Origin of the sequence: Rhodopseudomonas palustris (assembly GCF_003226555.1) — a bacterium.
GTDB classification, from domain to species: Bacteria; Pseudomonadota; Alphaproteobacteria; order Rhizobiales; family Xanthobacteraceae; genus Rhodopseudomonas; species Rhodopseudomonas palustris_I.
Genome location: NZ_QKQS01000023.1, coordinates 197,094 through 377,163 on the forward strand (window position 1 = coordinate 197,094; position 180,070 = coordinate 377,163).

165 protein-coding genes and 1 tRNA gene (1 of these 166 running past the window's edge) are annotated in these 180,070 nt (G+C 64.2%); 58 read left to right on the top strand and 108 right to left on the bottom strand.

Annotated elements, in window-relative coordinates; translation table 11 throughout:
* A protein-coding gene (locus tag DNX69_RS13495; protein ID WP_110786495.1) for a glucosamine inositolphosphorylceramide transferase family protein crosses the window boundary here: on the top strand, positions 1-120 show its 3' portion. The gene continues 1,410 nt to the left of window position 1, outside the view; the window shows 120 of its 1,530 coding nt (coding positions 1,411-1,530); its start codon lies beyond the left edge, outside the window; the stop codon is at positions 118-120.
* A 19-nt stretch (positions 121-139) separates the two neighbouring features.
* Here the strand turns inward: DNX69_RS13495 and DNX69_RS13500 are convergent, their stop codons facing one another.
* A complete protein-coding gene (locus DNX69_RS13500) occupies positions 140-499 on the bottom strand; it encodes a hypothetical protein (protein ID WP_110786496.1) in 360 nt (119 codons plus the stop codon).
* Between the two features lie 325 nt (positions 500-824).
* Between DNX69_RS13500 and DNX69_RS13505 the strand changes: the two genes are divergently transcribed.
* A complete protein-coding gene (locus DNX69_RS13505) occupies positions 825-2,114 on the top strand; it encodes a lipopolysaccharide biosynthesis protein (RefSeq protein WP_234826971.1) in 1,290 nt (429 codons plus the stop codon).
* Positions 2,115-2,184: 70 nt separating this feature from the next.
* On the opposite strand, the gene metA is transcribed toward DNX69_RS13505, so the two are convergent.
* Together metA and DNX69_RS13515 are read right to left on the bottom strand one after the other, a co-directional pair.
* Positions 2,185-3,186, bottom strand: coding sequence for a homoserine O-succinyltransferase MetA (metA, locus tag DNX69_RS13510; protein ID WP_110786497.1), 1,002 nt, complete (start codon positions 3,184-3,186; stop codon positions 2,185-2,187).
* A gap of 14 nt (positions 3,187-3,200) precedes the next feature.
* The gene (locus DNX69_RS13515) at positions 3,201-4,505 is read right to left on the bottom strand and encodes an O-acetylhomoserine aminocarboxypropyltransferase/cysteine synthase family protein (RefSeq protein ID WP_110786498.1); all 1,305 of its coding nucleotides are present in this window, start codon (positions 4,503-4,505) and stop codon (positions 3,201-3,203) included.
* A gap of 267 nt (positions 4,506-4,772) precedes the next feature.
* Here DNX69_RS13515 and DNX69_RS13520 point away from each other — a divergent pair, with 267 nt between their 5' ends.
* Together DNX69_RS13520 and DNX69_RS13525 are read left to right on the top strand one after the other, a co-directional pair.
* Positions 4,773-6,590 (top strand): long-chain-acyl-CoA synthetase, encoded by a 1,818-nt coding sequence (locus tag DNX69_RS13520; protein WP_110786499.1) that lies wholly within the window; start codon positions 4,773-4,775, stop codon positions 6,588-6,590.
* Between the two features lie 11 nt (positions 6,591-6,601).
* On the top strand, positions 6,602-7,474 hold the full coding sequence (locus tag DNX69_RS13525; RefSeq protein ID WP_110787615.1) for a branched-chain amino acid aminotransferase: 873 nt from the start codon (positions 6,602-6,604) through the stop codon (positions 7,472-7,474).
* A gap of 27 nt (positions 7,475-7,501) precedes the next feature.
* Here the strand turns inward: DNX69_RS13525 and DNX69_RS13530 are convergent, their stop codons facing one another.
* Positions 7,502-8,383 (bottom strand): acyl-CoA acyltransferase, encoded by an 882-nt coding sequence (locus tag DNX69_RS13530; protein WP_110786500.1) that lies wholly within the window; start codon positions 8,381-8,383, stop codon positions 7,502-7,504.
* Between the two features lie 100 nt (positions 8,384-8,483).
* Here DNX69_RS13530 and DNX69_RS13535 point away from each other — a divergent pair, with 100 nt between their 5' ends.
* The 3 genes from DNX69_RS13535 to DNX69_RS13545 are packed head-to-tail and all read left to right on the top strand — an operon-like array spanning position 8,484 to position 10,816.
* Entirely contained in the window at positions 8,484-8,729 is a 246-nt protein-coding gene (locus DNX69_RS13535; RefSeq protein WP_165825259.1) for an acyl carrier protein, read from the top strand.
* On the top strand, positions 8,716-10,092 hold the full coding sequence (locus DNX69_RS13540) for a class I adenylate-forming enzyme family protein (protein ID WP_110786502.1): 1,377 nt from the start codon (positions 8,716-8,718) through the stop codon (positions 10,090-10,092). Before DNX69_RS13535 ends, DNX69_RS13540 begins: the two co-directional genes overlap by 14 nt.
* On the top strand, positions 10,085-10,816 hold the full coding sequence (locus DNX69_RS13545) for an SDR family NAD(P)-dependent oxidoreductase (RefSeq protein ID WP_110786503.1): 732 nt from the start codon (positions 10,085-10,087) through the stop codon (positions 10,814-10,816). Before DNX69_RS13540 ends, DNX69_RS13545 begins: the two co-directional genes overlap by 8 nt.
* Positions 10,817-10,948: 132 nt before the next feature.
* Here DNX69_RS13545 and DNX69_RS13550 read toward each other — a convergent pair whose 3' ends face one another.
* Positions 10,949-11,887 (bottom strand): amino acid--[acyl-carrier-protein] ligase, encoded by a 939-nt coding sequence (locus DNX69_RS13550; protein ID WP_110786504.1) that lies wholly within the window; start codon positions 11,885-11,887, stop codon positions 10,949-10,951.
* Positions 11,888-11,920: 33 nt separating this feature from the next.
* Positions 11,921-13,150, bottom strand: a complete 1,230-nt coding sequence (locus DNX69_RS13555) for an acyl-CoA dehydrogenase family protein (protein WP_110786505.1) — start codon at positions 13,148-13,150, stop codon at positions 11,921-11,923.
* Between the two features lie 367 nt (positions 13,151-13,517).
* Between DNX69_RS13555 and DNX69_RS13560 the strand changes: the two genes are divergently transcribed.
* The 3 genes from DNX69_RS13560 (at position 13,518) to DNX69_RS13570 (ending at position 15,083) form a co-directional block, all read left to right on the top strand.
* Positions 13,518-13,790 (top strand): phosphopantetheine-binding protein, encoded by a 273-nt coding sequence (locus DNX69_RS13560; RefSeq protein WP_110786506.1) that lies wholly within the window; start codon positions 13,518-13,520, stop codon positions 13,788-13,790.
* Positions 13,791-13,863: 73 nt separating this feature from the next.
* Positions 13,864-14,319, top strand: a complete 456-nt coding sequence (locus DNX69_RS13565; RefSeq protein ID WP_110786507.1) for a cupin domain-containing protein — start codon at positions 13,864-13,866, stop codon at positions 14,317-14,319.
* Positions 14,320-14,495: 176 nt separating this feature from the next.
* Positions 14,496-15,083: a DUF2478 domain-containing protein gene (locus DNX69_RS13570; RefSeq protein WP_110786508.1), complete on the top strand. Its 588-nt coding sequence runs from the start codon at positions 14,496-14,498 to the stop codon at positions 15,081-15,083.
* 251 nt (positions 15,084-15,334) lie between these two features.
* Here DNX69_RS13570 and DNX69_RS13575 read toward each other — a convergent pair whose 3' ends face one another.
* The 32 genes from DNX69_RS13575 to DNX69_RS13730 all read right to left on the bottom strand — a co-directional run bounded on the left by DNX69_RS13575 (position 15,335) and on the right by DNX69_RS13730 (position 42,703).
* Complete coding sequence (locus DNX69_RS13575; protein ID WP_107346146.1) at positions 15,335-15,631, bottom strand: ferredoxin family protein; 297 nt, start codon at positions 15,629-15,631, stop codon at positions 15,335-15,337.
* Positions 15,632-15,664: 33 nt separating this feature from the next.
* Positions 15,665-16,972 carry an FAD-dependent monooxygenase gene (locus DNX69_RS13580; RefSeq protein ID WP_110786509.1) on the bottom strand — a complete coding sequence of 436 codons (1,308 nt, stop codon included), beginning with the start codon at positions 16,970-16,972 and terminating at the stop codon, positions 15,665-15,667.
* An 11-nt stretch (positions 16,973-16,983) separates the two neighbouring features.
* Positions 16,984-18,090: an electron transfer flavoprotein subunit alpha/FixB family protein gene (locus DNX69_RS13585; RefSeq protein WP_110786510.1), complete on the bottom strand. Its 1,107-nt coding sequence runs from the start codon at positions 18,088-18,090 to the stop codon at positions 16,984-16,986.
* A 24-nt stretch (positions 18,091-18,114) separates the two neighbouring features.
* Positions 18,115-18,960, bottom strand: a complete 846-nt coding sequence (locus DNX69_RS13590; RefSeq protein WP_110786511.1) for an electron transfer flavoprotein subunit beta/FixA family protein — start codon at positions 18,958-18,960, stop codon at positions 18,115-18,117.
* A 327-nt stretch (positions 18,961-19,287) separates the two neighbouring features.
* Positions 19,288-19,638 carry a nitrogenase stabilizing/protective protein NifW gene (gene nifW, locus DNX69_RS13595; protein WP_110786512.1) on the bottom strand — a complete coding sequence of 117 codons (351 nt, stop codon included), beginning with the start codon at positions 19,636-19,638 and terminating at the stop codon, positions 19,288-19,290.
* 29 nt (positions 19,639-19,667) lie between these two features.
* Entirely contained in the window at positions 19,668-20,864 is a 1,197-nt protein-coding gene (nifV, locus tag DNX69_RS13600; RefSeq protein ID WP_110786513.1) for a homocitrate synthase, read from the bottom strand.
* Positions 20,857-22,089 carry a cysteine desulfurase NifS gene (gene nifS / locus DNX69_RS13605; RefSeq protein WP_110786514.1) on the bottom strand — a complete coding sequence of 411 codons (1,233 nt, stop codon included), beginning with the start codon at positions 22,087-22,089 and terminating at the stop codon, positions 20,857-20,859. Before nifS ends, nifV begins: the two co-directional genes overlap by 8 nt.
* Positions 22,086-23,075, bottom strand: coding sequence for a Fe-S cluster assembly protein NifU (nifU, locus tag DNX69_RS13610; RefSeq protein ID WP_110786515.1), 990 nt, complete (start codon positions 23,073-23,075; stop codon positions 22,086-22,088). The genes nifS and nifU overlap by 4 nt, the downstream gene beginning before the upstream one ends.
* 27 nt (positions 23,076-23,102) lie before the next feature.
* Positions 23,103-23,423, bottom strand: coding sequence for a HesB/IscA family protein (locus DNX69_RS13615; protein ID WP_013504427.1), 321 nt, complete (start codon positions 23,421-23,423; stop codon positions 23,103-23,105).
* 414 nt (positions 23,424-23,837) lie between these two features.
* On the bottom strand, positions 23,838-24,545 hold the full coding sequence (locus tag DNX69_RS13620; RefSeq protein WP_110786516.1) for a nitrogen fixation protein NifQ: 708 nt from the start codon (positions 24,543-24,545) through the stop codon (positions 23,838-23,840).
* A gap of 17 nt (positions 24,546-24,562) precedes the next feature.
* The gene (gene fdxB, locus DNX69_RS13625) at positions 24,563-24,874 is read right to left on the bottom strand and encodes a ferredoxin III, nif-specific (protein WP_110786517.1); all 312 of its coding nucleotides are present in this window, start codon (positions 24,872-24,874) and stop codon (positions 24,563-24,565) included.
* A gap of 59 nt (positions 24,875-24,933) precedes the next feature.
* The gene (locus DNX69_RS13630) at positions 24,934-25,140 is read right to left on the bottom strand and encodes a CCE_0567 family metalloprotein (protein WP_011160145.1); all 207 of its coding nucleotides are present in this window, start codon (positions 25,138-25,140) and stop codon (positions 24,934-24,936) included.
* A 19-nt stretch (positions 25,141-25,159) separates the two neighbouring features.
* Positions 25,160-25,624: a NifX-associated nitrogen fixation protein gene (locus DNX69_RS13635; RefSeq protein WP_110786518.1), complete on the bottom strand. Its 465-nt coding sequence runs from the start codon at positions 25,622-25,624 to the stop codon at positions 25,160-25,162.
* A gap of 1 nt (position 25,625) precedes the next feature.
* The gene (nifX, locus tag DNX69_RS13640; protein ID WP_013504431.1) at positions 25,626-26,024 is read right to left on the bottom strand and encodes a nitrogen fixation protein NifX; all 399 of its coding nucleotides are present in this window, start codon (positions 26,022-26,024) and stop codon (positions 25,626-25,628) included.
* 55 nt (positions 26,025-26,079) lie between these two features.
* On the bottom strand, positions 26,080-27,453 hold the full coding sequence (gene nifN, locus DNX69_RS13645; RefSeq protein ID WP_110787616.1) for a nitrogenase iron-molybdenum cofactor biosynthesis protein NifN: 1,374 nt from the start codon (positions 27,451-27,453) through the stop codon (positions 26,080-26,082).
* Positions 27,454-27,463: 10 nt separating this feature from the next.
* Positions 27,464-28,927 carry a nitrogenase iron-molybdenum cofactor biosynthesis protein NifE gene (nifE, locus tag DNX69_RS13650; RefSeq protein WP_110786519.1) on the bottom strand — a complete coding sequence of 488 codons (1,464 nt, stop codon included), beginning with the start codon at positions 28,925-28,927 and terminating at the stop codon, positions 27,464-27,466.
* Between the two features lie 39 nt (positions 28,928-28,966).
* Positions 28,967-30,526: a nitrogenase molybdenum-iron protein subunit beta gene (nifK, locus tag DNX69_RS13655; RefSeq protein WP_110787617.1), complete on the bottom strand. Its 1,560-nt coding sequence runs from the start codon at positions 30,524-30,526 to the stop codon at positions 28,967-28,969.
* A 73-nt stretch (positions 30,527-30,599) separates the two neighbouring features.
* On the bottom strand, positions 30,600-32,063 hold the full coding sequence (gene nifD, locus DNX69_RS13660; protein ID WP_110786520.1) for a nitrogenase molybdenum-iron protein alpha chain: 1,464 nt from the start codon (positions 32,061-32,063) through the stop codon (positions 30,600-30,602).
* A gap of 71 nt (positions 32,064-32,134) precedes the next feature.
* Positions 32,135-33,031: a nitrogenase iron protein gene (gene nifH, locus DNX69_RS13665; protein ID WP_011160152.1), complete on the bottom strand. Its 897-nt coding sequence runs from the start codon at positions 33,029-33,031 to the stop codon at positions 32,135-32,137.
* A 726-nt stretch (positions 33,032-33,757) separates the two neighbouring features.
* Positions 33,758-34,660: an SIR2 family NAD-dependent protein deacylase gene (locus DNX69_RS13670; RefSeq protein WP_110786521.1), complete on the bottom strand. Its 903-nt coding sequence runs from the start codon at positions 34,658-34,660 to the stop codon at positions 33,758-33,760.
* Between the two features lie 15 nt (positions 34,661-34,675).
* Entirely contained in the window at positions 34,676-34,954 is a 279-nt protein-coding gene (locus DNX69_RS13675; protein ID WP_110786522.1) for a hypothetical protein, read from the bottom strand.
* Between the two features lie 2 nt (positions 34,955-34,956).
* Positions 34,957-35,157, bottom strand: coding sequence for a putative nitrogen fixation protein NifT (gene nifT, locus DNX69_RS13680; protein ID WP_110786523.1), 201 nt, complete (start codon positions 35,155-35,157; stop codon positions 34,957-34,959).
* 37 nt (positions 35,158-35,194) lie between these two features.
* Entirely contained in the window at positions 35,195-35,428 is a 234-nt protein-coding gene (locus tag DNX69_RS13685; protein WP_110786524.1) for a nitrogen fixation protein NifZ, read from the bottom strand.
* The gene (locus DNX69_RS13690) at positions 35,428-35,727 is read right to left on the bottom strand and encodes a nitrogen fixation protein NifZ (protein ID WP_110786525.1); all 300 of its coding nucleotides are present in this window, start codon (positions 35,725-35,727) and stop codon (positions 35,428-35,430) included. Before DNX69_RS13690 ends, DNX69_RS13685 begins: the two co-directional genes overlap by 1 nt.
* Positions 35,724-36,509, bottom strand: coding sequence for a 4Fe4S-binding leucine-rich repeat protein (locus tag DNX69_RS13695; protein WP_110786526.1), 786 nt, complete (start codon positions 36,507-36,509; stop codon positions 35,724-35,726). The genes DNX69_RS13690 and DNX69_RS13695 overlap by 4 nt, the downstream gene beginning before the upstream one ends.
* On the bottom strand, positions 36,499-37,038 hold the full coding sequence (locus DNX69_RS13700; RefSeq protein ID WP_110786527.1) for a hypothetical protein: 540 nt from the start codon (positions 37,036-37,038) through the stop codon (positions 36,499-36,501). The genes DNX69_RS13695 and DNX69_RS13700 overlap by 11 nt, the downstream gene beginning before the upstream one ends.
* 3 nt (positions 37,039-37,041) lie before the next feature.
* Positions 37,042-37,398, bottom strand: coding sequence for a HesB/IscA family protein (locus tag DNX69_RS13705; protein ID WP_110786528.1), 357 nt, complete (start codon positions 37,396-37,398; stop codon positions 37,042-37,044).
* A gap of 10 nt (positions 37,399-37,408) precedes the next feature.
* Positions 37,409-37,630, bottom strand: a complete 222-nt coding sequence (locus DNX69_RS13710; protein WP_110786529.1) for a 4Fe-4S binding protein — start codon at positions 37,628-37,630, stop codon at positions 37,409-37,411.
* A gap of 26 nt (positions 37,631-37,656) precedes the next feature.
* On the bottom strand, positions 37,657-39,213 hold the full coding sequence (gene nifB, locus DNX69_RS13715; protein WP_110786530.1) for a nitrogenase cofactor biosynthesis protein NifB: 1,557 nt from the start codon (positions 39,211-39,213) through the stop codon (positions 37,657-37,659).
* Between the two features lie 157 nt (positions 39,214-39,370).
* Positions 39,371-39,565 (bottom strand): 4Fe-4S binding protein, encoded by a 195-nt coding sequence (locus DNX69_RS13720; RefSeq protein WP_011160163.1) that lies wholly within the window; start codon positions 39,563-39,565, stop codon positions 39,371-39,373.
* 274 nt (positions 39,566-39,839) lie between these two features.
* Positions 39,840-41,594, bottom strand: a complete 1,755-nt coding sequence (gene nifA, locus DNX69_RS13725) for a nif-specific transcriptional activator NifA (protein WP_110786531.1) — start codon at positions 41,592-41,594, stop codon at positions 39,840-39,842.
* A gap of 311 nt (positions 41,595-41,905) precedes the next feature.
* On the bottom strand, positions 41,906-42,703 hold the full coding sequence (locus DNX69_RS13730; protein ID WP_349626971.1) for an SDR family oxidoreductase: 798 nt from the start codon (positions 42,701-42,703) through the stop codon (positions 41,906-41,908).
* A gap of 357 nt (positions 42,704-43,060) precedes the next feature.
* Here DNX69_RS13730 and DNX69_RS13735 point away from each other — a divergent pair, with 357 nt between their 5' ends.
* Positions 43,061-43,915 carry a xanthine dehydrogenase gene (locus DNX69_RS13735; RefSeq protein WP_110786533.1) on the top strand — a complete coding sequence of 285 codons (855 nt, stop codon included), beginning with the start codon at positions 43,061-43,063 and terminating at the stop codon, positions 43,913-43,915.
* Between the two features lie 56 nt (positions 43,916-43,971).
* Here DNX69_RS13735 and feoB read toward each other — a convergent pair whose 3' ends face one another.
* Both feoB and DNX69_RS13745 read right to left on the bottom strand, forming a co-directional pair.
* Positions 43,972-45,852 (bottom strand): ferrous iron transporter B, encoded by a 1,881-nt coding sequence (gene feoB / locus DNX69_RS13740; protein WP_110786534.1) that lies wholly within the window; start codon positions 45,850-45,852, stop codon positions 43,972-43,974.
* Positions 45,853-45,889: 37 nt separating this feature from the next.
* On the bottom strand, positions 45,890-46,180 hold the full coding sequence (locus tag DNX69_RS13745) for a FeoA family protein (protein ID WP_110786535.1): 291 nt from the start codon (positions 46,178-46,180) through the stop codon (positions 45,890-45,892).
* Between the two features lie 387 nt (positions 46,181-46,567).
* Here DNX69_RS13745 and DNX69_RS26340 point away from each other — a divergent pair, with 387 nt between their 5' ends.
* A complete protein-coding gene (locus tag DNX69_RS26340; RefSeq protein WP_165825260.1) occupies positions 46,568-46,729 on the top strand; it encodes a hypothetical protein in 162 nt (53 codons plus the stop codon).
* A gap of 72 nt (positions 46,730-46,801) precedes the next feature.
* On the opposite strand, the gene DNX69_RS13750 is transcribed toward DNX69_RS26340, so the two are convergent.
* From DNX69_RS13750 to DNX69_RS13775, 6 genes are all read right to left on the bottom strand, one after another.
* Entirely contained in the window at positions 46,802-48,493 is a 1,692-nt protein-coding gene (locus DNX69_RS13750) for a methyl-accepting chemotaxis protein (RefSeq protein ID WP_110786536.1), read from the bottom strand.
* Between the two features lie 714 nt (positions 48,494-49,207).
* A complete protein-coding gene (locus tag DNX69_RS13755; RefSeq protein WP_110786537.1) occupies positions 49,208-50,593 on the bottom strand; it encodes a ribulose-bisphosphate carboxylase in 1,386 nt (461 codons plus the stop codon).
* 58 nt (positions 50,594-50,651) lie between these two features.
* The gene (gene fba, locus DNX69_RS13760; RefSeq protein ID WP_110786538.1) at positions 50,652-51,737 is read right to left on the bottom strand and encodes a class II fructose-bisphosphate aldolase; all 1,086 of its coding nucleotides are present in this window, start codon (positions 51,735-51,737) and stop codon (positions 50,652-50,654) included.
* Between the two features lie 57 nt (positions 51,738-51,794).
* A complete protein-coding gene (gene tkt / locus DNX69_RS13765; RefSeq protein WP_110786539.1) occupies positions 51,795-53,810 on the bottom strand; it encodes a transketolase in 2,016 nt (671 codons plus the stop codon).
* Between the two features lie 34 nt (positions 53,811-53,844).
* Entirely contained in the window at positions 53,845-54,720 is an 876-nt protein-coding gene (locus tag DNX69_RS13770) for a phosphoribulokinase (RefSeq protein WP_110786540.1), read from the bottom strand.
* Positions 54,721-54,757: 37 nt separating this feature from the next.
* Positions 54,758-55,789 carry a class 1 fructose-bisphosphatase gene (locus DNX69_RS13775; protein ID WP_110786541.1) on the bottom strand — a complete coding sequence of 344 codons (1,032 nt, stop codon included), beginning with the start codon at positions 55,787-55,789 and terminating at the stop codon, positions 54,758-54,760.
* 461 nt (positions 55,790-56,250) lie between these two features.
* Between DNX69_RS13775 and DNX69_RS13780 the strand changes: the two genes are divergently transcribed.
* Positions 56,251-57,000, top strand: coding sequence for an alpha/beta hydrolase (locus DNX69_RS13780; RefSeq protein WP_110786542.1), 750 nt, complete (start codon positions 56,251-56,253; stop codon positions 56,998-57,000).
* Between the two features lie 73 nt (positions 57,001-57,073).
* Here DNX69_RS13780 and DNX69_RS13785 read toward each other — a convergent pair whose 3' ends face one another.
* Entirely contained in the window at positions 57,074-57,973 is a 900-nt protein-coding gene (locus tag DNX69_RS13785; RefSeq protein WP_110786543.1) for a LysR substrate-binding domain-containing protein, read from the bottom strand.
* Positions 57,974-58,071: 98 nt separating this feature from the next.
* Between DNX69_RS13785 and DNX69_RS13790 the strand changes: the two genes are divergently transcribed.
* Positions 58,072-58,821: a sulfite exporter TauE/SafE family protein gene (locus tag DNX69_RS13790; protein ID WP_110786544.1), complete on the top strand. Its 750-nt coding sequence runs from the start codon at positions 58,072-58,074 to the stop codon at positions 58,819-58,821.
* A gap of 229 nt (positions 58,822-59,050) precedes the next feature.
* Here the strand turns inward: DNX69_RS13790 and DNX69_RS13795 are convergent, their stop codons facing one another.
* The 8 genes from DNX69_RS13795 to mdeB form a co-directional block, all read right to left on the bottom strand.
* Positions 59,051-61,066, bottom strand: a complete 2,016-nt coding sequence (locus tag DNX69_RS13795; RefSeq protein WP_110786545.1) for an acetyl-CoA carboxylase biotin carboxylase subunit — start codon at positions 61,064-61,066, stop codon at positions 59,051-59,053.
* A gap of 8 nt (positions 61,067-61,074) precedes the next feature.
* Positions 61,075-62,604, bottom strand: coding sequence for an acyl-CoA carboxylase subunit beta (locus DNX69_RS13800; RefSeq protein WP_425327311.1), 1,530 nt, complete (start codon positions 62,602-62,604; stop codon positions 61,075-61,077).
* A gap of 160 nt (positions 62,605-62,764) precedes the next feature.
* Positions 62,765-63,862, bottom strand: a complete 1,098-nt coding sequence (locus DNX69_RS13805; RefSeq protein WP_165825261.1) for an ABC transporter substrate-binding protein — start codon at positions 63,860-63,862, stop codon at positions 62,765-62,767.
* Positions 63,863-63,912: 50 nt separating this feature from the next.
* Positions 63,913-64,737, bottom strand: a complete 825-nt coding sequence (locus DNX69_RS13810) for an ABC transporter permease (RefSeq protein WP_110786548.1) — start codon at positions 64,735-64,737, stop codon at positions 63,913-63,915.
* Positions 64,727-65,785 (bottom strand): ABC transporter ATP-binding protein, encoded by a 1,059-nt coding sequence (locus DNX69_RS13815; RefSeq protein WP_234826972.1) that lies wholly within the window; start codon positions 65,783-65,785, stop codon positions 64,727-64,729. The genes DNX69_RS13810 and DNX69_RS13815 overlap by 11 nt, the downstream gene beginning before the upstream one ends.
* Positions 65,786-66,072: 287 nt before the next feature.
* The gene (gene lpdA, locus DNX69_RS13820; protein ID WP_110787619.1) at positions 66,073-67,800 is read right to left on the bottom strand and encodes a dihydrolipoyl dehydrogenase; all 1,728 of its coding nucleotides are present in this window, start codon (positions 67,798-67,800) and stop codon (positions 66,073-66,075) included.
* 8 nt (positions 67,801-67,808) lie between these two features.
* Entirely contained in the window at positions 67,809-69,089 is a 1,281-nt protein-coding gene (locus tag DNX69_RS13825) for a 2-oxo acid dehydrogenase subunit E2 (protein WP_110787620.1), read from the bottom strand.
* Between the two features lie 18 nt (positions 69,090-69,107).
* Entirely contained in the window at positions 69,108-71,795 is a 2,688-nt protein-coding gene (mdeB, locus tag DNX69_RS13830) for an alpha-ketoglutarate dehydrogenase (RefSeq protein WP_110786549.1), read from the bottom strand.
* A 390-nt stretch (positions 71,796-72,185) separates the two neighbouring features.
* On the opposite strand from mdeB, the gene DNX69_RS13835 reads away from it, so the two are divergent.
* Positions 72,186-73,046 carry an AraC family transcriptional regulator gene (locus DNX69_RS13835; protein ID WP_207803149.1) on the top strand — a complete coding sequence of 287 codons (861 nt, stop codon included), beginning with the start codon at positions 72,186-72,188 and terminating at the stop codon, positions 73,044-73,046.
* Between the two features lie 73 nt (positions 73,047-73,119).
* Here the strand turns inward: DNX69_RS13835 and DNX69_RS13840 are convergent, their stop codons facing one another.
* The 12 genes from DNX69_RS13840 to DNX69_RS13895 form a co-directional block, all read right to left on the bottom strand.
* On the bottom strand, positions 73,120-74,343 hold the full coding sequence (locus DNX69_RS13840; protein ID WP_110786550.1) for an ABC transporter substrate-binding protein: 1,224 nt from the start codon (positions 74,341-74,343) through the stop codon (positions 73,120-73,122).
* Between the two features lie 162 nt (positions 74,344-74,505).
* On the bottom strand, positions 74,506-76,371 hold the full coding sequence (locus DNX69_RS13845) for an AMP-dependent synthetase/ligase (protein ID WP_110786551.1): 1,866 nt from the start codon (positions 76,369-76,371) through the stop codon (positions 74,506-74,508).
* Between the two features lies 1 nt (position 76,372).
* The gene (locus tag DNX69_RS13850; protein WP_110786552.1) at positions 76,373-77,152 is read right to left on the bottom strand and encodes an enoyl-CoA hydratase/isomerase family protein; all 780 of its coding nucleotides are present in this window, start codon (positions 77,150-77,152) and stop codon (positions 76,373-76,375) included.
* Positions 77,153-77,167: 15 nt separating this feature from the next.
* A complete protein-coding gene (locus tag DNX69_RS13855; RefSeq protein WP_110786553.1) occupies positions 77,168-78,301 on the bottom strand; it encodes an LLM class flavin-dependent oxidoreductase in 1,134 nt (377 codons plus the stop codon).
* Between the two features lie 167 nt (positions 78,302-78,468).
* Entirely contained in the window at positions 78,469-79,260 is a 792-nt protein-coding gene (locus DNX69_RS13860) for a creatininase family protein (RefSeq protein WP_110786554.1), read from the bottom strand.
* Between the two features lie 4 nt (positions 79,261-79,264).
* Positions 79,265-80,029: an enoyl-CoA hydratase/isomerase family protein gene (locus DNX69_RS13865; RefSeq protein WP_110786555.1), complete on the bottom strand. Its 765-nt coding sequence runs from the start codon at positions 80,027-80,029 to the stop codon at positions 79,265-79,267.
* A 69-nt stretch (positions 80,030-80,098) separates the two neighbouring features.
* On the bottom strand, positions 80,099-80,818 hold the full coding sequence (locus DNX69_RS13870) for an ABC transporter ATP-binding protein (RefSeq protein ID WP_110786556.1): 720 nt from the start codon (positions 80,816-80,818) through the stop codon (positions 80,099-80,101).
* Positions 80,811-81,536, bottom strand: a complete 726-nt coding sequence (locus DNX69_RS13875) for an ABC transporter ATP-binding protein (RefSeq protein ID WP_110786557.1) — start codon at positions 81,534-81,536, stop codon at positions 80,811-80,813. Before DNX69_RS13875 ends, DNX69_RS13870 begins: the two co-directional genes overlap by 8 nt.
* Entirely contained in the window at positions 81,533-82,561 is a 1,029-nt protein-coding gene (locus DNX69_RS13880) for a branched-chain amino acid ABC transporter permease (RefSeq protein WP_110786558.1), read from the bottom strand. Before DNX69_RS13880 ends, DNX69_RS13875 begins: the two co-directional genes overlap by 4 nt.
* Positions 82,545-83,414, bottom strand: coding sequence for a branched-chain amino acid ABC transporter permease (locus DNX69_RS13885; RefSeq protein ID WP_110787622.1), 870 nt, complete (start codon positions 83,412-83,414; stop codon positions 82,545-82,547). The genes DNX69_RS13880 and DNX69_RS13885 overlap by 17 nt, the downstream gene beginning before the upstream one ends.
* Positions 83,415-83,617: 203 nt before the next feature.
* A complete protein-coding gene (locus tag DNX69_RS13890) occupies positions 83,618-84,163 on the bottom strand; it encodes a flavin reductase family protein (protein WP_110786559.1) in 546 nt (181 codons plus the stop codon).
* 70 nt (positions 84,164-84,233) lie between these two features.
* Positions 84,234-84,578, bottom strand: a complete 345-nt coding sequence (locus DNX69_RS13895) for a VOC family protein (RefSeq protein WP_110786560.1) — start codon at positions 84,576-84,578, stop codon at positions 84,234-84,236.
* Positions 84,579-85,155: 577 nt separating this feature from the next.
* On the opposite strand from DNX69_RS13895, the gene DNX69_RS13900 reads away from it, so the two are divergent.
* Together DNX69_RS13900 and ribB are read left to right on the top strand one after the other, a co-directional pair.
* Complete coding sequence (locus tag DNX69_RS13900) at positions 85,156-85,779, top strand: Lrp/AsnC family transcriptional regulator (protein WP_110786561.1); 624 nt, start codon at positions 85,156-85,158, stop codon at positions 85,777-85,779.
* Positions 85,780-85,928: 149 nt separating this feature from the next.
* Positions 85,929-87,005: a 3,4-dihydroxy-2-butanone-4-phosphate synthase gene (gene ribB / locus DNX69_RS13905; protein ID WP_110786562.1), complete on the top strand. Its 1,077-nt coding sequence runs from the start codon at positions 85,929-85,931 to the stop codon at positions 87,003-87,005.
* Here the strand turns inward: ribB and DNX69_RS13910 are convergent.
* Positions 86,964-87,902, bottom strand: coding sequence for an AraC family transcriptional regulator (locus DNX69_RS13910; RefSeq protein WP_110787623.1), 939 nt, complete (start codon positions 87,900-87,902; stop codon positions 86,964-86,966). The genes ribB and DNX69_RS13910 overlap by 42 nt on opposite strands.
* Before the next feature lie 91 nt (positions 87,903-87,993).
* On the opposite strand from DNX69_RS13910, the gene DNX69_RS13915 reads away from it, so the two are divergent.
* Both DNX69_RS13915 and DNX69_RS13920 read left to right on the top strand, forming a co-directional pair.
* Positions 87,994-88,449, top strand: a complete 456-nt coding sequence (locus DNX69_RS13915) for an FUSC family protein (protein WP_110786563.1) — start codon at positions 87,994-87,996, stop codon at positions 88,447-88,449.
* Complete coding sequence (locus DNX69_RS13920) at positions 88,446-89,357, top strand: HlyD family secretion protein (RefSeq protein WP_110786564.1); 912 nt, start codon at positions 88,446-88,448, stop codon at positions 89,355-89,357. Before DNX69_RS13915 ends, DNX69_RS13920 begins: the two co-directional genes overlap by 4 nt.
* A 76-nt stretch (positions 89,358-89,433) precedes the next feature.
* Here the strand turns inward: DNX69_RS13920 and DNX69_RS13925 are convergent, their stop codons facing one another.
* From DNX69_RS13925 to DNX69_RS13965, 9 genes are all read right to left on the bottom strand, one after another.
* Positions 89,434-90,576 (bottom strand): acyl-CoA dehydrogenase family protein, encoded by a 1,143-nt coding sequence (locus DNX69_RS13925; RefSeq protein WP_110786565.1) that lies wholly within the window; start codon positions 90,574-90,576, stop codon positions 89,434-89,436.
* Positions 90,577-90,723: 147 nt separating this feature from the next.
* Entirely contained in the window at positions 90,724-91,911 is a 1,188-nt protein-coding gene (pimC, locus tag DNX69_RS13930) for a pimeloyl-CoA dehydrogenase large subunit (protein WP_110787624.1), read from the bottom strand.
* 123 nt (positions 91,912-92,034) lie between these two features.
* The gene (locus tag DNX69_RS13935) at positions 92,035-92,829 is read right to left on the bottom strand and encodes an ABC transporter permease (RefSeq protein WP_110786566.1); all 795 of its coding nucleotides are present in this window, start codon (positions 92,827-92,829) and stop codon (positions 92,035-92,037) included.
* Positions 92,826-93,620, bottom strand: coding sequence for an ABC transporter ATP-binding protein (locus DNX69_RS13940; protein ID WP_234826974.1), 795 nt, complete (start codon positions 93,618-93,620; stop codon positions 92,826-92,828). The genes DNX69_RS13935 and DNX69_RS13940 overlap by 4 nt, the downstream gene beginning before the upstream one ends.
* 106 nt (positions 93,621-93,726) lie before the next feature.
* Complete coding sequence (locus DNX69_RS13945; protein ID WP_165825262.1) at positions 93,727-94,806, bottom strand: ABC transporter substrate-binding protein; 1,080 nt, start codon at positions 94,804-94,806, stop codon at positions 93,727-93,729.
* A gap of 205 nt (positions 94,807-95,011) precedes the next feature.
* The gene (locus DNX69_RS13950) at positions 95,012-97,108 is read right to left on the bottom strand and encodes a 3-hydroxyacyl-CoA dehydrogenase NAD-binding domain-containing protein (protein ID WP_110786569.1); all 2,097 of its coding nucleotides are present in this window, start codon (positions 97,106-97,108) and stop codon (positions 95,012-95,014) included.
* A 92-nt stretch (positions 97,109-97,200) separates the two neighbouring features.
* Positions 97,201-98,385, bottom strand: a complete 1,185-nt coding sequence (locus DNX69_RS13955) for an acetyl-CoA C-acyltransferase (protein ID WP_110786570.1) — start codon at positions 98,383-98,385, stop codon at positions 97,201-97,203.
* Positions 98,386-98,400: 15 nt separating this feature from the next.
* Positions 98,401-100,053, bottom strand: a complete 1,653-nt coding sequence (gene pimA, locus DNX69_RS13960; RefSeq protein ID WP_110786571.1) for a dicarboxylate--CoA ligase PimA — start codon at positions 100,051-100,053, stop codon at positions 98,401-98,403.
* A 384-nt stretch (positions 100,054-100,437) separates the two neighbouring features.
* Positions 100,438-101,463: a leucyl aminopeptidase gene (locus tag DNX69_RS13965; RefSeq protein ID WP_110787625.1), complete on the bottom strand. Its 1,026-nt coding sequence runs from the start codon at positions 101,461-101,463 to the stop codon at positions 100,438-100,440.
* A 449-nt stretch (positions 101,464-101,912) separates the two neighbouring features.
* Here DNX69_RS13965 and DNX69_RS13970 point away from each other — a divergent pair, with 449 nt between their 5' ends.
* Entirely contained in the window at positions 101,913-102,383 is a 471-nt protein-coding gene (locus tag DNX69_RS13970) for a MarR family winged helix-turn-helix transcriptional regulator (RefSeq protein ID WP_234826975.1), read from the top strand.
* Complete coding sequence (locus DNX69_RS13975; RefSeq protein WP_110786572.1) at positions 102,380-102,820, top strand: PaaI family thioesterase; 441 nt, start codon at positions 102,380-102,382, stop codon at positions 102,818-102,820. The genes DNX69_RS13970 and DNX69_RS13975 overlap by 4 nt, the downstream gene beginning before the upstream one ends.
* Positions 102,821-102,823: 3 nt before the next feature.
* Here DNX69_RS13975 and DNX69_RS13980 read toward each other — a convergent pair whose 3' ends face one another.
* Genes DNX69_RS13980 through DNX69_RS14010 form a run of 7 tightly spaced genes read right to left on the bottom strand, consistent with a single transcriptional unit; the run spans position 102,824 to position 109,699 of the window.
* Positions 102,824-103,645 (bottom strand): alpha/beta fold hydrolase, encoded by an 822-nt coding sequence (locus tag DNX69_RS13980; protein ID WP_110786573.1) that lies wholly within the window; start codon positions 103,643-103,645, stop codon positions 102,824-102,826.
* On the bottom strand, positions 103,642-104,358 hold the full coding sequence (locus DNX69_RS13985; protein WP_234826976.1) for an isochorismatase family protein: 717 nt from the start codon (positions 104,356-104,358) through the stop codon (positions 103,642-103,644). The genes DNX69_RS13980 and DNX69_RS13985 overlap by 4 nt, the downstream gene beginning before the upstream one ends.
* Positions 104,359-104,371: 13 nt before the next feature.
* Positions 104,372-105,631 carry an FAD-dependent monooxygenase gene (locus tag DNX69_RS13990; RefSeq protein ID WP_234826977.1) on the bottom strand — a complete coding sequence of 420 codons (1,260 nt, stop codon included), beginning with the start codon at positions 105,629-105,631 and terminating at the stop codon, positions 104,372-104,374.
* Entirely contained in the window at positions 105,621-106,106 is a 486-nt protein-coding gene (locus DNX69_RS13995) for a (2Fe-2S)-binding protein (protein ID WP_349626972.1), read from the bottom strand. The genes DNX69_RS13990 and DNX69_RS13995 overlap by 11 nt, the downstream gene beginning before the upstream one ends.
* A gap of 5 nt (positions 106,107-106,111) precedes the next feature.
* Entirely contained in the window at positions 106,112-106,981 is an 870-nt protein-coding gene (locus tag DNX69_RS14000) for an FAD binding domain-containing protein (protein ID WP_110786576.1), read from the bottom strand.
* A 2-nt stretch (positions 106,982-106,983) separates the two neighbouring features.
* On the bottom strand, positions 106,984-107,433 hold the full coding sequence (locus DNX69_RS14005) for a CoxG family protein (protein ID WP_110786577.1): 450 nt from the start codon (positions 107,431-107,433) through the stop codon (positions 106,984-106,986).
* Positions 107,434-107,437: 4 nt separating this feature from the next.
* A complete protein-coding gene (locus DNX69_RS14010; RefSeq protein ID WP_234826978.1) occupies positions 107,438-109,699 on the bottom strand; it encodes a xanthine dehydrogenase family protein molybdopterin-binding subunit in 2,262 nt (753 codons plus the stop codon).
* A gap of 355 nt (positions 109,700-110,054) precedes the next feature.
* On the opposite strand from DNX69_RS14010, the gene DNX69_RS14015 reads away from it, so the two are divergent.
* Positions 110,055-110,519, top strand: a complete 465-nt coding sequence (locus DNX69_RS14015; protein WP_234826979.1) for a MarR family winged helix-turn-helix transcriptional regulator — start codon at positions 110,055-110,057, stop codon at positions 110,517-110,519.
* Between the two features lie 310 nt (positions 110,520-110,829).
* Here DNX69_RS14015 and DNX69_RS14020 read toward each other — a convergent pair whose 3' ends face one another.
* Entirely contained in the window at positions 110,830-112,119 is a 1,290-nt protein-coding gene (locus DNX69_RS14020; RefSeq protein ID WP_110786580.1) for an ArgE/DapE family deacylase, read from the bottom strand.
* A 97-nt stretch (positions 112,120-112,216) separates the two neighbouring features.
* The gene (locus DNX69_RS14025; protein WP_133256016.1) at positions 112,217-113,338 is read right to left on the bottom strand and encodes a M20 family metallopeptidase; all 1,122 of its coding nucleotides are present in this window, start codon (positions 113,336-113,338) and stop codon (positions 112,217-112,219) included.
* A gap of 175 nt (positions 113,339-113,513) precedes the next feature.
* Here DNX69_RS14025 and DNX69_RS14030 point away from each other — a divergent pair, with 175 nt between their 5' ends.
* A complete protein-coding gene (locus DNX69_RS14030) occupies positions 113,514-114,335 on the top strand; it encodes an IclR family transcriptional regulator (RefSeq protein ID WP_110786582.1) in 822 nt (273 codons plus the stop codon).
* A gap of 148 nt (positions 114,336-114,483) precedes the next feature.
* Here DNX69_RS14030 and DNX69_RS14035 read toward each other — a convergent pair.
* The 6 genes from DNX69_RS14035 to DNX69_RS14060 all read right to left on the bottom strand — a co-directional run bounded on the left by DNX69_RS14035 (position 114,484) and on the right by DNX69_RS14060 (position 121,715).
* A tRNA-Ser gene (locus DNX69_RS14035) sits at positions 114,484-114,573 on the bottom strand.
* Between the two features lie 161 nt (positions 114,574-114,734).
* Positions 114,735-116,228 carry an alpha,alpha-trehalose-phosphate synthase (UDP-forming) gene (gene otsA / locus DNX69_RS14040; RefSeq protein WP_110786583.1) on the bottom strand — a complete coding sequence of 498 codons (1,494 nt, stop codon included), beginning with the start codon at positions 116,226-116,228 and terminating at the stop codon, positions 114,735-114,737.
* A 153-nt stretch (positions 116,229-116,381) separates the two neighbouring features.
* Positions 116,382-117,173: a trehalose-phosphatase gene (gene otsB, locus DNX69_RS14045; RefSeq protein ID WP_110786584.1), complete on the bottom strand. Its 792-nt coding sequence runs from the start codon at positions 117,171-117,173 to the stop codon at positions 116,382-116,384.
* A complete protein-coding gene (locus DNX69_RS14050) occupies positions 117,173-118,663 on the bottom strand; it encodes an MFS transporter (RefSeq protein WP_110786585.1) in 1,491 nt (496 codons plus the stop codon). Before DNX69_RS14050 ends, otsB begins: the two co-directional genes overlap by 1 nt.
* Positions 118,664-118,806: 143 nt before the next feature.
* Entirely contained in the window at positions 118,807-120,846 is a 2,040-nt protein-coding gene (locus tag DNX69_RS14055) for a methyl-accepting chemotaxis protein (protein ID WP_234826980.1), read from the bottom strand.
* Positions 120,847-120,968: 122 nt separating this feature from the next.
* Entirely contained in the window at positions 120,969-121,715 is a 747-nt protein-coding gene (locus DNX69_RS14060) for an AraC family transcriptional regulator (RefSeq protein WP_110786587.1), read from the bottom strand.
* Positions 121,716-122,050: 335 nt separating this feature from the next.
* Between DNX69_RS14060 and leuA the strand changes: the two genes are divergently transcribed.
* From leuA to DNX69_RS14085, 5 genes are all read left to right on the top strand, one after another.
* Entirely contained in the window at positions 122,051-123,712 is a 1,662-nt protein-coding gene (leuA, locus tag DNX69_RS14065; protein WP_110786588.1) for a 2-isopropylmalate synthase, read from the top strand.
* Between the two features lie 300 nt (positions 123,713-124,012).
* Complete coding sequence (locus DNX69_RS14070; protein ID WP_110786589.1) at positions 124,013-124,498, top strand: (2Fe-2S)-binding protein; 486 nt, start codon at positions 124,013-124,015, stop codon at positions 124,496-124,498.
* 121 nt (positions 124,499-124,619) lie between these two features.
* A complete protein-coding gene (locus tag DNX69_RS14075; RefSeq protein ID WP_110786590.1) occupies positions 124,620-126,974 on the top strand; it encodes a xanthine dehydrogenase family protein molybdopterin-binding subunit in 2,355 nt (784 codons plus the stop codon).
* A gap of 140 nt (positions 126,975-127,114) precedes the next feature.
* Complete coding sequence (locus DNX69_RS14080; protein WP_110786591.1) at positions 127,115-127,915, top strand: FAD binding domain-containing protein; 801 nt, start codon at positions 127,115-127,117, stop codon at positions 127,913-127,915.
* A gap of 185 nt (positions 127,916-128,100) precedes the next feature.
* Positions 128,101-129,216: a CaiB/BaiF CoA transferase family protein gene (locus DNX69_RS14085; protein ID WP_110786592.1), complete on the top strand. Its 1,116-nt coding sequence runs from the start codon at positions 128,101-128,103 to the stop codon at positions 129,214-129,216.
* A gap of 126 nt (positions 129,217-129,342) precedes the next feature.
* Here DNX69_RS14085 and fahA read toward each other — a convergent pair whose 3' ends face one another.
* From fahA to DNX69_RS14115, 6 genes are all read right to left on the bottom strand, one after another.
* Complete coding sequence (gene fahA, locus DNX69_RS14090) at positions 129,343-130,608, bottom strand: fumarylacetoacetase (protein WP_110786593.1); 1,266 nt, start codon at positions 130,606-130,608, stop codon at positions 129,343-129,345.
* Positions 130,609-130,899: 291 nt separating this feature from the next.
* Positions 130,900-131,556 (bottom strand): maleylacetoacetate isomerase, encoded by a 657-nt coding sequence (gene maiA, locus DNX69_RS14095; protein WP_110786594.1) that lies wholly within the window; start codon positions 131,554-131,556, stop codon positions 130,900-130,902.
* Positions 131,553-132,899 (bottom strand): homogentisate 1,2-dioxygenase, encoded by a 1,347-nt coding sequence (hmgA, locus tag DNX69_RS14100; protein ID WP_110786595.1) that lies wholly within the window; start codon positions 132,897-132,899, stop codon positions 131,553-131,555. The genes maiA and hmgA overlap by 4 nt, the downstream gene beginning before the upstream one ends.
* A gap of 56 nt (positions 132,900-132,955) precedes the next feature.
* Positions 132,956-133,909: an MBL fold metallo-hydrolase gene (locus DNX69_RS14105; RefSeq protein ID WP_110786596.1), complete on the bottom strand. Its 954-nt coding sequence runs from the start codon at positions 133,907-133,909 to the stop codon at positions 132,956-132,958.
* 194 nt (positions 133,910-134,103) lie between these two features.
* Positions 134,104-134,319 carry a DUF2783 domain-containing protein gene (locus DNX69_RS14110; RefSeq protein WP_110786597.1) on the bottom strand — a complete coding sequence of 72 codons (216 nt, stop codon included), beginning with the start codon at positions 134,317-134,319 and terminating at the stop codon, positions 134,104-134,106.
* Positions 134,316-135,941 (bottom strand): FAD-dependent oxidoreductase, encoded by a 1,626-nt coding sequence (locus DNX69_RS14115; protein WP_349626985.1) that lies wholly within the window; start codon positions 135,939-135,941, stop codon positions 134,316-134,318. Before DNX69_RS14115 ends, DNX69_RS14110 begins: the two co-directional genes overlap by 4 nt.
* A 120-nt stretch (positions 135,942-136,061) precedes the next feature.
* Here DNX69_RS14115 and DNX69_RS14120 point away from each other — a divergent pair, with 120 nt between their 5' ends.
* The 7 genes from DNX69_RS14120 (at position 136,062) to DNX69_RS14150 (ending at position 145,919) form a co-directional block, all read left to right on the top strand.
* On the top strand, positions 136,062-136,559 hold the full coding sequence (locus DNX69_RS14120) for a MarR family winged helix-turn-helix transcriptional regulator (protein ID WP_110786599.1): 498 nt from the start codon (positions 136,062-136,064) through the stop codon (positions 136,557-136,559).
* A gap of 169 nt (positions 136,560-136,728) precedes the next feature.
* Positions 136,729-138,165 (top strand): caspase family protein, encoded by a 1,437-nt coding sequence (locus tag DNX69_RS14125; protein WP_110786600.1) that lies wholly within the window; start codon positions 136,729-136,731, stop codon positions 138,163-138,165.
* A gap of 109 nt (positions 138,166-138,274) precedes the next feature.
* Complete coding sequence (locus DNX69_RS14130; RefSeq protein WP_110786601.1) at positions 138,275-138,925, top strand: OmpA family protein; 651 nt, start codon at positions 138,275-138,277, stop codon at positions 138,923-138,925.
* 159 nt (positions 138,926-139,084) lie between these two features.
* The gene (locus tag DNX69_RS14135) at positions 139,085-139,972 is read left to right on the top strand and encodes an efflux RND transporter periplasmic adaptor subunit (protein WP_110786602.1); all 888 of its coding nucleotides are present in this window, start codon (positions 139,085-139,087) and stop codon (positions 139,970-139,972) included.
* A complete protein-coding gene (locus DNX69_RS14140; RefSeq protein WP_110786603.1) occupies positions 139,972-143,076 on the top strand; it encodes an efflux RND transporter permease subunit in 3,105 nt (1,034 codons plus the stop codon). The genes DNX69_RS14135 and DNX69_RS14140 overlap by 1 nt, the downstream gene beginning before the upstream one ends.
* Positions 143,077-143,132: 56 nt before the next feature.
* Positions 143,133-144,950 (top strand): AsmA family protein, encoded by a 1,818-nt coding sequence (locus DNX69_RS14145; RefSeq protein WP_110786604.1) that lies wholly within the window; start codon positions 143,133-143,135, stop codon positions 144,948-144,950.
* 81 nt (positions 144,951-145,031) lie between these two features.
* Positions 145,032-145,919: an efflux RND transporter periplasmic adaptor subunit gene (locus DNX69_RS14150; RefSeq protein WP_110786605.1), complete on the top strand. Its 888-nt coding sequence runs from the start codon at positions 145,032-145,034 to the stop codon at positions 145,917-145,919.
* A gap of 61 nt (positions 145,920-145,980) precedes the next feature.
* Here DNX69_RS14150 and DNX69_RS14155 read toward each other — a convergent pair whose 3' ends face one another.
* On the bottom strand, positions 145,981-146,235 hold the full coding sequence (locus DNX69_RS14155; protein ID WP_110786606.1) for a superinfection immunity protein: 255 nt from the start codon (positions 146,233-146,235) through the stop codon (positions 145,981-145,983).
* 561 nt (positions 146,236-146,796) lie between these two features.
* Between DNX69_RS14155 and DNX69_RS14160 the strand changes: the two genes are divergently transcribed.
* Positions 146,797-148,476 carry a methyl-accepting chemotaxis protein gene (locus tag DNX69_RS14160; protein WP_110786607.1) on the top strand — a complete coding sequence of 560 codons (1,680 nt, stop codon included), beginning with the start codon at positions 146,797-146,799 and terminating at the stop codon, positions 148,474-148,476.
* Between the two features lie 40 nt (positions 148,477-148,516).
* Here DNX69_RS14160 and DNX69_RS14165 read toward each other — a convergent pair whose 3' ends face one another.
* Both DNX69_RS14165 and DNX69_RS14170 read right to left on the bottom strand, forming a co-directional pair.
* Complete coding sequence (locus tag DNX69_RS14165; RefSeq protein WP_110786608.1) at positions 148,517-150,154, bottom strand: lysine--tRNA ligase; 1,638 nt, start codon at positions 150,152-150,154, stop codon at positions 148,517-148,519.
* 33 nt (positions 150,155-150,187) lie between these two features.
* Positions 150,188-151,108: a transporter substrate-binding domain-containing protein gene (locus DNX69_RS14170; protein ID WP_425327312.1), complete on the bottom strand. Its 921-nt coding sequence runs from the start codon at positions 151,106-151,108 to the stop codon at positions 150,188-150,190.
* A 77-nt stretch (positions 151,109-151,185) separates the two neighbouring features.
* Here DNX69_RS14170 and DNX69_RS14175 point away from each other — a divergent pair, with 77 nt between their 5' ends.
* Positions 151,186-153,276, top strand: a complete 2,091-nt coding sequence (locus DNX69_RS14175) for a glycosyltransferase family 2 protein (protein WP_110786610.1) — start codon at positions 151,186-151,188, stop codon at positions 153,274-153,276.
* Here DNX69_RS14175 and DNX69_RS14180 read toward each other — a convergent pair.
* Together DNX69_RS14180 and DNX69_RS14185 are read right to left on the bottom strand one after the other, a co-directional pair.
* Complete coding sequence (locus DNX69_RS14180; RefSeq protein WP_110786611.1) at positions 153,227-153,826, bottom strand: SCO family protein; 600 nt, start codon at positions 153,824-153,826, stop codon at positions 153,227-153,229. The genes DNX69_RS14175 and DNX69_RS14180 overlap by 50 nt on opposite strands.
* 176 nt (positions 153,827-154,002) lie before the next feature.
* Positions 154,003-154,461: a hypothetical protein gene (locus tag DNX69_RS14185; RefSeq protein ID WP_110786612.1), complete on the bottom strand. Its 459-nt coding sequence runs from the start codon at positions 154,459-154,461 to the stop codon at positions 154,003-154,005.
* Between the two features lie 691 nt (positions 154,462-155,152).
* On the opposite strand from DNX69_RS14185, the gene DNX69_RS14190 reads away from it, so the two are divergent.
* Both DNX69_RS14190 and DNX69_RS14195 read left to right on the top strand, forming a co-directional pair.
* Positions 155,153-157,123, top strand: a complete 1,971-nt coding sequence (locus DNX69_RS14190; RefSeq protein ID WP_110786613.1) for a methyl-accepting chemotaxis protein — start codon at positions 155,153-155,155, stop codon at positions 157,121-157,123.
* Positions 157,124-157,278: 155 nt separating this feature from the next.
* On the top strand, positions 157,279-157,656 hold the full coding sequence (locus DNX69_RS14195; protein WP_110786614.1) for a hypothetical protein: 378 nt from the start codon (positions 157,279-157,281) through the stop codon (positions 157,654-157,656).
* 187 nt (positions 157,657-157,843) lie between these two features.
* Here DNX69_RS14195 and DNX69_RS14200 read toward each other — a convergent pair whose 3' ends face one another.
* Positions 157,844-159,007, bottom strand: coding sequence for an NADH:flavin oxidoreductase/NADH oxidase (locus DNX69_RS14200; protein ID WP_110786615.1), 1,164 nt, complete (start codon positions 159,005-159,007; stop codon positions 157,844-157,846).
* A gap of 166 nt (positions 159,008-159,173) precedes the next feature.
* Between DNX69_RS14200 and DNX69_RS14205 the strand changes: the two genes are divergently transcribed.
* The 18 genes from DNX69_RS14205 (at position 159,174) to DNX69_RS14290 (ending at position 174,430) form a co-directional block, all read left to right on the top strand.
* Positions 159,174-160,172, top strand: a complete 999-nt coding sequence (locus DNX69_RS14205) for a Bug family tripartite tricarboxylate transporter substrate binding protein (protein WP_110786616.1) — start codon at positions 159,174-159,176, stop codon at positions 160,170-160,172.
* Positions 160,173-160,193: 21 nt separating this feature from the next.
* Entirely contained in the window at positions 160,194-161,096 is a 903-nt protein-coding gene (locus tag DNX69_RS14210; RefSeq protein WP_110786617.1) for a LysR family transcriptional regulator, read from the top strand.
* A 131-nt stretch (positions 161,097-161,227) separates the two neighbouring features.
* Positions 161,228-162,346 carry a 4-oxalomesaconate tautomerase gene (locus DNX69_RS14215; protein WP_110786618.1) on the top strand — a complete coding sequence of 373 codons (1,119 nt, stop codon included), beginning with the start codon at positions 161,228-161,230 and terminating at the stop codon, positions 162,344-162,346.
* Positions 162,347-162,516: 170 nt separating this feature from the next.
* Entirely contained in the window at positions 162,517-163,545 is a 1,029-nt protein-coding gene (locus DNX69_RS14220) for an amidohydrolase family protein (protein WP_110786619.1), read from the top strand.
* A gap of 2 nt (positions 163,546-163,547) precedes the next feature.
* A complete protein-coding gene (ligK, locus tag DNX69_RS14225) occupies positions 163,548-164,243 on the top strand; it encodes a 4-carboxy-4-hydroxy-2-oxoadipate aldolase/oxaloacetate decarboxylase (protein ID WP_110786620.1) in 696 nt (231 codons plus the stop codon).
* Positions 164,243-165,172: a DUF1932 domain-containing protein gene (locus DNX69_RS14230; RefSeq protein ID WP_110786621.1), complete on the top strand. Its 930-nt coding sequence runs from the start codon at positions 164,243-164,245 to the stop codon at positions 165,170-165,172. The genes ligK and DNX69_RS14230 overlap by 1 nt, the downstream gene beginning before the upstream one ends.
* 269 nt (positions 165,173-165,441) lie before the next feature.
* Positions 165,442-166,356, top strand: coding sequence for an amidohydrolase family protein (locus tag DNX69_RS14235; protein ID WP_110786622.1), 915 nt, complete (start codon positions 165,442-165,444; stop codon positions 166,354-166,356).
* A gap of 124 nt (positions 166,357-166,480) precedes the next feature.
* Positions 166,481-166,870: a protocatechuate 4,5-dioxygenase subunit alpha gene (gene ligA, locus DNX69_RS14240; RefSeq protein WP_110786623.1), complete on the top strand. Its 390-nt coding sequence runs from the start codon at positions 166,481-166,483 to the stop codon at positions 166,868-166,870.
* Positions 166,870-167,724, top strand: a complete 855-nt coding sequence (locus DNX69_RS14245; RefSeq protein WP_110786624.1) for a class III extradiol dioxygenase subunit beta — start codon at positions 166,870-166,872, stop codon at positions 167,722-167,724. The genes ligA and DNX69_RS14245 overlap by 1 nt, the downstream gene beginning before the upstream one ends.
* Position 167,725: 1 nt before the next feature.
* Entirely contained in the window at positions 167,726-168,685 is a 960-nt protein-coding gene (locus tag DNX69_RS14250) for a Gfo/Idh/MocA family oxidoreductase (protein WP_110786625.1), read from the top strand.
* A gap of 187 nt (positions 168,686-168,872) precedes the next feature.
* Positions 168,873-169,271, top strand: coding sequence for a hypothetical protein (locus DNX69_RS14255; RefSeq protein WP_110787628.1), 399 nt, complete (start codon positions 168,873-168,875; stop codon positions 169,269-169,271).
* A 100-nt stretch (positions 169,272-169,371) separates the two neighbouring features.
* Entirely contained in the window at positions 169,372-169,767 is a 396-nt protein-coding gene (hisE, locus tag DNX69_RS14260; protein WP_110786626.1) for a phosphoribosyl-ATP diphosphatase, read from the top strand.
* A 99-nt stretch (positions 169,768-169,866) separates the two neighbouring features.
* Entirely contained in the window at positions 169,867-170,448 is a 582-nt protein-coding gene (locus tag DNX69_RS14265; RefSeq protein WP_110786627.1) for a YqaA family protein, read from the top strand.
* 49 nt (positions 170,449-170,497) lie between these two features.
* Positions 170,498-171,097 (top strand): hypothetical protein, encoded by a 600-nt coding sequence (locus DNX69_RS14270; RefSeq protein WP_110786628.1) that lies wholly within the window; start codon positions 170,498-170,500, stop codon positions 171,095-171,097.
* A gap of 144 nt (positions 171,098-171,241) precedes the next feature.
* On the top strand, positions 171,242-172,210 hold the full coding sequence (locus tag DNX69_RS14275; protein WP_110786629.1) for an NAD(P)H-dependent flavin oxidoreductase: 969 nt from the start codon (positions 171,242-171,244) through the stop codon (positions 172,208-172,210).
* Between the two features lie 154 nt (positions 172,211-172,364).
* Positions 172,365-173,138, top strand: coding sequence for a thioesterase family protein (locus DNX69_RS14280; protein ID WP_110786630.1), 774 nt, complete (start codon positions 172,365-172,367; stop codon positions 173,136-173,138).
* A gap of 178 nt (positions 173,139-173,316) precedes the next feature.
* Positions 173,317-173,571 carry a hypothetical protein gene (locus DNX69_RS14285; RefSeq protein ID WP_110787629.1) on the top strand — a complete coding sequence of 85 codons (255 nt, stop codon included), beginning with the start codon at positions 173,317-173,319 and terminating at the stop codon, positions 173,569-173,571.
* 118 nt (positions 173,572-173,689) lie between these two features.
* Positions 173,690-174,430 (top strand): hypothetical protein, encoded by a 741-nt coding sequence (locus DNX69_RS14290; RefSeq protein ID WP_110786631.1) that lies wholly within the window; start codon positions 173,690-173,692, stop codon positions 174,428-174,430.
* A gap of 40 nt (positions 174,431-174,470) precedes the next feature.
* Here DNX69_RS14290 and DNX69_RS14295 read toward each other — a convergent pair whose 3' ends face one another.
* Positions 174,471-176,228, bottom strand: a complete 1,758-nt coding sequence (locus tag DNX69_RS14295) for a tetratricopeptide repeat protein (RefSeq protein ID WP_110786632.1) — start codon at positions 176,226-176,228, stop codon at positions 174,471-174,473.
* A gap of 246 nt (positions 176,229-176,474) precedes the next feature.
* On the opposite strand from DNX69_RS14295, the gene DNX69_RS14300 reads away from it, so the two are divergent.
* Entirely contained in the window at positions 176,475-177,446 is a 972-nt protein-coding gene (locus tag DNX69_RS14300; RefSeq protein ID WP_110786633.1) for a S8 family serine peptidase, read from the top strand.
* Here DNX69_RS14300 and DNX69_RS14305 read toward each other — a convergent pair.
* The 3 genes from DNX69_RS14305 to modB form a co-directional block, all read right to left on the bottom strand.
* Positions 177,419-177,979 carry a DUF2478 domain-containing protein gene (locus DNX69_RS14305; RefSeq protein WP_110786634.1) on the bottom strand — a complete coding sequence of 187 codons (561 nt, stop codon included), beginning with the start codon at positions 177,977-177,979 and terminating at the stop codon, positions 177,419-177,421. The two genes, DNX69_RS14300 and DNX69_RS14305, sit on opposite strands and share 28 nt — an antisense overlap.
* 148 nt (positions 177,980-178,127) lie before the next feature.
* Complete coding sequence (gene modC / locus DNX69_RS14310; protein ID WP_110786635.1) at positions 178,128-179,249, bottom strand: molybdenum ABC transporter ATP-binding protein; 1,122 nt, start codon at positions 179,247-179,249, stop codon at positions 178,128-178,130.
* Positions 179,246-179,932: a molybdate ABC transporter permease subunit gene (modB, locus tag DNX69_RS14315; RefSeq protein ID WP_110786636.1), complete on the bottom strand. Its 687-nt coding sequence runs from the start codon at positions 179,930-179,932 to the stop codon at positions 179,246-179,248. The genes modC and modB overlap by 4 nt, the downstream gene beginning before the upstream one ends.
* Positions 179,933-180,070 lie beyond the last annotated feature (138 nt).

Genomic DNA, 180,070 nt, shown 5'->3' on the forward strand with positions numbered 1-180,070 from the left:
CACACGCTCAATCGTTGCGGCCGGCTAGAACTGATCGACGGCAGCGTGATTCAACCCAAGTTGCAGCCACTCCGCTCGATGGCGCGAGCGAACGACCCGGTCGTCGCGGCAGCCCGATAACGCCTCGGGCTCGGCGGCTTCAGCGATCCCGTAACAGCCGACCAACGATCGATCCTGCGGCAAGACCGAAAGTTCCGCCAACCAGTTTGACACTCGCATCGAACAGCCGTCCGTGCCGCGAAGGCTCGAGCACCTGCAATAGTTCGAACAGAACCGCGGCTCCAAGCACGATCAGCGCAGCGAACACGATGTAGCGCGGATACGCCGCCGCGAATAACGCTCCGACCAGGGCGAACGCCACGAACCGCTCGATTGACGGAGACAGCCCGGTCGTCGGTCTGAGACCGATCGGACTGAGGGTGGCGAAGGCGATTCCCGCCAAGCACAGCCAGGCTGCGATCCGAAGGAGCTTTTCGAGGTTGACGGCTTGAGTATGCATCGATCCGATATCCGCGCTGGTGAGACGATGGTTAATGCCAAAGCGCCCCCGCTTCGGTCGGGTCTGCGTGCATCTTTACCGTCCTCGACGATTGTCGTTCGGCATTTGCCGCGGCTCGTTCAAATACGATAAGTTGCCACAGTGCGCTAGGATGGTAGCCGCGGGAATGTCGACGTGGTGAACCCGATCGCAGGCCGACAGTTCCCCCAGTCGCGCTCCTTGTCGCACTCCGCAAGCCCGTCGGTCGGGCGAGGTGACAGCATTGAAATTCGGCCCCACGCTCGTAAAATTCATCGACCTGCGCAACAACGCCGGAATCCGTGCCATGACCGGCGCGTTCGCGTTGCGGGTGTTGGTCACCATCGTCAATCTCGGGCTGGTGACGCTGGCCGCCCGAACTCTCAGCGGCCACGACTTCGGCACGTATTCGATGCTGTTCAGCGCCGCGGGCCTGCTCAGCGTGGTGGCGACCTTCGGCCAGCAGATCTTCATCATGCGGTCTTGGAGTGAATACACCAGCGCCGGAGACGAACCGAAGCTGAAGGGCGCGATGACCTTCACCGCGCTGGCGAGTCTTGCCGGCACCATCTTGGTTGGCCTTCCCTTCTTTTTCTGGGTGTCTTTAGAACACGACACCCTCTTGGCGACATCGACGACCTTGTACCTCGTGTGTTTCTCGCTGTTGCTGATCTCAGCACACGTTACGCGCGGCGCCGTCGGCGTTGGTGTCAGCGACGGCCTGACGTACCTGATGGTCGCGACTTGTCCGGCGATCTACCTTCTCGGCTGCGTCGTAACTGGGGCCACGATCGAAATCCACACCATCTTCCTGACCATCGCTGCAGCCTCCTGCGTCACCATGATAGTGCAGATGACGCTGCTTCGCCGCCGGGTGCACGCCCAGTTCCCGCACTTCGCGCGATCGAGCTCGGCGTTCGAGCTGCGCACCTGGAGCGCACGCTCCGCCAAGCTGTGGATCTCCAGCAGCCTGGAGGCCGCCAATCAATACGCTGACGTCGTCATTATCGGCTATCTGATGAGCCCAACCGTGGCCGGCGCGTATTTCGTCACCACCCGGATCGCCAACGCTTTCGCGATGGCGACCGCCGCGGTGTACATCTCCTCGACCCGGCATTTTCCGCATCTGTATTACAGTCAGCAGCACCGCGAACTCGACGGCCTGCTGGATTCGGTGGCGCTGGTGACGCTGGCGATCGTCGGCGGCGGCTTGATGGTGGTGCTGGGCGGCGGTCACTGGATTCTGTATCTCTTCAACGCCGGTTACGTTCCTTATTACGGCGCACTCGCAATCTTGACCGCCGGCACCGCTGCGGTCGCTGCGTCTGGTCCGTGCGGATCGATCCTGATGCTGACCGGGCACGAAGGCCGTTATCTGGCGATCATCGGCGGCACCGTACTGCTGCGCGCGGCCGGCTTCTTCGTACTGATCCCGCTGTTCGGAATTTCCGGCGCAGTAGCGGCGACTGCGATGTCGTTCATCACGCAGGCGCTGTTGATGCGCAAGGCCTCGATCCAACTCGCCGGCATCGACGGATCAGTGCTGCGGCTGGTGAGGGGACGACGTCAGCGCCCCTTCACGCAGGCAGCAGAATGACGCAAGGTTTGCGGCGTTCGCTATGTGAACGCTGCGCTTCATCGCTTTGCTTTGAGCAGCTTGCGCGGAATTAGTGCTCGGCCGCGAGCAACGACAGCCAGTTGCCGAACAATGCCGCAGCTGACGCGTCGAGCGCCGATGCCAAGCCGGGCCTGAGCATCAATTGAGACAGCTCGGAAATGATCTCCGGCCGGCGATCCGCACGCGCGCGGTCGCAGAACGTAGCGAGCCGATCTTCGGTCTCGGCACAGAAATAATTATCCGGCGGCGCCGGATAGTCGTCGCGTTCACCGGCAAGATAGCGACCGACGTCACGTAGGAATTCGCGCTGCAGCGTGGTCGCGTCGTATTCAGGATGGCCCTGGAAGAACACCATGCGGCTTCGATCGCGGCGGGTGAACACATCGACGCCGGCTCCCGCCGCGCGCGACAGAATGCCGTAACCGGCTGCGGACAGTTCACCCGGATCGAGATCGTTCAGGCGCGAATGCGAAACTTGCATCACCTCGGGTAGATCGGCCAGCATCGCATCGTCGCGCAAACCCTCGGTGCTGTACACGCCGGAGCGCTTCTGCGGCAGCCGACGCCGTTCGATGCCGTCGAAATGCAGCACCGCGGCGTGGGCCGCAAGGCACGACCAGATCGTTGAACGCGTATGCGCCTCGGCCCAATCCACCAGACGTCGGAACTCGTCCCAATAAGGCTCATCACTCAACGCCGGCGTGCGCGGCTCTGCACCGGTGACGATTAAGCCGTCGAGCCGCAAACGCCCGAGATCGCCAATGTCGGAATACAGACTGTCGATGCGCTGACGGGCGGCCGCCGACCGCGGCACCGAGCGCAGCGCGAAACAGTGCAGCCGCACCCGTTGCGCACCGGCGCTGTCGCGCAGCAGCCGTGCAAATTGCCGCTCGGTCGCGCGTAGCGCCGCATCGCCCATGTTGTTGACCAACCCGATCTCGATCGGCCTGCTATGCTCCGGATACCTTCGCTGGCAGCGCTCGTCCCCGGCGTCATCCGGCGCCAGCGCCGGGCTGGCGATCGGATCGGCACTATCGAACAGCAGGGTCATGCGCGCGACGCGGCCTATTCGGCTGCCGCCAGACGCGGTTGCGAGCCACTGGCCTGCGCCAACGCCTGATCGAGATCTTCGATGATGTCGGCGATATGCTCGATGCCGATCGACAGCCGGATCGTCTCCGGCAACACGCCGGCCTGACGTTGCTGCTCGGCCGACATCTGGCGATGCGTCGTCGAGGCCGGATGGCAGGCAAGCGACTTGGCGTCACCAATATTCACCAGCCGGGTAATCAGCTTCAGCGAATCGTAGAACGCCTTACCGGCCTCCATTCCGCCCTTGATACCAAAAGTGAACAGCGACGAGGCACGGCCATCGAGATATTTTTGTACCAGCGGATAATATGGACTGTCCGGAAAGCCGGTGAAATTCACCCAGGCCACGCGCGGATCGTCGCGCAGGAATTCGGCGACCTTGCGGGCGTTCTCGACGTGACGCTCCATGCGCAGTGCCACCGTTTCGATTCCTTGCAGCAGCAGGAAGGCGTTGAACGGCGACAGCACCGAGCCCATCGTGCGCTGATAGATCGATCGCGCGCGCTCGACGTAAGCGGTCGCTCCAAACCGCTCCGCATAGATCATGCCGTGATAGGAATGGTCCGGCTGATTGAACGCCGGAAACCGCTCCGGCTGCTTGGCCCAATCGAACCGGCCGCTGTCGACGATAGCACCACCGAGTGTGGTGCCGTGGCCGCCGAGGAACTTGGTGAGCGAGTGCACCACGACGTCGGCCCCGTAGTCGATCGGCCTGAGCAGGATCGGCGTCGCCACGGTGTTGTCGACAATCAGGGGCACTCCGGCACGATGCGCAACTTCGGCGATCGCTTCAATGTCGCAGACGTTGCCGGCCGGATTGCCGATGGTCTCGCAGAACACCGCACGGGTGTTCTCGTCGATCAGTCTGGCCACGTCGTCGGGCTGGTCGCCGGTGGCGAAGCGGCCGGTGATGCCTTGTCGCGGCAGGATATGCGACAGCAACGTGTGCGTGGTTCCGTAGAGTTGCGGCACCGAAACGATGTTGCCGCCATGATCGGCGAGATTGACGAAGGCGAAGTGCAGCGCCGCCTGCCCGCTCGCCACCGCGAGCGCGCCCACACCGCCTTCCAGCTCGGCAACGCGCTTTTCCAGCACGCTGGTGGTCGGATTGGCGATCCGCGAATAGCGATAGCCTTCGGTCTCGAGATTGAAGAGCGCCGCGCCATGATCGGCGCTGTCGAACGCGTAAGACGCGGTCTGATAGATCGGCACCGCGACCGCGTGGGTGGTGGGGTCAGGCTCGTAGCCGGCGTGGATGGCAAGCGTCTCGTTGCGCATGAGCTGTCCTTCCCTTCGCCGCGGCTGCACCTCACCACATAGAGCTCCGCGTCTCGTCTTTGCTAGAACGCGCCGCATTAGCCGACAACACATTTCAAAGACGACGACAAACTAACCCTAATTTCGCTTGCTGATTTGAGTACAATTTGAATCAATCTGGAGTTGTTTACCTTAAGCTCGCTTCGTTGAGGCATTTGCAACGAATCCCCAACCGCATTCGCCTACAATTGCGCTCAAACTCGTCTCGAACCTTCGGAACCGGCGCCGATGACTGCGCATGCAGCCACTGCTATCCGCTCTCCTGACGTCGCGACCGCCCGCCCGTCGGCCGCCAAGAGCTGGCTGAGCGCGATCGAGATCACCGCGCGGATCGAGCGTGAGCCCACGCGCCTGCTGTGTGACGCCGTCGCCGATTGGGCGTCACGCACGCCGGAGGCGCCCGCGCTGCTTTCCGATCAAGAGCAATACAACTATTTCGAACTGGCGCGGCAAATCGATCGCTACGCCCGCTGGGCACTCGCCCACGGCATCGGCAGAGGTGTCACCGTCGCGCTGCTGATGCCCAACCGCGCCGACTATCTGGCGATCTGGCTCGGCGTCACCAAGGTCGGCGGCGTCGTGGCGCTGCTCAACACCCAACTCACCGGCGCCTCGCTGGCGCACTGCATCGATGTCGCGCAGCCCGAGCACATCATCGTAGCCAACGAGCTGAGCAGCGCCTACGACGGCGCAAGCCGACATCTGACATCGGCGCCCCGGCTGTGGCTGCACAGCGGCCATGACCACGGCTCCAGCCTCTCGGCCGCGCTGGCGGCGATCAAGGACGATCCGATCACGGCCGACGAACGTCCTGCCGTCACGATCGACGATGTAGCACTGTTGATCTACACCTCGGGCACGACCGGTCTGCCGAAGGCGGCGCGGGTCAGTCATCGCCGGCTGATGAGCTGGGCCGGCTGGTTCGCAGGTCTCACCGGTGCGACGCCCGATGATCGCATCTACGTTTGCCTGCCGATCTATCACAGCGTCGGCGGCGTGGTCGCGCCCGGCAGCCTGCTGATGGCGGGCGGCTCGGTGGTGATCGCCGAAAAATTCTCCGCGCGGCGGTTCTGGGAAGATATCGTCCGCCACGACTGCACGCTGTTCCAGTATATCGGCGAGCTGTGCCGCTATCTGGTGCAGGCGCCGCATTCGCCTAATGAAGTGCGGCATCGTCTACGGCTCGCCTGCGGTAACGGCCTGCGCGGCGACGTCTGGCAGGCGTTCCAGACGAGATTCGCGATTCCCCGCATCCTCGAATTCTACGCCTCCACCGAAGGCAATTTTTCGCTCTACAATGTCGAGGGCGAACCCGGCGCGATCGGGCGGCTGCCGTCGTTTCTGGCGCATCGCTTCCCCGCCGCGCTGGTGAAATTCGACTTCGACACCGGGCTGCCGCTGCGCGACGAACAGGGGCGCTGCATCCGCTGCGCACGCGGCGAGGCCGGCGAAGCGATCGGCCGGATCGGTGAGGCCGAACGCGGCGGTGGACGGTTCGAAGGCTACACCAGCGACAACGACAGCGAGCGCAAGGTCCTACGCGATGTGTTCGCGCCGGGCGACGCCTGGTTCCGCACCGGCGACCTGATGCTGCAGGACGCCAAAGGCTTCTTCCGCTTCGTCGACCGGATCGGCGACACCTTCCGCTGGAAGGGCGAGAATGTGGCAGCGAGCGAAGTCGCCGACATACTGGCCGCATGCCCCGGCGTGATCGACGCCTGCGTGTATGGCGTCAGCGTTCCGCATTACGACGGCCGTGCCGGGATGGCGGCGCTGGTGACGAAAGGCGATTTCGACCTCGACGTACTGCATCGGCATCTCGCGGAGCGGCTGCCGGCCTACGCACGGCCGCTGTTCCTGCGGCTGCGGTCAGCGCTCGATCTCACAGGCACGTTCAAGCAGGCCAAACAGACGCTGATCGGCGACGGCTTCGACCCGGGGGTCGTCGGCGATCCGCTCTATGTCGCTGACGCAGTGGCGGGCCGCTACGTGGCTGTCGACGACGACCTTTTCGGCCGCATCGCCCGCGGCACATTCAGACTGTGATGGACCCAACCATGATGGCAGCTCCCGCACCGATCAGCTACTCGCAGACATGGACCTTCTTCGAAGGCGCCTGGCACGACGGCAACGTGCCAATCATGGGGCCGCGCACCCACGCTGCCTGGCTCGGCTCGATGGTGTTCGACGGCGCCCGCGCGTTCGAAGGCGTGACGCCGGATCTCGACCGGCATCTGGCGCGGATCAATTGGTCGGCGACCAATTTCAAGCTAAAGCCGTTGGTGGACGAGGCGACTTGGCACGGCTTGGTTCAGGACGGCCTGAAGCGGTTCGGCAGCAACGCCGAACTCTACATCCGGCCGATGTATTGGGCGCAGAATGGCGTTGGCGGCGGGGTGCTGTTCGATCCCGACACCACCAATTGGTGCCTGTGCATCTACGAAGCACCGATGCCGAAGCCGACCGGCCTGTCGATCACGCTCTCGCCGTTCCGCCGCCCGACCGCGGAATCCGCACCGGTCGAGGCGAAGGCCGGCTGCCTGTATCCGAACAATTCACGGGCGATGATGGAGGCGAAGAGCCGCGGCTTCGACAACTGCCTGCTGCGCGACATGCTCGGCCATGTCGCCGAGCTCGGTAACTCCAACATCTTCATGGCGAAGGACGGGGTTGTCTACACACCAGCGGCCAACGGCACCTTCCTCAGCGGCATCACCCGGCAGCGGGTGATCGAACTGCTGCGCGGCAACGGAATCGCCGTGATCGAAACCTCTCTGGCGTATCGGGATTTCGCAACCGCAGACGAGATCTTCGCCAGCGGCAACTTCGCCAAGGTACAACCGATCACACGGATCGACGACCGCCCGCTCCAGCCGGGCCCATTCTACACCAGGGCACGCAAACTGTATTGGGAGTTCGCACACAGCTGAGAGACGCGTAATTCCGCTGTCAGCAGCTTACGGACCGAACAGCACCAATTCGGTTTCGGTAAGATCGCAGAGCCGCGGCGGATTCGGCCCCCTGTAGTATTTGCGGCCACGCGAATCGACATAGAAGCCGGTCAGACCTTCGACCGGGCCGAGCGCATCGACAATCACCAGCGGCCGGCCGCGCCAGATCAGCGCCCGGCCGAGCGAGCCGGCACAGCGCACGAACTCAGCCACCTCGCGGCAGTAGACGAGCTGCATCGCGGGGAACGGGAAACGGCCGTGCTTCACTCGCTTCGGCACGAACAAGAACGGCATCGTGGAATCCGACAGGTGCACCGCAAGGGCCACGCATCCATACGCCGCATGGCTGCGCAGCAACTCGCATTCGGTGTTGCTCAATCCGTCAACCGTTCGGGTTGCTTCGGTCACGACCTCGACGCGGGCACCTTTCTCGGTGCGCGACAGCAGTGGCACCGCGAAAAACATGCCGTTGCAATAGCGCTTGAAACCGAGCGCTTCGATGATCGGCCAGGTGTTCACTGCTGGCGAAATGTTGACGTAAGTAACCTGCTTGTTCTTCTGTGCCATCGACGTCAGCAGCGTCGCGTAATTGCGGAAATCGGGCTCGACGTACCAGCTCGACACGTTGCAGCGCAGGATCTGCTCGGGCCCCGGCCTGCGGGCCGCATACAGCAGCAGCAGCACACCGACGACGCGGCCGGCGCTCTCCAGCAGATAACCGTATCGCGGGCATCCCTCCGGGATTTCGCGTGCGCCATGACGATGCAAGCCGCGCAACCAGTAGTCGCGGCGGCGACCGGAGAAGCCGCGCGTCAGCAGGTCGGAGACGGCGTCGATGTCGGCGTCTCCGATCTCGCGGCAACGTACCTTGCGGGCTTCCAATGCCATTTACCAAGCGGCCCGAATTGCAAGTGAGGCGCATGGATTTGTTTCGAATTTGCGCCATATGCTCTTTGTCTCACGGAACGAGCAGAAAGGCGAAGTATCGATGTCTGTACGGTTAACAATCGTCTCGGCCATGCAGCAAGTCGCTCAGGAACAAGGCTTCAAGACTCCCGAACTCACCGATGATCTGGTGCTTCACCAGTCCGGCTTCGACTCGCTCGGCTTCGCCGTTCTGGTGGCCCGCCTCGAGGACGAACTCGGCATCGATCCATTCAGCATGGCCGACGACGCATTCTTCCCGGAGACGCTGGGCGACTTCATTGGAGCCTACGAGAATGTCCCCGCGTGAGATCGTAGCGCTGCGCCACTATCTCATCAGCGGACCGGACAATCGCACACTATCGGACGCAACTGACGAGGTTGCGTTCGCCGACATCGCGCATGCGAGCTGCCTTGGCATCGAGCCCTCCGAACTCGCCGGTCGCTCGGTGCTGCTGTCGCTGTCGACGCAGCTCGTCGCCGGCATCACAATGATCGAACTCGACGGCGTGGCGCGGCGGATGTTGCTTTGCCCGCCCGACGTCGACATGAACTACGCTGCCGATCTGATCGCAGACGCGGAGATCGACGCGATCGTCACCGATACGCCCGAGCGCTGGCGCGAGCTCGGACTCGACACCGTCGTCACAGCGAGCCTGCCGCTGCATCCAGCCGCTCCGGCCGCGGTCACGCATGCGACCTCATGGCTGATGCTGACCTCCGGAACCACCGGCCGGCCGAAGATCGTCGCGCACACGTTGGCGGCACTGACCGGCGCGATCGTCGGCGACACCGTCGCGAAGGATGCGCCGATCTGGGCGACATTCTACGATATCCGCCGCTATGGCGGCCTGCAGATTTTCCTCCGCGCCGTGCTCGGCGCCGGATCGATGGTGCTGTCCACACCCAACGAAGCAATCGGCGATCATCTGGCCCGCCTCACGGCGCGAGGCGTCACGCACATCTCCGGCACACCGTCGCATTGGCGCAAGGCGCTGATGAACCCTGCAATCGGCAGCTTCCGCCCGAACTACGTCCGGTTGTCCGGCGAAATCGCCGACCAGGCCGTGCTCGATGGGCTGCGCAACGCGTTTCCTGACGCTTCGATCGGGCACGCCTACGCCTCGACCGAAGCCGGTGTGGGCTTCGCGGTCAATGACGGTCGCGAGGGCTTCCCCGCCTCGCTGATTGGCAGCACATCCGGCATTGCCATGAAGGTGGCCGACGGATCGCTGCGGATCAAATCGAGCCGCACTGCGCACACCTATGTCGGACGTAGCGCGCCGGCGTTGACCGACGCCGACGGCTTCGTCGACACCGGCGACATGGTCGAGCTGCGCGACGATCGTTATTATTTTGTCGGCCGGCGCGACGGCGTCATCAATGTCGGTGGCCTCAAGGTGCATCCCGAGGAGGTCGAAGCCGTGATCAATCAGCATCCCTCGGTGCGGATGTCGCGGGTGCGGGCTCGCCGCAGCCCGATCACCGGGGCGCTGGTGGTCGCCGAAGCCGTGCTCGCGAGCGTCGCCGACGCCGGCCGCACCGGCGTGATCCGTGAAGCGATCCTCGCCAATTGCCGCGCCGCACTGCCGCCACACAAGGTCCCGACGGCGATCCGCTTCGTGCAACAGCTCGACGTCACCGCCTCGGGAAAGCTGGCGCGTCATGCATAGAGTGGTGGTGACCGGCGGCAGCCGCGGCATCGGCTTGGCGATCGCGCGCCGCCTCGCGGCGGGAGGCTACAATGTGATCGCGGTCGCGCGGCGCGAGAGCGACGAGCTGAAAGCCGCGATCGATGACGCTTCGCAGGGGCCAGGCTCGATCACATTCAGGGCATACGATCTTGGCGACATCGACGGGCTCGCTGGCCTCGCCAAATCGCTGCGCCAGGATTTCGGAAAGATCTACGGCCTCGTCAACAACGCCGGAATCGGCACCGAGGGCGTGCTCGCCACCATGCACAATAGCCAGATCGAGACGCTGCTGCGCATCAACGTCACCTCGCCGATCGTGCTGACCAAATACATCGTGCGACAGATGATGGCCGATGGCGCCGGGCGCGTGATCAACATGTCGTCGATCATCGGCTCGACCGGCTATAATGGACTGTCGGTGTACGGCGCCACCAAGGCAGCGGCGATCGGCTTCACCCGCTCGTTGGCGCGCGAAGTAGGCCGGCTCGGCATCACCGTCAACGCGATCGCGCCGGGCTTCATCGACACAGAACTCACCGCCGGACTCGCCGGCGAGGGTCGCCAGAAGATCGCCGGTCGAAGCGCGCTGCGGCGCCTCGCCGAAGCCGACGATGTCGCCCGAATGGTCGAGTTCTTGCTCGGCGACGGCGGCCGTAACATCACCGGAACGGTGCAAACGATCGACGCAGGGAACACGGCGTAGGTTCGTCGAACCACCCCACCCTCGTCATTCCGGGGCGCGCGCAGCGCATCCCGGAATGACGGGGAGAGATATGTGGACCAAAGCGAGATTCCGGGCTCGCTCGCTGGCGCGAGCGCCCCGGAACGACAGGCGTCAGATGTCGAGCATCTTCCGCACACTCGCCGGCCAAGCGCTGGTGTCGATGCCGTGGGTCGCGAACAGTGCGACCGCGAGGCGGTCCATGCCGAAGGCGACGCAGCCGGTGTGGGCCGGATGGCCCTCCGCATCCTCGATGCCCCAAGTGACGCCGAAATGCTCGCGGTGATAGTTGAAGCTCATGCAGGCGGTCGGCTGCTCTTCCGAACGTAGCGGCACCAGCAGTTCGAACTTCAGTGCCTGTTGCTGCTGGCTGATCGCCTTCATCTGGCCGACCCGACCAAAGAACGGATCGGACGCTGTATCGACACGGAACTTGAGACCGAGGTCGCGCGCGATCGCCTGAGCCTTCACCATCCAGCGCTCGCGGAAGTCGGCGACGTCCTGAGGAGCGCCGATGCAGACGTATTCCCGCATCCGGAACGACTGCAGCCGGTCGAGATGCTTCGACGGCTCGCGGCGGAAACAATCGGCTGCGACGTCGAATCGTGCGCCCCCCACAGGCAGCGGACCACGGCTCGCGGCGATTGGATACACCGGGTAGCAGGCAGCCGGCGACAGCACGAGATCCGCCGGCGACAGCGACGTGGTCCAGTCGCCACCGGAGTCGAAGCGGCTGACTGCCGCATTGATCTCCTGTTCGGTGCCGTGCAGACCGCAGACGCAGCCGAGCAGATTGGGAAAGCTCTTCAGATACCCAGACTTCTCGAGCTGGCTTCGGCTCATCACTGGCGGGAAGCGCATCACCTCGGTGCCGTCCTCGCGATGCCGCGAGATCAGCGCAGCGAGCTTTTCGACCACGCCCTCGTACAGTGCGGTCCGGGCATAGACACCGTCGGCGCCGAGTTTGTGGAATAGATGTTCGGCCAGGTGATCGAGCGGATCGACCGACTGCAGCGCGGCCCCAGCCCGCGGGGTGCGGATCGCCATATTCATGAAGCGGCCTCCTCGTTGACGATAGACGGTCGATTAATCGCGCAGGCTCGCCGGCACCGGGCTCATCAGATTGGCCGTGCCGATATTGGCGAGGATCCGGTCATTGTTGATCATCAGCGGTGCCGACAGCACGTCGCGCAAGTGCCGGCCGAGCGTGAAGTCGCCGTCGTTGCGATAGCCGGACAGCCCGCAGGCGCGCATCGCGCTCATCACCGTCTCGACCGCAAGCTCGGACGCCTCGACCTTGAGCAGATTGATCGAAGATTGGAACTCCAGTGAGGTCAGCGCGCGCTCATCGAATTCGTGGGCCGTGTAGATGTCGAGATGCGCGGCGATCATCGCCCGCAGCTTGGTCAACGAGCGCTTGGCACTGGTGAAATGCGCCGCGCCGGGCGGCATTTGCCCGCCCGCGCCGCGCGCCGCCTTGCGAACGAAAGCCTGCGCCCGCTCCACCGCGGCGGCGGCGATACCGGCCCAAGCCGACGACCAGCTCAGATGCGCCACCGGCGTCATCGTCTGGGCGTGAATGCGATCGTAGGCTTCGGTGAAAACCTGATCGGCGTGCCCACTCGCCCGCAGCTCGAACCCGGTGCTGCAGGTGCCGCGCATGCCGAGCGTTTCCCAGCCCAGCGTCCGCTTCAGCGTGTAATTTTCCTTGGTGAACACCACCAGTACCTGATCGGACGCGGCAGCGTCGTCCGCACGGCGGGCGATCGTCATTACACCATCGGCCTCGGCGCCATAGGAGATCACGGTGGCGTCACGCACCAGTGAGATGCCGGCGTCGGTCCGTTCGATCGCCGCGGCGCTGGAACGAATATTGCCGCCGTTATTGCCCTCAGTGGTCGAGGAAGCCAGCAGCATCTGTTCGGCGGCGATCCGCTGCATCAGCTGCTCGTGCCAAGCGTTGCCCCGACCATGCCTCACCAGGCAGGCGACCTTGGTCTGGTGCATCGCGACGATCATCGCAGTGGAAGCGCAAGCGCGCCCGAGCGCGTAGCACATCTCGGCGATCTCGTGGATCGAGGCGCTTTCACCGCCAAATTCGATCGGAATTTGTGCGCCGAGCAGGCCACACTCACGCGCAGCGTCGATTGCAGCCTTGGGAAACCTGGCCTCGCGATCGACCGATTCCGCATGGGCGGCAGCGACCGCCGCGACCTGCACCACGCGCTGCATCAGGGGCATCGCGTCCGAGCCGAACTTGTCGTTGGCGGGGTGACGCGCGAAGTCGCGCACCGCATTGTCGGTGATGATCGCCATGGCGTCGAAAACTCCCTGATCCGGACGTTACGCTGTGTCTCGTTTGCGATCTGGATCAGCTCGGCTATCGCCGAGCGCTCGATCGCTGCTGGTAGCAAGCTATGGATTGGCGAGGAACGCGTCGAGGCGAATTCAAAGTGAATCAATTTGGATTCGAATTGAGGGTTAATCGGACTTTGCGCCAATCGCGAAAATTTTCGGAATCCCCGTTAGTGTTAAAATTCGAACGAAACTGTCAGCGATCGATTGCTCATTGTTTCTGACCGCCCGTTGCGATTAGATCGCCGCAACGATAGCGAGCTGAGCCCGGGGACTCCGCGTGTCCGCGGCCCATTGAAGACTTCGAAAACATCAAGGAGATCGCGTCATGCAGGCAGGCCCGTCGGGTGCGGTGGAGAGCAAAGTCCTCGCTCTGGTGGAGTCGATCCTGACGCAGAACGGGCTCGCGGGAGGGATCCAACGCGATACGACGTTTGGCGACGCGGGACTGACCTCGATGGAAATGGTCAACCTGATGCTCGCGGTCGAAGCCGAATTCGACCTGACGTTGCCGCAGTCGGACATCACGCCGGAGAACTTCACCTCAGCGGCGACGGTCGCGCAGCTCGTGCTGCGCCGTCAGCATGCTCAAGCAGCATAGCCATTCGAAACTACTCGTTTCTTCTGTAAACGACCAGCATCACAATCGAACACACGATCAGCAGGAGACGCCGATGCCGCACAAATTGATCCTCACCTCCCGCACCGATGTCGAACTGAAGCCGGCGCCGATCGAGCCGTCGTGGATCATCGAAGGCAATCCGGTCGCCACCAACTGCACGCTGTCGCGCAGCGCCGACGGCATGGCCTCGACGATCATCTGGCATTGCACTGAAGGCAAGTTCAACTGGCACTACGATATCGACGAGACGATCTGCATTCTCGAAGGCTCGGTGGTGATCGAGAGTGCCGGCATGCCGGCCAAACGCTACGGCCCGGGCGACGTGGTCTTCTTCAAGGACGGCGCCAGCGCGCGCTGGCACGTCGAAGGCCACATCCGCAAGATCGCGTTCTGCCGCCGGACGCAGCCCAAGCTGGTCGGGCTGGCGGTGCGGGTGCTTGCCAAGCTGCGCTCCATGTTGCTGCCGTCCGCCGCTCGGCCGACGCAGTCGCTGCTCGGCGCCAACTGAGCCGATCATCATCGCCGCGGCGGAAGGCCGCCCAAGTCAGACAGCGGGTCGCGCAGCGGCCCGCCGTTTTCGTTCGCCCAGCCCTACTGAAGTCGGATTGATTTGACGCAAAGAAGCAATCTTCGGGTTCTGGCATGTCCTAAGGCGAAAGTCGCATTTGGGGCAAAGCGAACGCGATGGACTTGACTCACGGCATCTCGGGACGGCCTTCGATTCTCGCGATCGTGTACAGCGACGGCGCTGCCGCCTGCCGGCTGATGTCGGATCTTGGCCGCCGCTTGCGCGACGCCGGCGTGGTGGTCGCCGGTGTCGTGCCATACCAGACGGCGGTCGACGACGGCGGCCCACGCTGCGACATGGAAGTCGAGGAGCTGTCTTCCCGCTTTATCCTCCAGCTCGCCGAAGAGCGCGGCAAGCGGCCTCACGGTTGCCGGGTCGATCCGGAAGCCGTGCAGGAAGCCGCAGCCTTGATTGCAGCCTCGTTCCGCAACGCGCCGGAGCTACTGATCGTCAACAAGTTCGGCCGGCTGGAGGCCGACGGCGGCGGGCTCAGCGACGTCATCAGCGACGCGGTGGACCAAGGAATTCCGGTGATCGTCGGTGTGCCGGAACGGCATCTCGCAAACTGGCGCTGCTTCACCAGCGGTCTGGCCGAGGAAGTATCGGTGGATTCGCCTCGGGTTCAGCAATGGCTGACCCGCCGCGGATTCGGCCCGCGACGCGGCAAGGTCGGCCCGCAGCACGTGCTCAACTCAGCGGCCTGAGGCGACAGCTAATTCCAGACCGGCCGCGGCCGCGCCATCACTTCATCCAAACAGGCTTCGAAAACTGATCGTCATGCCCGCACTTGTCGCGGGCATCCACATCTTGAAGGCTGCCGGAGATCAAAGACGTCGATGCCCGGGACAAGCCCGGGCATGATGCGTTCCGCCATGACGCAGCCATGGCGGAAGCGAGGAGCTTCGGAGGCGCCAGCCTGTCCTGCCGTGCATCCCGTAAGGATTCCGTACCGTACTCAGCCGAACTTGAACAGCACGCCGTAGCCGCCGCGCGGGTAGCTCCACTCGATGTCGCCGCCGCCTTCGGCCAGCACCCGGCAGGTGCCGCATTCGACGCAACCGTCCGGCGTCACTTCGACTTGGCCGTTGCTGTTCAGTTCGTAGCAATGCGCCGGGCAGATCTTCAGCAGCGCCAGCAGCTGCGGCGACGGCTTGGTGTGCGGCTTGACCTTGATGTGGGCGTTGCCGACGTCGACCAGATAACGGTTCTGATACAGCTTGTCTTCGACGCGAACCGGGGCTTCCGTTGTCATCGTCCGTTCTCCGCTCTTTCGAATCCTGCTGATTTATCGCCACGCCCGCGCGAAGCGGAACGCGTCGCCGAACAATCCGCCCCACGACCGCGCCGAGACGAACGACTTGATCGTGGTCTTCTCCTTCTCGATCTTCGGCGTGCCGTCGACCCGCACGAAGTTCTGCAGCGCCTTGTTGACGAGCTGCGGATAGGTCAGGAAGAAGTTCTGCGACTGGATGTGCAGCAGCGCCGGCATATCCTTGTACTTCTTCAGATCCTTGATGACGAAGGAGTCGTCGAGCATCTTCTTGTAGAGCGCGAGATTTTCCTTGGTCATCGGATCCTTGCGCGACTTCACCTGGAAGATCGCCTCCGCGGCGATCCGGCCCGACGTCATCGCCAGATTCGAGCCCTCGCGGTGCATCGCGTTGTTGAGCTGCGCGGCGTCGCCGACCACGACCCAGCCGTCGCCATACAGCTGCGGGATCGCCTTGTAGCCGCCTTCCGGGATCAGATGCCCGGCGTATTCCTTGACTTCGGAGCCTTCGATCAACGGCGCCACCGACGGATGCTTCTTGAAGCGCTCGAGCAGATCGTATGGCGTCTCGCCGGTCTTCTGGAAGTCCGAGACCAGACAGCCGATGCCGATCGAGATCGACTCCTTGTTGGTGTAGATGAAGCCCATGCCGGTCATACCGGCCGAGATCGTGCCGGCAGCCTCGATCACCACGCCTTCGTCACCCTTCAGATTGAAGCGGGATTCGATGGTCTCGCGCGGCAGGAAGTGCATTTCCTTCACGGCCAGAGCGACATTCTCGGGCGTCGGCCGCTCGCGCAGCTCGGCCTTGGTGCCGAGCAGGCCGTTGACGCCCTCGGCCAGCACCACGACGTCGGCATGAACCTGGCCGCCGTCGCGATCGGTGATGACGCCGATCACTTTGCCGTAGGCGTCCTGCACCAGTTCCTTGACGGTGGTCTCGCACAGCACGATCGCGCCGGCCTCCTGCGCCCTGCTCGACAGCCACTTGTCGAACTGAGCGCGGATGATGGTGTAGCGGTTCGGCTTCTCTTCGTTGAAATCTTCGGAACGGTGATGCAGGCCGGTGTGAGCCTTGGCGTCCATCATCCAGAACCGCTGCTCGACGAGGTGCCGCTCCAGAGGAGCATCCTCGCGGAAGTCCGGCACCAGCTTCTCCAGCATGTCGGCGTAGAGAATTGCACCCTGCACGTTCTTCGAACCCGGATATTCGCCGCGCTCGATCTGCAGCACTTTCATGCCGTGCTTGGCCATGGTCAGCGCGGCAGCGTTGCCGGCCATGCCGGCCCCGACCACGATGGCGTCGAAACGTTCTTCGATCATGGCAGCCTCCTTTAGCTCGCGATCCGGTCGCGGGTGTGCGGCGATAGCCGCTTGCGGAACGCTTCAGTGAGCGCCGGTAGCAAGCGGATCGCATCGGTGACGAGGGCGAGATGGGCGAAATCGAAAATCGGCGCGTTCTTGTCGGTGTTGATCGCGACGATCAGGTCGGAACCGTCGACGCCGACGCGGTGCTGGATCGCGCCGGAAATGCCGGCGGCGATGTACAGTTTAGGCCGAATGGTCTTGCCGGTCTGGCCGATCTGGCGGTCGGCCGAGACCCACCCCTTCTGCACCAGCGGCCGCGAGCAGCCGTATTCGGCGCCGAGCACGCCGGCGAGCTGGCGCACCAGCTGGAAGTTCTCGGGCGATGCCAGACCGAGGCCGCCAGCGACGACGACGTCGGCGTAAGCGAGGTTCGAGGTCGCCTTGTCGCGATCCGGCACGAAAGCCAGGATCTTGGTGACGATATCGGCTTCGACCAGACCGAGCGGGAATTCGATAACGCGGCCGACCGGCTTTTCGACCCGTTCGGGCATCGACATCACGCGGGGCCGCACGGTGGCCATCTGCGGCCGGAAGTTCAGCGTGTAGATCGTGCACAGCAGCGAGCCGCCAAACGTCGGACGGGTCGCGGCAAGCGAATTGTCGGCATCGACTTCGAGCTCGGTGCAGTCCGCAGTCAGGCCGGTCAGCAGCGTGGTCGCCACTGCGCCGGCGAGGTCGCGGCCGAGCGTCGTGGCGCCGAGCAGCAGGATCTCCGGCTTGTGGGTGTTGACCAGATCGGTCAGCGCCTTGGTGTAGGACTCGTTGCGATAGTCCGTCAGCACGTCGTCGGCGACGACGTAAGCGAGATCGGCGCCGTAGCAGAACGATTCCGCCACCGCAGCCTTGGTGGCGTCACCCGTCGGGCCGATCACCACTGCGGCGAGCTCAACGCCGAGCTTGTCGGCGAGGCGGCGGCCGGAGCCCATCAGCTCCCAGGAGACGGGGTGAACGTGCCCGCGCTCCTGCTCGATGAACACCCAGACGTGCTTATAGGCTTTGAAGTGCTCGGGCAGCTCCTTCTTGGCGGCGGCACGTCCGGCGGGCTGCGGGGCAGGCTTGGCGGGCTGGCTCATCGAAGCGGCTCTCTGTTCGGGTTGTCAGAATCCGCGCGCCAGCTCGAACATCTCGTTCTCGAGCTTGGGCCGGAGCTTGAAGATTTCGTCGATCAGCGCTTCCGCCGGGGGCTGGCCGGCGGCCTCGACGACCTTGGCCTTCTCTGCGCGCGGGGTCGGCGCGAACACGCGCTTCACCACCGTCGGCGAGCCGCGCAGGCCGCACTTCTGGATATCCTCGACGCCGGCATCCTGCGCGCTCCACTTCACCACCTCGGCGCGGGCGGCGTTGAGCGCATTGATCATCGAGCCGCGGCGCACCTGATTGGTGCCTTCCAGCATGGTGATCAGGCACGGCAGATTGCTACGCAGCACCTGCACGCCGCCTTCGGAGCGGCGCTCGACTTCGATGGTGCGGGCTTCGAGGTCCAGGGAAGAGACCTTCGAGACGTAGGTGAGCTGCAGGAAGTCGAGCCGCTTGCAGATGCCAGGGCCGACCTGGGCGGTGTCGCCGTCGATAGTCTGCTTGCCGGTGAACACCACATCGACGGCGCCGAAGGTCGAGCCGATCTTACGGATTGCCGCGGCGAGCGCATAGCTGGTGGCGAGCGTATCAGAGCCGGCGAAGAACCGATCGGTCAGCAGCACGGCGCGGTTGGCCCCGATGGTGAGCGCCTTGCGCAAGGAGTCCTCGGCGGTCGGCGGGCCCATCGTCAGCACGGTGACTTCGCCGCCGAAATTGTCGCGCAGCCGCAGCGCCTCTTCGAGCGCGAACAGATCGTAGGGATTGATGATCGTCGGCACGCCCTGGCGCATGATCGTATTGGTGACCGGATGCACGCGGATCTGGGCCGAGTCCGGAACCTGCTTGATACAGACGACGATATGCATGGAGTGGCTCCGCGCTTGCTGACAGTAGCTTGACGACGGAGACGTATGAGCAAGCCTCGTACCAACTTTTCCGAGACAAAGAATATCGCGACAAACCAATCACTTGCCATGATCAGCCGGGATCGTTACCGGCGCTTCCGAGGGTTGCAATCCGACAACCGCGACACTTGTCGGGAAGGCGACAGCGGCGTGACCGACCAGACATTTCACGGGCGCGTGAAATCGCGCGACGAACACAACGCGGATGTGAGAAAGCGCAGCAGCCGGCCGCAGCAAAGCGGCCCGCCGCGAGAGCGACGGGCCGGCGATGGCGAAGAGATCGCGTGGTTATTTCAGTGCGTCGAGCGGGACGAAGGCCGGACGCTTCGGCGTCTTCGGTGCCACCGCGTCCTTCAGCACCTTGAACACGCGCTCATCGAGCGGCGAGGACGCGACGAAGTCGGCATAGGCCCGCTCCAGCACCGCCTTGCAGCGCGCCGCGGCTTCATCGCCCGGCAGATGCTCAAGATCCTCGCCGGCCAAATACTGGCCCATGCGCCGAAGGATGTGCAGCCGGGCGACGTTGAGCAGCTTGGGATCGTAACCGACGCCGAGCAGCTCGAAGAACTCCTCGGCGGAGCCCGCACGCTGCAGCCGGGCGACGATGTCGGCGGGTTCGGTGACGGCAGATACGCTCATCTCGATCTCCTTGGGTCTGTTGTCGCCGGTTAGGCGCAGGTGGTGAGCGTCCGCTCTCGGACCTCGCGCCAGATTGCGATCAGTGTCTCGTTGCCGACCGGACCCTTGTGGGTGACCGCATAACGGCGGACCTGGGCCAGAATTCCCTGAGCCTCGTCCGCGGTCGCCGGCAGATCCAGCTTGGCGAGCGACGAGGTGATCGCCGACAGCCCGGAATGCTTGCCGATGACGATACGGTTGCAGCGGCCGAACAGGTTCGGATCGAGCGACTGATAGGTCCGCTGATCCTTGAGCAGGCCGTCGACGTGAATGCCTGACTCATGGGTGAAGACATGCTCACCGACGATCGCCTTGTTGAGCGGAATGCTACGGGCTGCCGCAGTTGCAACGAGATCGGCGACATTGCCGAGTTCCGACAGCACGATGCCGGTGTCGCGGCCATAGAGCTGTTTCAGCGCCACCGCGACCTCTTCGAGCGGCGCGTTTCCGGCACGTTCGCCGAGGCCGATCACCGTCACCGAGGCGTGGCTGGCGCCGGCGCGCAACGCCGCCAGCGTGTTGGCGGTGGCGAGGCCGAGATCGTCGTGGCCATGGAATTCCAGCTCGAGGTCGGTCGAGGCGCGAAGCGTCGCGAGCAGCGCATGGCTGGAGAACGGGTCGAGCACACTCAAGGTATCGGCGATCCGAAAGCGACGCGCGCCGGACGCCTTTGCGGCGGCGATCACTTCGGCGAGAAATTCAGGATCGGCGCGGGAGGAATCCTCGCCGCCGACCGCGACATCGAGGCCGCGGTCTCGGGCATAGCCGACCACGCGCTTGACGGTCTCGATCGCATTCGAGCGCAGGCCGCCGAGCTTGGCGGCGATCTGCACATCCGACACCGGGACCGAAACGTTGACCATCGAGACGCCGGCCTTCAGCGCGGCATCGACGTCTTCGGTGCGCATCCGGCACCACGCAATCGTCGTCAGCGGCAGGCCGGCTTCGACGATGGCGCGGATCGCCGCAATCTCGTCGGCGCCCATCGCCGGTGTCCCAGCCTCGATCTCCGGCACACCGGCACGCGCGAGCGCGCACGCGATCGCCACCTTCTCGGCCGTCGAGAACGCCACCCCGGGCGCCTGCTCGCCGTCACGCAGCGTGGTGTCGTTGAGTGCGATCGGCGCGCTCTGAAAACCGCCGCGAGACGGATCCGGACGGATGATCTCAGACTTGTTCTCAGACATGGGTTGTTCCTTGCGCACTTCCTGACGAACGTCCGATCGGCTGCGGAGCATCGTCGACACCGAACGGCGAAATCGCCCGCAGCTTCGCGACCACGGCGGGAACGACTTCCAGAACACGGTCGATGTCGGCATCGGTGTTGTCGCGCGACAGCGAGAACCGCACCCCGCCGCGGATCGCGTCTTCGGCGACCTGCATCGCCATGAGCACGTGCGACGGCTCGAACGAGCCGGTGGCGCAGGCCGAGCCCATCGACGCGGCGATGCTGGAACGGTCGAGCAGCGTGATGATCGCCTCGCTGTCGATGAACGAGAACGCGATATTCGATGTGTTGGGCAGCCGCTCGGCGCGCGCGCCGACCGCGACGCAATGATCGACTCGCGCCAGGATCTCGCGTTCGAGGCGATCACGTAGGGCCCGCACCCGGATGTCCTCGTCGGCCATCGCGGCCGCGGCGAGTTCGGCGGCGATGCCGAGACCGACGATGCCCGGTACGTTCTCGGTGCCGGCGCGTCGACCGCGCTCCTGCTGGCCGCCTTTGATCTGCGGTCTGAAACGAATGCCGTTCCGGACGTACAGCGCGCCGACGCCCTTCGGACCGTGGAACTTGTGGCCGGACAGCGACAGCATATCGATCATCGTCGACTGCAAATCGATCGGGCACTTGCCGACCGCCTGCACCGCGTCGGTGTGGAACAGCGCACCGACCTCCTTGGCGAGCTCGGCGAGATCGGCCACCGGTTGGATCACGCCGGTCTCGTTGTTGGCCCACATGATCGACGCGATGGCGACACGGTCCGTCATCGCTTCACGATAGGCCACAATATCGAGCCGCCCCTGACGGTCGACCGGGATCAGATGGACCCGGATGCCCTTGTTCTTTTCCAGCCAGGCGCACAGCGACAGTACCGCCGGATGCTCCACCGCCGAGATGATCACTTCGCGTCGGCGCGGTGCTGCTTCGAGCGCCGACAGGATTGCGGCGTTGTTGCTCTCGGTGCCGCCCGAGGTGAAGATCAGCTCGTGCGGCTGCGCGGCGCCGAGCAGCGCCTGCACGCGCTCGCGCGCGCGCTTGACCGCAAGCGCGGCATGGCCGCCAAGCGCGTATTTGGATGACGGGTTGCCGTAGTACAGCGAAAAATAAGGCAGCATCGCTTCGACGACGCGCGGATCGGTCCGCGTCGTTGCATTGGCGTCGAGATAGACGATGTCTGCCGGCTCGGTCATGACACCGGCACCACGCGTAGCGGCCGGCCGAACTTCTCCGCGAGCCTCGCCTGGACGCCGGACAGCGTGACCGACGAGAGCTGGCATCCGACGCAATTACCAGTCAGCCGAACATAGACGATGTTGCCGTCGATACTGACGAATTCGCAGTCGCCGCCATCACGCTGTAGATGTGGGCGCAGCTCCTCGATCGCTTCGGCGATCAGCGCTTCCTGCGGCGGCGCATCGACCAACCCGGCCGGTGGATTTGCCGGACGCGGCGGCGTGGCCTTGGCGACGGGACGCAGATGGGCCGGCGTCGCCTTGGCAGAGAAAATATTGGCGGCCGGCGGCGGCGCGCCGTGCGGCTTCAGCTCGGTCGCGCGCGGCGCTGCGGAGCCGATCCGGTAGGCATCGTCAGCCGTAATCAGACCGTCCTCGACCATCTCGGCATTGACCCGCGCCAAGAGAGTTTCGATCTGCTTGAAGCAGGTACTGCAGCTGCCGGCGGCTTTGGTGTAGGCGGTGACGTCGTCGAGGCTGGTCAGACGGTTGAAGCGGATGGTGCGCTCGATCATCATCTGGCCGACGCCGAGGCATTTGCAGGCCGGAGGCGCATCGGCCTCGGCCACCGCCGCTTTGCCGCGAAACGATCCAATCGCCTGCTGCAAGGCCTCGAAGGTCATTACCGCGCAGTACATCCGCTCGCGCGGCAGGTCGCCGACGTAGTCGGCAATCGCCGCGGCGCTGATGCCGCTCGCCTCGTCGATGGTCTTGCCGGAAATCATGTCGGTAAGCGCCGCCGAGGCGGCGATCGCCGAGCTGCAGCCGAACGCCTGGAAGCGGGCCTCGGCGATCCGCCCGTCGTCGGGCTCGACCTTCAGCATCAGCTTGACGGCATCGCCCCAGACGATGCTGCCGAACCGCCCGACCGCATTGGCCTGCGGGAGCGGACCGGCGTTGGCGGAGGTGGAGAAGTGATGGTCGTACTTGCCGAAGCCGAGCATGGTGCGCCCCTGTGGCTGTCGTTGCGCTTAGCCGAACGACTTGCCGCAACCGCATTTGGTGCCGGCATTGGGATTGTCGAAGGTGAAGCCCGAGCCCTCCAGACTCTCGACGAAGTCGATCGTCATGCCGGACAGCAGCGGCTGCGAGTCGGGATCGATGAACACTTTGACGCCGCCGGCTTCGACCACCGCGTCGTCGACCCGCGGCTCGGCGTCGAGACCGATCAGATATTTGTAGCCGGCGCAGCCGCCCGCCTCGACCATGACGCGCAACCCGGCTTCGAGCTTGCCGGCGCGCGACATCGCAGCCTTCACGGCGGTCCCGGCTTGTTCGGTGAGAATGATCATGGTCGGCCTCCATCGGTTAGGTCCGACATGAACAGGTGCAACCGCTGTGCCAGCACGGGGCACAGCGGCAAGCTACTGATTTCGTGCAAAATTATCAGCACCCGACAATGTCGGAGGTCCGACATGGTCGCGAAGCCGACGGTTTCCGACAATGGATCGCAGGTTAGGGCCGGGCTTTGTCTGCTACGAGGCAGCGCTAACCTCTCCCCGCTGGCGGGAAGAAGTCGATCCGGCGAAGCCGGATCGGGCGAGGGGGCGCTCCCACGAGCCCCAGCGTGCATACTGCGTGCACCGAACTACCGATCATGACTATCAGCGCTCGGCCCTGTGGTGATGCCCCCTCATCCCACCCTTCTCCCCGCACGCGGGGAGAAGGAGCTCGCCGTGCATGCGGCAACCATTCCTAACGCTAACTCACGACACGACCGCCCGTCGTTCGACTTCGCGGCGGCGCGCTGCCATTCGGCTTTCGCCGCTCTCTTCGCCGAAGCACTCGGCGAAGTCGCCGCATTGCGAGCAGACCGGGGTGCTACACATCACCATACCGTCGTCTTCGCAGAGCTTGCGGTAGAAGAACCGCTTCCAGCGCATGTTGCGGGTGTTGTCGCGGGCCAGCGGCTCGAAATGCCGCATCAGCAGCCGGCTCAGTTCGGCGCGATTGCGCAGGCCGAGATCTTCCCACAGATGCTCCGGCTGCATCGCCCGGCGCGCCACCATCGCGGCGAGCCAGCGTCCGACATCGCCGCTGGTCGAACGATGCTTCAGCAGCAGATCGCGGACCATCGCGGCTTCCTCGTCCTCCTCGTGCTCGCCGACCGCCAGCACCGACAGCAGCACCGAGACGTGCGGGAACCAGCCGACGATCAGGCCGACGAAATCGTCAGCCGTCAGCCCGCTGGACTCGGTGATCGAGCCCGGCTCGGTGAGGGCGACCGACAGGATCGAGGCCAGCACATGGCGATCGAACGCACGGTCGTCATCGATCTGCGCCTCCGCCGGCGTGCAGCCGGTCAGCGCCCGGTACACCACCGCCGGCGAGGACGCGAAGCTCGACGCCGTCACGCGCAGCGGCAGTGCCGCCGCCGCTGCACCTGCCGTCTGGATTCCCGCCGCGCCGAGCATGTCCGTCGCTCCCTTGCTTACAGCCCGAGTTCGCTGGCCTTGACGTGGGTCTGGCATGCCTTCGGACAGACCCGGACGCAGGCCGAGCAGCCGATGCAGTTGCCGGCCGCGTCCAGCACCATCACCTTGCGGACGAATTCCTCGTCGTCGTCATCGTCGTCGAGCGAACAGGAAACCAGCTCGCCGTCCTCGTTGACGCCCATCAGATGCATCACGTCGCGCGAGCACACCTTGTGACAACGGCCGCAGCCGATGCACTTCTTGTCGTCGATCGCGGTGAGATAAGTCGGTTCCCACGGCTGACCGTCGCGGGTGGAGAAAATCGCCATTGCTTGCTCCTGCGCGCGGCTCGCGGCCGCGCCGTTTGGGCTGAGGCGTTCGACCGCGTTCAGGCGGCTTTCGCTTCCAGCTCCTTCAAAGCCTTCCGCGCGGCTTCAAGGGCCGCGTAGGCATCCTGGGTTTCCTGCGCCACCGTCATGATGGTCTGCCAATTGATCGGCAGCTCCTCGGACAGGTCATGCAGATTCATTTTCATCGTGGTCGCGCGGGCGGACAGTTTCTTGATCTCGGCCTTCAGCGTCTCGATGTCGGACATGCGGAGTCTCGCTCTTGCGTCAGAGGTTGGCGACGTCGGGATATTTCAGGATCATCTGCACGCCGGCTGCGACCAGCTTGTCGCCCTCCTCGGCCAGCTTGCCGAGATTGTCGAAGCCGAAGCGATGGACGTCGCGCATGTGCTTGTTGATGACAATCAGCCGGCCGGCGCTGAGGATCAGCCGACCGAAGCCTTCGTGGTGCATCTTCATCATCGGCGACACCATGACCTTGGTCTCGCGCTCGATCGACAGGGCGACCGCGTTGTAGAACAGCTCGAGTCGCCACAGCGTCTCCGGATCCGGATCGCCCATGATCGGGATCTCGCGGCGCTTGGCCTTGTCGACGATGAACGGCTCCAGCAGTTTGAGATCGGTCTTGCCCTCCCAGACACCGTGGGTGTCCTGGGCGCGGAGCTGCTTGACCAATTCCTTGACGAACAGCGAGTCGAGCGCGGCGTCGGGAGCAGTGGTGGTGTCGGTCATGTCAGGCCTCGTCGGCAAAATCGAAAGTGCGTTCTTCGCCCTTCATCAGCGCCTTGCGCAGCCACGGCGGCGGTACGCCGCGTAGCACGCCCTGCAGCTTGGTGATGAGGTCGGTGATCAGCTCCGGCTGCGCCAGCTTCAGCGGATGCACCTGCGCGGCGACGACCCGCGCCGCGCCGGAGCCGCCGATCGCCGTGCAGTACATGATCGCGCAATCGCGGATCGCATCGATCTTGGCGACCAGCTTGTCCTCGTTGCCGTCTTCCTTTTCCTCGGCGAACTGCACCGCTTCGACGAAGCGATAATCGTCGGCGGTGACTTCATAAATCGCGATGTTCCGGGCCCAGCCGAAATGCGCGTCGACGCGCGCAAGATCCTGAGTGGCGAAGGCGACTTTCATGCCGGTTCTCCTGAGTTGTGCATCGGCGCTCTGCTCCGCTCGACTGCCGTCGTTGCTAATGAGCCGTAGCCGGCGCATCGGTCTGATCCGGACGAGCAGAGGCACTCCGCCAGCTGTTCACGTCCGGTTCCTTGATGTTGGCGATGAACAGATTGCCGATCGCGAAGATCAGATCGCGGGTGCCGCGATAGCCGACCACGACCTGATGCGCGGCGCCGAGCCGATCGAACATCGGCAGGCCCATCCGGAACAGCGGCACGCCGAGCCGTTCTGCGGCCTGGCGGCCGTGCGAATGCGTCACCAGCAGGTCGCAGTCCTCGGCGCGGCGTTCGAGATCCTCGAGATCGCCGACCAGAACCTCGTCGGTCGGCACCTGCGCCAGGACCGGCGACGTCGTCGAGGTCACCGCGGCGCTGACGGTGCAGCCCATGTCGGCGAGCCAGCCGCCGATATTCAGCAGCATGTCCGGCTCGGCGCCGATCGCGACATTCTTGCCGCCGAAATAGAAGTGACCGTCGAGCATGGCGTCGACCAGCTGGCTGCGCTGCCGGCGATATTTTGGCGGCACCGGACGGCCGCTGATCCTGGCCAGGGTCGCCATCAGCTCATCGGCGGCGGCGAGGCCGGTGAACCGCGACAGCAGCGTGAACGGCACGCCGGTCTTGGTTTCGAGCGCGACCGCGGCCTTGCGCATCTGCTCACCGAGGGCCAGCGTGTGGCCCGCGCCGCCCATCGCGGCGACTTCCGCAACCGAGACGCCGCCATGCGTGGTCGGGGTGAAGTCGTCCGGCACGTGGCCGTCGAGCGAGCCGGAAATGTCCGGCAGGAAGGTCGGGGTCAGGCCGAAGGCTTCGATGATGTCGCGCAATTCATCGATGTCGCCCGGCGTCAGGTGACTGCCGGCCAGCACGTTGATCTTGCCGGCATCCGGCGTGGCGCCTTCAGCCGGCGCGTCGACCAGGTACTCGACGATCCGCGTCACCGTCGCGGCAAAGCCGTCTTCGAACGCGCCTTTGAAATCCGGCGTCGACACCGGCACCAGCGCGACATGCGCGAGTTCCGGATGCTTCTTGCGCACGTCCTTGATGTAGCCGTCGAGATCGTCGCCTTTGATTTCGGTGACGCCGGTAGTGCAGATCCCGATCACGTCCGGCTTGGTGCGGCCGACAATGTTGACGATCGCCTGCTCGACATTTTCAAACCCGCCGAGCACGGTGGCGACTTCGCTCATCGCGGTGGTTTGCAGCGGAATTGACTCGCGGAAGTGCCGGACGAACAGCACCAAGCCGAACGAGGTGCAGCCCTGCGAGCCATGCAGCAACGGCATGCAGTTGCGCAGGCCCATCAAAGCCAGTGCCGCGCCGAGCGGCTGGCTCATCCGCAGCGGATTGACGGTGCAGGATTTGGTCGAGGTGACGATCTGAGCCATCACGGCCTCCTCACGCCACTTGTGCCGAGCGTCCGAAGATCGCGCGCTGGCGATCATCGGCGGCGATGGCAGCATCGGCGCGCTGCTCCCAGGTCACCTCGTCCCACGGCGGGGCGCTACGCACCTGAACCCAGATCGGATTGGACAGCGATTTGTCGATCTGCCGGACCATCTCGACGATGCCGACATAGCCGCAATACGCATATGTGCGCTCCTGGTTGATATCCATCCAGGGCATCCGCGCCTTCAACGCAACGAACTGCGAGCGGCCACCCGACAGCATGATGTCGGCCTGCGCCTCTTTCAGCATCTTGTACATTTCGCGCGGGCGCAGATCGTCGATCTGGTGGACGTCCGGGCTCATCTCCTTGAGCCGCGCCTTGTCTTCCTTGGTCGACTTCTTGACGCTGGTGCCGACGATGGTCAGCCCGGCTTCCTGCAGCGCCGCCACCACCGACCAGGATTTCACGCCGCCGGTGATCAGCAGCACCTTCTTGCCTTCAAGGCGGGGCGTGTAGGCCTTGATCGCGGCCCAGGCCTTGGCTTCTTCGCGTGCGATCAGCGCTTCGACACGGTCCATTAGCTCGGCGTCGGCGCCACGCTGGATCAGCAGGCGGGCGATCTGACGCAGCGATTCGGAGGTGTCGCTGATGCCATAGAACGAGCCTTCGAAATACGGGATGCCGTAGCGCTCTTCCATCTTGCGCGCGACGTTGATCATCGCGGTCGAGCACACCATCATGGCGACGCGGGCGCGGTGCGACTGCGCGACTTCGTGATAGCGCGCATCCCCCGACAGGCACGACAAGATGCGGATGCCGAGCTCGTCGAGCAGCGGCTTCACCTGCCAGAGTTCGCCGGCGACGTTGTATTCGCCGATGATGTTGATGTCGTAGGGAGTGGTGAATTCCGGCTCCTGGGTGCCGATCACATAATCGAGCATCGCCTCGCCGGCGAGCTTGTTGCCGAGGTTCTTCGGGCCGACGAAACCGGGGGAGATGATCGGAATGCAGGGCTTGCCGAATTTCTCGGCCGCCACCTTGCAGACGGCGACGATGTCGTCGCCCATCATCGCCGGCACGCAGGTCTGATACACGAAAACCGCCGGCGGATCGTACTTCTCGATGATTTCCTTGATCGACCGGAACAGCCGCTTCTCGCCGCCGAATATGACGTCGTTCTCACCCATGTCGGTGGTGAAGCCGGTGCGATACAGCTTCGAGCCGGACGACTTGGTGCCGCGATTGTCCCAGGACGAGCCTTCGCAGGCGATCGGGCCGTGCACCAGATGCGCGACGTCGACGATCGGCTGCAGCGCGATCTTGGCGCCGTCGAAGGCGCAGCCGCCGGCTGCGCCCCCCGGCTGCAGCGGCTTGCTGCAGCCTTTCTTGCGTTGCTTGTCGGACTTGGCCTGATTGGCCGCACAACCAGGCTCGTTGAAGACGTCTTGAATCTTGTCTGCGAGTCTGGTCATGCGGCGCTCCTGACAGTCAGGTGGTCCGAAGTTGCGGCATCAGCGGATGATGTCGAAACTGATGTCGGTCTTGCCGGAGACGTTGGTCGACTTGTCCATTTCGTCGAAGATCTTGTCGAGGATCTTGACCAGGACGTTCATCGACCCCTGATAGCCCCACACCGGCGAGCGGTGGTGGTGGTGGCGGTCGAACACCGGGAAGCCGAGGCGGATCAGCGGAGTGCCGGTGTCGCGCTCGAGATACTTGCCGTAGGTGTTGCCGATCATGAAGTCGACCGGTTCGGTGAACAGCAGCGACCGCAGGTGCCACAGATCCTTGCCGGCGTAGACCTTGCAGCCGGCGCCGAACGGCGATGAGTCGAGCAGCGCCTGCACCTTGGCTTCCCAGGCCTTGTTGCCGTTGGTCGCCAGGATGTGGACCGGTTCGCCGCCGAGTTCCAGGATGAACTCCGCGAGGCCGTAGCACATGTCCGGATCGCCGTAGATCGCGAACCTCTTGCCGTGGATGTGGGCCGAGGAGTCGCCGATCGCGTCGACCAGCCGGCCGCGCTCCTTGGTCAGCGCGTCCGGGATCGCCTTGCCGGTGATCCGCGACACCGCCTGCAGGAAGCGGTCGGTGCCGGCGATGCCGACCGGGTGGTTGAACGCGACCACCTCCTGGCCGTGATCGGCGATCGTCGCCAGGGTCTTTTCAGTGCAGAACTCCTGCATCGAGATCGTCGCCTTGGCGTGGATGGCGTTGGCGGCCTGCTCGAGCGTGGTGCCGCCGTCATACATCCGGAACTCGCCGTCGGTCGGGGTGTCCCAGACGTCGCTGTTGTCGCCGAAGATGGTGTAGTCGACACCCATCAGCTCGAAGATCCGCTTGATCTCGCGCAGGTTGCCGACGGTGTAGCCGTCGAACCCGCCGAAGAAGTTGATCGATTCGTTCGGCTGGCGCTCGAGCTTCGGCACGGTGCCGGACTTGCCGTCCCAGAAGTGCTCGACGATGCCCTTCATGGTGTTGTCGTAGCCGGTGATGTGGCTGCCGACGAACGCCGGGGTGTGGGCGTAGGTGACGTCGAAGTCGGTCGGGACCGAGCCCTTTTCCTTGGCGTTCTTGATGAACGCGTTGAGGTCGTCACCGATGACCTCGGCCATGCAGGTGGTCGAGACCGCGATCATCTTCGGTTGGTACAGCGCATAGGCGTTGGCCAGGCCGTCGATCATGTTGTTGAGACCACCGAACACCGCGGCGTCTTCGGTCATCGACGAGGAGACGCACGAGGTCGGCTCCTTGAAGTGGCGGGTGAAGTGGCTGCGATAATAGGCGACGCAGCCCTGCGAGCCGTGCACGAACGGCAGCGTCTTCTCGAACCCGACCGCGGCGAACACCGCGCCGAGCGGCTGGCACGCCTTGGCCGGGTTGATGACGAGAGCTTCGCGGGCGAAGTTCTTGTCCTGATATTCCTTGGTCTTGGTCCAGTCCGCGACGCGCGCGACCTCGGCATCGCCAACATAGTTCTCGAAATTCTTCCGCTTGTTCTCCATCAACTCTTCGTATTGGGGTTCACGGAAGAGTTCGAAGTGATCGCGGATCTTCTCTGCGGTCTCGGTCATGATGGTGTCTTTCCCAAGAATTCGGTGATGCGGCGCTTCCGGCGGCATGCGCCGGAAGCCCGGATGTGAAGTTTCAGCTCCAAGGCGCCTTGGTCAGCTTCCAGACCGGGGCATTGATCGCGATGTCCATGTCGCGGGCGAAGATGCCGAACCCGTCGTAGCCGTGATACGGGCCCGAATAGTCCCACGAATGCATCTGGCGGAACGGAACGCCCATCTTCTGGAAGATGTACTTTTCCTTCACGCCGGACCCGACCAGATCCGGGCGCACCTTCTCGACGAACTTCTCGAATTCGTAGCCGGTTACGTCGTCGTAGATCAGGGTGCCGTCCTTCACGTAGTGGGTGGTGCGCTGATAGTCGTCGTTATGGGCGAATTCGTAGCCGGTGCCGACCACTTCCATGCCGAGATCTTCGTAGGCGCCGATGACGTGGCGCGGACGCAGACCGCCGACATAGAGCATCACCTTCTTGCCTTCGAGGCGCGGGCGATACTTGGCGATGACCGCTTCCATCCGCGGCTTGTACTTGGCGATGACGCGCTCGGCGCCGTCCTTGATCTTGTCGTCGAACTTCGACGCGATCTCACGCAAGCTCGCTTCGATCTTGGACGGGCCGAAGAAGTTGTATTCCACCCACGGAATCCCGAACTTCTCTTCCATGTGCCGCGTGATGTAGTTCATCGAGCGGTAGCAGTGCAGGATGTTCAGCTTCGCCTTCGGCGTGTTCTCCAGCTCGGCGATGGTGCCGTCGCCGGACCACTGCGCGATCACGCGGAGGCCCATTTCCTCGAGCAGGATGCGCGAGGCCCAGGCGTCGCCGCCGATGTTGTAGTCGCCGATGATCGCGACGTCGTAGGGGGTCGACTGGAAGCCGGCATTCTTCTCGCCGGCCTTGTCGAACACCCAGTCACGGATCACGTCGTTGGCGATGTGGTGGCCGAGTGACTGCGACACGCCGCGGAAGCCTTCGCAGCGCACCGGGATGATCGGCTTGCCGTCGTACTGCTTCGACTTGGCCTTGGAGACCGCCTCGATGTCGTCGCCGATCAGACCGATGGGGCATTCCGACTGCACCGAGATGCCCTTGGAGAGCGGGAACAGCTCCTGGATCTCGTCGATGATCTTGCCGAGCTTCTTGTCGCCGCCGAAAACGATGTCCTTCTCCTGGAAGTCGGAGGTGAACTGCATCGTGCCGAAGGTGTCGACGCCGGTGGTGCCCTTGTAATAGTTGCGGCGCGAGCCCCACGAATACTGGCCGCAGCCGACCGGGCCGTGGCTGATATGGACCATGTCCTTGATCGGACCCCACACCACGCCCTTCGAGCCGGCGTAGGCGCAACCGCGGATCGTCATCACGCCCGGGATCGACTTGATGTTGGACTTGACCGAGCACTCCGCCTTTTCGGCGTCGTACGTATTGAGGTGCTTGGCGCGACGCTTGGCCGACTTGTCCGGATAGGCCTCCAGGACTTCGCCGATCAGCTTCTTGTTACGTTCCTTGATGTCCGCGGGGGATTCTGCGACTGCGGTGCTCATCGTTGTTCCTCGTATCTGGGGCCGCCGGGATGGCGGCCGGTCGCGCTTGGCGACCGGCCTGGCTGATGCGATCAGGCGGACGCGGCGGCCGCCTTGGCGGCTTCCTTGGCCTGCAGTTCGGCGAGTGCCTGCTCGTCGGTCTTCATGATGCCGAAGTCGAGCAGCATCTGTTCGAGCTCTTCCATGGTGATCGGGGTCGGGATGGTGCCCTTGCCGCCGTTGGCATGGACCTTCTCGGCCAGCGTCCGATACTCCTTGGCCTGCTGGCTGTCGGGCGCGTACTGGATCACGGTCTGGCGGCGCAGCTCGGCGTGTTGCACGATGTTGTCGCGCGGCACGAAGTGGATCAGCTGCGAGTTCAACCGCTTGGCCAGCGCTTCGGCGAGATCGAGCTCGCGGTCGGTCTGGCGCTCGTTGCAGACCAGGCCGCCGAGGCGGACGCCGCCCGACGAGGCGTACTTCAGAATGCCCTTGGCGATGTTGTTAGCGGCGTACAGCGCCATCATCTCGCCGGACATGACGATGTAGATTTCCTGGGCCTTGTTCTCGCGGATCGGCATCGCGAAGCCGCCGCACACCACGTCGCCGAGCACGTCGTAGGAGACGTAGTCGACATCCTCATAGGCGCCGTTCTCTTCGAGGAAGTTGATCGCGGTGATGACGCCGCGGCCGGCGCAGCCGACGCCCGGCTCCGGGCCGCCGGCTTCGGTGCACTTGATGCCCTTGTAGCCGACCTTCATCACGTCTTCGAGTTCGAGGTCTTCGACCGAGCCGGCTTCGGCGGCGAGGCTGAGCACCGTGTCCTGCATCTTGGTGTTGAGGATCAGACGGGTGGAGTCCGCCTTGGGGTCGCAGCCGACGATCAGGATCTTCTGACCCATCTCGACCAGTGCCGCGAGCGTGTTCTGCGAAGTGGTCGACTTGCCGATGCCGCCCTTGCCGTAGAATGCGATTTGCCGAAGTGCCATGTTTTCTCTCCGTTGACCTAATGCCGTTTGATCGATTTGCGCCGGAGCGCAGCCTCATTTCGTTCAGAACCGTCGCACGGCTCAGATGCGGACGTTGCCCTTCGCAGTGATTGCTCGGCCAACCATCCCTCGCCTTGCTGATCCCTGTTTTGCAACGAGCGTGCCAAGCCTCGCCGGAGACGAAAAATCGAGTGATTTCGAGGAGATGTAGAATTTCCGAGGAGAATGTACGTAGATGTTTAGAATCCGACATCGCCCCCGAGCGGACGACATCCCAGGGTGCGGCTGTTAGAAACGAAACAAACTGATACCGGCCGGAGGAGCTAAGCGAGACTCTGTCGCAACTCGAGACCGCCCTCACTGCGTCATTGCGAACGAAGTGAAGCAAATCTAGCGCCGGTGCATGGAAGTGGATTGCTTCGCTCGTAATGAGTGGAAAACACTGAGGCGGGTACGGCCCGACCTCTCCCCGCGCGCGGGGAGAGGTCGATCCGGCAAAGCGCAGCGAAGCCGGATCGGGTGAGGGGGCGCCTGCGCGAGTCTGAGCGTTTGTGAGAGTTGTTGATGAGGACGAGGGTGATAATCGGCGCTCTGCGGCGCGGAAGCGCCCCCTCATCCCACCCTTCTCCCCGCACGCGGGTAGAAGGAGCAGGCTATGTCTGCGGCAAACACTCAGCCTCACAGCCGAGTTGAAAGGCCGCAAGAGCCGGACCGTGAAAGGAAGACCTACGCCGTCAGCGCCTGTCCCTGTAGCGCATCGGCCAGTTCGGCGACGAACTTCGCCAGCGGCCAGTCGATCCGGGTGATGGCCTGTTCGTCGAGGAAACGCTGCTCGTTGCGGGTCGGCGTGTCCGGCAACACTGCCCAATGCCGGTCCGACGATCGCTTCATCACTTGGCGGGCGAACACACGCTCGAGCTGGGTGTCGAACCGGCAGCCGAGGAACAGAAAATGCCTGTCCTTGCGCAACTCCTGCACCTTCAGCGGAATCGGCGTTTGAATGTCGATCTCGGTCAGGACTTCGACATAGTCGCTGTCGGACACCAGGAAGTTGGCGGCCGGCGCCACCGAGCCGATCGGCTGATACAGCAGGGTGGTCCAATCCAGCGCTTCATCGGGCATCGGCGCATACAGCGGCATGTCGCCCTCGGCAACGATGCCGGGAGCGGATTCGGCGATCTCGCTGCCGTCCGGCCGATAGTAATTCACCCAGTGACCGTGATGTTCGCTCTGGCTGACGCCCTGCGCCATGCCCCAGTTCTGGCGTCCGGCCAACGCCTTCTGCGGCAGGTCGTCGTACCAGGCATGAACCAGCAGCGGCAACTCGGGCAACGACGCCAGCATCCGATGCAGCTCGTTCGGCTGCGGTGATGCCCGGAACGCCTCGGCCATCATCGTGGTCAGCGTCTTACGGTGCTTGAAGTTCTCGATGTACTGCGCGGTGCCGGTGAGATTGGTGCGGACCTTGTGTGGCACCGTGGTCTTCGCCGTCAGCCGCGCCACCAGCTCGGCCGGCGAGGTCGGCACGCTGCTGGATTCGCCGAGCGCCACGCCGCCGGCGCCGAGATAGGGGATCACCTGCCCGCGTAACAAGCCTGCGGCGATGTCGTCGAGTGCTCGTGCCGGCATGATCCTACTCCCCTGTCAGATCGCTCTTGCAGACTTGTGATGCACTACCACCAGTCCGGTGGCGCGCGCCGCGTCGGTGGTGATGGTCCAGCAGTGGTTCGATCCGTCGACCAGATAGACGCTGAATCGCGGATAGTCGCGGAACGGCTGCTCCGCATAGATGTCGGACGCGTCGCATTGGGTCAGCGACAGGCCGGGAAGCTCCTGCCGCACCGTCTTCAGCGCGCCAGCCTCGGCCGCGTCGCCTCCGAGCAACGCGTCGAGCCGGGCGATATCGTCGGGCGACAGCGCCATGGTCAGAGCTTGCGAGCTTCGACGGTGATCGGCAGCGGCGTATCGGCCGCCATCACCGGCAGTTCGAGCTTCCAGCCGTTGGCGAGTGTGACCTTGCCGCCCCACAACGCCGGGTTCTCCATCTCGACGATCGGCTCTTCGAGGTCCTTCTTGGCGACGTAGGCGGAGTGGCCGGTCGCGGTCTTGCGGATCATCACTTTCATCGAGGGTGGTCCTTTGCTTGGCCGCCGCGGCGACGGGTCAGAGTGCGGTGATTTCGTCTTCGAGGCAGCCGATCACCCGGTGTTCGGCGAATTCGACCAGATAGACCGGCCGATTGGTCTCCGTGTGCAGGCCGATCCGGATGATCTCGCCGGGATCGCCGCTCTTTACCAGCAGCGCGTCCTCCGGCTGATCCGGAAAGGTGCCATCGTTGAACAGATCGATCTCGGCGCGGACGCGCTGGCCCCATTGGTATCGCGGCTCCGGCGTCATCACACCGCCTCCTGGGTTTCGGCCTGAAAGGCTTCGACCGCGACCAGCTCGCGGCGCTTCATGCCGACGATGCGGCCCTGCGCGACGAAGTCGACGCCGTAGATGTAGAACTGCTGCAGGAAGGTGCCGATCGAGACGACGTAGCCCTCGTCGCCCTTCTTCACCAGCACCTCGCCGATCTCCTTGCCCGGAAAGGTGCCGTCGTTGCGGATGTTGATCTTCGCCCGCACCTTCTGGCCGTATTCGAACTCCGGCGGGCCGTCGAGCTCGACGATGTCGCTGTCACGCGCGATGTTCATGGCGAGGGCTCCGTTGCGGGTTTGAGCTGGGCAGGTTCGGTGAAGCCGCTGCGGCTGCGCGCAAGCTCGCGCACCAGCGGATCGGGATCGTCGAGCAGCGGCGCCAGTTCATAGGCGTCGACCCGGCTGGCGACTTCGTAGCGAACCCGCCAATCGGCATCGCCGAGCATCGCCAGCAGCCGGCCCGGCGTCATCCGCCTGGCGGCTTCGAGACGGACCTCGCCGTCTTTGTCCATCGCGATCTGGGCCAGCCATTCCGTGCCGATCCGCCGCGCCACTTCGCGGCGCACGCCGGGATCGGGATCGAGCACCAGGAGCGGCAGCAGGCCGGGCGAGGCGCGCCGGGCGACGATCTGGCGGACGTAGTAGTCCTCGTCGCTCGCCATCGGGCGCAGGTCGTCGTCACTCAGCACCGAGGCGACGCGGATCCGAACCTCGCGATGCGGGTCGCTGCGCAGGCCGAGCAGGTAACGCTTCGGCAACCGCCGCGCTGCGCTCCATCGCACCGTCTCGTCCGGATCCTGCAGCAGCTTCGGCAGCAGAAACACGGTGGCATAGCCGGCCGCGACCGCACGCGTCTCGAAATACGGATGGTCGAGATAGGAATCGGCGAGCGCGCGGTTCTGCTGGAAGAACCGTTCCAGCCGCCGCGCATAGCGGTCCTGGACGCAAGCCTTCTTCAACTCGCACAGCCCGGCGGACAGCAACTCGCGATGCGGGCACGACGCGCAATCGACCTCGTTGCCCTGCCAATCGCGGGCTTCGTCGATGTCAGTCGTCATCGTCCTGCCCTATCCGCCGCCACACGTCGAGCAGCACGGCGGCGCCGACCTTGTCGGTCGGATCGAGTTCGAGCAGCTTTTCGACCGCCGCGTGACCTTCGTCGAGCTGGCCGAGCCGCATCTGCAGATACGCGTAGGCCTTCAGCGCGAACAGGTAGAACCGCGGCAGCACAGCCGAATAGCTGGAGAACTCGGCATCGCCGCGCCGTACCTTGCGCCAGTCGGTGGCGAGGCCGTTGTCGCGCGCCGCCTTGCACAGACAGGCCTGCGCCACTTCCAGCGCTTCGCCGAGGCGGCCTTTGTAGAAGTAGAACCGGTACAGCCCGATCAGCACCGCGGCATGGTCGGGCGCCAGCAGATGCGCCTCGCGCAGATGTTGCTCGGCCAGCGCCTCGCTCTGATAGTCCCGGCCTGCGAGTTCGAGATGCCGATGCGCCTCGATCGGCAGGCCGGCGCCGAGCAGCGCTCCGGCCAGTAGCGATTGTTCGGGGCCGGACATCGTCAATTCGCTGTGCATCAGGTCGGGCATGGCTCACAGCTCCCGCAGCTGGTGCAGACCGGCGGACGGCTTGGGTCCGTTATCGCTGGCGCACTGGCAATTCGATCCCTTGGGGTCGTGGAACAGGAATCCGCTCGAGGTCGGCGTCTCCATGAAATCGATCACCACGCCTTCGAGCAGCTTCAGGCTCTGCTCCGGCACGAACAGCTTGTAGTCGCCGCGCTCGACCACCGCGTCGCCGGTGTGCGGCGCGCCTACAATATCGAACTGCGCCGACAGGCCGGAACAGCCGCCGGCGCTGACCACCAGACGGAAGCCACCGGTGCCGCCGCTGAACCGCAGCATGCGGCGAATGAACTTTTCGGCCGAGGGGGTGAAGCTCATGTCCATCGGATTCGCCTCATGCAGCCTGATAGCGCGGGACGGAGTTGTCGATCACGCAGGTGCCGTCGACCGGGCACACCGCGACGCATTGCGGTTCATCGAAGTGGCCGATGCACTCCGAGCATTTCGATGGGTCTATCCCGAAGGTGCCGGCCTTTTCGAAGATCGCCGCGTTCGGGCACTGCGGCTCGCAAGCCGAGCAGCCGGTGCATTGCGAGGCGACGATCTTGTAGGCCATGGCCGTTCCCCTTCGCTGCGCTCGCTCTAGGCCTCGGTGAAAGCGCCCTGGCGGATCGAGGCATCGCCGCGAGCGACGTGGCGGATCTCCGACTTGCCGACGCGCTCCAGGTACTCCTTGAAGTACGCGATCACCGACTGCTCGATGTATTCGAACGCGTAAGTCTCGACCGCTTCGATGCCGGCGCCGGCCAGCGAATCCTTCGGGCATAGGCCGATCTTGGCGACCAGCACGGCAGTGCAGTCGTTCAGCGCCTTGAGGATTGGTTCGATGCCGGTCTCGCTGGCATAGCCGCCCTCGCAATACAGATCGACGCGGCGATGACCGACGAACTTGGCACCTGCGGTCGACACCTCGTAGATCTGGAATTCGTGGGCGTGGCCGAAATGCTCGTTGATGACGCCGCCACCCTTGGTGGCGATTGCCACCTGGATCTTGATGGTCGCAGTCTCATCGGCGAGCTTGTCCAGCTCGCGCTGCTTGGCGACCGCGATGGCATCGCGTTCGGCTTCGACCTTGGCCTGATAAGCCTGGCGGCCGGCGAGGTCGTATTCGACGTCCATCGCCATCACCTTCTCGGTGGTGAATTCGGCGCTGCGGTCCTCGCCGAGCAGTCCGACCGCGTCGGCACGGCACTGCCGGCAATGCCGCATCATGTTCATTTCGCCTTCGCACGCGTCCTGCAGCGCTTTCAGCTCCTGCGCGGTCGGACCGCGCTGGCCCGACAGACCGAAGGCGGTGCCGTGCTCGGCCTCCGAGATCAACGGCATGATGTTGTGCAGGAAGGCGCCGCGCGACTTCACCGCCTTGTTGACCTCGATCAGGTGCTCGTCGTTGATCCCCGGGATCATCACCGAGTTGACCTTCACCAGGATGCCGCGCGCCACCAGCATCTCCAGGCCGAGCAATTGCCGCTCACTGAGGATCTTCGACGCCTCGACGCCGGTGTAGCGGCGGTGATTGTAGAAGATCCACGGATAGATCTTCGCGCCGACTTCCGGATCGACCATGTTGATGGTGATGGTGACGTGATCGACCTTCATGGCGGCGATCTGATCGACATAGTCGGGCAGCATCAGGCCGTTGGTCGAGAGACACAGCTTGATGTCGGGCGCCGCCTCGGTGACCATCTCGAAGGTCTTGAAGGTCTTGGCCGGATTGGCGAGCGCATCGCCCGGACCGGCGATGCCAAGCACGGTCATCTGCGGAATGGTCGAAGCCACCGCAACGACCTTGCGCGCGGCCTGCTCCGGGGTCAGCTTCTCACTGACCACGCCGGGGCGGGATTCGTTGGCGCAATCGTATTTGCGATTGCAGTAATTACACTGGATGTTGCACGCGGGAGCGACCGCGACGTGCATGCGAGCGAAGTGATGATGCGCCTGCTCGCTGTAGCACGGATGGTTCTTCACCTTCTCCCAGATTTCCGGCGGCAGATCGCTGGGGCCTGCGGCCGAGCCGCAACCGGTCTTACCCGCGCCACCCTTGCTGCTGCAGCCCGACTGCGCCGCGCTGTTGCGCATCGCCTCGAACGACACCGTTCCCAGGGCGCTGAAATCATGCAGTTGCAGCAGCTTGCTCATGTCCGGGCCTCGTTCGATCGCCGCACGCAGGCGGCTTGTCGGTGGGTGATGGTGCTGCAACCGAGCCGGCGAAGATCGATCCCGATCCCCGGGCGCGGCGATCCGTTGAAGACGGCGTCCGACGGTCAAGGCGTCGGCCGTCTTGCAAGGTCACGCGTCAGGCCGGCACGCAGGTGTTGTCGACCGGGCAGACCGAGACGCACTGCGGCTTGTCGAACTGACCTTCGCACTCGGTGCACTTGGTCGCGTCGATCACATAGGTGCCGCGCTTCATGCTGATCGCGGCGTTCGGGCATTCGAATTCGCACGCACCGCAGACGGTGCACTGGGAGGTAACAATCTTGTAGGCCATGGTCGGCTCCTGGTTCGCAGAGTGCTGCTGACCAGCTGTCTTTCAAGCCCCGTGCCAGATGCCTGATGATTGATTTTAAAGAGCTATTTCTCGCTTTCGAGGAGCAGCACCGGTGTAAGGCCCCCGACACTTGTCGCAAGTCTGACAGGCGTCCTGACCTGTCATCGGGGTTCGCGAGGCACGATCGCGATCAGCTTTGAAGTGCTCACAGACAGCCAAACGCGCGGCGCCGGACAGCGTCGCGCGTTTTCCCGATGGTCGCGCGCAAGGCGCGTCAGAAGTGCTTGAGCTCGATATTGTGCTTCTTCAGCGCGTAGCCGATCTGGCGCGGCGTGAGGCCGAGAATGCGCGCGGCCTTCGCCTGCACCCACCCTGCGCGCTCCATCGCATTGATCAGCCGCTCACGCTCCGACATCTGAGATTCGTCGGACGGCAGCTCCGAACGGACCGGCATCGGCGCAAAATCATCTACGGATGCGACCGGCTCGCGCGGATGAACGATCTCGACGGGGGCCTTGCGTGGCAGCACCTGGAGCGGGATCTCAGGACGCGGGCGTTCGGGTACGGGCTCGGTGTGGCCCTTCCACAGGATTGCCGACAGGCACTCGTCCTGGTGACAGGCGAAATCGCTGTCGTGGATTTCCGGCCCCATCGCCAGGGTCGCGGTCCGGCGCACGCAGTTCTCCAGCTCGCGGACGTTGCCGGGGAACGAGCAGGCCTTGAGCAGATCCAGCGCATGCGGTTCGAACGCCAGCTCGCGGCCGTTCTCCTTGTTGAAGTTCTTTAGGAACTCGGTCGCGAGCAGCGGGATGTCGGTCGGCCGGTCACGTAGCGGCGGCAGGATCATCGGTACCACGTTGATGCGGTAGTACAGATCGGCGCGGAACTCCTTGCGCGCCACCGCCTCTTCCAGATTGCGGTTGGTGGCAGCGACGATACGGACGTTGACCTTGATGGTCTGGTTACCACCGACCCGTTCGAATTCCTGTTCCTGCAACACGCGCAGCAGCTTGGCCTGGAACGACGCCGAGATCTCGCCGATCTCGTCGAGGAACAGCGTGCCCTTGTCGGCGAGCTCGAACCGCCCCTTGCGCGAGGCGATCGCGCCGGTGAACGCGCCCTTCTCGTGCCCGAACAGCTCGGACTCCAACACCGATTCCGGCAGCGCCGCACAGTTGATCTTGATGAACGGCCCATTGGCGCGCGACGACAGCTCGTGGATCGCCTTGGCGATCAGCTCCTTGCCGGTTCCGGATTCGCCGCGCAGCAGCACCGGCGATTGTGATTTGGCGATGATGCTGACCTTGGCCAGCAATTTGCGGATCGCCGGGCTCTCGCCGACGATGCCGTCGACCTTGACCCGCTTGCGCTCGCGCTCCGGCTTGAGCTCAGACAGCTCTTTCTGCAGCCGGTGGCTCTCCGCCATCAGCCGCTCGCGGTCACGAGCGACGACGCGGTGCAGCTTCACGGTCTGGCCGATCAGGTTCGCCACCATGGTGAGGAAGCGCACATCGGCATCCATCCGGAAATGCGAACGACCGTCGCGGACGCGGTCGATGCTCAGCGTTCCCACCACCCGCGAATCGATCCGGATCGGCACGCCGATGAACGACACCCGGGTTTCGTCGGTGGCGCCGAGCGCCATCGCGTCCGCGGCGGTGAACATCGGATGGCTGGAGACGTTGTCGGCCACCAGCGGTACCGCGGTGGCGACGATCTGATCGATCGCCTTCTGCGGCAGCCGGGCTCGGTAGCGGTTATCGCTGCCCTCGTTCCAGCCGACGCCGACGGTAATATCAGGCACGCCGTCATCGGCCAGCAGCGACACCACGCCGTTGCGCATCTGCAAAAACGACTGCAGCAAGTTGACGACGTTGGCGAGGGTGATCTCCAGCCGCGCCGGCGAGGTAAGGATTTTCGAGATCTCGAAAATGCCGGTGAGTGCGATATCACTCAGCGGTATTGGAGGATGGGTCATCGACGGCGACGGGTACTCGTTTTCGACAAGGCGGATTTCGCGCTGAGCCATAGCTGGTCTCCATCGCCCCCGAGCTTTCCCCCGTCAGATCCGGAGCGTTGCGAGATTGTGGATGAATTCCAACCAGATGTCGTGCTCATCTTGGCTGCATCGCTGCGGAAGTTATGGCTAGCTCTGCTTAGTGAATTACCACGAGCAAAACCGCTGATAATCAACCGATTACTACTCTACCACCAGTCCGGCGCCGTAATCGCATTGATGCAGCGCAAAACCGATCGACCAAAAGAGCAGCAACAAGCAGGCAACAAACCAGACTGCCAATCAGTCGCGAACTAATTCCGAACTAGCCATCGGACCGCCCCTCAGACGTGCTGACCGCCATTGATGTGGATTTCTTCGCCGGTGACGTAGCTGGCTGCATCCGAGCAGAGAAAGAACATCACCTTGGCAACTTCGTCCGGTGTCCCGATACGCCGCATTGGGATTGTCGGCGCCAGCATCGCCTCGGTCTCCGGCGACAGAATGTCGGTCTTGATCTCGCCCGGCGCGATCGCATTCACCCTGATACCGTAAGGCGCATAGTCGTGCGCCATCTCGCGGGTCAGGCAGGTCAGCGCCGCCTTCGAGGTCGCGTAGGCACTACCTGCGAACGGATGCACCCGCGAGCCGACGATCGAGGTGACGTTCACGATCGAGCCTTGCCCGGCGCGCAGTTCGTCGAACAGTCCCTGCGCCAGCATCACCGGCGCCAGCAGGTTGACGTGGAACACGCTCATCCAGGTCGCGACCGGCGTGTTCAGCGAGGTCAGCCGCTCGCCTTCCGCGTTCTTCGGTGAGATCGCCGCGTTGTTGATCAGCGCGTGCAGCGGCCCGCCGCCCAGCTTCTCTTTCAACTCGTCGATCGCCCGCGGCACCGCTCGATGGTCGGCGAGTTCGACCGCGACGTGGTTTTCGAGGCCTGTCGCCCATGGGCAGCGATCGTCGGCGAATGGCTGTCGCGAGCAAGTGATGATGCGCCAGCCGGCGTCGGAGAACAGCTTGCCGGTCGCATGACCGATGCCGCGCGACGCGCCGGTCAGCACCAGAGTCTTCTGCTTACCGGTGCGCGCCTCACGCTGGTCGTTGTGAAACGGACAGGCGCCACCGGCCACGGACGGCATTCCGGCCGGCATGCTGGGAGGCATCTCGGCAGGGCGCCCAACTGGCGGCGGCGAAGGTGCGGGGTCGGGCCGCTCGGCGTGCAATGGTTCGGGGTGCACGGGACGGTCTCCATTGGTTTCGTTGCAAGTGAACTTGCATGAACCGGGCCAACCGATACGACCTTCGATTTAGGCCGACAAACCAAACCTTGTTGCCAGCGAATGTCATCAGAGCGACACCGACCACACCGCGCAACCCGACACAACGTTGGCTTTCCGACATCAAAACCCGCCCTCGGGTACCGCTAACAACAAGCCGCCGATCTGGTCCGCCTCTTGCTTAAGGCTGGTACGGACACTGAACACAGCGTGGTGGTGATGACGCAGCCTCTCCAACTCAGCGCCGGCGGCTTCGCGGTCGTGCTCGGTACCAATGAGATCGCCTCGGCCGTCGCTGTTCACCTGCACCGCGCCGGCTACTGTGTGGTGATGTCCCACGATCCGTTTCCGCCGGTGATCCGGCGCAAGATGGCGTTTCACGACGCGCTGTACGGCGACGAGGTCGCGGTCGACGGCGTCCGCGGCGAGCGCGTCGATCACGCCACTCAGATCTTCAAGGCGCTACGCCGCTCAGGCCATGTGCTGGTGACCTGGCTGGCGCTGCCCGACCTGCTGCCGATCGGCGCAATCGACGTTCTGGTCGACTCGCGGATGCAGAAACATCGCGTCACGCCGGACCTGCGGCGGTTGGCGCGGGTCAGCGTCGGCCTCGGCCCGGGCTTCTCGACGTCCGCAAATTGCGACGTCGCGATCGAGACCCGCCCCGGCCGTAGCGGCCTGATCGTCGATGCCGGCTGGACCGACGCGGCCGACGGTGTCGCCAGCCCGCTGGGCGCCGTCGGCGCCGAACGGTTCCAATATTCTCAGGCCAGCGGACGCTGGCGGACCGCGGTCGATATCGGCAGCCGGGTGTTCAACGGTTATCCGGTCGGCCACCTCGGCGGCGTGCCGGTGCGCGCGCCGTGCGACGGCATTCTGCGCGGTGTCGTCCGCGACGGCCAGGAGGTGCCGCAAGGCGTCAAGCTGATGGAAGTCGATTCCCGCGGCCGTCATGCGCAGTGGACCGGGATCGACGATCGCGGCCTCGGTATTGCCAAGGCGGTGCTGCGCGCGACCGGGCCGCAGGCGGAACCCCGCCATCGCCACGCCACGCAGCCACTCGCGGCGCTTTAAGCCGGCGACTGCACAGCGCTATCGATCCGGATATGACGCTCTGATCGACGCCGGCGCTAGCCTGCGCCGAACGCTACGGCGACATTGTAGGTGATCAGGCTGGCGATGTAGGCGAGCGCGAACATGTAGATGAAGGTGACGCCCATCCAGCCCCAGCTTCCGGTCTCGCGCTTGATCACCGCCAGCGTCGAGGCACATTGCGGGGCGAACACGAACCAGGCCAGCAGCGACAGCGCGGTGGCTAGGCTCCACTTCGAGGCCAGCACCTGGCCGATCTGCTCGGCCGCCTCCTTGCCGCCTTCGATCGCATAGACGGTGCCGAGCGCCGCCACCGCGACCTCGCGCGCCGCCATGCCGGGGATCAGCGCCACGCCGATCTGCCAGTTGAAGCCGAGCGGCGCCAGCACCGGCTCGATCGCGTGGCCGATGATCGAAGCCAGACTGAAATCGATCGCCGGTTCGGTCGCCCCGGCCGGCGGTCGCGGGAACGAGGCCAGGAACCAGATCAGCACCATCATCGAGAAGATCGTGGTGCCGGCGCGCTGCAGAAACATCTTGGCGCGGATGTAGACGCCGATGGCGACGCTCTTCAGCCGCGGCAGCTTGTAGTCGGGCAGTTCGAGCATGAACGGCGCCGGCTCGTAGTCGCGCCACATGAAGAACTTGACCAGCGCCGATACGGTCAGCGCGCTGACGATGCCGGCGGTGTAGAGACCGAACATCACCAGCCCCTGCAGATTTATCCAGCCGAACACCTCCTTGGCCGGCACGAAGGCCGAGATGATCAGCGTGTAGACCGGGATCCGCGCCGAGCAGGTCATCAGCGGGGCGATCAGAATCGTCGTCAGGCGATCGCGCTTATTGTCGATCACCCGCGTAGCCATGATTCCAGGGATGGCGCAGGCAAAGCTCGACAGCAGCGGAATGAAGGCGCGGCCGTGCAGCCCGGCGCCGCCCATGATGCGGTCCATCAGGAACGCAGCGCGCGCCATGTAGCCGAGGTCTTCCAGCAGCAGGATAAACAGGAAGATGATCATGATCTGCGGCAGGAACACGAGGACGCTGCCGACACCGGAGATGACGCCGTTCTGCAGGAAGCTCTGCAGCAGCCCTTCCGGCATATTGGCCTGCACGAACGCGCCGAGCGCCTCGAAGCCGCCTGAGATCAGTTCCATCAACGGCTGTGCCCAGGAGAACACCGCCTGGAACATCACGAACAGGATCAGAACCAGGATCGCCAGGCCGGCCACCGGATGCAGCACCACTCGATCGACCTGGGCGGTGAGGGTGTGCGGGCGCGCCGGCAGGCTGACGCACTCGCCGATGATCCGGTCGGCCTCGCGCTGCAGCGCGCGCAGTTCGCTGGTGCTCAGCGGACGCCAGTGGTCGCCGGTAGAAGGCGTCGGCGCCCGGCCGGCAAATTCATCGGTCCGCTTCAGCAGTTCCGCGGTGCCGCCCTTGCGGACCGCAATCGACGTCACCACCGGAATGCCAAGCTGTGCCGAGAGCTTCTCGACATCGACCGTGACGCCGCGGCGCATCGCGATGTCGTACATGTTGAGCACGAGCATCAGCGGCCGGCCGGTGGCCTTCAGTTCCAGCATCAAGCGGAAGGTCAGCCGCAGGTTCGTCGAGTCGGCAACACACAGCACCAGATCCGGCACGGCCTCGCCCGACTTGCGGCCGAGCACGACGTCGCGGGTGATCTCTTCGTCGGGGCTGCGGCCGCGCAGCGAATAGGTCCCCGGCAGGTCGACTAGGCTGACGATGCGGCCGCCCGGCGTGGTGAACAGGCCAGTCTTGCGTTCGACGGTCACACCCGGGTAGTTCGCCACCTTCTGACGACTGCCCGTCAGAGCGTTGAACAGCGAAGTTTTGCCGCTATTGGGCGTTCCAACCAGAGCGAGGTTGAACGGATGGGAATCGACCGAGCTCATCGCACAGGCGCCAAATCAACAAACTGCAATTCGCGCGTCACATCAGTACGACCGCCATCGCCTCGCGGCGACGAACCGCGATGGTGATGTTGTCGACCCGAACCGCGATCGGGTCGCGGCCGATGATCCCCTCGTGCAGCACTTCGACTTTGGCACCCTCGACGAACCCGAGTTCGATCAGGCGGCTTTCCAGCTCCACGGGCTGCAACGACGAGACGCCGCGCTGCGGATCAATTGCCTGAACCACGCCGCGATAGCCTCGGCGCGCGTTCCCCAGCAGGATCGGCTGGTGATGGCTGTGGCCGTTGTGAGGGAGGTTCTTGGTCATGACTCGTTCTTCCAATCGGCGCCGCGAAGGTCAAGGGATTCAAGCCGGCGCCGTCGGGAGTTTAGAACGATTGTAACAGGCGCTATCAATTCGCATGTAACAAGAAAGCCCCGCCAGATGGTTTGATTTGGCACAAAACCGCGGACTGCTTCGGCCAGATTCAATCTAAACGCGAGCAAGCAAACCGCATGCCTCATCTGACTACAGCGCGCAGCGCGAGCCGCGCGGGGATCCGTAAACCATGGAGCGTGATCGGAGCAGCCGGCTCTCGCCCGTTAAGGCTTCGGCCAATAGCGTGCCCGATAATCGGCGCGGATCGGGAACTCGCCCGATCGTTGACGCCGGCTGGATCACAACGACCGACCGCAGCCGCGACCGGGAAGCGCCATGTCCGCAAAGACCGCCAAAGCGAAACGACGCAAGCCGGCCACAGCCGCCAGCAGCTCGTGGTTCATAATGCTGACTCAGAATCTCACCAACATGGCGACCGTCCTGGCGTCGTCGGGATCAGTGCTACTCTGCCTGCTGATCGCCAAGCGCTTCGCCTGAGGCGATCGTGATCCAGGTCGGTTACCGCCGCGCCGAGGCGGCGCGGCGACAGACGGCGGAGCTTGTGCCCGATCAGGCGACCCGAACGGTGTCGAGGAACTTGGTGACCTCGATCTTCAGCCGACTCGATTCCTGCGACAGTGACTGCGCGGCGGACAACACCTGAACGGACGCCGATCCGGTCTCAGTGGCCCCGCGCTGCACGTCCGAGATGTTCGCGGACACCTGCTGGGTGCCGTGCGCAGCCTGCTGCACGTTGCGGGAGATTTCCTGTGTCGCTGCGCCCTGTTCCTCGACCGCGGCGGCGATCGCCGAAGAAATTTCCGACATTCGCCCGATGGTGAGGCCGATTTCGCGGATCGCCTCGACCGAATCGTTGGTGGCCGATTGGATTCCGGAAATGTGCTGGCTGATCTCGCCGGTGGCTTTCGCGGTCTGCTCCGCCAAAGCCTTGACCTCCGCAGCCACCACCGCAAAGCCGCGACCGGCTTCGCCGGCCCGAGCCGCCTCGATGGTAGCATTGAGCGCGAGCAGATTGGTCTGGCCGGCGATGGTATTGATCAGTTCCACCACGTCGCCGATCCGGCTGGCGGCCTCCGAGAGATCGCCGACGCTGGCGTTGGTCTTGCGGGCCTGATCGACCGCCTCCGAGGCGATGCGAGACGACTCCTGCACCTGACGACTGATCTCGGTGATCGACGACGACATCTCCTCGGTCGCGGAAGCGACCGACTGAACGTTGGTGGAAGCCTCTTCGGACGCCGCAGCGACCGAGGTCGCCAAGTCCTGCGAGCGGTCGGCGGTCGAGGTCAGCGTGCCCGCCGACGCCTCCAGCTCGGTGGATGCCGACGACACCGTATCGACGATTTCGCTGATCGCCTTTTCGAACTGCCGGGTGGCGGCATCGACCCGCTGGCCGCGCGCGATCTTCTCCTCGGCCTCGCGGGCCGCAGCCTGATCGGCGTCGCGCTTGGCGATCAGCGCTTCTTTGAAGATCTGCAGCGAATCCGCCATCGCGCCGATCTCGGTCGCTTCCCCGCGATGCGGCACCTCGGCGGTCAGGTCGCCCTGGCCGAGCGCCTGCATCGGCGCAATGATCGAAGCGATTCCACGGCTGATGTCGCGGATCACCAGATAGCTCGCGATCGCCCCGAACGCGATCGCCAGGACCAAGATCGTGATTACGATCATCAGTGCCGAGCTATAGGTGGCCTCCGCCGTCGCGGTGGATTCGTCGGATCCCCTGTTGTTGACATCGACACTCTTCTGCACGAGCGCATCGACCCGGCTGCCGATCGGCCCAAGGGTCTTGGTCAAGTACACGCCGAGCTCCGCGGTCGACTGACCAAGACTCTGCTGCGACATCTCGACCGCCTTTTTGGCGCCGTCGAGATAGAGGTTCAGCTCCTTGGTAAAGTCCTGATAGAGCGCTTTCTCTTCAGGCGACGTGATCATCTTACGGTAGATTTCGAGCTGCTTGTTGATGGTGTCTTCGACGCGGGCGATCCGCTTGGCTGCAGTCGCCTTGCCTTCCGCCGTCACTTCCATTGCATGAGCTCGCAACGTCACGCGGTACATCGCCAGCGTGGTGCGGATATCACCAAGGGCGCGAATGCTCGGCAACCAATTCGTCCCGATGTCGATCGTGGAGTTGTTCAGGGTCCGCATCTTGAGCAGACCAAGACCACCGACCCCGGACAACGCGACGAGAAGCAGAGCCACGAGCGCGATAATCTTGGTGCGTATTGAAAGACTGGACAGCATCGACTTCTACTCGTCTGGAAGGAGACTCATTATGTGCGCTTCCGCACATTCGGATCATTCCGAGTCGACTCGTACTGGACACGTGAACGATCCTTGGAAGCAGATTGCGGTATTCCCCTTGAGGGGGCGTTAACCCTGGTCCCACGTAGAATTACGGAGTACGTGTCATCCCGAGGCTCTTCGGGAACCAAGTGCGCCACACCGTAAACATTTGATCTATTTATCGAATTTGTTTCGACGCGATTCATCTACCTCAGTCCGCTGTAGGTATCCAGATGCACCGACCCGACCGCACGCGGGAATGGCGGTATTCGATTACGCACCCCATGACCACGAGACGACCGTAACGAGTCCGCGGAAGCGACCGCACCTGCGACGAGGTCGAACCGGGAGCCAGCGTCGCGCCGCTCCCTCTTGATCGAACGGGATCAACTCACGGTCAGTCGGCGGTCAGTGCCGCCAATCGGCACCGGGACTGCGGAATCCGTTCGACAACCCGCCGATTCAGAGCTTTTGCGTCCCGCAGCTATCAGTCCGTCACGGCGACAAGGATGCCGCAAGACATCTGGAGCGCAAGCGCGGCCTCATCGCACGGTTGACCGTCAACCAACACCGGCGCCGGGGCTATGAAGTACTATTAGGGGGTGCTCAAACGAAAACGGCCTGCGTTTGCGACGCAGGCCGTTGCAATCACTTAGGCCGACTTAGGCCGACTTATGCCGCCTGCGGCTTCAGCTTGGCGCGCCAGTTCGGATACAGCTTGTCGGCGTCGTGCGAAAAGCTCTCGAAGGCGCGGGCGAATTCGCGGTGATCCTTGGCGAATTCGACCGGGTCGGCACCCTGCTTCCAGCACTGCTCGGCCTGACGCAGCGACTTGGCACCCGCCGCACCGCCGTCGATGTGGCCGAACGCCCCGCCGCCGGCCGTCATTATCAGGTTGGAGTGGCCGAGGTTGTCGAAGAAGCCCGGCATCCGCAGCGCGTTCATGCCACCGGAGATGATCGGCGTGGTCGGGTTCATGCCGAGCCATTCCTGGTGGAAATACGGACCGTCCGCCGAGTCTTCAGTAATCATGTAGGCGATCGCGCGATCGGCCGCCTCGCCTTCCATCTTGCCGAAGCCCATGGTGCCGGTATGGATGCCCGAGGCCCCCTGCAGGCGCGCCATCTTCGACAGCACGAAGGCTGTGTAGCCACGCTTGGACTGCGGCGAGGTCACCGCACCGTGGCCGGCGCGGTGATAGTGCAGATACTGCTTCGGGAAGGCGCGGCGAGCGGTGGTAACCGCCGCCGGACCGGCCACATAGCCGTCGACCAGGAAGGCGATGTGGTCGGCGTTGTCGGCGAAGGTCTCGAGGATGAATTCGCCGCGCGCCAGCATCTCGTAGTGATCGTCGGCGGTGATATTGAACGAGAACAGCTTGGCCTCGCCGGTCTTGTCCTGCGCGCGGCGCATCGCGTCGGCGACCGCACGCACCGTGTCCTTGAACGGCGCGAACACCTGGTTGCCCTGCGGCTCGTCGTTCTTGATGAAGTCGCCGCCGAGCCAGAAATCGTAGCACGCATTGGCGAACGGCTGCGGACGCAGGCCGAGCTTGGGCTTGATGATGGTGCCGACGATGAAGCCGCCGTTGATCACCGGCCGGCCGAGCACGCGCCACAAATCCTTGATGGTGGTCGAGGGGCCGTCGAACAGCTTGAGATACGCCGGCGGCACGTAGAAATCGTACATCTTGGCGTATTCGACGTCGCCCATGCCCTGGTTGTTGCCGATCGTCAGCGTCAGGAACGAGGCGATCATGGCGCGGCCGTCGATCACGTTGCGATCGAACAGCTCGATCGGATACGCGATCTTCATCAGGCTGTTGGCCTCGTCGATCTCGTACACCAGCGCGTCGACGCCGCGGGTGAAGTCGTCGGTGGTGGAGACTTCGACGTTGGTGCCGGTCGAGGATTCGGCGGCGAAGTGCGCGGCGGTCTGGATGAAATTTCCGAATCCGGACTTCGGCTTCATGATGTAGGCGCACAGCACATGCCGCCCGCCCGCGATCAGCTCGCTCTCTTTGAGGTTGAGGTTAGCGTAGCGGTTCGACTGGTCCATGGTGATCTCCTGCAATGCGAGGCGCGGCGGCCCGCTGGCCGCCGCGGATCTGTTTCAATTACTCCGCCGCGCGGGCGACCTCGCCGATCTGCGGATCGAGCGCGCCGGCCTTGTAGCGCTTGGCCATTTCCGACATCGGAACGACCTTGATCTTCGAGGCGTTGCCGGCGGTGCCGAACTGCTCGAAGCGCAGCTTGCAGACGTCGCGCATCGCATCCATCGCCGGCTTGAGGAACTTGCGCGGATCGAACTCCGCCTTGTTCTGGGTCGCCACTTTCCGGAACACGCCGGTCATCGCCAGACGGCAGTCGGTGTCGATATTGACCTTGCGGACACCGTGCTTGATGCCACGCACGATCTCCTCGACCGGCACGCCGAAGGTCTGCGGCATCGCGCCGCCGAACTCGTTGAAGATGTCCTGCAGGTCCTGCGGCACCGACGACGAGCCGTGCATCACCAGATGAGTGTTCGGCAGGCGGCGGTGGATCTCTTCGACCACCTTCATGGCGAGCACGTCGCCGTCCGGCTTGCGGCTGAACTTGTAGGCGCCGTGCGAGGTGCCCATCGCGATCGCCAGCGCATCGACCTTGGTGGCGCGAACGAAGTCGACCGCCTGGTCCGGGTCGGTCAGGAGCTGCTCGCGGCTGACCTTGCCTTCGACCCCGTGGCCGTCTTCCTGCTCGCCGCCGCCGTGCTCAAGCGAACCGAGCACGCCGAGCTCACCTTCCACCGACGCGCCGACCCAATGCGCCATGTCGACGACGCGGCGGGTGATGTCGACGTTGTACTGATAGTCGGCGGCGGTCTTGGCGTCGGCCTTGAGCGAGCCGTCCATCATCACCGAGGTGAAGCCGTAGCGGATCGCGGTGGCGCAGGTGGCTTCGTCGTTGCCGTGGTCCTGATGCATGCACAACGGGATGTCCGGGTACATCTCGGCCAGCGCGTCGATCATTTTCGCCAGCATGATGTCGTTGGCGTAGGAGCGGGCGCCGCGCGATGCCTGGATGATCACCGGCGCGTCGACCAGCGCCGCCGCCTCCATGATCGCGAGGCCCTGCTCCATGTTGTTGATGTTGAAGGCGGGCACGCCGTAGCCGTGCTCGGCGGCGTGATCCAGCAATTGCCTCAGAGTAATGCGCGCCATGATGTCTCCTCAAACTAACTATGTGACGACGAGGTCGTCGTGATGTCCAAACCGGGCTCAATGCTTACCGCGGGCGATCACGCCCTTGGCGGCGTCCACCACCGCGTCTGCGGTGATGCCGAACTTCTGGTACAGCACCGGCGCCGGCGCCGAGGCGCCGAACCCGGTCATGCCGACGAATGCGCCGGTATCACCGATCCAACGCCGCCAATCGGTGTCGCGCGCCGCTTCGATGCCGACCCGCGGCGCGGTGCCGAGCACGCCGGCGCGGTAGGCGTCGTCCTGCTCGGCGAACAGTTCGAAGCACGGTGCCGACACCACCGCAGCCTTGACGCCGGCTTCGCCGAGTTTCTTGGCGGCTTCGAGCGCCAGTGACACTTCCGAACCGGTGGCGATCAGGGTGACGTCGCGCTGGCCGGGATCGACCACGACATAAGCGCCGCGCGCCACCGGATTGCCGCTCGCGCCGTTCGACCGCGGCAACGCCGGCAGGCCTTGGCGCGACAGCGCCAGCACAGACGGACGCGAAGTCTGCTTCAGCGCGACGTCCCAGGCCTGCGCGGTCTCGATCGCGTCGGCCGGGCGGAACACCAGCAGATTCGGGATAGCGCGCAACGCAGCGACGTGCTCGACCGGCTGATGGGTCGGACCATCCTCGCCGAGGCCGATCGAATCGTGGGTCATCACATGGATGACGCGCGCGCCCATCAGCGCCGCGAGGCGGATCGCCGGACGGCTGTAGTCGGCGAACACCAGGAAGGTGCCGCCGAACGGTACGAAGCCGCCGTGCAGCGCGATGCCGTTCATCGCCGCCGCCATGCCGAATTCGCGGATGCCGTAGTGCAGGTAGGAGCCGCCGAACGCACCCGGCTTGACCGACGCGGTGCCCTTGGCGTGCGTCAGGTTGGAGTGCGTCAGGTCGGCCGAGCCGCCGAGAATGTTCGGCGACGCCGGCACGATGGCGTCGATGGTGAGCTGCGACGCCTGACGGGTGGCGATGGTCGGCTTGTCGGCGTCGAACTTGGCGATCAGGCCCTGCAGTGCGCCTTCGTAATCCGTCGACAACTTGCCGGCGAGCGCATCGGTGAAGCCGGTGCGGGTCGCCGCATCCGCCGCCGCCAAACGCTGGCTCCAGGCGTCACGTGCAGCCTTGCCGCGGCCGCCGGCTTCGCGCCAGCGCGCCAGGATCGGATCGGGAATTTCGAACGGCGGATACGGCCAGTTCAGCGCGGCACGGGTCTTCTCGACCTCGTCGGCGCCGAGCGGAGCGCCGTGCGCCTTCTCGGTGCCGGCGACCTTCGGCGAACCGAAGCCGATTGTGGTGCGGCAGGCGATCAGCGACGGACGATCGCTCTTCTTAGCCTGCTCGATCGCGGTCGCGACCGCTTCGGGATCATGGCCGTCGACCCGGGTGGTGGCCCAGCCGGACGCGGCGAAGCGCGCGAGCTGATCGTCCGAGCACGACAGCGAGGTGTCGCCGTCGATCGAAATGTGGTTGTCGTCCCACAGCACGATCAGCTTGTTCAGCTTGAGGTGGCCGGCCAGCGAGATCGCCTCGTGGCTGACGCCTTCCATCAGGCAGCCGTCGCCGGCGATGACGTAAGTGGTATGATCGACCAGCGCGTCGCCGTAGCGCGCGTTCATCATCCGCTCGGCGAGCGCCATGCCGACCGAGGTGGCGAGTCCCTGGCCGAGCGGGCCAGTGGTGGTCTCCACGCCCTGGGTGTGGCCGTATTCCGGATGGCCCGGGGTCTTCGACACCCACTGCCGGAACGATTTGAGCTGATCGATCGTCATTTCCGGATAGCCGGTCAGATGCAGCAGCGCGTACAGCAGCATCGAACCGTGGCCGGCCGACAGCACGAAGCGGTCACGATCGGCCCAGGCCGGATCGGCGGGATCGAACTTCAGAAAGCGAGTGAACAGCACGGTGGCGACGTCGGCCATGCCCATCGGCATGCCCGGGTGGCCGGACTTCGCCTTCTCGACGCCGTCGATGGCGAGAAAGCGAATCGCATTCGCCATGTCGCGATGCGTGACCTTGTCGTGGATGTCGCGTGCGGGAACGTTCAAACCGGCCTCCCCAGTTTCTTGCAGATGTTGGGCATTACTTCATGCTTCGCTTGCGGTCGATCAGTTGCATGATCAACGGCGTCAGGATCAACTGCATCGCCAAGTCCAGCTTGGCGCCGTGGATCACGATCGAATTGGCCCGCGACATGAAGCTGCCCTGGATCATCGACAGCAGATACGCAAAGTCGATGCCGCGTGGGTTCTTGAAGCGGATCACCACCATCGATTCGTCGGCGGTGGGAATCCAGCGTGCGATGAACGGGTTCGAGGTGTCGACGGTCGGCACCCGCTGGAAGTTGATGTCGGTCTCGGCGAACTGCGGCACGATGTAGTGCACGTAGTCCGGCATCCGGCGCAGGATCGTGTCGGTCACCGCTTCGGTGGTGTAGCCGCGGTCGGCACGGTCGCGGTGCAGCTTCTGGATCCACTCCAGATTGATCACCGGCACCACGCCGATCTTGAGGTCGGCATGCTGGGCGACGTTGACCTTCTCGGTGATCACCGCGCCGTGGAGACCTTCGTAGAACAGGAGATCGGAGTCCGCCGGCAGCGAGTGCCATTCGGTGAAATTTCCGGGCGCGACGCCGTGGATCGCGGCTTCCTTGTCGTCATGGACGTAGGTGCGGGTTCTGCCGGTGCCGGTGGTGGCGTAATCGCGAAACGTGGTCTCGAGCTCCTCGAACAGATTGGTCTCGGGGCTGAAATGCGAGAAGTGTTTGTTTCCCTTCTCGGCTTCCTCCGCCATCTTGTTGCGCATGTCGACGCGGTTGTAGCGGTGGAACGCGTCACCTTCGATGAAGGCGGCGTTGACGTTCTCGCGGCGGAAGATCTGCTCGAACGTCTTCTTCACGGAGGTGGTGCCGGCGCCGGAGGAGCCGGTGATGGAGATGATCGGGTGCTTGCGAGACATGAGGGGAGACTTCCAATTCCAACCGGGGGAGACGACGTCAGACGCGGAATAGACCGCGACGGGCGAACAGCGGCGCCGAACGCGAGGCCGCACTCGGATCGGTGTGCAGCAGTTCGATGCGCTTGACCTTGTCGATCGACCCCATGATCAGCGGCGAGCGCTGATGGATCGTCTTGGCGGTGAGATCGAGCACCCGCTCGCGCCCGGTCGAGGCGGCGCCGCCGGCCTGCTCCATCACGAACGACATCGGATGCGTTTCGTACAGCAGCCGCAGCCGGCCGTTGCCGTAGCCCGCGCGGTTGTCGCCCGGATACAGGAACACGCCGCCGCGGGTGAGGATGCGATAGACCTCGGCCACCAGCGAACCGATCCAGCGCATGTTGAAGTCCTTGGCGCGCGGACCGTCGGAGCCGGCGATGCACTCGTCGACGAAGTCGCGGATCGGCTGCTCCCAATGGCGATGGTTGGAGGCGTTGATGGCGTATTCGGCGGTGTCGGCCGGCACGGTGACGCGCTCGCGGATCAGCCGGTACGTTCTGGCCTTGCGATCCAGCGTGAAGATGTCGACGCCGTCGCCGAGCGTCAGCACCAGCGAGGTCTGCGGCCCGTACACCACGAAACCGGCGGCGATCTGGCAGGAGCCAGGGGCGGTGAACGGCTTCACGCCCGGCTGGTTCGGGATGATTGAGAAGATCGTCCCGACCGTCATATTGGTGTCGATGTTGGACGAGCCGTCGAGCGGATCGTAGGCGATCGAGATCGGCGCGTTCGGATCGCCGTCGAGCAGCGTGTCGGATTCTTCGGACGCCAGCGCCGCGTAGGGCACGTCCTTCAACGCCGCGACGATGATCTCATCGGCCTTGACGTCGAGATCCTTCTGCACGTCGCCATCGGCATTGCTGCCGCCATGCGCCGCGCCGGTGATGCCGGCCAGAGCCCCCTGCCCGATCAGTTCAGAGATTTCGATCGACCCCGCGGCGATCGCGGCGACCGCGGCGGCGACCGCTTTCTGCTGCGGCGCGACCGCATATGAATCCAAAACAGCTGAAAGCGTTTGGCCCTGACCCATGATGACTCCCCCACAACGTAGCGCGGCCAACTGGCTCCGCGAGCTCCGTTGCGCGGAGCTTGTGAGCCGATCGATCACATAAGAGAAATTGCATTTTCCTTGGTACCACCAAAGGAATTTTTATATGGAGCGCCACCGCCCTGTATTTGTGTACCGGAAAATGGCGGCGCGGCGCGAATTCTGCACAATTAGTCGAAGGCCGCTGTGATTTAGATCAGACCCGAAGCGGAAGTTCGGCCCGATTTGGCCGCCAAACGGCGTTGGAGGCTGAGCTCTCATACTTTAGCAGTCTGCGGCTCGCACGACCTGCGTCCGTTTGACCATGCGGCGTCCCCCACCAGCGCTGCGCCGCCACCTCGCTTGACGCTCCGGGGGAATTTTTGGGACATAAGAAAAATGAACCAAAACAGCTGGTTGACCGAGCGGTGCAGGCTGCGACCGGAAACACAGGGGGAGACGAGATGGGCGAAGCGGTGATGGTCGGCGCGGAGGCGTTCGCGTTCGACGGTGGCAAGACCGGCGTGCTGCTGGTGCATGGATTCACCGGCAGCCCGCAGAGCATGCGCTATCTCGGCGAACGACTCGGCGAGCGTGGCTATTCGATCCTCGGCCCACGGCTGCCGGGGCACGGCGTGTCTCCGGCCGCGATGGCCAAGACCACCGCCAACGACTGGGTCGATTGCGCCGAAGACGCGCTGCTGGAGCTCTCGGCCAAATGCGACAAGACCTTCGTGGCTGGGCTGTCGATGGGCGGCACGCTGTCGCTGTATTTGGCCGCCTCGCATCCCGAGAAGGTCGCCGGCGTGATTCCGATCAACGCCGCCGTGCAGATCGATTCGCCCGACCTCGCCGGGCTAGCCTACGCCCGCGGCCTGCCGGAATTCGTCCCCGGGATCGGCTCGGACATGGTCGACACCACCACCAAGGAGCTGGCCTACGACCAGGTGCCGGTGACCTGCGTCAAGCAGGTGATGGGCCTGGCCGCCACCGCCCGCGCGCTGCTGCCGAAGATCAAGTGCCCGACCCTGGTGATCAATTCGCGGGTCGACCATGTGCTGTCGCCGGCCAATGCGACCGTGATCGCCAATCACGTCGGCTCCAGCCGGATCGAAACGCTGTGGCTGGACAATTCCTACCACGTCGCGACGATCGACAACGACAAGGACCTGATCGCCGCCGCGATTGACAGTTTCGTGCAGCGGAGTTTGTGACGCGCAGCGGCCGCAGCGCTGGTCGCACTTGAGATCACACCGGCGCTGCAGCCCCCTCATTGCCCGCAAAGTCTCAGCGGAGCCGCGACGACGGCCGGGACGCGAGATGCTGAAAGAGGCTTCGCGCAAGTGGCGTCAGCTCCGGCTCGCTGCGGACGCAGACCGACAGCCGGCGCGTCGCCCAATCGTCCTGAAGCCGGGCGATGGCAATGCCGGCCGATCGCTTCGAACGCCGCGCCGCCGCTTCCGGCACGATGCCGATTCCGACGCCTTCGCCCGCGAGCCGGCAGATGCCGTCGAAGCTGCGAAGCGCGACCCGGAGCTTGATCTTGGCCCCGAGCCGCGCCGCCTGCATCTCGAGATGCTGCTGCAGCGCGCCGCCGGTCAGGCCCACGAAATGATGGTCGAGCAGGTCGGAAAACCGCAGCTGCGGCTTTCCCGCAAGAGCGTGGCCCGGCGCCAGCACGGCCACCAGCCGGTCGACGGCGAACGGGCGCAGCGTCAGGCCGCCGGTCGCGGCAGCGCCGGACAGGATGCCGATTTCGGCGAAGCCGGCAGACACGCTCCTGGCGATCTCGAAACTCTGCCGTTCCTTGAGATCCACATCGACCCGCGGGTGCTGCGCCATCCAGGTCGCCAGCCGCTCGGGCAGATGCTCCGTCATGGCCGCCGTGTTCGCCAGGATGCGGACACTCGCACGCATTCCCTTGGCATAGCGGCCGAGCTCGCCCCGCATGTCGGCGATCTGGTGCAGGATCGTGCGGGCGTGATGCGCGAGCGCCTCGCCCGCCTCGGTCGGCACGACGCCGCGCCGGCCGCGATGCAGCAGCAGAACTTCGCCGACCGCCTCCATGTCGCGCAGCCTTTCGCTGGCGGCCGGCAGCGAAAGACCGGCTTCGGCCGCACCGCGGGTGATGCTGCCGGCTTCGATGACGGCGAGGAATAGGCCGAGATCGGTGAGATCGAAGCGCATGCCCCGAGACTAGCCGATGATCAACCTTCGGCATAGCCGAAGGCATGCATCGGCCCATCCGCATTGCCAGAAGCCTCGCGAAGCGGTGGTGATGCGCCATGTCCGATGTTTCGATCTCGCTGCTGGTCGCAGTCTTCGCCACCTTTTTTGTCGCCGGCCTGGTCAAGGGCGTCACCGGCATGGGGTTGCCGACTGTGGCGATGGGCGTGCTCGGCGCATTGATCTCGCCGGTCTCGGCCGCCAGCCTGCTGCTGGTGCCGTCCTTCGTCACCAATGTCTGGCAGCTGCTGGCCGGCCCGAGCCTGGGTGCAGCGCTGCGCCGGCTGTGGCCGATGATGGTGGCGGTCGTCGTCGGCACGCTGCTGGGATCGACATGGATCGCTAGCGGCGACACGCGGGTGACCACCGCGATGCTCGGCATCGCCCTGATCGTCTACGCGAGCACAACGCTGCTGGCCCGTCCGATCGGCGTTCCGCACCGCGCCGAGCCGTGGCTGTCGCCGCTGATCGGCGGACTAACAGGTGTCGTGACGGGCGCAACCGGCGTGTTCGTGATTCCGGCGGTCCCCTATATTCAGTCGCTCGGGCTCGCCAAGGACGATCTGGTGCAGGCACTCGGCCTGTCGTTCACCGTCTCGACGATCGCGCTCGCCATTGGGCTCGGCGCGCACGGCGCGTTTCACATCGATCATCTCACCCTATCGGCCCTCGCCACCATCCCCGCGCTCAGCGGCATGTGGGCAGGCCAGCTCGTCCGCAGCCGGATCAGTCCTACTACCTTTCGCCGCGGTTTCCTGATCTGCCTCTTGCTGCTGGGGTGTGAGATGATGATGAAATCACTGCTGTGAGCGGGGTCTGAGAAGCGGTGGATCGAGCTTCTCAACAATCTCGACAAACAACGGACTTCCGCACCGCCTGGCGAGGCTTGTGTGCCACTCCTGCGCACCACTTCTGCCGCCTGGTTTCAAAGGCAATCGACATTGGAGGCCTCAGCAACCAGCTTCAGCCGCAGGCTGATCCAAATTCACTCAATGATCGAATCTAGAACCGCCCCTCAGAGAATAGTCTTTAACAAATTCAGGAAAATTCCATGATCATCGCGTCGACCGCGAGCGTCGCTCCGGCCGAGGCGTGGATCTTCTTGACGGTGCCGTCGCGTTCGGCGCGCAGCACGTTCTGCATCTTCATCGCCTCGACCACCGCGAGCGTCTCGCCGGCCTTGACCTCCTGGCCTTCGGTGACCGCGATCGACACGATCAGCCCCGGCATCGGGCACAGCACCTTCTTGCCGGTGTCGGCCTTGTCGACTTCCTTCATCCAGCGCGCGGCAGCCGCTTCGCGCTCGGTGAAGACGTTGACCGACACCTCGTAGCCGTGATGCGCCAGCTTGAAGCCGTTCGGGATCGAGCGGACCTGCACCGCCACCGGACGGCCGTCGATGGTGCCTTCCCAGACCGGATCGCCCGGCATCCAGGACGACAGCAATTGATGCGGCTGACCGAGCGAACCGTCGGGGTTGGCGAAACGGACGACGAACGCCTCGCCCTCGCGGATCACGTCGAGCGGCACTTCGCTGCGCTCCAGCCAGACGCAGCGGCGGCGCTCGCGGATCACCGCGCGGCCGATCATCTGACCCGAGATCTTGCGCTTGCGTTCGCCGATCACCCGGTCGATCGCCGCGCCGACCGCAGCGATGCGGCGGGCGACTTCGCCCTCCGGCACCCGCGGGTGGAAACCTTGCGGAAACTCTTCGGCGATGAAGCCGGTCGACAGATTGCCCTCGCGCCAGCGCGGATGCGTCATCAGCGCCGACAGGAACGGAATGTTGTGGCGAATGCCATCGACGTAGAAGGCGTCGAGCGCGTGGGCCTGTGCCTCGATCGCCGCGGCGCGCGACGGCCCGTGCGTCACCAGCTTGGCGATCATCGGGTCGTAGAACATCGAGATCTCGCCGCCCTCCTGCACGCCGGTGTCGTTGCGCACCGTGATGCCCGAGGCCGCGCTCTCGGCCGGCGGACGGTACTTCACCAGGCGGCCGATCGACGGCAGGAAGTTGCGGAACGGATCTTCCGCATAGACGCGGCTTTCGACCGCCCAGCCCTTCAGCGTGACGTCCTTCTGCGCCAGCGCCAGCTTCTCGCCGGCCGCCACACGGATCATCTGCTCGACCAAGTCGATGCCGGTGACCATTTCGGTGACCGGGTGTTCGACCTGCAGGCGGGTGTTCATTTCGAGGAAGTAGAAGCTCTTGTCCTGGCCGGCCACGAACTCGACGGTGCCGGCGCTGTCATAGTTCACGGCCTTGGCCAGCGCGACCGCCTGCTCGCCCATCTTGCGGCGAGTGACCTCGTCGAGCAGCGGCGACGGCGCTTCTTCGATCACCTTCTGATTGCGGCGCTGGATCGAGCACTCACGCTCGCCGAGATAGATGACGTTGCCGTGCTTGTCGCCGAGCACCTGGATTTCGATGTGGCGCGGGTCGACGATGAACTTCTCGATGAAGACCCGGTCGTCACCGAACGAAGCCTTGGCCTCGGCCTTGGCGAGGTTGAAGCCTTCGGCGACCTCGGCGGTCGAATGCGCGATGCGCATGCCCTTGCCGCCACCGCCGGCGGAGGCCTTGATCATCACCGGATAGCCGATCTCGTCGGCGATCTTCACCGCATGCTTGTCGTCCTCGATCACCCCGAGGAAGCCCGGCACGGTCGAGACCTTGGCCTGGGCGGCGGCCTTCTTCGACTCGATTTTGTCGCCCATCGCGGCGATCGCGCCGGGGTTCGGACCGATGAACACGATGCCGGCCTCGGCCAGCGCCTTGGCGAACGCCTCACGCTCGGACAGGAAGCCGTAGCCCGGGTGCACCGCCTCTGCGCCGGTCTTCTTGCAGGCCTCGACGATCTTCTCGATCACCAGATAGCTCTCCGCCGCTGCCGGCGGTCCAATCAGCACCGCCTCGTCGGCCATTTCGACGTGCAGCGCGTCGCGGTCCGCCTCCGAATAGACGGCGACCGTCTCGATACCCATGCGACGCGCGGTCTTGATGACCCGGCAGGCGATCTCGCCGCGGTTGGCGATCAGAATTCGTTTGAACACAGCTCTTCCTACAGCGGCATGTTGTCGTGCTTCTTGGCCGGGATTTCCATCTTCTTGTCGCGCAGCATCGCCAGCGCACGGGCGATGCGGCGGCGGGTGGCGTGCGGCATGATCACGTCGTCGATATAGCCGCGCTCGGCGGCGATGAACGGCGACAGGAAGCGGTCCTCGTACTCCTTGGTCCGCGCCGCGATCTTGTCCGGATCGTTCATGTCCTGGCGGAAGATGATCTCCACCGCGCCCTTGGCGCCCATCACGGCGATCTGCGCCGACGGCCAGGCGTAGTTGATGTCGGCGCCGATTTCCTTCGACGCCATCACGTCGAACGCGCCGCCATAGGCCTTGCGGGTGATCACGGTGACCAGCGGCACGGTGCACTGCGAGAACGCGAACAGCAGCTTGGCGCCGTGCTTGATCAGGCCGCCATATTCCTGCGCGGTGCCCGGCAGGAAGCCAGGCACGTCGACGAAGGTGACGATCGGAATGTTGAAGCTGTCGCAGAACCGCACGAACCGCGCCGCTTTCCGCGAAGCGTCAGAGTCGAGCACGCCCGCCAGCACCATCGGCTGGTTGGCGACGAAGCCCACGGTGCGGCCGGCGATGCGGCCGAAACCGGTGATGATGTTCTTGGCGAAAGTGTCCTGCAATTCGAAGAAATCGCCCTCGTCCACGACTTTGAGGATCAATTCCTTCATGTCGTAGGGCTTGTTCGGATTGTCGGGGATCAGGGTATCGAGCGAAAAGTCCTCACGCTCGATATCGTCGAAGCTCGGCCATTCCGGCACGCCGTCGCCCGAATTCGACGGCAGGAAGTCGAGCAGCCGGCGCATCTGCAGCAGGGTCTCGACGTCGTTCTCGAACGCACCGTCGGCGATCGACGATTTGGTAGCGTGCACCGAGGCGCCGCCGAGTTCTTCCGGCGTGACCACTTCGTTGGTCACCGTCTTCACCACGTCGGGGCCGGTGACGAACATGTAGCTGGTGTTCTTCACCATGAAGATGAAGTCGGTCATCGCCGGCGCGTAGACGTCGCCGCCGGCGCACGGGCCCATGATGACGCTGATCTGCGGGATGACGCCGGAGGCCTGCACCACGCGGCGGAACACGTAGGAATAGCCGGCGAGCGCCGCGACACCCTCCTGGATGCGGGCGCCGCCGGCGTCGTATAGGCCGATGATCGGGGCCCGCGCCTTCAGCGCCATGTCCTGGATCTTGGTGATCTTCGCCGCGTGGGTCTCGGACAGCGAGCCGCCGAACACGGTGAAGTCCTTGGCGAACACGAACACCTTGCGGCCGTTGACCGTGCCCCAGCCGGTGACGACGCCGTCGCCGGGGATCTTGGTCTTCTCCATCCCGAATTCGGTCGAGCGGTGCTGGACGAACATGTCCATCTCCTCGAACGAATGCTTGTCGAGCAGCAGGTCGATCCGTTCGCGCGCGGTGAGCCGGCCGCGGGCGTGCTGCGCGTTGATGCGCTTCTCGCCGCCGCCGAGCTTGGCACCGGCGCGGCGGTCGTCGAGGGCTTCAATCGTCGAGATCACGAACGTCTCCGAGATGGTCGTACCGCTCCAGCACGGCGCGCGTTCCTGCGATAGCCTGTTAAGTTCGCCATTGATAAGGCTGGAGAGGCATGGGCGCGGCGATCGACCCGCCAAAAGCGAATCGATCCCACATCGGCGGACAGCCGCAGCCCTGCTGCTACTTCGCCTTTTCGTTACCAGCTGCTTGCGCGATCGGCAGGAAGCCGTTGGTGACGAATTCCTCGATCGGCGGCGCCTTGGTGATCAGCCCGAGATCGACGAACGTCTCGATATAAGCGTTCAGGCTCGCCACATCGATTTCCGACGGGACACCGCTCATATCGAACGATCGGCCCAGCACCTCGAGCTCCTTCAGACCGATCCGATGCGCCTCAGCCTCGGCCCCCTTGGGCTTGGCGGAGGGGTTGACTTGCCAATAGGCGTCAAGCGCTTTGGTGGGCTGATCGTGAATGGCCGCCAGCGACTTCTGGATCGCGCGGGTGAAATGGGCGAGCGCATTCGGCATCTTCTGGATGGTGTCCCAGGTGGTGAAATAGCCGCCGTCACCGACCTTGCTCAGGCTCGGGGGCCGCCAGTAAGTGAGCTTGGTGTCCGGGGCGGCGGTCTCGATCTGCGCGTAGGCCGCGTCCCACAGCGACAACGCGTCGACCTGCCCATCCTTGAGCGCGCTGATCGCGCGCTGCCCGGTGCCGACCGGCAGGAATTTGAGGCTGGCGGGATCAATGCCGGCGTCCTTCGCCACGATCTTGGCGATGATCAGGCCTGTGCTGCCCATGCTGGCGACGCCGATCGTCTTCCCCGCGAGGCTCGCCGGTGAATCGATCTTGCCGCCCTCCGGCACGGCCACCGAGTAGATCAGCCTGCGATAAATTTGATAGAATAGAACGCCGTGGAGTCCCTTCTCGTAGCTGTGGATCAGCGCCTCGGGCGTACCGCTCATCACCTGCGCCTGGCCTGTATTGATCGCCTGGATGGTGACAGAATCACCCTGTGAATAGTTGATCTCGACGTTGAGGCCCTCTTGCTCGAAGAAGCCCATCTTCTGGCCGACATACAACGGCAGATATCCAATGTTCGGCACTGGGCTCGCGCCTTGAACCACTAGGTTCTTCTGCTCGGGCGCCTTGATGTCGGCGGGCGCTGGAATCGCGCTGGCCGCCTCCGGCGCGGCGATCGCCCCATGGCTATAGCCGCCGAAGCCGAGGCAGGCGATCAACAACATTGTCCGCGTATGCGAGGCCTTGTACCGCTTCATCTGCATGAATCCCTTTCGGCTGTCGGAGCCTGTCGGAGACGATCGCTTCGTCAACGCTTGGCGACCTTGGTGTCAGCGCTTTGCGACCAGAACGTAAACTTCCTGCCCACGGCATTGATGAGGAAATGCAGCGCCGACCCCATCACCGCCAGGAAGAACAGAACCGAGAACAGTCCCGGCGTGTCGACGCTCGTCTGGCGAATGATCACCAGACTGCCGAGACCGTTCGGCGAACCGAGAAACTCGGCAACGACCGCGCCGATCACGGCGAACACCGCGGCGATATCCAGCCCGGCGAAGATGTAGGGCATCGCGTTCGGAATGCGCACCCTAACCATGCGCGTCCACCAATTGGCGCGGAGCGCGCGCATCAGGATGAGCTGCCGTTCGTCGCCGGCCTTGAGCCCGGCGATCACGTTGACGACGACGGGGAAGAACGCCACCAGCGCGGTGATCAGGAACTTCGACGTGTGTCCGTATCCGAACCAGACCAGGATGAGCGGAGCCATCGCGATCTTCGGCATCGCCTGAAACGCCACCACGAAGGGGTATACGGAGCGTTCGACCAGCGGATGCACGATGAGGAGAGGCCCGATCAGAACGCCCATCACCGCCGCGATGAGAAAACCGACCACCACGACGTAGAGCGTCTGCAGGAGCTGGCCGGTCCAGAATTGCGGATCGATCAGATCGCGCCAGATTGCCTGCGCGGTCGCCGCGGGCGTCGGAATGAGGTAAGCGGGCAGCAGGCTCATGGTCGTGATCGCCTGCCAGACGAGCACGCACAGGACGAACAGCCCCAAGGAAAGCACTGCGGTGACGGCGAGATCCAGCAGCCGCTCACGGCGATCGAACGAACCGGAGTTAATGGACATGGCGCCCGAGCTCCCGATGGATCTTCCGAACAATGCTGTCGAATTCAGGCGACTCGATCATCTCCGGCCCACGCTCGGCCGGCAGATCGATGTCGATGATGGCGCGAATCTGGCTGGGCCGGGCGCTCATCACGACGACCCGGTCCGAGAGGAACACGGCCTCCGCAATGGAGTGCGTGACGAACAGCACCGACTTGCGCGCCACGGTGCGAATCCTCTGCAATTCGATGTTGAGGGCTTCCCGCGTGATTGCGTCGACCGCGCCGAACGGCTCGTCCATCAGCAGCAACTCCGGATCGTGAATCAGCGAACGCGCGATCGCGGCTCGCTGCTGCATGCCGCCCGAGAGCTCGCGCGGATAGGCGTCACCGAAATTGCCGAGCCCGACCAGCTCCAGCAATTCAGCGGAGCGCGAGCGGTAAACGCTCTTGGGAATGCGCAACACCTGCGCCGGCATCTCGACATTCTGCCGGATGGTCAGCCACGGAAACAGCACGGCGTCCTGAAACACCATGCCGAACTCCTCGGCGCGGATCGGCCGGTCCTCACCACGTACAAGCACCTGCCCGGTCGTCGGCTTCAGCAGTCCGCTGGCGACATGCAACAGAGTCGACTTGCCGCACCCCGACGGTCCGATCAGCGAAACGAACTCCTGCTGCGCGAGCTCGAGATTGACTTCACCTATCGCCAGCACCTTGCCGCCGCGACGGGTCGCATAAGTCTTCGAGACACCGTGCACCGAGATCAGCGGCATGCTGTCGGGCAAGGCCTCGGCTATCGCGTGATCGGCGGCGGCACTCATCTTGCCGCTCCCGTCAGCGGCTGCTCGCGTCCATCCCCAGTCGCCTGCGCGATCACCGCGTCGTCGCCCGAGGCGGAGAAGCTGTTGGTCGTCGAATCGGCGGGACGAGGATTGACGCAGGAACGTCCTGCAAGCTTGCGCATCGTGAGCTACTCCGTCGAGCGTTCGAACGACTATCGGCGGCCGGGCACCCCCCCGGTACATCGGGCTCCGAGCGCATGGCTCCGTAACCGCAGGCGTTTCCACCAATATTCGTTAATACGCACGATATTTTGACAATTACTCGTATGCAAGCATAAAACTCGTTCGCGAGTGCAAAACTTGCAGGCAAGTAGATGGCGAACAGCCGTGCCGCGGCTTCGAACGGCGCGGCTTCTGTCGCGACCGTCAAGGCGTGCATGACGGCGTTTCATCGCAAGACGGGGCTCACGAACGATCGACGATCTACCGGTCCGGAAGTTCGCCGCCCCCGCCCGGCAAAGCAAGTCGGGCTTGAGGACAGCCGTTGAATGAAAATCGTTGAACTGACGGATTCAGCGGCCTCTGGCGACCGGGAGGATGTCGGTGCAGGCCCCCTCGTACACCTCGGCGGCCATGCCGATGGTCTCGCCGAGGGTCGGGTGCGGGTGGATGGTCTTTCCGATGTCGATCGCGTCGGCCCCCATTTCGATCGCAAGGCAAACCTCCGCGATCATATCGCCGGCATGCGGTCCGACGATCACCCCCCCGACGATCCGGTTCGCTTCGGCATCGAAGAACAGCTTCGTCATGCCGTAGGACGCTCCCGATGCGATCGCCCGGCCGGACGCGGCCCACGGGAATTTCGCCGAACGAATCTTTCCCCCGGATTCAAGGACATCTCGCTCGGACTTGCCGACCCAAGCGATCTCGGGATCGGTGTAAGCAACATTGGGGACAATCTTCGCATCAAAAGCCGTCGGCTTCCCGGCGGCGACTTCCGCGGCGACGTGTCCCTCGTGAACCGCCTTGTGGGCCAACATCGGACCGCCGACGATATCGCCGATGGCGAAGATATTGGGCGCAGTCGTCCTCATCTGCTCGTCGACCGTGATGAAGCCCTTCGGAACGACCGCGACATCGATGTTTTCGAGACCAAGCTCACCGGTGTTGGGAACGCGGCCAGCGGATTGCAGCACGAGATCGTAGGATCCTGTGCGCGGCGACGCGCCAGAGATGCCGACCAAAATGCCGTTAGGCGTGACCTCGGCAGTCGATACGCTGCTTGCGAGATCTATATGCTCGAAGCGATGCGCGTTGCGCGATCTCCAGATCTTGACGGCATCGGCATCCACACCGGCGAGCATATTCGGCAGCCTTTCGACGACGTCGATCTTGGCGCCGAGCGCGCTGTACACGGTCGCCATCTCCAGGCCGATGATGCCCGCTCCGATCACGAGCATTCGTTTGGGGATGCTTCGCATCGCGAGCGCGCCGGTCGACGTCACGATCCGTTCATCGTCCGGGAGCATCGGCAACCTGACAGCACTCGAGCCTGTGGCGATGATGCATTGGCCGAACGCGATCCGCCGGGGCCGCGTGCCCTCAGTTGCAACCTCGATCTGATTGGCGGAGACGAATGCCGCGGTGCCGCGAATGATTGCGACGCGCCGCGCCGCCGCCATCCGGCTCAGCCCGTCGGTGAGCTTTTTGACCGTGCCGTTCTTGAAGTCGCGCAACGCCTGCAGATCGATGTCCGGCGCGGCAAAGCGAATGCCCGCGTCGGCGATCCGCTCTGCTTCCTCCTTGACGGCCGCAACATGCAGCAGGGCCTTGGATGGGATACACCCGACGTTCAGGCAGACTCCACCCAATGTGTCGTAGCGCTCGACGATCGCCGTGTTTAGTCCGAGATCCGCGGCCCGATACGCCGCAGAGTATCCGCCGGGCCCGCCGCCGATCACGACGAGGTCGTAGCGCATGTGATCGGCGGCTCCGTCGCGGCCGGTATCAGCCCCGTTTTTCTCGACCGTCTCAGCCTGAGGGCGCATCTCCTCGGTCGCTGACGCCGCCGCCTTGCCGATGATGGCGCCTTGAGACACCTTGTCCCCAACGCGCATAGCGACACTCGCAATCACTCCGGCGATTGGCGATGGAATTTCCAACGTCGCCTTGTCGGATTCCACCGTGATCAAGGCCTGCTCACGCGCGACGACGTCGCCAGCTTTGACGTGGACTTCGACAACCTCGACGTCCCGGAAATCTCCAATGTCAGGGACCCTGATCTCGTCTGTCTGCTGCATCTGCATCCTCACAATGCGAAACGCCGCAAATCGGTCAGCACCGACGCGACGAGGCCCAGGAACCGGGCTGCGGCGACGCCGTCGACCACGCGGTGATCCCACGACAGACTGAGCGGAAGGACGAGTCGCGGTTCAAATTCGCGCCCGTTCCAGACCGCCTCGGTGGCGGCACGCCCGGCGCCGAGGATCGCCACCTCCGGCGCATTGATGATCGGCGTAAATCCCTGACCGCCGACACCTCCCAGAGAGGACACCGAAAAACAGCCGCCCTGCATGTCGCCGGACGCGAGCTGACCCGCGATCGCTTTATCGGCGAGCGACCGCATTTCCGCGGCGATCTGACGAAGCCCCTTCTGGTCGCAGTCTCGGATCACGGGCACGACCAGACCTTTCGGCGTATCGACCGCGAAGCCGATGTGAACGTAGCGCTTGAGGATCAGCTCATCGCCCTCGAGCGACGAATTGAATCGGGGATGTTGCTGCAGCGCCAATGCGGCGGCCTTGATCAGCAGCGACACCATGGTGAGCTTCGCAGCGCCCTTCGCCGCCTCGGCATTGGCGAGCTGACGAAACGCCTCGGCCTCGGTCACATCAGCTCTGTCGAAATTCGTCACATGCGGAATGACGCTCCAGCTTCGCGAGAGGTTTGCGCCGGTCAGGTTCTGGATACGCGTCAGCGGCAAGCGCTCGACCGCGCCGTACTTCTCGAAATCCGCCTTGGGCCAATCGGCCGGAGTGCGGGCCGCCGGCCCCGTCGCCGGTCCCGATCGCACCAGTCCGTTGACGAAGGCCGCTACGTCCTCACGCAGAATCCGGCCCTTGGGGCCGGTGGGCCTGACGGAGTCCAGCGTGACACCGAGCTCGCGCGCCAACGCCCGGACCGATGGCGACGCATGTGCAGCGCCGGCGGGCTGTGGCTGCTCTGCAGGTGCTCGGGAGTCGACGGCTAGAACGGCCGGCGCTGGCTGCTGTGACGGCGCAGCGGCGTTCTGCAGGGCCACTCGCTCCGGCTCTGGCGCTTCCGCAGCCGGCGCCGCGTCGGTTTTGCCCCGACCTTCGATAATCATCAGAACCGAGCCTTGAGAAACGCGCGTTCCGACCTCGATCAACAATTGGGCTACTGTGCCTGCGGCCGGCGACGGCACCTCCATCGTCGCCTTGTCGGACTCGATGGACAGCAACGGCGTGTCGATCGCCACCTCATCGCCGACGGAGACGTTGACTTCGACGACTGGAACATCCTTGTAGTCGCCGATATCGGGCAGAACCACTTCCATTGATTGAGACATGCTCGCTCCCACCATCTCTCAGCGGGACCACGGCGACTGAACGCCGGTCGGCAGTTCGTAGCGGGCGATTGCTTCAGCAACCCGCTCCCGCGCCACTTCGCCCGATTTCGCCAGCGCCGACAGCGCCGCAACCACGATCTGCTTGCGATCGACCTCGAAGAAGGATCTCAAGGCAGCGCGCGTATCACTGCGCCCGAAGCCGTCAGTGCCGAGGACGGTGTAGGGCGCTTCAATATAGGACCCGATCAGCTGCGGGTACGCCCGGACATAATCCGACACCGCGACAATCGGGATCGAGCCGCCGAGGCACTTTGCGACGTGACTTTCGATCGGGTCCGACAGCGGCGAGAGCCGGTTCGTGCGCTCCACTTCGCGGGCCTCACGCGCCAGCTCGGAATAGCTCGTTGCCGACCACACTTCACTCGATACTTTCCATTCGCTCTTCAGCATCGCCGCAGCGGCCAACGCCTCGGGAAAGATCGCGCCCGAGCCGACCAGGCGGATCTTCACCGGGCCGTCAGTGCTCGGCAGGACCCGGTAGAGGCCCTTGATAATGCCATCGTGCGCCTCGGCGGGCATCGACGGCTGCGCATAGTTCTCGTTCATCACCGTGAGGTAATAGAACTCGTCATTGCCCTGCTCGAGCATCGACCGCATGCCGTGATCGACGATGACAGCCACCTCGTAGGAAAATGCCGGATCGTAGGCCCGGCAGTTCGGAACGGTCGCTGCCATCAGATGGCTGGACCCGTCCTGATGCTGCAAGCCTTCGCCGCCGAGCGTCGTTCGGCCGGCCGTGGCGCCGATCAAAAAGCCGCGGGCGCGTTGGTCCGCCGCCGCCCAGATGAGATCGCCTACCCGCTGGAAGCCGAACATCGAATAATAGATATAGAACGGCAGCAGCGGAAAGTTATGGACGCTGTAGGAGGTGGCCGCCGCGGTCCAGGATGAAATCGCCCCCGCCTCGGTGATCCCTTCCTCCAGCAGCTGACCGTCGATCGCCTCCTTGTAGTACAGCATCGATCCGGCGTCTTCCGGCTCGTAGAGCTGCCCCGCAGGCGAATAGATTCCGACCTGCCTGAATAGATTGGCCATTCCAAAGGTGCGGGCTTCGTCGGCGACGATCGGGACAATCCGCGGACCGAGCGTCTTGTCCTTGAGCAAATTGGTGAACAGCCGCACGATCGCCATCGTGGTCGAGGTCTCCTTGCCGTCGCCGCTCAGCGCAAACTCGGCATAGGCTCGCAGCGGAGGCACCGGCAACGCCTCTGAACTGCGCCGCCGCGCCGGCGTGTAGCCGCCGAGTGCTTCGCGGCGGGCGCGCAGATACTGAATCTCGGCGCTGTCCTCCGCAGGCCTGAAGAATTCCAGGTTCTCGACTTGCTCATTGCTGAGCGGAAGGGCGAACCGATCGCGAAAGGCGTACAGCGCGTCGACGTCGAGCTTCTTCGCCTGATGTGAGGTCATGCGCGACTCGCCGGCTCCGCCCATGCCGTAACCCTTCTTGGTCTTCGCGAGAATCACGGTGGGCCGGCCCTTGGTGTCCTGGGCCGCGGAGAAGGCCGCAAACAGCTTCTTGAAGTCGTGACCGCCGCGCTTCAGGCCATCGATATCCGCGTCCGACATGTGGGCGACGAGCGATCGCACCTCGGCGTCTTCGCTGAAGAAGTTGGCGAGGTTGTAGGCCCCGTCCTTGGCGCCGAGCGTCTGATATTTGCCATCGACGGTTTCAGCGAATCTGCGCAGCAGCGCGTGCTTGCTGTCGCGCGCGAAGATGTCGTCCCAATCCGATCCCCACAGCACCTTGAGGACGTTCCAGCCGGCGCCCTGGAAAATGGACTCCAATTCCTGGATCACTTGTCCGTTGCCGCGGACCGGCCCGTCCAGCCGCTGCAGGTTGCAATTGACGATGAAGGTGAGGTTGTCGAGATTTTCCCGCGCCGCCAGCGCGAGTCCGGCGATCGATTCCGGCTCGTCCATCTCGCCGTCGCCGAACACGCCCCAGACGTGGCGGCCCTGCGTCTGCACCAGACCACGATGTTCTAGATACTTCATGAACCGCGCTTGGTAGATCGCGCTGATCGGGCCTAAGCCCATCGATGCCGACGGCACCTGCCAGAACTCCGGCATCAGCCAGGGATGCGGATAGGACGACAGCCCTGGGCCGCTCAGTTCCTGCCGGTACAGCTTCAGATTCTCTTCCGACAGCCGCCCTTCGAGATAGGCCCGTGCATAGACGCCGGGCGACGAGTGCGGCTGGAAGTACACCAAGTCGCCCTCGGACTCGGAACCCGACGCGCGGAAGAAGTGATTGAAACCGATTTCGAAAATCTCTGCGGCCGAGGCGTAGCTGGCGACGTGCCCGCCGAGTTCGCCATAGGCCTTGTTGGCACGGACGACCATCGCGAGCGCATTCCAGCGGATGATGGCCGTCAGGCGGGTCTCCATCGCGATGTCGCCGGGATAAGGCTGCTGCTGCTCCAGCGGAATCGAATTGCGGTATGGCGAATACGGCGGCGCATCCGGCAGCACGCCGAGTTCCTTCGCACGCCGGTCGAGCGCGGCCAGGATGTAGCGGACCCGATCGGCGCCAGCGCTGGTGTGGAGCGAGCCGAGCGATGCGAGCCAATCGGCGGTTTCGAACTCGTCTTGATCGAGCTGCGGCGGGTTGACGGCTTTGCGTGGCGGATCGATGTGAACGGTCATTAGTGGGGCTCCCAGAAGCCCGCTCTTGGTAGCATCGGGTGCCGTAGCACGTGCTGCCGAATACGGTCGTCATCTGGAGGATTGCACCGGCCGGGGTGGACAGGGAGCGCTCCCCTCAGCATTCTCTGCTGCCGAATGATAAGCGGGCGGACAAGTGCTCCGATCGATCCGCTCTCTGGGATACGCCACCTCGCGTCGCTCCGCGCGAAGGGGATGCCGAAACGGGCTGCGCCAGAGCAATTTGAGGGCCGAGCTCAGCGTTGCATTTTGTCGCAGCTTGGCGCGTTCGACTGTTCTGCGGTGACAGTGACCTCAAGCTTAAAAGACGATATCGTCAATCTGCTGATATCCGAGTCAAAGCCGAGGCCCAGCTGAATTGACAGGATGACAATGCCGCCCGATATCAAATTCAACTCCGATTTTGTACGGATGGATCTACCCGATCTCCGGATCAACTATGACCCGGTTGATCCGGATCAGTTTGATCGTCCCATCACCTCGTTTTGTCTTGAGACGAGTGAGAACAACGACGATCTCCCGCTGCACTCGCACCGCAAAGGTCAACTCGTCGTCGCTTCTCACGGCTCGGTGATGTGCCGGGCCCCGGGCGGCTTGTGGATCGTGCCTCCGCAAGGCGCGGTATGGATACCAGCCGGCGTTCTGCACAGCAATTGCGTCGCCGACTTCGGCAAGCTCTACACCGTGTTCATCGATCCCCAAGTCAGCATGTTGCCGCGGACCTGCTGCACGCTGATGATCACGTCGCTGGTGCGCGAATTGATCCACCGGCTTTCGGTTTTTCCACCGTTGTATCCACTGGAGGGACCGACCAGCCGTCTAGGCCGCGTCTTGCTCGACGAGTTGGTCCAGATGTCGACGACGGACGAAATGTATCTGCCGATTTCCGCGGACAGCCGGCTTCAACACCTCGCGACATCTCTGCTCCACAACCCCGGCGACCGAAGCACGATGGACGAACTGGCGGCGCGATACGCAATGAGCGAGAGTACGTTCGCCCGCCTGGTGGCCAAGGAGACCGGGATGACCTTCGGCCGCTGGCGTCAACGCCTCCATATTCTGGTCGCGATGCAGCGTCTCACGGCAGGCAGTTCGGTTCAGGCGGTGTCGCTCGAACTGGGCTATGAGACGCCCAGCGCGTTCATTACGATGTTCAAGAAGACGATGGGAAAGAGCCCGCGGCGCTTCCTCGCTGAACGGGCGCGCCTCGTCGATTTGGACGCTGCGCCGTAGCCGAACGCCCCACATTTCGCCTGCGAGCGGTGCGGCCCCACGATAGTTCGCGGGGCCGCGCGCCACTGCGACGTCAGCGCTTGCTGTAGGGCACCAGCGGATATTCGAGCGACGCTTCCGCAATGGCCTTCGGAGCCACCACGCGTGGCCGCCCGTTGAGACCTTGCAGCATCACCATCGAACAGTGAATGTTCTGACCCGTTTCGTCGAACTTGGTGTTGTCGCCATACATCAGCATCGGCTTCATGTCGGTCGTCTTGAGCGCCGCGTGGATCGCCGCCGACTCGGAGGACGACGCCCGCTTCACCGCATCCCCGACGATCTGCACGGCCTCGAAGGCGCAGCCCGCGTTCGCATCGAACCAATCGTTGGGATAGTCGGCCGCGAACATCTTCATGATCTTATCGGACTCGTCGCCCTTCGGATTGAGCCACAGCGCCGACAGGATCGGGCCATCGCCATACTTTCCGAGCGCATCGTGATACGCCTTGTCCGACACGCCGTTGGAGTTGGGCGAGAACACCATCTTGGGATCCCACTTTTGCTTGATGCATTCGCGCGCGATCATGATCGCATCATTGACCCGCGTGACCGAAATCAGAGCATCGGCCCCCGACGCCTTAGCCTTGGCGACCTCGACTGAAAGATCCTTCGCCTTTTCGTCGTACGCGATGTACTCCGCGATCTTGAGCGGGACGTCGACTTCCTTCCACGCCTGATCGATACTTTTGGCCGTCGATTGCCCCATCGTATTGTTGAGATGAAGCACGACCGCACTGGTCGGCGGTTCCTTCAGCGTGCCGAGGACGTGTTTCAGTTCGATCAACGACTGTCGCACGATGGTCAGCGAGGTCGGGTAGTAGCGGAAGACCTGAGTGAACCCTTGCGAGGTCACCTGGGTCGCGCTGGCAATGTGGACCACCATCGGGACCTTGGCGGCCTCGCACGCCTGCAGCGCCGAAATGGTGGCGCCAGAGTCCCACGCGCCGATCAGCACGGTGCAACCCTGCCTGATCAGGTTCTCCGCAGAGATCCGGCCGTTTTCTGGACGGCTTTGGGTATCGGCATGCACGATCTCGATGTCGAGGCCGAATTTGTCACGCGCGAATTTGGCGCCGAGATCGATCCCGCGCACGCAGGCCTGACCGGGAAACGCCAGCACGCCGCTGCTGGGCATGATCGCCCCCACCTTCACCTTCGTCTTCGCCGCAAACGACGGCCTTGATACCAGGCCCGCCGCAATTCCCAATCCGGTTCCGACAATCGTCCGCCGCGTGATTCCGCCTTGCTTGGTCATCTCGATGCCCTGTTGCTGAAGGAGTGAAATCTATCTCGACTTGTAGCTTCGTACGCATGGTCACGACGGACGCCGACAAGCGCCGCCGTGCGCCGCACCGTCTCGGCATCCGCGCACTCGTCGAGACACCGACGAGCCCGGGCGCGGTTCCGGCCGCCGCCGTCAAAGGCCCATCTCGGCCTTGATCAGTCTTTCCTCGGTCTCGTCGTAGAGCGACGCGATCAACGACTGATAACGCTCGTTGATCTGCTTGCGACGCTTCTTCCGGGTCGGCGTCATGACGCCGTTCTCCAGCGACAATTCCTCCGGCAGAATGCGGAATGCCTTGATCTGCTCCGCGCGCGCCAACCGGCCGTTGGCCTTGCCGATCTCCGCCTCGATCAGCCGGTTGACGATCTCGGAGGCCGCCAAGTCGGCGTAACTCGCGATCTTGTCGTCGCGCGACTTCGTCCAGTCCATTGTGGCGGTGGCATCCACTTCGATCAGGGCGGTGAGATATTTTCGTCCTTCGCCGATCACAGCCGCCTCAGAAATGAAGGGGCTGTGCCTCAGTTCGTTTTCGATCTGAGTCGGGCTGATCGATTTGCCGTTCGACGTGTTGATGATCTCCTTCTTCCGGTCGACCAGCTTGAAGATTCCATCCGGCGACACTTCGACGATGTCGCCGGTGTAGAGCCAGCCGTCGCGAAGCGCCGCTTTCGTCTCGTCCGGCTTGTTCCAATAGCCGGCAAACAAGCCCGGCCCGCGGACGATCATCTCGCCGTCCTGCAGCACCGCGGTTTCCCAGGCCGGATCCGGCAGCGGGACCCCGACGTTGCCCGCTTGCGGCCACTCCGCCATCTGCACCAGATTGGCACCGACCAATTCGGTCTGGCCGTAGCATTCCTTGAGCTGCAGGCCCCACAACTGCCACAGCGACATCAACTCGGACGGCATCGCTGCCGACGAGGTGAACGCGACCTTCAGCTCGTCGAAACCGATCTCCGCGAGCAGCGGCCGGAACACCTCCTCGCGGCAAGTCGCGAACAGGTTCGCCACGAACGCATCTTCGTGGCCGCGCTGACGGTCTTCGAGCGCCCTGCGCGCGATCGTCATGGCGAGAGCGTAATTTCGATCTCCCGCTTCGCCGGCGGGATGCACTTTGCTGAGGATCTGCGTCGCAAACCGCTGATAGAACCGCGGCGGAGCCATGTAATAGGTCGGCTTCACCTCATTGATCGTCTGTGCGAAGTCCGCGGTCGTCTCGCCGAAATACGGAACCGCGTCGGCGAACAGCGGCAGCGCGGTCGCTTGCCCGCGCGCGACGGTGTGCGACATCGGCAAATGCACCACCACCCGGTGCTCGTCTTCGCGCATGCTAGGGCCGAACAGAGTGATGCAATGCGCGCCGGCGAGAATGGAGAGATGCGTCAGCATCGCACCCTTGGGATTGCCGGTCGTCCCGGACGTATAGCCGATACTGACCACATCGGACGCCTTTGCGATCGCGCTCTCCTTCTGCAGATAATCCTGCGCATCGACGTCGTCTGCTCCGACAAAGTCGGCCAGCGACGTGGTCGACGCCGCGGCCCCGCCGGTCCAATTGGGATCAAGCACGATGATGCCGCGGAGCTGTTCGGCCCGACCGGAGGCGAGCACGATGCGAAGCTGCTGCTCGCCGCCGACGAAGGCGAACTTCGCACCCGAGTCCGTGAAACAATACGCCACCTCTTCGGGTGACGAGGTGAAGTAAACGCCCACCATGACGCCGCCGGCGCACATGGTGGCCATGTCGGCGATCAACCATTCCTCGGACGAATCGCCCATGATCGCGACCCGATCGCCGCGTTCGAGGCCAGCACGCCGCAGAGCGCTGGCCAGGTTCACGACACGCTGCGCATAAGCACCCCACGTCATGGCGGTCCAGCTGCCGTGACGCTTTTGTTGCACGGCAATCTTGTCTGGCCGCTCCGCGAGCCGCGCAGCCAGAAGCTGCGCAAAAGTGGTATCGACCAACTGGGCACCGGATGTAATCGCAGCGACGTTCATCTCAGCGCTCCGCGAAACGCTTGCGCTTGGCCGCGAATGCGGCAACCGCCTCGGCCCGCTCGGGCGACTTGAACGTCAACATCTCCAGCGCCGCGGAGGTGTCGAGCAGCAAGTGTGCATACTGCTTGATGATCTTGTTGACGCTGTACTTGGTCCAAATGATCGCTTCCTTGGGCCCGCTTGCCAGCAGTTCGGCATATTCGACCGCGGCGTCGAGAACGTTGCCGTCGGTGACCACCTCGTTGATCATGCCGATCGCTGCCGCCTTCTCGGCCGAGATGAATTCGCCGGTCATGAGATAGTGCTTCGCCCGCACCGGTCCCATCAGCAGCGGCCACATCACCGCGCCGCCATCGCCGGCGACGACGCCGGCGTTGACATGCGTGTCGGCGAAGCGCGCCGTCGCGCTCGCATAGATCACGTCGCAGAACAGCGCGAGCGTGGCGCCCAGCCCGACGGCGACGCCGTTGACGGCTGCGACGATCGGGACTTCGACTTCCAGCATGTTGCGGATAAGGTGACGCCCGCTGCGGGTCGGGGACGGCAGCGTTCCCTTATCCAGCGACTTCTGGTCCCCGCCCGAACAGAATCCCCGGCCCGCGCCGGTGAGAACGATCGCGTTGACGGAACTGTCGTGATCCAGCTTGACGAAGACGTCCTCGAGCTCCTCGTGCATTTCCCAGTTGATCGCGTTGAGGATCTCCGGGCGGTTCATCGTGACGATCGCAACGCCGCTGGCGCGCTGTTCGACGATCAGATACTTGTAGTTAAACTGCGACATCGATCTCACCGTTGATTACTGATTCTGGGATCGCATCTGCCGGATCGTGCCGAGGATCTCCTCGGTCGGTCGCACGACGTTGTTTCTGTCGTTGAAATGCGGGATGACGTAGCGGCCGACCATATCGATCGCCTCCATGATCTTTTCGTGGGGGACGGAGTCCATGTGCAGCAACACCTCGTCGACCCCCATTGCTTCGAACTTCTCGATCTGACGGATGACCGTATCGGGGCTGCCGCACACCGTCGTGGCCGACTCGTTGACCAGATAGTCCCAATCGTTGGCGGCACGCTCCATCGAAGGCACGCTCTCGCCCATGTACTTGTAGTCGTCTGCAATCGCTGCGAGACGCGGGTAGGCATCGGTCGAGATCTTGGCGTAGTGCATCAGCGGACCGGCATAATCCGCCTTGGCCTGTTCGTCCGTCTTGCCGATCCCGATAAACAGCGGAACGCCGATACGCGGACGCTGCAGCGGCCCTTCCTCGTCGCGCTTCCAGTTCTTGTGATACGCATCGATCAGTTTCTGCTGAGCGTCCCAGCCCTGATAGATGTTGCTGCTCATCACCGCGAAGCCCTGCGACCCCGCCCAGACGTGACTGCGCTCGCTCGTCGCGGCGATCCCGATCACTGGATGCGGCTTCTGCAGCGGCTTCGGAACAAGCTGGCGCGGCGGAATTTGGTAGTACTTGCCGTCGAACGTGAAAATGTCCTGACGCATCGCCTTCTTCAGCAGCGCCAGCCCTTCTTCCATCTGCGGCAGCGTCTCGTTGGGATCGACGTTGAACGCCCGCATCGCAATCGTCGTATTGGCGCGGCCGCCGTAAAATTCCATCCGGCCGTTGGACAGGATGTCGGTGACCGCAAGCCGCTCGGCCGAACGCAAAGCGTGGTTGATCCGCTGCGGCATCAACGTCACAGCCGCGCGGAGCTTGACCCGCGACGTCACCGCGGCCAGATAGCCAAACACGACTTCGGGCGCCGAGCTCGAGATGCCGCCCAGAGCGACGTGCTGTTCCGAGAGCGCGACACAGTCGAAGCCGACCTTCTCGGCCAGCCGGACTTCGTCGACCAGTTCGTGAAGCCTGCGCGAGTAACTGTGGCCGACCTGGGTTTCCTGCTCAGACCAAAACCCAAACGTAAGTGCCATGTCTCAATCCTCTTAGATTTCGAGATGGCCCAAGGTTTCATATGCAGAGCGACATTTTGCTCCGAAAGCCGCGTCGCGCAGCAACGCTTTCCAAACTTTATGCTGTCAGTACTCGCAAGCTGCGATAAGTTTGGAGAGGCTTAGGCACGCAGCCGATGACCCTGACATCAACGGCGAGCGCCGGCGGCTTTTGTCGCGCTCTCGAAAGTCTCGATTAGCAGCTCGGCGACCGCAGCGAGGCACGCCTCACCGATCTCACGGTTCGAGCCGAACGGGCTTCCGATGACCCCGTTAGGCGACACCGATCGAATCCCATTCTTCCACACCAGCTCGAGATCCGACTCCGACAGTCCGCCGAGATGACCAACTTCGAAACGATCCTGCCTCACGCTTTCGGGCCGGATGACCATCATCAGCGACGTCTCGGCGATATCCGCGTGGCCGCCGACGGCCGACACATCTCCTTTCGCTTCGCGCACCGCATCGCGCCACGTGTCGATCCATGTCGTTGAATCCGAGAACGCCAGGATTTCAACGTCCGGCGGAACGGCATCGCGGAGGCGGCCAAGCATGTCTTTGATGACGGGAAAATTTCCGATGTGGCCGGAATGGATCAGCAACCGCTTGAAGCCGTGCCCCGCCAAGCTAGTGCAATAGTCGAGACAGATCGCTTCCAGCGTTTCAGGGCGCAGCGAGATCGTGCCTGGAAACGGCAGATGGTGAGACGAGCAGCCGACCTTGATGGTCGGCGCCACCAGCGTATGGCCGCGGTCGCGCGCGATCCGCTCGGCCAGCGCATCGGCATGATCCGCGTCCATGCCGAGCGACAGATGCGGCCCGTGCTGCTCGACAGCGCCGAGCGGGATCACGACCGTCGTGCATCCCTCCGCAATCGCCGCGGCGACTTCCTCGAAGCTCATCTGCTCGAGGTGGATCTGATCCGGATAGCCTCGCGCCATCGGCTCAGCCCTTGCTGGTCTTGGACAGGAAACGCGCGCGCGCCCCGGCCGAGCTCTCCGCCGTGACATAGGCGTCGAGGTCGGCCACAGTCATCTCTTCGAGCGCCTGATCGCTCATCTGCGCTGTGAGGTTGAGCGATCGTTTGATGGCGTGGAACAGCTTCCTGTCCTTCTGCCGCAAGGCTCGGCACACGTCTCGCGCGCGGGAGGCTACCTTGTCGGTTTCCATGATTTCGTTCACGGCGCCGATCGCCCGTGCGCGCTCCGCGTCGACGAGATCGCCCCAATACAGCAAGTCTTGCGCCGCCCGAACGCCGAGCTTTTCGACGGCCCGGCGCATCCCTTTGGCGACCGGCAGAAGACCATGGTTGATCTCGGGGAAGCCGATCTTGCAAGCGGCATCGGCCACCACGTAGTCGGCATGCAGCAGAAACTCCAAGGCTCCCCCGACCGCATAGCCACGAACGGCGCAGACGATCGGGCCCGGATAGTTCTCCATCGCCACCAGAAGTTCGTGGAAGAACCGGATGCGCGGCCTCGCGACATCGATCCCGACGACCTCCTTGATGTCGCCGCCGGCACTGAAGAAACGGTCGCCGCTCCCGGTGAGAACGATGCCCGGCGGGTGCTCGTCGTCGGCAAGGCGCCTGATGGCGTCCAGCAGCGCAACGATGAGCTGCGCATTCAGGGCGTTGGCCGGCGGCCGGTTCATCGTGATTGTGACCAGGTCTTGATCGCGCTCGATCAGGAGAGAAGCGTCGACACTCATGATGGAGACCTCAGCAAGGGGACGGCAGGAGCAGCAGCGAGTGGGATCGATCGGAGGCGTCGGCGAGCCTCACAATCCCAGATAGGCACGCTGGACATCGGGGTTCTCGAGCAGTTCGCGGCTCGAGCCATGCAGCACCACCGAGCCGTTCTCGAGCACATAGCCCCGGCTGCTCAGCGTCAACGATTTCGCAACATTCTGCTCGACCAGGAGAACCGTGATGCCCTGATCGTTCAAGGATTTGACGACGTCGAACATCACGTCCGTTAAGGCCGGCGACAGCCCGATCGACGGCTCGTCGAACATCACGATCTCGGGCTTCGACATGATCGCCCGTCCGATCGCCAACATCTGTTGTTCGCCGCCGGACAGCGTGCCGGCGAGCTGGTGTCGGCGCTCACGAAGCCGCCCGAACAGCCGATAGACAAAGTCGAGCGTCTCTGCCCGATCGTGCTTAGCTCGCTTCAACGAGCCTCCAATCAGCAGATTGTCCTCGACGGATAGCGCACCGAAGATCTGGCGGCCCTCGGCGACCTGGGCGATGCCCATCTCGCAGATTTCCCAGGGCGGCCGTCGTGAGATCTCGATTCCGTTGATCCTCACTGAGCCGCGGAACGACGGCACGATACCTGCGATCGACCGGATGAGAGACGTCTTGCCTGCGCCATTGGCGCCGACAACGCAGATCAGTTCACCCTTGCTGAGGCGAAGCGACACACCGTTCAGAGCATTGGAGCCGTCATAGGCGACATACAGGTCGTCGATCGTGAGAAGGGTATCGTCAGGCATGGAAGCCGGCTCCCAGGTAACTTTCCAATACCGCAGGATCCGCCACCACCTCCGACGGCTTGCCTTCGGCGATCTTGGCGCCGTGATGAAGCACCACCACGGTCGATGCCACCTCCATCACGATCCGCATCACGTGCTCGACCAGCAGGATCGTCAGTCCGCCCTCGGCGAGCTTGTGCAACACGCCGACAACGCCGGCCGCTTCGGTCGGCCGCAGCCCCGCCATCACCTCGTCGAGCAGCAGCAGCTTGGGGCGGGTCGACAGCGCCTTGGCCATTTCCAGCATCTTGCGATCGGGCAGGGTCAGCTGATCGGTGCGAGCATTCGCCTTGGTGGCGAGCCCGACGCTTTCAAGCGACTCATAGGCCTTGGACCGAGCCTCCTTGACGCTCGTCGTCCAGCTGAAGGCACCCACCATGGCATTCTCCAGCACCGACATATCCTTCATCGGTCGGACGATCTGGAAGGTCCGAGCAATGCCCATGCGACACACCGCTTCGGGCGGGTTGCGTTCGATCGAACGCCCCTCGAACTGCACCTGCCCGGCGGTCGGGCGCAGCGCGCCGGCGACAAGGTTGAAGCATGTGGTCTTGCCGGCGCCGTTCGGCCCGATCAGGGCGGTGATGCGGCCCGCTTTCAGCGAGAAGCTGACGTCATTGACCGCGACCAATCCGACGAAAGACTTGGTCAGATTCTTCACTTCGAGCAGCGCGGTCATTCCTCGACCTTCCGCAGTTGTGCAATCCGGCCGCGCGCGGGCAGTTGGATCGCGCCGTAGAGGCGCACGATCGCCGGCCAGATGCCGTCCGGGAGGAACCATACGACCAGGATCAGCACGGCCCCGTAGGCGATGCTGTTCAGTCCGGGAATTCCCAGACTGTCACCGAGAGCTCCCATGGCATGGTGCAGCGGGATTGCGGCCATCGAGCCAATCAGCGGTCCGAACGCGGTACCCAAGCCGCCGACGACAGGACCGATCAGAACGTCGACCGAGATCGCCATCCCCATGATCGAATCCGGGAAGATCGCCCCCTGCACCAGGCCAAGCACGCCCCCGCCGACCGCAGCCGTGGCGGCCGATATCGAGACCACCAGAACCTTGTGGCGGAAGGTCCGCACTCCGAGCGCCCGAGCGGCCTCGTCATCGTCCCGCATCGCCCGCCAGACGTAGCCCCAGTAGGACCGCGAGATCATTTCCGTTCCAGCCACCCCAATGGCCGCAAGGGCGAGCGCGACGAAGTAATAGAACTGCGCATCCCCGCGCAGCATTGCGAGGTCCGCTCCGCTCGGCGCCTGATAGAACAGTCCCTGCATCCCCCCGACAAAGTCCCATCCGCCGAACATGATTCGGGCAAACTCGGCGGCGGCGATCGTGAGCAGCGCGAAATAGATGCCCCGGACCTCGAAGCGGAAGCTCAGCCACGCCAGAACTGCGCCAACACAACCTGCGATCACCGCCCCCACCAGCAGACCGATCCACGGCGTGATGCCGTATTTGATGTTCAGGATCGCGACCGCATACGCACCGATCCCGACGAACAGGGCGTGACCGATCGACAACTGCCCGCCGATCCCGAGCATGAGATTCCACGATTGCCCCATGAACGTGAACAACAGGACGATCGTCAGAAGCGAGATGACATAGGCGTTAGATACTCCGCCCACTACGGCCAGGATCGCAAAGACCAGAACGCCGGCGCCCCACCGCTTCAGGTCGCTGGTTTGATCAGATGTCCTTTGCACCGAAAAACCCCCTCGGACGGAAAATCAGGATGATGATCAGGAGCGCGTAAGGGAGTGCGGTCTTCATCGACGGCGTGAACATCAGCGCGGCGATCGCTTCGGCAACTCCGATGGTCAGCCCGCCGAGAAGAGCGCCGCCGAAGCTGCCGAGACCACCGACGATCACTGTCACGAAAGCCAGCAAGGTGAAGTCGACGGCGAGATAGGGCTGCGCATCGAACAAAGGCGAGATCAAAGCACCGGCCACGCCGGCGCAGGCCGATCCGATTCCAAAAGTCACTGCGTAGACGCGCGGGATGTTCAGCCCCACAACGAGCCCGCCCAGTCGATTATTGGCCGCCGCGCGCAGCGAACGCCCGAATGCAGAATACTTCAAATAGGCGCCCAACGCGGCAATCAGCAGACCGGCGGTGCCGGCCGCTTGAATGCGTGCCCAATCCAGTGTGAGCGGTCCGACCGCAACGGTCTGGAAAGAAAGCTGGGAGGCCGTCGGCCGCGGGTCCGGACCGAACGACATCAGAAGCACACCACTGAAAAGTAACGACAGGCCGATGAAGACGATAAATTGGTAGTGGTGCGGCCGGTTGACGAACCGCTTGACGACGAGCGTCTCCAACAAATACCCGAACAGAAACATCACAACCGCGGCGATCGCAGCGGCGACAATGATCGGGACGTCCCAGACGCGAACGGTCCAGTATCCGATATAGACGCCGAACACGACCATTTCGCCATGCGCGAAATTGACCACGCGCATGACGCCGAAAATAATCGTAAGGCCGAGCGCTACGAGCCCATAAACGAGCCCGATCAGGACGCCGCTCGCGAGAACGTTGAGCCAGAGCGACAGCATCAACGGAGACCCGTTGATGGACGCGCAATGCATCCATCAAAGATGCTTCTTTGAAAATGACTCGTCTCGATCAGCGGAGCCGTCTCGCAACACCCATGGTCGGACAACTCTTGGCTGGCGCAGAGGCTTGGGTTCCCTTGCATATCATCGTCTCTGTTGTGACTGTGGCGGAAGCGGTATCGCGTCGCGGCTCGTCTTGTCTCTCAAAGCACTTTGGGCGCGGCGAAAGCCCCATTGATATACACGAGCGGTTCGCTGCCAGCGTTCGTGGTCTGAGCCACGACCTCGCCGGTGAAGATCGTGTGACTACCTGCTTCGTGCGCATTGACGACGCGACAATCGAAGCTGCAGATTGCCCCGATCAGACTTGGCGCTCCGGTTTTGAGATCGCACCAAAGGCCTTCCCCGAACCGGATATCGCCCTTGCTGCCATCCTGACCGGAAAACGTCCTTGCGAGATCGACATGCTCGACGCCGAGGATGTTCCAGCAGAAGGACTCACTGCTGAGAATCGTGTCGTGAGCTCCCGCAGAGCGATTGACGCAAACGAGCACGCTCGGCGGGACCGCCGATAGAGAGCATCCCGCCGTTAGCGTTAGCCCATGGCGGTTCGGCGCTCGGCCCGTGGTGACGATCGACACGGTACCCGGCACATTGCGCATCGCAGAGCGAAAGCCCGCAGCATCAAAGGGAAACGACTCGGGCAGGAGCGTCCTCGACGCCAATGGGTGGATAACTCTTGTGTTCATGCGAAAGATGCGCCCTCTATCGTCGGTGATGAATGCGGCAGCAGACGCCCCGTCCAGGCAAATGCCTGATCTATCCGGCCGCCTGGTAAAACTGAATGACGTTGCCGCCTGGGTCCCGAACCTTCACCGCACGGCCGTGACTGGCCATGTCCCGAACCGTGTCGACTCGCGCACCAGCGGCTGCGGCACGCTGCATCGCTGCTTCGAGATTGTCGACGTCGAAGACGAGAACGGCGTCCTGCAGTTGCTCCGACACGGACTCGGTCGGTCCGGCGACACAGAAGGCCGCTGCATCGCTCACGAACTGAATCCATTTGTCGGAGTCGGCGAAACGCACCTTCAAACCCAGGCCTTCGTAGAATTCGGCGAGGCGTTTGGGGTCGTTAGCTGTCAGGTAGACTTGTTTCAGTTTCACACACGACCATCCATTCGTCCGCCCGCTCAAATGCGATCGTGGACGGATAGTCGACCGAACCCGTCAGCATTACTGCTTGAACAGGGTGTACTGCAGACCGTTCGCCAGCATTTTATGCCGCATCGGATTTCGGACCGCGTGATCCCGCACTCTGGCTGGTTGAAAATTCGGTCGGTTGATTGATAACTAATGGCTTCCGGCCGAGCCTATCGAGGCCAGCGATTTCGCGTGATCACCCCAAGGTCGCGGTCGCATCAATGGTCACACCGTTTGCAATCTGGGTGTTGGATGTCGCCGACCGACGGTGCCGACGAGATTCCTTGGGCGTGATTTCAATCGAGCGGCGTTGCAAACGTCACTCTGCATATCGTGTGTGCAAAAAATGTTTCGAAAGTAGGCAATCTCAATTTTGATCGCAATGCACAATGAAAAGGTTGACTGTTTTTCGATACAAGTCGGCGTTTTGTCGAAATCCCACAAGCAAGATTGCGGTTAGCTTTTACCTCGCGATTGTCATCATCCCGTCAAGACGGGTGATGCGCGCCGCAAGAAGACTGCCAGATTTGGGAGACACGCGATGACGACGACCTCTCTCGATAGAATCGATATCAAGATCCTGACCGAGCTCCAGCAAAACGCGAGTCTGACCAATGTCGAGCTCGCATCACGTGTCAATCTATCACCGTCGCCGTGCCTCGCACGCGTCAAGACACTCGAAAAACTAGGCGTCATCGATAAGCGAATTGCCCTGCTCGATCCCGCCGTTCTGGGCATTGGCGTAACTGCTTTCATTCAGATCAAGCTGGAGAAGCAGGTCCAGACGTCGCTCGAGGGTTTCACGCGGTCCATCGACCGTCTGGCGCAAGTCATGGAATGCTATCTAATGACGGGCGAGAATGATTATATGCTCCGCGTCATGGCGGCCGACATAGACGATCTCGAGGATCTCATCGTCAACAAGCTCTCACGTATTCCCGGCGTTTGCAGCATTCGGTCGAACCTTGCCCTCAAACGCATTTCGCACAAGACGGTCCTGCCGATCGACACCAATCGCCCGGTGATCGTGAAGGCTTGTAGCAGCCCACCTCGTCCGGCTGAGCGCACACCCAGATCACGATACGACGCGACAAGCCCGCCGCTATCCGAAGCGCCTGTCTCCCTCAACGCTCAGTGCCTCAGCTATAGCGCGGAAAGAGTATGAAGCTATCGATAAGGCTTGTGTAACCGGCGCATCTTGGATCAACGTGGCGACGACAAGATCAGCCACACTGTTGGAGCGTCGTTCCGCGTCTGAGCCGTCGAGACCGCCTCGACGAGGCATATATGAACGTTTGTTGCCAGAGTAGTGAGATGACAGCATCAGTTAAAGCGGCACTGCAGGCATTTGCCGCGGGCGAGATCGTCGTCGTTACCGACGATGACGACCGGGAGGGCGAGGGCGACCTCGTGGTCGCCGCATCGCTGTGTAGCGCCGAGAAGATGGCCTTCATCATCCGACATACATCGGGGATCGTCTGCGCGCCCATTACGGTCGACGCCGCCAGACGCCTGCGGCTCGACCCCATGGTTCTCAACAACGATTCGGCGCACACGACGGCCTTCACCGTGTCGGTGGACTACCGACCGGACAACGGAACGGGCATCTCGGCCGAGGAGCGGGCCTCGTGCTGCCGCGCGCTCGCCAATCCCAACGCCGGCGCCAGCGTTTTTTGCCGGCCGGGACACATCTTCCCACTGATCGCAAAGGAGGGAGGAGTACTCATGCGCTCGGGTCACACCGAGGCCGCCGTCGACTTGTGCAGGCTGGCTAATCTCGAACCGGTCGGCGTCATCAGCGAGCTGATGAACGACGACGGCTCGGTGATGAAAGGACAGCAGGTCACGGCGTTTGCCGACAGGCACAATCTAAAACAGGTCGCCATTGCTGATCTCATCCGGTTCCGGCAGGCACGTGAGACGCTGATCGAGCGCGTCTCGAGCGTCACGGCGGAGAGCCCAATCGGCCCGCTCCAGGGCTACTCCTATCGCTCGCCGTTCGACCCCATCCATCACGTCGCTTACATCTACGGCGACCTGGGTGACGGGACCAATGTCCTCACGCGCTTCTACAAACCGAACATCCTGCGCGATTTGTTCTCAGGGCAGGAACAGGCCAAAATGAACATCATTCTGCAGCGCTTCAAGAACAACGGCAGCGGTGTGTTCGTCTATCTGCGCGACGGTGCGGCGGGCGTTCCGCCTGCGCCGCTAGGTCCGATCAGTTCGCGCGAAGACGACCGCAACCGGCAATGGCGCGAGATCGGCGTGGGCGCTCAGATCCTGCGGGACCTGAAGATCACCTCGATCCGTCATCTCACGTCCTCGACGCATCACTTTAAGGGACTCTCAGGCTTCGGCATCGAGATCGTCCGAAACGAAGCGCTCTAGCTCGAGCCACCCGTGTTGCGAAAGTCCATTAAGCGCGTCCCGCACCTCAGGCATACGGCGAAGCCTGCAGTCCGTCTCCGGGCAGACCAGGCCCGCCCCCGTCTGGCCGGCTTCGCGTTCGGAGAAGTAGCGAGCGGGCGACTTTCCGAGCGCCTTCTTGAACATGGTGATGAAGGCGCTCACCGACTCGTAGCCCATGCCCCCTGAAACGGACTGCACCGTCTCCCCCGCAGACAATTTCTGGATGGCGACGATGATCTGAAGCTGCTGACGCCAACGACTGAAAGTCATGCCGGTCTCGGCGAGAACCAAGCGCATCAGCGTCCGCTCGCCGAGTGCGACGGCCTCGGCCCACTCTGCCACGGTCCGGCGGTCGGCCGGATTGTCCATCAAGGCATCGGCGATGATACGCAGTTTCGAACTCCGCGTGATCGGAAGGTGCAGCCGTTCGGTCGGCATGGCGATCAGCTCGTTGAGGAGCACCGCGGCGATCTGGGCCGTCGGCCCCTGGGGATCGTAGAGCGGCGGCAACGTCGCCATCCGATGGATCAGCTCGTGCAATAGCGGTGAGATCGACAGCGTACAGCATTCCTGCGGCACGCTCGCCGCCTCCATATCTACATAGAGAAACAGCAGACTGGCGTTGCCGCTGACCCGGTTGCTGTGGGGCATGCCGCCGGGAATCCAGACGCCGCAGCGTGGCGGCACCATCCAGAGGCCGCTCGGCACTTCGCACGTCACCCCGCCGCGCTGAGCGAGCACAAGCTGCCCCTTTCGATGGGTATGGACCGGCAGCTCGTCCTCCTGCTCCTGGGTATCCACCATGCCGGCCACGATGGGGCGGTCCAAGTTGTCAGGATCGAACTGACGATAGTGCTGATGAAGCGTGCCGCGCATTGTCATTTCTTAGCAATTAATTGGCAGAGTATCGAAATTCTTACGACACGACAACACCTATGGTCTCCTTGCTCCACGGACCATCAACACCATGCTCTCACCACTTCCGTCTCGGTTTCTTGCAGCAGCCGCGCCCGGCCGGCTCGATCCGAAATGGGCGATGCTTACCGTGTATCTGACTGCGCAGCCCTTCGCCGGCTCCGTTCGGTCACGTGCCGTCTATCGCTTTGTCGGAACATTGCTCGGCGCTTGCGCGGCGATCGCGCTGGTGCCGGCCCTGGTCGATCAGCCCGCTTTATTGTCGGTTCCCGTCACCGCCTGGGCCGGGCTCTGCCTCTGGTCTCGACGATCCCGCGCCGACGCTGATCTCCTACGCGCTGTGGACGTCGGCTTGCCGGCCGATCGCCGCGATCCAGCTGTGATCTTCCCGACCATCACCGGCTTTCAATGCTCGAAAATATGCGTGGCACCCGCGCCGGTCGACTTCGCCATCTTCGTCATTCTGATCAAGATCTTCTACGTCGTTCTAGGAAAGCTGCCGCTATGACAATGATGAGTTCGACTTTTCCCCGCGTGATGCTCATTGTCCTGCTGGTGAGCGTCGCGGCACCGGTCGGCATCGGTATGTGGGAGCATTACGCGACGGCCCCGTGGACTCGCGACGGCCGCGTCCGCGCCGACATCATCGCAGTCGCCCCGGACGTTTCCGGCCTTGTCGACGAGGTCCTCATCAAAGATAACCAGCTCGTCCGCAAAGGCGACGTCATGCTGCGACTGGATGCCGAACCTTTTCGCTTAGCGGTAAGCCAAGCAGAGGCCGCCTTGGCCAACCGCGAAGCTGCAGCCGAGAAGGCCGCCGGCGATCGCGCACGATACGAGAAGCTAAGCGAGGGAGTCGTTTCGCAGCAGCAGCGCGAGACGATCCGCGCCGCGGACCTGCAGGCAAAGGCTCTGTACGATCAGGCTACCGCCGATCTCGCGATCGCTCGTCTCAACCTTGACCGATCCGAAATCCGTGCGCCCGCAAACGGCCGCGTGACCCAACTCGACTTGCGACCAGGCACCTATGTTACCGCGGGGCGCGGCATCCTGGCGCTGATGGATACCGACACCGTGCGCGTCGAAGGCTATTTCGAGGAAACCACGCTCCCTCAGATTCATGTCGGCGACGTCGCCGCTGCGAGGCTGATGGGTGGAGCTAAACTGCGCGGCCGAATCGAAAGTATCGCCAGAAGTATCGACGATCGCGATAAACCACTGGGCACAAGCCTCCTGGCCAGCGTCAATCCTTTCTTCTCCTGGGACAGGCTCACCCAGCGCATCACGGTCCGGATCCATATCGAGAGCAAGGATATCGATCGTCTGATCGTGGGAGCAACCGCGATGGTCGAGGTTGTCGGCAAGGCGCAGTCGGGCAGACTAAAGCCTCGCCCTAGTGGCCGAGCCGGTCCTTAACGCGCGAGCTTGTTGGTCGGCCGGACGGCTCGTTTACAAGATCGTCGCTGTTTGGCAGCCGGCAGAACCTCTCTAGCTAAACGATCACGCCATCCATCGCGGCCACCCGGGCCAGATGGAAGTCGGCATCGCCGAGCTGACTCTCGATCATGGTCAGGCGCTTGAAATAATGGCCGATGCGGTATTCCATCGTCACGCCGACACCACCATGCAGATGTACGCCGCCCTGACCGATGAACCGTGCGGAGCGGCCGATCTGCACCTTGGCGGCGGCAATAGTTTTGGCGCGTTCATCCATGTCAATGAAGGTCGATGCCATCGATGCGAGATAGGACATGCTGCGCGCCATCTCCAGCGCGGTGAACATGTCGGCGGCGCGGTGCTGCAGCGCCTGAAACGAACCGATCGCGACGCCGAACTGCTTGCGCTCCTTGATGTACTCCACGGTAATCTTCAGCGCTTCTTCCATTGCGCCGACCGCCTCGGCACAGAGCGCGATGCGGGCATCGTCGGCGACCTGCTCAATGATCGCCAGGCCGTTCTCGGCATCACCGATCACCGCATCGCCACCGACCTCGACATTCTCGAACCTGATATCGGCGGCGCGGCTGCCGTCTTGGGTGTCGTAGCCGCGGATCTCGATGCCTTTGGCATTGGCCGGCACCAGAAACACGCCGATGCCCTTGCGATCGCGCTGGCCACCTGCGCTGCGCGCCGTAACGACCAGCGTATCGGCAGTGTCGCCATGACCTACGACGAATTTCTCGCCGTTCAGCACGTAGCTGGATCCGTTCTTCCGGACCGATGTCGAAATGTCATTGAGTTCATAGCGAGAGTCGTGTTCGACATGGGCGAAGGCCAGCGTTGTTGAGCCGTTTATCACCCCCGCGAGATGCGCGGCGCGCTGTTCGGCAGCCCCCCGGCGCAGGAGGCCGCCGCCGAGCACGACCGTGTCGAAATACGGCTCGACTACGAGATATCGGCCGAGCGCTTCCATCACGATCATGGTTTCGATTGGCCCGGCGCCGAAGCCACCGTCGTCCTCTCCGAACGGCAGGCCGAGCAGCCCCTGTTCGGCAAATTTGCCCCAGATCGCCTGGCTGTAACCGCCCTGCTCGCCACGATGCTTGTTGCGCTTCTGGAAATCATAGGACGTCTTCAAAAGACCGTCGACGCTGTCTTTGAGCAGACGCTGCTCCTCGGAGAGATCAAAATCCATCTGTCTTATCCTCTGGGATTCCGAATGGAGGCGCTCCAGCCCCTGCGAGGCACGTCCGGACTGATGTCGCGGGACTCGTCGCGGCAGCCACCCGGCCGTTCGGGATTTTAGATCGGTCGCGCGCGGAACTGGCGCCGGTTCGCTGGATCAGAGCCCCAGCACCGCCTTGGCGATGATGTTGCGCTGGATCTCGCTCGAGCCACCATAGATCGACACTTTGCGGTAGTTGAAATAGGTCTGCGCGATCGGGGCGGCCCAATCAGTCTTCTCGTCTTGGCCCCCGTTCTCCGCTGCGAAGCGCAGCGCGAATGGACCGGCGACTTCGAGCAGCAGCTCGGTGAGCGTTTGTTGGATCTCCGAGCCCTTGAGCTTGAGAATCGAGGAGGCAGGATCCGGCTTGTTCTTGCCATGCTTGCTTTCCGCCGCGACGACGCGCATCTGGGTCAGTTCGAGCGCTTTCAGCTCGATCTCGGTGGCCGCCAGCTTCTGGCGAAATTGCGGATCCTCGATCAGCGGGCGACCGCCCGAATTTGTCTGCGAAGCCAGCTCCCTGATGCGAGCTATCCGCGCCTTGGAAATGCCGACACGGGCAATGTTGACGCGTTCGAGACCGAGCAGGAATTTGGCATAGTCCCAGCCCCTGTTCTCCTCGCCGACGAGGTTCTCTGCCGGTACGACGACTTCGTCGAAGAAAATCTCGTTGATCTCGACCCCACCATCGATCATCTCAATAGGCCGGCAACTGATGCCCTTCGATTGCATGTTAATCAGCAGGAAGGAAATGCCGGCCTGCTTCTTCGCTCCGGGGTCGGTGCGGCACAGGCAAAAGATCCAGTTCGCGTGCTGCGCGAGGGTAGTCCAGGTCTTTTGACCATTGACGATATAGGTGTGGCCCACCTTCTTCGCCGTGGTCTTCAGCGAAGCGAGGTCCGAACCTGCCCCCGGCTCCGAGAACCCCTGGCACCACCAGTCGTCCATGTTGGCGATCCGAGGCAGGAAATGGTTCTGCTGTTGCTCGTTGCCGAAGGTGTAGATCACCGGCCCGACCATGTTGGCGCCGAATGGGAGGGGCGACGGCGCGGGATATTTCTGCAACTCCTCGAGAAAGATGTACTGCTTGGCTGCGCCCCAGCCGGTGCCGCCATGCGCCACCGGCCAATGCGGCACGCTCCAACCCTTCCTGTTCAGGGTGCGTTGCCACGCCACCTGCTCGTCCTTGGTGATGTGGCGCGTTTCCACCAGCTTACGGCGCACCACGGGATCGACATTTTGCTGAAGAAATGTGCGGACTTCGTCGCGAAACGCCAACTCCTCCTGGGTAAAGTTCATGTCCATCGCGAATATGATCTCCAAACGACGTGAGCGATTTATCTTGCGACCACAGGGCGCGTCGCCCCGTCGCGACTTATCGGCGACGCGGTTAGTCGCTGCAGATTTGGTCGGCGGGAGCGACTTCGCCTAGTGCGGCATCACCGCCGCCGGCTCTCGCCTGATCCAGAAAATGTATCGCCTGCCGCCAAAACGGGTGATGCTATGCAACGTCATGCCGATCGCGGACAAGATGATCAGAATGGCGAAGACGCCAGTGATATCCAGATTGAAATTGTAGGTCATGATTAAGTAACCGAGACCGGCCTGGGCGCCGACGAATTCGCCGACGATAGTGCCGATCACCGCCAGCACCGATGCGATCTCGAGACCGGCAAAGATCAGCACGAGCGCCGACGGGATGCGCAAACGTATCAGGGTCTGCATGTTCGTGGCCCCGTAGGCTTTCATCATGTCGAGCTGGTCGCGGTCCGTCGCGTGAAAGCCGGAGATGACGCTGACCAAGATCGGGAAAAAGCAGATCAACGCGGTGATCACCACTTTCGAGGTCAACCCATAGCCGAACCAGATGACCAGGAGCGGCGCCACCGCCACCTTGGGCACCGTCTGCAGGGCGACGAGATATGGATAAACCAGCCGTTCGACCGCGGGCACCAGGGACACGAGGGCGCCGACCACGAGGCCTGAGACAATCCCGACGAAGAACCCGATCAGGATCTCGCTGAGAGTGACCATAAGATGCGGCCAGATCGCGCCTTCAACTAACATGTGAAACAGCCGAACGACGATGCCACTCGGCGCCGGCAACACCAAGGGCGAGACATCAAACAAGCGACAGACGCCCTCCCAGATCACCAGTAGGACGATGGCGAGACAGGTGACTTGAGCGCTCTGCACGAGTTTGGCCAGCTTCGCATTCTTCATAGTGACGTCACCATCGGAGCTTCCGAGCCGAAGATCGTGCGGATTTGATCGCAAATTTCGCCGAAACGTTTGTTCGCCATCGTCTTGAGGCTTCTCGGGCGCTCGATGTCGACATCGATGATCTGGGAAATGCGCCCCGGCCGCGGCGACATGACGACGACGCGGTCACCGAGCAGCACCGCTTCGGGAATGCTGTGCGTGATGAACAGCACCGTCTTTTTCTCTTCCGAACATACCCGCATCAGCTCGACATTCAGCGACTCCCGCGTCATCGCGTCGAGCGCGCCGAACGGCTCGTCCATGAGCAGGACCTTGGGCTCGCGCATCAATGCACGACAGATCGCAACGCGTTGCTGCATGCCACCCGACAACTCGAACGGGTACTTTCTGGCAAAATCGGCCAGCCCCATGAACGCCAGAAGACTTTCCGCGCGGCGCCGCGTCGCCTCCGAGCGATCTTTCTTGAGGTGAGGCGACAACAGCACGTTGTCGAGCACCGTGTTCCACGGCAGGAGGAGCGCTTGCTGGAAGACGATGCCAACGTCGGCACGTGGACCACGCAGCATCTCGCCGTCAAAATCGACGACGCCCGAGGTAACGGACGTCAATCCGGCCAGAATGCGCAGAAGCGTCGTCTTGCCACATCCGCTCGGCCCGACCACCGAAACGAACTCGTTCTGCTCGATGGCCAGATTGACCTTGGCGAGCGCCGTCACGACCTCGCCGGAATGCGTGACGAATTTCTTGTCGATGTTCTCGATCTTGATGAGCGTGCGACGCTGATCCGGCATCGACCGATCGGACGCGCTTACGGGCGAGGGCAACATGAATGGATCTCGTTCACTGGATGGCGGACGACTGGTCTTGTTTCCGGAATGACGGCTACGGAGCGGCAACTCATTGCAGTGACTTGAGGTCGAATTCCTTCGCCTGCTTGACGATCTTCGCGCGGTCGTACTTGTTGATCTCGTCGACGAATTCGCGCGTGAACATCCGTGAAGCCGGGACGGGCTTGCTGATCTGCCCGCCCTGCAGCAGGAAGTCACTGAGATCATTCCAGCGCGATTCGATGAACTCCCCGCGCTTGTCTCCGAGCTCCTCGTCGGACCAGCCATCCAGCGTCGAGATCATTTTGAGGCCGCGCGCGAGCTTCTGCTCCGGGGTGCCTTCCGCCGGCTTGCTCTCGGGATAGAGCTTCCACGTCAGCAAGACGCAGGCCGGACGATTCGCCAGGCAGAAGTCCAAGCCCTTCGCCAGTGCACGGCCGAAGCCGATCAAGAGCTTGGGCTGCTGCTTGATCGTTTCGCGCTTGGCCAGCAACGACACGTCGGGCAGCAACGCGAGCTTCTTGTCGATCGGTAATTGGCGGACCGGCGAGCCCGCGATGTCGAAGGTGACATTCGCGGTCTCCCAGAACACCAGGGCGTCCACCACCTTCTGCTTCATTGCGGCCATCGCCTGGCCGCCGGCTCCGATGGGCACGAACGTCACGTCGCGATCGGGATCAAGACCGGCCCCGCGGAGATAGGCCTTGCCGTAGTTCATCGCGGCGCTGCCTAGCGCGGTGACGCCGATCCGCTTGCCCTTGAGCTCCGCCACGGCGTGGATCGGGCTATCTACGGGCACCGAGATCGACCAGATGTTGCGATACTCGACGCTAGAGAAGTATTGCAGATCGAGCGGCGCGGCGGCACCCTCTTGCATGCCGATGACCGCCTGGGCTGGGCTGGCCCAACCAATGGGCGCGTTGCCGCTGGCCACTTGGATGGCAACCTCGTTGGAGCCCGCGACCAACAGGTAGCTGACGTCGAGCCCTTCCTGATCGAGATAGCCGAGATACTTGGCGGCAAGGAACGGAGCGATCGCCTCGTTGGCATTACGCTGAGGGAGCAAGACATTGATCTTATCCGCGGCCGCGGCATTCCCCGCCGTCGACATCGTTGCGATGGCGAGAAAGAGTACGAGAACCTTGTTCATCATGCGATCCTCCCGAAACACTGTTTTATGATACCTGCGCCAAGCTAGTCGACTCATCACTCGTATACAAGTTGTTTGCTCGCTTACGAGCGATAAAGCTTTGGTCATATCGACGCAGTAATTTGGGCAAATGCCCCGATCTGCGTCATTCGCCGGCTCGACTTGCCCGAGCGAGCCGACACATGCCGTCGACGCAAGATCGAAGTCAGCCAACCGCCGGCGCGCGATTCATCGACGCAAACGAACCGCCTTCGCTGGCGAGACGCGCAAGTAGCGGAGTTGGCCTCAGAGCCGGGTCGTTGAGGCGCTGTGCAAAGAATTCGAGCCGCTCGACGATCGTCTTCAGTCCGACTTGATCGGCATAAAACATCGGTCCGCCGCGATGGATCGGCCATCCGTAGCCGTACAGCCAGATCACATCGATATCGCTTGGGCGTGCGGCGATGTTCTCTTCGAGAATGCGCGCGCCTTCGTTGATCATGGGATAGATCATGCGCTCTAGGATCTCCTCGTCGTCGATCGCACGACGACGCAAGCCCAGCCGTTCGCAGGTCTGCTCGATCAAGCGCTCGACTTCAGGATCCGGAAGCGGTGCCCGAGATCCCGGCTCGTAGCGATAGTAGCCCTTTTGGGTCTTTTGCCCGAGGCGGCCGGACTCACAGATGGCGTCGGCTATGTCCCAACGGATGCCGCGATCCTGACGCGATCGCCAGCCGATATCGAGGCCAGCAAGATCACCCATGGCGAACGGCCCCATCGGAAGGCCGAACCGGGTCATCACCGCGTCGACCTGCTCGGGAAGAGCCCCGCTCCTGAGCAACGACTCTCCCTGCCAACCTCGCACGGCGAGCATGCGGTTGCCGACGAAGCCGTGGCAAACGCCGACGACCACGGCCGTCTTGCGGATCCGCCGAGCCAGCGTCGTCGCGGTCAGCAGCACGTCGGGAGCCGTCTGGTCGGCGCGCACGATCTCGCACAGCTTCATAATGTTGGCTGGCGAGAAGAAGTGCATGCCCACAACGTCCTGCGGACGCTTTGTGACCGCGGCGATCTCATTGATATCGAGATAGGAGGTGTTGGTGGCGAGCAACGCCCCCGGTTTGGCATGAGCGTCGATGGCGGTGAACACCTGTTTCTTGACCGCCATCGTTTCGAACACCGCTTCGATCACCAGATCCGCGTCCGCGACATGCTCAAGCCCGACCTTGCCGTCGATCAGCGCCATACGCTTGGCCGGCTCGTCCGCCGCGATACCGCTACGCGCCGCGGTGGCGTCCCAGTTCTTCCGCATCATGCCGAGGCCGCGGTCGAGCTGTTCCGCGCCGGTGTCGATCAGCGTCACCGGAATGCCGGCATTGGCGAAGGCCATCGCGATGCCGCTGCCCATGGTCCCGGCGCCCACGATGGCCACCCGCTCGACCGGGCGCGGCTGGGTGCCGTCCGGGACGCCCCGGAGCTTGGCCGCTTCGCGCTCGGCAAAAAAGGCGTAGCGCTGGGCCTTGGACTGATCGTCGGACAGCAGCTTCAAAAAGCACTCGCGCTCCTTGTCCAGCGCCTCCTCGAACGGCAAGTCGAGCGCCCAGCTCACGGCGTCCGCGCAAGCCAGCGGCGCGATCAACCCTCGCGATTTCTTGGTGGCGCTTGCCGCTGCCGCAGTGAACAGCGAACGGTCGGCCCTGGCGGCAACGAGTTTGGAGTCATCCGTCCGCAGCAACCGCAGCGGGCGACGCTCGGCGACAACCTTCTCGGCGAACGCGACCGCACCTGACGTCGTGCTGTCCACAATCTCGTCGACGAGGCCGCGCTCCAGCGCTTCCGCCGCGCCAATCGGCTCGCCGCTCACGATCATCCTGACGGCCAGCTCCGGGCCAACCGCGCGCGGCAGCCGCTGCGTGCCCCCCGCACCGGGCACAAGGCCGAGCTTGACCTCGGGCAGGCCGAGCTTGGCGTCCTTGACGGCGACGCGGAAATGGCAACCGAGCGCGAGTTCGAGGCCGCCGCCGAGGGCGGTGCCGTGGATCGCCGCAATGACCGGCTTGGCGCTCGCCTCGATGCCGGCAATTACGTCACTGAGACGCGGATGTTGCGGGGGCTTGCCAAACTCGGTGATATCAGCGCCAGCAATGAACGTCCGACCAGCGCAGGCGATCACGATGACCTCGACGGTACCATCCGCATTGGCGGCGTTGACGCTATCGAGAACCCCGCCACGGACAGCTGCGCTGAGTGCGTTCACCGGCGGCGAATCGATGGTGATGACCGCACAACGTTTGACCATCGCAAGCTTAACGACTTCACTCACTTGGATTTCCCTATTCGACCGAATTGATCATTGCCGGACGAACGCCGGATCAAGCCGATCGGGCGCGCTCCAAGACAGCCCTCGGATTCCGTTCAGTGGATGATTTCGAACAGGCCCGCGGTGCCCATCCCGCCACCGACGCACATGGTAGCTACGCCGTATTTGGCTTTGCGGCGGCGGCCTTCGATCAGCAAATGTCCCGCCAAGCGTGCGCCACTCATGCCGTAGGGATGGCCCATGGCGACGGCACCGCCATTGACGTTCAACTTGCCGGGATCGATGCCAAGCTTATCCCGGCAGTACAGCACCTGCACCGCGAAGGCTTCGTTCAGCTCCCACAGATCGATGTCGTCGACCCGCAAACCGTGACGCTCGAGAAGGCGCGGCACGGCGTAGATCGGGCCGATGCCCATTTCGTCCGGCTCACAGCCCGCCGAAACAAATCCACGGAAGATGCCGAGCGGCTTCAAGCCGCGTTTCGCCGCCTCGCCGTCGCTCATGATCACCATAGCGCTGGCTCCGTCCGACAACTGGCTCGCATTGCCCGCCGTGATGCATCCACCTTCGCGCACCGGCTTGAGCTTGGCGAGTCCCTCCGGCGTGGTGTCGCGCCGAGGCCCCTCATCCTGGACGAGCTGGACGTCTTTCAGACTCGTCTGCTTGGTTTCCTTGTCGGTGATCGACATCGAGGTCGACAGCGGCACGATCTCGTCGTCGAACTTTCCGCTGTCTTGCGCCGAAGACGTCCGCATCTGGCTCTCGAAGGCGTACTCATCCTGACGCTCACGGGAAATGCCGTAGCGTTTGGCGACGACCTCGGCGGTGTCGAGCATCGGCATGTAAACCTCCGGCTTCATCGTCATCAGCACGGGATCGACGGCCCGGTAGGTGTTGGCATGTTCGTTCTGCACCAGGCTGATCGATTGACCACCGCCGCCGACGGCGATCCGGACGCCGTCGTGGATCACTGACCGAGCCGCGATGGCGATCGCCTGTAATCCCGAAGCGCACAAGCGATCGACCGTCGTGCCCGACACCGACACCGACAGACCCGCGCGCAGCAACGCCTTGCGAGCAATATTTCCACCGGTCGTGCCTTGTTGCATCGCCGCGCCCATGACGACGTCCTCGACCTCGTTCGGATCGACAGCCGCCCGCTCCACAGCAGCTTTGATCGCTTCACCCAGCAGGGTGGCGCCATTTGTATTATTGAGAGCACCGCGATAGGCTTTTCCGATCGGTGTGCGCGCGGTCGAGACGATAACAGCGTCAGTCATTCCATGATTTCCACTTCAGGCCGAACGAGAAGAGAGTTGATCGCGCAGCGCTTGCCGCGACAGTTTTCCGACGTTGGTGCGGGGCAGGTCTTCGACAAAATCGAGTTCCGATGGCAATTCATGCTTGCCAATCTTGCCCGCGAGAAAAGCGCGAAGATCGTCAATCGTGAAGCGCTCGGCTCCCTGCCGCAGGGTGATGTAAGCCTTGGCCGCCTCGCCGCGATACTGATCGGGAATCCCGATCACCATCACTTCTTTCACGTCGGGATGGGTGTAGATCGCTTGCTCGATCAGTTGCGGATAGACGTTGAAGCCGCCGGAAATGATGAGGTCCTTCTTGCGATCGACAAGGTAGAACCAGCCTTCTGCGTCCATGTATCCGATGTCGCCGGTGAGGAAGCGGTCGCCAATGAACCACTCCGATCGCTCCGCGTCCCGCTTCCAATATCCGCTGGTCACATTCGGTCCGCGAATAATCAGTTCGCCGACCTCGCCAGCCGGCAAGACACGATGCGGGTCGTCGTGCGCGACGACTTCGATCGCGATACCCGGCAGCATCAATCCGATCGACTCCGGCTTGTCAGGGCCGTCCGAAGGATGTGTCGTGCCGGGCGACGACGTCTCCGTCATGCCCCAGCCGCTACGGAGCCGGAGCCCCGTCTTGCGCTCGAGGATCGCGGCGACCTCGACCGGCAGTGGCGCGCCGCCCGAACTGCAGACCGCCAGCGACGACAGGTCGCGGCGATCCAGATCGGGAAGACTAGTGACGGCGATCCACATCGTCGGGACGCCCGGAAACACGGTGGCGCGATTGACTTCGATGTCGCGCATGATCGTTTCGAGATCGAAACGCTGATGGAGGGAGATCAGATCGCCATAGCGCAGTCGCTTCATCAGGATGAGCGTCAACGCATAGATATGAAACAGGGGCAATGCGCAGATGACGCGCTCGGGTGCCTTTCGTTTCGCTCGAAACGATCGCGTCCAGATTTCGCGAATCGAGACGGCGGCGGTCAGATTGCGGTGCGTGAGCATCGCGCCTTTCGGCAGACCGGTGGTGCCTCCCGTATATTGCAGCAGCGCGACATCGCCGGGGTCCACGTCCGGCCATTTAGCGGGACGTGGCGCGCCTGCGATGAAGTCGGAGTACGTGACGATGTCCGGCCGGCTCGAAAATGGGGCCAACTTGTTGTCGGCCTGACCCCACGCCTCGTCTTCGCAGAGAATGATGCGATCGATGACGCCGGCGTCGAGAAATGCCAGCGCACGCGGAAACATCGCCGACAGATTGCTGGTCACCACCACGCGGGCGTCACTGTCCGTCAGCTTGTGCTTGAGCGTGATTTCGCCGTCGAGCGGGCTGAGATGAACGATGCGCGCGCCCGCCTTGAGAGCACCGAAGAAGTTGATCGGATGATCCGGCGTGTTGCCGAGAAACAGCCCGATGGTCGTGCCGCGCCCAAGACCGCTCCGAAGATAGGCGGCCGCCGCATCAGCGGCCTTGTCGTTCAACTCTTCATAGCTGATCTGGCGGTCGCGAAACTCGATTGCTGGACGATCGCCGAATTGCCGAGCGGATTGCTCTAAAAGCTCCGGCACGAGCCCCGTCGCGATCGGCTCGTCCCAACGAACACCTTCTGGATAGAATTCTTCGCCTGGGTAGTGCACTCAAGATTCTCCGAGAAACGTAGCCCTGCGACAACGGAAGGCGGAGGTTGGAAATGCCCGGAACTCCCGTTGCGCTACGACGGTCGCGCCTGGTCACGTCGGTCGTCATCGCTGATACCGACCTTCCATCTGCGACACTATTTCGGCTATCACTCGTATGCAAGCACAAAACTCGTCTACGAGTGCTTGGCTTGGTGGCCGTCCAGCGCTTTGCCGGCAGCCAGAGAATCTTGAGTCCCCCTCGGCAAGGACGCGCCCCTTCGGTTGCGATCGGCCGCCTTCGACAGCAGACAGCAACCAGCTTGGTAACGCCCGGTCTAGACAGCGGCGCAGCTCGATGGCTGGCGGCCGGCGGGGTTGCGCCGCACCGCCGCATGGACGGCGCTATCGGCCGGGCGCTCTCAGCTCCGGCAGCACGAATTCACCTTTGTCGAGGACGTGAATGTCATCCAGCCAAAGACTGCAGCCCTGCAGGGGAATGTCGAGGTGGCAAGGCGTGTCGTTGGTCCCGCCGAGCTCGGTATTCGGCCCGGTCGAAAACAGCACGTTGCCGTAGAACGACAGTGCATTCATGATGTGCTCGGATGCGAGCTGCGACGTCGAGGCGATATGATGCCACTTGGCGCGCTCGTTGGACCCCCAACCGATGTGGGAGATCGCCCAGCCTCGCGGATCGCCGAAGCTTTCGATGTAGTTCTTGATGAGAAGCGCATCCGGGCCTTCACCCTGAAGGTCCACGATGTAGCCCTTCTCGACCTTGAGCGTCACCGGCGACTGAACGTAACGCTTGAATGCGCAAAGGATGTCGCCCGGCCTCAGCACAACAGTGCCGTCGACCTGGCCATCGGTCGCCTGGGTGAATGCGAATCCCGACGGCCAGTGATCCCAGCGGCCCGGCTCGTCGGTGTAGCCGTATTCGGAGATGACGGGATATTGGCTCAGGCCGTAAGTCACGTCGGTGCCGCCGGGCGATGTGATCCTCATCTTCTTTGCCGACTGCAGCATTGTGCGCGACAGTTCGGTCCGCCGGCGAAGGTCTTCGGTTGGGAACATCTGCTTCAGGATGTGGAACGGCTCCATCACGCGCAAAATGCGAGCGCCGGCCGCCTGAATCTCCGCCTGCTCGGCCGAGAACAGAAGCCCGAGCAGGTCGATCACCAGATCGGCCCGCTTGAGCGTGTCGATCGCCGGTTGATTGCCGGTCAGCGCGTGACGGCCCTGAACCCCGGCAATCTTGTGCTGGCCGTATTTCGGCACGTTGACGTGAAACGTCGTCGCACCGAGGCTCTGCGCCGCAAGCATGAAGGTCTGGGCGTATTCCGGGTGATCGTCACCGCCGCTCAAAACCGCGACCACCTCGCCGTTCTTTACTTTGCAGAGCTCGAGTTCGGCCTTGAAGACGTCGAGCATCTCCACATCGACTACGGTCTTTGCCACTCATCTCTCCTGTCTTTGCTCACGATGTGCTCGCCTGGGCGCTCGTCGGATCCGCGGCGCTTTAGGCTCGATGCGCCTCCGGGTGCCGGCCGAAATAAGGGGGGCCGCTTTACGAGACCGATGTCCGGCCGTCGGCCGGTCGCCGCTGCGTAGCCTCAGCCCCACCCTGCATCACACGATACAAACGCGATAACTTGCGTGCAAGCGGTAAACTTGCTCTCAAGCACACGACTTGTAAGCAAGTGGACCGGCGGTGTATCGTGGCACGCGCGCTGGGGTCGGTGCACGTTGTCGATCCGTTCGCTCCCTGGCACGACGGCGGGTCGCCGCCGCTAACTTTGCCGCCCCATTAAACTCTCCGACCACGACGGCACCCATCCGGTGCGCTGGTCGATTTCGTCCGCCAATGCTGAAAGCGTCACTTGAAACAGACCGCCCGAAAGATGATCCGCCCCGCCACCGTCGCAAGATCCGCTGACGATTACGCCCTCGATGACCAGCCCGGCTTCTTGCTGCGAGTGGCGCTGAAGACCCACACTGCGTTCCTGACGGCCGGGATGATCGAAGGCTTGACTGCTCCGCAATTCTCGACGCTCGCCAAACTCCTCGAGGTCGGACCTTGCTCGCAAAACCACCTCGGGCGCCTCATCCACTATGATTCGGCGACGATCACCGGCGTGATCAATCGATTGAAGATCCGCGGCCTAATCGAAAGCGTCGTCGATCCTCTTGATCGCCGCCGCGTGGCAATCGACCTGACCGAGAGGGGGCGCGTGGTGGCGGCCGACGCCATCGTGAGAATTCGGGAGATTTCGCGGGAAACGTTTTCGGCGCTAACGACCGCAGAGCGCGAGGCCCTGGTGGCTTTGCTGAAAAAGGTGATACGCCGATGACTGCAGCACTGGTGATGTCCCTCGATCAGCTCCAAGCCCGCCTGTCCCGCAATCACATGGCCGCGTGGATGGGTTTGTCGATCACCTCCGCGGCTGCCGGCCGGATCGTGTTGTCAGCTCCCTGGCGCGAGGAATTCATTTCGAACCCGGAGCATCGCTTTGCTCACGGCGGCATTCTCGCAACGCTGCTGGATACCGCAGGGTCCTACGCGGTCGCGACCAGGCTGGGCCGGCCGCCGCAAACTATCGACATGCGCGTCGATTATCTGCGCCCCGCTTACGAGGCTACGTTGACCGTCGAGGCGACCGTCTTTCACTACGGACGGACGGTGGCGACCGTCGACGCGCAGGTGTCCAATCCCGACAACCTCACTCTTGCCGTCGGCCGCATGGTGTTCCTGACCGCCGATCAGCGAGCGGGGCGGCCGGCCTCGTAGAATCTAAGCGCGGGACTGCAGCAATGTGCCGATGATCGACAAAAATCCGTCCGTATCGTCGATCTGCATCTGATGCCCTGCTGTCTGCAACCGCCGAATGTCGATCGCCGGGACCAGTCCGCGGATCTCGGTTTCGTCTTCCGGCCGGATGACCCCACCTCGCCCGGCGACGACCAGGGCGGTCCGCACGCCGAGATGGGCGAGATCGAAATGAATGTCGTCGCTGTGGAACCCGTGATGGGTTTCGATCAGCGCGCGTTCATCACAGGTGTGCAGCCACTCCGCCCGCGTGCGAATGTGCTGCTCGGGCCACGCCGGTGCATTGGGTCCGCGTAGCGCGACATCGGCCTCGCCGCGCTTGGCGTGCCGCAGGAGCTTGAGCAGCGGATCGATCGGGATCGGATAGGGGCGCCGCCCCGGTCCGGAGACCGGTGGGTCCACCAGAATCAGCAGTTCCACCGACGCAGCCCGCCAGCGTGCAGTGCGTATGCCGATCCGCGCCCCCATCGAATGCCCGAGTATCGTATGTCGGCCGAGTTGCAGGGCTTCGGCGAAGGCGGCCAGATCCGCCGCGCACGAATCCAGTGAGTAGCTGAGATGCGGTCCCGCTTCCGACAACCCGCGACCGCGGACGTCGAGCACATAGACGTCGTGATCGCCGGCCAGGCGCTCCGCGACGAAAGCCCATTGCGCGGCGGTGGTCGAAATGCCGGGCACAATGACGACGACCGGGCCTGCACCGCCGAACCTGAGATAATGCTGCCGAATGCCATTGGCACGGACATGGGCGCCATAGAGCAGCCGGGTCGCCGCGCCGCCGCTCATCTCGCGCCACCTGCCAAGGCCGCGGCTTCCGGCAACGCGGCGAGCCGCTGCAGGACCGCCTGTGTCGGCGCCACATCGGCATATTTGCTGGCGATGTCGAACAAATTGACCGCGTGCGAGGTCGGTGAGCGGTCGTAGACTGCGTCGCTCGGAACGATCGACTTGAAATTCAGCGCACAGGCGTCGACCACCGACGCCCGCACGCAGCCGCTGGTCGTGCAGCCCGTCACCACCAGCGAATCGACGCCGCCGCCGATCAGGTAAGTGGCGAGCGGCGTCCCGAAAAACGCGCTGGCTTGCGTCTTGGGCAGCAACAACTCGCCCGGCAGAGGGGCCGCTTCGCGGACGAACTCATAGCCTTCAGGTGGAATCTGCATGATCCCAGGAATCTTTGCGGAGAACGCGCCGTTGTCGTGCCCGATCTTGCGCGCGACGTGAGGAAAGATGACCGGCCATCCCTTCCCACGAAATAGCTCAATCAGCTCCGCGATCTGCGCGACCGCGCGCCATCCGGCCTCGCCGCAGCTCGTGGGATATTGCTTGATGGCGTCGCGGATCGGCATCGGCCGATCGCCCATCGAGCGGTACTGGACGTCGATCACCAGCAGCGCGGGCCGTCGGCCGAAGCCGGCTGCGCCGCCGAGCCCCGCCAGCGCGTAGGTCTCGCGCTCCTCGAGCGGAATGACGTCGTCCCAAGGCTGTTTGCTGGTCACGGCCGCGGCCCCCTCACTGAAGGGGCACAGTGGTCGCATCGTACTGGTAGATCCAGTCGAAGCGGGCCTTCGAGGCTTCGGGTGACCACTGGGTCTTGATGTAGGCACACGCCGTATCGACGGTGGTGAGCGCTTTGTTGTGAAAGATCGGCAGCATGCCAATCGCGGAATCCACGACCTTTCCGGTGCGATCGATCCGAAGCCCCTGATACGCCTCGAAGGCTTGGGTCGGATCGTTCGGCTGCTGTTCGAGACAGCGCGCCAGCACGACCGCGTCTTCCAGCGCCATGTTCACGCCCTGGCCGAGATATGGCGGCATCGAATGGCAGGCATCGCCCAGCAGGGTGACGCGGCCCCGCGACCAGGTCTTGAGCGGGGGCCGCACGAACAAGCCCCATTTGTTCAGCGTATCGACGTTCTTGACGAGCTCGATGATATCGGAGTGCCAGCCGACGAAATCACCGAGACATTCCTCGACCGATCCTTTCTCGGACCAGGACTCCAGCAACCAGTCGGCGCGATCGACCTGGCCGGAGAAGGTCATCATCATCGTGTCCTGCCAAAGGACCGGATAGGCCGTAACGTGAGCGGTCGGCCCGACCCATGTAGAAACCACATGCTCGCGCTGGTGTGGCGCCAGCCGATCGACCGGCACCAGCCCCCGCCAGGCGATGACATTGGTGTATTTGCTCTCGATCGAGCCGACGACCCCCGTCCGAACCTTGGAGTGTGCGCCGTCTGCTCCGATCAGGGCGCGGCCGTCGACCTCGGTGCCGTCGGCCAATTTGACGCGAACGGCCTGTTCGGTCTGACTGAAACCTGTCACGTGCGCGTTCAGATGGATGGCTCCCGGTTTCAGGCTTCGGACGCCATCGGTCAGGATCTTGAGCAGATGCGCGCGCAGCAGGAGATAAGGCTGATTGCCGGCAACGTCGGTCGCGCGATTATAGAGCGGCCAGCTTTCGCCGTTGCTCCAAAGGCGGATGTCACGCCTATCCGCGGCGATGCAGTTGTTCTCGACCTGCTCGGTCAGTCCGAGATCATGAAGAACACGCACGCCGTTCATCGAGATCCACAGCCCTGCACCAACCTCGCGCAATTCGGACGCCTGCTCGAAGACATCGCAGTCGATGCCGCGACGGAGCAGGGACAATGCCATCGCCAAGCCACCGATCCCGGCGCCGGCGATGAGGATGCTCGACTTGCTGACCTGTTCAATGCTCATAGTTTCTCCAGACGAAAGCGGCAATCTCTGCGAGGGGTTAGACGACATCGGCGTGTTCAGAAGCGTGCTCCGCCGCGAGACTCTTCACCGCTTCGATGATCTTGACGTAACCGGTGCACCGACAAAGATTGCCATGCAGGTGATGGCGGATCTCCTCGTCGGTCGGGTGAGGGTTTTCGTTCAGCAGCGCCGTGACGGACATGATGAAGCCGGGCGTGCAAAACCCGCACTGCAGGCCGCCGTGCAGAACGAAGGCTTTCTGAATCCGCGACAAGCCGCCAGCCGGCGTCACGCCCTCGATCGTCGTAACCTCGCGCTGATGCACGTCGACCGCGAGCGTGGTGCAGCTTGAGACCGGCTGGCCGTCAACCAGCATGGTACATGCACCGCAGACCTCCATGTCGCACGAGCGTTTGGTACCTTTGAGACCGAACCGGTCGCGCACCAGATCGATCAGCAGCGTGTGGGCGGCGATCTCGATCGACACCGCTTGGCCGTTCAGCGAAAACGAGATGGGCAGCATGTGCGTCACCGCGGCATCTCCCGGCGGGTCATGGCCTCTTCGGCGTTTCTCAGCAGAAGAACGCCGGCGAGGTGGCGCTTGTAGTCGGCGCCGCCGTGGCGATCGTCGTTGACCTCGAGTTCGTCCAGGGCATCAGCGAGCACCGCCTCGATCGCGGTCCGCCCATCGGCTATTGGACAGCCGGCGAGCGCTGCCTCGACCGCCTTGAGTGGCTGCGGCCGCGAGCCCAGTGCGCCGACCCGCACCCTGGCAGATCCGATGGTGTCCGCAGCCCCCATCGACCAGGCCATCGCGACGTTCACGGATGGTCGCTCGCCATGCTTGAAGCGCCGATAGGTCACCGGCCCGGTCGGACGCGGAAAGACGATCATCGTCAGCAACTCGTCGGGCTCTCTCACCGTTTCGAGCTCGCTGCGAATGAAATCGTCGGCTTCCACCGAGCGCGTGCCGCCGCCCCCCTGCAGCAACAGCCTGGCGTTCAACGCGGCGAACAAAGTCGGCGGATCCGCATGCGGCTCACCGAAACAGAGATTGCCGCCGATCGTCCCGACGTTGCGAACCCTGACATTCGCCACATTGGCGCAGAGCGCGGCCAGAGCCGGCACATGTCTGCGGAGGACGGGATCCTGGGCGATCATCCGGTGCGTGCAGCGCGAGCCGAGTTCGATCTCGTCGGCGTCGTTCAGCACGATGCGATCGAGCCCCGGGATGCTCTTGATATCGACAAGGCGATCGGTGCGGATCACGCGCATCTTCATCGCCAACAGCAGCTCGGTGCCGCCCGAATAGAACATTGCGTCGTCCGAGTCGCCGATGGCCGTGATCGCGTCGGCGATGGTCGTGGGTTTCTCGAATGTGAAAGGCAGCGGCAGCATGGCTAGGCGGCGCCGACGAGGTTCTTGAGCTTGACCTCGAACTCCTCAAAGTTCTGATCTACCCGGCGCTTGATAACTCCCAGCCCCATCGTGGCGAGCCGTCCCTGGATGTCGACCTTGGCATCTACCGCCAAGGTGGTGTCCAACCCATCGGCGGTCACGTTGACGTCGAGGTTGGCCGTCAAACGCGTACCGGTAAATTTGTCGCGGCCTGTCGCGCGGATGCGCACATTCGACGGCTCGGTGATCGCTTCAACCACGATGTCGGCAGGCACCTCGATCTTGAACGGACCGATCTTTTGTTTGACGGTCGCCTTGTAGGACACGAGCCGTTCGATCTCTTCGACGTTTTCGCAGCCGGGGATGCAAGATGAAATGCTCGGCACGTCGAGCAGCATCTTCCACAGCTCCGCGCGGGTCGCTGGGACGACCATCGACATGTTGAATTCCATGAGCTCACTTCCTCTTCTGCAGTGCGCGCCACACTTTCTCGGGCGTCATCGGCAGATCGGTGATCCGAATCCCGTAGGTCGAGAACAGTGCGTTGGCGATGGCAGGAGCAACCGGCAAGATGGCGCCCTCGCCCATCCCCTTGGCGCCGCCCGGCCCCGGCCCGTCGCCGTTCTCGACCAGGATGGTGTCGAACACCGGCGGTACGTCGCAGATGCGCGGGATCGTGTAGTCGATCGGTGTCGCGTTGACGGGTTGGCCGTCTTCGAATTCGAGCTGCTCGAACAGCGCATGCCCGAAACCCATTGCGGCGGCGCCTTCATCCTGGCCTTCCGCGGCAACCCGGTTGATCACGCGCCCGACATCGGCCGCGCTGGCATAGCGCGGCACGTGAATTTCGCCGGTGTCCTCGTCGACGACGATTTCGACTTGGCCCGCAGACGTCTCCCAAAACAGCGGAGATTCGGCCAGAGCGCCGTTGTTCGAGCGAGGCGTGACGCCGCCGCGGCCGATCACCTCGCCGGAATCGACCCCCAAGGTGCGGTGGAAGATCTGGTGAAACGTCAGGACTTCCGAACCCGTCGAAACGCCGCCTTCGACCAGCGAGAGACTGTCTTTGCGACACTCCCAGACGTCGGCCACCATGTCGAAGATCTGATCGGCAGCGTCGAGCGCTGCCCGTTCGACAGAGAGACCGACGACGACGGTCGATCGGCTCGCCCCCGTCCCCCAATCATACGGGGCCACATCCGTGTCCGTGCGCAGGGTCGTGACGGCGGACAACGGCTGCTTCAATGTCCGCGCCGCGACCCTGGCCATGGCAGCGTGCGCGCCTTGCCCGACTTCGATACTCGAGACGGAGACGGACACCGAACCATCAACCTTGAGGCGGACAATCGCATTGGCGATCGGCGTATTCGCCGGATCCGTCGCCGCGACCGCCAGACCACGCGTACTCCGGTTTGATCCTTCGGCCGTGAAGATCACCGACTGAGTTACGCAGCCCATCAGTTCGCGCATGTCGACGTCGAGCGGGCGCAGGTCGGGTCGGGTGCGCTGGCCGCGGCCCGCCAGATTGATCAGCCGAAATTCGGCCGGATCCATGCCGATGGCGGCGGCGACGTTGTCCATGTGAGTCTCTTTCGCCCACACGGCTTGCGGACCACCGATCGACCGGAAGGCAGCGCCGGGCACGGTGTTGGTGTAGACCGCCAATGCTTCGAGGCGCAGGTTCGGAATCGCATAGGGACCAATGATCCGGTTAGCCGATTTGGTTGCCACCGCCGACCCTGTGTCGGAGTAAGCCCCGCCATCGAGCAGCAGCTTCGCGCTGCTGGCGACAATGCGCCCTTGCCCATCCACCGCGGTTCGGATGGTGATCTCGGCGCCGAGACGTCGGCAGGTGAGCATTGAGTCGGAGATCGACTGAGCGACGCGAACCGGTCGCTGCACTTTCCATGACGCGGCCGCAACCAGCGGTTCGATTTTCACCGACGCTTTGCCGCCGAATCCACCGCCGACGAAGGGCACCACCACGCGGACTTTCGCCAGCTGCAAGCCAAACAGTCGGGACAACACCTTCTGGACGGCAGTCGGCGTTTGCGCCCCCGACCAGACGGTCAGCGCATCGCCCTTGAAGTCGGCGATGACCGTATGAGGCTCCAGCGCGAAGTGCGATATCGCGGGGAAAGTGAAACGGTCTTCGTGCACATAGGCCGCAGCAGCCTCGGCGGCATCGACGTCGCCGACGTTGTTGCGATAGGTGTGAAAGACGTTGCTATCCGCCGTCGGCCTCGCACCACCTTTGAAGTAGAAGTCTTCGAGATTTTCATGACGCTCGTGGATGAGCGGCGCTCCGTCCACCAACGCGTCGCGGATCGTCGCGGCTCGCGGCAGCTCGGCATAGTCCACGTCCACCAGTTCGGCGGCGTTCTCGGCAATCTCGATGGTTTCGGCGATCACGAGCGCAACAGGCTCGCCGACATATCGAACGCGATCGATCGCGATGATCGGCCGATCCTTCAGGACCACGCCCCAGCGGCCAAACGACGCAACGTCGGCGCCGATCAGCACGTCCACGACCCCCTCCATCAGAAGGGCCGCCGACGTGTCGATCGAAACGATCCGCGCGTGGACGGCAGGGGAGCGGACAACGAAGCCGTGCAGCAAGCCAGGCACCATCAGATCGGTAATGTATTCGGCCCGGCCGGTAACCTTTTCGACGAGGTCGGGCCGGACGGAGGTCATGTTGTCTATGGTGCTCGACATTTCGCCTGCCTGGACTGGCTTCCCGCGCGTCCCGCCCGATCGCCGCTGGAAGCCACCCGAGTGCTACGCGATTTAGCACTTGTATGCAAGCGTTACGCTGGCGCACGATCGTCATTTTCTTGTGCAGAAGCCCGGCGCGACTGGGAACCAGGCTTGCGTCTGGAGATGTCAAGCCGCATCAACTTGGACCGATACATATTGACCACGCACTGCGCCGATGGCTGATTGACCGGCCACCTGGTCGACGCGACGCAATCGAATCGGCCGGATCAGACGCCCGCTCTGCAGGATGTGGAAATCGTGTGGCCGAGGCAGTCAGCGCCAACCGGCCATCGAACCCGAAAGGACGCCAGCCTTGCAAAAGCCAAAGGCCCGCTCCCTCGATAAGGCGAAACAAGACGTCGACGCGTATGCGCTCGACGACGCACCGGGCTTTCTTCTTCGCGTCGCGCTCCGCACACATACGGCGATCTTCACCGCAAAGATGATCGAGGGTCTGACCGGGCCGCAATTCTCGACGCTCGCGAAGCTCAGGGAGGTCGGTCCGTGCTCGCAAAATCATCTGGGGCGACTGATCCACTATGACTCCGCCACGATCACGGGCGTGATCACGCGGCTGAAATCGCGCGGATTTATCAAGAGCTACCCGGATCCACTGGATCCGCGCCGACGAGAAATCGACCTGACCGACAAAGGCAGACGGGTCGCCGATGCGGCAATCGCCACGATCGACGACATCTCAAGCGAGACGTTCGCTCCCCTGACTCAGCAAGAGTATCGAACTTTAACTCAAATTCTGAAGAAAATTATTCACCGCTGAGCCTGACGGGCGGCTCCACGCCGAAATCTGCACCGGCGTGAACCGGTTAGCTTTTCATGGCATCGACCTTGGTATCGGCCTTCAACGCCTCTGTTGGCGCAAAGCGTCCTTCGTCAGGGTCAGGCCGCCAACTGCTCACCAATACAGACGCTCTTGCCAGACGCGCTCGATCTCAGCGTTGTTCTACTTGAAAGGCAGTTCGGCGAGTTTGGGAACGGAGGTGCGCTCGGGGCGTGCGAGCAGTCCCTCACTTCTCACCATCGTTAACTCCTGGTCTTCGAAACTCCTTTTTCGTTTCGAACCGAGCAGGCTACTTCGCGATCGGCTCCAGCCCACACCAATCTGCGATGAAGAGCGCCATGGTCGAAGTGACGCGCTTGAGGGAGGAGAGGCTGACCCGTTCGTCGAAGCCATGTATGTTTTCCGAATACGGCCCGTAGCAGAGCGCGGGAATCTTGTCATACAGAGCATACACCCGAGTATCGAGGTAGCCGGCAGTCATGAAGCTCTCGAGCGACTTGCCGGTCGCAGAGAGGTGAGCATCGGCGAGAACGGTCTCGGCTTCCGACCCCGGCTCGAGCACGTAGCCTTCGGTATGGAATCCGTTGAACGTGACCGTCGGCGGGATGTTCGACAGGAATTTGTCGGACCGCGCGAACTTCAGAATCCTCTCCTGAATCTCGCGCGAAGCATCCTCTGCGTTCCAGCCGGGATAGATCGAAATGCGACAGTCGATTCGACACCAGGCGGGAACGGACGAAGCCCAATCCCCGCCTTCGATCTTGCCGATGTTCAGATTGATCGGATGATCCTCATCCTCGAAGTGAGCACGACCCTTTTTCTTCTCGTTCCATTCTGCTTCGAGGTTGCGCAGTTCGCCGACGACGCGGTACGCGGCGTCGATTGCGTTGGCGCCGGTCCCCATCTCGCGAACGTGGACGGGAAGGCCGCGGACTTCGACCTGAAACCACACCACGCCGACGTTGGCACGGACCAGCTTCTCGTCCTCCGGTTCGGGAATCAGAACGGCATCCGCCTTGTATCCACGCAGATGCGTCATGAGGGCGCCGTTGCCGGTCGATTCTTCCTCCACGACGGACTGGACGTAGATGGTCGCGGCCGGCTGGTAGCCGATCCTGCGCAGTGCGTCCAACGCATACAGGTTCGCCGCATGACCGGCCTTCATGTCGGCACCGCCGCGTCCGTAGAGCCAGTCGCCCTCGACGACCGGATCGTATGGGGGATGGGTCCAAAGCCCGGACGGTCCCTCGGGGACGACGTCGACATGCGCCTGCAGGATAAGCGAGCGGCCAGACTCGGCCCGCGGGCGATGGATACCGACGACGATCGGCGCACGCGAATGCTCTTCCGAGAACGGCGAGCCTCCCGGATGCCGCTCGATGGCTTCCTGGTCCATGTCGTACCGCTCCATTGCGTAGCCGCGGCTGCGCAGTTCGCGAAATACGCGATCTTGGATGACATGTTCGTCGCCTCGTACCGAGCGTAGACGGATCAGGTCCTGGGTGTAGCCGACCTGATCGACGAAACCCTGCTCGACGGACGCGATGATCCGATCACGAAGATTCTTCTCTAGTGGCATATGCGATTTCCCTTTTGACAATCGGCCGGTTCGCGTGCCCCGGGGCACGGTCGACGCGAGCTGCTTCCGCGGCAAGGGCTCGCGGCCAATGTAGCCGTCACCTGCACATCCGGCTGATCAAGGAGCTGTAGATGTTGAAGGCATCCTCGATCTGCTGGACGTAGCAGAACTCGTCCGTCTGATGGCACTGAGCGGCTTCGCCGGGCCCTATAACTACCGTTGCGACGTTATTGAACCCTGGAACGAGTGCCGATGCGTCCGTGAAATAAGGCGCCCCGGTAGGCTTGGGGCGCTCGCGCAATCGGGATTCGAGGACCGCCATCAGCGGCTGAATGCTGGGATCCTCCGGATCCGTCGCGAATCCCTTGAAGTCCGTGACCACCTCGATCGTCGCTTCGTCTCCGCAGACGCGTTGAATGTCAGCAACCAGATTCGAGTGGTCGTGAACCGGGATGGTACGAAAATCTACGGTGAAGCCAGCCGAGTCCGGAACCGAATTGATATTCTGGCCGCCAAATACGGTGGTCACCGAACTCGTGGTGTTGCCCAGAAGCGGATGCGATTCGATCGGAAACTTGTGTACCTCGATGCATCGTATCCATTCGGTGATCTTGTAAATCGCGTTTTCGCCCAATTCTGGCATGGACGAGTGCGCGGTCTTGCCTTTGGCGCTAATGCGGAGCCGTACCGAGCCTTTGTGGGCGATAATCGGCAGGTTCGAGCTCGGCTCCGCCACAATCAACAGTTCGGCCGGCCCGAGGACGCCCTTCCTTGCGAGGTGGAATGCGCCTTCGCATCCAGTCTCTTCGCCGGCAGTGATCACGAGGGTGATGCCGCGCTTGAGCGGTAGCTTGCTATCGGTCTGGGCGACTGTCGCGGCTACAAATGCCGCGACGCCTGCCTTCATGTCGCTCGCTCCGCGCCCGAAGAGCTTCCCGTCCCGTATCTCCGCGTCGAACGGCGGCACAGTCCATGGCTTCTCCCCCAACGGCACAACATCCACGTGGCCGGTGAAGGCCAAGGGACTGACATTGGCTGCACCCCGTAATCGCGCGACTATCGAGGGGCGGCCGGGAGCGAACTCGTGTTGCTCCACCTCCAGTCCCGCTTTCATCAGCAAATCAGCCAGAAAATCGACACAAGCCTTTTCCTCGCCCGGTGGATTAAGCGAACGGAACCGGATGAGCTGTCTTGCAAGGTCGACGCTGCGCAAACTCATGATGAACTCCAGCACGTCCTGGCTTGGTCAGTCCGGATACCCGAAGAACTGCCGCGAACTCGGGCTGTGAAAACGAACATGATCATCGATTGAGGAAAGTCTTGTGTCAACAATTGACGCAATGTGTCATAGAATGACACATTGCGTACGATGAAATTGGAAATGCGCCGCAGCCATGGCTAAGACACAGGCACGAGCCAGACCGATCCGTGCGAAGACGATAAATCCGAAGCCGGGCGTGCCGATCGTACGAGCGCTTGATCGGGGAATAGCGCTTTTGAGGGCGTTCGACAGGGCCAAGCCTCGTCAAACGCTTACGGAACTCGCGAACAGCGCGGGGCTCGACAAGGGCACAGCGCGACGCCTTCTTCACACGCTCGAGCGCGCAGGTCTGATAGATCACGACGAGCTGAGCGGGCTGTATTCGCTCGACGTCGGCGTGCTCGAACTGGCATCATCGGTCGAGACCGGTCGCGAACTTCGCGAAATAGCGGCTCCGTACATGAGCGAACTCACGGAGCGGACCGGCACCACCGCGTATCTTTGGGTTTATCACGAAGGCACGGCCCTTTGCGTGGAGCGCGTCCGAGCATCCATTCAAAATGTTCAAGCCGCATGGTTTACGGTCGGATCGCGCACGACCCTGAATTGCGGAGCTGGACCGCGTACGCTATTGGGCTTCATCACGCCGGAGCAGCTCAAGTTCGCGCTTTCTCTTGAGCTCCCGAAGAAAACCCCGGTCAGCCAGACCAATCCGAAACTGTTGGCGCGCGAAGCCTCTGCGATCCGAGAGCGAGGATGGGAACTTGCCATCGACGATTTCGTCGTCGGTCTTGCCGCATTGGGCATGCCAATCTACGACCGTCAGGAAAGGCTCGTTGGAAGCGTCAGCATCACGACGCTGACCGCGCAGTTGGTCAAAGAAGGCAAGCCTCGTCACCTGGATTTGCTCAAGAAGACCGCCGACGAGATCGGATTTAGGGTCCTCCGAGACTAGGCCTCCGAGCTGATTTCCGATTGTTTGGAGCTTGTCATATCGTGTGCTCGGCCTCGCGAATCCGTGCTCCGAAACCACGATCAGAAAATGCAATTGCTAGGTGATAGCTTGTTGATTTTTCTGCCGATTCGTTAAATCGGATGCAGGCTGGCGGAGAGAGTGGGATTCGAACCCACGGTACGGTTTCCCGCACACACGCGTTCCAGGCGTGCGCCTTCAACCACTCGGCCACCTCTCCGGTGCCCTCTCATGACCGCGTCGGGCGGATTTGGCAAGGGATTGAGCTGCCCGGCTGGGGAAATTCAGCCGGGATTGCGCCTTTCGGCCAACGCCGGGGGGCCGAATGGCCGCCGCGCGCCGTGGTCGGGCGGCTCTGGGCGCACACCCGCCCACAGCGCCTTACTGCAGCACGGCTCCCCCCGCAGCCTGCGGCGGCCGGCGTGACCAGCCGCCGGTCAGCCTGATCGCCGCTGGCTGGGGCGCAGGCGCGAGAGTGATCGGGCCGGCGCTGCGATTGCCGGCATGGGCCTGCTCCAGTGCCTCGAGGAAATCGGCAAACCAGCTCTGAATGCTGTTGGCCCGGAGCTTGGCCATCATCGCCTCCCAGCGCAGCCGGCGCTCGGTCAGCGGCATTGCCAGCGCGGCGGCGATCACCCGGGCCATGCCGTCGATGTCGTGCGGATTGACCTGCAAGGCGGTGTCGAGCTCGTTCGCGGCGCCAGCGAATTTCGACAGCACCAGCACCCCCGGATCGACCGGATTCTGCGCCGCGACATATTCCTTCGCCACGAGGTTCATGCCGTCCTGCAGCGGCGTCACCAGCCCAACATGCGCCGACCGGTACAGCCCGGCCAGCACGCTCTGACGATAGCCCTTGTTGAGATAACGGATCGGGGTCCAATCGACCTCGCCGAGCCGGCCGTTGACGTCGCTGACCAGCTTGGCGAGATCGCTCTGCAGATTGCCATAGGCCTCGATGGTGCCGCGGGACGGCGTCGCGATCTGCAACAGCGACACCGCCCGCAGGAGCGCAGGCCGGTCGGACAACATCTTGTCGAACGCCTTGACACGGTTCACTAGCCCCTTCGAGTAGTCGAGGCGATCGACGCCGATTACCAGCTTCTCGCCATTGAGACTCTTGCGGAGGCGAGAGACTTCGGGGTGGGTCATCGCCTTCTGTGCTTGTTGGGCGAATGCGCCGGCGTCGATGCTGATCGCGAACACCTCGCAGCGGGTCGAGCCGTGCGCCGTCGAGACCACCCCGTCGCTGACCTTCAGGCCGAGTTCGGACGCGACGTAGCCGAGGAAATTACCGCGATCCTCGTCGGTCTGGAATCCGATCAGGTCGTAGGCCAGCATCGCCTCGATCAGTTCGCGATGATGCGGCACGCAGCCGATCGTGGCGCGCGAAGGCCACGGCGTATGCAGGAAGAATCCGATCGGATGATCGACCCCGAGCTGGCGGAGCTCCGCGCCGAGCGCAAGAAAGTGATAGTCCTGAATCCAGAACGCCGCGTCGGGCTTGCGGAACCGCAGCAATGCCCTCGCCATGAACGCGTTGACTTCGCGATACGAGCGATAATCATCGTGAGACACCCGGATCAGATCCGGACGGGAGTGCAGCGCCGGCCACAGTGCCGAATTGGCGAAGCCTTCGTAGTACCCGCCGTAATGCGCCGCGGGCAAATCCAGCATCGCGAGCGCGCCGGTGCCGAGCTGTTCGATCTCGGCGAAAGGTTCACGATGAACACCGTCCCGCACCCGCCCGCTCGACCCGACCCATATCGCTCCGGATTTCTCCACCACAGGCAGTAGCGCTGCCGCTAATCCGCCCGTCATCGGCTCGTTACCCGACGCGCGGGCAACTCGGTTCGAAACCACGATCAGGTTCACGTCTCCCTCCGGCTCCCCATTGTCTGGTGCGTCTGCATGACGCTGCGGAGATTAACATCCATTCATCGGAATCGTTCCACGGCGACGCCGGAACTTTTCGAATTCCTGCGCGTTCTGTCGAGTTTTTCGTTCGGAACCGTACGAAATACCCAACTACGCAGTCGTCAGCAGTCTTGCGAGCCAATCGCGAACATCGCTCGGCTGATCGAAGCGGCCGGACGTCAGGTCGCTGTCGCGTCCGACCGAGAACGAGACGCCGCCGAGTTCCGGTATGATCGCGAATACGGTCTCGTCAGTGACGTCGTCGCCAATGAACACCGGACGGCGGCCCTTGAACGGTTCGTGCTTCATCAGTTCGAGGACGCCGGTCGCTTTTGTGAAACCCGCATGCTTGATCTCGCACACCGATTTGCCGGGAAGCACTTCCAACGGCGCGTCCGGATTTTCGGCGCGAATCGCCGCAACTGATTCGTAGATCGCCTTCTCTGTGTGCGGTGCCAGACGGTAATGCAGCGCCAGCGAATAGCCTTTGTCTTCGAGCAGAATGCCAGGGCTGATGCGGGCGATCGCTGCCAGTCGGCTCTTGAGGTCCGGATCGAGCGGCGGTGCATGGGTGGCAACCGCTTCGCCATCGCCCGACAGTCGCATCTCGGCGCCGTGCCCGCCGACCGCAGGCAATCGCATCGGCGCAAAAATCAGATCGACATCGTTGATCGAACGGCCGCTCACCAGCGCGAGCGCACCGGAGGTTCTGACCAGAAGCTTTCTCAGGGTTTGTTCCAGTTCCGGCGGCACCCACACTTCGCGCGGCGTCGGCGCCATGTCCAGCAACGTACCATCGATGTCCAGTAGCAGCGCACATTGATCGAGCGACGGCACCAGCGCGCCGGGCATGGAAACCGGCTCCGAGGCAGCATGTAAAGGTTGAACGAGTTTCGTTGTCATCAATTGTCCTCTGTTGCGGCGAGCGGACGCGCCACCTGTTCGAGCGAGCGGCGCTCGGCCACGATACCATAACGCCAACCGATGACGGCTGCGGCCATCATCAACACAGATCCGAACAGATAGCCCGCGAACACGCTGTCACGCGACCCTGTATCGATCAGCACACCGAACAACGCCGGGCCTGCAACGCCGCCGATACCGGTGCCGATCGCGTAGAAGATCGCGATCGCCAGCGCCCGCACTTCGAGCGGAAAAGTCTCGCTGACGGTGAGATAGGCCGCGCTCGCAGCCGGCGAGGCGAAGAAGAAGATCACCATCCAGGCGATGGTCTGACTCTGCGCGCTGAGCGCACCGATCGAAAACAGATAGCCCGACAGCGCCAGCAGAATCGCGGACGCCGCATAGGTGAAGCCGATCATGGTGCGGCGGCCGAGCGTATCGAACAGCCGGCCGAGCAGCAGCGGTCCGAGGAAATTGCCGGCCGCGAACGGCAGGATGTACCAGCCGACATGGTTCGCAGGAATGCCGAAGAAGTCGGTCAGGATCAGCGCATAGGTGAAGAAGATCGCGTTGTAGAAGAACGCCTGCGCGGTCATCAGCGACAGCCCGACCAACGAGCGCTGCCGATAGGTCGAAAACAGCGTCCGCGCCACATCGAGCAGCGGCGTGTGGGTCCGCATCCGCAGTTTGATGGTCGGCAGTACGCGCGGCCGATCGGGCGCATGGCGAGCATTCCGCTCGATATCTGCGGCGATCGCTTCAGCGCGTTCGGGCTGGCCGTGGATCATCAACCAGCGCGGGCTTTCTGGAATCCACCAGCGCATCGCGAACACGATCAGTCCGAGGATCGCGCCGGTCAGATAGGCCAGACGCCAGCCGTACTCGGGATCGATCACCGACGGATCGAGCAACACGATCGCCCCAACCGCCCCGATCGCGGCGCCGATCCAGAAACTGCCGTTGATCACCAGATCGGTCCAGCCGCGATAGCGCGCCGGCACCAGTTCCTGAATGGTCGAGTTGATCGCGGTGTATTCGCCGCCGATTCCGGCGCCGGTGAGAAACCGGAACAGCGCGTAGCTGGCGACGCTCCACGACAGCGCCGTCGCGGCGGTCGCGACGAGGTACAGCGATAGCGTGATGAAGAACAGCTTCTTGCGCCCGATCCGGTCGGTCAGCCAACCGAACCCGAGCGCGCCGAGCACCGCACCGGCCAGATAAGCGCTGCTGGCCAGACCGACGTCGAGATTGGAGAAGTGCAGACTGGAACTGTCCTTCAGCGCACCAGCCAGCGCGCCGGCGAGCGTCACCTCCAGTCCATCCAGAATCCAGGTGATACCCAGCGCGCTGACGACGCGGGTGTGGAATCCACTCCACAGCAGGCCGTCGAGTCTGGCGGGAACGTCGGTTTCGATGACGCGGTCACCTACCGTACTCCCCATCCCACCTGACGGCGGCTTGGTGATCGCGGCACTGACGCTGTCGGCCATGTCCTCCCACTCCGGCTGCGGTATGCCACGCCAGCGCCGAACGTGGCGACCCCTCCGGCAACGGAGGGATCGATCTCGCCTACCAACAGGAGAAAGCTCGATCGGTTCCCTGGTTCGGGAACCTGCGGCAAGGTCCGATTCGCTCAAGCGGCGCGGATGTTCGCCATGAAGCGATCGAGCTCGGTACGCAGCCGCGCGCTCTCGGCCGAGAGGCTTCGCGCCGATTGTAGAACCTGGGCCGAGGCGGCGCCGGTTTCGGCCGCACCGCGATTGACTTCGGCGATATTGCCGGCGACCCGCTGCGTGCCCTGGGCGACGCCCTGCACGCTGCCGGCGATCTCCCGAGTGGCTGCATCCTGCTGCGTGACGGCGCCGGCGATCGACGCGGAGATCGTCGAGATCTCGGCGATCGTGCTGCCGATCCTCTGAATCGAGGTCACCGACTCTCGGGTGGCCTCCTGCATCTCCGACACCTGGGAGGAAATTTCGTCGGTGGCCTTTGCGGTCTGCGTCGCCAGCGACTTCACCTCGGCGGCAACCACCGCGAAGCCGCGCCCGGCTTCGCCGGCACGCGCGGCCTCGATGGTCGCGTTGAGCGCCAACAGATTGGTCTGCTCGGCGATCGTGGTGATGAGCTGCATCACCTCGCCGATCTGCTGCGCCGCCTGGGTCAGCTTGCCGATCCGGCCATCGGTCTCGCGGGCCTGCTCCACCGCGGCTTCGGCGATGTCACGCGACTGCCCGACCCGGCGTCCGATTTCGCCGACCGAGGCCGACAGCTCCTCGGTGGCGGAGGCCACCGCCTGCATTCCGGACGACGCCTGCTGGGAGTCGCCTGCGACCTGTCCCGACAGCGACTGAGTGGTCTCCGCGGTGCGGGTGAGCGTTGCGGCGGCGCTTTCGAGCTGCGCGGCAGCATCCGAAACGTGCCCCACGATCGCACCGACAGCGCTTTCGAACTCATTGGCAAAGCCGATCAGTTCGGCGCGGCGGGCCTGGCGGCCGGTTTCGGCCTCGCGCTCGCGCGCGATGGCGTCCTGTTCGGCCTTGCGCGCCGCCTGGACCTTGAACTCTTCGACCGCGGCAGCCATCTCGCCGATCTCGTCGCGGCGGCCGAGTCCCGGCAGCACCACATCGAAGTCGCCGCCGGCGAGCCGGCGCATCGCCGCGCACATCGCCTGCATCGGGCGCGAGATGCCGCGCCCAAGCAGCACCGCCAGCACCGCGCCGAGCAGGAAGCCTCCGATACCGAGCATCGCCACCATCCGCTCAGTGGCCGTGACGGTGGCGTCGGAATCGCGCTCGAGCCGCTGCTGATTGGCGAGCAGGTCGGCCTTGATGGCTTCGGAACTGCGTACGATCGCCGAGGCGGAGCCGACCATGGTGGCGACCTTGGCGTCGATCGCCTTGACGTTGTCGCTGAGCTTGACCAACGCCTGGCGGTACTCGCCCAGCATCGTGAAGATCTCCTTCACCGCTGCGGAGATCTCGGCATCGTCGGACTTGATGATGTTCAGCGAATTCTCGACGAATTTGAGCCGCGCCAACGCGCTGTCAGCGACCGGAATACTGGAATTGATCGCAAAAGTATTCACCAGCGCCATCGCGGCCGCGTACTGTTCCGAGGCGCGCTTGGAGCCAAGTTCTGCGTTGGAGTTTTCGCGGTCACTCGCCGAGCTCATCAGATCGTCGAACTTGTAGCGCAGGTTCAAGCCGCCGCGCGTCAGCCCGTTCTGAATCACCAGGGCGCTGTCGGTCTTCAGGGCGACGATGTCGGCAAACAGCTTGGTGAAGGTCGCGAATTCGTTCGACAGGCCGGTGAGGGCTTCGCGGTGCGCAGGCGTGGTCGCAGCCTGCAGCGACTGCTCGATGGCGTCCTTGAGCCGGGTTTCGGCCGCGCGCGCCACCTTGGCATCGTCCTCTTTGCCGGTAAGGACGTAATGTCGAGCCTGCGCCTCATAGCTGATCATCTCGCGGTCGATGTCACGCGCGAGGTCGGATTGGCGGACGCCGTCTCGATACGCGACCACGCCGTCCGAAACTCGTTCAAACCCGAGGTAGGCCAGCCCCATGCTGATCGCCGTGATGCCAAGCACCACCGCAAAGCCGAGCGTGACTTTGCCGCGAAAGCGCAGAGCCGGCAGCGCCGCGGATTTAGCCCGCGCTGTGGCGGCCGTCGTCATGTTCACTTGATGTACCCCGTCCAAGCACCAATCCCGGAACCGAACCGGGTACTCGAAAACTACGCGGCATTATCTAAAGCTGCGTAAATTGCGTAGTCCGGGATGACGGCTTCGACTTTAGTTCAGGACGCCAAGTACTCACTTGGTGATTTCCCGAGGACGCGCCGGAACATGGCCGAAAATGCACTCGGGCTGTCATAGCCGCAAGCGAGAGCCACGTTCAGGATCGACTGTCCTTCGGCCAACAGCGACAAGGCGTGCAACAGGCGCGCCTGCTGACGCCAGCGAAGGAAGCTCATGCCGGTTTCGCGCTGAAACAGCCGCATGAAGCTCGCCCGGCTCATATGCAGGGCGCGCGCGGCCTGCTCGAGCGGGACGGAAGCAGCTGGTTGGCCGCGGACCTTGTCGCAGAACCGAGCAAGCTGAGCATGCCCGGGCCTCGGCAGGCTGAGGGGCTCGATCGGACGTGTCGCCAGCTCCAGCAGCAGGAGCTGCGTAACGGCGCGGCTGAATTCGGTGCGATCTGGCGCGCCCGCGACCGCAACCAGCCGCAGGATCAGTTCGCGAAGCAAGGGTGTCACCTCGATTGCGGTGCAAACGTCCGGCAGCCCGTTCGCTTCCGTCGAATCGATCAACAGCGAACGGAACTGCACCGCAGCACGACTTTGCGTGTCGTGTTCGATACCGGCAGGCACCCACACGGCGCGGCTCGGCGGCACGACCCAGGTCCCATGGGCCGTGGTGACGGAGACGACGCCGGCGGTGGCGTAGATCAGTTGCGCCTGCGGATGGGAATGGCGGCGGCTGGCAAAGCGCGGCGCATCCTGGCTGACGACGGCAACATGATCGGTGACCGCCTGTGCCCGCATCGCCTCACCTGATCCTTTCGCGATGATGATTGATCTTTCCGCGCGAGATTATCACGGTGTCTCGGTTTAAGTAAGGGGACAGTCCCACAGAGGTCCGTGGATCCCCCGTGTTCTCGATCACCCAAATCGTCCCCAGCCCTGCCCGGCCGCTTTACGCGGTGCCGGCCGCTGGCGAGACCTGCGGTCCGAGCACCCGCGCCCTGCCGGCTCACCACGACCAGCTTCTGTCCGTTGCGCTTCGACTTACTGGCGGTCGCCGGGACTGACGGCAGCCTGGCGGCCGTATCCAGCCGTGCCCGCTTTGACCTTTCCTCCGCGCGCAACGGATATCGCTCATGTTGAAAAATCCCGAAACCAAATACCGCCCCTTTGTCACGCCGGTCGGCCTGCCGGACCGGCAATGGCCGTCCCGTCGTTTGACGTCAGCGCCGCGCTGGCTGTCCACCGACCTGCGCGATGGCAATCAGTCGCTGGCCAATCCCATGGGGGTCGAGCGCAAGCAGCGCTTCTACGACATGCTGATCGCGATCGGCTTCAAAGAGATCGAGGTGGCGTTTCCGTCGGCCTCGCAAACCGAATTCGATTTCGTCCGCAGCTTGATCACCGACGACCGAATTCCCGACGACGTCACGATCCAGGTGCTCACCCAGTCGCGGACCGACCTGATCGCCCGGACCTTCGAGTCGCTGGAGGGCGCGCAGCGCGCCATCGTGCATCTCTACAACGCGACGGCACCGCTGTTCCGGCGCGTGGTGTTCGGCATGGAGCGGCGTGACGTCATCGATCTGGCGATCACGGGCGTCACGGCGATGCTCGATGAGAGCCAGAAGCGCCCCAGCACCGATTGGACTTTCGAGTATTCGCCCGAAACCTTCTGCTTCACCGAGCCGGACTTTGCGTTGGAGATCTGCGAGCGCGTGCTCGACGTCTGGCAGCCGACCCCGGAACGACCCGCGATCCTGAACCTGCCGGCGACCGTCGAAGTCGCGATGCCGAACGTCTATGCCGACCAGATCGAGTGGTTCTGCCGTCATATCTCGCGGCGCGATTCCGTGGTCATCAGCCTGCATCCTCACAACGACCGCGGGACCGGGGTGGCGGCCACCGAGTTGGGCCTGCTGGCCGGCGCCGATCGGGTCGAAGGCTGCCTGTTCGGCAATGGTGAGCGCACCGGCAACGTCGATCTCGTGACCCTGGCGCTGAACCTCTACACCCAGGGGATCGATCCTGGGCTGTCGTTCCCGGCGCTGCGCGAGGTGGTGAGCACGGTCGAGCATTGCACCGAACTGCCGGTCCATCCGCGGCATCCCTACGCCGGCGAGCTGGTGCATACCGCCTTTTCCGGCTCGCATCAGGACGCCATCCGCAAGGGTTTTGCCGCGCACGCGCAGCGCAACGACGGTCAGTGGGAGATGCCGTATCTGCCGATCGACCCGGCGGACATCGGCGAGACCTACGAGGCCGTGATCCGCGTCAATTCGCAGTCCGGCAAAGGCGGCGTCGCCTGGGTGCTGGAGCAGGACAAGGGATTGAAGCTGCCGAAGCGGCTGCAGGCGGATTTCAGCAGGCACGTTCAAAGATTAGCCGATGATCTCGGCCGCGAGCTGAACAGCTCCGACATCTGGCAGTGCTTTGCGGGCTGCTACTTGCAGCGCCCGGCCGACCGCTTCGTGCTGATGGACTACCAGGAGACCGGCCCGATCGGTCAAAGGTTGTTCATTGGCCGGATCGCCATCGACGGCGAGGTCCGTTCGCTCTCCGGCCGCGGCAATGGCCTGATCTCCGGAGTCGTGGCGGCGCTCGAAGACGCGGGCGGTCCGGCGCTCGACGTTGCCGACTACCAGGAGCACGCGATCGGCTCCGGCGCCACAGCGCAGGCCGCCGCCTATGTCGAATGCCGCACGTCCGACGGTCGCACGGTGTTCGGCGCCGGGATCGATCCGGACGTCGCCACCGCTTCGGTCCGTGCGCTTTTGCACGCCGCCAACAACGCCTGATCATTAGCGGAAAACCAAAAGGAGTACCGGCTGAATCCCAGCCGGTGCTCTGCGCCGTTCCAAAGCATCGCTGCACCGCAACCTAAACCGCGTCGATCGGCCGCCGCTGCTTAAGTTCAGAGCAATTGTCCCTTCCAAGATGGATTCGACCGCGCGAATGACCGTGTAGTTGCTGCGGTCACCAAACCGTCATCAACGGTTGACGCTCGCGCCACTCCGAGCCGCGAAAATCCCAGTTGCAAAGTCCGGCTGCCGCGCTTCTAATTGGAACAATTAAAAATTCATCGGGAGGACTGACGCGTGTCCAAAGTCTCAATGACCGTCAACGGTAAGCTCGTGACGGCGGATGTCGAGGATCGAACGCTCCTCGTGCATTTGCTGCGCGATCACCTCGGCCTGACCGGAACCCATGTCGGCTGCGATACCAGCCAATGCGGCTGCTGCGTGGTGCATATCGACGGCCGTGCGGTGAAGTCGTGCACGACGCTGGTCGGCCAGGTCGACGGCGCCAACATCACCACCATCGAGGGCATCGCCAAGGGCGACGAGCTGCATCCGATGCAGGCGGCGTTTCGCGACAATCACGGTTTGCAGTGCGGCTACTGCACGCCGGGCATGATTATGTCGGCGATCGACATCGTGCACCGCTATGGCGGCAACCTCGACGAAGAGACCGTTCGCCACGAGCTCGAAGGCAACATCTGCCGGTGCACCGGCTATCATAACATCGTCAAGTCGGTGCTCGACGCCGCCTCCCGCATGAATGTGGCGCAGGCCGCCGAATAGGCCGCCTGCCCCGCCGTTTCGTCGCCGACCACACGTCTAAATGATGGCTGCTGAATGATGGCTGCGACCCGCGACGCTCCGAATCCGCGCGGCTGAAGCAGTCGAAGGGAGAGAATTGCACATGGGCATCGAGGGTATCGGCGCGCGCGTCGCGCGCAAGGAAGACCGCCGCTTCATCACCGGCCGCGGTCGCTATGTCGACGACATCAAGCTGCAGGGCATGACCTATGCGCATTTCGTGCGCAGCCCGCACGCGCACGCCAAGATCACCGGCATCGAACTCGACGCCGCCAAGGCGATGCTGGGCGTGATCGACGTACTCACCGGCCAGCAGATCGTCGACGACAAGGTCGGCAACCTGATCTGCGGCTGGGCGATCCATTCCAAGGACGGCTCGGCGATGAAGATGGGCGCCTGGCCGGCGATGGCGCCGGAGACGGTGCGCTTCGTCGGCCAGGCGGTCGCGGTGGTGATCGCCGAGAGCAAGAACCTCGCCCGCGACGCCGCCGAGGCCGTGGTGGTGCATTACGAGGAGCTGCCCGCGGTCGCCAACATCAAGGCGGCGATCGCCGATGGTGCAGCGCAGCTTCATCCCGAAGCGCCCGGCAACATCGTGTACGACTGGGAGATCGGCGACCAAAAGGCGACCGACGAAGCGTTCAGCAAAGCCGCCAACGTCGTCTCGATCGAACTCACCAACAACCGCTTGGTACCGAACGCGATGGAGCCGCGCGCGGCGGTCGCCGAGTACAATCCGGCCGAGGAGCACTTCACGCTCTACACCACCTCGCAGAACCCGCATGTCGCGCGTCTGGTGCTGTCGGCGTTCTACAACATCGCCCCCGAGCACAAGCTGCGGGTGGTGGCGCCCGATGTCGGCGGTGGCTTCGGCTCCAAAATCTTCATCTACCCGGAAGAGATGGTGGCGCTGTGGGCCTCCAAGAAGACCGGACGCCCGGTGAAGTGGACCGGTGACCGCAACGAAGCCTTTGTCACCGATGCGCACGGCCGCGATCATCTGTCGAAGGCCGAGATGGCATTCGACGCCGACAACAAGATGCTCGGCCTGCGGGTGAAGACCTACGCCAATTTCGGCGCCTACATGTCGCTGTTTTCGTCGTCGGTGCCGACCTATCTGTACGCGACGCTGCTGAGCGGCCAGTACAACATCCCGGCGATCTACACCGAGGTGGTGGGCGTCTACACCAACACCACGCCGGTCGACGCCTATCGTGGCGCCGGACGGCCCGAGGCCTGCTATCTGCTGGAGCGGCTGGTCGAGACCGCGGCGCGGCAGCTCAAGGTCGATCCGGCCGAACTGCGGCGCAAGAACTTCATCACCCAGTTCCCGCACCAGACCCCGGTGATCATGGCCTACGACACCGGCGACTTCAACGCCTCTCTCGACGCCGCATTGAAGGCGATCGACTATGCCGGCTTCGCAGGCCGCAAGGCCAAGGCCAAGAGCGAAGGCAAGCTGCGCGGAATCGGCCTGTCCTGCTACATCGAGGCCTGCGGCATCGCGCCCTCCAAGGCGGTCGGCTCGCTCGGCGCTGGCGTCGGCCTGTGGGAATCCGCCGAGGTCCGCGTCAACCCGGTCGGTACCATCGAGATCCTGACCGGCTCGCACAGCCACGGCCAGGGCCACGAGACCACGTTTGCCCAATTGGTCGCGGACCGGCTCGGCATCCCGATCAACCAGGTGTCGATCGTGCACGGCGACACCGACAAGGTCCAGTTCGGCATGGGGACCTACGGGTCGCGCTCGGCGGCGGTCGGCATGTCGGCGATCTTCAAGGCGATGGAGAAGGTCGAAGCCAAAGCCAAGAAGATCGCGGCGCATCAGCTCGAAGCATCCGAGAACGACATCGTCATCGAGAACGGCGAGTTCAAAGTCACCGGCACCGACAAGGCGATCGCGCTGCCGATGGTCGCGCTCGCCGCCTATACGGCGCACAACCTGCCCGACGGCATGGAGCCCGGCCTGAAGGAAAGCGCGTTCTACGATCCGACCAACTTCACCTTCCCGGCCGGCTCCTACATCTGCGAAGTCGAGGTCGATCCGGGCACCGGCAAGACCTCGTTCGTCAACTTCGTCGCGGTCGACGATTTCGGCCGGCTGATCAACCCGATGATCGTCGAGGGCCAGGTGCATGGCGGCCTGGTGCAGGGCATCGGCCAGGCGGTCCTGGAGCACGCGATCTACGACGCGGACGGCCAGCTCGTCACCGCCTCGTTCATGGACTACGCGATGCCGCGCGCCGACGACGTGCCGTCGTTCCAGATCTCGCACACCACGACGCTGTGTCCGGGCAATCCGCTCGGCGTCAAGGGCTGCGGCGAGGCCGGCGCGATCGGCGCTTCGGCAGCGGTGATCAACGCCATCACCGACGCGATCGGCAACAACCGGCTGGAAATGCCGGCGACGCCGGACCGGGTGTGGCACGCGATGCAACTGCAGCAAGCCGCCGAATGAGATCGTCATTGCGAGCACCCGGATCCGCGCGTCGCGCGGTCCGGGCACAGGCTCCGCGAAGCAATCCAGAGGCTTCGCTCCTCGCAATGACGGAGAGCTTGTTGGACAGACAAACAATCGATCTCTGATAGGAGATACTCATGTATTCCACCAACTATCACCGCGCCTCCTCGGTCGACGAAGCCGTGGCGCTGATCGCCAAGGGCAGCGACGCCAAATTCCTCGCCGGTGGCCACACCCTGCTCCCCGTGATGAAGCAGCGGCTCGCAGCGCCGGGCGATCTCGTCGACATCGCCAAGATCCCAGCGCTGATCGGGATCGAAGCCAGCGGCGACACCCTGACCATCAAGGCGGCGACCACCTACTACGACATCATGCACAATGCCGACGTGAAGCGCCTGATCCCGGCGATCGCGCATCTCACCTCGGTGCTGGGCGATCCGGCGGTGCGCTATCGTGGCACCATCGGCGGATCAGTCGCCACCAACGATCCGGCCGCCGACTATCCGGCCGCGATCCTGGCGCTGAACGCCACGGTGAAGACCAACAAGCGCGAGATCCCGGCCGACCAGTTCTTCAAGGGGCTGTTCATGACGGCGCTGGAAGACAACGAGATGATCACCGCGATCTCGTTCCCGGTGCCGGAGAAAGCCGGCTACGCCAAGATGCGCAACCCGGCGTCGCGCTTTGCGCTCACCGGCGTGTTTGTCGCCAAGCTGAAGAGCGGCGAAATCCGCGCCGCCGCCACCGGCGCGTCGCAGGACGGCGTGATGCGGGTGCCGGTGATCGAACAGGCGCTGCAGGCGAACTGGTCGGCGTCGGCCCTGGACGGCGTCAAGGTGTCCGACGAAGGACTGATCGAGGATATCCACGGCACTTCGGACTATCGCGCGAACCTGATCAAGGTGATGGCGCAGCGCGCGGTGCAGGCTGCCGGCTGAATAATTCCATTTCACGGCAAGCGGCGCGCGATCTCGCGCGCCGCTTTGTTTTGTGCGGTGCCGCAGCATGGCGGCATGCGGCGCTGGGACGAAAAGTCACTTGCCCCGGGCACGCCGGGCATGATGATTGACACCGACAACAACCGCTCCGCGCCGCGCGCGGACAACAACAATGGACACCCAAGGTGCAAGACACAGCGACCGCCTCCCCCAAGCCGACCACGAAAGCCAACGCCAGCGGCCCGCTCGCCGGCACCCGCATCGTCGAATTCGCCGGCATCGGCCCCGGCCCGTTCGGCTCGATGCTGCTCGCCGACATGGGCGCCGAGGTGATCACGCTGGTGCGTGCCGGGCAGAAGCCGCAGGGTGCCGCTGCGCGCGGCCGCACCGTGGTCACCGTCGACTTGAAGGACAAGGCCTCGGTCGCCGACGTGCTGAAGCTGCTGGATAGCGCCGACGCGCTGGTCGAAGGCTATCGCCCGGGCGTGATGGAGCGTCTCGGCCTCGGGCCGGACGTGGTGATGGCGCGCAATCCGAAGCTGGTGTACGCGCGGATGACCGGCTGGGGCCAGACCGGTCCGCTGGCGCAGGCCGCCGGCCACGACATCAACTACATCTCGATCACCGGCGCGCTCGCCGCGATCGGCCCGGCCGACAATCCGGTGCCGCCGCTCAACCTGGTCGGCGATTTCGGCGGCGGCTCGCTGTATCTGGTGGTCGGCATCCTCGCGGCATTGCTCGAAGCCTCGAAGTCCGGCAAGGGCCAGGTGGTGGACGCCGCGATGTGCGACGGCGCCGCCTCGCTGATCACGATGTTCTTCGACATGACCGCGGCCGGCCGCTGGAAGGAAAGTCGCGAGAGCAACATGCTCGACGGCGGTGCGCATTTCTACGGCACCTACGCATGCGCCGACGGCCAATTCATCTCGATCGGCTCGATCGAACCGCAATTCTACGCGCTGCTGCGCCAGATCGCCGGGCTGACCGACGCCGATTACGACGCCCAGATGGACCAAAAGCGGTGGCCGGCGCTGAAGCAGAAGCTCGCCGCGGTGTTCAAGACCAAGAGCCGCGACGAATGGTGCAAGCTGATGGAAGGCACCGACGTCTGCTTCGCACCCGTCCTGACGATGTCGGAAGCCACCAAGCATCCGCACATGGTGGCGCGTGAGGTGTTCATCAATCACGAGGGCCACACCCAGCCGGCCCCGGCGCCGCGTTTCTCCCGCACGCCGTCGTCCGCGCGACCGCCGGTAGAAGCCGACATCGCCGGCGTGGTGAAGGCCTGGGGCGGGAAGTAACAAGTCGTCACGTCATTCCGGGGCGCTCGCGCAGCGAGCGAACCCGGAATCCAGCAGTTCAGAGCACCTCGGAATTCCGGGTTCGCGAGCTACGCTCGCGCCCCGGAATGACGGCGCGGGTGGCTGTTATTCAGCCGCCAGCACCGTGCCCTCGACTTCACCGAAGCCGACGCGGTAGCCGTCGCCCTGGCACCACCCGCGCATCACCAGGCTGTCGCCGTCTTCGAGGAAGCTGCGGCTCTCGCCGCCGGGCAATTGCAGAGGCTCCGTCCCGTTCCAGCTCAATTCCAGCAGACTGCCGAGCTGATCTTTCTCCGGGCCCGACACCGTGCCGGAGCCGAGCAGGTCGCCGACGCTCATCGCGCAGCCACTGGAGGCATGGTGGACGAGCTGCTGTACCGACGACCAGTACATGTATTTGAAATTGGTGGCGCTGATCCGCGCCGGCTGCTGCATCGCCGGCGTGCGTAAGCCGACTTCCAGCGCCATGTCGTAATTGTTGGCGCCCTTCTGCTGCAGATACGGCAGCGGCGCCGGGTCCTGCACCGGCCCGACCACGCGAAACGGTTCCAGCGCCTCGCGGGTGACGACCCACGGGCTGATCGATGTCGCAAACGCTTTGGCCTGGAACGGTCCGAGCGGTACGTACTCCCATTGCTGGATATCGCGTGCGCTCCAGTCGTTGAGCAGGGTGAAACCGAAGATCATCTCTTCGGCCTGCGCCTCCGTCAGCATCGACCCCATCACCGAGGACTGCCCGACCACCACGCCGATCTCGAGTTCGAAATCCAGCCGCTTGCAAGGTCCGAAGCTCGGCAGCTCGGCCGACGGCGGCTTGAGCTGGCCGCGGGGGCGGTGAATCGCCGTGCCGCTGACCACGACGGTCGAAGCACGACCGTTGTAGCCGATCGGGATATGCAGCCAGTTTGGCAGCAACGGATTGGTCTTGTCGCGGAACATGGTGCCGACATTGGTGGCGTGTTCCTTCGACGAATAGAAATCGGTGAAGCCCTCGACACGAAGCGGCAGATGCAGCTTCACCTGGTGCATCGGCAGCAGCGCCTTGGCGCGCAACTCCGCATTGTCGCGCAGCTCGGGATTGTCGTGCCGCAGCAGCGCACTGATCCGCGCCCGCGTGCTGCGCCAGACGTTCGGCCCGAGTGCCATGAAGGCGTTGATCGAGCCTTGCGCGAACACACCCTCCGGCATGTCGAGTAGCTTCGCCGCCTGCAGCGCGGCGAGGTCGAGCACGAACTCGCCGATCGCAACACCAACCCGCGGCGATGGATCATGCGACGTTGAGAAAACGCCGTAAGGGAGGTTCTGGATCGGGAAATCGGACTCCGGCTTGACGTCGATAAAGGAGCGGAGGCGGGGATCGTTGGGATGCATGAAGGGTCCTGGGAGGTTGAACGGCTCGGTCGGATCACGGGGCCTCTTCACCCTCCCCTGGAGGGGGAGGGTGGGCACGCAGCCCGCGCAGCGGGTTGCGTGACGGGGTGAGGTGAGAAGCGGGCGCGGCGGATGAACTCTTCGCCACCCCACCCCGCTCGCTGACGCGAGCGACCCTCCCCTTCCAGGGGAGGGTGGGCCGCGCTGCGGCCACAAACGTTCATCTGCGAACGCCCCGGCGCACGCGGACAAAGGTCGAGGAGGCTCGGACGAAAGACGAGCCCATCATGCTCACTCCGCGTCCGGCTGCCGGCCCGGCTCGGCAGCCACGAAGGCGTCGAGCTTCATCGCTTCGGCTTCGATCTGGCGGATGCGTTCGAACGGGGCGAGGTCGGCGTCGAAGCGGCGGGCGTTGAACACCTGCGGCACGATGCAGATGTCCGCGAGCGTCGGCCGGTTGCCATAGGCGAACGGCCCCGGCGTCTGCGCCAGCCGCGACTCGATCGCTGCGAAGCCCTGTTCGATCCATTGCTTCGACCAGATCGCCCGATCGGTCTCATCGACGCCGAGTTCGCTGAGCCGCTTCAGAATCCGCAGGTTCCCGATCGGATGGATGTCGCAGGCGACCGCATAGGCGATCTCGCGGACGATGGCGCGGGCCCTCGGATCTTTCGGCAGCAGCGGCGGCTCGGGATGGGTCTCGTCGAGATATTCGATGATCGCCAGCGACTGGCCGAGATTGAATTCGCCCTCGCTCCAATACGGCACCAGGCCGGCCGGATTGATCCAGCGGAACGCCTCGAGATTCTGCTCACCGTCGCGCAGATGCACGTAGCGCTGCGCCACGATGATGTTCTTCAGGTTGAGCGCGATTCTGACCCGATAGGCCGCGGAAGAGCGGAAATAGCCGTACAGCACCGCGGCGTCGTGATCCTGAGTCTTGGTCATGGCCGGTTCGGATCGAAGCGCTTTTCGAGGCCGTTCCAGCAATCGGCGTAGTCGTCCTGCAATAGACCGGAGCTCGCGGCATATTCGGTGACCCGCTGCGGATAGCGGGTCTCGAACATGAAAGCCATCGTGCCGGTAAGCTTGACCGGCTTCAGTTCGCTATTGCTGGCATGATCGAACGCCTCGCGATCAGGCCCGTGCGGCAGCATCATGTTGTGCAGCGATGCGCCGCCGGGCACGAAGCCCTGCGGCTTGGCGTCGTACACGCCGTAGATCAGCCCCATGAACTCCGACATGATGTTCATGTGATACCATGGCGGCCTGAACGTGTTCTCGGCCACCATCCAGCGCTCGGGGAAGATCACGAAGTCGATATTGGCGGTGCCGGCGGTTTCCGACGGCGAGGTCAGCACCGTGAAAATCGATGGATCGGGATGATCGAAGCCGATCGCGCCGACCGGCGAATAGGTGCGCAGGTCGTACTTATACGGCGCGTAGTTGCCGTGCCAGGCGACGACGTCGATCGGCGAATGCGCAAGCTGCGTCACGTACAGCGCGCCGCCCCATTTCACATACAGTTCGGTCGGCGTGTCCTTGTCCTCGTAGGCCGCGACCGGGGTGAGAAAGTCGCGCGAATTGGCGAGGCAATTGGCGCCGATCGGGCCGCGCTCCGGCAGCGTGAACGCGCCGCCGTAGTTTTCGCACAGATAGCCGCGCGCCGGGCCGTCGACCAGCTCGACCCGGAACTTGGCGCCGCGCGGGATCACGGCGATCTCGGCCGGCTCGATGCTGATGATTCCGAATTCAGTGACGAGGCGCAGGCTACCCTGCTGCGGCACGAACATCATCTCGCCGTCGGCATTGTAGAAGTGCTGATCGACCATCGAGTGGGTGATCAGATAAAGATGCGTCGCCATCCCGGCCTGGGTATTGACGTCGCCCGCCGTGGTCATGGTGCGCACGCCCTGCAGGAAGGTCAGCTTGTCCTGCGGCATCGGCGGCGGATCCCAGCGCAACTGCGCGATCGGCAAATCGTGCTCGAAGCACGGCGCCGAGCGCCACAGCCCCATCTCGGCTTTGGCGAAGCGGCCGGAGTGTTTCACCGAGGGACGAATCCGATACAGCCACGATCGCTCGTTGGCGCCGCGCGGCGCGGTGAAGGGCGAGCCGGACAATTGCTCGGCGTAGAGACCGTAGGCGGCACGCTGCGGCGAGTTGCGCCCCACCGGCAGCGCGCCGGGCAGTGCCTCGGTTTCGAACGAATTGCCGAAGCCAGACATGTAGCCGGGCGTAATGCCTTGCGATGAGCTGCCGATGATCTGCGGCGCGGCATTGATGTTCATGGTCGTCCTCCGATCGGTTGGCGAGGGCGCGGCCGAAGACGCGCTCGCAGTTCGGACTAGCCGCCCTGCAGGGCGGCCCACATTTCGCGGTCGCGCTCGGCGGTCCAGATCACCGGATCGTCGATGCCGGAGGCTTCGTCGAACGCGCGCGAGACGTTGAACGGCAGGCAGTGCTCGTAGATGGCGAAGGACGAGAACTTCGGGTCCATCACCTCACGCGTAGCGTCCCAGGTCTCCTTCAGGCTGCGGCCCTTGGCGACCGAAAGTTCGGCGGCGCCGTACAGTGTGCCGACGAAATCACGCGTCATCGCGATCGCCTCGCGCGTGGTCTCCAGCCCTTGCAACGCGTCGCCGCGGCCGGGCGCGATCGCCTTCGGGTTGAAGTCGCGGATCTCGTTCAGTGTCGCCGGCCACTCGCGCAAATACGCGTCGCCACAATAGCAGGCCGAGTGATACTCGACGAGGTCGCCGGTGAACATCACCTGCGCGTCCGGCACCCAGGCGACGATATCCCCCGAGGTGTGGCCGGCACCGAGCTGCATCAGCCGCACCTCGCGCCTGCCCAGGAAGACCGACATCTCACCGTCGAACGCCAGCGTCGGCCAGGTCAGGCCCGGGATGCTCTCGGCATCCTGGAACAGCCGCGGAAACCGGCCGTATTCCGAATCCCAATCCTGCTGGCCGCGCTCCTCGATCAGCCGGTAGGTCTCCTGCGACGCGATGATGCCTTGCGCCTGATAGGCCGACGCGCCGAGCACGCGCACCGCATGATAATGCGACAGCACGACGTATTTGATCGGCTTGTCGGTGACGCTGCGGACCCGCTCGATCACCTTATTCGCCATCGCCGGCGTCGCCTGCGCATCGAACACCAGGCAGCCGTCGTCGCCGACGATCACCGCCGAATTCGGATCGCCCTCCGCGGTGAAGGCGTAGAGATCGGGCCCGATCTCGGAGAACGTCACCTTCTTCTCGGCGAGGTCGGTGGTGGAGGCGAAGCCTTTGGCCATGTGTGGTCCTTACTCTGTTTCTAGTTGGTCATTCCGGGGCGCTCGCGCAGCGAGTGTACCCGGAATCCCGAGCTGTTCTGCGACTGCCGCTTCCCACCATCACTTCGAGATTCCGGGTTCGCGCCTGACGGCGCGCCCCGGAATTACGAACCTTGGGGCGAGGCGCCTACGCCGCGCGGTTTGGTTGACGCCGGTCACTCCCGTTGCCCCTCCACCACGCTCCGTTTCGCCAGCGCCGTTGCTTCGCGGAGCAGATCGAGATCGCCGATGTGGTTGGCGAGGATCAGCACCAAGGCAGCGTCCAGTGCTGCGCTCTGTTCGTCGCCGAGGCCGCGATGGGCCTCGACGATCAGCCGGTAGGCGGCGTCCGGATCGGCGAAATTGCTTCTAGTCGACAGCACGGCGGTCATGACAAACCCCTCCCGCTCGCGCGCGCCAGCGCCGCATCGATTGCATCTGCCGTGGGGTGCCGGAAGCGCGCGGCGACGTAGCCATCCGGGCGGAGCAGATAGGCCGAGCCCGGCGCGGCATCGTAGCGCTGCGCGAAGGCGCCATGCTGGTCGCGCAGCGGGGCGTCGTCGCCGATGCGCAGACTTGCGACTCCGGCGGGCAGCGGCGCGCGCACGCCATTGGTGCTTTCGAGCAGCACGAAGTTACGGCCTGCCTGTGTGAACGCATCGGTGAGAAACAGCGGCTCGCCTTCGGCGGAACACAGCGGCGCATCGATCAGCGCGGCGCCAGGGCGTGGACCGGCGGCCCAGCCATCGACATCCGGCGTGGACAGGGGGCTGTCGTACACCGAGGGCGTCGACAGCCGGCCGGCATTGACCATCCGCTTGGCGAATTCGACGTCGTGGGCCAGCGCCAGTACCGCGTCGCGCAGCCGGCGTTCCTGCTTGGAATGCGGCGCGATGAAATCGGTCGAGCGGGTGGAGTGGCGGATGTTGTCGTCGGCGGCCTGGCTGCGCTCGATATCGTAGCTGTCGAGCAGACTGGCCGGCGCCTGCCCGCGCAACACCAGATCGAGCTTCCAGGCGAGGTTCTCGCCGTCCTCCAGACCCGAATTGGCGCCGCGCGCGCCGAACGGCGACACCTGATGCGCCGAGTCGCCGGCGAAGATCACCCGCTCGTGCAGGAAGCGCTGCATCCGCCGGCACTGGAACTTGTAGATCGAGATCCACTCGAAGCTGAAATCGCCGTGGCCAAGCATCCGCTCGATCCGCGGGCGCACCCGTTCCGGCTGGCGCTCGACTGCGGCATCGGCCTCGGCGCCGATCTGCAGATCGATCCGCCAGACGTCGTCGGGCTGGCGATGCAGCAGCGCCGACTGGCCGGAGTGGAACGGCGGATCGAACCAGAACCAGCGCTCGGTCGGAAACTCCGCCGTCATCTTCACGTCGGCGATCAGGAACTGATCTTCGAACACTTCGCCGGCAAACTCGGCGCCGACCATGCCGCGCAGGCTCGAACGGGCACCGTCACAGGCGACGACGTAGTCGGCGGCGAGACGATAGGTCCCGTCCGGCGTCTCGATCGTCAGCTCGGCATGATCATTATGTTGGGCGAGTGCCGTCACCTTGTTGCGCCATCGCAGATCGATTCCCGGCAGCTGCTGCACACGGCCGACCAGGAACGCCTCGGCGTAGTATTGCTGCAGATTGATGAAGGCCGGCATCTTGTGACCGGTCTCGGGCAGCAGGTCGAAGCGATACACCATCTCGTCACGGCGAAAGATCTTGCCGACCTGCCAGATCACGCCCTTTTCGACCATCTGGGCGCCGACGCCGAGCCGGTCCCAGACTTCGAGCGCCCGCTTGGAGAAGCAGATTGCGCGCGAGCCTTCGCCGATCCGGTCGGCATCGTCGAGCAGCACCACGTTCTGGCCGCGCTGCGCCAGATCGATCGCCAGCGACAGCCCGACCGGGCCGGCGCCGACCACCACCACCGGATGGCGCGCCGGCTGCTGGCGATCCTGATCCGGATGCCGGCGATAGCCGAACTGGAAATGCTCCTGGTGAGCCATCGGCCTCAGCCCTGCCGACCCGTTCGCCGATGCAAAGCGCTGGTCAAGGCGTCCTCCCGCGTGATAGTTTCATTTGCAACTATCTAAGCCGCGATCGTCGCGCCGCGCAACCCGGCCTGGGAGAAATTTTTGCCGAAGCTCGATTTGTTCTCGTTCGTGCCGTTCCAGCTCAACCGGCTGGCCGCGGAAGTCAGCGCCGCGTTGTCGGAGGAGTATCAGCAGCGCTATGGGCTGGACATTCCCGGCTGGCGCATTCTCGCCACGCTCGGCTTCCGCAACGACGCCTGCACGGCGCAGTTCATTGCGCAGTGCACACGCACGCACAAGTCGACCATCAGCCGTGCGGTCACCGGCCTGCTCGAGCGTGAACTGATCGAACGGGTCGAGAACGAGGACGATCGCCGCGAGCTTCGGCTGCGTCTGACCAAGAAGGGCCGCGCGCTGTATCACGAGCTGGTGCCGCGGCTGATGCGCAAGGAGCAGGAGATCCTGTCCTGCCTGACGGAGCGGGAGCGCGAACGGCTGTCCGCCGCCCTCGGCAAGATCGAGCGGCATCTGAACCTGATCCAGGCCAGCCACGACCATTCCGAGACGGCGCCCGCAAAAGTGCCGGCTGCAGTCGGCTAGCCGATCTCTGGTCTTCGCGTCGCGATCCGGAAATACGAGGCTGCTAGACGACCCGAGCCGCCACCGGTGGTGATTGACAGGCGCGACGACGGCGGGGTGAGATGGGGAGCATAAAGTCTGAGTTGATCGGCCCGGCCCGTGGGCCCTACCTCTGCAGGTCCGGCTCCACATGAAGATTCATCTCGGCTTGGTCGTGCTTGTACTCGCCGCGATCATCGCGGCGCCTCGGTCATTCGCCGCGGATGGCTCGACGCCGCGGGTCGCACTGGTGATCGGCAACAGCAAATATCCGGATGCCGACAAACCGCTGAGTCAGGCGGTCGGCGATGCCCGCGAGCTCGCCGACGAGCTGAGGCGCGCCGGCTTCGACGTCGAACTCGGCGAGGACCTCAGCGGCGATGCGATGCGTCGGGCCTTCGACCGGCTGTATCAGAGGACCAAACCCGGCGCAGCCGCGCTGGTGTTCTTTAGCGGCTTCGGGATCCAATCGAGCCGGCAGAGCTATCTGATCCCGGTCGATGCGCAGATCTGGACCGAGCCCGACGTCCGGCGCGGCGGCATTGCGCTCGAGACCGTCCTCAATGAGCTGAACGGCCGCGGCGCATCGATCAAAATTGCACTGATCGACGCGTCGCGCCGCAATCCGTTCGAGCGACGCTTCCGCAGCTTCTCCGCAGGTCTCGCGCCGGTGATCGCGCCAAGCGGATCGCTGGTGATGTACGCCGCCGCACTCAGCGCCGTCGTCCCAGACAATGAGAGCGCACGCAGCCCGTTCGTCAGCGCGCTACGCGAGGAACTCCTGGCGCCCGGACGGTCGGCCGAGGAGGGATTCAATCGCACCCGCACCGCCGTCACCCGCGCCTCGCACGGCGAACAGGTGCCATGGATCTCGTCGTCGTTGGCCGAAGACTTCGTTTTCGTTGCCGGCGCCAAGACGGCGGACAAACCAGCGGCCGTGGTCGAGCCTGCAAAGCCGCCCGCCACCGCCACTCCGGCCGAGACCGCAAAGCCGGCGCCGACACCGACGACCCCCGAGGTCAAGCCACCACAGGCTGCGGCAGCAAAGCCAACGGGGGGGCACGACGACGACAAACTGGTGCTGGCGCTCGCCAGCGACCCGACCGTGAAATCGCTGACCGCGCGGATTGCGGAGAAGCCATCGGACGGCAATGCGTATTACCGGCGCGGTCAGGTCTATGCCAGCAAGGGCGCATATCGGACCGCGATTAAGGATTTCGACGAAGCGATCCGGCTCAACCCCAAGGACGTCGAGGCCTACAACAACCGCTGCTGGGTCCGCACCGTGATCGGCGAATTGGAGCCCGCGCTGATCGACTGCAACCAGGCGCTGCAGCTCCGGCCGAATTTCGTCGATGCGCTCGACAGCCGCGGGCTGTTGCATCTGAAGAGCGGCCGCGACAAGGCCGCGATCGCCGATTTCGACGCGGCGCTCAAGCTCAATCCGCGGCTGACCTCGTCGCTGTACGGCCGCGGACTGGCGCGCAAACGGATCGGGCTCACCTCCGAGGGGGACATCGACCTGACGACCGCCAAAAAGCTCGATCCGAACATCGGCCAGGAATTCGCCGGCTACGGCGTGCAATAGCCGCAGCAATGCGTTGAACCTGTCGGCGCGATGGCGCGACGATCAGAACGACGAGGCGGTGCCTCTCCATGGCCAGCGAGGCGATCGCCCAACCGCAGGAGACCAAACGATGCTCTGGATGTCAGCAGATCGACGCCGCCGCCCACTTGGTGCGATCGTCCTGGGACTGGGCGCGATGCTCCCGCTCAGCGTCGCCGTGGCCGGCGAGGTCACATCGGACCAGATCGTGCGAGCGCTGAGCCCGAACAAGCCGCTGACCCGCAGCCTATCGGCCGCACAGCCGGTCGCCGCAACCGCAGACCCGTCCCAGATCAAGTTCGTCGACGGCCTGCGCAACCGGCCGACGCGATCGCTGTCGTCCGCCGAACGGACCCAGATTGCCGAGATCACCAAGGACAAGCCGAACATCGATCTCGAAATCACCTTCGAGTACAACTCCGCCAATATCAGCCGTCAGGCGGCGCCAGCGGTCGAAGCGCTCGGCAAGGCGCTGTCCAGCCCCGACCTCAAAGGTGCGACTTTCGTGGTCGCCGGCCATACCGACAGCGTCGGTGGCGAGGGCTTCAATCAGGAACTATCGGAACGCCGCGCCGATACCATCAAGCGGGTGCTGGTCGAGAAGTACGGTATTGCGGGTGCCGACCTCGTCACCGTCGGTTATGGCGAGAGCCGGCTGAAAGACCCGGCGCATCCCGATAGCGGCGTCAATCGCAGGGTCCAGGTGGTCAACATGTTGGACCAGAGCGCCTCTGCCAAATGATCGGCGTTCCAACCGATACCGGCCACGCTTCGAGGCGTTCCGCTCCGCGGGACGCCTTCGCTGTTTTGTCACTATTGAGCGGTGTATAGAGGCCCCGGCGCGCGCGAGGGCGAGACCCGGGGTGACGTCAGGCCTTTCGACAGTTCGGCGAGTACAAAGATGATCGATGCGTGGACCCGCCCGAACCTGTTGCCGGCACGCGCTGCGATCGCGGCCGGCCTGCTTTGCGCCATGGTCACGATGGTCCGCGCGGATCAGCCCGCGACCAATGCAGGCGTGCAGGTCGTCGTTGCCAAAGCCACCAACGCCTGCTTCTCCGACAAGGTTCGAGTCACCGGCTTCGTGGTGCCGCGCAAGGAGGCGGTGGTGATCGCCGACGGCGAGGGCCGCGTCACCGACGTTCTGGTGCACGAGGGCGACATCGTCACCGACAATCAGGACCTGGTTCGCCTCACCGGGGCCGGCGGTAGCAGGACGCTGAAAGCGCCGGCGGCCGGCCTGATCACCGAGGTGCGGACCATCGCCGGCGCACCGGCTTCGCCGCACGCCGGCCCCATGCTGCGGATCGCGGTCGGCAACGAACTCGAAGTGGAAGCCGAAGTGCCGAGCATTCACGCCCTCAAGGTCCGCCCCGGCGCCACTGCGCGGATCAGCCGCGACGAAAGCGCCGAATTCACCGGCACGGTGCGGCTCGGCGCGCCGCAGATCGACCGCAAGACCCAATTCGGCCAGGTGCGGATCGCGCTGGCGGCGTCGCCCGCATTGAAGGTCGGGATGTTCGTCCGTGTCACCATCGATGCGCGGCGGAGCTGCGGCGTCGCGATTCCGCGCTCGGCGATCGACCATTCCACCGTGCAGGTGGTGAAAGACAACGTCGTCGAGACCCGCTCGGTCAAAGTCGGGCTGACTTCAGACAGCGCGATCGAGATCGTCGACGGCGTGCGCGAAGGCGAGATCGTGGTGGCGGACGCCGGCACTTCGCTGCACGACGGCGACCGCATCAAGCCGATTTTCACCACCGATTCCGAGCGATCGAAAGCGCGCTGATGGGCCTCAACGTTTCCTCCTGGTCGATCCGGCACCCGCTGCCCTCGATCGTATTCTCGATCATCCTGCTGGCGCTGGGCTGGATCAGCTTCACTAAGCTGGCGGTGACGCGGCTGCCGAGCGCCGACATTCCGGTGATCTCGGTCGCGGTGTCGCAGTTCGGCGCCGCGCCGGCCGAGCTGGAAGCGCAGGTCACCAAGACCATCGAGGACGGCGTTTCCGGCGTCGAAGGCGTTCGCCACATCGCTTCCTCGATCACCGACGGCTTGTCGGTGACGACGATCCAGTTCGCGCTGGAGACCAACACCGAGCGCGCGCTCAACGACGTCAAGGACGCGGTGACGCGGGTCCGCGCCAACCTGCCGCAGAACATCAACGAGCCGCTGATCCAGCGCGTCGACGTGATCGGCCTGCCGATCGTCACCTACGCAGCGATTTCGCCCGGCAAGACGCCGGAACAGCTCTCCTGGTTCGTCGACGACGTCGTCAAGCGCGCGCTGCAGGGCGTGCGCGGCGTCGCCCAGGTCGAGCGCATCGGCGGCGTCGAACGCGAGATCCTGGTATCGCTCGATCCCGACCGGCTGCGCGCCGCGGGACTGACCGCGCTCGACGTGTCGCGGCGGCTGCGTGGCACGAATGTCGATCTGGCCGGCGGCCGCGCCGAGATCGGCAACAACGATCAGGCGATCCGCACCCTGGCTGGCGCCCGGACGCTGAACGACCTCGCCGGCACCATGATCAGCCTGAACGCCGGTGGCGAGGTGCGGCTCGACGATCTTGGCACCGTGACCGACACCATCGCGGCGCGCCGCACCTTCGCGCGCTTCAATGGCGAGCCGGTGGTGGCGCTCGGCATCAAGCGCTCCAAGGGCGCCAGCGACGTCGTGGTCGCCGAAGCGGTGCAGAAGCGGATCGATGCGCTGGCCGCGCAATATCCCGACGTCGAGCTGAAGCTGATCGATACCTCGGTCGACTACACCAAAGGCAATTACGAGGCGGCGATCTCGACGCTGTTCGAGGGCGCGATCCTCGCCGTCATCGTCGTGTTCCTGTTCCTGCGCGATTTCCGCGCCACCGTGATCGCGGCGATCTCGCTGCCGCTGTCGATCTTCCCGGCGTTCTGGGCAATGGACATGCTGGGGTTCTCGCTGAACCTCGTCAGCTTCCTCGCCATTACGCTGTCGACCGGCATCCTGGTCGACGACGCCATCGTCGAGATCGAGAACATCGTCCGCCACATGCGGATGGGCAAATCGCCGTATCAGGCGGCGATCGAGGCCGCCGACGAGATCGGCCTCGCAGTGATCGCGATCTCGCTGACCATCATCGCGATCTTTGCGCCGGCGAGCTTCATGTCGGGCATCGCCGGGCAATTCTTCAAGCAGTTCGGCATCACCGTCTCGGTGCAGGTGTTCTTCTCGTTGCTGGCGGCGCGGTTCGTCACGCCGGTGCTGGCGGCGTATTTCCTCAAAGACCATCCGCACGTCGAGAAGCCGCCGGGCCGCGTGCTGCGGGCCTATACCCGGATCGTCACCTGGTCGGTGCATCACTATTACATCACGGTGCTGATCGGGCTCGGCATCTTCGCCGCATCGATCTGGAGCATCGTGCTGCTGCCGCAAGGCTTCCTGCCGGCGCAGGACACTGCCCGCTCGGTGCTGGCGATGCAGCTGCCGCCCGGCACTCCGATCGGGACGACCGAAAAGACCACCGAGGCGATCGTCAAGCTGCTGCGCGAGCGGCCTGAGGTCCGAAGCGTGTTCGTCGATGGCGGCCGGGTGCCGCCCGGCATCCAGGAAGTCCGCCGCGCCTCGCTGATCATCAACTACACGCCCAAGCACGACCGCTCGATCACCCAGCGCGATCTCGAGCACGAGATCAGCAAGCAGCTCGACCAGGTGCCGGACATCCGCTACTGGTTCCTCGACGAGAACGGGCTGCGCGCGATCTCGCTGGTGGTAACCGGCGACGACAGCGCCGTGGTCGACAACGTCGCCCAGGAACTCGCCTCGCAGATGAAGCGGATTCCGCTGATTTCCAACGTGATTTCGGAAACCGCACTGGATCGGCCGGAGCTACGGATCCGCCCACGCGCCGATCTCGCCGCCCGGCTCGGGGTTTCGACCGAGAGCCTGTCCGAGACCATCCGGGTCGCGACCATCGGCGACGTCGGTCCGGCGCTCGCCAAGTTCGATGCCGGCGACCGGCTGGTGCCGATCCGGGTGCAGCTCGAGGATTCGGCGCGCGGCGAACTCGCCACGCTCGAACAGCTTCAGGTACCGGTCTATGGCGGCCACGGCGCGGTGCCGCTGTCGGTCGTCGCCGACGTCGGCTTCGACCAGGGCCCGACCAGCATCAATCGCTACGACCGGCTGCGCCACGCCACCGTCGCGGCCGATCTGGTCGGCAATGCCGCGCTCGGCGACGCCACCAAGCAGATCAACGAATTGCCGGTGATGAAGTCGCTGCCGAAGGGCGTCAAGGTCAGCCCGTCCGGCGATGCGGAAAACCTCGCCGAACTGTCGGACGGCTTCGCCACCGCGATCAGCGGCGGCCTGATGATGGTGTATGCGGTGCTGGTGCTGCTGTTCGGCACCTTCCTGCAGCCGATCACCATCCTGTTCTCACTGCCGCTGTCGATCGGCGGTGCGATCGGCGCGCTGCTGCTGACCGGCAAGCAGCTCACCACGCCGGTGTGGATCGGCATCTTGATGCTGATGGGCATCGTCACCAAGAACGCCATCATGCTGATCGAATTTGCCATGGAGGCGATCCGCGAGGGCAAGAGCCGTGACGCCGCGATCATCGACGCCGGCCAGAAGCGCGCCCGCCCGATCGTGATGACCACGATCGCGATGGTGGCCGGCATGACGCCGAGTGCGCTGGCGTTCGGCGCCGGCGGCGAATTCCGTTCGCCGATGGCGCTGGCGGTGATCGGCGGCCTGATCTTCTCCACGGTGCTGTCGCTGATCTTCGTGCCCGCTGTGTTCATGATGATGGACGACGTCGGCCGCGGCTTCTGGGCGGTCGGCAGGCGGCTGCTCAGTGGCAGCGCGCGGGACGCGGCCGAGACTGCACCGCCCGCCAAAAAGTCGTCGCTCTGAGGCGGTTAGGTCGGCACAGAGACGGGGCCAAGACAGCCGATGCGCAAGGAGCCGAGATGAAGCCGATCAGGATCGCTGGCGCCGTCGTCGCCCTGCTCCTCGTCGCGGCCACGTTGCTGATCGCGATCGGGATTCCGGCCGGCGCACTGACCGGCGCAATCCAAAGCCGGATCGAGCGCGACACCGGATATCGGGTGACGATCGGCGGGGCCGGCACCGTCCGGCTGTTTCCGGCCGCCACGCTCACCCTGCACGATGTCACGGCGGAATTGCCGGGAGGCCGCCCCCATGATCCCCGGCTGAAGATCGCAACCGTCCGCGCCGAACTGCCGCTGACCAGCCTGATGTCGGGAACCCCGCGGATCACCGAGCTGACGCTGATCAGCCCCGAACTGTCGTTGCCACTGCTCCGCCGGCGTGACGAGGCTGCGGCCGCACCTGCCCCCGCGCGTCAAGACGGCGCGAAGCTCGCCGAGATCGAGCGCATCGTGATCCAAGACGGCGCGGTCGTGATGACCAGCGCCACCGATCGGATCGAACGACGGATCGCCGGCATCCAGGCCGATGTGGAGCGCGACGATGCCCAAGGCCCGGTCACCGCCAGCGGTTCGGCCACGCTCGGCCGCTCGCCGGTGTCGTTCGAACTGACCGCCAAGCCGCCGTCCGACGACCAGCAGCCGATGCTGGTCGACCTCACGCTGGACGCGCCGGGCCTGCTGACGTCGCGGCTGAACGCCAAGGCGGAAACGCGGCTGCGCGGCACCACGCTGGCGATCAACGGCGTCAGCGGCAAGCTCGGCGATGCGCCGTTCAACGGCTGGGCTTCAGTGGACGTCGCCGGCAAGCCGCTGGTCAAGCTCGACCTCGACTTTCAACGACTCGATCTCGTCGCCATCACTCGCTCGGCGCCGCCGGGCGCGCCATGGAGCGAGACACCACTCGATCTCGTCGGCCTCAATTATGTCGACGCCGAGGTCCGGCTGTCGGCGACTGAACTGAACATCGGCCCGGCGCGGATCGCGCCGGCGTCCGCCGACGCCAAGCTGGCCGGCGGCGTGCTGTCGGTGCAAGCGAGCCGTCTCGGTGCCTATGGCGGGCAAGCGTCCGGCACGCTGGTGATCGACGCGTCGGGCGCGACACCCGCGTTCGATCTGCGATGCGACATCGACGGCGTTCACGCCCTGCCGCTGCTCGACGGCCTGGCCGATTTCGATCGGGTCGACGGCAAGATGCAGGCGAAGCTGGCGCTCCGTAGCAGCGGCGGCAGCCCGCGCGCCATCGCCGCGAACCTCAATGGCAGCGCCGATCTCGGCATCCGCGACGGTGCGATCCGAGGGCTCGATGTCGCGCGGATGATCCGCAATCTGACCGCCCATACCCAGAACGGCTGGCAGCTCGCCCCGACCGACGTCACCGATCTCAGCGCCTTCGCCGCATCGTTCAGGATCACGCAAGGCCAGGCGGAGACCTCCGACCTCAGGCTCGCCGGGCCGCTGGTCCGAATGACCGGCGCCGGCACTATCAACCTGCCGGCCAAGACGCTGGCGCTGAAGGTCGAGCCAAAGCTGGTGCCGACCACAGAAGGCCAGAGCGCATTGGAGCGCGGCATCGGCACGCCGAGCGCGGAGCCGATCGGGCTCGGCATTCCGGTTCGGATCGAAGGCCCGTGGATCGCACCGCGGATTTTCCCCAACATCGCCGGCGTGCTCGACAATCCGGACGCCGCGTATCAGCGGCTGCGCCAGATCGGCAACGGTCTGTTCGGCCTGCTCGGGAGCGGCCGCACCGACAATGCCCCGGGCGGCGCGGACCACCCCGGTGACGACGGCGGCGCCGCGGTGAACACGATCATCAAACAATTGTTCGGACGGTGACGCCCGATGCCGCCAATCGAGCCGACGCAGCCCGCCGGGCCACGACATGAGGCCCCGGTGCCATCGAGACGAGGAACGAGGATGACCATGACTCGCGGGCGCGCCGCGCGCCGCCACCGCAGTGCGGCGCTGCCGATGCTGGCGCTCGCCTGTGTACTGACCCAGCCGGCGCGGGCCCAACAGAGCGAGCGCAGCGGCGCGGCGGTGACGGTGCTGGTCGCCGCCAAGGCCTGTTTCCCGGCCACGGTGGAAGTCTCCGGCTTCCTGATCCCGCGCGACGAAGTCTCAGTGCGACCGGACCGGCCCGGCGCCAAGGTCAGCGACCTGCTGGTCGATCCCGGCGAGACCGTCACGCAAGGCCAGGCACTGGCGAAGCTCGAGGGCGGGACGACGGTGCAGGCGCCCGTCGCTGGCCTAGTGTCGGCGTCGACCGCCTTGATCGGGGCGCCGGCCTCCTCGAAGGGCGAAGCGTTGTTCACCATCGTCACCCGCGGCGAATTCGATCTGGTCGGACAGGTGCCGACCCGCGACATGCCGCGCCTCTCGGCCGGCCAGACCGCAACCGTGAAGGTGGTCGGCGACACCAGCGAGATGCAGGGCAAGGTCCGCCGCATCTCGGCGACCGTCGAGCCGAAGACCCAGCTCGGCAATGTGTTCGTCGGCCTCAGCTCCGACAAGCGCCTGCTCGCCAACGCCTCCGGCCGTGCCACGATCAAGACCGGCGAGAGCTGCGGCATTTCAGTGCCGCTGACCGCTGTCATCTACAATCCGGTCGGCACCATCGTGCAGGTGGTGCGGCGTCAGACCGTCGAAACAAGGCGCGTCGAGATCGGCCTGATGGACAACGGCAACGTCGAAATCCGGAGCGGCCTGAAGGAAGGCGACATCGTGGTCGCGCGCGCTGGAGCCCAGCTCCGCGAAGGCGACACGGTGAAGCCGGTGCTGGCCGCGGGCGCCTCGGCGAAGTAATCACCAAGACGCCTTGCGGCTTTCGTCGGGCGCGACCAGCCGCTATCGCGACGCCGGCGAACTATCGAATCGGGGACAGCCGGGGCTGCGCCGCACGTTCCTTGTCGGCGAACACGGCGTAGTACAGTGCGTAGGCCCAGCCGATCCCGGTCCAGCCGAGCAGCAGATTGCCGGCGTACAGTCCCCATTTATATTCGACGTTGCGCGCGAACGCGATCAGCATCGGCGCGCAGTACAACGCAGCAGCAACGAGATACATCGACCACACGATCGCCGGCATATTGGCGTCGTAAGGCAGTCCAGCCAGTGCAGACATTGTCTTCCTCCATGAGATCCGATGTGAGAAACGGCACTGTCTTTCCCTTTGGAGCTGACGAGCTAACTGACGGGGCCGTTCGAGCGGCGACCCGAGAAGGGATTATCGTTGCGTGAACTGTGCGAAAGACGCGACGCAACAAACTTTGTTTGAAATCAAAAGTGCCACGCGACAGACTGCGGCACTTCAACGCGGCCGACAGCCCCGCGGCATAAAGTCGGGCCCACGGCAGGTATCAGCAGGCCACTCACGACCAGTATCATGAATATCGCCAGGCAGGGCGACTCGCGATCGGAGCAGCCACGACTTCTTCGTACGTCCCAGCCTGCCATGCCCCCTCGACACGCCCGCTCGCGCCGACAACGCATCACGCCGACTACGTAGTTCACGCAATGCAATTGTCTCGCCAGAAGTATCAGATTTGGTAGTTCCACGAGTAACACTCAAGGCCAACAGTGAGATACTGAAGACCTCGTCGATCGAACCGAGATGCCACTTCGGGATGTTAAAGACCTTCCCGCGAGTGCGCCGATTTGTGCGGCTTTGACCTGAGAGGCTTAGATGCGACTGACGATCACCCGGGCGGTTCTTCTATTCGGCCTCATCATCGGATCCGGCCTCGGCGCAATCTTCGGGGCCAGCCTATACGGCCTGGCCCAGCTCAAGGTCGGAGGACCGCTGTATGATCAGATCAAGCTGGGAAACGATCTTGTGGCGGATATCCTCCCCCCGCCCGCTTATGTGATCGAAGCTTATCTGGAGGCGACGCTGGCGCTGGAGGACCCCGGCTCCTCCGCGGTTCATCGCGAACGGCTCGACCGCTTGAAGAAAGAGTATCAGGAACGTCACGCTTTCTGGACCAAGGCCCCGCTCGAGCCGAGCATCAAGGCTCGACTGATCGGCGATTCGGATCGCGAGGTGCAAAAATTCTGGAAGATTCTTGATGCGAGCCTGTTCCCGGCGATCGATGCCAAGGACCCGGACACCGCGATGCAGGCCTACAAGGACCTCACCTCCGCCTACACGGCGCATCGCGCGATCATCGACGATATCGTCAAGCGTACCAACGATCTGAACGCCGCGACCGAGGCCGCGACGGCCATCCGCGTGGCCGACCTCAATTATCTACTATGGGGCGTGTTCGGCACGGTATTCTTACTGTTCGTTGCCGGCCTGGCAGGGATCGTCAAAGGCGTGATCGCTCCGATCACCGGCATGACCGAGGTGATGCGCCGGCTGGCCAGCGGCGATCGGGCCGTTGCTATTCCGGCGATCGAGCGCCGCGACGAGGTCGGCGCGATGGCGCGAGCCGTGCAGGTGTTCAAGGACAATGCGCTGCGGGTGGAGGCGATGGAGTCCGAGCAAACCATCAAGACACGGGCCGACGCCGACCGTCGGTCCGCGATCCACCAGATCGCGGACGATCTCGATCGCGCGATCGGCCGGATCGTCCAAACCGTGACGTCCACCTCCGCCGAGATGGAGGCAGCCGCGAGACAGCTTGAGGGAGCCGCCGAAACGACACAGCGGCTGGCCACCACTGTGGCGTCTGCTTCGCAACAATCCAGCGCCACAGCGCAAGCCGCCTCGGTCTCCTGTAACGAGGTGGCCTCGTCGACCTCGCAGATCGGTCAGCAGGTCCGCCGATCACAAAGCATCTCTCAGGCCGCAGTCCGGCAGGCACAGGAAACCAACGCACGAATCGCAGAGCTGTCGAACGCCGCCGGCCGCATCGGCGACGTGGTGGATCTGATCAACGCCGTCGCCTCCCAGACCAACTTGCTGGCGCTCAACGCGACTATCGAAGCCGCACGCGCCGGCGAGGCCGGACGAGGCTTCGCAGTCGTGGCCGCCGAAGTGAAGGCGCTGGCGGCGCAGACCGCGCGCGCCACCGAAGAGATCACCGAGCAGATCGGTCAGATGAAGAGCGCAACCGAATCGTCGGTTTCGGCCATCGAAGCGATCGGCAACACCATCCTGCAGATCTCGGAAATCTCGGATTCGACGGCCTCGGCCGTGGACCACCAGGGCGCCGCGATGCGCGACATCGCCAGCGCGGTGCGCCAATCTGCCGAAGCCGCGACCGAGGTCTCAGGGACGATCGGCGCGGTCCGCGAAGGCGCCGAAAACACCGGCTCCGCCTCCACGCATGTGCACGATCTCGCCGCCGCGCTGCTGGCGGAAAGCCGCCATCTCAAGACCGAGGTCGACCGCTTCTCCGCTGCGGTCCGTGCCGCCTGAGCGGCGTCGCGCCACTGTAAAGCAACGCGACCCGTTTGCCTTACGCGCTACGCGCCAGCGCGCCGTCGATCATCGCCACCGCATTGGCGACGCCGTAGACGGCGACGAAGGAGCCGAAGCGCGGGCCTTTTTCCTGGCCGAGCAGCACCTGGTACAGCAGGTTGAACCAGTCGAGCGACACGCCCGGCTTGCCGTCCTTGGCGGCCTTCTTGTGATCGAGGAACGGCTCGCGGCGGCCGATCTCGTAGACTACGTCCTGGATCGCCTCCGCCGTCGCGTCCGCCGGCAGCTGTGACAGTGCATCGCGCAGGTCCTGCAGCGCCGCACGCTCCTGATCGGTCGGCTCGCGGAACACCTTGGTGGGCGCCACGAAGTCGCGATAGTAGTTGATCGCGTAGCCGACCATCGCGTCGAGCTTGGGATGGCTCTGCGGCGTCACGCCCGGCCGGTAGCGCCCGATGAAGCCCCACAGGGTTTCGGCATTCTCGGCATTGGACGACGACACCAGCGTCAGCAGCAGCTGGAAGGTGACCGGCATGTCGGCCTTCGGCGGATTGCCGGAATGGATGTGCCAGACCGGGTTGGCGAGCCGCTGCTTCAGGTCCTGCCGCGCATAGCCGTCGAGGAACTGCTGATAGTCGTCGACATTGCGCGGGATCACGTCGAAATACAGCCGCTTCGCCGCCTTCGGCTCGCGATACATGAACAGCGACAGCGATTCCGGCGACGCATAGCGCAGCCACTCTTCGATCGTCAGCCCGTTGCCCTTCGACTTCGAGATCTTCTGGCCCTTGTCGTCGAGGAACAGCTCGTAGTTGAACCCCTCCGGCGGCGTGCCGCCGATCGCCTGGGCGATCTTGCCGGACAGCTTCACCGAGTCGATCAGGTCCTTGCCGGCCATCTCGTAGTCGACGCCGAGCGCGGTCCAGCGCATCGCCCAATCCGGCTTCCATTGCAGCTTGCAATGGCCGCCGGTGACCGGAACGGTGACGCGCTCGCTGGTTTCCGGATCGTCGTAGGACACCGTGCCGGCCGCAACGTCGTGCGCGACGATCGGCACCTGCAGCACCACGCCGGTGCGCGGGCAAATGGGGAGGAACGGCGAATAGCTGGCGGCGCGCTCCTCGCGCAAGCTCGGCAGCATGATCGCCATCACCTTGTCGAGCCGCTCCAGTACCTTGAGCAGCGTCGCATCGAACCGGCCGCTCTTATAGTAGTCGGTCGCCGAGGCGAATTCGTAATCGAAGCCGAAGGTGTCGAGGAAGGCGCGCAGCCGCGCATTGTTGTGCGCGCCGAACGAATCGTGGGTGCCGAACGGATCCGGTACGCTGGTCAGCGACTTGCCGAGATTCCTCTCCAGCAGCTCCTTGTTCGGGACATTGTCCGGCACCTTGCGCAGGCCGTCCATGTCGTCCGAAAACGCCAGCAGCTTGGTCTTGATCTTGTCATCGGTCAGCACGCGAAAGGCGTGGCGCACCATCGTGGTGCGCGCGACCTCGCCGAACGTGCCGATATGCGGCAGCCCGGACGGGCCGTAGCCGGTCTCGAACAGCACCTCGTCCTTCGGATGCTTTTTCAGCCGGTTCACCAGCGCGCGCGCCTGCTCGAACGGCCAGGCGTTGGATTGTTCGGCGAGGGTGCGCAGCTCGGAAGCGCTCGGAAGGTCGATCGTGGTCATTCAGGTCTCCGGCCGCCGTTGCAGGCGGGTCTTTCAAAATGGGCTGACGGAGAAGTACCGCAGCCAAAGATCAGTGTACTGGCCCTTTTCCCAAAGCCGGAACAGCGCCCAATTCAGCGCCTGGCGCAACGTGTCGTTGCCCTTGCGCACCGCGATCCCGACGCCCTCGCCGAAATAGCGGCTCTCCAGGAACGGCGCGCCGGAAAACGCGCAGCAATTCTCCGAGTCGGTGCCGTTGATCCAGAACGCCAGCGAGATCGCGTCGCCGAAAATGAAATCGACCTCGCCGCGCTTCAGCGCCGCACGGAGCACCTCGGCATTCGGATAGGAATGCAGCTCGGCGTCGGTGAACATCGCCTTCAGATAGGCTTCGTGCGCCGAGCCCGCGATCACGCCGACCTTGCGGCCTTCGAGATATTCCGGCCGCATCTCGGCCATCACCGCATCCTTGCGGGCAACGAAGCGCGCCGGCGTGCGATAATACGGATCGGTGAAGTCGACCTTGGCGCGGGTTTGCGGCGTCACCGCCAGCGACGCGATGATGGCATCGCCGCGGTTGCTGGCCAGCGCATCGAGCAGCGTCTCGAACTTACGCATTTGGACCGTGCAGGTGACCTTGATCTCTTCGCACAACGCCCGCGCCAGATCGACGTTGAAGCCGGCCGGATTGCCGTCGGCGCCGGTGAAATTGAACGGCGGATAGTCGACCTCGGTCAGGAACCGGATCATGGTCAGCCGCGACAGGTCCGGCCGTTCCGGCCGGCGCCGCGGGTCCCAGAACCCGGGTACCGCGTGGGCGGTGGCCGCAGCGACCGCCTTGGCCTCCGGACTTGTCTCGGCCGCACGCACGGGTGTGGCCGTCAGCAACGCCACCAAGGCGACCCATAGCAGCGCCACGCTCCGGCGCCATGCGGAGAGTCGGCCCTTGCCGGAAAAAACAATCTGTGGTTGCATCATCAGGGGTTCCGCACCGGCGGTCTTATAGACCATCCGGCGCGGGAGGCGAGTGCCGTTTGCGTTGGGGGCGTGCCATGGTCGTGACCGACCGCGCCGGACTGTACGATACGGTGATGGAGCGGCGCGGCGATGATGAGGCAGAGCCCTCGTGGCCTGAACGCCCCGGCTTTCTCGCGTTTTGGCCGATCGACATCGGCAACGACAACCAGCGTCCGGACGATCGTTTCATCGCCCCGCCCCTGCTGTCCGGGACCAACGAGGCGCCGGAGCTCGACTGTCTGCGCGGCGTGCTGGCGCCATCACTGCTGCAAGCGGCAGCGCGGCGCAGCCGCGAACTCGAGATCGGTGCCGATCGTGTCCTGATCCACCAGGGGGTCATCGAGGAGCAGGCGTATCTGCGCCACCTGAGCGGCTCGCTCAAGATCGGCCTTGAAGAGTTCGATCAGGTCGGCCGATCCGATTGCCCGTTGAGCGATGCACAGATCACCGCCGCGGCGGCGACCGGGATCGTTCCGCTCCGCCTGGACGACGAGCTGGTGTGGGTGATCGCACCGCGGCGGCTGGCTTGCCGCAGGCTGTGCTTGTTGCTGAAACAGTTTCCGGCGATCCGGCCGCGGCTGCGGCTCACCTCGTCCGCGGCTTTGGAAGGCTTCCTTACGCACCACGGCGGATCGGCCCTCGCCGAAGCCGCCAGCGCCGACCTGCACCACCGGTTTCCGACACTGTCGGCGGCACCGCGCCACGCCGGCCCGTTGTGGCGCCAGCGGCTGGAGCGCGGCGCCTGCGTGGCCGCGCTTCTGATACTGGCGATCTTCCCGGCTCGCGACCTCACCGCGACAGTCCTCGCGCTCTGGTTCATCGGCTTCGCCGGACTGCGACTGTTCGCCAGCCTATGGCCCCGCCGCACGCACTCACCGGCAGAGAGGAAGACTGACGCCGACTTGCCGGTCTACACCGTGGTGGCGGCGCTGTATCGCGAGGCCGATTCGGTGGCATCGCTGGTCGAGGCCCTCGAAGCCCTCGACTACCCGCGGGAAAAACTCGACCTGATGCTGGTGATCGAGCCCGACGATCTCGCCACCCGCGCGGCGCTGGCACGGCTGAAGCGCCGCCCGTATCTGCGGGTTCTGATTGCGCCCGCGGTGGCGCCGAAGACCAAGCCGAAGGCGCTCAACTACGCGCTGGCCTTCGCCCGGGGCAGCTTCATCGCGGTGTTCGATGCCGAAGACCGGCCCGATCCGGACCAGTTGCGGACCGCACTGGCCGCGTTCGACACGGCGAGCCCGGAAACCGCCTGCGTGCAGGCAAGCCTGTGCATCGACAACCTGACGCACAACTGGCTGTCGCGGACCTTCCTGGCCGAATATGCCGGCCAATTCGACCTGTTCCTGCCCGGCCTTGCCGCGCTCGGCCTGCCGCTGCCGCTCGGCGGAACCTCGAACCATTTTCGCACCGACGTGCTGCGCGGGCTCGGCGCCTGGGATCCGCACAACGTCACCGAGGACGCCGACCTCGGCTTCCGACTCGCCCGGTTCGGCCACCGCAGCATCACCATCAGATCGACGACCTATGAAGAAGCGCCGCTCGCCTTCGGCAACTGGCTGCGTCAGCGCTCCCGCTGGATGAAAGGCTGGATACAAACCTGGGAGGTGCACATGCGCCATCCGCTCCGGCTGTGGCGCGAGGCCGGTCCGGGCGGCTTTCTCGCCCTCAACCTGGTGGTCGGCGGCAATGTTCTGTCCGCGCTGGTGTACCCGCTGCTGCTGGCCTTGATGCTGATGGCAGCGGCCGGTTGGGCCGGGCTGCTGCCGACCTGGCTGACACCGGGCAGGCCGACTGCGCTGCATTGGCTAACCATCGCGGCGGGCGTGACATCGACCGGGCTGGTCGGCCTGCTTGGTCTGGCTCGGCGCCGGCAATGGCGGCATGCCGGCGCCCTGGCGCTGACGCCGGTGTACTGGCTGTGCCTATCCTTGGCGGCGTGGCGGGCACTGGCTCATTACGTCTGGTGCCCGTATCGCTGGGAGAAGACGCAGCACGGCGTCGCGCGCCGCGCGCAGTCCATGGTGCCGGAACCGGCCTTCCAGCAACGGCGATGGCGACAAGCCGCCAGCTTTACAAATACCGCTTCAGATCGGTCGCGGCGTCCTCGGGCTTACGCTTGATGTTGAAGGGAGCGACGAAATTGCCGGACTTGTCCATCAGATAGATCAGCGCGGTGTGATCCATCGTGTAGTCGCCATCCTTCAGCGGAACCTTCTTGGCATAAACCCGATAGGACTTCTCGATCTTCGCGGTCGCTTCCGGCGTGCCGACCAGACCCTTCAGATGCGGATCGAAGCTCGACAGATAGTCCTTCATTGAAGCCGGCGTGTCTCGTTCGGGATCGACCGAAACGAAATAGGCGTTAACGCGGTCGGCGTCGGGGCCCATCGCGGCCAGCACCTGTGAAAGCTCGAACAGCGACGTTGGGCAGACGTCGGGGCAACGGGTGAAGCCGAAGAAGATCAGCGTCGGTTTGCCCTTCAGGCTCTGTTCGGTGACGACCTGGCCGTTCTGGTCGGTGAGGCGGAACGGTCCCCCGATCGTCGCCGGCGCCGCAATTTTCTGCAGTCCGCCGAGCAGCCACAGCACCACCACGAGACCGACGATCAGGCTGCCCGCGAAGGCAGCGACGACGACGAGCGGGCGGATGGTTTTTGCTTCTGCAGGCATCGGCGGAATCCTCGAGAGCTCGGACCGGCCACTGCGGCGAGATTTCTGCCAGGCCGGTCGACGTGCGGATGAACAGCACTGCTGCCCAATAGAGCGGCGGGCCTCGGCCGGCAAGCCGCACCGCCGTCATACCGATCACGTCATCCGGAGATGGCGGGGCCGCCGAATCCGCCGCGTCAGCGCCCCGCTTGAGCCTGCGCGTCCATATAACAGGGGCGGTACATCGACAGCAGTTGCTTGCCACGCAGAAAAATCATGTGCCGGGTCAAGCCGCCGCGCTTGGCGATCCAGCGGCGAATGCTGACCGGATACATCGTGTACAGCATCTGGGTCGCTTCGGTATTGGTGATCGCCCGGCCGTTGGAGCCAAGATCCCACGCGGCATGGAAACCGAGATTAGCCCGCGAGGTCACGCAGATCTTATCGTGCGGGACCGCACCAAGCACGATGGTGCAAGCAGAGGCGCAGAGCCCGTCGATCATCACGGTCTCGCCGGAGCTGCGCAGCGACTGGTACTTGTCGACGTAAGTTCCGATCCGGCCACCGCGATCGTCGGCGATTCGCACCATCGCCTGGCTCGACGCCACGCCGGCGACCAGCAGCACGGCCGCGAGCATCCCCGTGATCAGTCTCATGGCTCCCCCAACGATCCCCGCCGCGAGACCGCACACGGCGCGCCCTCGAAACAGTCTCAGGGTGATTTCCGATCAGGGCTTTGTCCAGATCGACAGCAGGCCTCGGACCAATTTCAGATCGAGTGTTGCCCGCAGGATGCACTATCGCTTCGCCAGGTCCCAAACTGAAACAGCCCGCCCGTCCGGCTTGCGGGACACCGGATCGGTTCCACCTCGAGCTGGCTCTGGCCGGCACCAGAGTCTCGAAAGCCACCGGCCTCCGACCGCACCCGCAAAGCAGAGCGCCCACGCCTCTCCCGCACCCACCACATCCGTGACGAGCAGGCCGGCAAACGAAACCTGCTCGCGGCGAGCGGCGCTGGACTTCTTCGCTGATCCGGCAGGTGTCAGGCCATCGTCATCAGTTCGTCATCCATTCTTTTGCGAAGGCTTCGCGGAACTAATCATTCCACTTTCGAATGAATACGGGCCTCGAATAAATACCAGGCCATCCATTCCGCTGGACGCCTTAAGGCAAGCTTAGCACCACTTGGCACACGCTGATTTCATTGCAAATCAGCGATACTCGAATCCGGCTCCTTGAGGACGACGTTCGACACCATCGCACGCTCAGATACCACCCCGGCAGCCTGCCGTGCGCCGGCCACCGCAATACCGCAAACCGAGCCGTTCCGGCTCTTCGGGATCCCCAATGGCTCTTCGTCTCGGCCTATCGCTCAAAATCAATTCGATCGCCGTGGTCGGCATCGCCGGCGTTCTCGCTTTGGGCGCGCTGCACATCATCGGGACGTCCTCACAGGACGCCGCAAGGCTGATCGACGAACACGCCCGCGCGCTCGGCGACAGCAATGAGAGACTGCAGATCGCGCTGCTGGAACAACGCCGCGCCGAAAAGAACTTCTTGCTGCGCAAGGACGAGCAATATCTCGGGCAGTTTCAGCAGAGCGGCCGGGTCGCAGCGGAGACGCTCGCCGACATGATCCGGCAGACCGAGGCGTCCGGCCAGAACGAACTGACACGCAGCCTGCAGTCGGTGCAGACCGGGTTCGATAACTATCAACGCCAGTTCGGCCGCCTCGCCGAGGCCAGCGTGAAACTCGGCCTCAAAGAGGATCTCGGACTCGAAGGTGGCCTGCGGAAATCGGTACACGGCATCGAGAAGGCGCTCGGCCAGTTCGACGCGCCGGCGCTCATGGTGAAGATGCTGATGATGCGCCGGCACGAGAAGGACTTCATGCTCCGTCGCAACCCCAAATACGGCGACGACATGAAGAAGCGCGCCGCCGAATTCGCCGAGGTGCTCGCTGCCTCCGATCTGCCGGAAACGGCAAAGACCGACATCACCCAGAAGCTCGCCGCCTATCAGCGCGACTTCTCCGCCTGGATGCAAGGTGCCCTTGCGTCGGGCCTCGCCGAGCAGGACATGGTGAAGGCCTATCTGTCGCTGCAGCCGGCTCTCGACGAATTGTTTCGGACCGTGAGGCAGCAAGCCGAGCACGCTAAGACGATGGCGGCGACGGCACGGCAAACCACCGAACACCGGATGCAGATCGCGATCATCGCCATCATCCTGGCTGTTATGGTGCTCGGCATCTGGATCGCCCGCTCGATCACCAAGCCGCTGAGCGGACTGAACGCCGGCATCCGTCGCCTCGGCGACGGTGAGCTGGACCTGGTCCTGCCCGGCCTGCAGCGCAGCGACGAAGTCGGCGACATGGCGCGCGCGGTGGAATCCTGCAAACTCAAGGCGCAGGAGCGCGCCGCAGCCGAAGCCGCCGCACAGGCCGCGCAGGAGCGGTTGGCGGCCGAACAACGCAAACGCGACATGATCTCGCTCGCCGACAAGTTCGAAGGAGCGGTCGGCGAAATCGTCGAGACGGTGTCGTCCGCCTCGACCGAACTCGAAGCATCGGCCACGACCCTGACCTCGACCGCCGATCACGCCCAGCAGTTCACCACACTGGTGGCCGCCGCGTCCGAAGAGGCGTCCGCCAACGTGCAGTCGGTCGCGTCGGCGAGCGAGGAGATGGCGTCGTCGGTCAACGAAATCAGCCGCCAGGTCCAGGAGGCGGCGCGGATCGCCGGCGAGGCTGTCGCACAGGCGCAGACCACCAATGACCGCGTCGGCCATCTCTCCGAAGCCGCGGCACGGATCGGCGATGTCGTCGACCTGATCAACACCATCGCGGCGCAGACCAACCTGCTGGCGCTCAACGCCACCATCGAGGCGGCGCGCGCCGGCGAAGCCGGCCGCGGCTTCGCCGTGGTGGCGGCGGAGGTCAAGCAGCTCGCCGAGCAGACCGCGAAGGCCACCGAGCAGATCAGCCAGCAGGTCGGCGGCATCCAGAGCGCCACCGACGAGTCGGCGAGCGCGATCCGCCGGATCGGCGACACGATCGCGCGGATGTCGGAGATCGCCGCGACGATCGCGTCCGCGGTGGAGGAACAGGGCGCCGCGACCCAGGAGATCTCGCGCAACGTCCATCATGCCGCCGAAGGGACGCAACAGGTCGCGACCAACATCATCGAGGTCCAGCGCAGCACCTCCGCCACCGGCTCTGCTTCGACCCAAGTGCTCTCGGCCGCGCAGTCGCTGGCGACCGACAGCACACGGCTGAAGGACGAAGTCGCGCGCTTCCTCGGCACCGTGCGGGCAGCGTAGCCCGCGCGCTCGATCTGCCGCGACTGATGACCAAGTGGTTACCACGACCCTGCGTTAATGATCTTCGTAAAGGTTGATTCTGCTCGATCGTTGACGGATGTCGCGATCACAACCAATCATGGGCCGATAGTCATCTCTGGCGCTGAGGATCGCCCATGTCTCGCTTGTCCGTTGCTCTGCTTGCTTCCGCCGTGGTCGCCGGCGCCGCCGTCGCGCTGCCGACCGCAGCCTCCGCTTGTTACGGCTGCGCCCCGCCGCCGTGCTACAGCTGCTATCAGCAGCAATACGTTGCGCCGGAATACCGTACTGTCGAAGAGACCGTGATGGTCAATCCGGGCCGCGTCGTCGCTCATCGCGTCGCGCCGCAATATCGCACCGTGATGGTGCCGAAGACCGTGATGGTCTCGCCCGGCGGCGTCGAATACGAGCGCCTTCCGCCGCAATACGCCACCCGCCAACGCGTCGAAATGGTGTCACCAGGTTATAGCTACTACGCGCCGGTGCGCCCGCGCTGCGGCGGTTGCGGCTGGTAACTGCTCGCTGACGTCGCAGAATGGGTTGAGCTCTCGCGAAACCCATCTCGAGGCATCGAACGGTAGGATGAGTTTCGCTTGCGCTCAACCCATCCTACCGACCCAGCATCATCGTCGCGCTTCGAACCGATTCGTCATGGCCGGGCTTCGTCCTGGCCATTCGCGATTTCGGCGCGCGGCCGATCCTTCAGTTGCGCCGGAACTGCAGCTTCGGCCCCTGGAGCCGGCGCAGCCCCGGCTCGCGGCGTTCCAGCCACCAGCCGTATTGCTTCGGCCAGTCGGCGAACATCTCGTCGCCCTCGGTCAGCTCAAGCTGGGCGTGCAGCGCCCAATTCGGATCGAACAGCACCTCGCGGCCGATCGCAATCAGATCAGCCTGGCCCTGCTCGACGATCTTCTCGGCCTGATCCGGATGAACGATCAGCCCGACCGCAATGGTCGGAATCTCGGCCTCGGTCCGGATGGTTTCGGCGAACGGCACCTGGAAGCCGTAGCCGCGCGGAATCCGGTTGGCGGTCGCCGAACCCATCAGGCCGCCCGAGGAGCAATCGATGATATCGGCGCCGCGCGCCTTGGCCTCGCGCGCGAACACCACCGAGTCCGCCAGCTCGATGCCGCCGTCGACACCGTCGACCGAGGAGACCCGCACCGCGAGCGGCAGCGTGTCGGGCCAAGCGGCGCGCACCGTCTCGATCACCTCCAGCGGAAACCGCATCCGCCCGGCGCGATCGCCGCCATAGGCGTCGGTACGCTTGTTCGACAGCGGCGACAGGAACGAGTGCAGCAGATAGCCGTGGGCGCAGTGCACTTCGAGCATCTCGAACCCGGCCTCGACCGCCCGCCGCGTCGCGCTGCGCCAATGATCCAGCAAGCTGTCAAGATCGTCGTCGCTCAGCTCTTGCGGCGTCAGCCAGCCTTCGTCCATCGGGATCGGGCTCGGCGCGACGATGTCCCAGGGTTGATCGCCACGCGCGATGTCCTCGGCGGTGAGCGCGGCGTTGCCGTACCACGGCCGCTGCATGCTCGCTTTGCGGCCGGCGTGAGCGAGCTGAATCGCCGGCACCGCGCCGTTGTCGCGGAGGAAAGCGGCGATCCGCTCCAGCGGACGGATCTGCTCGTCGTTCCACAGCCCGAGATCGCCATGGGTGATCCGGCCATTGGCGGTCACGGCGGTTGCTTCGACCATCACGATGCCGGCGCCGCCCTGCGCGAATTTGCCGAGATGCACCAGGTGCCAGTCATTGGCCACGCCGTCGACTGCGGAGTACTGGCACATCGGCGAGACCAGGATGCGATTCTTGGCGGTGATGCCACGCAGGGTGAAAGGGCTGAACAGCGGCGGCTGCGACATCGGGACTCCACAACGTTCCTCGGAAAAGACTTCTTCAGTCGGGCGTGAAGCTCCGCGAGCGCCGGCTTCCTCCCGTTCGTTAAGCCAGATTCTGACGGTCCGAGCGCATCAGGTCAATTGTAAGCGCTCGCTGTGAAATCCGATTCATTTGGACTATCGTCACGTCATGAGCTTGATCCGTCGTCCTGTTTTGTCCCGCCGGGCCGTCCTGACCTGCACTCTTGCAGCCTTTGCGACTGCGCGGACGCTGCCGTTCGCGCACGCCCAGGGCCTGTATCCGACCCGTCCGGTGCGGATCGTGCTGCCATTCGCTGCCGGCGGCGTGGCCGACATCACCGCGCGGCTGATCGCCGATCAGCTCGGCACCAAGCTCGGCCAACGCTTCTATATCGAGAACCAGCCCGGCGCCGGGGGCATCAGCGCGGCCCGCACGGTGATCTCGGCGCAGCCTGACGGTTATACGCTGGCGCTGCTCTCGAACGGCACCGCGATCAGCGCGTCGCTGTTCAAGAAGCTGCCGTTCGATCCGGTAAAGGATTTCGCACCGATCTCCAGCCTGGGGACGTTCGACTTCCTGTTCGCGGTCCGTGCTGACTCCAAGTTCAAGACGCTGGAAGACTTCGTGAAGGCGGCAAAGCAGAAGCCCGGCGCGCTCAATGTCGGCACCATCAATACCGGCAGTACCCAGAACCTCGCCGCAGAACTGTTCAAGACCGCGGCTGGCGTCGACTTCGTGATCGTTCCGTTCCGCGGAACGCCGGAGGTGCTGATGGCACTGCTGCAGGACAGCGTCGATCTGACGATCGACAGCTATTCGGCGCTGAAGGGCAATCTCGCTGATGGCAAGGTCCGGGTGCTGGCAGCGACCGGACCGCTGCGCTCGAAGATCACGCCCGAGATTCCGACGCTGCGCGAGAGCGGCATCGAGGCCAGCATCGAATCCTGGAACGGGCTGTTCGCGCCAGCCGGCACCCCGCCGGCGGTGATCGGCACCTTGAACACGGCATTGCAGGACATCCTCGCCGACCCCGCCCTCAAGAAGAAGATGCTGGAACTCGGCATCGACGCCAAGCCGTCGACGCCGGACCAGTTAGCGGCCCGGCTTCGCGCCGATATCGACAAATGGCGCGCCGTGATCGAGCAAGCCGGGATCGAACGGCAATAGCGGCGGGCCCGCGATTCAGCGATGAACCTCAAGCAGCTCGAATACTTCATGCACGTCGCCGAGCTCGGCTCGTTCAGCAAGGCCGCGATGGTATTGGACGTCGCGCAGCCGGCGCTCAGCCGGCAGGTGCGTGGGCTGGAGACCGAGCTGCGCCAGCAACTGTTCCTGCGCAACGGCCGCGGCGTGGCGCTGACCGAAGCCGGGCGGCGGCTGTTCGACCACTCGGTGGCAATCATGCAAATGGTCGCGCACGCGCGCGAGGATCTCGGCGCCAGCCGCGACGCACCGGTCGGCCGCGTCACCATCGGCCTGCCGCCCTCGATCGCCCGCCAGCTCACGCTGCCGCTGATCGATCACTTCAAGCGGACGCTGCCGGCGGCCCGGCTGGCGATCGTCGAAGGCCTGTCGTCGCACGTCATCGAATGGGTCACCACCGGCCGCGCCGACGTCGGCCTCGTCTACAATCCGGACGCGCAGTCGGGCATCGAGATCACACCACTGCTGCAGGAGCCGCTCGGGCTGGTCAGCCACGCGCCCGCCGGCAAGCGCCGCAGCGCACCGGCGCCGCTGCCGTTCAAGGAGCTGGCGAAATATCCGCTGATCGTTCCCGAACGGGTGCACGCGATGCGCCGGCTGCTCGAGAACGAAGCTGCGCTGGCCGGCGTCAAGCTCGATATCGCCTGGGAGGTGTCGAGCGTGCCGTCGATTATCGAGCTGGTCTGCGCCGGCTACGGCCACGCGGTGTTGACGAAAAGCGGAGTGGCCGCCTCGCCGCGTGCCGCCGAACTGGTGATGCGCCCGCTGATCGACCCGGCGCCGGCAAGCGCGCTGTGCCTGGTGGTGCCGGCGACGCGGCGGCCGACGCCGCTGGCCCAGCACGCCATGCGATTGCTGACCGAACTGGTCAAAGGCCTGCCGACCTGATCTCGGCACACAGTTTCGGCATCGATTTCCGCGCTTGCCATGCCGGAAGCCGATAGCTGTTATAGACCACCCGCGGTGGCGCCGGTCGGGCCGCCCGGCCAAAATAGCAATAACAATCCGGAAGGAAACGAATGCAAACCGCCATTCCCTGCCTGTTCATGCGCGGCGGGACCTCACGCGGCCCCTTCTTCAATGCAGCCGACCTGCCGAGCGACATCGCCACCCGCGACAAGGTGCTGCTCGCGGTGATGGGCTCGCCCGACCGCCGCCAGATCGACGGTCTCGGCGGCGCGCATCCGCTCACCAGCAAGGTCGGCATCGTTTCCAAGGGATCGAAGCCCGGCGTCGATCTCGACTTCCTGTTCGCCCAGTTGCAGCCCGACAAGGACACCGTCGACACCACCCCGAACTGCGGCAACATGCTCGCCGCAGTGGTGCCGTTCGCGCTCGAAACAGGTCTGGTGACGCCGCAGGGGCCGACCACCACGCTGCGGGTGCTGACGCTCAACACCGACATGCAGTGTGACATCACGGTGCAGACACCGAATGGTCATGTCGAATACGAGGGCGACGCGCGGATCGACGGCGCGCCGGGCACCTCGGCGCCGATCAAGATCAACTTCCTCGACACGGCGGGCTCGGTCGCGCCCGGCCTGCTGCCGACCGGCAACGTCCGCGACGTCATCGACGGCGTCGAGGTGACCTGCATCGACAACGGCATGCCGCTGGTGATGTTTCGCGCCGAAGCGGTCGGCCGCACCGGCTATGAGGGCGTCGCCCAGCTCAATGCCGACACCGATCTGAAGGCGCGGCTGGAGAAGCTGCGGATCGCCTGCGGCCACGCCATGCAGCTCGGCGACGTCACGACGAAGAACTACCCGAAGATGACGCTGATCGCAGCGCCGCGCGCCGGCGGCAGCATCTCGACCCGCAGCTTCATTCCGCACGTCTGCCATGACGCCATCGGCGTGCTCGCCGCCGTGACGGTCGCGACCGCCTGCGTACTGAAAGGCAGCGTCACCGAAGGCATCGCGCAGGTGCCGGCCGGCACCGTCAAAAACATCTCGGTGGAGCACCCGACCGGCGAGTTCTCGGTCGAGATCGAGGTCGATCCGGCCAATCCGCAGAACGTCACCCGCGCCGCCCTGCTGCGCACCGCCCGCCTGATCATGCGCGGCGAAGCGATGGTGCCAGCGGCAGTGTGGAGCGGAAAGCAGGCCGGCGACGCAGCGCTGCAGCGGGCGGGCTGAGATGACGAAGAGACAGAGAAAGTAACAACGACGCTCGGTTGGGTCGCAAGCGCAGCAACAACAACAGGCGTCATGCCCGGGCTCGACCCGGGCATCCATCTTCTTCGAAAGAGGATGGATTGCCGGGTCAAGCCCGGCAATGACGGAGAACAAGTAGTAGGAAACCTCCGATGATCATCGACATTCACGGCCACTACACCACCGCGCCGAAGGCGCTGGAGGATTGGCGTAACCGGCAGATCGCCGGCATCAAGGATCCGTCCATGATGCCGAAAGTGTCCGAGCTGAAAATCTCGGACGACGAGCTGCGCGCCTCGATCATCGACAACCAGCTCAAGAAGATGCAGGAGCGCGGCAGCGACCTGACGGTGTTCTCGCCGCGCGCCTCGTTCATGGCGCATCACATCGGCGACTTCAACGTGTCGTCGACCTGGGCGGCGATCTGCAACGAGCTGTGCGCCCGCGTCGCGCAGTTGTTCCCCGACAATTTCATCGGCGCAGCGATGCTGCCGCAGTCGCCGGGCGTCGACCCGAAGACCTGCATTCCCGAGCTGGAAAAGTGCGTCAAGGAGTACGGCTTCGTCGCCATCAACCTCAATCCCGATCCGTCGGGCGGCCACTGGACCTCGCCGCCGTTGACCGACCGGCAGTGGTACCCGATCTACGAGAAGATGGTCGAGCTGCAGATCCCGGCGATGATTCACGTCTCGACCAGCTGCAACGCCTGCTTCCACACCACCGGCGCGCATTATCTCAACGCCGACACCACCGCCTTCATGCAGTGCGTTACAGGCGATCTGTTCAAGGATTTCCCGGAACTGAAATTCATCATCCCGCACGGCGGCGGCGCGGTGCCGTACCACTGGGGCCGGTTCCGTGGTCTGGCGCAGGAGATGAAGAAGCCGCTGCTCGAGGACCATGTGCTCAACAACATCTTCTTCGATACCTGCGTGTATCATCAGCCGGGCATCGACCTGCTCAACACCGTGATCCCGGTCGACAACGTGCTGTTCGCCTCGGAGATGATCGGCGCGGTGCGCGGCATCGATCCGCGGACCGGCTTCTATTACGACGACACCAAGCGCTACATCGAGGCGTCGACCATCCTGACGCCGGAAGAAAAGCAGCAGATCTACGAAGGCAATGCCCGCCGCGTCTATCCGCGGCTCGATGCGGCGCTCAAAGCGAAGGGCAAATAATCATGACCGTGCGGATCAACGATCTCGGCATCGTAAAGCGCAACATAACCCGCGCCGACAAGGCCGCGGCCACGAAGCTGTCGCGCTTCGGCGTCGCTACCGTGCACGAGGCGATGGGCCGCGTCGGGCTGATGCATCCCTATATGCGCCCGATCTATCCCGGCGCGCACATCTGCGGCACCGCCGTCACCGTGCTGCTGCAGCCGGGCGACAATTGGATGATGCATGTCGTCGCCGAACAGATCCAGCCGGGCGATGTGGTGGTCGCGGCCTGCACGGCGGACTCCACCGACGGCTTCTTCGGCGATCTTTTGGCCACCAGCTTCCGCGCCCGCGGCGCGCTCGGCCTGATCATCGACGCCGGCGTGCGCGACGTCCGCGATCTCACCGAGATGAAGTTTCCGGTGTGGTCCAAGGCGATCCACGCCAAGGGCACGGTGAAAGCGACGCTCGGCTCGGTCAACATCCCGGTGGTCGCCGCCGGCGCGCATGTCACGCCGGGCGACGTGGTGATTGCCGATGACGACGGCGTCGTGGTGGTGCCCGCCGCGGTGGCACAGATGGCGGCCGATGCCGCCGAGGCCCGCGAGGCCAACGAGGCCGATAAGCGTGCCAGGCTGGCGAGCGGCGTGCTCGGTCTCGACATGTACAAGATGCGCGAGCCGCTGGAAAAAGCCGGACTGAAGTATATCGACTGATGAGCAACGATCCAAAACAGTGGCTGGTCGGGATCGTCGGCTACGGCGAGGTCGGCAAGATTCTCGCCGAGGATCTGCGCGCCCAGGGCGTCAAGGTCGCGGCTTATGACGTCAAGCTGAACGACGATCGCGGTGCGCCGCTGCGAGAGCACGCCAGCCGCCACGGCGTGACGCTGACGGCGTCGCATGCCGAGCTTGCGGCCCGCAGCGATTTCATCATCTCGGCGGTGACGGCGAGCCAGACCGTCGCGGTGGCGGAAGCCTGCGCCGGCGCCATCAATCAGGGCACCTGGTTCCTCGATTTCAACTCGGCCTCGCCCGGTGCCAAGCAGCGCGCGGCGGCGCAGATCGACGGCGCCCAGGGGCGTTATGTCGAAGGCGCGGTGATGACCTCGGTGCCGCCGTATCGCATCAAGGTGCCGCTGCTGCTCGGCGGCGCGCACGCGGCCGAGCTGGCGCCGCTGCTCAATGCGCTCGGCTTCGCCGCCAAGCCGGCCAGCGATAGGCTCGGCGTCGCCTCGGCGACCAAGATGTGCCGCAGCATCATGATCAAGGGGCTGGAGGCGATGGTGATCGAGAGCTTCACCACCGCCCGTGCCTACGGCGTCGAGGACGCGGTGATCGCTTCGCTGCAAGAGACGTTTCCGTCGATCGATTGGGAGAAGCAGAGCGCCTATTTCTTCCAGCGCGTCATCGAACACGGCCGCCGCCGCGCCGAGGAAGTCCGTGAAGTCGCCGAAACCGTGCGCGAGGCCGGGCTGACGCCATGGTCGGCGCAGGGCACCGCCGAGCGGCAGGCGTGGGTGGCGGACCTGTCGGATGAAGGATTGTTCGGAAAGCGCGGCGACGATGCTTTCGCGCGCAGTGCGGATTGGCGGACCGAGGCGGATCGGATTCTGGCGAAGGTGAAGGACAACAAGAAATCATGAGGCCGCGGCGCTGATGGCACCCCTCCCCCCCCTTGCGGGGAGGGTCGCATAGGTGGCCTTCGGCCACCGTTGATGAGAAATACGCCGATGCTTTGCATCGGCTACGGCGAAGCGGAGGCCGGGGTGGGGGGCCACGGGCACTGTGCTCGCGGCCCCCACCCCCGACCCCTCCCCGCAAGGGGGAGGGGAGATGAGAGACCGAGGCTGAACACGAACTGACTTCAACTAGCGCTCAATGCAACGCGCGCTGATTTGAGACGAGTAACGGAATGACCTTCGAAAAGACCCCCGGCTGGCTCGACTGGTACCAAGGCCCGTCGAAGCCGACCTTCAAGGTGCCGGCGGGCGCCGTGGACGCGCATTGCCACGTGTTCGGGCCGGGCGACGAGTTTCCGTTTGCGCCGGAGCGCAAATACACGCCGTGCGACGCGTCGAAGCAGCAGCTCTACGCGCTGCGCGACCACCTCGGCTTTTCCCGCAACGTCGTGGTGCAAGCGACCTGCCATGGCGCCGACAACCGGGCGATGGTCGATGCGCTGGTGAATTCGGGCGGCAAGGCCCGCGGCGTCGCCACGGTTCGCCGCAGCGTCACCGATGCCGAGCTGCAGGCGATGCACGACGCCGGCGTGCGCGGCGTACGGTTCAATTTCGTGAAACGGCTGGTCGATTTCACCCCGAAGGACGAACTGGTCGAAATCGCCGAGCGCATCAAGCAGCTCGGCTGGCACGTCGTGATCTATTTCGAGGCGGTCGATCTGCCCGAGCTGTGGGATTTCTTCACCGCGCTGCCGACCACCGTGGTGGTTGACCATATGGGCCGGCCCGACGTCACCAAGCCGGTCGATGGCCCGGAATTCGGACTGTTCGTCAAGTTCATGCGCGAGCACGGCAATGTCTGGTCGAAGGTGAGCTGCCCGGAGCGGCTGTCGGTGTCCGGCCCCCCGGCGCTGAACGGCGAACCAACCGCCTACCGCGACGTGATCCCGTTCGCCCGCCGCATCGTCGAGACCTTCCCGGACCGCGTGCTGTGGGGAACCGACTGGCCGCACCCGAATCTGAAGGACCACATGCCGGACGACGGCCTGCTGGTCGACTTCATCCCCCACATCGCAACCGCGCCGGAACTTCAACGTAAACTACTGGTCGACAACCCGATGCGGCTGTATTGGCCGGAGGAGAAGTAATTCACCGCCGTCATTGCGAGCGAAGCGAAGCAATCCAGAGTCCCGAGCACTGAGCTGGATTGCTTCGTCGGCTTCGCCTCCTCGCAATGACGAACCATAACCGAGTTCCAGAGGAGACCCCACCATGCCCCTCGACAAACCCTATAAGGACGTGCCCGGCACCACGATCTTCGACGCCGACATGTCGCGCCAGGGCTATCATCTCAACCAGTTCTGCATGTCGCTGATGAAGGCCGAGAACCGCGCCCGCTTCAAGGCGGACGAGCGCGCTTATCTCGACGAATGGCCGATGAGCGAGGAGCAGAAGCAGGCGGTGCTCGACCGCGATCTCAACCGCTGCATCGCGCTCGGCGGCAACATCTATTTCCTCGCCAAGATCGGCGCCACCGACGGCAAGAGCTTCCAGCAGATGGCGGGCTCGATGACCGGGATGACCGAAGAGGAATATCGCAACATGATGGTCGGCGGCGGTCGCCCGATCGACGGCAACCGCTACGTCGGGGAGAAGAAGTAATGGCCCGGATCACCGCCAGCGTTTACACCTCGCATGTTCCGGCGATCGGCGCCGCGATCGACATGAAGAAGACCGGCGAAGACTATTGGCAGCCGGTGTTCAAGGGCTACGAATTCTCCAAAGAGTGGCTGAAGACCGAAAAGCCCGACGTGATCTTCCTCGTGTTCAACGATCACGCCACCGCGTTCAGCCTCGACCTGATCCCGACCTTCGCGATCGGCACCGCGGCGGAGTACACGCCGGCCGACGAAGGCTGGGGGCCGCGCCCGGTGCCGAAGGTGGTAGGCCATCCGCGGCTCGCCGCCCATATCGCCCAGTCGGTGATTCAGGACGATTTCGACCTCACCATCGTCAACAAGATGGACGTCGACCACGGCCTCACCGTGCCGCTCAGCCTGATGTGCGGCGAGCCACAGGCATGGCCCTGCCCGGTGATCCCGTTCGCCGTCAACGTCGTCCAATATCCGGTGCCGTCGGGCCGGCGTTGCTACATGCTTGGCCAGGCGATCGGCAAGGCGATCCGGTCCTATGACGAAGACCTCAACGTGCAGATCTGGGGCACCGGCGGCATGAGCCACCAGCTCCAGGGTCCGCGCGCCGGCCTGATCAACCGCGAATGGGACAACGCCTTCCTCGACCAGCTCATCAACGATCCGGAAGGGCTGTCGCAGAAGCCGCATATCGACTACGTCCGCGAGGCGGGCTCGGAAGGCATCGAGCTGGTGATGTGGCTGATCGCGCGCGGCGCGATGGCCGACGTCGCCGGCGGGCCGAAGCCCAAGGTCGCCCACCGTTTCTACCACGTCCCGGCCAGCAACACTGCGGTCGGCCACCTCATTCTGGAGAACGCCTGACATGGCAAAATCGATCAAGGTCGCGCTCGCGGGAGCGGGCGCGTTCGGCATCAAGCATCTCGACGGCATCAAGAACATCGACGGCGTCGAGGTGGTGTCGCTGATCGGGCGCCGGCTGGAGCCGACCCAGGCAGTCGCCAAGAAGTACGGTATCGCGCACGTCTCGACCGAACTGTCCGACGCGCTGGCGATCAAAGAGGTCGATGCGGTCATCCTGTGCACCCCGACCCAGATGCACGCGCAGCAGGGCATCGACTGTTTGCGCGCCGGCAAGCACGTCCAGATCGAAATCCCGCTGGCGGACTCGCTGAAGGATGCGCAAGCGGTGGTCGATCTGCAGAAACAGACCGGGCTGGTGGCGATGGCCGGCCACACCCGCCGCTTCAATCCGAGCCATCAGTACGTGCACAAGAAGATCAAGGCCGGCGAGCTGAACATCCAGCAGATGGATGTGCAGACCTACTTCTTCCGCCGCACCAACATGAACGCGCTCGGCCAGCCGCGGAGCTGGACCGATCATCTACTCTGGCACCACGCCGCCCACACCGTCGACCTGTTCGCCTATCAGGCCGGCTCGCCGATCGTGAAGGCCAACGCCGTGCAGGGCCCGATCCATCCCGATCTCGGCATCGCGATGGACATGTCGATCCAGCTCAAGGCGGCGAGCGGCGCGATCTGCACGCTGTCGCTGTCGTTCAACAACGACGGCCCGCTCGGCACCTTCTTCCGCTACATCTGCGACAACGGCACCTACATCGCCCGCTACGACGATCTGGTGAACGGCAAGGAAGAGAAGATCGACGTCTCCAAGGTCGATGTCTCGATGAACGGCATCGAGCTGCAGGACCGCGAGTTCTTCGCCGCGATCCGCGAAGGCCGCGAGCCGAATTCGTCCGTCGCCCAGGTGCTGCCGTGCTACCAGGTGCTGCACGACCTCGATCAACAGCTCGCCAAGGGCTGATCTTCCGCGTTCGGTTCGCCGCATCGCAGTTCAACGGCCGGGCTCGTCCCGGCCATTTTTGCGTTGGCGCGACGGAACATCTTCCCGACCGCCGCCCGGCCTTGTGTTTCCAAAGCGGAACCTTAGCTGCATCACGACGGTTGTCTCTGCAGATCACCGAGACATTCCTGTCAGGCGGAGGATGCAGATGCAGAAGCGCAAGTCCTTGTGGTCATCGGGCGGCCGGGCCGTCGCGATTCTGACCGCCGTGGCGCTGGCCGTGCCGGCGCTCGAGCCCGCCGCGGCCTTCGCCGCATCTCCCAGCAGACAGCAAACCGCCGCTCCGGCGGCCGAGGCCGCACCGCTGACCGACGTCAGCGCGCGGAAGCGGCGTCATGTGAGGCGCGGCGGCAATGGCGGTGCGGCAGCCGCGGCGGCTTTCGCCGGAATCGTCGGCACCATCGGGGCGATCGCCGCCGCCCAGGCACAGCGCGACGCTTATGAAAGCCGGTACCGCTACTACTATGGGGCGGGCCCGGGATATTACGGGGGGCCGCGCTATTATGGCGCACCTTACGGCCCACGACCGTACTACTACGGCTACTAAACGCCGGAAGGGGCGCTCAGGCGTGGTCCATCCTTCAAACCCGACATCGCGCCTGAGTTGTGTTTATACCGCTGACATCGAAATCAGCTAGGCTTTGGACATGGCTGATTCGCTCGACCGCCTCTACCAGGCCGTGCTCGCGGCGCGGGATCTCGATCCGGCGACATCGCGAACGGCTCGGCTGTTTCAACGCGGGTCCGGCAAGATGGCCAAGAAGCTGGCCGAAGAAGCAATCGAGGTGGTGATCGACGCCGTCAACGGGAACCGCGACGCGGTGGTCCGCGAAAGCGCCGATCTGCTCTACAATCTCACCGTGCTGTGGGCTTCAGCCGGCGTCCGCCCCGAAGACGTCTGGGCCGAGATGCGCCGCCGCGAGAATCTGCTCGGCATCGCCGAAAAGCTGCCGAAATCCCGTATCAGCAAGCCGCCGACGCCGCCCGCCCCTCGCCGGCCAGTCGTCTTGCAGGACGCCCGCGCGGTCCGCAAGCGTCGGTGACCCTCGCTTTTCCATCTCCCGCACTTCAACCGCCGTTCTTCGGCATCTGTGCTTTTTACGGCATGGACAAACCAGTGACGGAATGGTTGATCGCGCCCCATGCTGCGCAAAATTTACGACTGGTGCATCGACGCCGCCCACAAACCCTACGCCCTTTGGATTCTCGGGCTGGTGTCGTTCGCGGAGAGCTCGTTCTTTCCGGTGCCGCCGGACGTGATGCTGATCCCGATGTCGCTGGCGCGACCACAGCGCGCCTGGTTCTACGCGGCGCTGTGCACCGTCACGTCGGTGGCGGGCGGCGTGGTCGGCTACGCGATCGGCGCATTGCTGTACGACTCGGTCGGGCACTGGCTGATCCAGCTCTACGGCTATGCCGACAAGGTCGAGGCATTCCGCGCGGGTTACGCCGAATGGGGTGCCTGGATCATCCTGCTCAAGGGCCTCACTCCGATCCCCTACAAGCTGGTCACCATTACGTCGGGCTTTGCCGGCTACGATGTCTGGCTGTTCATCCTGTTCTCGATCATCGCCCGCGGCGGCCGGTTCTTCATCGTGGCGGTCGTGCTGAACCGCTATGGCGTGGTGATCCGCGAGCAGATCGAAAAACGGCTCGGAATGTGGGTGACGATCGGCGCGGTGCTGCTGGTGGCCGGCTTCGTCATCGCTTTGAAGCTCGTCTAGCATCGGCGAACCGGCTTCTCTCCGCCGGCGCATCGGCGTAGGCTGGGCCATGCCCATTTCGAACCGCATGTCGCGCCGGTGTTTCGTGCCGCGAAGCGTTGTCTTTGCCGCCGCGGCGGTGCTCGCAACTGTCCTGTCGGTGGCGTCCGCTGCCGCACAACATATTGCGCCTTCACCACCGCCAGCCGATCAGCCGTCACCAGCCCCTGCCCCCTCGCACTCGGACAATCCTGGGCTGGTCAACGAAATCAAAAAACTGCTGAAGACGCCGTCATCGCTGTTGCCGTCGACGTCGCTGCTGCCTTCGTTCGGTCGCGACAGCAAAGACACACCGACGCCACCGGCACCGACCACGCCGCCGCAAGCGGCGTCACCGGCGCCAGCGCCACCCCCTCCGACCCCACAATCGTTGCCGATGGTGCCGGAGGTGGTCGGAGGGCATCAGATCTGCCCGGTGGTGCAGGGCAGCGGACCTGATTGTCAGGCGGCCGCCGATATTCTGTGCCGGTCGAAGGGCTACCGCCTCGGCAAGAGCCTGGGCGTCGACTCCACTGAGAAGTGCTCGGCTAAGGTTCTGATCCCCGGCCGGTCGCGCCAGCCAGGCGATTGCCGCACCGAAAATTTCGTCACACGGGCATGGTGCCAGTAGTCGCGGTTGATCACTGCGGCGAAACGTACGCCCCGTGTCGAAAGGCGCCGAATTCGCCAAATCCCAGCTTGCAGGTCGGTTCCTCGCTTGCTTTTGTGTCGGCGCGGCCGCGCCGCCAAACACAACAAACAAGGAGAAACTCGAATGCCCATGCCTGCATTGTTCAAGGGCCGCCTCTCGGTCCCGGTGATCGGCTCACCGCTGTTCATTATTTCGGGTCCCGAGCTGGTGATCGCGCAATGCAAGGCCGGCGTGGTCGGGTCGTTTCCGGCGCTCAACGCGCGGCCCGCCGCACTGCTCGACGAGTGGCTGCATCAGATCAAGGAAGAGCTCGCCGCCTACGACAAGGCGCATCCTGAGCGTCCGTCGGCGCCGTTCGCGGTCAACCAGATCGTGCACAAATCCAACAACCGGCTCGATGCCGACCTCGCGCTTTGTGAGAAGCACAAGGTGCCGATGCTGATCACCTCGCTCGGCGCCCGCGAAGAGCTGAACCAGGCCGCGCATAATTGGGGCGGCATCGTATTCCACGACGTCATCAACCAGAAGTTCGCCCACAAGGCAGTCGAGAAGGGCGCCGACGGCCTGATCCTGGTGGCGGCCGGCGCCGGCGGCCATGCCGGCATGCAGTCGCCGTTCGCCTTCGTCACCGAAACGCGCGCCTGGTACACCGGCCCGATCGCCCTGTCCGGCGCGATCGCCAATGGCCGCGCGATCCGCGCCGCCCGCATGCTCGGCGCCGATTTCGCCTATATCGGCTCGGCCTTCATCGCCACCAAGGAGGCCAACGCGGTCGAGCGCTACAAGGAGATGATCACCACCTCGGGCGCCGACGACATTGTGTATTCCAACCTGTTCACCGGCGTGCACGGCAACTACCTGAAACCGTCGATCGTCGCGGCCGGCATGGACCCGGACAATCTCGAACAGTCCGATCCGTCGAAGATGAATTTCGGCACCGACGAATCCGGCGAGCGCGCCAAGCCGAAGGCCTGGAAGGAAATCTGGGGTGCGGGTCAGGGCATCGGCAGCATCAACCAGGTGCTGCCGGCCGGCGAACTGGTCGCCCGCTTCAAGAAGGAATACGACGAGGCGATCGACCCGCCGCTGTGAGGCGATAACTGCCGCCCCCTCCTCACTCCGGTCATTGCGAGGCGTGAAACGACGAAGCAATCCAGCCCAGGTATGGTGCGCTGGATTGCTTCGCTTCGCCCGCAATGACGAGGGAGGCTTCGATCTCGACAGCTCAGTTCGTGGACATCACCGCATGGACGCCATCTACCGCATCGACGGCACCAACATCGAAACCAGCCCGAACGCCGCGGGACCGTGGGACCCGACCATGCAGCACGGCTCGCCGCCGTCGGCCCTCGTCACCTTTCTGGCCGAGCAGATCCCGACGCCGTCGCCGATGCAGATCGCGCGCGTCACCGTCGACCTGTTGCGACCGGTGCCGGTGGCGCCGCTGACCTACCAGACCGAGGTGCTGCGCGAAGGCCGCAAGATCCAGCTTTGCGCCGTGCGGCTGCTGTCGCAGGGCGTCGTCGTGGTCGGCGCCACGGTGCTGAAGATCCGCGTCGCGCCCCCCGATCTGCCGGACGATATCGAACATCCGCCGCTCGACGTGCCGCATCCAGATGACTGCCAGGTGCTCGACCCTGGCTTCACCCGCAACCCGTTCGTCGGCGGCATGTCGCTACGCAAAGTTTATGGCGGATTCGGCGAGATCGGCCCGGGCGCGACCTGGTATCGGGCCGACCGGGCGCTGATCGACGGGCAGCCGACGTCGCAGGCGATGCGTGCGGTGGTCGCCTCCGACTTCAGCAACGCCACCTCGTCGATCCTCGACTTCAAGCACTGGACCTTCATCAACGCCGACCTCAACGTGTTCTTCGCGCGGCAGCCGGTTGGCGACTGGGTGCTGCTGAACTCCGAGATGTGGCTGGGCCCCGACGGTGCCGGCATCGCGTCGTCGAAACTCGCCGACACCCAAGGTTACTTCGGTCGCGCGATCCAGAATCTGGTCGTCGAACAGCGCTGATCGGAATGTGAGTGCCGGGGACCGGTCCACGTATGTTGACGAGGCCATCCGGTCGCGAGAATCGGCTTAACACCTCATTAACCATGTTCGCCCAACAATAGAGCTGCCGCGATACGGGGCTCCGTCGATGACCGATCCTGCATCGTAGGCGTACACCACAGGCCAGGTGGACGTCGCCATGCTGTATGTCCAAAAGACTTCCGCGACCCTCGACGAACTTCGTATCCGGGTCGCTCACGCGCTGCATCGCCATCCGCTGTGCCGCGACGTGCGCTTCGACATCGTCGCGACGCCGCGTACCCGCAAGGGCGGCAACTGGACGATCAGCATCCAGTCGGTCGCGCCCGACGCGCTGTGGGAAGCTTCCGAAATCATCGCTGATATTCAGGAGGCCTATGAGCTCATCGAGATGCCGATGTACGCGGCAGCCTGATCGACCGGCCCGGGGCCAAGCGCCCCGCGGAACTGCTCATAGCTCGCACTAACAGCCATATTTCCTCTGCATTCTTGCGCGATACGAGCAGCCGTTCGTCGCCGCGACGGAGATCAGCTTGACGAAGGCCTTCACCCTTTCCGCGTTGGCGTGCGTACTCCTGGCGAGTGCGTCCGCGGCCAGCATCCTTGCGCGCGCCAGCGTTCCGGCCGCAGGTTCCGCCGGCGTCGCCGCGATCGAGCTGCCGATTGCTAATCGCAACGTGAAAGCCGACAAGCTCGAAATCGCGCAACAGCAGCCGGAAACCGCCGAGCTCGCAGCCGCCCAGGAGCCTGCCGCAGAACAGCCCGTCGAAGAGCAGACCGCGGCGGCCACTGCGGAGCCGAGCACCTCGGCCAAGCCGCTGCAGCTCGCCTACGCCACCGACGATCTGCCGGTCGCTGCGATTCCCGAGGCGGCCCCATCCGAGCCGAGCGCTGCTCCGAAGGCCACCAGCAAGCTGCCGCCGGTGATCGCCACCGCGCCGGTGCACAGGCCGAAACCGAAGCCGGCCGCGAAGGAAGCGCTGCTTAGCGACGGCCAGATCGCGAAGATCAAAACTCGCCTCAATCTCTCGTCGTCGCAGGAATATTATTGGCCGTCGGTCGAGCAGGCGCTGCGGGCGATCGGCCGCAAGCTGCATTCGAGCTCGAACGGCCGCGACAGCGGAACGCCGATGATTGATCCGGACAGCGCCGAGGTTCAGCAGCTCAAATACGCCGCGATGCCGCTGCTATTCCAGTTGCGCGAAGATCAGAAGCAGGAAGTTCGCAAGCTCGCCCGCGCAATGGGCCTCGAACAGGTCGCGCAGCAGATCTGACGGCGATGGCGGCGGCGTCGAATGAGCCGCGGAGCCCCGTTCAGCTCGACTGATACCGCGCAGCGATCTCCGGACTGTCTCGCTCCGGCCAATCCGGCGGCCGGCCAGGCACCATCTTCAGCCCCTGAACGAAGTGATCGACCCAGGTGCGGTCGACGAACGGCAACCAATCCAGAAAGCGTTTGGAGAAACTCGGCTTCGCCGCGAGCAGTTCGTCGCAGGCGATCCGCGCCGCGTCGAGCTGCCCGATCCGCGCCAGCGCGTTGATCTTGAGGACGTGCGCGTACCAGTAAGCGGGGCGACGCGCCAGCGCGAGCGTGGCGTGTTCGATCGCCTCCGGCCACTGCCCCAGCATCGTGTAGGCGAGCCCAAGCTCGCCCAGCGAATAGAAGATGTTGGGATCGTTCGACGACAGCCTCAGCGCGGTCTTGAGCTGAACGATTGCCTGCTCGGGCTGGCCGGCGAGATTGAAGCAGCCGCCGAGCTGAGCATGCGCCAGCGCCAGACTCGGCGTGAGCGAGATCGCCTGCTCGAGCAAGTTCTTCGCCTCGACCGGGTGCCGCAGCCACATCTCGGCGATCCCGGCGAGCATGAAGCTGCGGCCGTCGTCGGGATCGGCCAGCATCGCCTGCTGCGCCAGTTTGCGCATCCGAAGAATTTGCTCCTGCGGCTGGCGCCCGGCCCAGATCGACCATGCCAGCGCCGCGGTCGCCTGGATCAGCGCTTCGGGCGAATCCGGATCGAGCGCCAGCGCTTCGGCGAAAAGCTTCTGCGCCATTTCGGAATCGGCGCGCGTCAACCGGTTGAGATGCCAACGGCCGCGCCAGATCAGATCACTGACACCGAGGTGGTCCTGGCGCTTGCCGCGGATGCGGATCTGTTCGGCGTGCTCGATCCGGCTTTCGAGCTGCGCCACCAGTTCGTTGACGAACTGTTCGAGCTCGGCGCGCGCGGCCGGGGATTGCAGCGTGAACCGCCGCGACCACAGCGAATAGCCGGTGATCGCCTCCGCCAACGAGGCCGACACGCCGTAAGAGTCATAGGCGCGATACAGCCGGCCCTCGACCAGATACTGCGCGCCGAGCCGCTGGCCGATCAGCTTGCGATCGTCGCTTTCAGTGAACGAGAAGCTGGAATTGCGCGAGATCACCGGCAGCCAGCGGATCCGCGACAGCCCGACGATCAGCTCCTCGCCGATGCCTTCAGCCACGTAGTCGAGCGTCTCGTCGTCGGTCGCGTTGGCGAACGGCAGCACCGCGATCGCTGGGCGGCCAGCGAAGCCGAGCGGCGGCAGCGAGACATCGACGATGTGGCTCGGCAGCGTGCCCCCGGCGGCAGCGGAAAGCACCACGTCATTCGCCGGCGGTACCAGCGCGTCACGCTGCTCCCGCAGCCACTCGCCGAAACCGCGCTCGCTCGGAATGTCGAGTCCTTCGAGGAATTCCCCGGCTGCACGGCCCGGCCGCGCCACGAACAGATCGATATCGATTAGTTCGGTGCGAAGCCGGACACGATCACGATCGCTGAGCAGCAGTTCGACGGCGTCCGAGTTCAGCAGCTTGCGCAGGTTCGACAGTTCGCGGCGGAGGCTGCCGGCGGCCTCGGCCTTGCGGCGGCTGCCCCACAGCCGATCCTGCAGCCAACCACGGGAACGCGCGCCGTCACGCGACAGCGCGAGCATGGCGAGAACAGCGATGCCCTTTTTGCTGGTGATCTCGACCCGGGCACCGCCGGGCGCCGTGAGCTCGAAGGGGCCAAGCAGCCGAAGCGTGTACCGCTCCGAATTAGCCGCCGTCATCCCGTGTCCTTCCTGCCTCTTCGATCAAAATAGCACTTTTCACGCATCTATCACGCCATTTTCACGATAGACCCGCGTCGATAAGGAAGCGGAACCCGACCCAATAAGGGAATATGCCGGAAGTCTCTTGACCGATCGAAAAATCGCGAAATAACAAGAGACAAACCGTCGGTTGCAGAGCAAGAATACCTGCAACCATATGCGAGTGAATCGCATGTGAAGCGGCGGTAGATGCGGGCGGGGGTTATGGGTAGCGTGTCTGGAAGCGACTTCCACCAGGAGCTGCTGTTTGCTTTTGGTGGCGGTGACCGCAACGTCACGATCGCGGTGCTGGATGGTCCCGTCGATCGGACCCACGATTGTTTCGTCGGCGCCCCGTTGACTCCACTCCATACCGCCGTGATGCAGCGCAGCGGCGACGATGCGCCATCGAGCGCGCAGAGCACCCATCTCGCCAGCCTGATTTTTGGTCAGCCCTGCAGGTCGGTCGAGGGAATCGCGCCGATGTGCCGCGGCCTGATCGCGCCGATCTTCGGCGATAGCCGTCCGGTATGCGCGCAGGCCGATCTTGCCGACGCGATCACACGAGCCCTCGATCACGGCGCGCAAATCCTCTTGATCGGTGCCGGATCGTTTGAACAACCCTGGTATCCAAGCCCTGCGTTGGCGCGCGCGATCGCTCGGTGCAATATTCGGAATGCGATGATCGTCGCCAGCGCCGGACGTTACGGCTGCAGCACCCTGCTGCGCCGTTGCGGCACCTTGAACCTGTTGCCGGTGACAGCGCTCGACGGCGTCGGACAGCCGCTCGGAGGGAATGACGGCAATCTGAGCGACATCGGAATCGCCGTGCCGGGATCGAGCGTATCCGGCGCAGCGCTGGAGGGGCGGGTGGTGCAGCGGAGCCATCCAAATGTCGCGGCTGCCCTGGTCACGGGCGCGGCGGCGCTGCTGCTGGGCGTCCAGCGCAACGCGGGACTTGCTCCGAATCCCGCCGCCGTCGCCGAGGCTGTTCGGATGACGGCGACGCCGCAGACGTCGCCGTCCGGCTCCGCGCTGCCTCCGGCCTGGACCGGCCGAAAGAACCTCGAAGCGGCAGCGGCTTACCTGACCGGGCGCTACGAGGGCGCCTATGCGTCGGGTCTGTTCGAGGCCTGGTATCGCGCCCGGGCGGGCGCGACCCGGTCCGATCACGCCGCGTTCCGCCCCAGGGCGTGATCGCGCCACCACGCCTCCAGCGCCTCCGCTTCCGGCGGCAGCGACACCGACAGCCCTTGGGCGAAATCGGTCCAGACGTCTTCGGCCTTCGGCGTCACCACGCAGGCCACCGGCACGCCGGCCGCGATCGCCGCCTGGAACGCCGACATCAACCCGCCGCGCACCGCCTCCTGGCCGCCGAACCGGCTCAGCACCACCAGCGCCGGCTTGCGCGCCACCGCGCGCTCGACCGCACCGGCCGCGAGCGCCAGCGACGACGAATTCAGATTGCAGGCTTGCGATCCGGAGCCGAGGTCCTGATGCATCGCGTAGCGGTCGCCGGTGGCGATATCGATCAGCTCGCTGCGACACTCGCAGCCCTCATGACCACCATGGCCGTGGCCGGCATCTTCGGGCGGGGCGATCACGCCGACGATGTCGACGCCTTCGGCCTTGCGGCGTAGCGCGAACGCGGCAAGCACATCGGCGGCCGGCGTCCCCGGCCCGCCCCGCAGCGCCGCGATCGGCATCGATTGATTGCTTTCGAACGACATTGTCGAGTCTCCTTCATGCGATACGAACGCACGCCGTCGCTGACCCGACACGACTGGTAGTCGCGTAGTCACCGACGCCGCCGTTGCGGCGATCAGGACTGAGAATGCGAAGTTCGTGCCGGCCGCGCGGGACTAACGATCCGGCCAACTACGCATGGCCGTCGCGGCCCGGCGCGAGCGCGACACCTTTGATCTGCGCATAGACGTCGACGCCCTCGGCGAGCCTCAGCAGATCCCACGACCGCCGGCTGAGCCGTGCCAGCAGCCGGCCGCCATCGCCGTCTCGTCCGAGTGTCAGCACCACCAGCACCTCGTTGCCGCCGATCGGTGACACCGAGGCGATCCGCGCCGGCAAGGCGTTCAGGATCGAACTCGCATGCGGCGGCTCGCGCGCCAGGCTGACGTCGCTGGCCGCGATCCGCACCCGTCGCAATTCGCCGCGCGCAGCCGGCGGCGACGGCACCAGCAGCCGGCCGCCGTCGATCCGCAGCGTCAGCAGGCCGTAGTCGGTGTCGTAACTCTCGACCGTCGCGTCGAAATTCACCGCGGCATCGCGCGCGATCGCCAGCGGCAGCTTCGGATCGCTTTGCAGCTCCGCGAGCGGACCGACCGCCAGCACCTTGCCGGAATGCATCAGCACCAGATGGTCGGCGAGCCGCTCGATCTCGGTGATGTCGTGACTGACATAGATCACCGGCAGCGACAGCCGCGCGTGCAGCCGCTCCAGAAACGGCAGGATCTCGTCCTTGGTCAGCCGGTCGAGCGCCGACAACGGCTCGTCCATCAGCAGCAATCGCGGCTGCGACAGCAGCGCCCGGCCGATCGCGACGCGCTGCCGCTCGCCGCCGGACAAATTGCGCGGCGACCGCTCGAGCAGCTTCGAAAGACCGAGCAGGTCGATCACCTCGTCGAAGCCGACCGCGTCGGCGCGGGCCTCGCCGGAATGGCGCGGCGCGCCGTACAACAGGTTGGCCTTCACCGACAGGTGCTGAAACAGGCTGGCTTCCTGAAAGACGTAGCCGATCGGCCGATGATGCGGCTTCAGGAACGTCGTATCGTCCTGCCACACCTCGCCGCTGACGTCGCAGCTACTTCCGGGCAGATGCTGCAGCCCGGCGAGGCAGCGCAAAACGCTAGACTTGCCGCAGCCGGACGGCCCGAACAGCCCGGTGATGCCGGTGGCCGGCACCGTGAAGGCTGCATCCAGCGTGAAGCCGCCGAGCCGGCCGCGAAACGCTGCGCGAATACTGGGAGGCGACAGCGCCCTCATGCCCGGATCCGTGCGGTTCGTTTTTCCAGCATCATCATGGTGAGAATCACCACGAAGGCGAACGCCGCCATGCCGCCGGCCAGGATGTTGGCCTCGCGCCATTGCGCGGTCTCGACGTAGTCGTAGATCGCGACCGACAGCACCTTGGTGCTGCCCGGAATGTTGCCGCCGATCATCAGCACGATGCCGAACTCGCCGACGGTGTGGGCGAAGCCGAGCACCGCGCCGGCCAGAAAGCCCGGCCGCGCCAGCGGCACCGCCACCGTCCAGAACGCCTTCAGCGGTGAGGCGCGCAACGTCGCGGCGACTTCCAGCGGCCGGTCGCCGATCGCATCGAACGCATTGCGGATCGGCTGCACCACGAACGGCATCGAGTAAATCACCGAGCCGAACACCAGGCCGCCGAAGGTGAAGGCCAGGGTGCGGCCGCCCCACAGCGACGCCAGCGTCCCGCCGGGACCGTCGGGGCCCATCAGCACCAACAGATAGAAGCCGAGCACCGTCGGCGGCAGCACCAGCGGCAGCGCCACCACCGCGGCGACGCCTTCCTTCCACCACGCCTTCGACCGCGCCAGCCACCATCCGATCGGGGTGCCGACGAACAGCAGGATCACCGTGGTGATCGCCGCCAGCTCGATGGTGAGCCACACCGGCTGCCAGATGTCGGGAGGGAGATTGGTCATCGGCGAGCCCGGCGTTGTGCGAGGCGCGCCGGACTAACCTCTCCCCGCGTGCGGGGAGAGGTCGACCGTCGGAGCGAAGCGAGGACGGTCGGGTGAGGGGGCGCTTCCACGCGGCCGAGCGGCTCAGGCTTGAGGCGA

Excerpts from the sequence above, each read along its gene's own strand:
- DNX69_RS14305 (WP_110786634.1), bottom strand. The coding sequence starts at position 177,979 with ATGTCGTTCGAAAGCAATCAATCGATGCCGATCGCGGCGCTGCGGGGC.
- DNX69_RS13570 (WP_110786508.1), top strand. The coding sequence starts at position 14,496 with ATGGACTTGACTCACGGCATCTCGGGACGGCCTTCGATTCTCGCGATC.
- DNX69_RS13520 (WP_110786499.1), top strand. The coding sequence starts at position 4,773 with ATGACTGCGCATGCAGCCACTGCTATCCGCTCTCCTGACGTCGCGACC.
- DNX69_RS14250 (WP_110786625.1), top strand. The coding sequence starts at position 167,726 with ATGGCAAAATCGATCAAGGTCGCGCTCGCGGGAGCGGGCGCGTTCGGC.
- DNX69_RS13885 (WP_110787622.1), bottom strand. The coding sequence starts at position 83,414 with ATGCTGTCGCTCTGGCTCAACGTTCTCGCGAGCGGCGTCCTGATCGGG.
- DNX69_RS14160 (WP_110786607.1), top strand. The coding sequence starts at position 146,797 with ATGCGACTGACGATCACCCGGGCGGTTCTTCTATTCGGCCTCATCATC.
- DNX69_RS13555 (WP_110786505.1), bottom strand. The coding sequence starts at position 13,150 with ATGGCGATCATCACCGACAATGCGGTGCGCGACTTCGCGCGTCACCCC.
- DNX69_RS13935 (WP_110786566.1), bottom strand. The coding sequence starts at position 92,829 with ATGAAGAATGCGAAGCTGGCCAAACTCGTGCAGAGCGCTCAAGTCACC.
- DNX69_RS13505 (WP_234826971.1), top strand. The coding sequence starts at position 825 with ATGACCGGCGCGTTCGCGTTGCGGGTGTTGGTCACCATCGTCAATCTC.
- DNX69_RS13910 (WP_110787623.1), bottom strand. The coding sequence starts at position 87,902 with ATGCGCGGCACGCTTCATCAGCACTATCGTCAGTTCGATCCTGACAAC.
- DNX69_RS13920 (WP_110786564.1), top strand. The coding sequence starts at position 88,446 with ATGACAATGATGAGTTCGACTTTTCCCCGCGTGATGCTCATTGTCCTG.
- DNX69_RS13825 (WP_110787620.1), bottom strand. The coding sequence starts at position 69,089 with ATGTCTCAATCAATGGAAGTGGTTCTGCCCGATATCGGCGACTACAAG.
- nifN (WP_110787616.1), bottom strand. The coding sequence starts at position 27,453 with ATGGCTCAGATCGTCACCTCGACCAAATCCTGCACCGTCAATCCGCTG.
- mdeB (WP_110786549.1), bottom strand. The coding sequence starts at position 71,795 with ATGACCGTTCACATCGATCCGCCACGCAAAGCCGTCAACCCGCCGCAG.
- leuA (WP_110786588.1), top strand. The coding sequence starts at position 122,051 with ATGTTGAAAAATCCCGAAACCAAATACCGCCCCTTTGTCACGCCGGTC.
- DNX69_RS13620 (WP_110786516.1), bottom strand. The coding sequence starts at position 24,545 with ATGCTCGGCGCGGCGGGAATCCAGACGGCAGGTGCAGCGGCGGCGGCA.
- nifV (WP_110786513.1), bottom strand. The coding sequence starts at position 20,864 with ATGTCTGAGAACAAGTCTGAGATCATCCGTCCGGATCCGTCTCGCGGC.
- DNX69_RS14060 (WP_110786587.1), bottom strand. The coding sequence starts at position 121,715 with ATGCGGGCACAGGCGGTCACCGATCATGTTGCCGTCGTCAGCCAGGAT.
- DNX69_RS13540 (WP_110786502.1), top strand. The coding sequence starts at position 8,716 with ATGTCCCCGCGTGAGATCGTAGCGCTGCGCCACTATCTCATCAGCGGA.
- nifA (WP_110786531.1), bottom strand. The coding sequence starts at position 41,594 with ATGGCTCAGCGCGAAATCCGCCTTGTCGAAAACGAGTACCCGTCGCCG.
- DNX69_RS13850 (WP_110786552.1), bottom strand. The coding sequence starts at position 77,152 with ATGTCGCAGTTTAACTACAAGTATCTGATCGTCGAACAGCGCGCCAGC.
- DNX69_RS14145 (WP_110786604.1), top strand. The coding sequence starts at position 143,133 with ATGAAGCCGATCAGGATCGCTGGCGCCGTCGTCGCCCTGCTCCTCGTC.
- DNX69_RS14220 (WP_110786619.1), top strand. The coding sequence starts at position 162,517 with ATGATCATCGACATTCACGGCCACTACACCACCGCGCCGAAGGCGCTG.
- DNX69_RS13980 (WP_110786573.1), bottom strand. The coding sequence starts at position 103,645 with ATGAGCGGCGGCGCGGCGACCCGGCTGCTCTATGGCGCCCATGTCCGT.
- nifU (WP_110786515.1), bottom strand. The coding sequence starts at position 23,075 with ATGCTCGGCTTCGGCAAGTACGACCATCACTTCTCCACCTCCGCCAAC.
- DNX69_RS13670 (WP_110786521.1), bottom strand. The coding sequence starts at position 34,660 with ATGCCGGCACGAGCACTCGACGACATCGCCGCAGGCTTGTTACGCGGG.
- DNX69_RS14185 (WP_110786612.1), bottom strand. The coding sequence starts at position 154,461 with ATGAGACTGATCACGGGGATGCTCGCGGCCGTGCTGCTGGTCGCCGGC.
- nifE (WP_110786519.1), bottom strand. The coding sequence starts at position 28,927 with ATGACCAGACTCGCAGACAAGATTCAAGACGTCTTCAACGAGCCTGGT.
- DNX69_RS13635 (WP_110786518.1), bottom strand. The coding sequence starts at position 25,624 with ATGACCGACACCACCACTGCTCCCGACGCCGCGCTCGACTCGCTGTTC.
- DNX69_RS13925 (WP_110786565.1), bottom strand. The coding sequence starts at position 90,576 with ATGGATTTTGATCTCTCCGAGGAGCAGCGTCTGCTCAAAGACAGCGTC.
- DNX69_RS13745 (WP_110786535.1), bottom strand. The coding sequence starts at position 46,180 with ATGACCAAGAACCTCCCTCACAACGGCCACAGCCATCACCAGCCGATC.
- DNX69_RS13835 (WP_207803149.1), top strand. The coding sequence starts at position 72,186 with ATGCCGCCCGATATCAAATTCAACTCCGATTTTGTACGGATGGATCTA.
- DNX69_RS14030 (WP_110786582.1), top strand. The coding sequence starts at position 113,514 with ATGGCTAAGACACAGGCACGAGCCAGACCGATCCGTGCGAAGACGATA.
- DNX69_RS13590 (WP_110786511.1), bottom strand. The coding sequence starts at position 18,960 with ATGCATATCGTCGTCTGTATCAAGCAGGTTCCGGACTCGGCCCAGATC.
- DNX69_RS13575 (WP_107346146.1), bottom strand. The coding sequence starts at position 15,631 with ATGACAACGGAAGCCCCGGTTCGCGTCGAAGACAAGCTGTATCAGAAC.
- DNX69_RS13790 (WP_110786544.1), top strand. The coding sequence starts at position 58,072 with ATGTCCGATGTTTCGATCTCGCTGCTGGTCGCAGTCTTCGCCACCTTT.
- DNX69_RS14050 (WP_110786585.1), bottom strand. The coding sequence starts at position 118,663 with ATGGCCGACAGCGTCAGTGCCGCGATCACCAAGCCGCCGTCAGGTGGG.
- DNX69_RS14180 (WP_110786611.1), bottom strand. The coding sequence starts at position 153,826 with ATGCCTGCAGAAGCAAAAACCATCCGCCCGCTCGTCGTCGTCGCTGCC.
- DNX69_RS14000 (WP_110786576.1), bottom strand. The coding sequence starts at position 106,981 with ATGCTGCCGCTGCCTTTCACATTCGAGAAACCCACGACCATCGCCGAC.
- modC (WP_110786635.1), bottom strand. The coding sequence starts at position 179,249 with ATGAGGGCGCTGTCGCCTCCCAGTATTCGCGCAGCGTTTCGCGGCCGG.
- hmgA (WP_110786595.1), bottom strand. The coding sequence starts at position 132,899 with ATGAACATCAATGCCGCGCCGCAGATCATCGGCAGCTCATCGCAAGGC.
- DNX69_RS14125 (WP_110786600.1), top strand. The coding sequence starts at position 136,729 with ATGAAGATTCATCTCGGCTTGGTCGTGCTTGTACTCGCCGCGATCATC.
- DNX69_RS13990 (WP_234826977.1), bottom strand. The coding sequence starts at position 105,631 with ATGTCGTCTAACCCCTCGCAGAGATTGCCGCTTTCGTCTGGAGAAACT.
- DNX69_RS13785 (WP_110786543.1), bottom strand. The coding sequence starts at position 57,973 with ATGCGCTTCGATCTCACCGATCTCGGCCTATTCCTCGCCGTCATCGAA.
- DNX69_RS14010 (WP_234826978.1), bottom strand. The coding sequence starts at position 109,699 with ATGTCGAGCACCATAGACAACATGACCTCCGTCCGGCCCGACCTCGTC.
- DNX69_RS14110 (WP_110786597.1), bottom strand. The coding sequence starts at position 134,319 with ATGACCGCCGTGCTGTCGACTAGAAGCAATTTCGCCGATCCGGACGCC.
- DNX69_RS13690 (WP_110786525.1), bottom strand. The coding sequence starts at position 35,727 with ATGAACATCGCGCGTGACAGCGACATCGTCGAGCTCGACGGCCCGCCG.
- DNX69_RS14175 (WP_110786610.1), top strand. The coding sequence starts at position 151,186 with ATGGTCGTGACCGACCGCGCCGGACTGTACGATACGGTGATGGAGCGG.
- DNX69_RS14280 (WP_110786630.1), top strand. The coding sequence starts at position 172,365 with ATGGACGCCATCTACCGCATCGACGGCACCAACATCGAAACCAGCCCG.
- DNX69_RS13545 (WP_110786503.1), top strand. The coding sequence starts at position 10,085 with ATGCATAGAGTGGTGGTGACCGGCGGCAGCCGCGGCATCGGCTTGGCG.
- DNX69_RS14155 (WP_110786606.1), bottom strand. The coding sequence starts at position 146,235 with ATGTCTGCACTGGCTGGACTGCCTTACGACGCCAATATGCCGGCGATC.
- nifW (WP_110786512.1), bottom strand. The coding sequence starts at position 19,638 with ATGAGCGTATCTGCCGTCACCGAACCCGCCGACATCGTCGCCCGGCTG.
- fba (WP_110786538.1), bottom strand. The coding sequence starts at position 51,737 with ATGGCGCGCATTACTCTGAGGCAATTGCTGGATCACGCCGCCGAGCAC.
- DNX69_RS14295 (WP_110786632.1), bottom strand. The coding sequence starts at position 176,228 with ATGACGGCGGCTAATTCGGAGCGGTACACGCTTCGGCTGCTTGGCCCC.
- DNX69_RS13955 (WP_110786570.1), bottom strand. The coding sequence starts at position 98,385 with ATGACTGACGCTGTTATCGTCTCGACCGCGCGCACACCGATCGGAAAA.
- DNX69_RS13585 (WP_110786510.1), bottom strand. The coding sequence starts at position 18,090 with ATGAGCCAGCCCGCCAAGCCTGCCCCGCAGCCCGCCGGACGTGCCGCC.
- DNX69_RS13535 (WP_165825259.1), top strand. The coding sequence starts at position 8,484 with ATGTCTGTACGGTTAACAATCGTCTCGGCCATGCAGCAAGTCGCTCAG.
- fdxB (WP_110786517.1), bottom strand. The coding sequence starts at position 24,874 with ATGGCGATTTTCTCCACCCGCGACGGTCAGCCGTGGGAACCGACTTAT.
- lpdA (WP_110787619.1), bottom strand. The coding sequence starts at position 67,800 with ATGCAGCAGACAGACGAGATCAGGGTCCCTGACATTGGAGATTTCCGG.
- DNX69_RS14075 (WP_110786590.1), top strand. The coding sequence starts at position 124,620 with ATGGGCATCGAGGGTATCGGCGCGCGCGTCGCGCGCAAGGAAGACCGC.
- DNX69_RS14130 (WP_110786601.1), top strand. The coding sequence starts at position 138,275 with ATGCTCTGGATGTCAGCAGATCGACGCCGCCGCCCACTTGGTGCGATC.
- DNX69_RS13775 (WP_110786541.1), bottom strand. The coding sequence starts at position 55,789 with ATGGGTCAGGGCCAAACGCTTTCAGCTGTTTTGGATTCATATGCGGTC.
- modB (WP_110786636.1), bottom strand. The coding sequence starts at position 179,932 with ATGACCAATCTCCCTCCCGACATCTGGCAGCCGGTGTGGCTCACCATC.
- otsB (WP_110786584.1), bottom strand. The coding sequence starts at position 117,173 with ATGACAACGAAACTCGTTCAACCTTTACATGCTGCCTCGGAGCCGGTT.
- DNX69_RS14055 (WP_234826980.1), bottom strand. The coding sequence starts at position 120,846 with ATGACGACGGCCGCCACAGCGCGGGCTAAATCCGCGGCGCTGCCGGCT.
- nifX (WP_013504431.1), bottom strand. The coding sequence starts at position 26,024 with ATGAAAGTCGCCTTCGCCACTCAGGATCTTGCGCGCGTCGACGCGCAT.
- DNX69_RS14020 (WP_110786580.1), bottom strand. The coding sequence starts at position 112,119 with ATGCCACTAGAGAAGAATCTTCGTGATCGGATCATCGCGTCCGTCGAG.
- DNX69_RS14275 (WP_110786629.1), top strand. The coding sequence starts at position 171,242 with ATGCCCATGCCTGCATTGTTCAAGGGCCGCCTCTCGGTCCCGGTGATC.
- DNX69_RS14150 (WP_110786605.1), top strand. The coding sequence starts at position 145,032 with ATGACCATGACTCGCGGGCGCGCCGCGCGCCGCCACCGCAGTGCGGCG.
- DNX69_RS13860 (WP_110786554.1), bottom strand. The coding sequence starts at position 79,260 with ATGGCGCGAGGCTATCCGGATCAGATCCACCTCGAGCAGATGAGCTTC.
- DNX69_RS13700 (WP_110786527.1), bottom strand. The coding sequence starts at position 37,038 with ATGCCCGACCTGATGCACAGCGAATTGACGATGTCCGGCCCCGAACAA.
- DNX69_RS14005 (WP_110786577.1), bottom strand. The coding sequence starts at position 107,433 with ATGGAATTCAACATGTCGATGGTCGTCCCAGCGACCCGCGCGGAGCTG.
- ligK (WP_110786620.1), top strand. The coding sequence starts at position 163,548 with ATGACCGTGCGGATCAACGATCTCGGCATCGTAAAGCGCAACATAACC.
- pimC (WP_110787624.1), bottom strand. The coding sequence starts at position 91,911 with ATGGACATGAACTTTACCCAGGAGGAGTTGGCGTTTCGCGACGAAGTC.
- DNX69_RS14255 (WP_110787628.1), top strand. The coding sequence starts at position 168,873 with ATGCAGAAGCGCAAGTCCTTGTGGTCATCGGGCGGCCGGGCCGTCGCG.
- DNX69_RS14235 (WP_110786622.1), top strand. The coding sequence starts at position 165,442 with ATGACCTTCGAAAAGACCCCCGGCTGGCTCGACTGGTACCAAGGCCCG.
- DNX69_RS13975 (WP_110786572.1), top strand. The coding sequence starts at position 102,380 with ATGACTGCAGCACTGGTGATGTCCCTCGATCAGCTCCAAGCCCGCCTG.
- DNX69_RS13580 (WP_110786509.1), bottom strand. The coding sequence starts at position 16,972 with ATGATCGAAGAACGTTTCGACGCCATCGTGGTCGGGGCCGGCATGGCC.
- fahA (WP_110786593.1), bottom strand. The coding sequence starts at position 130,608 with ATGCATCCCAACGATCCCCGCCTCCGCTCCTTTATCGACGTCAAGCCG.
- DNX69_RS13810 (WP_110786548.1), bottom strand. The coding sequence starts at position 64,737 with ATGTCCATTAACTCCGGTTCGTTCGATCGCCGTGAGCGGCTGCTGGAT.
- DNX69_RS14230 (WP_110786621.1), top strand. The coding sequence starts at position 164,243 with ATGAGCAACGATCCAAAACAGTGGCTGGTCGGGATCGTCGGCTACGGC.
- DNX69_RS13865 (WP_110786555.1), bottom strand. The coding sequence starts at position 80,029 with ATGAGTGTCGACGCTTCTCTCCTGATCGAGCGCGATCAAGACCTGGTC.
- DNX69_RS13945 (WP_165825262.1), bottom strand. The coding sequence starts at position 94,806 with ATGAACAAGGTTCTCGTACTCTTTCTCGCCATCGCAACGATGTCGACG.
- DNX69_RS13730 (WP_349626971.1), bottom strand. The coding sequence starts at position 42,703 with ATGCCGTCCGTGGCCGGTGGCGCCTGTCCGTTTCACAACGACCAGCGT.
- DNX69_RS13855 (WP_110786553.1), bottom strand. The coding sequence starts at position 78,301 with ATGGCACTTACGTTTGGGTTTTGGTCTGAGCAGGAAACCCAGGTCGGC.
- DNX69_RS13675 (WP_110786522.1), bottom strand. The coding sequence starts at position 34,954 with ATGGCGCTGTCGCCCGACGATATCGCCCGGCTCGACGCGTTGCTCGGA.
- DNX69_RS13940 (WP_234826974.1), bottom strand. The coding sequence starts at position 93,620 with ATGCCGGATCAGCGTCGCACGCTCATCAAGATCGAGAACATCGACAAG.
- DNX69_RS13735 (WP_110786533.1), top strand. The coding sequence starts at position 43,061 with ATGACGCAGCCTCTCCAACTCAGCGCCGGCGGCTTCGCGGTCGTGCTC.
- DNX69_RS13695 (WP_110786526.1), bottom strand. The coding sequence starts at position 36,509 with ATGACGACTGACATCGACGAAGCCCGCGATTGGCAGGGCAACGAGGTC.
- DNX69_RS14080 (WP_110786591.1), top strand. The coding sequence starts at position 127,115 with ATGTATTCCACCAACTATCACCGCGCCTCCTCGGTCGACGAAGCCGTG.
- DNX69_RS13900 (WP_110786561.1), top strand. The coding sequence starts at position 85,156 with ATGACGACGACCTCTCTCGATAGAATCGATATCAAGATCCTGACCGAG.
- DNX69_RS13565 (WP_110786507.1), top strand. The coding sequence starts at position 13,864 with ATGCCGCACAAATTGATCCTCACCTCCCGCACCGATGTCGAACTGAAG.
- DNX69_RS13560 (WP_110786506.1), top strand. The coding sequence starts at position 13,518 with ATGCAGGCAGGCCCGTCGGGTGCGGTGGAGAGCAAAGTCCTCGCTCTG.
- DNX69_RS13530 (WP_110786500.1), bottom strand. The coding sequence starts at position 8,383 with ATGGCATTGGAAGCCCGCAAGGTACGTTGCCGCGAGATCGGAGACGCC.
- hisE (WP_110786626.1), top strand. The coding sequence starts at position 169,372 with ATGGCTGATTCGCTCGACCGCCTCTACCAGGCCGTGCTCGCGGCGCGG.
- DNX69_RS14205 (WP_110786616.1), top strand. The coding sequence starts at position 159,174 with ATGAGCTTGATCCGTCGTCCTGTTTTGTCCCGCCGGGCCGTCCTGACC.
- DNX69_RS13780 (WP_110786542.1), top strand. The coding sequence starts at position 56,251 with ATGGGCGAAGCGGTGATGGTCGGCGCGGAGGCGTTCGCGTTCGACGGT.
- nifD (WP_110786520.1), bottom strand. The coding sequence starts at position 32,063 with ATGAGCACCGCAGTCGCAGAATCCCCCGCGGACATCAAGGAACGTAAC.
- DNX69_RS13845 (WP_110786551.1), bottom strand. The coding sequence starts at position 76,371 with ATGAACGTCGCTGCGATTACATCCGGTGCCCAGTTGGTCGATACCACT.
- DNX69_RS14165 (WP_110786608.1), bottom strand. The coding sequence starts at position 150,154 with ATGACCACGATCGACCTTCCGAGCGCTTCCGAGCTGCGCACCCTCGCC.
- DNX69_RS13995 (WP_349626972.1), bottom strand. The coding sequence starts at position 106,106 with ATGCTGCCCATCTCGTTTTCGCTGAACGGCCAAGCGGTGTCGATCGAG.
- DNX69_RS13615 (WP_013504427.1), bottom strand. The coding sequence starts at position 23,423 with ATGATCATTCTCACCGAACAAGCCGGGACCGCCGTGAAGGCTGCGATG.
- DNX69_RS14285 (WP_110787629.1), top strand. The coding sequence starts at position 173,317 with ATGCTGTATGTCCAAAAGACTTCCGCGACCCTCGACGAACTTCGTATC.
- DNX69_RS14200 (WP_110786615.1), bottom strand. The coding sequence starts at position 159,007 with ATGTCGCAGCCGCCGCTGTTCAGCCCTTTCACCCTGCGTGGCATCACC.
- nifH (WP_011160152.1), bottom strand. The coding sequence starts at position 33,031 with ATGGCACTTCGGCAAATCGCATTCTACGGCAAGGGCGGCATCGGCAAG.
- DNX69_RS13840 (WP_110786550.1), bottom strand. The coding sequence starts at position 74,343 with ATGACCAAGCAAGGCGGAATCACGCGGCGGACGATTGTCGGAACCGGA.
- DNX69_RS13870 (WP_110786556.1), bottom strand. The coding sequence starts at position 80,818 with ATGCCTGACGATACCCTTCTCACGATCGACGACCTGTATGTCGCCTAT.
- DNX69_RS13720 (WP_011160163.1), bottom strand. The coding sequence starts at position 39,565 with ATGGCCTACAAGATTGTTACCTCCCAGTGCACCGTCTGCGGTGCGTGC.
- DNX69_RS14190 (WP_110786613.1), top strand. The coding sequence starts at position 155,153 with ATGGCTCTTCGTCTCGGCCTATCGCTCAAAATCAATTCGATCGCCGTG.
- DNX69_RS26340 (WP_165825260.1), top strand. The coding sequence starts at position 46,568 with ATGTCCGCAAAGACCGCCAAAGCGAAACGACGCAAGCCGGCCACAGCC.
- ligA (WP_110786623.1), top strand. The coding sequence starts at position 166,481 with ATGCCCCTCGACAAACCCTATAAGGACGTGCCCGGCACCACGATCTTC.
- maiA (WP_110786594.1), bottom strand. The coding sequence starts at position 131,556 with ATGACCAAGACTCAGGATCACGACGCCGCGGTGCTGTACGGCTATTTC.
- DNX69_RS13750 (WP_110786536.1), bottom strand. The coding sequence starts at position 48,493 with ATGCTGTCCAGTCTTTCAATACGCACCAAGATTATCGCGCTCGTGGCT.
- DNX69_RS14025 (WP_133256016.1), bottom strand. The coding sequence starts at position 113,338 with ATGAGTTTGCGCAGCGTCGACCTTGCAAGACAGCTCATCCGGTTCCGT.
- DNX69_RS13705 (WP_110786528.1), bottom strand. The coding sequence starts at position 37,398 with ATGGACATGAGCTTCACCCCCTCGGCCGAAAAGTTCATTCGCCGCATG.
- nifT (WP_110786523.1), bottom strand. The coding sequence starts at position 35,157 with ATGAAAGTGATGATCCGCAAGACCGCGACCGGCCACTCCGCCTACGTC.
- DNX69_RS14135 (WP_110786602.1), top strand. The coding sequence starts at position 139,085 with ATGATCGATGCGTGGACCCGCCCGAACCTGTTGCCGGCACGCGCTGCG.
- DNX69_RS14245 (WP_110786624.1), top strand. The coding sequence starts at position 166,870 with ATGGCCCGGATCACCGCCAGCGTTTACACCTCGCATGTTCCGGCGATC.
- DNX69_RS13710 (WP_110786529.1), bottom strand. The coding sequence starts at position 37,630 with ATGGCCTACAAGATCGTCGCCTCGCAATGCACCGGCTGCTCGGCTTGC.
- DNX69_RS13685 (WP_110786524.1), bottom strand. The coding sequence starts at position 35,428 with ATGACGCCGGAGCCGCGATACCAATGGGGCCAGCGCGTCCGCGCCGAG.
- DNX69_RS14140 (WP_110786603.1), top strand. The coding sequence starts at position 139,972 with ATGGGCCTCAACGTTTCCTCCTGGTCGATCCGGCACCCGCTGCCCTCG.
- DNX69_RS13890 (WP_110786559.1), bottom strand. The coding sequence starts at position 84,163 with ATGAACACAAGAGTTATCCACCCATTGGCGTCGAGGACGCTCCTGCCC.
- DNX69_RS13515 (WP_110786498.1), bottom strand. The coding sequence starts at position 4,505 with ATGCGCAACGAGACGCTTGCCATCCACGCCGGCTACGAGCCTGACCCC.
- DNX69_RS14210 (WP_110786617.1), top strand. The coding sequence starts at position 160,194 with ATGAACCTCAAGCAGCTCGAATACTTCATGCACGTCGCCGAGCTCGGC.
- DNX69_RS13500 (WP_110786496.1), bottom strand. The coding sequence starts at position 499 with ATGCATACTCAAGCCGTCAACCTCGAAAAGCTCCTTCGGATCGCAGCC.
- DNX69_RS13630 (WP_011160145.1), bottom strand. The coding sequence starts at position 25,140 with ATGTCCGACATCGAGACGCTGAAGGCCGAGATCAAGAAACTGTCCGCC.
- DNX69_RS14265 (WP_110786627.1), top strand. The coding sequence starts at position 169,867 with ATGCTGCGCAAAATTTACGACTGGTGCATCGACGCCGCCCACAAACCC.
- DNX69_RS13965 (WP_110787625.1), bottom strand. The coding sequence starts at position 101,463 with ATGCTCGACGTCTTCAAGGCCGAACTCGAGCTCTGCAAAGTAAAGAAC.
- nifK (WP_110787617.1), bottom strand. The coding sequence starts at position 30,526 with ATGACCGAGACCGCAGAGAAGATCCGCGATCACTTCGAACTCTTCCGT.
- DNX69_RS13770 (WP_110786540.1), bottom strand. The coding sequence starts at position 54,720 with ATGTCTCGCAAGCACCCGATCATCTCCATCACCGGCTCCTCCGGCGCC.
- DNX69_RS14105 (WP_110786596.1), bottom strand. The coding sequence starts at position 133,909 with ATGGCCAAAGGCTTCGCCTCCACCACCGACCTCGCCGAGAAGAAGGTG.
- ribB (WP_110786562.1), top strand. The coding sequence starts at position 85,929 with ATGACAGCATCAGTTAAAGCGGCACTGCAGGCATTTGCCGCGGGCGAG.
- DNX69_RS14195 (WP_110786614.1), top strand. The coding sequence starts at position 157,279 with ATGTCTCGCTTGTCCGTTGCTCTGCTTGCTTCCGCCGTGGTCGCCGGC.
- DNX69_RS13550 (WP_110786504.1), bottom strand. The coding sequence starts at position 11,887 with ATGAATATGGCGATCCGCACCCCGCGGGCTGGGGCCGCGCTGCAGTCG.
- feoB (WP_110786534.1), bottom strand. The coding sequence starts at position 45,852 with ATGAGCTCGGTCGATTCCCATCCGTTCAACCTCGCTCTGGTTGGAACG.
- nifB (WP_110786530.1), bottom strand. The coding sequence starts at position 39,213 with ATGAGCAAGCTGCTGCAACTGCATGATTTCAGCGCCCTGGGAACGGTG.
- DNX69_RS14215 (WP_110786618.1), top strand. The coding sequence starts at position 161,228 with ATGCAAACCGCCATTCCCTGCCTGTTCATGCGCGGCGGGACCTCACGC.
- DNX69_RS13875 (WP_110786557.1), bottom strand. The coding sequence starts at position 81,536 with ATGACCGCGCTGCTCGAAGTGAAGAATCTGACCAAGTCTTTCGTCGGA.
- DNX69_RS13915 (WP_110786563.1), top strand. The coding sequence starts at position 87,994 with ATGCTCTCACCACTTCCGTCTCGGTTTCTTGCAGCAGCCGCGCCCGGC.
- DNX69_RS14170 (WP_425327312.1), bottom strand. The coding sequence starts at position 151,108 with ATGCAACCACAGATTGTTTTTTCCGGCAAGGGCCGACTCTCCGCATGG.
- metA (WP_110786497.1), bottom strand. The coding sequence starts at position 3,186 with ATGACCCTGCTGTTCGATAGTGCCGATCCGATCGCCAGCCCGGCGCTG.
- DNX69_RS13525 (WP_110787615.1), top strand. The coding sequence starts at position 6,602 with ATGATGGCAGCTCCCGCACCGATCAGCTACTCGCAGACATGGACCTTC.
- nifS (WP_110786514.1), bottom strand. The coding sequence starts at position 22,089 with ATGACCGAGCCGGCAGACATCGTCTATCTCGACGCCAATGCAACGACG.
- DNX69_RS14270 (WP_110786628.1), top strand. The coding sequence starts at position 170,498 with ATGCCCATTTCGAACCGCATGTCGCGCCGGTGTTTCGTGCCGCGAAGC.
- DNX69_RS13805 (WP_165825261.1), bottom strand. The coding sequence starts at position 63,862 with ATGAAGCGGTACAAGGCCTCGCATACGCGGACAATGTTGTTGATCGCC.
- DNX69_RS13755 (WP_110786537.1), bottom strand. The coding sequence starts at position 50,593 with ATGGACCAGTCGAACCGCTACGCTAACCTCAACCTCAAAGAGAGCGAG.
- DNX69_RS14300 (WP_110786633.1), top strand. The coding sequence starts at position 176,475 with ATGGGTAGCGTGTCTGGAAGCGACTTCCACCAGGAGCTGCTGTTTGCT.